This is a genomic window from Streptomyces sp. NPDC052064 (genome assembly GCF_055585925.1).
On sequence record NZ_JBVJJE010000013.1, the window covers coordinates 57672 to 288357 of the forward strand.

The following is a 230686-nucleotide window of genomic DNA, read 5'->3' on the forward strand; positions in this document are numbered from 1 at the left end:
ATGTACGTGCGCCGGGTCGACGACGAGGCCCAACTCGCCGCCGCCTGCCGGGCTTTGGCCGACTTCCCGGTCAACGCACGCGGCCAGCGGCGTACCCCCGTGGTGCTGCTGGAGGAGCTGCTGGACGGCCCCGAGGTGAGCGTCGAGACGGTGTCGCACGCGGGCACGGTCCAGGTGGTGGGCGTGACCGACAAGAGCGTCGGCGGCGCACCCGCCTTCGTCGAGACCGGCCATATGTTCCCCGCCGCCCTGCCGCCCGGCGACACCGAGGCCGCCGAAGACACCGCCCTGGCCGCGCTCAAGGCCCTCGGCCTGACCGACGGGGTCGTGGCGCACACGGAGATCAAGCTGACCTCCGCCGGTCCGCGCGTGGTCGAGGTCAACCCCCGGCCCGCCGGGAACCGCATCACCGAACTCATACGCCACGTCACCGGAATCGACCTCGCCGCCGCCTGCGTGGACGTCGCCCTGGGCCGCGCCCCCGACCTGCGGCGCGTCGACACCGGGCTGCGCAGCGCCGCGATCGGCTTCCTCGTGCCGGAGGCCTCGGGCACCCTCGAAGCGCTGGACGGCAGCGGCGTACGGGACCTGCCCGGTGTGCTGGAGGCGCAACTCGCCGAGCCCGGCAAGGCCGTGAAGGCGGCGGGCAGCAACAACGAGTACCTGGGGCACGTCATGGCAGGTGACGCCGACGGGCCCGGGGCCCGCGAGCGCGTCGAGAGCCTGCTGGACGGGCTGCGCGGCGGGCTGGTGATCCGATGACCACCGCGACCCACGGAGTGTCGTACGACGACCTCCTGCACCGGGTGCGCGCGGGCGCCCTCGGGCCCGACCCGGCCACCCAGCGCATCGCCGTCGCCTTCACCACCCGGCAGGCCGTACGGCACGACGGACGCGGCACCGGCTACCGCAACGAGGTGCTCAGCCTGCGCCTGGCCGAGGCCGTCGGCTCCTGCGCGGTCGAGCCCGGGGCGCTGCCGGACAGCGCCGTCGAGGAGTGCGTGGGCGCGGACGTGGCGCGACTGCTGGAGCACCCGCTGCCGCCGGTGCGCGTGGCGGCCCTCGACGCCTACCTGATGCACGTCCTGCCGCACACCCCCGCCCAGGGAGCCAGGGCCCTCCCACTGCCCGCCGGGTCGTCGCTGGAGAAGTCCCGGGCCCGTGCCAAGGCCGTCGCCGGCCTGCTCGACCTGTCGCCCGGCGCCACGGTGCTCGTGGTGGGCGTCGTCAACTCCCTCCTGGAGGCGCTGCGTTCGCGTGGCCTGCGGTACGTCCCCTGTGACCTCAAGGGCGGCGAGACCGAGTGGGGCGAGCCGGTCGTCGGCGACGCGCTCGCCGCGGCCGGCCGCTGTGACGCGCTGCTCGTCTCCGGCATGACCCTGGGCAACGGCACCTTCGAACCGCTGCGGCGGCACGCACTGGAGCACGGCAAGCAGCTGGTGATGTTCGCCCAGACCGGGAGCGCCGTCCTGCCCCGCTTCCTCGGGCACGGCGTCAGCGCGGTGTGCGCGGAGCCGTATCCGTTCTTCTGGCTCGACGGCGGTCCCGGTGTCCTGCACCGCTATGGCGGCTCCTGTCCGGGAGGCATGCGATGACCGCCACCGCGCTCCGGCCCGCCGCGCGACGGGAGCTGCTCTCCCTGGTCGGCCGTACCCCACTGGCCCGGATCACCGCGGACCTGCCGGCACCGCATCCCGGTTTCTGGGCCAAGCTCGAAGGGCTCGCGGCGGGCGGGATGAAGGCACGCGCCGCCGTCTCCATGCTGCTGGGCGCCCGCGAGCGCGGCGAACTGCGGCCCGGCGCCCCGGTGGTGGAGTCCACCTCCGGCACGCTCGGCATCGGTCTCGCCTTCGCCGGACAGGCACTCGGCCACCCCGTCGTGCTGGTCGGCGACAGCGAACTGGAGCCGTCCATGCGGCAGTTGCTGCGCGCCCACGGAGTGCGGCTGGAGGTCGTGGACCGGCCGGCGCCGCAGGGAGGCTGGCAGGCCGCGCGGCTCGCCCGGCTGCGGGCCCTGCTCGCCGAACTGCCCGGCGCCTACTGGCCCGACCAGTACAACAACCCCGACAACACCGCCGGTTACGCCTCCCTGGCCGCCGAACTCGCCGTCCAGCTCGACCACCTCGACATCCTGGTGTGCAGCGTCGGCACCGGCGGCCACAGCGCCGGCATCATCGGCCCGCTGCGGCGCCACTGGCCCGCCCTGCGCCTCATCGGCGTCGACGCCACCGGCTCCACCATCTTCGGCCAACCCGCCCGGCCCCGGCTGATGCGCGGCCTGGGCAGCAGCATCCACCCGCGCAACGTCGCCTACGACGCCTTCGACGAGGTCCACTGGATCGGCCCCGCCGAGGCCGTGGACAGCTGCCGCCGACTGGCACGCGGCGCCTTCGTCAGCGGCGGCTGGAGCACCGGAGCCGCGGCCCGGGTCGCCGCCTGGGCCGCCCGCGTCCACCCCGGGGCGGTCGTCGCCACCGTCTTCCCCGACGGTCCGCACCGTTACCTCGGCACGGTCTACGACGACGACTTCACCACCGCCCACGGCCTCGACCCGGCCACCGCGGCCACCCGGCCGGTCGAGATCCCGCACCCGCACGCGGCGGAGGCCGCCGGCTGGGCCCGCTGCACCCGCGTCAGCGACCCGCTCACCGCCCCCGCCCTCCAGGAAGAGAGCCCGTGAAGTCCAGCCTGCGCACCGTGCGCCTCGAACTCGCCGAGCCGCTGCGCATCTCCCGTTCCACCATGGCCGCACGCGACGCCGTGTGGCTGACCGTCGAGCACGACGGACTGCGCGGTCACGGCGAGGCCGTCACCAGCGTGTACTACGGACTCGGCACCGAGACCCTTCTGCGGCTCCTCACCACCGTGGACCTGAGCCGCTTTCCCGATCCGGAGAGTGCTCTGGAGGCCCTCCGGGCGGGGGAGTCGCCTCTTGGCGAGGTGCCGCCCGCGATTGTCGCCGCCGTCGAGTCGGCGCTGCTCGACCTGGTCGGCAAACGCGCGGGCGTCCCCGTGCACCGCCTCCTCGGAGCCGCCGCACCGCCCCTCGCCGCCACCGCCCGCACCATCGGCATCACGGACCCCGGCCACGCGGCCGCCGAGGCCCGACGGCTCACCGCGAGCGGCTTCGAGCTCGTCAAGGTAAAGGCGGGCGCCCCCGACCCCGAGGACGACATCGAGCGCGTCCGCGTCATCCGCGACGCCGCGCCCCGGGCCCGGCTGCTCCTCGACCCCAACGGCGCCTGGTCCGTGGCCCAGGCGGACGCCCTGCTGCCGCGCTTCGCCGCCCTCGGCGTGGAAGCCGTCGAGCAGCCCGTCGCCCCGGGCGACCCGGACGCCCTGGCCGCCCTCGCGGAACGCGCACCGCTGCCCGTCATCGCCGACGAGGACGCCGTCGGGCTGGACGACGTCCGCCGCCTCGCCGGACGGGTCCACGGCGTCAACGTCAAGCTCGCCAAGTGCGGCGGCGTGCACGCGGCCCTGCGCATCGCCGAGGCCGTCGAGGGCAGCGGCACGGCGCTGATGCTGGGCTGCCTCACCGCCAGCAGCCTCGGCCTCGCCCCCGCCGTCCACCTGGCCGACCGGGCCCGCTGGGCCGACCTCGACGGGCATCTGCTGCTCGCCCACGACCCGTGGACCGGGATCGGCGGCACGGACGGCGTCGTCCGCACCAGTGGCCTCGCCGGCCTGGGCGTCGAGGAGGTGGCCTGCCATGAAGACGTGGCATGAGATGAAGCGCCTCCCGCTCGCCGTACGGCTCCTGCTGGTCAACCAGCTCGGCGTCAACACCGGCTTCTACCTGCTCATCCCCTACCTCGCCACCCACCTCACCGAGAACCTGGGCCTGTCGGCGGCGGTCGTCGGCGTCGTCCTCGGCGTGCGCAACCTCAGCCAGCAGGGCCTGTTCATCATCGGCGGCTCCGCCTCCGACCGGCTCGGCGCACGCGGCGTCATCATCGCCGGATGCGCGCTGCGCACCCTCGGGTTCGCGTTGTTCGCGCTCGGCGACGGGCTGGCGGTGCTGCTCGCCGCGTCCGTGCTCAGCGGAGTCGCCGGGGCCCTGTTCAACCCGGCCGTGCGCGCCTACCTTGCGCAGGAGGCGGGGGAGAACAAGGCCGAGGCGTTCGCCCTGTTCAACGTCTTCGCCACCACCGGCGCCCTGATCGGCCCGCTGCTGGGCAGCGCCCTGCTGCTCGTCGACTTCCGCACCTCCGCGCTCACCGCCGCCGGCATCTTCGCCGTCCTCACCGTGGCGCAGGCCCTGGTGCTGCCCGCGCGGAACGTCGAGCCCGCCAAGAGCGGTGTGCTCGCCGACTGGCGTGAAGTCCTCGGCAACCGCGCCTTCCTGGCCTTCGCCCTCGCCATGGTCGGCATGTTCACCCTGGAGAGCCAGCTGTACCTGCTGCTGCCCGCCGGAGCACGGCAGGCCACCGGCTGGGACGGCGCGGCCGGCCTCGTCTTCCTCGTCGGCACCCTCGCCAACCTCGGCCTCCAGCTCCGCATCACCCGGTCCCTGAAGTCCCGGGGCAGCCGGGCGCGCTGGATCGCCGCCGGACTCGCCCTCATGGGGCTGGCGTTCCTGCCGCCGGCCCTCGTCGCGGGCAGCTCACGGGACGGACTGCTCGACGCCGTACCCGTCCTGGCCGGCGCGCTGCTGCTCTACGTCGGCGTCATGGTCGCCCAGCCGTTCGTGATGGAGCTGATCCCCGGCTTCGGCCGCCCCGAGCTGACCGGCACGTACTTCGGGATCTTCTACGTCGTCTCCGGCGTCGCCGCGGCCCTCGGCAACACCGCCGTCGGCTGGGCCATGGACACCGGTGAGCAGGGCGCCGCGTGGCTGCCCTGGGTGTGCTGCGCGCTCTTCGGCCTCGTCTCCGCGCTCGGCGTGGCCTGGCTGCACCGGCTCGGCGCCCTGCCCGCGAGCCACGTCCCGGAGGTCGCCGCCGCTCCGGCGGGGGAGAGGAGCACGGCGTGACCAGCGGCTCCGGCGGGCCCCCGGAGACCAGCGGCAACCTCCTCACCGACAACCCCGCGCTGTACGAGGCCCGCTTCCCCGACGCCGAGCGGCTGTCCGCCCGGTGGGCGGAGGACTGCCTGCGCCGCCACGGGGCCGGGCCGCGCGTGCTGGACATGGGCTGCGGCACCGGCCGCGACGCCGCCGCCCTGCACGCGGCCGGCCGGACCGTGACCGGCGCCGACCTCTCCGAGGCGATGCTCACCCACGCCCGCACGCACCACCCCGGTCCCGCGTACGTCCGGGCCGACCTGCACGGCTTCGGCCTCGGCACCTTCGACGCCGTCGTCTGCCTGGACAGCTCTCTGCTGTACTGCCACACCAACGACCAGGTCGACGGCTTCCTCGCCTCCTGCCGCAAGGCGCTCACACCGGGCGGCCTGCTCGTCGCGGAGATGCGCAACGGCGCGTACTTCCTCGGCCGGACCGATCTGCTCGACCGGCCCGCCGTCCACGAGTTCACCTGGCAGGGCACGGCCTACCGGTCCACCACGACGCTGACGGTGGACCGTACGGCCCAGCTCCTGCGCCGCACCCGCGTCTGGACCACCGGCGACGGATCCCCGCCCGTCGCACAGCACTCCGCTTGGCGGCTGCTCCTCCCGCAGGAGCTGCGGCACTTCCTCGCCGCGCACGGATTCGAGGTGCTCGAACTCCACGACGGCCCCGGGCCACGCACCGAACGCCCATGGCAAGAGGGCGAGTTGCCCGGCCGGTCGACCGACGGTGACCGGCTCCACCTCGTCGCGCGAACGCTCACCCACTGACCCGAAGGACCAGTCATGTACGACGAACGCTTCCCCGGTCTGCGCCGCCGCGGCTTCCTCGCCGCCGGCACCACAGCCGCCGCTCTCGCCCTCACCGGCTGCGGAGGCGGCGGCACCGACGACAAGGCGGACAGCGGCAGCGGCGGAACGCCGAAGCGCGGCGGCCGGCTGCGCGCCGCCTTCGCCGGCGGCGGCGGCGGCGAGACCCTCGACCCGCACCTGGCCAACCTCTTCGCCGACGTCGCCCGCGCCAAGGCCCTCTACGACAAGCTCGCCGACTACGGCGCCGACCTCTCCGCCCAGCCCCGCCTCGCCGAGAAGTGGGAGTCGAACAAGACCCTCGACCGCTGGCAGGTCACCCTGCGCGAGGCCACCTTCCACGACGGAAAGCCGGTCACCGCCAAGGACGTCCTGCACAGCTACCGCCGCATCGCCGACCCCAAGCAGACGTTCCGCGCCAAGGCCTCCCTGGAACCCATCGACCTCGACGCCAGCCGTGCCACGGGCGAGCGCGCCATCGAGTTCGTCCTCAAGAGGCCGACCGCCGAATTCCCCAACGTCCTGGCCGCGTTCGGCGCGTACATCGTCCCCGAGCACGCCGGCGACTTCGACAGGAAGCCGATCGGCTCCGGCCCCTTCCGGTTCGTCTCCTTCGCACCCGGCCGCTCTGCCGTCTTCCGTCGCTACGAGGACCACTGGGACGGCGCCCCGCATCTCGACGAGCTCGAATTCGTCGTCGCCAACGAGGAGTCCGCGCGCGTCAACGCCCTCCTCGCCGGCCAGGTCGAGTACGCCCACGAGCTCAACCCCACCACCGCCCGCGCGCACGAGGGCCGGGGCCAGATCGAGATCGTCCGGCTGCGCAACAGCGCCATGCAGGCGTTCTGCATGAAGACCGACCGGCCGCCCTTCGACGACAAGCGGGTGCGCGAGGCGTTCTTCCTCATCGCCGACCGGAAGGAACTCGTCGACGGCGCCCTGTCCGGCGCGGGCGAGGTCGGCAACGACCTGTTCGGCAAGGGCTACGAGTACTACGCCGACGGCCTGCCGCAGCGCGAGCAGGACCTCGACCGCGCCCGCGCCCTGCTCAAGCGGGCCGGCGCCGAGAAACTGAAGGTCACCCTGGACACCTCGGCCGTCGCCGCCGGTTTCACCGAGGCCGCGAGCATCTTCCGCGACCAGGCCGCCAAGGCCGGTGTCACGATCGACGTGAAGATGGGCAGCAAGGACTCCTACTGGAGCGACATCCTCGACGGTGGCACCCTCTGCTGCTACCGCTCCGGCGCCATGCCCATCGAGGCGCACATCTCCCAGCGGCTGCTCACCGACTCCACCACCAACGCCACCAAGTGGCAGCACAAGGACTTCGACGCCCTCTACCAGCAGGCGCAGTCCACCCGCGACAAGACCGAGCGGGGCGCCGTCTACGAGCGGATGCAGCGCCGCCTGTACACCGAGGGCGGCTTCCTGATCTGGGGCTTCGCCGACTGGATCCTCGGAACGGCCCGCAACCTCAGAGGAGTCGAGACCAAGGCCCCCGCCAACACGCTCGACTGGGCCCGCTTCGACAAGGTGTGGCTCGCGTGAGCGGTCTGCGCTCCTTCGTCGCCCGGCGGCTGCTTCTCGGTGCCGTGCAGACCGTGGCCGTGGTGCTGCTGGTCTTCGCGCTCACCGAGGCGCTGCCGGGCGACGCCGCGGTGGCCCTCGCGGGCGACCAGCCCGACCCGGCGCGCATCGCGGCGATCCGTGAGGCCATGGACCTGGACCGGCCCGCGTACGAACGTCTCGCGGACTGGGCGACGGGCCTGCTGCACGGTGACTTCGGCACGTCCCTGACCTCCGGCCGCCCGGTGGCCCGGTACCTCGCCGACGGGTTCGGCCCGAGCCTGCTGCTGGCCGCGCTCACGCTGGCCCTGCTCGTCCCGCTCGGCTTCGGGCTCGGCGTGCTCGCCGCCCGCCACGAGGGGCGGCTGATCGACCGGCTGGTCAGCTCCGTGACCCTCGCCGTGTACGCGGTCCCCGAGTTCGCCCTCGGGGTACTGCTGGTGACGGTGTTCGCGCTGAAACTGGCCTGGCTGCCGCCGACCGCGGTGGGCTACGGCACCGACCTGCTCGGCCACCCGGCCGTGCTCGTCCTCCCCGTGCTGGTCCTGCTCTCCCGCCCGGTCTGCTCCCTCTCCCGCCTGGTCCGCGCCGGCATGGTCGACGCCCTCACCTCGCCCTACGCCGCCCACGCCCGCCGCTACGGCGTCCCCGGCGCCCGCGTCCGCTACGCCCACGCCCTGCCGAACGCCCTCGCCCCGGCCGCCCAGCAACTGGCCCGTACCGTCGACTGGTTGCTGTGCGGGGTCATCGTCGTGGAGGCGCTGTTCGTGATCCCCGGCCTCGGGACGGTCCTCCTCAACGCGGTCGCCGAGCGGGACGTGCCCGTGGTGCAGGGGCTGGCGGTGGTGTTCGGCGTGCTGACGGTCGTACTGAATCTGGGCGCGGACGTGGTGGCGTACCGGCTGACGCCCCGGGCGGGGGTGGCGGCGTGACAGCCACGCGCCGGTTTCTCCTCGGTCTCGCAGTCGTCGCCGTCCCGCTGCTCCTCGCCCTCCTGGGCCCCCTGTGCGCCGGTGAACCCGGCCCCCGCGCCGCCTCCTTCACCCTCGGCGACGGCCACTGGCTCGGCACCGACTTCGTGGGCCGGGACGTCTGGCGGCAGGTGCTGCACGGCGGCCGTACGGTCGTGCTGACCGCGCTCGCCGCGACGGCCCTCGCCTACCTGGTCGCGCTGCCCGTCGGACTCGTCAGCGCGGTCACCCACGCACGGCGGCTCGAGGAGCTGCTGATGCGGCCGCTCGACGTGCTGCTCGCCGTACCGTCACTGCTGCTGATCCTGCTGGTGGCGTCCGTGTTCTCGCCGGGTGCGGCAGGGATCGCGCTGCTCGTCGCGCTGGTGAACGTGCCCGACGCCGCCCGGATCGTACGGGCCGCGGCGGCCGAGGCGGCGGCCCGGCCCGCGGTGGAGGCGCTGCGCATGCAGGGCGAGTCGTGGTGGCGCGTCGCCGTCGGCTACGTGGGCCGCTCGGCCCTTCGCACCCTGGCCGCCGACGCCGGTGTCCGGCTGACCGGCGTGTTGTACCTCGTGTCGACGGCCGCGTTCCTCGGTGTGGGAGTCGCCCCGGACGCCGCCGACTGGGCGGTCATGGTCGACCGCAACCGCACGGGCCTCTTCGTCCAGCCCTGGGCCGTGGTCGTGCCCGCCCTGCTGATCGTCGCCCTCACGACGGGCACCAACCTGCTCTTCGACGCCGCGCTGGAGAAGAGCCCCAGAACGAAGGGACGGCGGCCGTGACCGAGACCGACCTGACCCCGGCGCCCGAGCCCCTCGCCGAGATCCGCGACCTGCGCGTCGAGATCGACGGCCGCGCGATCGTCGACGGAGTCCGCCTGCGCGTGCTCCCCGGACGCGTGACCGCCCTGGTCGGCGCCTCCGGCAGCGGCAAGACGACCACCGGCCTGGCACTGCTGGGGGAGTACCCGGCCGGTGCCCGGGTCACGGGAGAGGTGCACCGGCCCGGGGACGGCCCGGTCGGGTACGTGCCGCAGCACCCCGCCGCCGTCCTCAACCCGGCCCGCCGCGTCAGCGCCCTGCTCGACGACATCGCCCGTCCCCAGGTACGGCACCTGCCCCGCCGCGAACGCCGTAGCGCGGCCCGCGAACTGGTCCTGCGGGCCCTGTCCGACGCCCAGCTCCCGGACGCCGAAGGCCTGCTGCGCCGCTACCCGCACCAGCTCTCCGGCGGCCAGCAGCAACGTGTCGTCCTCGCCCAGGCGCTGCTGCTCGGCGCCCGCGTCATCGTCGCCGACGAACCCACCACCGGCCAGGACGCGCTCACCAAGAGCCGCATCGTCGACCAGCTGGCGGCGGTCGCGGCCCGCGGCATCGCGGTCGTCCTGCTCAGCCACGACCTGGGCGTCGTCCGTGCCCTCGCCGACGAGGTCCTCGTCATGCGCGCGGGACGGGTCGTGGAGTCGGGCCCCGTGGCGCGGCTGTGGGCGGCGCCCCGCCACGAGTGGACCCGACGGCTGCTCGACTCACGGCGGGCAGCACCACAGGACGGTGCGAGCGGCGACGCCCGGCAACCCGCCCTGGAAGTACGGGACCTGACCGCCGTGCACGACCGGAGGAACACCGTGCTGCGCGTCCCGCACCTCGCGCTCCACCCCGGCGAGTGCCTGGCCGTGGTCGGCCGCTCCGGCAGCGGCAAGACCACGCTGGCCCGCTGCCTCGCCGGCCTCCACCGCGACCACGTCGGCGAGATCCTGCTCGACGGCACGCCGCTCCCGCGCAGCCTGCGCCACCGCGGCCGCGACCGACTCGCCGCCGTGCAGTACGTCTTCCAGGACGCCCGCGCCGCCTTCGACGAGCACCGGCCCGTCCTGCACCAGGTGGCCCGCACGGCGGTTCGGCTGCGGGGAGCCGGCGAACGGGCGGCGACGGACGAGGCGTCGGCCACCCTGGACCGCCTCGGCCTGCCGGAGGAACTGGCCCACCGTCGCCCCGGCGAACTCTCCGGCGGCGAACTCCAGCGCGCCGCCCTCGCCCGCGCCCTCCTCGCCCACCCCCGCGTCCTGGTCTGTGACGAGATCACCTCCGGCCTCGACACCGTCACCCGCCGGGGCATCCTCGACCTGCTCGCGGCACTGGTCAGCGACCGCGAGGACCTCGCCCTCGTGCTCATCACCCACGACCTGGACGCGGCGGCACTCGCCCACCGCATCGCCGTGCTGGACGCCGGCGAGATCGTCGAACAGGGCCCGTCCCGGCGGATCCTGACCGAGCCCCGGCACCCCTTCACCGTCTCCCTCACGGAGACGATCGCCCGTCTGGACACGTATACCCGGGCATGAACCGAAGCGAGCCACCCCCGTTACGAGTTGAACCGGGGCACGGCCCTGTGATTAAGGTGCGGGCGATGTTCTGCGCAGACGCCACCCCCTTATCCCGAGTAAGACGAGGCACAGCCGCTTCGAGTCGTTTCGGGAGGGCCCGTGAGTGACACGTTGACGACGGCCCGCCCGGCGGCCGAAGAGACCCGGGTGTCTCGGGGAAGGGAGCAGAGCGCGGCCGCCCGCCCGATGAGGCAGCGGGACGCGTTCTTCGACAACGCCAAGTACCTGGCGATCGTGCTGGTGGCCATGGGACACGCCTGGGAGCCGCTGCGGCCGGGCAGCAGGGCCGTCACCGCCCTCTACATGCTCGTCTACGCGTTCCACATGCCGGCGTTCATCATTGTCGCCGGCTACTTCTCGCGCACCTTCGACGGGAGCCCGGGACGCCTCAAACGCCTGGTCACCGGTGTCGCCGTGCCGTACGTGGTGTTCGAGACGGCGTACACCCTGTTCACCCGGTGGACCAGCCAGGACCCCGACCGCCCGGTCAGCCTGCTGGACCCGCTGTATCTGACCTGGTTCCTGGCGGCGTTGTTCGTCTGGCGGCTGACGACGCCGGTCTGGCGGCATGTGCGGTGGCCGCTGCCGACGGCCCTCGTCGTCGCGATGCTGGCGACGCTCTCGCCGTCCATCGGCCACGACCTCGACCTTCAGCGCACCCTTCAGTTCCTGCCGTACTTCGTGTTCGGCCTGCTGCTGCGGCCGGAGCACTTCCGGCTGGTGCGCCGGCGCAAGTCGCGGATCCTCGCCGTGCCGGTGGGCGTCTGTGCGCTGGGCGTGGCGTACTGGGCGGTTCCGCGGATGAACTACGCCTGGTTCTTCCATGCCGACAGCGCCCAAGAACTGGCCGCCCCGTTCTGGTACGGGCCCGTGATGACGCTGGCCGCCTTCGGGTGCTCGGCCGTCCTGGTCGCCTGCTTCCTCGCCTGGGTGCCCGGGCGCCGGACGTGGTTCACCGCGCTGGGCGCGGGCACGCTGTACGGCTATCTGCTGCACGGTTTCGTCGCGCAGGCCGCCAAGCACTGGGGCTGGTACGAGCCGGCCTGGGTCCACCGGCCCGCCGGCGCGATCGCCGCCACCCTGGTCGCGGCCGTGGTCGTCACGGCGCTGTGCACGCCGCCCGTGCGGCGCGTCTTCCGCTGTGTGACGGAACCGGGGATGGCGTGGGCCTTCGGCAGAGGGAACGCGGCCCCGCCGCCGGGCGATGCCCGCGCGTGAGGCCTACTGCTGGGTGTCGGGTTCCTGCTGCACCGGAGCGTGCCCGTTCAGGGCCTGCGTCACCTGGTGCTGCGCCTCTTCGGCGACTGCGCGAGCCTCCTCCACGACGTCACCACGTTCGCGTATGAGGCTCTCGTAGATCGGCAGTTCTTCGTTCCGGGTCGAGTCGGTTTTCACTGGGTCTGTCCTATCGCTTTTCGGCCGGGTCTGGGGGGCCCGTGTAAGTCTGCGCCATGCCGTGCCGAGGTGTTACCCACCCCCGTCGTGTGCAGAATTCCGTCACGAGCTTCGCGAATTCCCCAACTTTGCGACCGTGAGGCAAGGGTCCTGGGCACGGCGAAGGGCCCCGGGAATCGTGTCCCGGGGCCCTTTACGCGGATGTCGTCAGAGCGACGTCGTGTGAACGCTCCCGCTGCCGCCGAGCGAGGCGCCCTCCGGCGACAGGGCCCCCTGGAGTTCGGCGCAGGCGCCGGCGGTCAGGGGCTCGATCAGGCCGCTGGAGAGGCTGCCCACGAGGCCCAGGGAGGCGCCGCCCGCCATGCCGCCGGAGACGTGGTCCAGGTCGGCCTCGGAGAGCTCGGCGCTGTCGACCTGAGGGGTGAGGTTCATGGGGTGTTTCCCTTCACGTGAATGTCTCGCAATGGCGGCGCGCGTGGGGGGTCGCCGGATCCAGAATCGAGATTCCGCACCGACGGCTCCGCCGTGCGCAGGATCAAAGCATTCCGGAGGAGAAAAGTTCCAACCGCCTCCAGGCGCAGCACCACGCCTTTCGGCGATCGTCTTCACCGCCATGACCACGGGCACACGAAATGGGCCTACTTCTTCACATGTCCTGTCGCCCCGTCGTACGCACAGGTATTGCGTCCCGATTCCCGAAGCGGGCACTTCGGCGTCAAGTTCCCACACTGCGACGTGGACTTGGCGCCCGGCATGCCGTCCCCCGGCATCCTTGCGAACGGTGTGCAGATTAGCTGGAGGTTCGGATTCCGCTCCGTCAGGCCGCCGCGGCCGGCTGCATCAGACGGGCCAGCAGGTCGTCCAGGGTGACCAGGCCGGTGAGCCGGCCCGAGGTGTCACGGACCACGGCCAGGGAGGAACGGCGGCGGCGCAGCACCTCGATCGCGTCGGCGACCGTGGTGTCCTCCGTCAGCTCGGGCACCGGACGGGCCAGTTCACGGGCGGTCGTGGCGCGCCCCCGGGCCCGGGCGACCAGGGCGTCACGGGCGTGGACCGAGCCGAGGACGGTGCCGTTCTCCCGGACGAGCAGTCGGGTGCGGTCGTGGTGGGCGGCCAGCCGCAGCAGCGCCTCGACGTCCGTACCGCCCTCGACCCAGGTCATCTCCGCGGCCGGGATCCGCAGCGCCGCGACGGGCGTCTCCGGCTCGGTCAGCGAGCGGGTCAGCAGCTCCGAGTCGGTCGCGCTGATCAGGCCCAGCCGCTCGGACTCCGCCACCAGGTGCGTCAGCTGCTCCCGGTTGTGCACCGAGGCCAGCTCGTCGCGCGGGGCCACCCGGCACAGCCGTACCAGCGCGTTGCTCACGGCGTTGAGCAGCCGGATCAGCGGCCGTACGGCCCGCACCACGGCCCGGAACGGCGGGGAGAGCAGCATCGCCGAACGCTCGGGGTGGGCGATCGCCCACGACTTGGGGGCCATCTCACCGACCACCATGTGCAGGAACACCACCACGACCATCGCCACGGCGAACGCCACGCCGTAGCTCACGGCACTGGGCAGGCCCAGCGTGTGCAGCAGCGGGTCGAGTTCGTGCGAGATCGCCGGCTTCGACACCGAGCCCAGGCCCAGCGTGCACACGGTGATGCCCAGCTGGGCGCCGGCCAGCATCAGCGACAGCTCCCGCATACCGGCCAGCGCCGCCCCGGAGCCGCGCCGCCCCTCGGCCGCCGCCTTCTCCATGCGGTGCCGTTTGGCGGCGACCAGCGCGAACTCGGCCGCCACGAAGAAGCCGCTGCCGATCAGCAGCAGCGCGGTCACGAAGACCGCCATCGGGAAACTCACGCCATCTCCTCGGCTTCCTCGGCTTCCTCGGCTTCCTCGGCGTCCACGAGCGGACTGATCCGTACGCGGTCGGCCACATGCCGGTCGAGCGTGCGCACGTCGATCACGGCGCGGCCGCCCTCGGGCAGCTCGACCGTGACCCGGTCGCCGACCGTCGGGAAGCGGCCGAGCCGGTCCACGACCAGGCCGGCCACGGTGTCGTAGTCGTCATCCTCCGGCAGCCGGACACCGGTGGCCTCGGCCACCTCGTCCAGCCGGCGGCCGGCGTCCACCAGCCAGCCGTCGCCGTCCGCGACGGCGAGGACGGTGACCTTGTCGGACTCGTCGGCGATGTCGCCGACCAGCTCCTCGGCGATGTCCTCGTACGTGACGATGCCCGCCACGCCGCCGTGCTCGTCGAGGACGACGGCGAACTCGTCGTCCTGCTCCCGCATCCGCGTCACCGCGTCCGGCAGCGCGAGCGTGTCCGGCAGCAGCAGCGGCCGCCGGGCCACCTCGCCGGCACGCGCGCCGGCGAGCCGGGTGGCGGGCAGCGCCATCAGCTCGCGCACGCCCAGCACGCCCACGATGTCGTCCGGGTGGTCGCCGAGGACGGGGTAGTTGGAGTGGCCGTGCTCGGCGATCAGGCCGACCGCCTCGTCGGCGCCGGCGTCCTTGCGGACGAAGACGGCGTCGGCGCGCGGCACCATCACCTCGTCGAGGGTCCGCTCGGAGAACTCCAGCGCGTGGTCCAGCAGCGCGGCGGTGTCCTTGGGCAGCGCGCCCCGCTCGTGCGACTCGCCGATCAGATGACCCAGCTCTTCCAGCGTGGCGCCGTGGTGCAGCTCCTCGACGGGCTCGATGCCGGCCTTGCGCAGCAGCTTGTTCGCAGCGCTGTCGAAGACGCGTACGACAGGGCCGACGACCTTCAGATACGCCAGCGTCGACGGGGCCAGCGCCTTCGCCAGCCGCTCCGGCACGGCGATCGCGAGGTTCTTCGGGGCCAGCTCGCCCAGCACCATCTGCACGACCGTGGCCAGGACGAAGGCCAGTGTCACGGAGACGCCGCTCACGGCCGCGTCGGGCAGGCCGAGCCCGGACAGGGCAGGCCTGAGCAGCGCGGACACCGACGGCTCGGCGATGAAGCCGACGACCAGGCCGGTGACGGTGATGCCGAGCTGCGCGCCCGACAGCATGAACGACAGCCGCTCCAGCACCAGCAGGGCGCGGGCGGCCCTGCGGTCCCCGGCTTCGGCCTCGCGCGCGAGGGTGAGCCGGTCCGCGGAGACGTAGGCGAACTCCTGGGCGACGAAATAGCCGGTGCCGGCGGTCAGCACGAACACGGCGAGCAGGCCCAGCAGGGCCTCGGCGGCACTCATCCGACACGACCCCGCCGTGTGCCGCGATCACTGATGCCGTGGCGGGATGGTCGGGGACTGTGCCCCAAAGGGTCCGTCGGTCTGGCGGACAACAAGTGGCTCCTTATGCGTGGTGTGTCTCCGGGTCAACGTTCGTCGTCGCGCCCGTGTTCCCGGATTCTACGACGGTGTAGAGAACGCCGCTCGGGGCGTGGCGGCTCAGCGACGCAGCCCACGGACCAGCCCGGCGCCGACCCCCGCGGCGGCCAGCCCGGCACCGGCCAGCGCGAGAGCCCGGGCCCTCCGGCCCGGGGGCGCGGGGCGGGCGCCCGGGGCGACGCCGTACGCGCTGCCCGGGGCGCCGGGCAGCGCGGAGGCCAGCAGTTCCGCCAGGTGCACGCCCTCGTGGCCGCCGCTGTCGAGCTCGTGGATCTGCGTACGGCAGCTGAAGCCGTCGGCCAGGGCCACGGTCGCCTCGTCCTCGGCACGCAGCCGCGGCAGCAGCCCGCGCTCCGCGCACGCCTCGCTGACGTCGAGATGCCCGCGCTCGAAGCCGAAGTTCCCGGCCAGCCCGCAGCAGCCCGCCTCCAGCCGCTCCGCGTCGACCCCGGCCCGGCGCAGCAGCTCCCGGTCGGCGTCCCAGCCGAGCACCGCGTGCTGGTGGCAGTGCACCTGCGCCACCGCTCGCGCGGACCGCTCGGGCACCTGCGGGGGCTCGTAGCCGGGGGAGCGCTCGGTGAGCAGTTCGGCGAGAGTCACCGTCTTCTCGCGCAGCCGGCGCACGTCCCGGTCGCCCGGGAACATCTCGGCCGCGTCGGAGCGGAACACGGCCGTGCAGCTCGGCTCCAGGGCGACCACGAAACCGCCCGACCGGACGTGCTCGGCGAGCCGTCGGACGGTCCGGGTCAGGACGCGTTCGGCGATGCCGAGCTGGCCGGTGGAGATCCAGGTCAGGCCGCAGCACAGCGGCTCGGTGGGCAGCTCGACCCGCCAGCCCGCGTGTTCCAGCAGTGTGACGGCGGCCCGGCCGATGTGCGGATGGAAGTGGTTGGTGAACGTGTCGGGCCACAGCAGGACCGTCCCGCGCCGCCCGTCGCCGCACGGCCGGTGCTCCCGGAACCACTGCTGGAGCGTCTGCCCGGCGAACAGCGGTACCTCGCGGTCCGCCACCCCCGCGACGGCGACGGCCGCCTTCGACAGGGGCGGGGTGTGGGTGAGCGCGTTGACGACCGGGCCGAGCCGGGTGCGTCCGACCGCCTGGGCGAGCGCCGGCAGCCAGCCCATCGACAGGTCGGAGCGCGGCCGGCGCCAAGGTCGGCCCGCGTAGTGGTGGGACAGGAACTCCGCCTTGTAGGTGGCCATGTCGACATCGGCCGGGCAGTCCTTCTTGCAGCCCTTGCACGCCAGGCACAGGTCGAGGGCGTCCTTGACCTCCTGCGAGCGCCAGCCGTCCTCGATCGCGCTGTCGCCGTGCCCGTCGAGCATCTCGAACAGCAGCCGGGCGCGTCCGCGCGTGGAGTGCTCCTCCTCCCGCGTCACCTGGTACGAGGGGCACATCACCGCGCCGCCGTCGTTGGTGAGTTGCCGGCACTTGCCGACGCCGACGCACCGGTTGGCCGCCTCGGCGAAGGAGCCGCCGTCGTGCGGGAAACGGAAGTGCGGATCGCGCCGGTCCCGCGGCGCCCAGTCGTCGCCCAGGCGCAGGTTCTCGTCCAGCCCGTACGGTGCCACGACCTTCCCGGGGTTCATCCGGTTCAGCGGGTCGAAGACGGCCTTGAGCCGCTCGAACGCCTCGACCAGCTCCTGGCCGAACATCCGCGGCAGCAGCTCGCCGCGGCTCTGTCCGTCGCCGTGCTCCCCGGAGAACGAGCCGCCGAACTCGGCGACCAGATCGGCCGCCCGCTCCATGAACCGCCGGTAGGCGGCCACCCCGTCCGCGGTGTACAGGTCGAAGGGGATCCGGGTGTGCACACAGCCCTGCCCGAAGTGGCCGTAGAGGCTGGGCCCGGTGTCGCTGAGGTAGCCGAACTCCTCGTACAGCCCTCGCAGCCGACGCAGATACTCTCCCAGCCGCTCCGGCGGTACGGCCGAGTCCTCCCAGCCCTCGAAGGTGTCCGGCCGGTGCGGCACGTGCGCGGTGGCGCCGAGGCCGGACTCCCGGACCTGCCACAGTTCCTGCTCGTGTACCGGCTCGTCGAGGAACGCCACCTCGGGGTCGTGCTCGGTCTCGTGCAGCGCGTCCAGCATCCGGTGGGCCCGGTCGTCCGCCTCCTCGACGGTGTCGGCGCCGAACTGCACCATCAGGAAGGCGCGGCCGTCGGGGAGTTCGCGGAGGGCCTTCGGGTTGAGGTGCTTGAGCTGCTGGTCGTGGATCAGCCGGGAGTCGACGCCCTCCAGCGCGATCGGCTCGTGCGGCAGGATGTCCGGCACGGCCTCGGCGGCCTTGTCGATCCGGGGGAACCCCAGCACCACCAGCGTGCGTTCCCTCACCACCGGGACGAGTTCCAGTTCCGCGCGCAGCACGGTGACGAGCGTCGACTCGCTGCCGACCAGCAGTCCCGCCACGTCGAAGCCGTGCTCCGGCAGCAGGGAGTCGAGGTTGTAGCCGGAGACGCGGCGCGGGATGCCGGGGAAACGGCGCCGGACCTCGTCGCCGTAGGTGTCGCGCAGCGCGCGCAACTGCCGGTAGACGGACGCCCGCAGGTCCCCCTGCCGCTCGATCTCGGCGTACTCCTCGTCGCTGGTCTCGCCGCACCAGAAGCGGGTGCCGTCGTAGAGCAGCACCTCCAGCCGGGCGATGTTGTCGACGACCTTGCCGTGCGCCTGGGCGGTGGCGCCGCAGGAGTTGTTGCCGATCATGCCGCCGATGGTGCAGTTGGGGTGGGTGGCGGGCTCGGGACCATAGCGCAGGCCGGTGGGTGCGAGCCGCCGGTTGAGCTCGTCCAGGACGATGCCGGGCTGCACGACACAGGTACGGCCGCCGGCGTCCACGGACTCCAGCCGGTCGCAGTACTTCGACCAGTCGATCACCACGGCGGTGTTGGCGCACTGCCCGGCCAGGCTCGTCCCACCGCCCCGCGACAGCACCGGCGCCCCGTGCTCGCGGGCCACGGCCACCGCCTCCACCGCCGCTTCGGGCGTGCGCGGCACCACGACCCCGATCGGCGTCTGCCGGAAGTTGGACGCGTCCGTCGAGTACGCGGCCCTGCTCCCCCCGTCGAACCGCACCTCACCGTCGACCCGCTCGCGCAACGCCTCAGCGAGCGCCACCGCGTCGACGGGCGAGCCGCCCACCGGGTGCCGTACGACGGGAGCGGGCAGGTCCAACGCGCCCATGGAGCCCTCCTCCTGCTCTCACAACAGCAGGCGCCGGGTACCCAGGACCGCGTTCCGGTGAACCGCGCGGCTCCGGTCCTTCCCTCAGTCCGCGCGGGACTCCTCGGCGAGGTCCGGCACCAGCGCGCACAGCGCCTCACGCTGGTCCGGGCCCATGAAGCGGGCGAGGGACTGCGTCACCGTCTCGGCGAGCGGGCCGGAGGCCTCGGTCAGGAGCCGGCGGGCCTTGTCGGTGAGGGTGACCTCGACGCCGCGCTTGTCGCCGCACACCGACCTGCGGGTGACGAGGCCGGCGTGCTGGAGGCAGGCGATCTGGTAAGTGAGGCGGGTCTTGGGGCGGCCCAGGAGCTCCGCGACGCGCGTCATGCGCAGGCCGCCCTCGGGCTGCTCCGCGAGCAGGCACAGGATCAGGAACTCGTCGTGCGAGACGTCCAGCTTCTCCTTCACGACCGCGCGCAGCCGCTGCTCCACCGCCCCCGTCGCGGCGAGCAGCAGCATCCAGGCGCGCAGCTCGGCCGGCAGCAGCCCGCTGCCCTCGGCGAACGGGCATTCGGGCAGGTCGGCGGGGTGCTCCTGAGAGTCGGCCATGCATCCCAGCCTACCCGTTGTCCAAATTTGGAACAGGGGGTTGTTCAATTTTGTACGAGCCGCTAGCGTGCAGTCATCCAAATTTGGACCAAATGAGTGGAGAAGCATCATGACCGTCGCCGTGGAAACCGGACTGTGGCAGCTCGACGCGACCGCCTCGACCGTAGGCATCCAGCACAAGACCATGTGGGGTTTGGTCACCGTGAAGGGCACGTTCGGCGCGATCGGCGGCTCGGGCGAGGTCCGGCCCGACGGGTCCGCCGTCGGCACCCTGACCTTCGACGTCGCATCCCTCGACACCAAGAGCGCCAAGCGCGACACCCACCTGAGGTCCGCCGACTTCTTCGATGCGGACCGCCACCCCGAGATCACCTTCGTGGCCCGCAGCGCCGAGCTCCGCGACGGCGACCAGGTGCACATCGTCGGTCAGCTCACCGTGCGCGGCGTCAGCAGGCCGCTGTCCCTCACCGCCCGCCTGAAGGACGGGGATGCAAGGGGACTCACGCTGGAGACGGAGTTCAGCGTGGACCGCGACCAGTTCGGGATGGGCTGGAACCAGCTGGGCATGATCCGCGGCCGGGCCACGGTCACCGCGACCCTCCGCTTCACCCGGGCCACGGCCTGACGCCGCCGTCAGCCCGTCCGGCGCACCGCCTGCTGCACATCCGCGCTCGACAGGGTCTGCGGCGACGCCGTGAACGCGCGCAGGCGGACCCGGGCACCCGGCCGGGGCAGGGTGAACCGGCCCGAGGGCGGCCGGAGTTCATAGCGGGCGGTGGCGTGCGCGGGCAGGGTGCGCGGGCCCCGGACGGCCCGCCAGTACGGATCCATGCCCTGGCCCATGGTCAGCGTGAAGTGCGGGGCGAGGGCTGTGTCGTCCGTGTTGGTGACCTGGAGGGTGAGGCGGGAGACGGCCGCCGCGGTGAGGTGGCGGGCCGCGACGACTCGCATGCGCAGGGGCGGCGTGCCCGTCGCGGCCACGGCGGCACCACCCAGCGCGGGCGTGAGCAGCAGCGCCGTCAGGGCGATCCGGGCCGGGCGCCGCCGCGGCCCGGACAGCAGCCGCGCACGGGGCTGCCACGCCCCGGCGAACGCCGACGCGGGAGCGGTGACGGCCGCAGCCAGCCACAGCGGCGTCATCAGCAGGTAGTAGCCGTCCTGCGAGCGGGTCGCCAGATAGAAGGCGCACCAGGGCAGGACGGTCGCGGCCGGCCCCAGGCGCCGTACGAAGAGCACGAACAGCACGAGCAGGCCGGCGAGCAGCAGCAGGCTCGCGGAGGAGTACCAGTCGAGCCGGTCGCTGCCGTTGGTCAGGTACAGCGAGATGTCGACCACACCCTGCCCGTGCAGCACCGCGCCCTGCGTCAACGGCAGGGCGATCCCCGTCAGCCAGGGGCCCGGCTCGCTGACGACGAAGTAGGTGTTGACCAGCAGCCACACGGTCGCCGCAGCCCCGGCGACCCGCAGCACCACCAGTGCCGCGGCCCGGCCGCCCAGCTCGCCGCGCCGCACGGCGTAGATCCCGGCCAGCAGGAACGGCGCCAGGAACCAGGGGAGTTGCTGCGCCGCGCACGCCGCCCCCAGACACGCGGCCCGCGCCAGCCCCGCCGCCCCGAGCCGCCCGCCCGCCCCGATACGCGGCCAGCGCACCACCACCGGCACCATCAGGGCCAGGGCCACGATCGCCGGGTAGCCGAGCCGCCCGTACGACGGCAGCATCCCGAAGCCCAGGCACACCATGGTCGCCGCCGACCGCCACGGCGCAGGCAGCATCCGCCACAGCACGACCGTGCCGGCGACCAGCGCGCCCGTGCTCACCGCCGTCGCCGGGGCACCGCCGTGGCCCAGCCACAGCAGCGGCACGGCCAGCAGCGGGGCCAGTGGCGGATAGCCGTAGGTGAGGTCGTAGCCGCCGGTCACTGTCGGCGTGAGGGCCACGCCGTGGCCGAAGAGCCAGGGCCACGGCTGCCCGTACACCGGGTGCCCCGCGGCCACTTCCCGTGCCGCCTGGGTGGTGAGCAGCGCCTCGTCGGAGCCGTGGTGCAGCACGGTCCACGCGCACAGGGCGAGCGTCACGCCGGTCACCAGCACGCACAGGTCCACCCGGGCCAGCGACCGCTCCCGGCGGACGACCAGGGCCAGCACCCCGCACGCCAGGATCGAGGCGTAGCACGCCGAGATCACCACGGCCACGGCCGGCCGGTGACCGGCCGCCGTCGCCCACACGGCACGGGTGCCGATCAGCAGGCTGATGTCGGCGAGCAGGGTCAGGACGCGGTGCCACTGGGCCGGGGGCGGCGGCCCGGCCGCCGCCGACTGCGTGCGCGGGCCGGGCACCACCAGTGTGGTTTCTGCCGAGTACACGCCGCAGGACGCTAATCGCCGCAGGTGAGCGGGGCCCGGACGGCGGTGAAGAGACGGGTGTGAGGCGAGTAAGGAGCCGCCGCGCGCTCAGGAACCGCCGCGCGCTCAGGAACCGCCTGGGAGTCGCCGCCCGCTCAGTACACGTCCCGTACGTACCGCTTGTCCGCCGCCAGTTGTTTCACGTACGCGGCGGCTTCCGTCTCGCTCAGCCCGCCGTGTGCCACCGCGACGTCCCGTAGCGCCCGGTCCACGTCCTTGGCCATGCGGGAGGCGTCGCCGCAGACGTAGAAGCGGGCGCCGTCGCTCAGCCAGTGCCACAGCTCCGGCCCGTGCTCGCGCATCCGGTCCTGTACGTACACCTTGTTGCGCTGGTCGCGGGAGAAGGCGGTGTCCAGACGGGTGAGGGTGCCCTCGTCGAGCAGAGCCGTCAGCTCGTCCTCGTAGTAGAAGTCCGTCGCGCGGTGCTGCTCGCCGAAGAACAGCCAGTTGGGGGCCCGGTGCCCGAGGGCCCGGCGCTCCTGGAGGAAGCCGATGAACGGCGCGACGCCGGTGCCGGGGCCGACCATGACCATCGGCGTGGAGGCGTCGGCCGGGGGCCGGAACTGCGGCGAGCGCTGCACGAACACCGGCACCTCGGTGTCCGCCCCGGCGTCGGCGAGGAACGGCGAGCACACCCCGCCGCGCTGACGCCCGTGCAGGTTCTCGTACCGCACCACGGACACCGTCAGCGACACCTGCTGCGGATCGACCAGCGGGCTGGACGATATGGAGTACAGCCGCGGCTGGAGCTTCCGCAGCACCCCGGCCCACTCCTCGGCGCTCGCCCGCACGGCGTACTCGGCGATCACGTCCACGGCCTGCCGCCCCCAGCACCACTGCGCCAGCCCGTCCTTGTTGTCGGGCCGCAGCAGCCTGCGCAACTCGTGCTTGTCCCGGGCGCGTTCGGCGACGAACCGCAGCAGGTCCGGGGTGATCTTCGTGATGTCGAGGTGCCGGGCCAGCGCCTCGGCGAACGGCACCTCGCCGGCACCGGCCACCTCGACGGCCGTCCCGCCGTCCAGCCCGGTCACCGCCAGCCACTCCGCCACCAGGTCCGGCGCGTTGACCGGCCGCACGCCGAGCGCGTCCCCGGCCTCGTACGCCAGGTCCGTCCCGCTGGTGTCGAAGGTGAACCGCCGGACCTCCTTGCCCGCGCCGGGCCGGCTGAGCAGCCGGTTGCCGACGAGCCGGGCGACCGCGGCGGCGGGCTTCGGCCTGGGCTTCGGCTTCGGTTCCGGTCGCGAGGCCGGGGAGTCGGCCGGGGCGGCGGCCGGGCAGCCCAGCGCCGAGAGCACGTGGTCGAGCCAGGCCCCCGCGGAGTCCCCGAAGTCCGGCTCGCAGTCCGTACGCGGGGCCAGTCGCACCCCGCCCAGTTCGTCGAGCCGCGCGTCCAGCCGGCGCCCGTGCCCGCAGAAGTCGTCGTAGGAGGAGTCGCCGAAGGCGAGCACGGCGTACCGGACCCCGTCCAGCCGCGGCGCCCGTTCGCCGGAGAGCGTGTCCCAGAAGCCGGTGCCGTTGTCGGGCGCGTCGCCGTCCCCGAAGGTGCTGGTGATGAAGAGCAGGTCCGCCGTGCGGGCGAGCGCGGCGACATCCGCCTCGTCCATGCCGACGAGGGTCGTACGGTGCCCGGTCGCGGTCAGCCGCTCGGCGGTCGCGGTGGCGAACTCCTCGGCGTTCCCCGTCTGCGAGGCCCACAGCACCACGACCTGGCGGCCGGAGGGCTCCCGCGCGGGGGCGGCCGGTGGCGCCGTGCGCGAGTACATGCCGGCGAGGACCCCGTTGACCCACAGGGCGTGCTCGGGCGTGAAGGGCGCGTCGGGCGGGAGCACCGGAACGCCGGGGGCGCCCGAGCCCAGCCCGGCGAGGAAGCCGGTGAGGTACTGCCGTTCCTGGGCGGACAGGACCGGGGGAGGGGAGGGCTGGAGGCCGAAGGGGTCGGTCCCGGCGGGGGTGACGGCCGTCGGCGTCAGAGCCCCGGCCGGTTCCTCGCCCACGGCGCTCGCGGCCTCTTGCGCGGACGCCTCTCGCAACGGCGTCGCCACCTTCGCCAGCGACACCGCGCACACCTTGAACTCCGGCTGGAACGACAGCGGATCCACCGCGTCGCTCGTCACCGCGTTGATGCTCAGGTACTCGCCGAACAGGTCGTTCCAGTGGAAGGGCGCGAAGCAGCAGCCCGGCCGCACCCGGTCCGTCACCACCGCCGGCAGCACGGCCCGCCCGCGCCGCGAGGCGACCTCGACCAGATCGCCCTCCACGACCCCGAGCCCGTCCGCGTCCTGCGGATGGAGCTCCACGAAGGGGCCGGGGTTCAGCTTGTTGAGCTTGGCGACCTTCCCGGTCTTGGTGAGGGTGTGCCACTGGTGCTGCACCCGCCCCGTGTTGAGCACGAAGGGATAGTCGTCGTCCGGCATCTCGGCGGCGGGCAGGTGGGGCCGGGCGAAGAAGACGGCACGACCGCTCGCCGTCGGAAACCGCAGCCCGTCGTCACCCACGTACCGGACGGGATTGCGCTCGGGTCCGTCCTCCCGCGCGGCCGGCCACTGCACGGGCGTCCGGCGCAGCCGCTCGTAGGAGACACCGCGCAGGTCCCACTGCGTCTTCGGGTTGTGGAACCGCCGGATCTCCTCGAAGACCTGCTCGGCGCTGTCGTACGAGAACCCCTTCTCGTACCCCATCGCGCACGCGACCTCCGCGATGATCCGCCAGTCGGCCATCGCCTCGCCGGGCGGATCGGCGGCGGCCCGGGTCAGCGTGAGGTTGCGCTCGCTGTTGACGAAGACGCCCTCCGCCTCGGTCCACATCGCGCCGGGCAGGACGACATCGGCGTAGGCGTTCGTCTCGGTGTCCGTGAACACGTCCTGCGTGACGACGAACTCGGCGGCCTCCAGGCCCTCGATGACCGTACGGCGGTTGGCGACCGAGGCGACGGGGTTGGTGCAGATGATCCAGCAGGCCTTGATCTCTCCGTCGGCCATCTTCCGGAACATCTCGACGGTGCCCTGCCCGACCCCGTCGGCACGCAGCGTCCCGGGCGGCAGCTCCCACACCTCCTCGGCGAACGCCCGCTCCTCGTCCACGAGCACCGACCGCTGCCCCGGCAGCCCCGGGCCCATGTAGCCCATCTCGCGCCCGCCCATGGCGTTGGGCTGGCCGGTGAGCGAGAACGGTCCGGCGCCCGGACGGCAGATCGCGCCCGTCGCCAGATGCAGGTTGACCAGGGCGTTGGTGTTCCAGGTGCCGTGTGTGGACTGGTTCAGCCCCATGGTCCAGCAGCTCATCCACTGCTTGCCGGCCTCGCCGATCAGCGTGGCCGCCCGGCGGATGTCGTCCTCGGCGAGCCCGGTGATCTCCGCGACCGCCGCCGGGGTGTAGTCGGCGAGGAACCCGGGCAGGGCCTCCCAGCCCTCGGTGTGGGCCGCGACGAATTCCGGGTCGGTGTGCCCGTCCGCGTGCAGCAGGTGCAGCAGGCCGTTCAGCAGCGCGAGGTCGGTCCCCGGCCTGACCTGGAGGAACAGATCGGCCTTGGCGGCGGTGGCGGTCCGCCGCGGATCGACGACGATCAGCTTGGCGCCCGCCTTGACCCGCTCCATCATCCGCAGGAAGAGGATCGGATGACAGTCGGCCATGTTCGAGCCGATGACGAGAAAGACGTCCGCCTGATCGAAGTCCTCGTACGAGCCGGGAGGCCCGTCCGCGCCCAGTGACAGCTTGTAGCCCGTGCCCGCGCTCGCCATGCACAGCCGCGAGTTCGACTCGATCGCGTTCGTCCCCACGAACCCCTTGGCCAGCTTGTTCGCCAGGTACTGCGCCTCCAGGCTCATCTGCCCGGACACATAGAAGGCGACCGCGTCCGGCCCGTGCGCGTCGACGATCGCCCGCAGCCGCGCGGCGGTCTCGGCGATCGCGTCGACGACGGGCGAGGGCACCGGCTCCTCGCCCCGGTCGTCCCGGACCAGCGCGGTGGTCAGTCGCCCGGGCGCGGCGAGCATGTCGGCCGTGGTCGCGCCCTTGGTGCACAGCCGGCCCGCGTTCGCCGGGTGCGCCTTGTCGCCGGACGCCTTCAGGACCGTGCGCCGCCCGTCCGGCCCCATGCCGACGTCGAGCACGAGACCGCAGCCCACACCGCAGTACGAGCAGACGGTGCGCACCTGCTCCGTCTCCTGCTGCGGCCGTGGCGTCGTGGTCATGCCGTCGACGGTACGAATTCCCCGTTACGCAGGTGTCACATCGCTTGATCACCACGAGTTACGCCCGTCACACAGCCGCGTTCCGGCCGCTGTGAGGCGCATCGAGGTGGCGGAGCGTGTCGCAGTTGGGCCGAACGGGTGACCGTGCGCAAGAATTGGCTGATGGAGACAGCCAGCGCGAGCCAGGACGGAGCATGCCGGTGAACAGCCACGATGTCACCGACGAACAGTGGGAGGGGCTCGCCCAGGTCGTGCCGCTGCGGGGCCGGGACGCCTGGCCGTCGTCCGTCGGCCACCGGTCCATGCCCGAGGCCGAGACGGAGGCGCGACGCCGCTTCGTCGTGCTGCGTGTGAACGTCTTCGCCGACGCCCGTGACGTCGCCGAGACCCTGATGGCGGGCGTGCCGGTGCTGCTCGACCTGACCGGCGCGGAGACGGAGGTCGCCAAGCGCGTCCTCGACTTCAGCACGGGCGTCGTCTTCGGCCTGGCGAGCGGAATGCACCGCGTGGACCGCAATGTGTTCCTGCTGACGCCGGCGGGGACCGAGGTGACGGGGTTGATGGAGGGGGTCGGGGTTCCCGGGGTGTGACGTGTCCTGCGGGCCGGGTCGCCCGTTCGTAGGAAGCCCGGGGAGACGGAACGGTTCGCCCTCTGGACGGAGCCCTACGGTCCGGATATGACCCGTCCCCCCGCTCCGACCCCCCTCGTGCAGCCCGGCCCGCCGGCGGGCGGCGCCGCGCACACCGAGCGGCCGCGCATCACCGAGCTGCGGCTGTCCGCCTTCGCCGGCCACCGCCGCGCCGCACTCCCGCTCGGGCCGCTCACCCTCCTCGCCGGTCCGAGCGGCTGCGGCAAGTCCAGTGCGCTGCGGGCGTACGAGGCGCTCGCCCGGCTCGGGGGAGGCGCGGCGCTCGGCGAGGCGTTCCCGGACCCCGTCGCCTGTGTACCGGAGCGGGCCCGGCCCGACGCGCAGCGCCGTCGCGGCTTCCGTATCGGCTGCACGTCGGACGGGCCCGCCGGTCCGGTCCGGCTCGATGTCGCCGTGCAGGCCGAGCCCCAGCTGCGCGTCGTGGGCGAGCGGTTGACGGCCGGCGGACTGGTTCTGCTGGAGACCGCCCTGCGCGACCCGGGGAAGCGCGCCGTGCAGGCCGCGTGGCACACGGCCGGCCCGACGCCGGTGACCCGTGGCCCGCTGCCGGACGACCGGCTCGGCACCGCCCTGCTGCCGCTGCGCGTGGCAGGCCGGACGCCCGGGCAGCGCAGGGTACTGGCCGCCGCCGAGCAGATGGTGGTCGCCCTGCGCTCCGTCTTCGCCTGCGACCCCGACCCCGGCCGGATGCGCGGCCCCGTACCGGCCGGCACCGGGCGGCTGCTCGGCGGTTGCGGCAACCTCGCCGACGTCCTGTGTCGCACCCGCGCCGAGTGCGGACGGCGGCACACGCAGTTCGTCGCGGCGGTGCGCGCCGGCTGCGCGGGACCGGTTGCGGACGTGCTGGCCGAGCCGTTGGCCGACGGGACGGTGCGGGCGGTGCTCGACCGGGGCGATGGCATCCGGACGCGGCTCGGTCGGCTGGGCGACGGGGAGTTGAGGTACGTCGCGCTCGCCCTGGTGCTGCTCACCGGGCCCGGCGTGCTCGAACTGGACCCGGCCGGCGAGGTGCCCGCCGCCCTCCAGACCCTCACCGTGCTCGCCGACGGCCTCGACCGGGGACTCGACCCCGGCCAGCGGGGTGAACTGCTGCGGCTCGCGGCCCGGATGTGCGAGCGCGGCCACATCCGGCTCGTCGGCGCGGTGAGCGACGCGTCGTGGGCCGCCGGGACCGACGGCGTCACGGTGGTACACCTGAAGCCGTGACAGAACCTCTCGACGTGGCGAAACTGCAACGCCGGCTGGCCGAGTTCGCGGCCGCGCGGAACTGGCAGCCGTACCACACCCCCAAGAACCTGGCCGCCGCGCTCAGCGTGGAGGCGTCCGAACTGGTCGAGATCTTCCAGTGGTTGACGCCCGAGGAGTCGGCCCGTGTCATGACCGATCCGGACACCGCGCACCGTGTCACCGACGAGGTCGCCGACGTGCTCGCGTATCTGCTCCAGCTGTGCGAGGTGCTCGGCATCGACCCGCTGGCCGCGCTGGACGCGAAGATCGACCGGAACGAGCGGAGGTTCCCGATCTAGGAGTCGCGCAGCCGGCTCCTGGGAGCCGCACACTCCACTCCAGGAGCCGCGCAGTCCACTTGTACGCTGCGTAGTCAAAACGCGGTCCGAATCCGAATTGTTGTCCGCAGATTTCCGTCTTCCTCTGGCTTTTCGTCTCACATCCCTTCACTCTGGGTAGTGAACAAGGGAGTTCGGGCGGACGGACGCGCGAAGCGCGTCGGACAGGACGGGGCAGCGCATGGACGCGGTGCGGCTCATCGTGACGAGCAGGCGGTCCCTGGCCGCGGGCGGCGACATGCCGGGGATCCTGGCCGAAGTGTGGCAGGCGCAGGCCCTCGCACAGGCGATAGGCAGTCGCCTCGCGGTCGTCGGCCCGCCCGAACTGCGTGGCGAGGCACTGGGGCTGACGGAGCTGGCGGGCCGCGGCTGCGGTGTCCTCGACCCGCCCGAACTGGCCCCCGGTGAGCTGCGGGCGGGCCAGCTCACCGAGCTGGGCGACGCCCGCCACACCCTGATGTACCTCGGCGGGCTCCTCGGCGAGGTCGGCATAGCCCTCGTGGGCCTCGCCTGCGCCGCGGACGACGAGGGCACGTACTGGCAGTGCATGGAGGCCATCGACGCGGCGGACGAGTCCCGGGACCGCGTCCTGGAAATGCTCCGCAGACTCGCGGACCGGGAACCGGCGTTACCGGAGAAGGAGGCGGGATAGCGACTGCCGACGGCCGGCCCCGGCCCGCTCCCGGGAGCAGAGCTCAGCCGACCTGCTTCTCCTCGCCCAGCCTCCGGTCGGCGTCCCCCGCCGCCTGAAGATCCGCGTCCAGCGCCGACAGGTCCGCGTTCAACGCCGCCATCAGCTCCTCCATCTGCTGCAACAGCCCTTTCGGCTGCCCGGTCCCGCCCTGCTGCGGCACGGTCTCTTCGGACATGACGGCCTCCTCGGCCCCTGGCCCCCGGGGAGGCCGACGCGGGTGACGCCCCGGCGCTCACGGCCGGTGCGGAAGCCGGGGGCTCCGGCTCCGCCCGAGCCAACGATCATCAACGGGGCCGGTCACTGGCCCGGTCACGCATGACCTGCGGTATGGACGTAATTTCACCCGACCGGGGACCCGGCGGGGACGGGGACCGATCTCGTCGTCCCCCATCCCGGCGTGCAGGATGGAAGCATGGATCTTCGCATCTTCACCGAGCCCCAGCAGGGGGCCACCTACGACACTCTGCTCACCGTGGCCAAGGCCACGGAAGAGCTCGGCTTCGACGCATTCTTCCGTTCCGACCACTACCTCCGCATGGGCTCCGTGGACGGCCTGCCCGGCCCCACCGACGCCTGGATCACCCTGGCCGGACTCGCCCGCGAGACCAAGCGCATCCGGCTCGGCACCCTGATGACCGCCGGCACCTTCCGGCTCCCCGGCGTGCTCGCCATCCAGGTCGCGCAGGTCGACCAGATGTCCGGCGGCCGCGTCGAACTCGGTCTCGGCACCGGTTGGTTCGAGGAGGAGCACAAGGCCTACGGCATCCCGTTCCCCAAGGAGAAGTTCGCCCGCCTCGAGGAACAGCTGGAGATCGTCACCGGCCTGTGGTCGACGGATCTCGGCAAGACCTACGACTTCCACGGCACCTACTACGACCTCACGGACTCTCCCGCGCTGCCCAAGCCCGCGCAGGAGAAGATCCCCGTGCTCGTCGGCGGCCACGGTGCCACCCGCACCCCGCGGCTGGCCGCCAAGTACGCCGACGAGTTCAACATCCCCTTCGGCTCGGTCGAGGACAGTGAGCGTCAGTTCGGCCGGGTCCGCGCCGCCGCCGAGGCGGCCGGCCGCAGCGGTGACGACCTGACCTACTCCAACGCCCTCGTCGTCTGCGTCGGCCGGGACGACCAGGAGGTCGCCCGCAGGGCCGCCGCGATCGGCCGCCGGCCCGACGAACTGAAGCTCAACGGCCTGGCGGGCTCCCCGGCCGAGGTCGTCGACAAGATCGGCCGCTACGCCGAGGTCGGCGCGAGCCGCGTCTACCTCCAGATCCTCGACCTGGACGACCTCGACCACCTGGAGCTGATCTCCTCGCAGGTGCAGTCCCAGCTGTCGTAAGGCCGGGCACGGCAGGACGACCGTCCGGCGGATCGGGCGTTGGGCGCGATCCGCCGGACAGCCGTCCCTCACGGCTTGCGGCCGACCGCCACATAGAGGGGCATCTCTTCGCCCCCGTCGCCTCCGCGCTGTTCACCGAGTTCGGGGTGCCACCGAGCGGCGAGTGCCACGCCGGGATCCACCAGCTCAAGGCCCGTGAAGAACGCCGTGAACTCATCGCGGGTGCGCACCTGCGCCGTCGTCCCGCCCTTGCGGTACACCTCGACGACCCGCTCCCAGGTCTCCGGGTCGAAGTCGCCCGTCGCGTGGGAGAGGGTCAAGTAGCTTCCGGACGGCAGGGGTTCGAGCAACTCGCGGACGATCCGGCCGGGCTCGTCCTCGTCACCCACCAGATGCAGCAGGGCCACGAGGGACAGCGCGATCGGCTGGGTGAAGTCGAGGGTCTCCCGTGCCGCCGCGATGATCTTTCCCGGTTCTCGTACGTCGCCGTGGACGTAGGCGGTCTCTCCTTCCCCTGTGCTGTGCAGCAGGGCCTGGGCGTGCCGGAGGACGATCGGATCGTTGTCCGCGTACACCACCCGGGCCTGCGGGACGATCCCCTGGACGATCTGGTGGAGGTTCGGCTCGGTCGGTATGCCGGTGCCGATGTCGAGGAACTGCCGGACGCCTCGCTCGGCCAGCAGCCGGGAGGCGCGGTGCATGAACATGCGGTTGGTGCGGGCCATTTCCCTGGCGGCGGGGAAGAGGGATATCACCTCCTCGGCCGCTTCCGCGTCGACCGGATAGTTGTCCTTGCCGCCGAGGTAGTAGTCGTACATGCGTGCCGAGTGGGGTTTGCCGGTGTCGATCTGTCCCGCGCTGGTCCCGGCGTCTTTCACGTGAGGCCTCCGCATCTCCGCGTGCGTGGGCGCTCTTCCTGAATCCCCCTCGAACGCCCGGTCGATCGGGAGGCTAGCGAAAATTCCCGGGTGCTGCCGGTACCGGCTCTGTACGGTGGGGCGTATCCGCAGTTCAGGCCACTGATCAAAGGTCGACCCACCGTGTTTCTGACCATCACGACCACCGGCGCCCCGGAGCGCCCCGCCACCGAGCTCGGCTTCCTGCTGCACAAGCATCCCGAGAAGGCGCAGGCGTTCTCCACGTCCTACGGCACGGCCCACGTCGTCTACCCCGAGGCGGACGCCGAGCGCTGCACGGCGGCGCTGCTGCTGGAGGTCGACGCGGTGGCCCTGGTCCGGCGCGGCAAGGGCAAGGGCCGGGGCGGCGCCCCGGACGCGGCACTCGCGCAGTACGTCAACGACCGCCCGTACGCCGCCTCCTCCCTCCTCGCCGTGGCGCTGAGCAGTGTGTTCTCCAGCGCGATGAAGGGCGTCTGCAACGCCAGGCCGGAGCTGCCCGACGTGCCGCGGCCGTTGCGCATCGAGGTGCCCGCCCTGCCCGCCCGTGGCGGCCCCGACCTCGTGCGAAAGCTCTTCGAGCCGCTGGGCTGGACGGTCACCGCCGAGCCCGTGCCGCTGGACACCGAGTTCCCGCAGTGGGGCGACTCGCGCTACGTCCGGCTCGAACTGGAGTCCGCGGACCGCACCCTCGCCGAGGCCCTGCGCCACCTCTACGTCCTGCTCCCGGTCCTGGACGACGCCAAGCACTACTGGGTCGCCTCCGACGAGGTCGACAAGCTGCTGCGCGCCGGCGAGGGCTGGCTGCCCGGCCACCCGGAGCAGAAGCTGATCACCAGCCGCTACCTCTCGCGCCGCTGGTCGCTGACCCGGCAGGCGACGGAGCGGCTGGAGCTGGTGCGGCTGGCCGAAGCGGACGACAGCGAGGTCGAGGAGATCGACAACGCGGTCGAGGCGGAGACCGAGACCGAGGAGCGGCCGACCCCGCTGGCCGTGCAGCGCCGGGAGGCGATCACCGCCGCCCTCAAGGCCTCCGGGGCGGCCCGGGTGCTCGATCTCGGCTGCGGCCAGGGCCAGTTGGTGCAGGCGCTGCTCAAGGACCCGGCGTTCACGGAGATCGTGGGTCTTGACGTGTCGATGCGCGCGCTCACCATCGCCGCCCGGCGGCTGAAGCTGGACCGCATGGGCGAGCGGCAGGCCGCGCGCGTCAAGCTCCTCCAGGGCTCGCTCGCGTACACCGACCACCGGATCAAGGGGTACGACGCCGCCGTGCTCAGCGAGGTGATCGAGCACCTCGACCTGCCCCGGCTGCCCGCCCTGGAGTACGCCGTGTTCGGCGCCGCACGGCCCAGGACGGTCCTCGTGACGACCCCGAACGTCGAGTACAACGTGCGCTGGGAGAGCCTCCCGGCCGGCCACGTCCGGCACGGCGACCACCGCTTCGAGTGGACCCGCTCGGAGTTCCGGGCCTGGGCGGAGGCGGTGGCCGAACGGCACGGATACGGAGCCGAGTTCATACCTGTCGGCCCCGACGACCCGGAGGTGGGACCGCCCACCCAGATGGCCGTGTTCACAATGACCACCCCGAAGGAGGCGAAGGCGGCATGACCGACGTACGCGAGGGGCGCGTCCTGCCCGTCACCGACCTCTCCCTGGTGGTCCTCGTCGGCGCCTCCGGCTCCGGCAAGTCCACGTTCGCCCGCAGGCACTTCAAGCCGACCGAGATCATCTCGTCCGACTTCTGCCGCGGTCTCGTCTCGGACGACGAGAACGATCAGAGCGCCACCAAGGACGCCTTCGACGTCCTGCACTACATCGCGGGCAAGCGCCTCGCCGCGGGCCGCCGCACCGTCGTGGACGCGACCAGCGTGCAGCCCGACGCCCGCCGTCAGCTGGTCGAGCTGGCCAGGAAGTACGACGTCCTGCCGATAGCCATCGTGCTCGACGTGCCCGAGGACGTGTGCGCCGAGCGCAACGCGGCCCGCACCGACCGCGCGGACATGCCCCGCCGGGTCATCCAGCGCCACACCCGCGAACTCCGCCGCTCCCTCAGGCACCTGGAGCGCGAGGGCTTCCGCAAGGTGCACGTCCTGCGCGGCGTGGAGGACGTCGAGCACGCCACCGTCGTCACCGAGAAACGCTTCAACGACCTGACCCACCTCACCGGCCCCTTCGACATCATCGGCGACATCCACGGCTGCTCCGCCGAACTGGAGTCCCTGCTCGGCAAGCTGGGCTACACGGACGGAGTCCACCCCGAGGGCCGGACCGCCGTCTTCGTCGGCGACCTGGTCGACCGCGGCCCCGACAGCCCGGGCGTACTGCGCCGCGTGATGGCGATGGTGAAGTCCGGCAACGCCCTGTGCGTGCCCGGCAACCACGAGAACAAGTACGGCCGGTACCTGCGCGGCCGCAAGGTCCAGCAGACCCACGGCCTCGCCGAGACCATCGAGCAGATGGCGGGCGAGAGCGAGGAGTTCGCCGCCGAGGTACGGGAGTTCATCGACGGCCTGGTCAGCCACTACGTCCTCGACGGCGGCCGGCTGGTCGTATGCCACGCCGGGCTGCCCGAGAGGTACCACGGCCGCACCTCCGGCCGGGTCCGCAGCCATGCCCTGTACGGCGACACGACCGGGGAGACCGACGAGTTCGGCCTGCCGGTGCGCTACCCGTGGGCGGAGGAGTACCGCGGCCGGGCGGCCGTCGTCTACGGCCACACCCCGGTCCCGGACGCCACCTGGCTCAACAACACCATCTGCCTGGACACCGGCGCCGTCTTCGGCGGCAAGCTCACCGCGCTGCGCTGGCCGGAGCGCGAGCTGGTCGACGTACCGGCCGAGCGGGTCTGGTACGAGCCGGCGAAGCCGCTGCGCGCGGAGGCCCCCGGCGGGCAGGACGGCCGCCCGCTGGACCTGGCGGACGTGCACGGCCGCCGGGTCGTGGAGACCCGGCACCAGGGCCGGATCTCGATCCGCGAGGAGAACGCGGCGGCGGCCCTGGAGGTCATGAGCCGCTTCGCGGTGGACCCGAGGCTGCTGCCGTACCTCCCGCCGACGATGGCCCCGACGGCCACGAGTCACCTCGACGGCTACCTGGAGCACCCGGCCGAGGCCTTCGCGCAGTACGCGGCGGACGGTGTCGCGCGGGTCGTGTGCGAGGAGAAGCACATGGGCTCGCGTGCGGTGGCACTGGTGTGCCGGGACGCGGAGGCGGCTCGCAAGCGCTTCGGTGTCGGGGGCACCTCCCGCTCGAGCGCAGCCGGGAGTGGGGGAGGCCCCACCGGGTCCCTCTACACCCGCACCGGCCGCCCGTTCCTCGACGACGACGCCCTCACCGAGGAGATCCTCGACCGGGTGCGCACGGCGATCGGCGAGGCCGGTCTCTGGGACCACCTGGAGACCGACTGGCTGCTGCTCGACGCCGAGCTGATGCCCTGGTCGCTGAAGGCTTCCGGTCTGCTGCGGTCGCAGTACGCCGCCGTGGGTGCCGCGTCCGGAGCGGTGCTCCCGGGAGCGCTGGCGGCGCTCCAGGGCGCGGCGGCACGCGGCGTGGACGTGACCGGGCTGCTGGACCGCACCCGCGAACGGTCCGCCGACGCCGCAGCGTTCACCGAGGCGTACCGCCGCTACTGCTGGACCACGGACGGCCTGGACGGCGTCCGCCTGGCACCGTTCCAGATCCTCGCCGTCCAGGGCCGCAGCCTCGCCGGACTGCCGCACGACGAGCAGCTCGCCCTGCTCGACCGGCTCGTCGAGCACGACGGCAGCGGCCTGCTCCAGACCACCCGGCGGCTGTACGTCGACACGGGCGACCCCGAGTCCGTCCGGGCCGGTGTCGACTGGTGGCTGGAGATGACCGGCCGCGGCGGCGAGGGCATGGTCGTCAAGCCGGTCGGCGCACTGGTCCGCGACGCGCAGGGCCGCCTGGTGCAGCCCGGCATCAAGTGCCGCGGCCGTGAGTACCTGCGGATCATCTACGGCCCCGAGTACACCCGCCCGGAGAACCTGGCCCGCCTGCGCTCGCGGTTCCTCAACCACAAGCGGTCCCTGGCGATCCGCGAGTACGCGCTCGGTCTGGAGGCCCTGGACCGGCTGGCCGGGGGCGAGCCGCTGTGGCGGGTGCACGAGGCGGTGTTCGGGGTGCTGGCGCTGGAGTCGGAGCCGGTGGATCCGAGGCTGTAGCGATCAGTTCCGGTCGAGTGTCCCACCAGAAGGGCGCTCGACCGGACTTCCCGCCGGTCGCACTCACTGATCCCTGGCGAACGTCTGGTGGCCGTGCTAGCTTCGCTGCTCGGCCATACAGGTGAACCGGCTCATAGGGGAAGGTCGGTGGAGACAGGCGCCCAGTTCGGTGGGTCCACGGACGAATCCGGGCGTGCGCTAGGTCTGGAACCGCTGTTACAGCTGACCGAAGCCCTCTGCGAGCTGGGCTGCATGGAGAACGCCCAGGACCGGTTGCAATTTGCCATGGTGCTCGGAGACCAGCTCGGCCGTCACGTCGATGTGCGCGGCGTCCGACTCCGCGAAGACGTGGCGGTCATGGTGCGTGCGGCGCTGGCCGTCGCGGGCGGGGAGCGCGTACTCGCGCAAGTGGTCGGAATCTTCGAAGGCGCCGTGTCGGTTGACCAGCTTGACCAGCTGCTCGCCCGGGTGGCTCCGCCCGGAATCCTCGGGCTCGTGCTCGGCCCGCTCACGGTCGCAGAAGAGGAGAGTGCCCGCGCCCTGCTGACCGGCAAAGGAGAGGTGCCCGCCGGCCGGCTGCGAGACGATCTCGTCGAGGAACTCAACGGTCTCCACCTCCCTACTGGTCTCAGTCCTGAACAGCTTTTCCTGCACGTCCTGGAGTGGAACGCGCAGCCGGACGGCCTGCCTCCCGCCGTCCTCCTGCTCGACCTGGCCGCAGGGCTTGCCGCCGGGGCGGCTCACCGCACAGCCCTGACCGAATGGGCGGACGGCTGGGCAGCACGCGCCGGTCTGGCCGATGCCCTGGTCCGTCGCCGCGCCGCGCGTGCTCGCCGGGCACATGACCCCACCATCCCGTGCTGCCTGATCGTCGCCGTGGAGCCATCCCGGGACGGATCACAGGACATCGTCGTACGGTCCTGGCTCAACGCCGCGCCCGGTCACTGGGACCCGCAGCCCGCCGAGCCCGCCACCACCACCCTCGACGGCCTGGGAGCGGCCGTCCAAGAGGCCCTCCGACAGGCCGACAGGCTCTGGACCGCGCCGCGCGAGCCGGACAGGAGCGGACGCAAGCAGCCGCCGCCGTACATCGAGTTCGTCCTTCCGTACGACCTGCTCAACCATGATGTGGCGGGGTTGCCGCTCCGCTCCGGACACGACTGGCCGCTGCCGCTCGGACTGAAGTACGGGGTTCACCTACGCAGTCTGGAGCGGATGCGTACGGACGACCCACTGGTTCGAAAACGGTGGCGGGAACGCTGGCGCGCCCTGTGGGAGCGGGGCGTCAGTGTGCACGACTGGAGCGGGACGGACGTGCAGCGGCTCGACGCGTGGCAGACGGAGCTCGCAGGGGAAGCCGGACGTACGGCCGTGGTGCTCGACGCCCCGACCGAGGCCTCCGCCCTGGAGGCCCTGAAAGCCGCCGTTGCAGAAGGTATCGGGCTGGCGGTCTGGGACCGCAGAGGCGTGTTCGCGGAGGAACGTCGCGAAGTGGTGTCGGCGGTCTTCGCCGCCGTGCCGACGCCCGCGCAGATCCCCGTGGCCATCCACCTGCTCCGGAGAAACGCTGTGGTCCATGACCGCGGTGCGGTATCGCTGGGCCGTCATATCGCTGTTCTCTGGGACGATCCCAACCGTCTCGTCGACATCCAGGAAACCGATGCGGGCGCGGCCGCCCGGGACATCAATGACAGCGAGGAGAGTGGGTTATGAGCGGGACGACACCGGTGAACGAGCCGGCCTGGCGTGTGTTCCGCGCCACCGGCACCGCTCCCGACGGGCTGCCCCGCCCACTCCCGGAGGCACCGCCCTGGCGCAGGTTCAGCGGCGGCCCGGCCCTTCCCGCACCCCCTGACGACGAGGAGTCCGCACGCCGCCGCCTCGGGTACGTGGAGCCCGTGCCCCAACTCGACGAGGAGAGCATCGACATCGTCAACGCGGCCCTGCTGCTGCGCCGCCCCCTTCTCCTCACGGGCCCGCCCGGCGTCGGCAAGTCCACGCTCGCCTACCTCATCTCCCGCGAGATGGGCCTGGGGCGGGTACTGGAGTGGAACATCGTCAGCCGCACCACACTGCGCGACGGCCTGTACGCGCACGACGCGCTGGGCCGTGCGCAGGCCATCGCTGCCTGGCGGGCCGGCCTGCAGTCCTCTCCGGCACTCGACGGCAGGGAGAGCGGCGACGAGCAACCACTACCCGCTTTGGGTGACTTCATCACCTTGGGTCCTCTCGGGACCGCGTTGCTGCCGTATGAACGCCCACGCGTCCTGCTCGTCGACGAACTCGACAAGAGCGACATCGACCTGCCCAACGACCTGCTGCACGTTCTGGAGAACGGCAGTTACGAGATTCCGGAGCTCGTCCGGGACACGCAGGACAGCGCGCGTGTGCACACCAGCGATCCCGGGCTGTACGCGGTGGTGCGCCACGGGCGGGTGGTTTGCCGGGAGTTCCCCATCGTGGTGATCACCAGCAACGGGGAACGCGAGTTCCCGCCGGCCTTCCGCAGGCGCTGTCTGCCGCTGGAGATGCGAGTCCCTACTCGAGACCAACTGCTCGCCATAGTGGAAAGCCACTTGAAGGCACTTCCCTCCGGCACTGAATCCCTGGTCGATATCTTCGCCCAACGGGTCGCTGCGGGCGGAACGCACTCGCTGGACCAGCTTCTCAACGCCGTCCACCTGACAACGGCGGGTGCGTTCCAGGCCGATGGGCCGGGACGTCTGCTCGTGGAAATGCTGCTGCGCGACCTGTCGAAGGGCCGCTGAATGAATGGTGGTCCACGCGAGCGTGCGCCCGGATACGAAGACCCCGCGGGTCCCACGGATCCCGAGCGGGCGCCGCACCAGCCGCCGCCCGACGCCGAGGACCAGCCGCACGAGGCTCCGCGCTGGCAGGAGGTGGCCGACGCCGTCTGGCTGGCCGCCTACTGGACCCGTACCGGGCGCCCCGCCCCGGGGGCGTCCGCCCCGGCCGACGACGACCGGCCGGAGGAGGACGGGGCACCGGCGTTCCCTGCCGGCCCCCCAGACGTGCGGCACGAGACCACCGGCGACGAACCGCGTGCCTTCGCCGAGCTGACCCTGCCGGCCCCCGACCCGGAAGGACCCCGCCAGTTCCACCTGGGGCCACCGGTTCTGCCCCGGGCCCGGCCCCACGTACCCGGACAGGCGGCACGCGCGACGCGGCTGGCCCGCGCGCTGCACCGGCTCGGCCGACGGGTTCCGTCCTTCGACACACCCTTGCTCGACGAGGAACTCACCGCCGAACGCATGGCTGCCGATGAACTCTGGATGCCGTGGTTCAGGCCAGGCGATGCCAAGGCGTTCGACCTGGTCGTCCTCGTCGACAGCGGTCCCACGATGGCCATCTGGCGGGAGGAGACGGCCGCCCTGCGGACCGCAGCCGAGCACAGCGGTGCCTTCCGCTCCGTACTCACCACGCAGGTGCACCTGCCCCGCGCCGGTGCGGCCGCACCGACGCTGCGCCGGAGCGCGACACCGAGCACCGCGGACCTGGGAGAGGTCCTCAACGGCAGACGGGACCGGCTCTTCCTCGTCGTCACCGACGGTCTCGGACACGGCTGGGCCGCCCCGGCCGCCGACCACCTGCTCCAGCGCCTCGGCGGGGCAGGACCCACAGCCCTGGTCCACCTGCTGCCTCCCCATCTGCGGCACCGCTCCTCGCTCTACCCCCATGCCGTGGTACTGGAGGCAGCGGGCTTCGGCGCCGCCAACCATGGTCTTTCGCTCGCACCACCGCCCGCTGGCCCGGACCCGATGCGGCCCCTGCCCGAGGCAGATGGAGCGATGGCCGTTCCCGTGCTGTCCTTGAAGCCCGGTTCGCTCACCGCGTGGTCCGAGTTGGTCGTCGGCGGGCGCGGCGTACGCCGCCAGCTTCCCGCCGTGCTCGCCGGCTCGCTGCGCGCCGGAAGGCCCGCACCGGGGCTGCGTGCCCCGCAGCGACCCAGCGCCGCAGCAGCGGCCGTGCGCCGCTTCTTCACACTGGCCACGCCGGCCGCCCGCCGGCTCGCCACCCACCTCGCAGCGGCCCCGTTCGAGTTCGACCTCATTCAGCAACTGCGCAGCCGAACGATGCCGCACACCGGGGCCGAGCACCTCGCCGAGATCCTGATGGGGGGTTTGATCGACTGGGACGACACCGGTACGAGACCCCCCGACTTCGCCGATGGTGTCCGGGAAGCGCTTCTCGCAACGACGACGCGCAGGCAACTGGCCACGGTCATCAGCATCCTCGGGGAGCTTCCGGCGGCAGGGGCGCACGGCGTCGCCCTGCGTGCCGCCCTTCGCGACCCGGCAGGAGTCGCGCTGCCCGACCCGAGCGCCCGAGCGTGGCGGCAGACCGAACTGGCGGTGATGCGGGCGCTGGGAGGACCGTACTCGGAAAGGGCTCGCCGGATCGCAGTCGCCGGTATCTCCGTCACCTCCCATGCCGTGTCGACGACCGGGGAGGCGGTCGACGGTCCAGCACCCCTCGGAGATCTCCTCACGGGCGCGATCCGAGAACCCTCCGACGCGACCGGTGACACCGCGGAGACCGCGGTGAGCAGCGAGGCCGAGCCGCAGGGATCACCTGCCGTCATGGTGAACGTCCCTGCGCGGAACAACGGGTTCGTGGGCCGCTCGGCGCACCTCCGGACGCTGGCGGCGATGCTCGCGGAGCAGGGCACCGTATGTCTGCTTCCCCAAGTGCGCCATCGTTCCGGCGCCGTTGGCACGTCCGAGCTGGCGCTCGAGTACGTTTACCGGCATGCGCACGACTACGACCTGATCTGCTGGATCCCCGCCGAGCGGCGAAGCCTCCTCCTGGCAACCCTCGCGAGCCTTGCCGGACCGCTGGGTCTCGGCCACGACACCAACCCCCTCCCCGTCGGATCGGCCGCGTTCGCCGTCCTCCGGGCACTGCGCAGCGGCACACCGTACGACAGGTGGCTGCTGGTCTTCGACAACGCCGAGGACGTCGAGGCGGTACGCCGTCACCTGCCGACGGGCGGGCCTGGGAAGATCGTCGTCACGTCCCGCAACCGCGCGTGGGAGTCGGCGGCCGTCCCGATGGAGGTGAGTGTCTTCGAGCGCGAGGAGTCGGTCGCACTGCTCCGGAAGCTTTCGCCCGCTCTTTCGGCCGGGGACGCCGACAGGCTCGCCCACGCCCTGGACGACCTGCCCCTCGCCGTTGAGCAGGCGGGCGCCTGGCATGCGGTCACCGCAATGCCGACCGACGAGTACCTGCAACTGCTCGACAGGCGCAGCCCGACCGTCGGCACACCAGACGTGACCGCCGCTTGCCCGGTCCCGCTGGCCGCGGCCTGGGGCATCTCGCTGGATCGCCTCCAGGAACTCAGTCCGGACGCGCGCCGCCTGCTCGAAGTCTGCGCGAGCATGGGTTCCGAACCGATCCCGCGTCCCATTCTGCGTGCGGGACGAACAGCCGACGGTAAGCAGGGAAGCGAACCGCTGCCGGGCGACCCGGTCGAACTGGCCCGAGCTGTCCGCGCACTCAGCGAGTTGTCGCTGGTCAGGGTCGACCACCGTGCCGACACCCTGCGACTGCACCGGCTCCTGCGGACCGTGCTGTCGGCCGGGCTCGCTCCCGAACAACGCGAGCGGATACGCGCGACCGCCCACCATGTGCTGGCGGCGGCCGGGCCCGGGCACCACACCTCGCCGCAGGAGTGGCCCGCGTACTGGTCACTGCTGCCCCACTTGCTCACCTCGCGAGCGGTGACCAGCACCGACACGCGGGTGCGGGCCCTTGTTCACGAGACCGTGCTGTTCCTCGACCACCGTGGTGACCACGACGGTGCCGTCTCGCTCGGGCAACAGGCCCGGGCCGTCTGGCTCGCGGCCTCCGGCGAGGAGAACCGCGATGTGCTTCGCATCACCAAGACCTACGGCTCCCTTCTGCGGCGAACCGGCCGGATCGCCGAGTCCGTCCCGCTCGCCGAGCAGGCGCTGGAGGTCTCGCGTCGGGTCGCGGCCGACCCCGAGGAGATCGTCGACTCCCTCTGCGAACTGGCCGACGTCCGCCGCCACCAGGGCCGGTTCCGGGAGGCGCGGGATCTCAGCAGGGAGGCCACCGAGCTGGCGCGATCGCGGTTCGGCTCCGACGATGCCACCGCGCTGCGGGCCACCCACAGTTGGGGTGCCGACCTGAGGCTGTGCGGGCAGTTCGAGGAGGCTCTGGAACTGGACCAGGAGAACGCCCGGCTGCGCGAGCAACTGTTCGGTCCTGTCGACGCCCTCACCCTGGACAGCCTCAACGCCGTCTCCCTCGACATGCGGGAGAGCGGCGACTACGCCGGCGCCCGCGATCTCCAGGAAAACCTTCACCGCCGGGCGCAATCCGCGCTCGGCGAAAAGCACCCGCTCACCCTGCGCATTGCCGGCACCCTCGCGGTCTGCCGACGGCGGGACGGGGCGCTCCGCGATGCCGCCGTGCTCTCCGAAGCGACGCTGCGGCACTTCACGGCCCGTTACGGGCCCGACCACCCCGAGGCACTCTCGGCTGCGATCGACGCAGCCGTCGACAGACGCCTTGCCGGTGATCTCGGTGCGTCTCGTGAACTGGCGGCCCGGACCGTACGCAGCCTCGGCGCGCGCCTGGGGGAAGACCACCTGGGCACTCTGGTGGCACAGGCCAATCTGGCCACCACCATGCGTGCGCTGGGCTACCTCGACAAGGCGCAGGAACTGGAGGACGACGTCGCACGCGGCCTTGACAGGGCCGTGGGGCCCCACCACATGACGGCGCTGACCGTCGCGATCGGCAGGGCCAACACGGCCTTCGCGCGACTGGACTTCGACCAGGCACGCCACAGGGACGAGACCACCGTGTGCCTGCTGGCCGAGACGGCGGGCGAACGGCACCCGCTGAGGCTGGCGTGCACGGCCAACCTCGCCTTCGATCTCCGGGGGCTGGGCCGGGGCGCCGAGGCCGACGAACTGCAACGGACGGCGGTGGAGGGACTCGCCGCCGTCGTTCGGGCGGACCACCCCTGGCTTCTGGCGGCCCGGCAACGGCGACGTATCGAGTGCGACATCGCGTCGACCCCGCTGTAGCCGCAGCCGGGATGCGTCCCGGGCGCGACGGTCCGAGTCGCAGCGGGCCGTCCCCCAGCTGGGCGGTAATTGATCGAACGGAGAGTCAAGAAGCGTCCGGGCTGGCATAGTTGAGGCCATGGGGGAGTTTGTCGAGTTCACCTTCGAAGACGGCCAGGCAGTGCTCCTGGAGGTCTTTACCAGTCCGCTGGCCGACTCCACGGCGGGCGGCACGACGCCGGGTTCCGCGCCGCTCGTACCCGTCGCGGGTGACCACAACGGGCGGATATCGCGCGCGGCCCGCGGCGCACTTCGGCAGGTGCTGAAGCCGTTGGTGCCGGTCCTGCAGTCCGTGCACGACACGGTGTCCGCCATGGACCGGCGTCCCCAGCAGCTCACCGTCGACCTGGGTATCAAGGTCGGTAACGATCTGACTCTCGGCATCGTCGCGAACAAGGGCGAGGCGAGCCTCACGGTATCCGCGACGTGGAACCTCGAAGCGCCCCTGCCGACGGAGTAGCTGTGCGCCCGCTGTACGACGACCCGGACGCTCCCATCCGCAGGGCGTGGGTCACCGTGCACGCCCGGGGGGCGACGGGGGCAGGCCTGGGTGCCGGCGTGGTGGTCGCCGACGGGTATCTGCTGACCTGCGCCCATGTGGTCAACGCGGCTCTCGAACGACCCAAACTGGCTACTGAGCAACCGACGCCGCAGGACATGCTCCGGGTCGCTGTCTCCTTCCCCGGCCTCGGACGCGAGCAGCACGCCGTGGAGCTGGCCGGTTGGCTGGCCCCCAAGCTGGAGCACGAGCACTGGTGGGAGGGCGATCTCGCCCTGCTGAAGGTGGAATCAGGAGCATCGGACATCCAGCATGTGCACATCCGGGAGACATCCACCCGACGGCTCTCGACCTGGTACGCCAACGGAGCCCCGCGCTCCCTCGTGGACGTCTACGTCCAGGCCGACATGGGACCCTGGCACATCCTGGACCCGGGCCACGCCCGGCTGCGGATCCAGCCCGGCCACAGTGGGGCGCCCCTGTGGGATCGCGAGAACGGCTGCGTGGCAGGCCTGATGGTGTGTACGGAACCCGGACCCGACAACCCCCGCTCCTATGCCATCAGGGCCTCCGAGATGGTCAACCTGCTCCGCGCCACCGGCGTGGTCCCGGCCGTGGTCGCCGAGGTGGCCGACCCCCGGACCCGAGCCAGGCGCCGTGAACTGACCGAAGCCCTCGAAAAGCTTCCCGCCCAGGAACTGCGGCGGTGCGCCGAGCGCGTCGGCCACGCCCTCGATCTGCCCTTACCCCCGGCCACTTGCGCGGAGCTCGCCGACTCGGTCATGCGCCATCCGCGGGGCATACCGGCCCTGCTCAGCAAGCTCACCGGCCACGAGGAAGTCGCGCGGCGGATCCAGGACGCTGCGGAGAAGCTGGGGCCCCTGCGCCTCCTCACCCAGGACGAGTACGACGAACTGATGTCCCTGCTGGGCACGGCCACCTATCACGAGGTTCGCGCGGCCGCCGGCCGCGCCGTACCTCACTTCTCACTGTCCGACGCCGGCCGGCCCGCAGTCGCCGAGCTGATCGAGGACCTGGAGGACCGCGTCGGCGAACCCGGCGTCGTACCTCCCGTGCTCCTGGTGGTCGAGGAGATCGCCGCGGCCTGGCGTGAGGGCGGAGATCTGCTGCGCCGGTGGTCGGACCGGGTGACCGAGCGTCTGAGTGTCAGTCCGGAGGCGGTGGCACAGTGTCGCTGGTCCGCAAAATCCCGTGCCGCCGCCCGGACTTCCCGGCCGGTGCTGCGGGTGTGGCTGTGGGCGGCCGAGCCCACCGCACAGCTCTTCCGGTATGTCATGCATCTCTACGACACGCACGGACACCCGGTCAGGACGTGGACGGGCGGAGACACCGAGCGCAGCCGCGCCGACCTTTGCGCCGACCTCTCGAAGGCTGTCGAGGCACTCGACCACTACGAGGAGTCGGCCGGTGTGGAGTTCCTGCTCGAGGAGGGCTTCTTCGGACTGGCCGTCGACCGCCTTCCGACCGATGCCGGGCCGTTGGGGACGCGGCCCGTCGGGCTGGATCGGGTGGTGGTCCTGCGTGGGCAGAGCGTAAGGCGCCCCGGCATCTGGAAAACGCGCTGGGAGTACGGGCGGAGTGCCGCGGCGGACCCCTATGTGCTGCAGGACCAGCACACGGCGAACCGCATCCTGACCAAGCAGGACGACATCGCCTGTGTCATCGCCTGCTGTCCGCCGGAACAGCGCGACGCCGCGCTGGCCCTGTGTCGTTACCTCGGGGTGCCCGTGGTCCTGTGGCACCGCGGCGAGCACGGCCCGGACACGGCCGAGGCGCTGCGGGCCGTCGTACCCGAGGACTGGCTGCGCGGCCTGCCGGAAGAGGTCAGACAGCGGCGCGCCGAAGCCCTGCACGACACCACCCACATGGGTGCTCATCTGGCCCTGCTGTGGGAGGACCCGAGCTGGGCGCCTCTCCTACCACGGCTGGCCAATCCGACGAGGCGGGAAGGAGGCGCCGCGTGAAGAGCGGACGCCCGCAAGAACGGCTCTTCCGCGGGGACGGCGGCACATACGATGACTCCGTACCGCTGCCTCAGCCTCCGCCCTGGCGACGGCCGCGACCGGACGGTGAGCCCGAGCGGCAGCGGCCGTACCTGATCGGGGACGAACAGGTGGTGGAGGTGGTCAACGCCGCCCTGCGCCTGCGCCGCCCCCTCCTGGTGACCGGCACCCCCGGCACGGGCAAGTCGTCGCTCGCGCACGCCGTGGCGAGGGAACTCGGACTCGGGCCGGTCCTCGTCTGGCCGGTCAACACCCGCGCCACGCTCACCGACGCGCTGTACCGCTACGACGCCATCGGCCGACTGCGGGAGCGGCAGGACGGCACCGACGACATCGGCAGCTTCGTACGCCTGGGCCCTCTGGGCACCGCGCTGGCCACCCGGCACGAGGGGCGGCCGCGGCTGCTCCTGATCGACGAACTCGACAAGAGTGACCTGGACCTGCCCAACGACCTGCTGTTCGTCCTGGAGGAGGGCGAGTTCAGCATCCCGGAGCTGGCCCGTCTGCCCGAGGAACAGGCCGAGGTGGCCGTCCACGTGCAGGGCTCGCAGGAGAAGGTGCTGGTGCGGCACGGTACCGTCCGCTGTCAGGATTTCCCCTTCGTGGTGATCACCAGTAACGGTGAACGTGAATTCCCTGCGGCCTTCCTGCGCCGCTGCGTTCGGCTGGAGCTGCCAGAACCCGACCCGGACCAGCTCGAGGGCATCGTCCGGGCGCACTTCGCCCAGGACCTTCAGCAGCTGGAGGAACAGTGGCCGCGGGTGCAGGAGCTCATCCGAACGTTCACCAGCCGGCGCAGCATCGGCGGCCTCGCCACCGACCAGCTGTTGCACGCCGTCCACCTGCTGCAGCAGGGCGTTCAGCCCGAGGCGAGGCACCTTGAGGAGGCGGTGCTGCGTGAGCTCAGGAGCGGCGGGGTCCGGTAAGCCGGACGAGCCCCTGATCACTCGCCTGCACGCCGTGCTCAGCAGCGCCGGAGTGGACCTTTCGCCCCGGGAGCTCAGCGACGCCCTGTGGCTCGCCCTGCACACGCCGTCGAGCAGGGCCGAGGCCGTCGTGGCGGGGCCGGCCACCGTGCTCCCGCCCGGGTCCGCCTCCGCCGCCGTCCCGCAGTCACAGCACGCGGAAGGGGACGCGGCCGAGGCCGCACCGAGTCAGGTCCGGCGCCCGGTCTACGCACTCACCAGCACCCGTGACGGCGGCGCTCCCGGTGCTCCGCTGCGCATTCCGGGAGTCCGGGGCCTGCGTCATCCGCTGAGCATCTTGCGGGGGCTGCGAGCGCTGAAGCGCAGGGTTCCGTCCGAACACCGGTATGAGCTGGACGAGACCGCCACCGCCGAGGTCATCGCCGACAGCGGAGTACTCGACGCCGTGCTGCGCGCGGCAGCCGACCGTTGGCTCCACCTCGTGCTCGCCGTCGACCACGGTCCGTCCATGCGGGTGTGGCGCGACACCGTCGGAGAGCTGGCCGACGCCCTCACGGGTTCGGGCATCTTCCGTTCCGTGCGTACGAGCCCGCTCGGCGCGTCCGCTCCTGTCACCGGCGGCCGAACCGTCGTACTGGTCTTGACCGACGGGGTCGCCGACCACTGGCACAGGGGAGATGCCTACGAGCATCTGGCCACCCTGGCTCGCGCAGCGCCGACCGCCGTGATCCACCTGTTCCCCGCTCGGCTGTGGAGAGGCACCGGGCTGTCGGCCGAACCCGTGATCGTCCGAACCACCGGTCTGGCACCTCCGAACAACCTGCTCACCGCCCACGACCCCTGGCTTCCGGCCTCCCTGAGCCCCCGGCCCGCGCTCCCCGTGCCCGTGCTGGAACTCGGCGAGCCGAGCCTGCGGCCCTGGGCCGACCTGATCGCGTCGCACGGCGGCGTCGCCCCTCTGCGCGTAGTCGACGCGGAACGTCCTCCCGGCACCGTCTCCCTCGGCCAGAGCGGCACCGGCAGTGACTCGCAGACCGCGGCCGACCGCGTGCGGACTTTCCGGGCGACGGCCTCGCCGCAGGCATACGAACTGGCCGGCCACCTGGCGGCCGTCGACCCGCTGACGCTTCCCGTCATGCGGCTCGTCCAGGCCGCGGCCCTGCCCGACAGCAATCCCGTCTGTCTGGCGGAGGTATTGCTGAGTGGCCTCATGCATGTGGGCGACCCGCTCGAGGGACATGACGTCTTCGACTTCGCGCCGGACGTACGTGGTGTGCTTCGTACGGTGATCCGATCCGGTTCGGCGCAGCGCACGGTCGACGCCGTGAGTGACTTCATCACGCCGCGCCTCGGGCGTTCTCCCGACTTTCCGGCGGTCATAGCGGACCGGACGGGAACGCTGACCCTGCCCAGAGACGGCGAACCGCTCGCCGAGCTGGCGCCCACCGGCAGATCCTGGGAGGGTGCGGGCGAGCGCGGGTGGGAGAGGCCGTCGCCGTGGAGCCATGGCGTGCACAACCTGCCCGCGCGCCGCATCACTCGCTGGCTGCCCGCACTCGAGGACGACGTCGTCTGGGTCGCTCAGAGCCTGGCGAGGACGGATCGCGTGCCGACGGTGTTGTGTGGGCCGGCGGGTTCGGACAAGAGCACCATCGCTCTGGAGTACGCCCATCGCCATCTGAGCGACTACTCACTGGTGTGGTGGGTGGACGCGCGCTATGCGGACACGCTGGCGAACGGCATCGCGAGTCTCGCGGAGGTGGTGTTGCCGGAGGGCTTCTCCGCTGATTCCCAGGTCACCGTCGAGCGCGTCCTGTCGTGGCTGCAGTCCCATACCGGCTGGCTGCTCGTCCTCGATCATGTCACGGAGAATCCCGAGGTCAACCGACTTGTGAACCGGGTCGGCGCGGCACTCGGGCATGTGCTGATGACCACACGTCGTGAGGCCGGGGAATGGGCGACGGCAGCACGTGACCTGACGCCCGCCTACCGTCTCCGACACGACGTCCTCACCGGCGTGCGCAACGGCCCTGCGGTCCGTGAGCAGCTCTCCGGCCTCCTGTGCGCTGATCCGGAGGCGAACGACGATCCCGGCCACAGGCACCTGCGCCTTCCCCCTCAGGAGCCGGAAGCCGGCGGGTGGGGCCTGGCCGTGCTCCTCTGTGCTCTCAAAGGTGTCGAGAGCATCAACACCGGATACGGACGCGCTGTAGGCGACGCCGTCCTCATCGAGGTCGCTCGCCGGCTGCGCGACGCCGTAAGGGACGACAACACCGTTGCCCGGGTGGGCGGCGACGAGTTCGTGATCCTCGTGGGGGAACTGGGCAGGGCCGAGGCTGCGGGGCTCGCCCTACGGTTGCAGAGGGAGATCACGCAGCCGATCCGGGTACAGGGTCACATTGTTCGGCCGGGCGCCGGTTTCGGGATCGGCTGGGCGCAGTGCGGCATGGACGCGGACCGGGTCATCGAGTCCGCGCGCCAGAGGAGCCTCGGACCGGCGCAGGGCGTGGACCTGTTGCGTCGCCTCTCGGAGTTCTTGCCGACACTGGCGCAGATGGAGGATTCCCAGGGGCGGCAAGCGTTCGCCGAGGTGCTCGGGGAGCAACTGGACCGGCGGATCGACTTGCGGGGCCTCAGGATGCGTGAGGACGTGGTGACGCTGGTGCGTGCCGCATTGGACGTGCAGGGTGGGGACCGTGCCCTTGCCGACGTGGTCCGGCTCCTGGAAGGAGACGCGGCTGCACGGGAACTGGATCTCCTGCTCGCTTCATCCGGTGTGCCGGCTGTCTCCTGGCCGGAGGCAGGAAGATCGGGGCGTGCACATGCTCGCGGCCAGTATCTGCTTCTCCTGACGGAGTTCTTGTGCGGACTGCGAGCGCTTGAGGACGCGTCGGGACGTGCGCAGTTCGCCGTGGTGCTGTGCAGCCAGTTGGACCGGCGGATCGACCTGCGAGGCGTCAGGATGCGTGAGGACGTGGTGACGCTGGTGCGTGCCGCATTGGACGTGCCGGAGGGGAAGCAGGTCTTGGTCGACGTGGTGCGCGTCTTCGAAGGGGGGACGGCGGCGGACGAGTTGGCGCAGATCGCCTCTGTGCCCGATCCCTCAGTTCCCAGCGTCCTGTCGACCGCGGAGGAGGATGAGGCACGGAACCTGCTGCGGGCCGCATCGGCCGAGCTGTCCGCCGCCCGACTGCGAGACGCACTCACCCACGACCTGAACGGTTACGACCTGCCCGCCGGCCTCTCTGTCGAGCAGCTCTTCGAGTTGGCCCTGTTGCTGACGGCGCAGCCGGACGGCCTGCCTCCCGCAGTACTGCTTGTCGACCGGGCGGCTCTGCTCCTCCGGTCACCGGGGCACCGGTCTGCTCTGGCCGCCTGGGCCGAGGCCTGGGCTGCGAACGCGGGTCTGTCCGAGGCCTTGCGGCGGCGACGGGCGGCCGAGGCTGTCGCCCGGCCTGGTGAGCGCGGCCGGCGCACTCCTGGGCCGCCCGGCATCGGGTAGTGCACCGTCCACGCCGGCCTCAGGACCAAGCCGGCGAGAAGCGCTCCGCAGGGAGGGCTCCACACGGGTGCCCATGGTGGCCTGCGTAGCAGTGGCCGGGCCGCGATGGCCCTCAGGACGAAGAGTCCGATGGAGCTGATCTTGGTCGGCTGCGCTCGCGGACCACCCCACTGTCGTCATCGGACGCGCCCCGGGCCGTACGACCCCGTCGGCGAAGCGACGGAGGTCGCATGCGGCCCGGCGGCCCGCCCCGGCGGATCCGCTCCGGAGAGGGGTGAAGACGCGAGCGGACGGTCAGGATGGAGGCATGGCTTACCACGTCCACTCCGAGGCCGGGCGGCTGCGCCGCGTCATCCTGCACCGGCCCGATCTCGAGCTCAAAAGGCTCACCCCCAGCAACAAGACCTCGCTGCTCTTCGACGACGTGCTGTGGGTGCGCAGGGCCCGCGCCGAGCACGACGGGTTCGCCGACGTGCTGCGCGACCGGGGCGTCACCGTCCACCTCTTCGGTGACCTGCTGGCCGAGGCCCTGGAGGTCCCGGCGGCCAGAGCCCTCGTCCTGGACCGGGTCTTCGACGAGAAGGAGTACGGCCCGCTGGCCACCGACCATCTGAGAGCCGCCTTCGAGAACCTGCCCGCGGCGGAGCTGGCCGAGCTGCTGGTCGGCGGCATGACCAAGCGCGAGTTCCTCGATGTGCACCCGGAGCCGACCTCGGTGCGCTTCCACGTCATGGAACTGGACGACTTCCTGCTGGGCCCGCTGCCCAACCACCTCTTCACCCGCGACACCTCCGCGTGGATCTACGACGGCGTCTCCATCAACGCCATGCGCTGGCCGGCCCGGCAGCGCGAGACCGTGCACTTCGAGGCGATCTACCGGCACCACCCGCTGTTCCGCGACGAGACCTTCCACGTCTGGTCCGAGGGGCAGGCCGACTATCCGTCCACCATCGAGGGCGGGGACGTCCTCGTCATCGGCAACGGGGCGGTGCTCATCGGCATGAGCGAGCGCACCACGCCCCAGGCCGTCGAGATGCTCGCGCACAAGCTGTTCGCCGCCGGTTCCGCCGAGACGATCGTGGCCCTCGACATGCCCAAGCGGCGTGCCTTCATGCATCTCGACACCGTGATGACGATGGTCGACGGCGACACCTTCACCCAGTACGCGGGGCTCGGCATGCTGCGCTCGTACACCATCGAACCGGGCGTCGGCGAGAAGGAGCTCAAGGTCACCGACCATCCGCCGGAGCACATGCACCGCGCGATCGCCGCGGCGCTCGGCCTGAACGAGATCCGGGTGCTGACCGCCACCCAGGACGTGCACGCCGCCGAACGCGAGCAGTGGGACGACGGCTGCAACGTCCTGGCCGTCGAACCCGGCGTCGTGGTCGCCTACGAGCGGAACGCCACCACCAACACCCACCTGCGCAAACAGGGCATCGAAGTGATAGAGATCCCGGGCAGTGAGCTGGGGCGGGGGAGGGGTGGGCCGCGGTGCATGAGCTGCCCGGTCGAACGGGAGGCCGTATAAGCACCCACCGTGACGTATAGGCATGCTGGGTTTCGTATAGTATTCCAGTAGTCCTCTCCGTCCCCGTACCGCCGTATCCCTGGAGCGCCCCATGGCGACAGTCCCGACCGCCCTCGCCGGCCGCCACCTCCTCAAGGAGCTGGACTTCACCGAGGAGGAGTTCCGCGGTCTGGTCGAGCTGGCCGCGGAGCTGAAGGCCGCCAAGAAGGCCGGGGTCGAGACGCAGTACCTGCGGGGCCGGAACATCGCGCTGGTCTTCGAGAAGACCTCCACCCGGACCCGCTGCGCCTTCGAGGTCGCGGCCGCCGACCAGGGCGCCTCGACGACGTACCTCGACCCGTCCGGCTCGCAGATGGGCCACAAGGAGTCGGTGCGGGACACCGCGCGGGTGCTGGGCCGGATGTACGACGGGATCGAGTACCGGGGCGACAGCCAGCAGAAGGTGGAGGAGCTGGCGGCGCACGCCGGTGTGCCGGTCTACAACGGGCTCACCGACGACTGGCACCCCACCCAGATGCTCGCCGACGTGCTGACCATGACCGAGCACTGCGCCAAGCCGCTGACCGGGATCACTTTCGCCTACCTCGGCGACGCCCGCTTCAACATGGGCAACTCCTACCTGGTCACCGGCGCCCTGCTCGGCATGGACGTGCGTCTCGTCGCCCCGAAGGACTTCTGGCCGGCCGAGGAGGTCGTCGACCGGGCCCGCGCCCTCGCCGAGACCAGTGGCGCCCGCATCACCCTCACCGAGACCCTGGACGAGGGCGTCCGAGGTGCCGACTTCGTCGCCACCGACGTCTGGGTCTCCATGGGTGAGCCGAAAGAGGTCTGGGCCGAGCGCATCGCCGCCCTCGCCCCGTACGCCGTGACCATGGACGTCCTGCGCGCCACCGGCAACCCGGACGTGAAGTTCCTGCACTGCCTGCCCGCCTTCCACGACCTCGGCACCGAGGTCGGCCAGGAGATCCACGCGGCCCACGGCCTGGAGTACCTGGAGGTGTCGGACGAGGTCTTCGAGTCGGCGCACTCCGTCGTCTTCGACGAGGCGGAGAACCGTCTGCACACCATCAAGGCAGTGCTGGTCGCGACCCTCGGCTGAACCGCGTCAGGCCGTCGGCCGCCGCTGAGCCGGTACCACGGGCAGTCTGAACCACACGGCCTTGCCGGACTCGGTCGGCCGGTGCCCGCACGACGAGCTCAGGGCGCGGATCAGCAGCAGACCGCGCCCGTGCTCCTGCCAGGGGTCGGGCATCCCCCCGGACGGACGGGTGAGATCGCCGGGCGGCTGCGGGTCGGTGTCGTGCACCTCGACCTGGCAGCCCGACGGCATCAGCTCCACCACCAGCTCTATCGGCGTCTCGCCGGAGGTGTGCTCCACGGCGTTCGCCACCAGCTCCGCCGTGAGCAGCTCCGCCGTGTCGCAGTCCGCCCGGTGCTCCAGTTCGGCCAGCGCCGTACGGACCAGGGCGCGGGCCACGGGCACCGCCGCGGTGGTGTGCGGCAGCGCGATGCGCCAGGAGGCGGGGGCTGAGGCGAGTTCGTACAAGGCGGGTCCGTTCATGGAGCAGGACATCCTGCTTTCAACCTTATGAATGGTACGGCGCCACTCTTCTGTGGCGTCCGAGGGGCACTGCCGGAGGACCTGCGGCCCCCTTGCCGCCCGGCTTACCCAGGTGAACGCCGTGCCGCGCACAGCTGCTCCCGCCGTTACGCCGGTGTGGACGATCTGTGACGGATGTGACCTGCCCGGTTCACACCCGGCTCCCCGTGATGTCCTACCCGGACGGCCTATCGCGTACTCATGACGACAGTCACGGATGAGTGATAACTTCGTGGGGTAGAGCTCAGTGAGGCAGTGCCCGCCCGAGGAGGCCGCACGTCATGAGTCCCTTCACCGGCTCCGCCGCCCGCACCACGAGCTGGGAGCACCTGCGCGTCGACCTCACCGACGGGGTCGCCACCGTCACCCTGGCCCGCCCCGAGAAACTCAACGCGCTCACCTTCGGCGCCTACGCCGACCTGCGCGACCTGCTCGCGCAGCTGTCCCGGGAGCGGTCCGTACGGGCCCTGGTGCTGGCCGGCGAGGGCCGCGGCTTCTGCTCCGGCGGCGACGTCGACGAGATCATCGGCGCCACCCTGGGCATGGACACCGCCCAGCTCCTCGACTTCAACCGCATGACCGGTCAGGTGGTCCGCGCCATCCGGGAGTGCCCCTTCCCCGTGATCGCGGCGGTTCAGGGTGTGGCGGCCGGCGCCGGAGCGGTCCTGGCCCTGGCCGCCGACTTCCGCGTGGCCGACTCCACGGCCCGCTTCGCCTACCTCTTCACCCGCGTCGGCCTCTCCGGCGGCGACATGGGCGCCGCCTACCTCCTGCCCAGGGTCGTAGGCCTCGGCCACGCCACCCGCCTCCTGATGCTGGGCGACCCGGTCCGCGCCCCCGAGGCCGAGCGCATCGGCCTGATCAGCGAACTGACGGAGGAGGGCCGAGCGGATGAGGCGGCACAACAACTGGCCCGCCGCCTGGCAGACGGTCCAGCCCTGGCCTACGCCCAGACCAAGGCCCTCCTCACGGCAGAACTGGACATGCCGCTGGCGGCATCGGTTGAACTGGACGCCTCCACCCAGGCCCTCCTGATGACAGGAGAGGACTACGCGGAGTTCCACGCGGCCTTCTCGGAAAAGCGCCCTCCGAAATGGAGCGGACGATAGTGGATGTACCCGAAGGGGCGCGGGGAACTGCGCGACCAGCCACAACGAACCCGCACCCGCACGGCGACACACGCCACCCTCTACGCGTGGCCATCATCGGCGGCGGCCCCGGCGGCCTCTACGCCGCCGCCCTCCTCAAACGCCTCGACCCCACCCGCGACATCACCGTCTGGGAACGCAACCCCCCGGACACCACCTTCGGCTTCGGCGTCGTCCTCTCCGACGAAACCCTCGGCGGCATAGAACACGCCGACCCCCAGGTCTACGAGGCCCTCCAGAGGCACTTCGTCCGCTGGGACGACATCGACATCGTCCACCGCACCACCCGCCACACCTCCGGAGGACACGGCTTCGCCGCACTCGGCCGCCAACGCCTCCTGGAAATCCTCCACCACCGCTGCCGCGAACTCGGCGTGGACCTCCGCTTCCACACCGAGGCCCCGGAAGAGCTCCCGCAGACCCACGACCTGGTCATCGCGGCGGACGGCATCCACAGCACCACACGCGAGACCTACGCGGACGTCTTCCGCCCCCGGGTCACCACACACCGCTGCCGCTACATCTGGCTCGCCGCCGACTTCCCCTTCGACTCCTTCCGCTTCGAGATCGCCGAGACCGAACACGGCGTCATGCAGCTCCACGGCTACCCGTACGCCCCCGACGCCTCCACCGTGATCATCGAGATGCGCGAGGAGGTCTGGCACGCCGCCGGCTTCGACGAGCTCGGCGAAGCCGAGTCGATCGAACGCTGCGCCAAGATCTTCGCGGAAGCGCTCCGCGGCCGCCCCCTGAAGTCGAACAACTCCACGTGGACGACCTTCCGCACGGTCGTCAACGACCGCTGGTCGCACGGCAACGTCGTCCTCCTCGGCGACGCCGCCCACACCGCCCACTTCTCCATCGGCTCCGGCACCAAGCTCGCCGTCGAGGACGCCCTGGCCCTGGCCGCGTGCCTGGAGGAACAGGACACCCTGTCCGAGGCCCTGACCGCCTACGAGGCGGAGCGGCGGCCCGTCGTCGCGTCCACGCAGCGCGCGGCCCGCGCCAGCCTGGAGTGGTTCGAGAACCTCGCCCTGTACCTGGACCAGCCGCCCCGCCAGTTCGCCTTCAACCTGCTCACCCGCAGCCGCCGCGTCACCCACGACAACCTGCGGCTGCGCGACCCGCACTTCACGGAGGCGGTGGAGCGGGAGTTCGGCTGCCCGCCCGGCACGCCCCCGATGTTCACCCCGTTCCGGCTGCGGGGCCTGACCCTGCGCAACCGGGTCGTCGTCTCACCCATGGACATGTACTCGGCGGTCGACGGCGTCCCCGGCGACTTCCACCTCGTCCATCTGGGCGCGCGGGCGATGGGCGGGGCCGGGCTGGTGATGACCGAGATGGTGTGCGTCAGCGAGGAGGGCAGGATCACGCCCGGCTGCGCCGGTCTCTACACCGGCCGGCAGGCCGAGGCCTGGCGGCGTGTCACCGACTTCGTGCATGCCCAGGCGCCCGGCACCGCGATCGGCGTGCAGCTCGGCCACAGCGGCCGCAAGGGCTCCACGAAGCTGATGTGGGAGGGCATGGACGAGCCGCTGGAGGAGGGCAACTGGCCGCTCGTGGCCGCTTCCGCGCTCCCGTACAAGCGGTTCAGCCAGACCCCGCGCGAGCTGTCTCGCGCGCAACTCACCGACATCCGGGAGCAGTTCGCGGCAGCCGCCTGCCGCGCCGCCCGGGCCGGATTCGACCTGCTCGAACTGCACTGCGCCCACGGCTATCTGCTCTCCGGCTTCCTCTCCCCGCTGGCCAACCGTCGCACCGACGCCTACGGGGGCTCGCTGGAGAAGCGGCTCCGCTTCCCGCTGGAGGTGTTCGACGCCGTACGGAACGTCTGGCCGGGGGAGCGGCCCATGACCGTCCGGATCTCCGCAACCGACTGGGCCGAGGGCGGGACCACGCCCGAGGACGCCGTCGAGATCGCCCGGGCCTTCGCCGCGCACGGCGCCGACGCGATCGACGTGTCGACGGGGCAGGTGGTGGCGGACGAACGGCCCGAGTTCGGGCGGTCGTACCAGACTCCGTTCGCGGACCGGATCCGCAACGCCACCGGCATCCCGGTGGTCGCGGTCGGCGCGATCTCCTCCTGGGACGACGTCAACTCCCTGATCCTGGCGGGCCGTACGGACCTGTGCGCCCTGGCCCGCCCCCACCTCTACGACCCGCACTGGACGCTGCACGCGGCGGCCGAACAGGGCTACACGGGACCGGGAGCGACCTGGCCGGCCCCTTACCGCGCGGGCAGCCGTCGCCCCCAGACCGGCCGCACGGACGTGCCGAAGCCGCGGCTGAGTCTGTGAAGGGGGGCACCCCCTAGCCTGCGGTCGGCGTGAAATCGGTTTCCTTCGCCGAGATGATCCGGGCGCCCATGTTGCGCTCCATCATTTCCAGCGCGGCGGAGGCCAGGTGGGGGTGGATGGAGGCGACGGCGTCCTTGGGCACCGTGACCTCCAGGTGCCGGATGTGCGCGTCGAGGGCGGAGTACAGGACGCACTGCTCGGTGACCTGGCCGGTCAGCACCACGTGTCCGACGCCCAGGCTCCACAGGAGGTAGGCCAGGGGCGTCTCGTAGAACACGGAGTGGCGGGCCTTCATGACGAAGAGTGACTCGTCGTCGGGTCGGATCGGCTCGATCAGGCGGGCGTGCGGCCGGGCCAGCGCGGTCTCGACGAGCTCTCCGTGGTGCGAGCGCCACAGTCCGAAGTTGTCGTTCACGTAGATCACCGGCACGCCCGCCTCGCGGGCCCGGCCGATCAGCTCCGCGATGACCGGCACGACCTCTTCGACGGACGGCACGAGCAGCTCGGCGTCCTCGTGGTCGTATGTGTTGATCATGTCGACCACGATCAGAGCCGGCCGCGTCGGGCCTGCCTGCCGCTCCATGATCTCCGCCGCCCGTCGGAGGCGGTCACTCATGCAGTCGCGGCGGGATCTCGTGCTGGGGAAGTCGGGGCATCGCGTCTCCCGAGTGAAGCGTGTGGTGCGGGTTCCGGGAACGCGCTGACGAGTACCCGGTGGCCCGGTGGACCTAACAAGGGCGTGGTGAGCTTCGGTTCCCGCCGCGGCATCACGGCCCCACGAACTCCGCGCCCGCGTCCCGCAGCCGTTCGTGCAGCCTCCGGAACACCGCCGACGAGCGCACCCCCGGCCAGTCCTCGGGGAGGAGTGCGGAGGGCAGGCCCGGATCGGTGTAGGGGAGGTGGCGCCAGGAGTCCAGGGCGAGGAGGTAGTCGCGGTAGGCCTCCTCCGGCGGGGTGTCCTCGCGTTGCTCCCAGGCGTGCAGCACGCGCGCGTGGCGGTCGAGGAACGCCTCGTGCTCCTTGGCGATGGCGGCCAGGTCCCACCAGCGGGCGACGGCCTCCGCGGTCGGGGCGAAGCCGAGGTGGTCGCCGCGGAAGAAGTCGACGTACGCGTCCAGCCGCAGCCGCTGGAGGGTGTGCCGGGTCTCCTCGTACAGCCGCGCGGGCGCGATCCACACGCCCGGCGCGGCCGTGCCGAAACCGAGGCCGGCCAGCCGGGAGCGCAGCACGTGCCGCTTCTGCCGCTCCGACTCCGGCACGGAGAACACGGCGAGCACCCACCCCTCGTCCTCGGGAGGAGCCGTGGCGTAGATGCGCCGGTCGCCGTCGTCGAGCAACTGGCGGGCATCCGGGGACAGTTCGTACCCGGCCGCGCCCTGGGCGGTGCGGGCGGGCACCAGCAGTCCGCGTCTCTTGAGCCGCGACACCGAGGAGCGTACGGACGGGGCGTCCACGCCGACCGCGGCGAGCAGCCGGATCAGTTCGGCGACGGGCACGGGGCCCGTCGCGAAGCGGCCGTACGCGCCGTAGAGCGTGACGATGAGAGACCGTGGTGCATGCTGGTCGGACACGTTGATCATCTTAGGTCGTTCGGTTCACTCCCGGTCGCTTCCGGTGCCGCCTTCCGGGAGCCCTCCCGTGCGCAGGAGAAACCGCTGGAGCTTGCCGGTGGCCGTGCGCGGCAGCGCGTCCAGGAAGACGATCTCGCGCGGGCACTTGTACGGCGCCAGCTCGCTCTTCACGAAGGCGCGCAGCGCCCCGGCGTCCCGTTCGGCGCCCTCCTTGAGGACGACGAAGGCCACCACGACCTGTCCGCGGGCCTCGTCGGGCCGCCCCACGACCGCCGCCTCCACCACGTCCGGGTGCCGCAGCAGCGCGTCCTCGACCTCCGGCCCGGCGATGTTGTACCCGGCCGAGATGATCATGTCGTCGGCGCGGGCGACGTACCGGAAATACCCGTCGGCCTCGCGGACGTAGGTGTCGCCGGTGATGTTCCAGCCGCCGCGTACGTACTCCCGCTGCCGCGGGTCGGCGAGGTAGCGGCAGCCGACCGGTCCGCGCACCGCGAGCAGTCCCGGCTCCCCGTCGGGCACCGGCTCGCCGCGCTCGTCCTGCACGCACGCGTGCCAGCCCGGCACGGGAACGCCCGTCGTGCCGGGCCGGATCCGTTCGTCGGCCGCGGAGACGAAGATGTGCAGCAGCTCGGTGGCGCCGATGCCGTTGATGACGCGCAGGCCCGTGCGTTCGTGCCAGGCCCGCCAGGTGGCCGCCGGCAGGTTCTCGCCGGCCGAGACGCAGCGGCGCAGCGACGAGACGTCGTACCCGTCGAGCTCGTCGAGCATCGCGCGGTACGCCGTCGGCGCGGTGAACAGCACGGACACCCGGTGGCGGGCGATGGCCGGCAGCAGTTGCCTGGGACCCGCCTGCTCCAGCAGGAGCGCGCTCGCCCCGGCCCGCAGCGGGAAGACGACCAGCCCGCCGAGCCCGAAGGTGAAGCCGAGCGGGGGACTGCCCGTGAACACGTCGTCCGCGTCGGGCTTCAGGACGTGCCGGGAGAAGGTGTCGGCGACGGCCAGGACGTCCCGGTGGAAGTGCATGCAGCCCTTGGGGCGGCCGGTGGTTCCGGAGGTGAAGGCGATCAGCGCGACGTCGTCGGCCGCCGTGTCGACGGCCTCGTACAGTGTGCCGGGCGCCGGGCGGTTGAGGAGGTCGTCCGGGGCGTCACCGCCGTAGGCGGTGATCCGCAGGTCCGGGATCTCGGCCTTGGCGAGGTCGTCGACGGCCCGGATGTCGCACAGCGCGTGCCGGACCCGGGCGATCTCGCACATCGTGCTCAGCTCGTGCGGGCGCTGCTGGGCGAGCACGGTGACCGCGACGGCCCCCGCCTTCAGCACCGCCAGCCAGCAGGCCGCGAGCCAGGGAGTGGTCGGGCCGCGCAGCAGCACCCGGTTGCCGGGGACGACGCCGAGTTCGCCGGTGAGCAGGTGCGCGATGCGGTCGACGCGGGCGCGCAGATCGGCATACGTCCATGGCTCTTGCGTTGGGGTGAGGAACGCCGGGCGGTCGCCGGGCGGGCCGCTGAGCAGTTCGGCGGCGCAGTTGAGCCGTTCGGGGTAACGCAGCTCCGGCAGGTCGAAACGGAGCTCGGGCCATTGGTCCGGGGGTGGCAGATGGTCACGGGCGAAGGTGTCGACGTGGGCCGTACCCCGTGGATTCATACGATTCGCCCCCTTGGCGTGGTGGGCTCGCCCCAGGAGCGTATCGTGTTGGTGACGGCAGTCAACGGTCCGCGATAACCTCGGGGTGGCCCGGCCGGGAGGCAGGGCCGGCGGAGAAGGGACCGGCGATGACCGCATTCTCGCTCGAACCGGCACAACTCGCCTGGTGTGCCGAGCTGCGCGCCCTCGCCGCCGAGCGGCTCCGCCCGCTGGCCGAGAAGGGCGAAGCGGGCCGGGTGAACCGGGCCCTGCTCGCCGAACTCGGCAGCCTCGGACTGCTCGGTCGGCTCTTCACCTCCGGCGCGCTCGACCTGTGCCTGATGCGCGAGTCCCTGGCCTACGCCTGCACAGAAGCCGAAACGGCCCTCGCCCTCCAGGGCCTCGGCGCCCACCCGGTCCACGCTCACGGCACGGAGCCCCAACGCGCCCGCTGGCTCCCCCGCGTGGCCGACGGCACGGCGGTCGCGGCGTTCGCGCTGAGCGAGCCGGGAGCGGGGTCGGACGCGGCGGCGCTGGGGTTGCGGGCGGAGCGGGACGGCTCACCAGGGGCGGCATCCGGCAGTGGCTCACTGGGCGGGAGGGCCTCTGGAGGGGGCACCGGCGCGGCAGCCGGCGGCCGTTCTCGGGGCGGGACGGCGTCCGACGGCGCTCAGGGGCGGGCCGGACCCGGCGGTGCTCAGGGCTCCCGGACCGGTGGTCCCGGCTCAGCGGGTGCGGCGACACCCGACGGCAGCGCCCGGGGCGCTCGGTCTCCTGCCGACCGCTCATCGGACTCGGCGGCGTCCGGCGGCAGCATTCGAGGCGCCGGGGCTCGTGAAGGCGGCTCGGCGGCGTCCGGCGGCGGCGGTCGGGGTGGTCGGTCCCAGGCCGGTGCGGCACCGGACGCGACGGCATCCAGCGGCGGAACCGAGGGGGAGCGGGCTCCTGCCGGCGGCTCGTCGGGATCCGGGCGCGCGAACCGCGCCTCACCGCACGCGGTCCACGACTCACCGCACGCCATCTACGACTCACCGGCTCCCGCCGGACTGGCCGCCGCCCCCGACGGCCCCACCCGCTGGCGTCTCACCGGTGAGAAGTGCTGGATCTCCAACGCCCCCGAGGCCGACTTCTACACCGTCTTCGCCCGGACCACCCCGGGGGCAGGGGCACGCGGCGTCACGGCCTTCCTCGTGCCGGCCGACCGGCCGGGGCTGACCGGTGCCGGGCTCGACATGCTCTCACCGCACCCCATCGGCGCGCTCGGCTTCGACGCCGTGCCGGTGACGGCCGACGACGTGCTCGGGGAGGTGGACCGGGGGTTCCGGGTCGCCATGGGGACGCTCAACCTGTTCCGCCCCAGCGTCGGCGCCTTCGCGGTCGGTATGGCCCGGTCGGCGCTCGACGCGACCCTCGCGCACACCGCCGGGCGGGACGCCTTCGGCGGCAAGCTGAGGGACCTTCAGGCCGTCTCCCACCAGGTCGCCGAGATGGCCCTGCGCACGGAGGCGGCCCGGCTGATGGTCTACGCGGCGGCGACGGCGTACGACGAGGGCGCCAAGGACGTGCCCCAGCGCGCCGCCATGGCGAAACTGCTCGCCACCGAGACCGCGCAGTACGTCGTCGACACCGCCGTCCAGCTGCACGGCGCCCGCGCGCTGCAACGCGGTCACCTGCTCGAACACCTCTACCGGGAGGTGCGCGCCCCACGCATCTACGAGGGGGCCAGCGAGGTCCAACGCGGCATCATCGCCAAGGAGTTGTACGCAGCCCACCAGGAGGCCCGGTGACCACCGAACGCGTCAACCCGCCCGGCCTCGCCCCACCGACCGGCTTCTCGCACGCCGTCGTGGCCTCGGGGTCCAGGGTGGTGTTCCTGGCGGGGCAGACCGCCCTCGACGGCGACGGCAAGGTGGTCGGCGCGACCCTGCCGGAACAGTTCGAGAGGGCCCTCACCAACCTGCTGGCCGCCCTCACGACGGCCGGCGGCATGCCCTCCGACCTGGCCCGCGTCACCGTCTACGCCACGGACGTCGCCGCGTACCGCGCCCACGCCCCCGAACTGGGTCGCCTCTGGCGGAAACTGGCGGGCCGCGACTACCCGGCCATGGCGGTCGTCGAGGTCGTCCGGCTGTGGGACGAGGAGGCGTTGGTGGAACTGGACGGCTTCGCCGTGCTGCCGTAGGGACACGGCGGACTCGCCACCCGGGCCGTCAAGAGCAAAGTGCCGTAAAGCAGTTGTTCATCCCGGAGCACTAGGGGTAGGTAAGGGCCCATGACTGGTCTTGGTGCTGTTTTCCGTCCTCAGCTGCCCCCCGAGAGGCTGCGTGGCATAGCCCGTACCGCCGAGGCGGCGGGGCTGGAGGAGCTGTGGTTCTGGGAGGACTGCTTCCTGGAGGGCGGGGTCGCCACCGCGTCCGCCGCGCTCGCCTGGACCGAACGGCTGCGGGTCGGCATCGGGCTGCTGCCCGTGCCCTTGCGGAACGTCGCCCTCACCGCGATGGAGACCGCCACCCTGGACCGGCTCTTCCCGGGGCGCTTCACGCTGACCGTCGGGCACGGCGTGCAGGACTGGATGGGGCAGGTCGGAGCGCGGGCCGAGTCGCCGGTCACACTGCTGCGCGAGTACCTCGACGCGCTCCGGGCGCTGCTGCGCGGCGAGCGCGTCACCACTGACGGGCGGTACGTGAAGCTGGACGACGTCGGCCTCGACTGGCCCCCGCCCACCGCTCCCGAGGTGCTCGCCGGTGTCACCGGCCCCCGTTCGCTGCGCCTGTCCGGCGAGGCCGCCGACGGCACGCTGCTCAGCGAGGCCACCCCGCCGGACGGCGTGCGAAACGCCCGCCGGCTCATTGACGAGGGCCGCGCGGCGGCTGGCCGCACCGGCTCCCACCGCGTGGTCGTCTATCTCCTCACCACCACCGGGCCGGACGCCGCCGCCCGCCTCCAGGCCGAGCGCACCGCATCCGGCACGGACAAGATCCCCGATCTGGGAGTCGCGGGCGACGCCGGCACGGTGGCCGAGGCCGTTCAACGCCTGGTCGCCGCCGGTGCCGACACCGTCATCCTCGAGCCCACCGGCGATGAGCCGGACCCCGAGGGCTTCGTCCGCTTCGTGGCCGAGGACGTCCGCCCCCTCGTTCCGTAACCCGGCGCCCGTCGAACCACCGTGCGGCGACCGCACGGTCCGCCGGGCGAGCCTGTCCCGAGACGGCGCGACGGCCGCCCGGCAGCAGGCCGGGCGGCCGTCGAAGAGGGGGACCGTGCGCGCTACTCCTGTGCGTGCCGGATGGCGTCCAGCACGATGTGCGCCACGTGGTCGTCGGTGAGGGTGTACCGCGTCTCGCGGGCCTGACGCCGGGCGGTGACGATCCGGGAGGTGCGCAGCACCCGCAGATGCTGGGAGACCAGCGGCTGGCTCACGCCCAGAGCCGTGACCAGTTCATGGACGTACTTCCCGCCTGCGGACAGCTCCCGCACGATGCCCAGCCGTACGGGCGAGGCCAGCGCGCGCAGGAGCTCGCTGGCCGCCTGCAGGGTCGGATCCGGCTCGTCTGTGGGGGAAGCGGGCGTCGTTGTCATATGCACACATTAGCATATGACAATGATTTCCAGTTCGCCGCCCGATGCTCTGGTCGCCGCGGACGGGGATCGTCAGTGATCGTCCCAGTGCCCCTCGTGGGCGGCGTGCCGGTGGCCGTCGTGCACGTAGTCGGTGTGGTCACCGTGCCGCACGGCCAGGTGGCCGCAGTCGTCGCCGTGCTGGTGGTCGTGGTTCTGGTGCACCGCGTGGCCGCCGTTCGCGCACTCGTCGACGTGGTCCTCGTGCATCCGGTGGATGTGGCCGTCGTGGGCGTAGTCGGTGTGATCGCCGTGCGTGAAGGCTACGTGGCCGCAGTCGTCGCCGTGGGCGTGCGCGTGGTTCTCGTGGGTGAGGTGCTCGGCGGTGGTCATGGGGGTGGCTCCTTGCGTGTGCTCGTGCCGCCCGCGGCGCCTCGGCCGGGGCTGTCATGGCGACATTAACATATAGCGATTCCTGCATGTATTGTCCGGGTGGCCGGCGCCGCCCGCGAGCCGAGGGTGGCGCAGGGGTGACGCCCGGGTCAGCGAACCGCGACGACCACGCAGCTGTCGCCGTACTGCCAGACCGGGCCCGCCGTGGCGAAGCCCGCCTCTCGCAGCAGCTCCAGATGGGCCGAGAGGGGGAGTTCGGCGGGACGGCCGGTGTCGAGAGGTGCCTCGCGGCGGTGGCGCTCGGCGAGCAGGTCCGTCAGCTCGGGGTCGTCGGCGGCGGCGGCCCACCAGGAGCCCCAGTCCTCGTGCGCGAACACCCGCTGCCGGTCGGCCCGGCACCGCCCGACGTGGGCGGCGATCCCGGCCGGGCCCGTGTCGTCCTGGGGGAGATGGTCGCCGTTGACGAGGACACCGCCGGGCCGCAGCAGCGTGGCGAGCTGCCGGTAGGTGCGCAGCAGGGTGTCGCGGTCGAGGTAGTGCAGGGCTGTCGTGGAGACGGCCGCGTCCAGGGGCCGGTCCAGGTCCAGAGCCCAGGTCCAGCCCGGTGTGCCGATCTCGGCGTCGACGTACCGTGCCGCGTCCGGATGGTGGGTCCGGCCCAGCTCCAGCAGCAGGGGATCCCGGTCCACGGCCACGATCTCCGCGTCCGGCAGCCGCCGGACCAGCCGGGCCGCCAGGGAGCCGGGCCCGCAGCCCAGGTCGACGACGAGGGGCTGGGAGCCGTGCCCGGCCGTGACGTGCTCGACGACATCGGCGATCACCGTGAACCGCTCCTCGCGGTCGACCGCGTACCGCTGCTGCTGGAGCTCCCAGCGCTCCACCCATCGCTCCGCCGTCGCCAGACTCAGCCCCATCCGGTCGCGCCACCTTGCCGTCTCGCACCTGACTCTTTCCGGCCCGAGCCTACAGGTGGAAACGGTTCCCATTACGCATAGTTGGGGGAGTCACTGGAGTGAAACGAGGACAGACAGCAGCCGGTCGATCTCCTCAACGGTGTTGTACACATGCAGACTCACCCGGACCGAACCGGTCTTCTCGCCCGCGTCGCCCTGGCAGTGGTTGTCCGAGCGGACCATGAAACCGTGGCTGTACAGGATGAAGCCCAGGTCGCCCGAGTCGATGGCGCGATGCCGCAGGGTGACGATGCCCTGGCGCCGCTGCACGGTCGAGTCGGCGGCCAGGCTCAGCGGGCAGCCGAGGATCTCGTAGGCGTCCAGCTGGCGCAGCCCCTCGGTGAGCCGGGCCGCCAGGGCGACCGTCCAGCGCTCGACGCGCTCCACACCGGCGGCGTCCAGCCAGTCCAGGGCCGCTTCGAGCGAGGCGATGCCGACCGTGTTCGGGGTGCCGCTCCACCCGCCGGGCGTGAACGCCGGGCCGCGCGCCTGCCGGGCCCACACCGCCCCGGAACCGGGCAGGGCCAGCGCCTTGTGCCCGGAGAAGACGACGAAGTCGACCTCCAACTCGGCCACGGACACCGGCAGATGCCCGACACTCTGCGCCGCGTCCAGACAGATCACCGCGTCCGGGCCGACCGCCCGGCGGATGCGCTGCACGTTCATGTCACCGCCGTAGACGTGGTGCACATGCGTGGTGGCGACGAACCGGGTGCGCGGCCCGGCCCGTTCGGCCAGCGCACGGTGGTCGTAGTCCCCGGAACCGCTCTGGTACGGCATCGGCACCACCCGCACGTGCACGCCCTCGCGGGCGAGCAGCCGCTGGGCCTCCCACCAGGGGGCGATGTTGGCCTGGTGGTCGGCCTCCGGCACGACGATCTCGTCGCCGTCGCGCAGGAACCCCGGCAGCCAGTCGCGGGCGATCGTGCGCAGCCCCTCGGTCGTGCCGCTCGTGAAGTGGACGGCGGAGCGCTCGGGTTGGCGATCCCCGAGGAACCGGGCGACGCGCTCGCGGGTGCGCTCGACCAGCTCGGTGGTCCGGTTGGCCCACGTGTAGGTGCCGCGTGCCGCGTTGGCGTTGCTGGTCGTGAGATACGTCTGCACGGCGTCCAGCACGGCCTGCGGCTTCTGCGCCGTCGCCGCGCTGTCCAGGTACGCCAGCTCCGGGTGCCCGGTGACGATGGGGAACTGGGCGCGCAGCGCCTGCTGCCACTGGCGCAGATCGTCGCGGATCGCGGGTGCGGTCATGGCCGTCAGTCCCGCACCAGGGGCGCGCCCGCGTCCCGCCAGGCGATGATGCCGCCGGCCAGACTGCGTACGTCGGGATGGCCCATCCGGGTCAGCAGCGCCGCGTACCGGGCGGACTGCTCGCCCACCGGGCACGCCAGCAGCACCGGCCGGCTCCGGCTGAACGGCAGTCCTCCCTGGAGGAGTTCGGCGAACAATTCGTCGACGATGTTGACCGACCCGTCGATGTGCAGCGCCGCGTAGGCGTAGGGGCTGCGCAGGTCGACCACGAGCGGCCGGTCGGTGTCGATCCACCGCCGGGCCTCGGTCACCGTGACCGACGGCGCCCCGCCGACCTCGGCGTCGGTCAGGTCGGCCGGCGAGTTCTTCCGGGGCGGCCGGCCCAGCAGGTCGGGCCGTCGCTGCCGGACGTAGCTCAGATAGCTCTCCACGCGGTCGCAGACGATGAACACCGCTGTCCGGCGCTCGGTCAACTCCTCGTCGACGGCGCGCAGATGACGGACGGCCCCGTGGTAGGCGGCGCCTCCGGTGGGCCCGCCCAGGATGCCGCAGCGGCGGTTCAGGGTCAGCATCCCCTCGATCGCCTCGTCGGCGCTCACCGACTCCATCGTGTCGTACGTCTCCGGGTCGAACAGGCCGACCTCCTGCACCTCGTCGATGGTGCGGATCCCGGGGATGAAGTCCGACTTGGCCGCGACCAGCCCGACCACCCGCACCGAGGGATCCTCCTCCCGCAGTGCGCGGGCCACGCCCGTGGAGGAACCGGCCGTGCCCACACAGGCGACGAACCAGTCGGGGACCCGGCCGTCCAGGTCCTTGACGATCTCCGGCCCGGTGCCGGTGAGATGCGCCTCGGTGTTGCGCGGGTTGAAGTACTGGTCCGTGTGGAGATAGGCGCTGCCGGAAGCGGACAGCGTGCGGTGGAAGAGGGTCAGCGGGTCGTCCGTCGCGGTCGGGTCCAGACACTCGCTCTGCCCCGGCAGCTCCTCGATCTCCGAGCCGAGCAGCAGCAGAAGGTCCTTGATCTCCGGGACCCGCATCCGGTTGGTGACGCTCTTGAAGCCCAGGCCGTGCATGCCCGCGACGACCGCCAGCGCCTTCGCCGTGTTGCCGCTGGACAACTCCACGACCTGGCTGCCGTGTTCGACCGCCTCGGCCAGCAGAGGCCTCGCCATGTTCCAGGCGGCCCGGTCCTTGACCGAGCCGAAGGGGTTGAGCATCTCCAGCTTGGCGAACAGGTCGATGTGGCGCAGGCCGTGGACGGCCGGGTCGATCCGTACCAGCGGGGTGTTGCCTATCGCATCGGTGATGCTGTCGTACCTCACTGAGCTCCCCCCGAGGGCGTGATCGGCCAGAACTGGTCGTCGAGGCACCAGCGCCAGGCGTCGCCGTCCTGCCAGGCGGCGACCTTGCGGGCGGCGGGCTGGTGCTGGGCGCGGGTGGCGTGGAAGTCCATGGCGTAACCGGCGGTGTTGGCGAAGGCCAGCAGGTCACCGGGGACCGGACGGCGCGGCAGGAAGACCGTGCGCCGGGTGATCAGATCCGTCTCCAGGCACAGGCCGCCGAAGAGGTGGACGGCGACGGGCCCCTCGCCCGGCCCGGCTCCGCTTCTGGGGATGACGACCGGATCCACCAGTACTCCGTGGTCCTCCAGGGCGATGTCGTCCGCCTTCGCGGCCAGCCGCACGAGCAGTGCGCCGCCCGCCTCCTGGGAGCGGACCTCCAGCACCCTCGCCAGCGTCAGCCCGCACTGGTCCAGCAGCGCCCGGCCGGGCTCGCTGTACAGGTCGTACAGGTGCTCCAGCAGCTGTGCGGCCAGCGGACGGCCGCCCAGGGAGGCGGCGGGCTGGGCCAGCAGCTCGTCCAGATAGGCCGCGCCGGCGACGGACCGGTGGGCGGGGTAGAGGCCGAGGACGCCGCGCACGGTGCCGGACTCGTTGCGCAGCCCGTAACCGTGCCCGCCCCAGGTCAAGGGCGGGCGGCGGCCCAGCACGGCGGCCGTGAGCGCGCTCGTGTACGCCTCCCACTGCTCCCGCTCGGCGAGGTAACTGACGCCGAACCCGCCGCCGACGTCCACGGCCCGCGGCCGCAGCCCCCGGCTCCGGCACGCCTCCAGGGCCGCCAGGGCCCCTTCGAGAGCGGTCGCCTTCTCCGTGACGCTCGTGGTGTCCAGGTGGTAGGCCACCCCCGTCAGGACGACCGCGTCGCCGTGCCGCTCGACCGCCTCCAGCAGGGGATCCAACTCCCGTACGGGCGTGCCGAACCGGCTGCGCCGGCTCAGCACCTTCACCCCCGACGTCTCGAACCCCGACAGCCGCAGCAGCACCCGCACCGGCGCGAGGGCGTGCTTGCGCACCAGTACGGCGAGCTGGTCCAGCTCGGCGGCGCCGTCGACGCTCACCGTGACGCCCGTGAGGGCCGCGAGCCACAGGAACTCGGGGTTCTTCGGACCCGTGGCCATGATCCGGTCGGCGGTGAAACCGGCTCCCAGCGCGTGCTGCAACTCGCCCAGCGACGCGACGTCCACGCCCGCGTCCGTGGCGGCGAGCCGACGCAGCAGCGCACTGGACCGGTTCGCCTTGTGGGCGTAATACACCTGTCCGGACAGGTGGTGCCTGCGGTACACGGACCGGAACCGCTCCAGGTTCTCGACGATCTGGTCCGGCACCACGACGTGCAGGGGTGAGCCGAGCGCGTCGGTGAGCGAGTGCAGCGTCCCGGTCGCCGCCAGGAGCGACCCGAGCCGTGGTTCCAGCCGCGGTTCGAGGTACAAGGGCCGGCCACCCATGCGCGCTCCCTCCCCTGAAGCCGCTGCGCCCGGCATCCGGGCACGTCGGACACTCCCCGCGTTTCGCCGTATAGCCCATATCCATTCTTCGGTCGCTTTACGCCCTGTAAGGCCCAGGCCTGTCCCCCGCGCCGGTGTGAAGCGGATCACGGTCCCGCCGGGCGGCGCGCGCCCGGCGCGGGACCGTGGCATCCGTCGTTCGGCCGAGTCTTCGCAGGTCGGGCCCGTGTGTCGTGGCCGTTCGGCCGAGGCGGCGACCCTGCGCCGCGACGCAGAGTGGGGTGCGGCCCGCTGCCCCGGCAACGGCTGGCCGGGCCGCACGGGTTCGCGTGCCGGAACGGGAGAAGTGAGCATGGTCGTACGGGTGGTCGTCGTCGACGACCAGGACATGGTGCGCTCGGGATTCGCCGCACTGCTGTCCGCGCAGAGCGACATCGATGTCGTGGGGGAGGCGCCCGACGGCCGGCGCGGGGTGGAGGTCTGCCGCAGTACACACCCCGACGTGGTGCTGATGGACATCCAAATGCCGGAGATGGACGGTCTGGAGGCGGCCCGGCGGCTGCTCGACCCGCCGCCGGGCGTGACGCACCGGCCCAAGGTGCTCATGCTGACCACCTTCGACCTCGACGACTACGTCTACGAGACCCTCCAGGCCGGCGCCAGCGGCTTCCTGCTCAAGGACGCCCCGGTCGCCGAACTCGTCCAGGCCGTCCGGGTGATCGCGGCCGGTGACGCCCTGCTCGCCCCGTCCGTCACCCGCCGCCTCATCGAGGACATGACCCGGCGCCGCCCCCAGGCCGGGCGGCGGGCCCGACTGCGGCTGAACGGCCTCACCCCCCGGGAGACGGAGGTCCTCGGACTGGTCGCGCGGGGCCTGTCCAACACGGAGATCGCCGGGACGCTGGTGGTGGCCGAGCAGACGGTCAAGACCCACATGACCCGGCTGATCGCCAAGCTGGGTGTCCGGGACCGGGCCCAACTGGTCGTCCTCGCCTACGAGTCGGGGCTGGTCGTGCCCGGATCGACCGGTTGAGTCCGCAGGCCCCGGGGGCGGGTCATACCCAGGTGCGACACCGCACTTGGCACCCGGGTGTGATGTGCGGCCCGCGTCCCGCGCCCTACCGTCACCCCGCCCTGACCACGGACCGGTACGCACGGAGCCCTCACATGCACCAGACCCTCGACATCGACCACGTCATCAGCCTCTACCGCACCTACGCCGACGACCTCGACCGGGTCCGCGAGGAACAGCGCGCGCTGCTCGCACCGCCCCACGCGATGAAGGCTCAACTCGACGACATCGAGGCGGAGATCACCTATCTGCTGCTGCGCGAGGCCCGGCCGGAGACGGTGGTGGAGATCGGCACGTTCCACGGCTGGTCCACCACCTGGATCCTGCGCGCCCTGCGCGACAACGGCACGGGCCATCTGTACTCGTACGACGTGGTGGACCACGTGCTGCGCGAGGTGCCCGGCCGACTCGCCGAGGGACGCTGGACGTTCACGCAAGGGGACGTGCGTCAGAACCTGGAGAAGATCCCCGACACGGCGGACTTCCTGTTCATCGACGCCGCGCACTCCGCGCGCTTCGCCCGCTGGTACGTCCGGCAGTTGCTGCCGCGTATGCGGCCCGGCGTACCCGTGTGCGTCCACGACGTGTTCCACGGTCGCCGGGCGCTGCCGTTCACCGAGGGAGCGGTGGTGCTGCGCTGGCTCGCCGAGCGGGGGAATCGGTACTTCACGGCGTCCCGGGCGCACGCGCCCGATATCCGCGACCGGCTGAACGACGTCAAGCGGCGCCTCGCCCTCGGACGTCCCGTCAAGGACAGCGGGGACAACCCCATGATCTTCTTCAGCTTGTCCTGAAGCCGTTCCTGACCTGGTCGAAGACGGGGCGGTAGGTGTCCCACTGCACCTCGGGCGCCGAGAGGTAGATGTCGTACTCGCGCCCGCCCTCGCGGCCGTAGCCGAGGTCGATGGCGCGGAACGGGCGGGCCCGGCCCTGGAAGGTGAACTCCCATATGGCGGCGGGCTGTCCGCGGAAGGTCGTCCGCTGCATGCGGATCCGGCGGTAGGTCGGGTAGTTGACCTTGGTGTTCGCCTCTATCTCGGCGAAGTGGTCGGCGGGTGTCGGGCCTGCGGGGGCAACCGTGCCGATGGTGATGCCGGCGAGGCCGGAGGGGGTGGTGTAGGTGACTTGTTCCCCTGTGCGGGTGCGGGCTGTCCAGTCGTTCGGGACGGGGAAGGAGACGCCGAGCTTTGGCTCGTGGACCAGGTGGTAGCCCTTGGGGGTGGTGGGGGCGGGCCGGGCTGGGTCGCTGTCCGGTCTGTCGGTGCGGTGCGGGGTCGTTGTGTACAGGGTGGTGCCCACGGCGAGGGTGGCCGTCAGAGCTGCGGCGATCGTGGTGATGCGGCGGCGTCGGCGGGTGCGGGGTGTTGGTGGCTGGTCGCGTCCCGCGGCGGAGCCCCCTGCCGGCACAGCCCCGCGTCCCTTCAGGTCGCTGACCGCTGCCCGTAGGGAGTCTTCGGTTTCCTCCGCGGAGGGGCGGGCCTCCGGGGACCTGGCCAGCAGGGACTCTATGAGGGGGCTCAGCGGGCCGGAATGGCGAGGTGGGGTCAGTGGGTCCGTGGCTATCGCGTACGCCGTTTCCATCGCCGTTGCCCGGCGGAACGGGGGGCGGCCCTCCAGGGTCTGGTACAGCGTCGCGCCGAGGGCCCACAGGTCCGATGCCGGGCCGGGGGTGAGGCCACGGACGCGTTCCGGGGCCATGTACTCGATGGAACCGACCATCTCGCCGGTCCTGGTCAGCGTCGACGAACCGGCCGTCATGGCGATGCCGAAATCCGTGAGGACGACCCGGTCGCCGGCGCCGAGGAGGACGTTGCCGGGCTTGACGTCGCGGTGCAGCACACCGGCGTCGTGCGCGGCCCGGAGGGCGCCCACCATGGCCAGACCGATGCGGGCCGCCTCGTGCTCCGAGAGGGTCCTGCCGTCCCGGAGGAGGTCGCCGAGCGTGTGACCGGGGACGTACTCCATGACGACGCAGGGGCGGCCGTCGTCCTCCACGACGTCGTGCACGACGATCACGTTGGGGTGCGTGACGCGCGCGGCGCTGCGGGCCTCCCGGCGCATGCGCTCGTACAACGTGCCGAGCTCGTCAGCGGACAGGTGCGGCCGCTGGTGCAGCTGCTTCAGGGCGACCTGGCGTCCCAGCAGCTCGTCGTCGGCCCGCCACACCGTGCCCATACCACCCCGGCCGATCCGCTCGGCGAGCCGATAGCGCCCGGCGACGAGTCGCCCCTCGTCCGACACCGTGTGTCCTCCGCCACCTTGTCCGTCTTGGGCGCCTTGATACGCCCTGGTCACCATAACGGGCCAGGCCGGGCCGACCCGGGCCGCGAGTGAGGAGGATCACGGCCCTGATCGTCGGCGGGATCCCGACGGGGGCTTCCCACCCTGACGTCCCGCGCCGCCGCAGAGCGGACGGGGCGGAGTGGACCGGCGGCGTCGCGGGTGGGTCTCACCGGTGGGGAAGGTGCGTGAGCACGTGCTCGACCGCACGCAGGACACGGCGACGGGCGCGGGCGGCGCCCTGCTCCGGCAGGGGCGCGGATCAACTCGGCGCTGGTCGCGGACCACCGGCTGGGGGGGGGCGCCTTCGCCGAGGTCTACCGGGTACGGCACCACATCCTCGGCCGGCAGGCACTGAAGCGGCGACCTGCCGGAGCACGGCCGTCACCTCGCCGACGGGCATGACGCCATCGCGGGGGCGGACGACGACGGCGTACGCGTCATCAAGAACAACGACGACTGGGCCGGAGCCCCGGTGACCGTCACCTCCGGCCCCTGGACCGGCCGCCTGGACCGCGCTCACACCCTGCTCCTCCCCGCCGCCCTCGGCGAGGTCCACCTCCAGGGCCCCGCCGACGTACTGATCGGCTACGTCCCCGACCTCTGTAGCGGGCCGGTGACATTCGGGACGAACCCGTAGCAGGCGCGCAGGGCAACGTATGCGGGTGGTGACGGGTCGTACGGGGTGCAAGGGCTGAAGCCCGCGCATTCGAAGATGGGGGAAATCATGGGGGAGACCATGCACGTCCATACCCGAGGCATCCGCACCACCGTGGCCGCGCTGGCCGCCGTCGCAGGTGTCGGGGCAGCCGTCGTCCCGGCCGCCGCCGCTGTCACACCGGCTTCCGCCACACCCCGGTTCCTGGAGCCGGCCGAACTGCCGCCGCACCCGACCTCACCCTGGTACGGCGGTCCGGTCACCGCCGGTCAGCCGGACCCGCTTCCGGTCTGCGTGGGCGAGGCCCTGCCGTCCATCGCCACCCACCGCTCGTTCGGGACCGAGTACGACACCAGCGCCCAGCAGATCACGGTCGTGGAGCGCGACGTACAGCGGGCCAAGGACTTCGCGGCGCTGCTGCGCAAGGACATCGCCGGCTGCGCGAAGAAGCTGATGGAGCAGGACCCCGACATCACGGCGACGCAGAAGTACTACGGCCGGCTGAATGTCGAGGAGGGCGCCCACGTCTACGGTCTCCACACCGCTTCGGCGTGGGGTTCCTCCGACATCGGCCTGTTCTCGGTCGGCCGCGACGGCAGGACCGTGACGGTCGTCCTGTGGGGCCAGATGGGCAACTTCCAGCACGCCCAGGTGTCCGACTTCAAGACCACCACCGTCACGGCGGTCAACAAGCTGTACTGACCGCCTCAGCCGCGGGCCGGCTCCGTGCGGCCGTCGTAGCCGTCGTACACGAGAAGTCCGTCGTCGCGCAGTCGTGCGCCGGGCGTCGGCGCATGGGTGCTGAGGCGCCCGTCGTGCATGAGGTGGTGAGCCGGTACGCCGCGCGCGAGGACCGCGAAGTCGGCGATCAGCCGGCGATGGCAACGCCACCAGACCGCCTCGCTGCACATCACGGCGGTGCGGCCGTGCGCGGCCTCGCGCAGCACCCGGTCCATCGCGGTGACGAACTCGGGGGAGCGGGTGTGGGCGGCGTAGCCCCGGAAGGAGGCGTTGCGCCACACGCTGTCCGGGCTGTCCACGGGAGGTGTGCGGAACCCGCCGAGGGCGGGTTCCCACCGGTAGGCGATGCCGCAGCCCGGCATCCACTCGGCGAGCCGCCGCCGCGACAGATCGGGGTCGCGGCGGCTGCCGGGAGCGGTCCGCACATCCACGACGGCCGTGACGCCGGCGTGACGCAGCAGACCGGCGATCCGGTCCCGATCGGCGGTGCTGTGCCCGAAGGTCAGCAGAAGCGCGTCCACACCGTCGGACTTTCCCGTTCTCGCGGACCCACACGAGGACACGGTGATCGTGTCGCCGAAGACGCGGGCGAGTTCCCGGCCGGCGGCGTCGTGTGTGAAGTCGATTCGGTGACCGCCGCTGGTCAGGCGGTGGGGTTGTCCGTCGGCGCCGTAGGCGTAGGAGGTGACGTGACCGGTGAGTGTGGTGCGGCGCGTGCGGCGGCCCAGGGTGTCGTAGGAGTAGGAGACGGGGCGGCCGTCCACCAGCTCGGTCTTGACCGGTCGGAGAAGTGGCGCGGGTCAGGACGAGCGCGCTGGCGTTCCTGCGTCCAGAGTGAGCGGGAGCGGGCTCGTGCAGGTGAGCTGGTCTTGGCGGCCTCTTCCGCCCGAAGAGGAGGGATGGACTGTTGGTCATGACGCTCATTTGACGCTCTGGGCGCCCGCACCCGGGACAGAGAGTCGATAGTCCGGCTCTGACCTGCGCTTTTGTTGTCCGGGTGGGTTGCTCGACCTGTTTCCCTCCGTGCAGCGGTTCGAGCGGACGGATCGATCTTTGTAGCTCGCTGACCTGCGGATTCGTGAGCGATGTGCCTGCATCGGCGACGTCTTCAGAGGGTCGTTCGGAGATTCTTGACGCTTGGATGACGCTCGAAGCGGAAGTCTCTGCTGCACCGCCGCAGGCGGTGCGAGTGACCATCCCGGCCCCACGTTCCTTGGGGGCCGAGAACGCGGCTCGACCGTGCCACCTTGATACCGGTCAGGTATCATCGCTGTATGGCGATGACACTCCGACTCCCCGAGGACCTTGACGCGAAGCTCACCGAGCGGGCTCGTCGGGAGGGCCGCAGCAAGCAGGAACTTGCCATCGAGGCCATCCGCGACGCCCAGAACCGGGCCGAGCTGAAGGTCGATGACGTCTTGGCCGAGCTGATGGACAGCGATGCGGAGATTCTGGACTACCTGAAGTGACGGACGTGCGCTACATCCAGATCGACGAGATCCTGGCCATTGCTCGCACGGTCAACGGTACCGAGCACAGTGTGCGCGACATGGGACTTTTGGTGTCGGCGATCGAGCGACCCCGGACGAACGTGTTCGGAGCCGAGCTATATCCCACGCTGCACGAGAAGGCGGCGGCGCTGCTGCATTCCGTTGCCCGCAATCATGCGCTGATCGACGGTAACAAGCGCACCGCCTGGCTCGCCATGCGTGTCTTCCTGCGGTTCAACGGCGTCAGCGCCAGTACCGTCCCGCCACCCGTCTCCGTTGCAGGCCCATTCGTCGAGGAAGTCGCGCAGGACAACGTCGATGTACCGGTCATCGCCAAGCGCCTCTCGACCTGGTTCCCCGTTTCCTGACGTTCGACGTCGTGCGGCGGGGGAGGGAGAGAGATGCGGCCCTGGGGGCGCGGCGGCCTCCGCCCCTCAGATGTCCCGGAACGTCTCGATCTGCGCCCCGATCGAGTTCAGCCGCTCGGCCAGGTCCTCGTAACCCCGGTTGATGACATACACGTTGCGCAGCACCGACGTGCCCTCGGCCGCCATCATCGCCAGGAGGACGACCACGGCGGGGCGCAGGGCGGGCGGGCACATCATCTCGGCGGCGCGCCAGCGGGTGGGGCCCTCTACCAGGACGCGGTGCGGGTCGAGGAGTTGGAGGCGGCCGCCGAGGCGGTTCAGGTCCGTCAGGTAGATCGCGCGGTTGTCGTAGACCCAGTCGTGGATGAGGGTCTTGCCCTGGGCGACCGCCGCGATGGCCGCGAAGAACGGGACGTTGTCGATGTTCAGGCCGGGGAACGGCATGGGGTGGATCTTGTCGATCGGCGCCTCCAGCTTGGAGGGCCGGACGGTGAGGTCCACCAGCCGGGTGCGGCCGTTGTCGGCGAAGTACTCGGGCGTGCGGTCGTGGTCGAGGCCCATCTCCTCGAGGACCGCCAGCTCGATCTCCAGGAACTCGATCGGCACCCGACGCACCGTCAGCTCCGACTCGGTGACGACGGCCGCCGCGACCAGGCTCATCGCCTCGACCGGGTCCTCGGAGGGGGAGTAGTCCACGTCGACGTCGATGGTCGGCACGCCGTGCACGGTGAGCGTGGTGGTGCCGATGCCGTCGACCTTGACGCCGAGAGCCTCCAGGAAGAAGCACAGGTCCTGGACCATGTAGTTGGAGGACGCGTTGCGGATGACGGTGATGCCGTCGTGCCGGGCGGCGGCCAGCAGCGCGTTCTCGGTGACCGTGTCCCCGCGTTCGGTCAGCACGATCGGGCGGTCGGGGCTGACGGAGCGGTCCACCTGGGCGTGGTACTGGCCCTCGGTGGCCGCGATGTCCAGGCCGAACCGGCGCAGCGCGATCATGTGCGGTTCGACCGTGCGCGTACCGAGGTCGCAGCCGCCGGCGTAGGGCAGCTTGAAGTGGTCCATGCGGTGCAGCAGCGGACCGAGGAACATGATGATGGAGCGGGTGCGGCGGGCCGCGTCCGCGTCGATCGCCGCCAGGTCCAGCTCGGCCGACGGCACGATCTCCAGGTCGACACCGTCGTTGATCCACCGGGTGCGGACACCGATGGAGCCCAGCACTTCGAGGAGGCGGTACACCTCCTCGATACGGGCGACGCGGCGCAGCACCGTGCGCCCCTGGTTGAGCAGTGAGGCGCACAGCAGCGCGACACACGCGTTCTTGCTCGTCTTCACGTCGATGGCGCCGGAGAGCCGGCGGCCGCCGACCACCCGCAGGTGCATCGGACCGGCGTAGCCGAGCGACACGATCTCGCTGTCGAGGGCCTCCCCGATACGCGCGATCATCTCAAGGCTGATGTTCTGGTTGCCGCGCTCGATCCGGTTGACGGCGCTCTGGCTGGTGCCGAGTGCCTCCGCCAGCTGCGACTGCGTCCAACCCCGGTGTTGCCGGGCGTCACGGATGAGCTTGCCGATGCGTACGAGGTAATCGTCTGCCATGCGGTTGAGGTTATCTCAGATATGAGATGGCGCCCGGCCGGGGGGCCGTTCGGGTGACGGGAAGTCAATCCTCCCTGGTGGTTTCAGTGTCGGCGGGTGGTCTGCGTGCGTCGCCACCCGAAAGGTCCGGGCAAATCCATCGATGTCGTACGACGTCCCGTACTGCTGCGGGTGTAGCGCGGGCCGTTCTTTCCGCCGCCGGTCGTGATGGACCAGGAGCGCTTGTTGATGTTCAGGCGCACCCCCGGAAGGATCCGGAAACTCTTGCGGAATGTGAGTGGCATGCCTGTCTCCTCTCCGTTCGTGGCGTGGATACCCGGTTCGAATACCCCGGAGAGGGGTGTGCATGACCGCATGGCGGACGCCGGGGCATGACCAACCGCCCCCGGTGTACTAGAGTTATCTCGACATCGAGATATCTGCCGAGGAGCACCGCAGACGCACGCCGTCATCGAGTCCAAGAGTAAGGCTTACCTAACTTAGCCTTACCTTAGCGGATCGGTCGAGAGGCCGTGGCGGCAGGATCGTGGTGGTACGCGCACATCAATGAAGGAGACTGTCGTGTCGGCGAACAGCTTCGACGCCCGCAGCACGCTGCAGGTGGGCGACGAGTCGTACGAGATCTTCCGGCTGGACAAGGTCGAAGGCGCCGCGCGCCTCCCCTACAGCCTGAAGGTGCTGCTGGAGAACCTCCTCCGCACCGAGGACGGCGCGAACATCACCGCCGACCACATCCGCGCCCTCGGCGGCTGGGACTCGCAGGCCCAGCCGTCGCAGGAGATCCAGTTCACGCCGGCCCGCGTGATCATGCAGGACTTCACGGGCGTTCCCTGTGTCGTGGACCTCGCGACCATGCGTGAGGCCGTGAAGGAGCTGGGCGGCGACCCGGCGAAGATCAACCCGCTGGCGCCGGCCGAGCTGGTCATCGACCACTCCGTGATCGCCGACAAGTTCGGCACCAACGAGGCCTTCGCGCAGAACGTCGAGCTGGAGTACGGCCGCAACCGCGAGCGCTACCAGTTCCTGCGCTGGGGTCAGACCGCGTTCGACGAGTTCAAGGTCGTCCCGCCCGGCACCGGCATCGTCCACCAGGTGAACATCGAGCACCTGGCCCGGACCGTGATGGTGCGGAACGGTCAGGCCTACCCCGACACCCTCGTCGGCACCGACTCGCACACCACCATGGTCAACGGCCTCGGCGTGCTGGGCTGGGGCGTCGGCGGCATCGAGGCCGAGGCCGCCATGCTCGGCCAGCCGGTCTCCATGCTCATCCCGCGGGTCGTCGGCTTCAAGCTGACCGGTGAGCTCACCCCCGGCACCACCGCCACCGACCTCGTGCTGACCATCACCGAGATGCTCCGCAAGCACGGCGTCGTCGGCAAGTTCGTCGAGTTCTACGGCGAGGGCGTCGCCGCCACCTCGCTCGCGAACCGCGCCACCATCGGCAACATGTCGCCGGAGTTCGGTTCCACCGCCGCGATCTTCCCGATCGACGACGAGACCATCAAGTACCTGAAGCTCACCGGCCGCTCCGAGCAGCAGCTCGCGCTCGTCGAGGCGTACGCCAAGGAGCAGGGCCTCTGGCTGGACCCGGCCGCCGAGCCCGACTTCTCCGAGAAGCTGGAGCTCGACCTGTCGACGGTCGTGCCGTCCATCGCAGGCCCGAAGCGTCCGCAGGACCGTATCGTCCTCGCGAACGCCGCCGAGCAGTTCAAGCAGGACGTCCGCAACTACGTCGACAGCGTGGACGAGGCGGGCCAGGAGTCCTTCCCGGCCTCCGACGCCCCGGCCGTGGCCCCGAACGGCGCCCCGTCCAACCCGGTCACCGTGACCGCCCCCGACGGCTCGACGTACGAGATCGACCACGGAGCCGTGACGGTCGCGGCCATCACCTCCTGCACCAACACCTCCAACCCGTACGTCATGGTCGCCGCCGCCCTGGTGGCCAAGAAGGCGGTCGAGAAGGGCCTGTCCCGCAAGCCGTGGGTCAAGACCACCCTCGCCCCGGGTTCGAAGGTCGTCACCGACTACTTCGACAAGGCGGGCCTGACCCCGTACCTCGACAAGGTCGGCTTCAACCTCGTCGGCTACGGCTGCACCACCTGCATCGGCAACTCCGGCCCGCTGCCGGAGGAGGTCTCCAAGGCCGTCAACGACCACGACCTCGCGGTCACCTCGGTCCTCTCCGGCAACCGGAACTTCGAGGGCCGTATCAACCCCGACGTCAAGATGAACTACCTGGCGTCCCCGCCGCTGGTCGTGGCCTACGCGCTCGCCGGCTCCATGAAGGTCGACATCACCCGTGACGCCCTGGGCACCGACCAGGACGGCAAGCCGGTCTTCCTGAAGGACATCTGGCCCTCCGAGGCCGAGGTGAACGACGTCGTCGCCAACGCCATCGGCGAGGACATGTTCTCCAAGTCCTACTCGGACGTCTTCGCGGGCGACGCCCAGTGGCAGGCGCTGCCGATCCCGACCGGCAACACCTTCGAGTGGGACGCCGAGTCGACCTACGTCCGCAAGCCCCCGTACTTCGAGGGCATGACGATGGAGACCACCCCGGTCTCCGACATCTCGGGCGCCCGCGTGCTGGCCAAGCTGGGCGACTCGGTCACCACCGACCACATCTCCCCGGCCGGTGCGATCAAGGCCGACACCCCGGCGGGCAAGTACCTCACCGAGCACGGTGTGGAGCGTCGTGACTTCAACTCCTACGGCTCCCGCCGCGGTAACCACGAGGTCATGATCCGCGGTACGTTCGCCAACATCCGCCTGCGCAACCAGATCGCGCCGGGCACCGAGGGCGGCTACACCCGCGACTTCACGCAGGACGGCGGCCCGGTCTCCTTCATCTACGACGCCTCGCAGAACTACCAGGCCGCCGGCATCCCGCTGGTCGTCCTGGCCGGCAAGGAGTACGGCTCCGGCTCGTCCCGTGACTGGGCCGCCAAGGGCACCGCGCTCCTCGGCGTCAAGGCCGTCATCGCCGAGTCGTACGAGCGCATCCACCGCTCGAACCTCATCGGCATGGGCGTCCTTCCGCTCCAGTTCCCGGAGGGCCAGTCCGCCGCGTCCCTCGGCCTGACCGGTGAGGAGGCCTTCTCCATCTCCGGCGTCACCGAGCTCAACGAGGGCACCACCCCGCGCACGGTGAAGGTCACCACCGACACCGGCGTCGAGTTCGACGCGGTCGTCCGCATCGACACCCCCGGTGAGGCGGACTACTACCGCAACGGCGGCATCATGCAGTACGTGCTGCGCAGCCTCATCCGCAAGTAAGCGGACCGGCAAGGCAGTTCAGGGCAGTTCGAGGGCCGCGTTCCCGGGTGACCGGGGGCGCGGCCCGCGCCGTTGACCACAGGGCCGGGTGGGCCGTCGGCACCGGGTCATCGCCCGCGCTCAGGCTGAACACAGGGTTCCCCCAGCGGGCCGGGACAGGATCGGTACATGTCTGGCACCCCTGGGTCATTGCGCACCCGGCTCCTCGTCCGCGTCGGTGCCGCCCTCGCCGCCGTCTGTGCCGCGATGGCGCTCGCCGGCGTCCTCGCCCAGCGGGCGTATCTGCTGGACCGTCTGGACGGCCGGGTCATGGACGCCGCCGAACACGGTCTGGCCCGGGCCTCGCTGCGGCCGGACGACGACCGGGACCTGACGTTCCTCGACGGGAACGGGCACCCCGACGGGCTGCTCGCCGCCCGGCTCGACGCGCACGGCGCGGTCACGGCCGGGGCGGTGACCGGCCCGGACGCCCCACCGCGGAGCCTGCCCCCCGGCCAGCGCACCGCCCTGCGCGGCATCGCCCCCGACGGCACGCCCCACACCCGGACCGTTCCCGGCCTCGGCACCTACCGGGTCACGGGCCTGGACGCGGGCGGGGTCCATGTCCTCGCCGGACTGCCCCTGGACGACGTACAGGAGATGACGCACCGCCTGGCCGTGGTCGAGGCGGTCGTCGCAGCGGCCGGGCTCGCCGTCGCGGGCTGCGCCTGTGCCGTGGCCGTACGGCGTCAGCTGCGTCCCCTCGGCCGGGTCGCCGCCACCGCCGCCGAGGTCGCCCGGGCGCCGCTCGGCCGTGACCGGCTCGGCGGGCTGCCCCGGGTGCCTGAGACGGACACCGACCCCGGCAGCGAGGCAGGGCAGGTCGGCGCCGCGCTCAAACGCATGATCGACCATGCCGAGACCGCCCATGCCGAACGCCGCCGGAGCGAGGAGCGGGTGCGCCGCGCTGAGGAACGCATGCGCCGCTTCCTGGCCGACGCCGGACACGAACTCCGTACACCGCTGGCGTCCATCGTCGGATACGCGGAACTCATGACCCGCGGTACCGGCCCGGTCGAGCCGACGCTGGCCTGGCGCCGGGTCGCCGCCGAGTCGGCACGCATGACGGTCCTGGTCGAGGACCTCCTGCTGCTGGCCCGGCTCGACGAGGGCCGCCCTCTGCCGTCCGCCGAGGTGGACCTGGCGGCGCTGGTCGCCGAGGCCGTGTGGCAGGCGCGGGCGGCGGACGCGGACCACACCTGGCGACTGGCGCTGCGCCTCGACGCGCCGGCGCTGGTCACCGGCGACGAAACGGCCCTGCGCAAGGCCGTGGCGAACCTCCTCGCCAACGCCCGTGCGCATACCCCGCCCGGCACCACGGTCGTGGCCGCGGTGGAGTCCACCACCGGGCGCCGCATCGTCCGGGTCCGCGACGACGGCCCCGGCGTCCCGGCGCATCTCCTCGCCACCGTCTTCGACCGCTTCACCCGCGCCGACGCCTCCCGCTCGCGCAGCGGCCCGGAAGCCGCGGGATCCGGTCTCGGCCTGGCCGTCGTCGAGGCGATCGCGTCCGCGCACGGCGGGCACGCGCGTGTGCACAGCGCACCGGGGCACACCGAGTTCACCGTGGAACTTCCTCCCGCCGAGGAGACGGAGGGGGAACCGCCCTTGCCGGCCGAGGCCGTGGGGCTTTCCGAGCGGCGGTGACCGCGGGGTCACTCGCCCCGGTACTTCGCCGCCGCTGCCTGAGCGAGGTCCTGCGACTTGTCCAGGGCCGTGTCGACCGACTGCTGCCCGGCGATGGCCGCGGCGATCTGCTCGGAGACCGCCGTACCGAGCACGGCGAACTCGGGAATGCCCAGGAAGCCGATGCCGGTGTAGGGGCGGGGGGCGACGCCGGGGTTCTTCGGGTCGGCGGAATCGGTCGCCGCCGTGTACTCCTGCCGGTACCAGGCGCCGGCCGCCTGCTGGTACCGGGGGTTGGCGTAGAGCGACTTGCGGTTCCCGGCGGGCGCCGCGGTCCAGCCCACCTCCTGCCCGACCAGCTCCTGGTACTCCTTGGAGGAGGCCCAGGAGATGAACTCCCAGGCGGCGTCCTTGTTGTCGGAGGCCTGCTGGATGCCCCACGCCCAGGTCCACAGCCAGCCGGCCTTCTCGGTCCGTTCGTGCGGGGCCGGGACGTAGCCGACCTTGCCCTTTACCGAGGAACCGTCGGCCTCGATCGACGAGGCCAGCGACGTGGCGTCGTACATCATGGCGCACTTGCCCGCGACGAAGCTCTCGAGGATCTCCAGCACGCCCATCCGTTCGGCGCCGGGCTGGCCGTGGGAGCGGAGCAGGTCGACGTAGAACCCGACGGCCTTCTTGAACTCGGGTGAGGTCAGGCGCGCGGTCCAGTCCATGTCGTACCAGGCGCCGCCGAAGGTGTTGACGACCGTGTTGATGGGGGCGAGGTTCTGGCCCCAGCCGGGCAGGCCGCGCAGGCAGATGCCGCTCGCGCCGTCGGTGCCGTCGACCTGGGCGGCGAGATCGGCGACCTGCTCCCAGGTCGGGTTCGGCGGCATGGTCAGCCCGTCCTTGCGGAAGAGGTCCTTGCGGTACATCAGGAAGGAACCCTCGCCGTAGAACGGCTCGGCGTAGAGCTTGCCGTCGTCGCCGGTCAGCGAGGACACCAGATTGGGGAAGACGTCGCCCTGGTCGAAGTCCTTGTCGGCCTTCACATAGGAGTCGAGCGGGGCGAGCCAGCCGTTGTCGGAGTAGATCGGCACCTCGTACGCGCTGACGCTCGCTACGTCGTAGGTGCCGGCCTGGGTCGCGAACTCGCGGTTCATCCGCTCCCGCGCCTCGTTCTCCGGCAGCAGGGTGTAGTCGACCGTGATGCCGGTCTCCGCGGTGAAGTACTTCTTGGTGAGCTTCTTGAGGGTCTGCACCTGGGGCACGTCCGTGGCGAGCACACTGAGCTGGGCCTGCTCGCCGCCGGGCGGGTCCGTGTCACCGCATCCGGCGAGGACCAGGCCTGCGACGGCCGTGGCGGCCACGGCCGCCCGGACGAGGCGGCTGCGATTCATGGCACTACGACCTTTACCCGTTTTTGCCGTTTCTTAGGCATTTCTGGACAAAAGGTAACGGCTCATGGGCGGCCCCGCCGGGCCGCCGCGCGTCTGGAGAGCGCGTCGGCCGCGACGGCGGCCAGCAGCACCCCACCCGTGATCATGAACTGCACGGCGTCCTCCACTCCCAGCAGCCCCATGCCCGAGGCGATCGACTGGATGACCAGCACACCGAGCAGCACGGACCAGGGCGAGCCACGCCCGCCGAACAGGCTCGTACCGCCGATGACGGCCGCGGCGATCGCGTTGATCAGCAGCATCCCGGAACCGGCGGCACGGGCCGTCGTGGGGCTCGCCGAGGTCAGGCCCGAGGCCACGAACAGCCCGCCGATCGCGGCCAGCGTCCCCGACACCATGAACATCGCGACCCGCACCCGCTCCACGGCGATGCCCGCCCGCCGCGCCGCCTCGACCCCGCCGCCGAGGGCGTACACCCGCCGCCCGTAGCGGGTGCGGCGCAGCACGTAGTCCGAGACGACGAGGACCACCAGGAAGATCAGCAGCGCGAGCGGCAGCCCCTGGAACCGGTTGAGCGTGTGGGCCGCGCCGAAGGCGAGCACCGCGAGGACACCGGTGCGCGCCCCGATCTCTACCGTCGGCCGGTACGGCATCCCGGCGGCCCGGTGCCGGGCGCGCTTGCGGTGGGCGGCCAGGAAGTACCCGGCCGTGCCGAGCGCCGCCACCGCGTAGGCCGCGATGTCGTCACCGAAGTGCCGGCTGGTCAGGGAGGCGACCAGGCCCTCCTCGTCGATGTTGATCGTGCCGCTCGCGCCCAGCAGGTAGAGCGTCAGGCCGTTCCAGACCAGCAGCCCCGCGAGGGTCACGACGAACGCGGGCACGCCGAGCCAGGCGAAGAAGAACCCGTGGAACGCGCCCACCGCCATGCCCGCGGCGATCGCCACGATCACCGCGAGCCACTCCGGCATCCCGTAGTTCACGTTCAGCACGGCGAACGCGGCGCCCGCCAGGCCGCTGACCGAACCGACCGACAGGTCGATCTCCCGGATCAGCAGCACGAACACGATGCCGACGGCGACCAGGCCGGTCCCGACGATGTCCACGCTCAGGTTGGACAGGTTGCGCGGCGAGAGGAACTTGTCGTCCAGCGCCTGGAAGACGCCCCAGATCACGATCAGCCCGGCGACCACCAGGAGCGGCCCGCGCTCGCCGTCCCGCACACTGCCGCGCATCTCCAGGGCGTAGTCGCGCAGACTGCCGGGCCAGCCGCGGGTGCGCGGCCCGCGGCCGGGCGCGACCGGCCCGGCGCCGCCGCCCCGGTGAGGTCCGCCCCCGGTCACGGCCACGCCTCCTCGTCGCCCTTCGTGCGATGCGCCACGGCGTTGTCCGCCGCCCCGGTGACGGAGGAGATGATCTGCTCCTGCGTCACGGTGCTCACGTCGAACAGACCGTTGTTGCGCCCCAGCCGCAGCACGGCGACCCGGTCCGCGACGGCTTTGATGTCGCCCATGTTGTGGCTGATGAGGATGATCGCCATGCCGCGGTCGCGCACCTCCTCGATGAGGTCGAGCAGATGGCTGGTCTGCTCGACCCCCAGGGCGGCGGTGGGCTCGTCGAGCAGCAGGACCTTGGGCGCGCCCATGAGCGAGCGGGAGATCGCGACGGCCTGCCGCTGTCCGGCGGACAGCGCCGCGACCGGCATGCGCACGTCGGGGATACGGATCGACAGGGCCCGCATCAGATCGCGGGCGCGGCGCTCCATCTCCACCTCGTCGAGGATGCCCACCCGGTCGATCTCCCGGCCGAGGAAGAGATTGCCCACGACGTCCAGGTTGTCGCACATGGCGAGGTCCTGGTAGACGGTCGCGATGCCCAGGGTGTGGGCGTCGTGCGGGCGTTTGATCTGCACGAGGCGCCCCTCCCACTCGATGACGCCCCGGTCGGCGGGGCTGACGCCCGAGATCACCTTGATCAGCGTGGACTTGCCGGCGCCGTTGTCGCCCGCCAGGGCCACGACCTCACCGGCCCGGACCCGGAGGTCGACGTCCACGAGCGCCTGCACGCCGCCGAACCGCTTGGAGATGCCGCGCAACGCCAGTACGGGTGGATGGGCCACGGGGAATCTCCTCCCTCACCGGGTGAGCCCGGTCCGGGCGCAGGCCGACCGGAGCTTCGGGGTGCAGATCTGGTCGATCGTGTAGATGCCGTCCCGGACGAGGGTCCGCCCGATGGTCTCGGCCGTCACGGAGACCGGGTCGAGCAGCACCGAAGGGACGTCCTGGGTGGTGGGGCTGTCCACGGTCGTCGTGACGAGGGCGTCGAGGTCGTTGTCGCGCGCCAGGGCGACGGCCATGGCGGAGGCCGCGTCGGTCTCCTGCCGGAAGGGCTTGTAGACGGTCATGTACTGCTCACCCTTGACGATGCGCTGCACGGCGTCGAGATCGGCGTCCTGGCCGGTGACCGGGGGCAGCGGCGAGACGCGGGCGCTCTTGAGCGCCGCGATGACGCCTGCGGCGATCGAGTCGTTGGCCGCGAGCACCCCGTCGATCTGGTTCGGGCCGAGGGCGCTGATCGCGGCGGACATGTGGTCGTGCGCGTTCTCCGTGCGCCAGCCCAGGGTGTTGTACGACTTGAGGACCCGCACCTTGTCCCGGAGCACGGACCGGGCCCCGCCCTCGTACCAGGCGGCGTTGGGGCTGGACGGGTCACCGTTCACCATGACGACGCCGCCGTCGTCGGCCCTGGCTCCCATGCCCTTCAGCAGTGCCTCGCCCTGGAGTCTGCCGACCCGGCCACCGTCGAAAGTGACGAAACCCGCGATCGGGCCCTCGGCGAGCCGGTCGTAGGCGACGACCGGGATGCCCGCGCGGTCAGCCGCGCGGACCGAGGAGCGCAGCGCCTTGGGGTCGACGACGTCCAGGATCAGGGCGGACACACCTCGGGTGATCATGGAGTTCATCTGCTGCCGCTGGCTCGCCGCGTCGTTCTCCGCGTTGGCGTACACGACCGTGCAGTCGGAGCACAGCTCCTTCACCCGCTTCTCGATCAGGGGCTTGTCGGACTGCTCCCAGCGGGGCACGGCGCGGCTCGGCAGCAGCAGCCCGATGGTGAACCCGCCCTCGCCCTGTCCGCCATCCTCGGTACAGCCGGCCAGGGTCACCGCCATGACAGCCGCGACGAAACCGGCGCCCATCCGCCACCTACGGCCCCTCATCCCGGACCTCCCTCCGGGGAACGACCTCGTCGCCGGGGGCTGCGCCGGCCCGAGCCCAGGTGCCGGTCCGGGGTTTGCCGCTCGCTCTCGTCCGGGTTCGGGCCCGGGGCTCGGCCTTCGCGTGCGTTCGGGTTTGAGCCCGGATTCCGGTCTCGGCGCCGGGGCTGATCGCGGTCCCGGCTTCGGCCCGGGGCCCGGGCTCTGTTCCTGTCCGGGGCTCGGCTCTCGTCCGGGTCCGAATCCCCCTCTCGGCTCCGGCTTCGGCCCGAGCCCCTGCCTCCGCTCCGGTCGCGGTTCCGGCCCATGCCCCAGCTCCGGTTGCGGCCGATGCCCCAGACCCGGTCCCGGCCCGGCTCCCGTTCCTCTGCCGGCTCGATCCACGGTTCCGCTTCGGGCGTCGGTTCCGCTTCCGGCTCCTGGCCCGCCTCCGGGCGGGACACGACGATCTCGCTCCACACCTGCTTGCCGCCGCCGACCGGCACCGAGCCCCAGGCCGCCGACAGCGCTTCGACCAGGAAGAGCCCCCGGCCGCCGGTCGACTCCCAGTCCACGACCACCGGCTTGGCCGGCGCCCGCGGCGAGGAGTCGCTCACGGTCACCCGCAGCCGGTCCGCGGCCAGGGTCAGGTCCAGCCGGAGCGCGCCCTGCGTGTGCACCAGCGCGTTGGTGACCAGTTCGGACACCACCAGCAGAACGGTGTCGGCGTCGGCCACGACGTCCCACGAACGCAGCGTGCGCGCACTGAACCGGCGGGCGTGCATGACCGCGTCCGGCAGCCGCCACACCACCCAGCCCGCCCGCACCGGCCGTATCCGCATCCCGTCGTAGCGCAGCAGCAGCAACGCCACGTCGTCCTCCCGGCGGCCGGCCTCGCCGAGCAGGTCGTCGGCCATCCGCCCCGGGTCGGAGGGATCGGCCGCGGCGAGCGCCTCGCGCACGATCCGCATGCCCTCGTCCACGTCCAGTTCGGCCGATTCGACCAAGCCGTCCGTCACCAGCGCGAGCACCGTGCCCGGCGCCAGCGCCACCGCCGTCAGCGGGAACTCCGCGTCCTCCAGAACGCCCAGCGGCAGCCCGCCCTCGACCGAGATCTCCTCCGTCCTGCCGTCGGGATGACGCACCAGCGGGGACAGATGTCCGGCCCGCACGAACAGCGCGTTGCCCTCCTCCATGTCCAGCTCGACATAGCAGCACGTGGCGAACAGGTCGGTCTCCATGCCGACGAGCAGCCGGTTGGCGTGCGAGACGACCACGTCCGGTGGATGACCCTCCACGGCGTAGGCCCGGACCGCCGTGCGCATCTGGCCCATGATCGTCGCGGCCCCGGCGCTGTGTCCCTGCACATCACCGATGACCAGGGCCACCTTCCCCTCCGACAGCGCGATCACGTCGTACCAGTCGCCGCCCACCTGGAGCCCGCGCCGGGCGGGCAGATAACGGGCCACGGCGGTGCCCCCGGGCAACGGGGGGAGACGGCGCGGCAGCAGGCTGCGCTGGAGCATCGTCGCGAGTTCCTGCTCGGCGTCGTAGGCGTGCGCGCGGATCAGGGCCTGCCCCACCAGCCCCGCGGTCGCCGTCAGCAGAGCCCGCTCCTCGGGCGCGAACTCGTGCGGCGCGTCCCAGCCGACCAGGCACACCCCGGCCACCCTGCCCTTGGCCGGCAGTGGCAGGACCGCGAGCCCGCCGGGTCCGATCCCCACGAGCCCGGGTTCCAGCACGGCACCCGCCGGCCACAGGCTCATCCGACCGTCCCGCAGCGCCGCATGGAGCGTGGGCAGGGCAGTGACCGGCGCGTCGGGCCACTCCGAGCGCCATTCGGAACGCCACAGTTCCGGCCAGGCACCGGCACCCGGCGGATCGAGCACGGTGACCGCCAGCCGGTCCTCCAGCAACTCGGCGAGCGCCACCCGGTCCGCACCCAGCGGCTCGCGCAGCGCGGCGACCACCACACGGCTGACGTCCCGGACCGTCGTGGCGTCGTCGAGCGCGGCCGTCAGCCACTGGATCCGGGCGACGTCGCTGGCGCTCCGGCGCAGCACGGGAGCCGCGGTCACCACACCCAGCACCCGCTCCGGGGTCCCGTCGGGCCTCTTCAGCACGCGGCAGTTCAGGCGCAGCCAGCACAGTTCACCGGTGGCCCGGCGGGTACGGAACTCCAGTTCCCGGCGTCCGGGGGTCTGCGCGGACGGTTCGATGACCGACATCAGGGCCGGGACGTCCTCCGGGACGCTGTAGGAGAGCAGGGTGTCGGTCTTGCCGTCGAAGCCGCCCTCGGGGATGCCGACCAGTTCGAGCAGGGCCGGGTCGGTCTCGACCAGCCCGGTGCCGGGTGCCAGGGCGAAGGAACCGACCCCCAGGGCACGCAGGGCGGAATTCAGCAGGGGCGAGGGGGCGGACCGGTCGGCCTCGCCCCGGAGCCGCCCGGCGACCGCCTCGGCATACCGCTCCAGAAACTCCCGCTGCTCGGCCCCGAACCCCTCCCCGGCCTCTCCGACCACGACCAGGCATCCCAGCCACCCGCCGGCGGCCCCCAGCGGCACCGCCCCGAGCGGCGCAGCGGCGACTCCGCCTTGCTGCCGACCCGTGAGCCACAGCGGCCGCCCCCTCCGAAAGGCCTCGACCACGGCGGGCCCACTGTCTCCCGACGCCGCCGCGTAGCCTGGCGCCGGAGCGGGCGAGGTGCCCCCGCCATGCCGCACGCGGCTGGGCAACCCGTACCGATCCGGCTCGGCGCCGGCCGACTCCACCAGCCGGAGCTCCGCACCGTCCTCGCTCCGTACGTACACCGCCGCCAGCGCCACCCCGGCGAACGCCAGGACCCGTTCCCGCGCGGCGGACTCCGGCGTGGGACGAGGCGAACCGGTGCCCCCGTGGCCCGGCGCCCGAAGGCCGGGGGCCGCGGCCCGGGCATCGCCGTAATGGGGCATGTCCGCATCCACCTCCCGTCCATGCCGCAGCTACCGGCAGGTGGTAGTCCCCGGAACTCAGGCGACGACGACGCGGCGGATCCACGCCCCACATGAGCGGCAGGGCACCCACACATCAGAATCGCACACCTGGATAACTGCGACATATGGGACGGTCGGGCCGGTTCGGTCAGCACATCCGGCGACTTCCGGCCACTCGTATCCCCCCACGAGCCGTCGCCCCGCCGACCCTGCGCCGCATGGCCCACACCGAGACCGAGATCACGGCGGTCACTGATCCGGGAGCCGTTGCGCGACCAGCACCATGACCTGGCCGATCGCTCGGGGCTCGACCCTCACCGCAAGCCGCGAAGGCTGCGCAGCTCGCTGATCCCCAGCACGCGGGCGAGGGCGAGGTATGCCACCGCCATCGCGAGCGTTCCTGCGGCCAGGGCGGCAGCGGTGGCCGCAGTGCCGGAGCCAAGTGTGGTGGTGCAGGTCCGGGCGGTGCCCCAGCCCAGCCCCGCGGCGGGAGCGGCGGCGCACAACAGTTTCGTGTAGGTGCGGCGCAACTCGCCGTCGTCGAGGCGGCCGCCGAGCTTCCGGCGCAGCCGGGATGCGGTGACGGCGAGCCCGGCCAGATAGGACACCGTGTAGGCGCCGGCCATACCGGTCACCGCCCAGCGCGCGGGCAGCAGCAGGTGACATGCGGTGACCAGCGCGATGTTCACCGCGGCGATCCACGCCGCCATGAAGAACGGGGTACGGGTGTCCTCGAAGGCGTAGAAACCGCGCAGGAGAAGGTATTGCGCTGAGAACGGGATCAGGCCGAGACCGAAGGCTTGGAGCATCTGACCGAGCGGTTGGGCGGAGGCTGCGTCGGCAGTGCCATGGGCGAACAGCAGCGTCGCGATCCGGGGGCCCAGGGCCACGAAGAGGAACCCCGCGGGCACGATGACGACACCGGTCGCCCGCAGGGCCCGCGAGAGATCGGCACGCAGATCGCCGGTACGGCCGGCGGCCGCGGCCGCGCTCATTCGCGGCAACAACGCGGTCACCAGGGAGACGGTGACGATCGACTGCGGCAGCATCCAGATCGTCTGTGCGTACATGTAGGCCGAGTAGCCGGCACCGGCATGCGGCAGCGCCTGGTCCGCGGCGTTGGCGAAGTTCGTCACCACCGTCAACGCGACCTGGTTGACCAGGACGAACAGCAGCGTCCATTTCGCGGCATGGACGCTCCTGCCCAGACCGGTGCCCCGCCAGTCGAAGCGCGGCCGAAACCGGAAACCCGCCGCGCGTACGAACGGGACCAGAGCGAGCGCCTGTGCGGCGATGCCGGCCGTCGTGCCCAGGCCCAGCAGCCGCACCTGTGCCGCGGTGATGTCCGCCACCTGGTCCGGGGCCGTCATCAGCCCCAGATACGCGGCGAACATACCGATCAGCACGGCGTTGTTCAGCACCGGTGTCCACATCATCGCGCCGAACTTCTCCCGCGCGTTCAGCACCTGGCCCAGGATGCCGAACAGTCCGTAGAAAAAGATCTGCGGCAGCAGGAAGCGTGCGAACACCACGGTCAGTTCGAACGCCTCGTGACTCTCCGGGGTGTCGCGCATGTACAGGCCCACGATCTGCGGCGCGGCCCACACCGCCAGCGCCGTACCCGCGGCCAGGACGCACAGCACGAGCGTCACCAGCCGCTGCTCATAGGCCCGCCCGCCGTCGGGCTCGGTGGCTCGCGCCCGGACCAGCTGTGGGACCAGCACGGCGTTGAGCGCTCCGCCGACCACCAGGGTGTACAGACTCGTCGGCACGGTGTTCGCCGTGTTGTACGTACTCGCCAGCAGCCCGGTGCCCAGCGCCGCCGCCTGGAGCACCTGACGGATCAGCCCCATCGCCCGGGACACCACCGTGCCGAATGCCATCAGCAACGACGAACGGGCCAGCCCTCTCTTGTCGCTCTTCCCGGTTCCGGCCTGCTCGTCCGCCGACTCCGCCGCGGTTTTCGCCCCCTCCACCATGGCGCCAACCTATGCGCTCAGGATGCCGAGGAGTGAATCAGCCGTGCCGGCATCGGACTTGGGGCCGGCCGTAGGTCGTGCAAGCGGGCCCGGTGGCCAACGCCCACCGGTCACCGGACCCGCCGAAGCGACGGTTCAGCCGACCCTGCAGGGCAGGCTCGTCGTACTGTCACCGCCCGAGCCGGAGACGGTGTATCCGAACGTCGTGCTCTTGCCCGGATCGAGGGAGCCGTTCCAGCCGGCGTTGTGGACCATCACCGACTGGCCGTTGTAGGTGGCGTTGCCGCTCCACAGGCTCTCGATCTTATGGCCGGACGGCAGCGTCCAGTCGACCATCCAGCCGAGCATCGGGACGGTGCCGGTGTTGGTGACGGTCACCTCGGACTGGTAGCCGCCGTTCCAGCTGCCGGTCGTCTTGCGGGTGGCCGTGCAGGTGCCGGGCACCGGCTCGGACGGGTTGCCCGGCTGCTTGATGCCGGTCACCTCGCCCTTGCCGCCGTCGAAGACGACGTCGGAGCAGGAGTAGAAGGTCTCCTGGCTGTCGGAGCGCTGCCAGACCATGTAGATGATGTGGCGGCCCGACTTGCCCTCGGGGAGCTTGCCGGTCCAGGAGTAGTTGGCCTCGACCGTGCCCGGGGAGCCGTTGAGCGGCGGGTGGTCGACGCTCAGGAACGGCCGCTCCTCCATGTCGTTCCAGGTGAGCGTCCTGGTCGGGTCGAAGCCGTCCTTCGTGATGTAGACGTAGAACCAACCCGGGTGCGCCGCCCAGGCGTTGTACGAGAAGTCGACCGTCGCGCCCGAGGTCAGGTGGGTGAGCGGCCAGTCCTTGCTGGGTGTGTTGAACCCGGTGAAGTTGGTGTTGCCGCCGCTGCACAGCTCGCCGTCAGGTACGAAGCCCCGGGTACGGCCGGCGCCGTCCGAGCGGAGTACCGAGAACCAGTTGTAGAACGGCGTGGTGCCGCTGACCTGCTGCGCGCCCCGGCACGCCGGATTGACCGGCTTGATCTCACCGGTGTCGGTCAGACCGTCCTGCCAGCACAGGAAGGTGCGGCTACCGGGTTTCATGGGGGTGCCGTGCGCCTCCGCCTCGCCACCGGCCGTCATGACCAGGCCGAGGGCCGGAACGGTGACGAGGAGGGAGAGCAGGACCAGGAAGAGGGCTCTGGTCCGGGCGGGGAGTGTTAATCGGGGAATCGGGGGTCCCCCCGGGGATCTTGTCAGGATCATGACGGCATCGTCCGTTCCTCGAGGTACGGGCCTGTGGATGCGTGTGCGTGGATGCGCGGGGTGGGAGCGACTCGAGGGCGGGTTCCGGTCCACCGTTATGGGAGCGCTCCCACCCCGCTTGTTGCGGAAGGTAGCGCCGAGCGGCGCAGTTGTCTACGGCTGCCGCAGAAGGGGGCCGGTCAGGAACGACGGCCGACGGCCGAACCGGAGCCACGCAGGGCTGTGCAACCAGAGGTGGCGGCCCGAGGCCGGAACGGCGGTCGGCGACGCGGCCGCAGTCGCACAGAGCAGCAGGATTCAGTGACGGATCAGGGCCGGTCCGATGCCTGTGCGCGCCCCGGCTGAGGAGGACGGCCAAGGCCGCGGGACTCGGTGAATGCGCGCCGATAGGCGGTTGGTGAGATGCCGACTACGCGGTTGAAATGGCGACGCAAGGTAGTGGCTGTGCCCATTCCGACCTGCTCGGCGATTCGCTCGATGCTGTTGTCGGTCGTCTCGAGCAGTTCCTGTGCTCGACGGATTCGCTGGGTGAGCAGCCACCGCAGTGGACTGGTGCCGGTGACCGCCGCGAACTGTCGGCTGAAATGGCGCAGGCTCATGTTCGCTCGGCGAGCGAGTTCGGCGACCGTGACCTGCTCGTCGAGCCGTTGCCTCGTCGCGTCGAGCAGGCGGGACAGACCGTACCGGCCCTCACCGGGACCTCCGTCGTCGCCGCCGGGCAAGGGGCCGGCGATGAACTGCGCCTGCCCGCCCGCGCGATGCGGAGCCACGACGAGCCGCCGTGCCAGCGTGTTGGCCAGGGTCACGCCGTGGTCGCTGCGGACCATGTGCAGGCAGAGGTCGATCCCAGCGGCCTGCCCCGCCGAGGTGAGCACGTCGCCGTCGTCGATGTACAGCACGCCGGGGTCCACCTCGACCTCCGGATAGGACTCGGCCAGCTTTCGGGTGTGCATCCAGTGGGTGGTCGCGCGGCGTCCGTCGAGCAGCCCGGCAGCAGCCAGCACGAACGCTCCGGTGCAGATGGAGGCGACTCGCGCGCCCCGTTGGTGCGCCGCGCGTACGGCGTCCACCAGTTCGGCGGGCGGGTGGTCCAGGGCGTCGTCACAGGCGGGGACGATCACCGTGTCGGCCTCTGCCAGGTCTTCCAGCCCGTGTGGTGTCTCGGAGCGCAGCCATCCCCCGACACTCGCCCCGGGGGCCGCGCAGATCCTCAGTTCGTAACCGGCCTCGGCGGCCTCTGGATTGCCGGGACCGAAGATCGTGCACGGAATGGCCAGTTCGAACAGAGGCATCCCGTCAGCGACGGCCAGCGCGACAGAGGTCATGGCCTAAATTGTACGCACGGTGGCATTTCGGCCCATTGTGGAGACTGTTGGCCGCCGGTCAGTGTCGTAGTCATGACCAACCCGACAGCGCGTACGTGCCGAAAGTCCGCAAAGGGGGACGATCGGCTTTCCGGTGGCAGCCGTGCCTGGCTCGCGATCGCTCTGGGCGTGGCGGCCGTCGGCTGGGGGGCGAACCAGTTCGCGCCGCTGTTGTTGATGTACCGCTCCGAACTGGGCGTCTCGACGACGACAGTGCAGGCGACCTACGCCCTCTACGCCGTCGGGCTGATCCCCGGGCTGCTGCTGGGTGGCCCGTACTCCGATCGGTACGGTCGCCGTCGGGTGCTGGTGCCCGCGCTGATCACTTCGGCGCTCGCCAGCGGGTTCCTCATGCTGGCGGGTTCGGGGCTGGGCTGGCTGTTCATCGGGCGGCTGGTCGCCGGAGCCGCCAGCGGAGCGGCGTTCAGCTCGGGCACCGCATGGATCAAGGAACTCACCGTCGGCGGTTCCTGCCGGGATGAGCACGCCGGTGCCCGACGCGCGACCATCGGCATGACCACGGGCTTCGCCGTCGGCCCGCTCGTCGCCGGTCTCGTTGCACAGGCCGCACCGGACCCGGTCCTCACCTCCTACATTCCGCATGTGGCACTCACCTTGGCGGCCGTACCGTTCGTGCTGCACACACCGGAGACCCGCAAGGCCGACGAGGACGCCACGTTGCGGTTGCGGTTGTCCGAAGCGAGCAGGCGCCGGTTCTGGACCGTCGTCGCGCCGCTGGCCCCGTGGGTGTTCGGCGCGTCCTCGCTGGCGTTGGCCTACCTGCCCGGCCTGGTGCGGGACCGACTCGGTGACATGGCGTTGACGTTCAGCGCGCTGCTGACCATGCTGACCATGGTCGCGGGCATCCTGGTGCAGCCGGTGGCGCGTCGTGTCCACCACCCGGAGAAGCCCCGCCTGATCGCCACCGCACTGGGCATCGTCGTGGGCGGACTGGTTCTCGGCGCGGTGGCCGCGGCGAACGCGCAATGGTGGCTCATCGCCGTCGCCGCGCTGGTGCTCGGCGCGGGATACGGCTGCTGCCTGGTGTGCGGCCTGATGGAGGTGCAGCGCCTGGCGAGCGCCGAGAACCTGGGCAGGTTGACCGCTGTTTTCCAGGCATTCGCCTACCTCGGATTCGGCGCGCCGTATCTACTGGCCGTGCTGGAACGCGCGCTGCCGCCGCCGGAGTTGCTGCTGCTGGCGTCCGCGCCGGCGGTGCTCACCCTCGCCTGGACCACCTACCGTGCCGCGCACGGACCTGACCGGGCAGGTGGACCGCGCGAGGGCGACAGGGCCGCCCAGTCGGCGGTGAGCGACGCGTAGGGCCTGTTGCGAAAGTGCCGCCTGCCGCGCGACGCCCGGCACGCACTCTCGCCGCACCGGCCGAAAGCCCGAGTGCGCCCAGTACGAGGGCTTCCGGCCGGCACGCCGAGAGCACGCACCGGACGCCGCGCGGCCGCCCTTCGGGCGACGACGCCACTTTCGCAACAGGCCCTAGTCGCACGTAGCCGGTCTCGACAACCGTGAACCGTGGGGCTGCGGTCCGTCCCCCGTGCGGCCACTCGCCGGAGCCGGCTTGCCCCTGCTCGGCCTCGCCCGTTTCCGCCGATGCGCATGCCGAGTGAGGACGTCGCCTGGGCGGACCCTCTTTCGGGCGCAGGGTGACGGAACCGGCTTCGGGCTTTATGAAGTTGACTTGCCTTTCCCTTTGCGGTTCGCTGCGGATCCGACCTTTCATGATCCGGGGGGATCCCTTGAACCGCACCATCCGTGCAGCCGTCTGCGCCGTCGCGACCGCCGGTCTCGCGCTCGGTCTCAGCGCTTGTTCCGAGACGGTCGACCAGGTCGACAAGGCAGTGAACGAGACGTACGAAGTCACCTACGAGGTCACGGGGAAGAACGTCGACTCGATCGACTTCCACGGCGGCGGTGGTAAGGCCATGGAGCCGAAGGTCGAGTCGGTGTCGAAGCCCAAGCTGCCCTGGAAGAAGACGGTCACACTGCGCGGCATCATGCCCGCGGCGGTCATGCCGGTCGCCGCGGACCCCGAAGGCGCCCAGGTCACATGCAGGATCATCCACAAGGGCAAGGTGCTCGAGGAACAGAGTGCCGATGGCCTGGTGACAGCAGGCGGCTGCACCGCCGAGTCCCCGATCACGAAGTAGCCACGAGTTGCGGTTCCTGGACCGCCGCGGCTCACGGCGGTCCAGGACCTGAGTGCTGAACTTGCCTCACCCGCCTCAGGTCCACGAGCCCGAACGGTGACCGCGATCCCGTGCGGTCGTCATCATCCTCGGCCGCCCAACACCTCCCGCACCCATTCCAGTTGACGCCGCACCTGCACCGCGTCGCCTCCCTCGTGCCCGTTGAACGGATACGCGTGGATCTCCTTGGGCGGGACCCTGCCGGTCAGTTCGCCATAGCGGTTGAACGCGGCATACGCCCCGCTCGGCGGACACACCGTGTCCCGCAACCCCACGCCGAAGTGAGCCGGGGCCTGCGCGCGGCGGGCGAAGGAGACGCCTTCGACGTAGGAGAGCGTGCGGTAGGCGTCGTGCTCGGCGCCACGGTGGACGGCGAGGTAGGACGCGATCTCGCCGTACGGCCCCGCGTCCGTGAGGTCGAGCGCGCGGCGGATGCCGCACAGCAGCGGGGCGGTGACGAGCAGCGCCGCCAGATCGGGGACGAGTCCCGCGACGGCGAGGGCCAGTCCGCCGCCCTGGCTGTTGCCGACCGCGACGGTCCGAGTCGGGTCGACGCCGGGCAGTTCCCGTACCGCCGCCACCGCGCGGACCGCGTCCGTGATCAGACGGCGGTAGTGGTAGTCCTCGGGTGAGAGCAGGCCGCGTACCGCCGGGCCGGGGCCGCCCGGCGCGGTGGCGTGCGGGTCGGGGGTGCCGCCGCCGCAGCCGTACTCGTCACCCTGGCCGCGGTTGTCCATGAGCAGGTGCGCGTACCCGGCGTTCACCCACGTCAGGCGCTCGTGCGGCAGACCCCGGCCGCGTCCGTACCCGGCGAACTCGACGACGGCGGGCAGGGGTTCATCGATACCGGCCGGCCTGCTGAACCAGGCGAGTACCGGGTCACCCGCGAAACCTCGGAACGCCACGTCCCAGGTCTGCGTCAGCCGAAGGCCCGTCTCCACCGGTCGCACCGACACCAGGGGGTCAGCCTGGCCGGCCTCCTTCAGGGTGCGCAGCCAGAACGCGTCGAAGTCGGTGGGCTCCCCGAAATCCGGGCGATGGCGCTCCAGTTCCGTCAGCGGCAGGTCGAACGCGGGCACGGGCGGCACCTCGCAGGAATCGGTGGCCGTCCAGAAACTTGCGACGGACGACGGGTGGCAGGTCCCTGGGGTCTACCCAGGTTCGACGCGATTCCAACGCGGCACACACGCCTCAGCCGACTGCCGCTGCCCCCATTGACAGCGCTTTCTGCTGCCCCTAAGTTGCCGCGAAGTTACCGGTAAGAGCTCGAAAGTTTCGGTTCCGCGTCCCATGCCCACGGGAGGCCCGAGCATGAGCACGTCCACCACGTCGGCCCCGCCGGGCACCGAGGATCCGCCTCCGGCCGGAGCCGCACTCCGACGCGGCAAGCGGGGCCCCGCCCGGACCGGCTGGCGGCGGGCGCTGCGCCGCGACTGGCAGTTGTACTCGCTGGCGATCCTGCCGCTGCTGTTCTTCCTGGTCTTCCGCTATCTGCCGATGATCGGCAACGTCATCGCCTTCCGGCGTTTCGAGCCGGGCGGATCGCTCTTCGGCGAGGAGTGGGTGGGGCTGCGCTATGTGCAGATGTTCCTCAACGACCCCACCTTCTGGCAGGTGTTCCGGAACACCCTGTGGATCGGCGGGCTCACGCTGCTGTTCTGCTTCCCGGTCCCGATCGTGCTGGCGCTGCTGCTCAACGAGGTGCGCCGGCGCTCCCTGAAGCGGTTCGTGCAGTCGGTGTCGTACCTTCCGCACTTCCTGTCGATCGTGATCGTCGCGGGCATCACGATGCAGATGCTGGCCAGCGACGGCCCGGTCAACCACATCCTCGGCTGGTTCGGCCACGAACCGATCCGCTTCATCCAGGAACCCGAGTGGTTCCGCACGATCTACGTCGGCTCGGAGATCTGGCAGACCGCCGGCTGGGGCACGATCCTCTACCTCGCCGCGCTCACCACGATCGACGAGGACCTGTACGAGGCCGCCCGCATCGACGGCGCCAACCGCTGGCAGCAGATCTGGCACGTCACCCTGCCCGGCATCCGGCCCACCATGGTCACGCTGCTGATCCTCAACGTCGGCGCGTTCATGGCGGTCGGCTTCGAGAAGGTCCTGCTGCTGTACAACCCGCTGACGTATCCGACCGCCGACGTGATCTCGACGTATGTCTACCGGTCCGGTGTGGAGTCCAACAGCTTCAGCTACGCCGCCGCCATCGGACTGTTCGAGGCGATCATCGGGCTGATCCTCATCACGTCCGCCAACCAGCTCTCGCGCCGCACAGTGGGGACGAGCCTGTGGTGAAGCCGAGTCGTTCCTACCGGGTCTTCCAGGGCGTCAACGGGGTGGTCCTCACCCTCGTCGTGCTGGTGACCCTGTACCCCTTCGTCAACATCCTCGCGCGGTCCTTCAGCGGGGAGCGGCAGATCCGGGCCGGTGAGGTGACCCTGCTGCCCAAGGGGTTCAACCTCACCACGTACGAGATCGTGTTCCAGGACTCGATGTTCTGGCGGAACTACGGCAACACCGTGCTGTACACGGTCGTGGCGACGGCGGTGGCCATGGTGCTGACGACGTGTTACGCCTACGTGCTGTCGAAGAAGAACCTCAAGGGCCGCGGTGTGCTCGTCGGCATCGCCGTGTTCACGATGTTCTTCACCGGCGGCCTGATCCCGAACTACATCCTGGTCACCAGCCTCGGCCTGAAGAACAGCGTGTGGGCGATCGCCCTGCCGAACGCGATCAGCGTCTTCAACCTCCTGGTCATGAAGGCCTTCTTCGAGAACCTGCCGACCGAACTGGAGGAGGCCGCGCAGATCGACGGCCTCAACACGTACGGCATCCTGCTCAGGATCGTGCTGCCGCTGTCCAAGGCGGTCGTGGCGACGATGGTGCTGTTCTACTCGGTGTCCTTCTGGAACTCCTGGTTCAGCGCCTTCCTCTACATGGACCGGACGGATCTGATGCCGGTCACCGTCTACCTCCGCAACCTCATCCAGGGCGCCACCGGCGGCGGCAACGCCGGCGCGGGCACGGAGCAGCTCAGCCAGGTCGGCGCGAACATCCAGTCGGTGACCATCGTCCTCACCGCCCTGCCGATCCTCTGCGTGTACCCGTTCGTCCAGCGCTACTTCGTCTCGGGCGTGATGCTCGGCGCGGTCAAGGGCTGACGCCGCCTCCGCCACTCGCTTACGGAACAAAGGAGTCTCCGTGAAGAACGCAGGACAGCTGTCGCGGCGCCAGATACTCGCCGCCGCCGGCTTCATCGGTCTCGCCACGGTCACCGGCTGCGGCAGCGGAGACGACGGCGGGGACGGCAAGGACCTGTCGAAGAAACAGAACGGGGCGATGAAGAACTACCGGGCCGGGCAGCAGTTCAAGGCGGCCAAGCCGCTGTCCTTCTCGGTGCTGCACAACAACAACCCGGTCTACCCGATGAAGGACGGCTGGCTGTTCTGGAAGGAACTCACCAAGCGCACCGGCGTGACCCTCAAACCGGTCGACGTCCCGCTTGCCGACTACGAGAAGAAGCGCAGCGTCCTCATCGGCGCGGGCGACGCCCCGTTCCTGATCCCCAAGACGTACCACCCCTCCGAGGTCGCCTTCGTCTCGTCGGGCGCGATCCTCGCGGTCAGCGACTACGTGCACCTGATGCCCAACTTCCGCGACAAGGCGCGCAAGTGGAAGCTGGAGCCCGAGCTCGACTCGATCCGCCAGTCCGACGGCAAGTACTACCTGCTGCCCGGCCTGCACGAGAAGGTCAAGTCCGGCTACTCGCTCTCCTTCCGCACGGACGTCCTCGACCAGCACGGCCTGAGCCTTCCCACCAGCTGGGACGAGGTGTACGACGTCCTGAAGGCACTCAAGGGGGAGTACCCCGGCACGTACCCCTTCTCCGATCGCTGGAGCACCAACACCCCGTTCCCCTGCGGCGCCCTGTTCGGCTACCTCGGCCAGGCCTTCGGCGTCCGGGCCGGGTGGTCGTACGACAACATCAGCTTCGACCACAAGGCGCAGAAGTTCGTCTTCACCGGCGCCCAGGACGCCTACCGTCAGATGGTCGAGTACCTGCGCAAGCTTGTCGCCGAGAAGCTCATGGACCCCGAAAGCTTCAGCCAGACCGACGACCAGGCCGTGCAGAAGCTGCTCGCCGAGAAGTCCTACGCGATCAGCGCCAACCCCCAGGAACTGGTGCAGAACTACCGCTACAACCTGGAGAAGCAGGTCGACGGGGCCAAGATCGAAATGGTGCCGGTGCCCCTCGGTCCGGCCGGCCCGGTGGTGCTCGGCGGCACCCGCCTGGAGAACGGCGTCATGGTCTCGAGCAAGGCCCTCAAGAGCGACAGCTTCGTCGCGATGATGCAGTTCCTCGACTGGCTCTGGTACTCGGACGAGGGCCAGAAGTTCTGCAAGTGGGGCGTCGAGGGCGTCACCTACACCGAGTCCGGCGGGCAGCCCCAGCTGAAGCCCGGAATCACCCTCATGGGCTCCGACCCGGACGCCCCGAAGGACCTCCAGAAGGACTACGGCTTCTTCAACGGCGTCTTCACCTACGGCGGCAGCTGGGCCCTGGTCTCCTCCTCGTTCAGCCCGGACGAGAAGAAGTTCCAGGACGCCATGTCCCAACGCGAGCAACTGCCCATCGACCCGGCCCACCCGCTCCAGTCCTTCGAGCAGGAACAGGCGACCCTCTGGGACACCCCGCTCAAGGACACCGTCATCCAGAACACCCTCCAGTTCGTCCTCGGCAAACGGCCGCTGTCCGAATGGAACGCCCACCTCGCCGAACTGAAGTCGAAGAACATGCAGCAGCTCGTCGACCTGCACAACAAGGCCTACGAGCGGTTCAAGAAGGAGAACGGGTGATCCGCTTCCCCGACTCCGGCACCGGAGCTTGTGCAGGTCGACGAGCTACCGTACACACCTCCGACTTCGGCACCGGAGCCCTCTCCCGCGCCTCCGCCCTGACCCACACCCTCCTCACCGTCGAGGCACTGCTGCTCCTCGCCGCCTCCCCGGGTCTGGCCGGACTGCTCCTGCTCGGCCCCGACCCCGCCAACCTCCCCCTCGCGGCCCTGTGCCTGCTGCCCCTCGGACCGGCCCTGTCCGCCGCGCTCTACGCCCTCCACCACCGCAGCCGCGACCTCACCGAACTGCACCCGGCCCGCGCCTTCCTGCGCGGCTGGCGGCTCAACGCCCTACCGGCGCTGAAGCTGTGGACACCCCTGCTGGCCTGGCTGACGGTCATCGCCTTCACCCTCACCCACTTCTCCGCCACCGGACTGCCCGGCTGGTGGGCGCTGCTGCTCGCGGCGATCGGCGCCGGCTCCCTCCTCTGGGGCGCGCACGCCCTCGTCCTCACCTCGCTGTTCACCTTCCGCGCCCGGGACACCGCCCGCCTCGCCGGGTACTTCCTCTTCCGGCACGGCCGCGCCACCCTCGCCGCCGCCTCCCTGCTCGTCCTGGCGGCCGCGCTGACCACCCTGCTGACCGAGGCCGTGGCCGCCCTGCTGGCCGCCCCGCTGCTGCTGTCCCTGCTGCACGGCAGCCGCACGGTGATCACCGAGACCCGCGAGGAGTTCACGGCATGACCGCGCCCCGCACGCCGAAGATCCCGTACGGCGGTGACTACAACCCCGAGCAGTGGCCCGGGACCGTCCGGGACGACGACCACCGCCTGTTCACGCGGGCCGGCATCGACACCCTGACCGTCGGAGTCTTCACCTGGTCCCTCACCCAACCGGCCCCGGACACCTACGACTTCACTGTCCTGGACCGCGTCCTCGACCGTGCCGCCACAGAGAACCGCCAGGTCTGTCTGGCCACCGGCACCGCCGCCCTCCCGCCCTGGCTCGCCAAGCGGCACCCCGAGGTCAACCGCACCGACTTCGAGGGCCGCCGCCACCGCTACGGCCAGCGCCACAACTTCTGCCCCAGCTCACCGGCGTACCGCGAGCACGCCACCGCGCTGGCCTCCCGCCTCGCCGAGCGGTACGCCGACCACCCCGCTCTGCTCGCCTGGCACATCAACAACGAGTACGGCGGCGCCTGTTACTGCGAGCTGTGCGCCGAGGCGTTCCGCGAGTGGCTCCGCGACCGGCACGGCACCCTCGACACCCTCAACGACGCCTGGTGGACCACCTTCTGGTCGCACCGCTACACCGACTGGGACCAGATCGAGCCGCCGAACGCCCTCACCGAGCACTGGCGCGGCCCCGACCACACCGCCTTCCAGGGCATCACCCTCGACTGGTTCCGCTTCACCACCGACGCCCTCCTCGGCTGCTTCCTGGCCGAGAAGGAGGTGATCCGCGCCCACGACCCGGACACCCCCGTCACCACCAACTTCATGGGCACCTTTCGCCCCCTCGACTACCACCGCTGGGCACCCCACCTCGACTTCGCCTCCTGGGACAACTACCCGCCTCTCGACGCCCCGCCGACCCGGCCCGCCCTCGCCCACGACCTGATGCGCGGCCTGAAGGACGGCGCCCCCTTCTGGCTGATGGAGCAGACGCCGTCGACGACGGCCTGCCGGGACGTCAACCCGCTCCGGCGGCCCGGAGAGCTCCGCCTCGCCACCTTCCAGGCCATCGCCCACGGCGCGGACGCCGCCCTCTACTTCCAGATGCGCGCCTCACGGGGCGCCTGCGAGAAGTACCACGGGGCGGTCATCGGCCACTCGGGCCGCGACGACACCCGTGTCTTCCGCGAAGTAGCCGAACTGGGCCGGGAGCTGGAATCCCTGGGCGACCGGACCCTCGGCGCCCGCACCCCGGCCCGCACCGCCCTCCTCTTCGACTGGGACAGCTGGTGGGCCCTGGAGATCTCCGACGGACCGTCCCGGCTGGTCAAGTACCCGGACGTGGTCCACGCCTACTACCGGGCCGCCCGCGAGGCCGGCGCCGACGTGGACGTGATCCCGCAGACCGCCGACCTCACGCCCTACGACGTGGTGCTCGCCCCCGCCCTGCACATGGTCAAGGGCGACCTCGCCACCCGCCTCGAAGCGGTGGCCGCACGCGGCGGCACGGTCCTGGCCACCTTCCTCTCCGGCAGGGTCGACGAGCACGACCGCGCCTTCCTCGCCGACGTCCCCGGCCCGCTCGCGCCGCTGATGGGCATCCGCGTCGACGAATGGGACGCCCGTCAGCCGGAGTTCACGCAGCCCGTCCCCGAGCTGCCGGCCGAGGCACGGCTCGTCTTCGAGATCGTGCTGCCACGCGGTGCCGAACCGGTCGCCACCTACGGCACCGACTTCTACGCCGGCACCCCCGCCGTCACCCGCAACCGATTCGGTGACGGCGAGGGCTGGTACGTCGCCACCGCCCTCGACCAGCCGGGCGTCGACCAGGTCGTCCGCCGGGTCCTGGCCCGCCACGACCTGCTCGGCCCCTACGCCGACCACCCCAGGGTGGAGACGGCGACCCGAGTCGCCCCCGACGGCACCCGCCTGCTCTTCCTCCTCAACCACGCCCCCGAACCGGCCCACCTGACGGCCACCGCCACCGCCACCGACCTGCTCACCGGCAAGCGGGTCGAGCAGGGCGACCCCCTGGTCATCGACCCTCTGGGCGTCGCGATCCTTCAGTAGAACCGCGATCTCTCAGAAGATCCGGCGCCCCCGCTCGTCCGGCACCCCCGACTTGCGGAAGAAGTAGCTGTTGACCTGGTCACGCCACTCACGGGCGCTGCGGAGCTGCTCCTCGTACCGCTCCGCCACCCGCGCGTGACGCCCCGGCTCGACCAGGTCCGCCAGACCCGCCCACACCCGGCGGGCCTCCTCGACCTCCTCCACCCCCTCGAAGTGCGTGTCGTAGATGTGCTGGATCACGGTCGTCCCGCTCTTCAGCAGATGCCCGTACGGCACATGGTGGAAGAACAGCAGCAGCTCGTCGGGGCAGGTGTCCGGCGACTCGTACAGTTCGGCCCACGGCTTGGCGTACTGCCCGGCGTACCCGGTCCCGCTCGCCACACTGCGGTCGACCCCGATGCCGTCCCGGTCGGCGAAGTGGTAGGTGCCCCAGGGGCTGTACTCGTAGCCGTCGACGCTCGGCCCGTAGTGGTGGCCCGGCTGCACCATCCATCCCACGCCCAGGGGAGCGGTGTGCTTCTCGTACGTCCGCCACGAGCCGTCGAGCACCGCGTGCAGCCCGTCGGACAAGCGCTCCGAGGCCTCCGGGAAGGTGAGCCCGATCCACTCGTCGAGCACCTCACGCGGTTCGGCGTCCGGCCGCCAGGCCAGCCGTCCGAAGGTGTACAGGTTGGCCTGGGCGAGGGGATGCCCGGTCCAGAACGGATCGTCGCCGGCGTTGGACACGGCGACCAGCCCGCCGCGCGCCCGTTCCCCCACGGACGACTCCGGTTCGTGCCGGAACCGCAGCACCTCGCTCCACATCGGCGCCAGCCAGCAGACGTGCCGCTGCTGCCCGGTGTACTCCTGGGTGACCTGCAACTCCACCGCCAGCCGGGTGCGCGGCACAGCGCCGATCAGCGGCGAGACCGGCTCGCGCACCTGGAAGTCCATCGGCCCGTGCTTCACCTGGAGTACGGCGTTCGGCGCGAACTCGCCGTCCAGCGGCACGAAGTGGTCGTACGCGGCCCGGGCCCGGTCCGTCGTGCGGTCCCGCCAGTCCTGGCGGTGGTCGTAGACGAACGCCCGCCAGTGGACGATGCCGCCGTACGGTTCGAGAGAGGCGGCCAGCATGTTCGCTCCGTCCGCGTGACTGCGGCCGTAGGCGAACGGGCCCGGCTGGCCCTCCGAATCGGCCTTCACGACGTACCCGCCGAAGTCGGGGATCGCCTCGTACACCCGTCGTGTCGCCGTGGCCCACCAGCCGCGCACCGCCTCGTCGAGCGGATCGGCCGTGGGAAGTCCACCGAGCACCACCGGTGCGGCGAAGGACACGGACAGGTGTGTGCGGACCCCATAGGGCCGCAACACATCGGCGATGGCGGCCACTTCGCCGATCCGGTCGGTCAGCAGGTGCGCCTCGGTCTCGTGCACGTTGACGTTGTTGACGGCGACCGCGTTGATCCCGCAGGCCGCCAGCAGCCTGCCGTAGGCCCGCACCCGCTCCAGGTCGCCGCGCGCCCGCCCGTCCTCCCAGAACAGCGAGCCGCCCGCGTACCCGCGCTCCACCTGGCCCATGACCGGGTGCACGGCGACGTTGTCCCAGTGGTCGAGCATGCGCAGGGCGAGTGCGGGGCGATGCGTCTTGCGCGCCCACGCACCGGTGAACGCCGCCTCGCCGAGCCGTACGACGTGGAACAGCCCGTACAGCAGCCCTCGTCCGCCGGAGGCGGTGACGGTCGTCGTTCCGCCCTCACGCGCGGATGTGAAACCCTCGTCGCCGGGGCCCTCTTCGCCGAGGCCGTCGGCACCGAGGCCGAGGATCAGGTCGTACGCGGCATCGCCCGGCTGGGCGTCGCGCACGACCCGGCCCCCGAACCGCCGGCAGGCCTCCGCCACCTCCCCGTGCACCGTCTCCACCAGAGGACCCGATCCACGGATCAGCGTCCGCCGACCGCCGACCGCCCGGAAGGCGGCGGGCGGCAGCCAGGCCGGGTCGACACCCTCGGGCAGGATGGGCACGGGAAGCGGCATCAGACCCCCAACTCGGCTGCTCAGGCGAGCAGTTCGACCTCCGCCAGCGTGCCCTCGCCGTCGAGGACCAGGCGGTACTTCTCGTACGTACCCGGTGACCTCACGCCGAACGCGCGGGTCTGTCTGTCCCAGGCGAAGGACTCCCCGGAGCGCTGGTCCAGCGTCCGCCAGGTCGTGCCGTCGGACGAGCCCTGGAGCGTCCAGCCGGCCGGTGCCTTCGCCCGGTCCGTCGACGACGTCAGCGTGTACTGGACCGCCTCGGCGCGCTCGGGGACCGGCAGGTCCACGGACGTCGCCGCCGCGTCCGTCGCCGACGTGTCGTCGAAGAGGGCGCCCTCACCATCGAGCAGGTCCGCGCGGGGCGTCGGCACCTCGTCGTCCTGCGTGATCGACACCGGTGCCGCGTGCCTGCCCGTGCCCCAGGACGACGGCCGCGGACCCATGTCGAACTCCAGCACACCGCCCTTGGCGATCAGCGAGTGGGGCAGCGAGGTCTTCGTCCACGTCCGGCCGTTGACCTTCAGCCCCTGCACGTACACGTTCCGCGCGCTGTTCTCCGGCGCCTTCACCACCAGCTCGCGCCCGTTCTCCAGACGCACGGTCGCCTTCCTGAACAGCGGGGAGCCGATCGCGTACTCGCCGCTGCCCATCACCAGGGGGTAGAAGCCGAGCGCGGAGAACAGGTACCAGGCCGACTGCTCGCCGTTGTCCTCGTCGCCGTGATACCCCTGGCCGATCTCGCTGCCGGTGTAGAGCCGCGACAGCACCTCGCGGACCTTCTCCTGCGCCTTCCAGGGTTGCCCGGCCGCGTCGTACATGTAGATCGCGTGGTGGGCGACCTGGTTGGAGTGCCCGTACATGCCCATCCGCACGTCCCGCGCCTCGGTCATCTCGTGGATGACACCGCCGTACGAGCCGACGAACTCGGGGGAGGCGGTCTCGGGCGTGGCGAAGTACTCGTCGAGCTTGTCGCCCAACCCCTTCCGGCCGCCGTACAGGTTGGCCAGGCCCCGGCTGTCCTGCGGTGCGGTGAAGGCGTACCCCCAGCCGTTGGTCTCGGTGTAGTCGTGGCCCCACACGCGCGGGTCGTACGTCGGGGACTCGACCCGCCAGTCGCCCTTCGCGTCCCGGCCCTGGAAGAAACCGGCCTTCGGATCGAAGAGGTTCACGTAGTCGCGGGCGCGGTTCAGGAAGTACTCCGACTCGTCCTTGTAGCGCCGCTCGCCGGTCTCCTCGTAGAGCTTTTGGCCCATGCGGGCGATGCCGTAGTCGTTGAGGCAGCCCTCCAGCGCCCAGGACAGGCCCTCGTGGGTCTCGGTGCTCGTGTAGCCGAGGAAGGGGGAGGTGGCCATGCCCTTGCGGCCGACGCCCGAGTTCGGGGGCACGACCGTCGCGTTCTTCACGGCCGCGTCGTACGCCGCCTTCGCGTCGAAGCCGACGCCCTTGACGTACGCGTCCGCGAACGCCACGTCCGAGGACGTGCCGGTCATGAGGTCCGCGTAGCCGGGGGAGGACCAGCGCGAGGTCCAGCCGCCGTCCTCGTACTGCTGCACGAACCCGTCGACCAGCTCGCCCGCCCTGCTGGGCGTGAGGAACGAGTACGCCGGCCAGGTCGTCCGGTAGGTGTCCCAGAAGCCGTTGTTGACGTACACCTTGCCGTCGACGATCTTCGCGCCGGTGTGCGTCGGGGTGTCCGGGTTCGGCATGGGGGAGAAGGGCGAGGCGTACTGGTGTTTCCCGCCGGCCTTCTCGAAACCGGAGTTCGGGTACAGGTAGAGCCGGTACAGGCTGGAGTACAGCGTCGTCAGCTGGTCGGGGGTCGCGCCCTCGACCTCCACCTTGCCGAGCAGCTGGTCCCACTGCCGCTGGGCGCTCCGCTTCACCGCCTCGAAGGAGGTGCCGTCCGGGATCTCCTGGCGGAGGTTGTCCTTGGCCTGGTCGACGCTGATGAGCGAGGTCGCCAGGCGCAGGGTGACGGTCCGGTCGTCGGCCTTGAAGCGGAGGTAGCCCTTCACGCCGCTGGAGGAGCCGTCGGTCACCGGCTTGTCGAACACGCCGTACACGAACAGCCGGGTCGCCCCCGTCGACAGCCCGGACTTCACGTCCGAGTAGCCCGTGACAACGCCGTTCTCCTGGTCGAGGGTCAGTCCCGCCTGGTCGGTCACGTTGTCGAAGAGGACGCTCGCGTCGTCGCCGGGGTAGGTGAAGCGCAGAGCCGCCGCGTGGTCCGTCGGCGCCATCTCCGCCTTCAGCCCGTTCTCGAACCGCACCCCGTAGTAGTACGGCCGCGCGGTCTCGTTCTCGTGCCGGAAAGCCAGCTCCCGGGCCTCACGGCCGGTGTCCGGAGTGCCGGGGGCGGCCGACGGCATCACCTGGAAGGTCTGCCGGTCACCCATCCACGGACTCGGCTCGTGACTCGCGCTGAACGCCTGGATCGTCGGCAGGTTGTCCGCGTTGTTCGCGCGTGCGTAGTCGTACAGCCAGCTCAGCGAGCCCGCGTTGGTCACCGGCGTCCAGAAGTTGAACCCGTGCGGCACCGCCGTCGCCGGGAAGTTGTTGCCCCGTGAGAAGCCGCCGCTGGAGTTGGTGCCGCGCGTCGTCACCGCGTGGTCGGACGGATGCGCCTTCGGCCGCTCGGGAACTACGGACTCGATGGTCACGTCGTCCAGCCAGCCCCGGAACTTCGCCGGGCCCTCGGGGGAGTCGTACGCCACCAGGATCCGGTCGACGGTCCTCCCGGCCGCCACCGACCCGATCCGCGCGGCCACGTTGTTCCACTGGTTGACGTAGAGGACCTTCGCCGCGCCCTGCCCCCGCGGGGTCAGCGGGAAGCCGTGCTGGTCCGTCGCCCTGAGGTCGCTCAGATAGGTGCCGTCGGTGAAGGCGAGGTCGACGGAGACGTTCGTCGCGTCGTAGTCGAGGTCGCCGTCCGCCATGGACGGGAAGATCCGGTACGACAGCCGAGTGTCCCTGCCGACGGCCACGTTCACGTCGAAGACCTTGTTGTACGAGTACGCCCGCCCGTCGGCGGTGTGCCGGCCGGCGTAACGCAGGGCGCGCTTTCCGGTGAACCCGGCGCCCGCCTTGGCGGTGGGGGAGCCGCTCGGGCCGCGGTCGACGAGGGAGAGCATGTCCTGCGGGACGGGTCCGTCACTGTCACCCGTGGAGAACTGCACGTCGGCGAGCTGGAGGAGGGCACCGCCGTTGTTGCCGGTGACGTCGAGCCGGAAGTGCCGGTACTCGGCCGGTTCCGCCAGGTCGTACGTCTTCGTCTGGAACCGTTCGGAGAAGGACTCCCCGGAGCGGGTGTCGAGCGTCTTCCAGCCCTTGCCGTCGGTGGAGCCCTTCAGGGTCCAGTCCTTCGGGTCGCGCTCGTCGTGGTCGTTGGCCGACGTCAACGCGTATCGCAGTAATTCGACTGGCTTGTCCAGGTCGAACTCCGCCCAGCCGGTGGGCTCGAAGGTGAGCCACTTGGTGCTCGGCTCGCCGTCGACGAGGTTCTCCTTCACCTCGCCCGCGCCCGTGTTCTCACCGCCGGCCCGGACGTCCGTGACGTGGTCGGTCACGTTGCCCGGTATGCCGCTGCTGTAGCCGCCGTCGACGCCCGAGGCGCGTTTGCTGCCGTCGGGGCTGGTGTCGACGGTGTTCAGCCAGTCCGGAACCGGGTCCTCCGCCTCGAAGGAGGACGCGAACCTCCGGTCGGCCCTCTCGGGGGCTTCGGGCAGTGCGACCGCAACGCCCTAGGACCCCAGGACCAAAGCGAAAGCGGTCGCCGACACGACCGCCGAACCCCGTCTGTACCGAGCTTTTCGCTGCATCTACGGGTACCCTCCCTGCGCAGTGGACAACGTTGTCAACTTCGAGGCGCAAGGACCAGTAGTTGCCCAAGTGCCGGGGAGTGTCAAGGGTGTTGGTTGTGGCATTCGAGGGTGACGACCGGGATTTTTCCGCCGAGGAACAGGCGGAGCGCTCGACTTTCCGCGAGGTCTCAACTCGGATAAGACCCACCGCCAACCTTGTGTTCGATCTTGATCGGCTGACGGGAAGTGGACTATACCTGTCGGGCGATTCACAGGATCCACACGATCCGCACGTCACCACCCGCACTTTCCTGCACGACCCAGCTTGACCCGATCGCGGTGCCGGGAAGGATCCGGTTCACCGCCTGAGTCCTGGAGAAGGCGAGGACTTGAGCATGGGATCCACTTCCGCCGAGAACCGCGGCGCCGAGGGTGTCGGCCGCCGTGATCTGATCAAAAGGTCCGCCGCGCTCGGGCTGATCTCCGTCCCCACGATGAGCTTCCTGTCCGCCTGCGCCAGCAGCGGCGGCGACGACAGCGGGGACAAGGCCAAGGCCGGCAAGAAGACCGCGAAGAACCCGCTCGGCGTCAACGACACAGCGGGCATGGAATTCGTCCTGTTCGACGGCGGTTTCGGCAAGGAGTACGCCGAGGACGCCGTGAAGATCTACGAGAAGAACTTCCCCAAGGTGAAGGTGAAGTTCTCCGCCACGCAGAAGATCCAGTCCGTCCTCCAGCCCCGCTTCAACCAAGGCACCCCGCCGGACCTCATCGACAACTCCGGCGCCGAGCAGATGGACATGGGCATCCTGGCCGGAAAGAAGCAGCTCACCGACCTCACTCCGCTGCTGGACGCCCCGTCCTACGACGACCCGGACAAGAAGGTCCGCGACACGCTGCGCCCCGGCATCGTGGAGATGGGCCAGCTCGACGGCGACCCGGTCTGGATCATGTACTACGCCTACACGGTGTACGGCGTCTGGTACTCGCAGAAGGCCCTGGACTCGCTCGACGAGCAGTACCCCGAGACGTGGGACCAGATGCTCGCGGTCTGCGAGAAGGCCAAGAAGAAGGGCATGGCGGGCTGGACGTACGCGGGCAAGTACCCGTACTACCTCCCCTTCTCGCTCTACCCGATGATCGCCAAGGTCGGAGGCGCCGAGGTGCTCGACGCCATCGACAACCTGGAGCCGAACGCCTGGAAGCACCCGGCCGTCAAGGCCTGCTTCGAGGCGTACTACGAGCTCTACAGGAAGGGCTATGTCCTCAAGGGCACCCCGGGCCTGGACCACATCCAGTCGCAGACCGCGTGGGCTCAGGGCAAGGCGCTGTTCATCCCGAACGGCTCCTGGGTGGAGAACGAGTCGGCCAACGTCATCCCGAAGGACTTCGGCGTGTCCGTCTCCGCGCCCACCGGACTCGACTCCTCCGACAAGCTGCCCTTCGGCACCATCTGGGCCTCCGGCGGCGAGCCCTTCATCGTCCCGTCCAAGGCGAAGAACGCCGAGGGCGGCATGGAGCAGCTGCGCATCATGCTCAGTGAGGCGTCCTCGAAGAACTTCACCAGCAAGGTGAAGTCGCTGACCGCGTACAACGGCGGTACCGACGGAATCACCCTCACGCCGGGTCTGAAGTCGGGTGTCGCGGCGCTGGACAAGGCCGGGGACAACGTGGTGAATCCCCGTCTCCAGGACTGGTACGTGCAGTTGCAGAAGGAGAAGATCGGCGTGTCCGGCCTGGGCGAGATGATGGCCGGCCGCCTCACCCCGGCCGAGGCCGTCAAGAAAATCCAGGGCTTCGCCGACGAGACCGCCAAGGACTCCTCGATCAAGCACTACAAGCACCAGTAACGGCACCGGACTCTTTTTTCCGCAACGGCACCGGAGTGGCGATGCAGCACGGCAAGTACCGGTTCATCGTGGGCTTCCTCGCGCTGCCCCTGGGACTGTACGCGCTCTTCGTGGTCTGGCCGTTCATCCAGTCCATCTACTACTCGTTCACGGACTGGACCGGCCTGAGCCCCGAATTCAAGATGGTCGGTTTCGACAACTACAGCCGGATGCTCGACGACGAGATCTTCTGGAAGTCGTTGCAGCACAGCCTGCTGTTCGCGCTCCTGCTGCCGGTCGTGACGATCAGCCTGGCGTTGTTCTTCGCCTTCATGATCAATGTCGGTGGCAGAAAGAGGAAGAACGGCCCGGTCGTCTCCGGTGTCCGGGGCTCCTCCTTCTACAAGATCGTCTACTTCTTCCCGCAGGTGCTGTCCATCGCCATCATCGCGCTGCTGTTCGCGTTCGCGTACAACCCGGACAGCGGCGCGATCAACTCGATCCTGCGCGGGATCGGGCTGGACGGCGTCCAGCCGCTGTGGCTGGGCGACCCCGACCTCGCGCTGTGGGCCGTGATGGCGGTGCTCGTCTGGTCCACGGTCGGCTTCTTCGTGGTCCTCTTCTCCGCCGGTATGGCCTCCATCCCGGCGGAGATGTACGAGGCCGCACTGCTGGACGGGGCGGGCCGGGCCACGACGTTCTTCCGCATCACCCTGCCCCTGCTCTGGGACACCGTGCAGTCGGGCTGGGTCTACATGGGCATCCTCGCCCTGGGCGCCGAGTCGTTCGCGGTCGTGCAGATCATGACGACCGGGCCGGGCGGTCCCGACTACTCGACCACCGTCATGGTCCTGTACGTGTACCAGAAGGCGTTCCGTGACGGGCAGGCCGCCTACGCCACCACCATCGGTGTCGCCCTGCTCGTCGTCACGCTGGCCTTCGCCGCCGTGGTGATGCGGCTGGGCCGCCGCGAGCGGCTGGAGTACTGATGAAGACGACGGAGACCCCCGCGCCCGTGCCGGCCGAGTCCGGTGCGCCCGTCACCAAGGCCGACACGCCGGCGGGCCCACCGCCGAGGGAGAAGAAGGAAGGCACCGTCCTCAACGCCTTCTCCCACGGCATCCTCGTCATCTGGGCGTTCATGGTGGTCATGCCGCTGCTGTGGGCGGTGATGACGTCCTTCAAGGACGACCGGTCCATCTTCAGCTCACCCTGGTCGCTGCCGGACACGTTGCACTTCGACAACTGGTCGCGGGCGTGGACCGAGGCCAACATGAGCGACTACTTCCTCAACACCGTCCTGGTGGTGGGGGGTTCGCTCATCGGCACGCTGGTGCTCGGCTCGATGGCGGCCTACGTCCTGGCCCGCTTCGACTTCCCGGGCAACCGGTTCATCTACTACCTGTTCATCGGCGGCATGAGCTTCCCGATCATGCTGGCGCTGGTCCCGCTGTTCTACGTCGTGAACAACATGGGCCTGCTGAACACCATCCACGGGCTGATCCTCGTCTACATCGCCTACTCGCTGCCGTTCACGGTGTTCTTCCTGACGGCGTTCTTCCGGACCCTGCCGACGACGGTGGCGGAGGCGGCCTTCGTCGACGGCGCCTCGCACAGCCGTACGTTCTTCCAGATCATGCTGCCCATGGCCAAGCCGGGCCTGGTCAGCGTCGGCATCTTCAACTTCCTGGGCCAGTGGAACCAGTACATGCTCCCCACGGTCCTCAACACCGACCCCGACAAGCGCGTCCTCACCCAGGGCCTCGTCCAGCTGGCGGTCAGCCAGGGCTACAAGGGCGACTGGTCCGGCCTCTTCGCCGGCCTGGTGATGGCTATGCTGCCGGTGCTCGCCGCGTACATCATCTTCCAGCGACAGGTGGTGCAGGGCCTGACGGCGGGAGCGCTGAAGTAACACGGCCACCGCACCCTCGCTCGCCGCCGACTGTTCCGCCGCGGCCTCGGCACCGCCCGGCCCGGCCCGCCTGACCTGTGGCGGGCCGGGTTTCGCCGTTTCCGTACCGCCTGGTCGGTAGCGCTCCGCTACAGGCCGCGCACGTGCCGCTCCCGGGCCCGCCGACGGGGTAAGCGCTTGTGTCCATGGGCGCGGAAACGGTTCAACCTCTTGACGAGAGGCAACCCGAACAGCTCAGCTTAGAGTTCACTAGTTGGACATGGACGGGGTCTCGTCGAAGCGGCCCCGCGCGCAGGAGGTCGTCGTGGAGACTCCGGGGTCGCAGTCGTCGCTGCACCGAGCCAACCTGGAGCGGGTCGTACGAGCCGTGCGTCTGGCGGGCTCCCTCACCCAGGCCGAGATCGCGCGGACGACGGGTTTGTCCGCGGCGACGGTGTCCAACATCGTCCGGGAATTGAAGGACGGCGGCACCGTCGAGGTCACGCCGACGTCGGCGGGAGGGCGCCGGGCCCGCAGCGTGTCGCTGAGCGGGGACGCCGGGATCGTCATAGGGGTCGACTTCGGCCACACCCACCTGCGCGTCGCGATCGGGAACCTCGCTCACCAGGTGCTCGCCGAGGAGTCCGAGCCGCTGGACGTGGACGCCTCCTCGGCGCAGGGCTTCGACCGGGCGGAACAGCTGGTCAGCCGGCTGATCGAAGCCACCGGAGTCGACCGGTCCAAGATCGCCGGCATCGGCCTCGGCGTGCCCGGCCCCATCGACGTCGAGTCCGGCACCCTCGGCTCGACCGCCATCCTGCCCGGCTGGACCGGCACCAGGCCCGCCGAGGAGCTGCGGGGGCGGCTCGGCGTGCCGGTGCACGTGGACAACGACGCCAACCTCGGTGCCCTCGGCGAGATGGTCTGGGGGAGCGGCCGCGGCGTGCGCGACCTGGCGTACATCAAGGTCGCCAGCGGTGTCGGCGCGGGCCTTGTGATCAACGGCAAGATCTACCGAGGTCCGGGCGGTACCGCCGGAGAAATCGGACATATTACACTCGACGAATCCGGCCCCGTCTGCCGCTGCGGAAACCGCGGCTGCCTGGAGACCTTCGCGGCCGCGCGCTACGTGCTCCCGCTCCTCCAGTCCAGCCACGGCACCGACCTGACCATGGAAGGCGTCGTACGGCTCGCGCGGGACGGGGACCCGGGCTGCCGTCGGGTGATCGCCGACGTCGGCCGTCACATCGGCAGTGGAGTCGCCAATCTCTGCAACCTGCTGAACCCGAGCCGTGTGGTCCTCGGCGGTGATCTCGCCGAGGCCGGTGAGCTGGTGCTCGGGCCGATCCGGGAGTCCGTGGGCCGCTACGCCATCCCCAGCGCGGCACGCCAGCTGTCCGTTCTCCCCGGGGCACTCGGCGGCCGTGCGGAGGTGCTCGGAGCGCTCGCGCTGGCTCTCAGCGAGATGGGCGATTCAACACTTCTGGACGGGACCGCCGTCGGGGCGCTGCAGGCGGCGACCCCTGCCTTCACTTAGAGAACGGATGGCACCGTTGCCATCTCGTTAAGGATTTACTTCTTGACGTCGCACGTGTGGCCGAGTTGACTTCCAGCCACCTCGGCCGCAATGTCGCGGCCTCGTCAGGGAGGTTTCTGAAGTGAACACGCGTATGCGTCGCGCCGCCGTTGCGATTGCGGCCGGTGCGATGGCCGTTTCGCTTGCTGCCTGTGGCAGCGCCAAGGAGTCCGGCGACAACGCCGACTCCACGGGGTCCGCCAAGAAGGGCGACGCCATCAAGGTCGGTCTGCTCCTTCCGGAGAACGCGACCGCCCGCTACGAGAAGTTCGACCGGGTGCTCATCGAGAAGAAGGTCAAGGAACTCACCGGCGGCAAGGGCGAGGTCGTCTACGCCAACGCCAAGCAGGACGCCAGCACGCAGAACCAGCAGGTCGACACGATGGTGACCAACAAGGTCGACGTGCTGATCGTGGACGCGGTGGACTCCAAGGCCATCGCCGGCTCGGTGAAGAAGGCCAAGGACGCGAACATCCCCGTCGTCGCCTACGACCGCCTGGCCGAGGGCCCGATCGACGCCTACACCTCGTTCGACAACGAGACCGTCGGCAAGACCCAGGGCGAGGCCCTCCTCAAGGCCCTGGGCTCCAAGGCCAAGGACGGCCAGATCGTCATGATGAACGGGTCGTCCACCGACCCGAACGCCGCCCAGTTCAAGAAGGGCGCGCACTCCGTCCTCGACGGCAAGGTGAAGATCGGCCGCGAGTACGACACCAAGGAGTGGAAGCCGGAGAACGCCAACGCCAACATGGAGGGCGCCATCTCCGCCCTCGGCAAGGACAAGATCGTCGGCGTCTACTCCGCCAACGACGGCATGGCGGGCGGCATCATCACGGCCCTGAAGGCCGCCGGCATCGCCGACATCCCGGTCACCGGCCAGGACGCCGAACTCTCCGGCGTGCAGCGCATCGTCACCGGTGAGCAGTACATGAGCGTCTACAAGCCTTACCCGCAGGAGGCGGACGTCGCGGCCGAGATGGCCGTCGCCCTCGCCCAGGGCAAGTCGCTCGACTCGATCGCGAAGGACAAGGTCGACAGCCCGACCACCAAGGCCATCCCCTCCGTCCTGGTCCCGGTCGTCTCGCTGACCAAGGACAACATCAACGACACCGTCATCAAGGACGGCATCTACACCGTGAGCGAGATCTGCACCGGCAAGTACAAGGCCGCCTGCGACAAGATCGGTCTCAAGTAAGCAGTCGTCAGGTCCCCTGAGGGATACGGGAGTCCGCGTCCGGACTCCCGTGACCCCGGTACGGGACCCGCTGCCCCGAGTTCCTCCGGCGCCCCGCCACACCAGCCCCGCAAGCTCCGCGGGGCGCCGGAGTGATCACTCCCGCACTCTCTGCCAAACCTTCTGTACATACCTCCCGCCGGGTCAGGCGGCGAAGGAGATGGTTCACGTGTCCGCTACGCCCGTGCTGGCGTTGCGCGGGGTCTCCAAGCGGTTCGGTGCCGTACAGGCGCTCACCGAAGTAGAGCTTGAGGTCCACGCCGGTGAGGTGGTCGCCCTGGTCGGCGACAACGGAGCCGGAAAGTCCACGCTGGTCAAGACGATCGCCGGCGTGCACCCCATCGATGAGGGCGTCATCGAATGGGACGGCAGGTCCGTCCAGATCAACAAGCCGCACGACGCCCAGAACCTGGGCATCGCGACCGTCTACCAGGACCTCGCGCTGTGCGACAACATCGACGTCGTCGGCAACCTCTACCTGGGCCGGGAGATCCGCAAGCGCGGCGTCCTGGACGAGGTGGAGATGGAGCGCCGCTCCCGCGAGCTGCTCGACATGCTGTCGATCCGCATCCCCAGCGTGCGCATCCCGATCGCCTCGCTGTCCGGCGGCCAGCGCCAGACCGTGGCCATCGCCCGGTCCATGCTCGGCGAGCCCAAGCTGGTCATCCTCGACGAGCCCACCGCCGCCCTCGGCGTCGAGCAGACCGCGCAGGTCCTCGACCTGGTCGAGCGGCTGCGCGAGCGCGGCCACGCCGTGATCCTCATCAGCCACAACATGGCTGACGTCAAGGCCGTCGCGGACAAGGTCGCCGTACTGCGCCTCGGGCGTAACAACGGCATCTTCGAGGTCAAGTCGACCTCGCAGGAAGAGATCATCTCCGCCATCACCGGCGCCACCGAAAACGCCGTGACCCGCCGTGCGGCGCGCACGAACGGGGAGGTTTCCAAGTGAGTATCGACAAGACCTCCGCGACTCCGGGAGCCCCCGAAGACCACGTCGTGGAGAACCCCGAGGCGGCCAAGGCCGCCGTCACGGTCGTCGACCCCCGGCTGCTGGTGCGCGAGCAGGGTCTCGCGGGCTACGTCACCGAGTTCAAGCGCAAGATGAAGTCCGGCGACCTGGGCTCCATCCCGGTCGTCGTCGGCCTCGCGATCATCTGGATCATCTTCCAGAGCCTGAACTCCAACTTCCTCACCGCGGGCAACCTGTCCGACATGTCCGTCGCCATGGTCGGCACGGGCATGATCGCCGTCGGCATCGTGTTCGTGCTGCTGCTGGGTGAGATCGACCTGTCGGTCGGCTCGGTCAGCGGTGTCGCGGGTGCGAGCTTCGCCGTGCTGAACGTCACCAACGGCATGAACGAGTGGCTCGCCTTCGTGCTGGCCATCGTCACCGGCACGGTCGCCGGCGCGCTGCACGGCTTCTTCTTCGCGAAGATCGGCGTCCCGGCGTTCGCCGTCACCCTGGCCGGACTGCTGTTCTGGAACGGCTTCATGCTCCAGATCCTGGGCGACAACGGCACGATCAACCTCGACCCGGACGGGGTCGTGGCGCAGCTGACCAGCTATTATTTCTCGGACGTGGCCGCCGCGTACGGGCTGGCCGCGGTCGTGACCGCCGGGTTCTTCCTCAGCTCCTTCCTCGGCAACCGGCGCCGGGAGGCCGCGGGTGTGCCGTCGCGGCCGCTGAGCGAGACCATCGTGCGGACGGTGCTGCTGGCGATCGTCGCGTTCGCCGTCGCCATCGTCTTCAACCAGTACAAGGGCCTGCCGCTGGCCGTGGTGATCTTCATCGTGGTGCTGCTCGTCACGGACTTCGTGCTGCGGCGCACGACGTACGGGCGGAAGGTGTTCGCGCTCGGCGGCAGCGTCGAGGCGTCGCGCCGGGCCGGTATCAACGTGGAGATGGTCCGGATCTCGGTCTTCGCGATCTCCGGGACGTTCGCGGCGGTCGGTGGTCTGTTCATCGCGTCGAAGATCGCCGCGGCGAACCAGGGTGCCGGCGGGGGCGACCTGCTGATGAACGCGATCGCCGCCGCGGTGATCGGCGGTACGTCGCTGTTCGGTGGCCGTGGACGTACGTGGAACGCGCTGCTCGGTGTGCTGGTGATCGTGTCGATCCAGTACGGGCTCGCCCTGGAGGGCATCGCATCTCCGGTGCAGTACATGATCACTGGTGGTGTGCTGTTGGCCACGGTTGTGATCGACGCGGTGACTCGTAAGACGCAGAAGACCGCGGGTCGGGCGTAGCGCTTCGGCTGACGGTGTGTGGGGGCCGGTATCGCCCCCTTGTGGCGATGCAGTTCCGCTCCTTTGAAAGAATCTGTGCCCGGTGCCCTTGGAGGCACCGGGCACAGTTGTGTCGTAGGTGTGGCACAAGTTGGGTACAGCCGAACGCGTGACGTACGACGCACAGCCTCGGCGCCGCCCGCAAAGGCGGAACATTAGACTCGACAAGCCCGGCAACAGCTCTACTGCAAGGAGGCACGGGTGCCGCTGCTGACCCGTATCACGGGACCGCGCGATCTGGACCGGCTCAGCCTGGAGGAGCTGAACCAGCTGGCGGAGGAGATCCGGACCTTCCTTGTCGAAGCGGTCTCCAAGACCGGCGGTCACCTCGGCCCCAACCTCGGCGTGGTGGAGCTCACCATCGCCCTGCACCGGGTCTTCGAATCGCCCAAGGACAAGGTGCTCTGGGACACCGGTCACCAGTCCTACGTGCACAAGCTGCTCACCGGCCGCCAGGACTTCTCCAAGCTGAAGATGAAGGGCGGCCTGTCCGGCTACCCCTCGCAGGCCGAGTCCGAGCACGACATCATCGAGAACTCGCACGCCTCGACCGTCCTCGGCTGGGCCGACGGCATCGCCAAGGCCAACGAGCTCCTCGAGCGCGACAGCCACGTCGTCGCCGTGATCGGTGACGGGGCGCTGACCGGCGGCATGGCCTGGGAGGCGCTGAACAACATCGCCGACGCCAAGGACCGGCCCCTCGTCATCGTCGTCAACGACAACGAGCGGTCCTACGCACCGACGATCGGCGGTCTCGCCAACCACCTCGCGACGCTGCGGACGACGGACGGCTACGAGCGGTTCCTCGCCCGTACCAAGGAGGTGCTGGAGCGCACCCCCGTCGTCGGGCGGCCGCTCTACGGCACCCTGCACGGCGCCAAGAAGGGCCTGAAGGACTTCATCGCCCCGCAGGGCATGTTCGAGGACCTCGGCCTGAAGTACGTCGGCCCGATCGACGGGCACGACCTGGAGGCCCTGGAGTCCGCTCTCGCGCGGGCCAAGCGGTTCGGCGGGCCGGTCATCGTGCACTGCCTCACCGAGAAGGGCCGCGGCTACCAGCCCGCCCTCCAGGACGAGGCGGACCGCTTCCACGCCGTCGGCAAGATCCACCCCGACACGGGCCTGCCCATCGCCTCCTCCGGCGCCGACTGGACGTCCGTGTTCGGCGAGGAGATGGTCAAGCTGGGTGAGGAGCGCGACGACGTCGTCGCCATCACCGCCGCCATGCTCCAGCCGGTGGGCCTGGACAAGTTCGCCAAGCGGTTCCCCGAGCGGGTCTACGACGTCGGCATCGCCGAGCAGCACGGCGCCGTGTCCGCGGCGGGCCTGGCGACGGGCGGAGTGCACCCGGTGTTCGCGGTGTACGCCACCTTCCTCAACCGCGCCTTCGACCAGGTGCTGATGGACGTGGCCCTGCACAAGTGCGGGGTGACCTTCGTTCTCGACCGGGCCGGTGTCACCGGCACCGACGGGGCGTCCCACAACGGCATGTGGGACATGTCGATCCTTCAGGTCGTGCCCGGGCTGCGGCTGGCCGCGCCGCGTGACGCCGACCAGGTCCGCGCGCAGTTGAGGGAGGCCGTCGCCGTCGACGACGCGCCGACCGTGGTCCGCTTCTCCAAGGGCGCCGTCGGTCCCGCCGTTCCCGCCGTGGGCCGTGTCGGCGGCATGGACGTGCTGCGCGAGCCCGGCACCGACCGGCCCGACGTGCTGCTGGTCTCCGTCGGTGCCCTCGCGCCGATGTGCCTGGAGATCGCCGGCCTCCTAGACAAGCAGGGCATTTCCACCACCGTCGTCGACCCGCGCTGGGTCAAACCCGTCGACGAGGCCATGGCGCCGCTCGCCGAGCGGCACCGCGTGGTCGTCACCGTCGAGGACAACAGCCGGGTCGGCGGCGTGGGATCGGCGATCGCGCAGGCGCTGCGCGACGCGGGCGTCGACGTGCCGCTGCGCGACTTCGGCATCCCGCCGCGCTTCCTCGACCACGCCTCGCGCGCCGAGGTCATGGCCGAGATCGGCCTCACCGCGCCGGACATCGCCCGCCAGGTGACCGGGCTGGTCGCCAAGCTGGACGGCCTCCCCCACTCTCGGCTGCGCTCGAGCGGAGGGACCCCCACCGAGCACTCCGCGGCCGACGCCGTCGACTCCGTGGAACCCGCGCGCGACTGACGCCGCTGAATGGGCCGGTTCGACCACCGTGAAGGGTGGTGGAACCGGCCCATTGGCGTGAATGCGTCCGTGCCGGGGCATACGGATGGTGCCCCCTCTCGATCATGTCGAGGACGACAAGCGTGGGAGGTACCCCGTGAGCAGTACCCTCTTCCGGACGAAGAAGGTCGAGCAGTCCATCCTCGACACCGAGGAGCCAGAGCACGCGCTCAAGAAATCCTTGTCCGCGCTGGATCTGACCGTCTTCGGCGTCGGCGTGATCATCGGCACCGGCATCTTCGTCCTCACCGGAACAGTCGCGAAGAACAACGCCGGCCCCGCGGTGGCCCTGGCGTTCGTCGCGGCCGGTGTCGCCTGCGCGCTGGCCGCGCTCTGCTACGCCGAGTTCGCGTCGACGGTCCCGGTCGCCGGGTCCGCCTACACGTTCTCGTACGCCTCCCTCGGTGAGCTGCCCGCCTGGATCATCGGCTGGGACCTGGTCCTGGAGTTCGCGCTCGGTACGGCGGTGGTGGCCGTCGGCTGGTCCGGCTACATCCAGTCGCTCATGGCCAACGCGGGCTGGGAGATGCCCGCGGCCCTGGGCAGCAGAGACGGTGCCGACGTCTTCGGCTTCGACATCCTCGCCGCCGCGCTCGTCCTCGTCCTCACCGGCATCCTCGTGCTCGGTATGAAGCTGTCCGCGCGGATCACGTCGCTCGTCGTCGCCATCAAGGTGACGGTCGTCCTCGTCGTGATCGTCGCGGGTGCGTTCCTCATCAAGGGGTCCAACTACGACCCGTTCATCCCGAAGGAGAAGGCGGTCGAGGCCGGGAAGAGTCTCGATGCCCCGCTGATCCAGCTCATGTTCGGCTGGGCGCCCTCCAACTTCGGCGTGATGGGCATCTTCACCGCCGCCTCCGTGGTTTTCTTCGCCTTCATCGGTTTCGACATCGTGGCCACGGCGGCGGAGGAGACCCGCAATCCGCAGCGCGACATGCCGCGCGGCATTCTCGGATCCCTGCTGATCTGCACCACGCTGTACGTTCTCGTGTCGATCGTCGTCACCGGCATGCAGCACTACACCCGGCTGTCCGTGGACGCGCCGCTCGCCGACGCGTTCAAGGCCACCGGGCATCCGTGGTTCGCGGGCTTCATCAGCTTCGGCGCCGCGGTCGGCCTGACGACGGTCTGCATGATCCTTCTCCTCGGGCAGACCCGGGTGTTCTTCGCGATGAGCCGTGACGGGCTGCTGCCGCGTTTCTTCTCGCGCGTCCACCCGCGGTTCAGGACTCCGCACCGGCCGACCATCCTGCTGGGTGTGGTCATCGCGGTCCTGGCCGGCTTCACTCCGCTGACGGAGCTCGCCGCCCTGGTGAACATCGGCACGCTGTTCGCCTTCGTGGTGGTCGCCATCGGTGTGCTCGTCCTCCGCAGGACCCGCCCCGACCTGCACCGGGCGTTCCGCACGCCGTGGGTACCGGTCATCCCGATCCTCTCGGTGTGCGCCTCACTGTGGCTGATGATCAACCTGCCCGCCGAGACGTGGGTGCGGTTCGGCATCTGGATGGCCGCCGGGTTCTTCGTGTACTTCCTCTACGGCCGCACCCACAGCCGCCTGGCGAAGGGCGAGGAAACAAGGCCGGAGCAGACGCTCTAGCGTCTGGCCTCCGGCGGTTGGACGGGGTGCTTGTGTTGCCTTAAGGGCCTGGGAGGTGCCCCCAGGGCGGCACGGGTGGGCGCTGGGGGCACTCCCTGCTCGAAGAGCTTGGGGTAGGCACCCCGCCCGCCAGGTTGCGCACCCACCCGCCCCGGACAGCCGCCGGCAGCACCCCGCGGCGCCGAGTCGGGAAACACTCCGGCCCAGCAAACCCCGCCGCCCCTACGGCCGTACCGACCGCGGTCCCGCCACCTCCGCCCCCAGCTCCCCGACCCGCCTCCGCAGCTCCCGGTCCGCCGTGACCACCAGCACCGGACGCGCCCCCGCCCCCGCGACCACGTCCACGATGTGATCGTCCCCGCTGCCCACCGCCGACTCCACCCGCACCCCGGCCACGGACTCCACCCCCCGCGCCGCCCCCTCCACCACGAGCACGATCTCCACCGGCCCGTCCATACCCGGCACCCCGTCCGAAGCCAACCGGTCCCGCAACCGCTCCGCCGCCCCCTTCCGGTCCCGCCACCAACCGTCCGGCACCGACCCGACGACATTCGCGGCGTCGACGACGACAAGCAGGGGAGCGTTGCTGTTCATGTGGTCAGGGTCGCACGGCGGATCCCGGCCAGGCAGGGGGCGGGCGGGGTGGCCGACCGTCCCGCCCGCGTAAGGTGAACAGGTGAACGGCGACTGGCTCATCCGCGGCCGCGACGGCCGCCTCACCGTCTACCTGCCCTCCGGCGACGCCGTCCTGTGCCGCGCGGAACGCGGCCCCGCCGGCTCCTGGGACGCCCCCCGAACCATCGGCGGCACCCAGAAGCTGCACCCGGGCGTCGCGGTCGGCCAGGGTGCCGACGGCTACGCCCATCTGACCGCCTGGCGGCCCACCGTGCCGGGCGAGTCGGGACTCGTCCACTCCACCCACTTCCGGCCCCGGCTCGCGCCCCTGGACTGGGTCCCGATCGGGCACCCCGACAAGAAGGGCGACCGGACGGGCGAACCGGCCGTCGCTGTCGACGCGCAGGGGCGTGGCTATGTCTTCGTCCGGAACAAGGGCGGCGGAGTGAGCCTGCGCAACCAGAAGGAGAAGGGCGGCTGGGGCCCCTGGCAGGACCTCGAAGGGCAGGACGTGGAAGGGGAGTTGGCCGCCGTGACGGGGGAGTCGGGGCTGGTCGAGGTGTACGCCGCCGCAGCCGGCGGGATTCTGCACTGGCGGCAGGAGGAGCCGGGCCGGACTCCGGTGCGGGGGGAGGGCGTCGACGTGCCCGTTCGTCCGGGGACTCTGCGCGCGATCGCCACGTCCGCCGAGCACACCACCCTCTTCTTCACGGACACCTCCGGCGACCTGTGCGCCTGGCGCCCGGGGGAGAAGCCGGTGACGCTCATCGCCTCCGCCGGACCGGGGCCCGTGTCCGCCGTGCGCTGTGAGATCGAGGGGCACGACTGCACCGTGCTCGCCCAGCGGTCGTCGAGTGGCCGGGTAGCCTTCGCCGCCTATCCGACCGAACAGGAGTCCGCCGGGGCCTGGTGGGCCGAGTCCGGCCCCCAACTGCCCGCCGACGCCACGGTGTCGCTGGCGCTCGACGAGCGCGACGAGGTCGTCGCGGCCTCCCTCTCCCCGTCGACCGGGAAGCTGCTGCTCACCCGCCGCAAGGACGAGCCGGGGCTCGCGCTGGAGGCCTGGCGGGAGATCTGACACCCCGTTTGGGCGGCCGCGGCCGCGGCCGTGGCTGTGACGGCATGCAAACAAAAAAGGGGGGCGGGGCGTCCGGATCGTTACCGTACGCCCCACCCCCCCTCAAGGGTTACGCGTTACGCGGGGACGCTCGCCACGCCCTGCGCCAGGAACCTCTTGCCGTTGACCCGCTCGGAGACGCCCTCGCGGTCCAGGTACGGCGTGATGCCGCCCAGGTGGAACGGCCAGCCGGCGCCCGTGATCAGGCACAGGTCGATGTCCTGCGCCTCGGCGACGACGCCCTCGTCGAGCATGAGCCCGATCTCCTGCGCCACGGCGTCCAGCACGCGCGTGCGAACCTGCTCCTCCGTCAGGACGCTGTCGCCCTGCTTCAGCAGCGCGGCGACCTCCGGGTCCAGCTCGGGCTTGCCGCTGTCGTAGACGTAGAAGCCGCGCTTGCCCGCCTCGACGACCGCCTTGAGGTTCGGGGAGACCGTGAAGCGGTCCGGGAACGCCCGGTTGAGCGTCTCGGAGACGTGCAGGCCGATCGCCGGGCCGACCAGCTCCAGCAGGACCAGCGGCGACATCGGCAGACCGAGCGGCTCGACGCCCTTCTCGGCGACCTCGACGGGGGTGCCCTCGTCGATGATGTTCTGGATCTCGCCCATGAAGCGGGTCAGGATGCGGTTCACGACGAACGCCGGGGCGTCCTTCACGAGCACCGCGGTCTTCTTCAGCTTCTTGGCGACGCCGAACGCCGTGGCGAGCGAGGCGTCGTCGGTCTGCTCGCCGCGGACGATCTCCAGCAGCGGCAGCACGGCGACCGGGTTGAAGAAGTGGAAGCCGACGACCCGCTCGGGGTGCTTCAGCTTCGCCGCCATCTCCGACACCGACAGCGAGGAGGTGTTGGTGGCCAGGATCGCGTGCGCCGGGGCGACCGCCTCGACCTCCGCGAACACCTTCTGCTTGACGCCCATCTCCTCGAACACGGCCTCGATGATGAAGTCCGCGTCCGCGAAGCCCTCGGCCTTGTCCAGGACACCGGTCACCAGCCCCTTGAGGCGGTTGGCCTTGTCCTGGTTGATACGGCCCTTGCCGAGCAGCTTGTCGATCTCGGCGTGGACGTAGCCCACACCCTTGTCTACGCGCTCCTGGTCGATGTCGGTCAGCACGACCGGCACCTCCAGGCGGCGCAGGAACAGCAGGGCGAGCTGGCTGGCCATCAGACCGGCGCCGACGACACCGACCTTGGTGACCGGGCGGGCCAGGGACTTGTCCGGGGCGCCGGCGGGGCGCTTGCCGCGCTTCTGCACCAGGTTGAAGGCGTAGATGCCGGAGCGCAGTTCACCGCCCATGATGAGGTCGGCGAGCGCCTTGTCCTCGGCGTCGTAGCCCTGCTGGAGGTCGCCGTTCTTGGCGGCGGCGATGATGTCCAGGGCGCGGTAGGCGGCCGGGGCGGCGCCGTGCACCTTGGAGTCCGCGATGAAGCGGCCCTTGGCGACGGCCTGGTCCCAGGCCTCGCCGCGGTCGATCACCGGGCGCTCGATCTCCAGCTCGCCCTTGAGGACGGCCGCGGTCCAGATCAGCGACTGCTCCAGGAAGTCCGCGCCCTCGAAGATCGCGTCGGCGATCCCGAGCTCGTAGACCTGCTTGCCCTTGAGCTGCTTGTTCTGGTTGAGGCTGTTCTCAATGATCACCGAGACGGCCTTCTCGGGGCCGATCAGGTTCGGCAGCAGCGTGCAGCCGCCCCAGCCCGGGACCAGGCCGAGGAAGACCTCGGGCAGCGAGAACGCCGGGAGGGCGGCGGAGACGGTGCGGTAGGTGCAGTGCAGACCGACCTCGACGCCACCGCCCATCGCGGCGCCGTTGTAGTACGCGAAGGTCGGCACGGCCAGCTTGGACAGCCGCTTGAAGACCTCGTGGCCGCCCTTGCCGATGGCGAGCGCGTGCTCGTACTCCTTGAGGATCTCCACGCCCTTGAGGTCGGCACCGACCGCGAAGATGAACGGCTTGCCGGTGATGCCGACACCGATGATCTCGCCGTCCGCGGCCTCCTTCTCGACCTGGTCGATGGCGGTGTTCAGGTTCGCCAGCGAGGCCGGGCCGAAGGTGGTCGGCTTGGTGTGGTCGTGGCCGTTGTCCAGGGTGATCAGGGCGAAGCGCCCGGCACCCAGGGGGAGGTCGAAGTGGCGTACGTGCGCACTCGTGACGACCTCGTCCGGGAACAGCTCGGAAGCCTGCTTCAGAAGCTCGGCGGTGGTGCTCACTTGTCCCCCTCGAAGTGCGGGTTCTCCCAGATGACCGTCGCGCCCATGCCGAAGCCGACGCACATGGTCGTCAGGCCGTAGCGGACGTGCGGCTGCTCCTCGAACTGGCGCGCCAGCTGCGTCATCAGGCGGACGCCCGAGGAGGCCAGCGGGTGGCCGAAGGCGATGGCGCCGCCGTACTGGTTGACGCGCTCGTCGTCGTCGGCGATGCCGTAGTGGTCGAGGAAGGCCAGGACCTGGACGGCGAAGGCCTCGTTGATCTCGAACAGGCCGATGTCGGAGATCGACAGGCCCGCCTGGGCCAGCGCCTTCTCCGTCGCCGGGATCGGGCCGTAGCCCATGACCTCCGGCTCGACGCCCGCGAAGGAGTAGGAGACCAGGCGCATCTTCACGGGGAGGTCGTGCTCCCGCGCGAAGTCCTCGGAGGCGATGACCGAGGCGGTGGCGCCGTCGTTCAGACCGGCCGCGTTACCGGCGGTGACCCGGCCGTGCACACGGAACGGGGTCTTCAGGCCGGAGAGGTTCTCCAGGGTCGTGCCCGGGCGCATCGGCTCGTCGGCGGTGACCAGGCCCCAGCCCGTCTCGCCGGCCTCGGGGGAGGTGCGGCGTACGGAGATCGGTACCAGGTCGGCCTGGATCTTGCCGTTGGCGTACGCCTTGGCGGCCTTCTCCTGGGAGCGCACGGCGTACTCGTCGGCGCGCAGCTTGGTGATCTGCGGGTAACGGTCGTGCAGGTTCTCCGCGGTCATGCCCATGAACAGGGCCGACTCGTCGACCAGCTTCTCGCTGACGAACCGCGGGTTCGGGTCGACGCCCTCGCCCATGGGGTGACGGCCCATGTGCTCGACACCACCGGCGATGGCGACGTCGTAGGCACCGAAGGCGACGGAACCGGCGACCGTGGTCACGGCCGTCAGGGCGCCCGCGCACATGCGGTCGATGGAGTAACCCGGGACGGACTGCGGCAGACCGGCGAGGATCCCCGCGGTACGGCCGATGGTGAGGCCCTGGTCACCGATCTGCGTGGTCGCGGCGATGGCGACCTCGTCGATCTTCTTCGGGTCGAGACCGGGGTTGCGGCGCAGCAGCTCCCGGATCGCCTTCACGACGAGATCGTCGGCACGGGTCTCGTGGTAGATGCCCTTCGGGCCCGCCTTGCCGAACGGGGTGCGGACGCCGTCTACGAAGACGACGTCCCTGACGGTACGAGGCACGATGGCTCTCCTCCAGGGTCCAGGACGCTGAGCGCTTGCTCATCCCATGCTACTTATGAGTAACGTAGCTGCCCAGTCCTGACATGGCGAGCGGCGAACGTCACATCTCACCGAGGCGGCGCTGTGGACCCCCGAGGCGTCAACACCGGAGTCGGTACGGGATGCGACCCAGTCGCCCCATCCCCGGTGATCAGCCCGAACAACGTCCGAGCCACCTCCGCCCCGAACCCATGCACGTCATGACTCATCGCGGACAGGGTCGGATGCGTCAGCCGGCACAGCTGCGAGTCGTCCCACGCCAGCAGCGACACATCCTCCGGCACCCGCAACCCCATCTCCGCCGCCACCGACAACCCCGCCACCGCCATGATGTCGTTGTCGTACACGATCGCCGTCGGCCGATCCGGCGGCGCAGCCGTCAGCAGCGACCGCGTCGCCCGAGCCCCCGCGTCCCCGGAGAAGTCCGTCGCCACCTGCCACGCCCCGGCCAGCGCCAGCGCCCCCGCCGCCTCGTCGAACGCCGCCGTCCGGATCGCGGTGTGCCCGAGGGTCGCCGCCCCGCCCACCCGGGCGATCCGCCGGTGCCCCAGCGCCGCGAGATACCGCACCGCCTCCGTCACGGCCGTCGCGTCGTCGGTCCACACGGAGGTGAGCCCCCCGGTCAGCGAGGGATGCCCCACGGCGACCACCGGCAGCCCGAGCCGCTCCACCAGGCCCACCCGGGGATCGTCGGCCCGGAAGTCGACGAGGATCGACCCGCCGATCTGCCGCCCACGCCACCACGACTCCTGGACCCCCACCTCCTCGTCCAGGTTCCGTACCAGTCTCAGCAACAGGGAGGAGGAGTGTTCGGCCAGGACACTCTCCACGCCCGAGACGAACTCCATGTACCAGGGTTCGAGCCCGAGCACCCGCGCCGGCCGGCACACCGCGAGCCCCACGACGTCCACGCGCGAACCGGCCAGCGTCCGCGCCGTGAGGTTCGGCGCCCAGCCCAGCTCCCGTGCCGCCCGGAAGATCCGGTCCCGGGTCGCCTCCGACAGCCCGGGCTTGTGGTTGAACGCGAGCGACACGGCACCCTTGGACACGCCCGCGCGCGCGGCGACGTCCTTGATGGTGACGCGGGGAGTCGGCGTTGCCGTCATCGGGTGGGCTCCACGCAGTACAGGGCCGAACGAGCACTCTCCGCGTCCGGGGTCTTCCAGCCGCGCACCCCGATGGTCACCTCTTCGCCCGGCAGCAGCGTGACCAGTCCCCGGTCGGCCCGCGCTTCCGGATCCAGCCGGTCGGCCTGGAGCAGCAGGTCCCGCACCAGGGTTCGGGCGGTCACGGTGATGCCGTCCGGGGCGAGCGCGACCTCGAACTCCGGCCCGGGAAGAGGCACCTCACGGTCCGGCACCGGGAAGTGCACCGCTCGCAGCCCGTCCGCGTCGGCGACCAGAAACTCCTCCGGCCCGTCGGGCGTCAGCTCGCGCGGAACATCGACACGCGCCACTGTCCGCCCCCCGACCGCCAGTTCCACGGCCACCTGCCCCAGCACCTCACCCTCGACGGACATCCGTCGCAGGGTCAGCGTCGACGTCCAGTCCCCGGCCGCCTGGTTGACGGCGGCCAGCACCAGCCCGCCGTCCCGTGCCTGGAGCGTCAGCAACCGATCCGCGTACAGCCGCCTCAGCTCGTGGTACAGCGGCTTCTCCCGCCCGTCCCCGTCGATCGCCGCCCAGGAGGTCACCGGCCAGCAGTCGTTGAGCTGCCAGACGACCGTGCCCGCACACACCGGCCAGTGCGAGCGCCAGTGCTCGATCCCGGCCGCGACCGCACGCGCCTGGTTGACCTGCATCAGGTAGTGCCAGCGGTCGAAGTCCCCCTCCGGTACGGCGAAATGCCGCGCCAGCCCACGCTCCAGCTTCCCGTTGCCGTCGTCGGCCTTCTGGTGGTGCAGCATGCCGGGGGAGTCCGGCGCGAGCTCCTCCCCGGGCAGCGCCCGCCGCAGCGTGGCGTACGCGGGCGGCGCCTGCCAGCCGAACTCGGCGACGAACCGGGGCACACTCAGCCGGTAGTCGGCGTAGTCCTCACGGTTCCACACCTCCCAGGAGTGGTGCGTGCCGTGCGCCGGGTCGTTGGGATGCCGGTCCCATGACCCGGACCAGGGACTCCCCGCCGCGTACGGCCGCGTCGGATCCAACTCGGCCACCACGCGCGGCAGTACACCCAGGTAGTACCCCTCGCCCCAGGAGTCACCGGCCAGCCGCGGCTCCCAACCCCAGTCCCGGAAGCCCCACAGGTTCTCGTTGTTGCCGTTCCACAGCACCAGCGACGGATGCGGCATCAGCCGTACGACGTTCTCCCGCGCCTCGGCCTCCACCTCACCGCGCAGCGGCTGTTCCTCCGGGTACGCCGCGCACGCGAACGGGAAGTCCTGCCAGACCAGCAGCCCGAGTTCGTCGCAGGCGTCGTAGAAGTCCTCGCTCTCGTAGATCCCGCCACCCCAGATCCGCACGAGGTCCACGCCCGCCTCGGCCGCCTGCTCCAGCCGCTCCCGGTAGCGCTCGCGGGTGATCCGGGACGGGAAGACGTCGTCGGGGATCCAGTTGACGCCCCGGGCGAAGAGCCGCTCGCCGTTGACGACGAGGGTGAACCCGGTGCCGTGCGCGTCGGGCCGTCGATCCAGTTCCACGGTCCGGAAGCCGATCCGCCGCCGCCACACGTCCAGCGCGTCGTCGCCGTGCAGCAGCCGCAACTCGACGTTGTACAGCGGCTGTTCGCCGTAACCGCGCGGCCACCACAGCCGGACGTCCGGGACGCGGAGCCGTACGACCCCGCCCGCCCCGTCGAGCTCCGCCCGGGCCCGAACCCCGCCCACCGTCGCCTCCAGGGTGAGCGGTGCCTCGACCCGGGTGCGCTCGACGTCCACGGCCAACTCGACGACGCCCACCCCCTCGTCGACGGTGACCAGCGGACGCACCCGGGCGATCCGGGCCGTCGACCAGTGCTCCAGGCGCACCGGCCGCCAGATCCCGGCCGTCACCAGGGTCGGCCCCCAGTCCCAGCCGAAGGAGCAGGCCATCTTGCGCAGGTACTGGTAGGGCTCGGCGTAGGCGCCGGGGCGCTCGCCCAGCTGCCCCCGCACGGCCTCGGCCTCGGCGTAGGCGGAGACGAACCGCACGGACAGCCGCCCGGACATCCCCGTCACATCGAACCGGTACGAGCGGTGCATGTTCCGCACCTTGCCCAGCAGCCGCCCGTCCAGGGAGATCTCGGCGACGGTGTCGAGCCCGTCGAAGACCAGGTCGGTCTGCTCCTGCGCGGACGCGCTCGTGAGCTCGCGCTCGTACGTCCAGTCCCGGCGCCCCACCCATGCCACCTCGGACTCGCCCTGGCCCAGGAACGGGTCCGGGATCACCCCGGCCGCCATCAGGTCGGTGTGCACGCAGCCCGGCACGGAGGCCGGCAGCGGATCCGACTCGTGCCGCAGGATCCATCCGTCGCCGAGCGGTGTGGCCTCCAGCATGCGCACTCCCTTAACCGGTCCAGTGAAGAGTCGTGTACAGGTTTCGCATCCTTGGCGGGAATGGGACTTTACCGGTTGAGAAAGCGCTGTCAGAGTGCCGAACCAGCCATACCGCACGTGCTCTTCCGTCCCGAGTTCCTCTCCGCGAACGGAGCTGATGCACATGAACCGCCGTACCGTCCTCGCCCTCTCCGTGGGCGCAGCCCTGCTGGCCTCGGGCTGTACCGGCACCGGAGGCACCTCCAAGGGCGCGGATGCCGACGCGCCCGACGATCCCGCCAAGGTCGAGGGAACCATCACCGTCCTCACCCACCGGACCGACCTCGTGCAGGACGGGACGATGAAGAAGTACGCCGCCGAGTTCAACAAGACCTACCCCAAGGTGAAGGTGGAGTTCGAGGGCCTCACCGACTACGAGGGCGAGGTCAAGATCCGTATGAACACGGAGAACTACGGCGACGTCCTCATGATCCCGGCCGTGATCGAGAAGAAGGACTACCCGAAGTTCTTCGCCTCCCTCGGCACCCAGGCCGAGCGGAGCAAGAAGTACCGCTTCACCGACTACTCCACCGTGCGGGGCAAGGTCTACGGGCAGAGCCCGATCGGTGTGGTCCCGGGCTTCGTCTACAACAAGAAGGTGTGGAACACGGCCGGAGTCACCGACTGGCCCACCACCCCGGCCGAGTTCCTCGACGACCTCAAGGCCATCAAGTCCAAGACGGACGCGGTCCCGTACTACACCAACTTCAAGGACAAGTGGCCGCTGACCCAGTGGACGGACGTCAGGGGCTCGGTCGGCTGCGACACCCAGGCCACCACCCGGCTCGCCGAGGGCAACCCCTGGGCGGAAGGCGCCGACCTGCGCGTCGGCGACCAGTTGCTCTACGACATCGTGAACTCGGACCTGATCGAGAAGGACCCGACGACCACCAACTGGGAAGCGTCGAAACCCCGCCTGGCCAAGGGCGAGATCGCCACGATGTGGCTCGGCTCCTGGGCGATCGTGCAGATGCAGGACGCGGCGAAGCAGGCGGGCACCGACCCGGCCGACATCGGCTTCATGCCGTTCCCCGCCCAGAAGAACGACACGTTCTGCGCGGTGACGTCGCCCGACTACAGCCAGGCCGTCAACGTCCACTCCGAGCACAAGGCCGCCGCCCGCGCCTGGATCGACTGGTTCACCGACAAGTCCGGCTACGCGGACGCCAACCTCGCCCTCTCGCCCCTCAAGAACGCCCCGCTGCCCGACATCCTCAAGCCCTACGAGGCAGCGGGCGTGAAGCTCCTCGACATCGACGACACCAAGGGCGCCGAGGTCAAGTCCATCGACAACCAGTCCGAGGTCGGCATCTACAAGCCCGACTACCGCCAGGAGCTCGTCGACCTCGCCCGCGGTGCCCGCAAGGGCAGCCTGGACGACTTCCTGACCGGGCTCGGCGAGAAGTGGACCGAGGCGCAGAAGAACCTGGGGTCCTGATGACCGACACCACCCGGAAGGCGGCGCGGCCGGTCCCACCGGCCGCGCCCGCCGGGCCCGAACCGCCGGGCCCTCTGCGCAGGCCGCGGCGGTGGCGGGGCGTGACCCCCTGGCTGTTCCTGATCGCCCCGCTCGTCCTCCTGACCGCCTTCACCTACGCGCCGATCGTCAACATGGTCGCGTACAGCTTCACCGACTGGGACGGAGTCAGCCCCGAGCTGCGCTACACGGGCGCCGAGAACTACGCCGAACTCTTCACCCGCCCCGAGCTGTTCGAGGTGTTCTTCGTCAGCGGCTACTACCTCGCCGCGTCCGTGGTGCAGATCGCCGCCGCCCTCTACTTCGCCACCGTCCTGAGCTTCAACGTCCGCTTCCGCAATTTCTTCAAGGGCGTGCTCTTCTTCCCGTACCTGATCAACGGCGTCGCGATCGGCTTCGTCTTCCTGTACTTCTTCCAGGACGGCGGCACCCTCGACGCGATCCTGGGCCTCTTCGGCTACGACGGCGACCGCGCCTGGCTCGGTACCCCCACCTCGGCCAACGTCTCCCTCGCCGGCGTCTCCGTCTGGCGCTACCTGGGCCTGAACTTCGTCCTCTTCCTCGGCGCGATCCAGTCCATCCCGGGAGAGCTGTACGAGGCGGCCGAACTGGACGGGGCGAACCGCTGGCAGCAGTTCCGCCACATCATCGCGCCCGGCATCCGGCCCGTGCTGAGCCTGTCGGTGATCCTGTCCGTCTCCGGGTCGCTGTCCGTCTTCGAGATCCCGTACATCATGACCGGCGGCGCGACCGGCACCGAGACCTTCGTGATCCAGACCGTGAAGCTGGCCTTCCAGTTCAACAAGACGGGCCTCGCCTCGGCGGCGGCCGTCGTACTGCTGCTGATCATCCTGGCGGTGACCTGGGTGCAGCGGCGCCTCGTCCCGGACGACAAGGTGGATCTCGTATGACGCGCCGTGCCGTGGCCCGTGCCCTCGTGTACCTGTCCCTGGTCCTCGCGACGCTGGTCGTGCTCCTGCCGCTCACCGTGGTCTTCCTGACCTCGCTGAAGACCTCCGGGGAGATGGCGGACGACAGCGGTGCCCTCACGCTGCCCGACGACCCGCTCAACTTCGACAACTACGTGACGGCGTTCCAGGACGGCCGGATGCTCTCGGCATTCGGCAACACGGCGGTCATCCTGGTCGTCGCCATCGGGGGCACGGTCCTCATCGGCTCGATGACGGCGTACGCCATCGACCGCTTCCGGTTCCGCTTCCGGAAGCTGGTCCTGGCCCTTTTCCTGGTCGCCGCGCTGGTGCCGGGGGTGACGACCCAGGTGGCGACCTTCCAGATCGTCAACAGCCTCGGGATGTTCGACAGCCTCTGGGCGCCGGTCGCGCTCTACATGGGCACGGACATCGTGTCGATCTACATCTTCCTGCAGTTCGTACGGTCCATCCCCGTCTCACTGGACGAGTCGGCCCGCATCGATGGCGCCAACGCCTTCACGGTCTACCGGAAGGTCATCTTCCCGCTGCTCAAGCCCGCGATCGCGACGGTCGTGATCGTGAAGGGGATCAACGTCTACAACGACTTCTACATCCCCTTCCTCTACATGCCCTCCGAAGATCTTGGCGTGATCTCGACGTCCCTGTTCCGCTTCAAGGGCCCCTTCGGAGCCCATTGGGAGACCATCTCGGCAGGCGCGATCCTCGTCATCGTCCCGACGCTGATCGTCTTCCTGTTCCTCCAGCGGTTCATCTACAACGGTTTCACGCGGGGCGCGACGAAGTAGGAGGCCTGCCTCTCGGAGGTGCGCAGCCGCCGTACGACGAGAAGGTCTACGGCGGCTAGGCCTCCTTGACGGACAGAGCCTCCACCAACACGGGCGTCACCTGCTCGACCTGCCACTGTCGCGCGCCATGAGCCGTCAGCGCAGCCCCCACAGACTCGGCATCCACCACCGCCGGCGGCTCCCAGCAAACCCGCCGAACCGTATCCGGCGTGATCAGATTCTCCTGCGGCATGTCGAGCTGCTCCGCCAGCGCCGAAACCCCGGCCCGGGCCGCGGACAACCGAGCCGCGGCGACAGGATCCTTGTCGGCCCAGGCCCGCGGCGGCGGAGGCCCCGTCACCGGCTGCCCCGGCTGCGGCAACTGCGCCTCGCTCAACGCCTTCGCCCGGTCCACGGCCGCCTGCCACTGCTCCAGCTGCCGCTTGCCCACCCGGTGTCCAAAACCGTTCAGCGCGGCCAGCGCGTGCACGTTGGCCGGAATCGCCAGCGCGGCCTCCACGATCGCCGCGTCCCCGAGCACCTTGCCGGGCGAGACGTCCCGCCGCTGCGCGATCCGGTCCCGGGTCTGCCACAGCTCCCTCACGACGGCCAGCTGCCGGCGCCGGCGCACCTTGTGCATGCCGGACGTACGCCGCCAGGGGTCCTTGCGCGGCTCCGGCGGCGGGGCCGAGGCGATCGCGTCGAACTCCTGGCGGGCCCAGTCCAGCTTGCCCTGCCGGTCCAGCTCCTTCTCCAGCGCGTCGCGCAGGTCGACGAGCAGCTCGACATCGAGCGCCGCGTACCGCAGCCAGGGCTCCGGCAGGGGCCGGGTCGACCAGTCGACGGCGGAGTGCCCCTTCTCCAGGACGAAACCGAGGACGCCCTCGACCATCGCGCCGAGGCCGACCCGGGGGAACCCGGCGAGCCGCCCGGCCAGCTCGGTGTCGAACAGCCGCGTCGGCACCATGCCTATCTCGCGCAGGCAGGGCAGGTCCTGGGTGGCGGCGTGCAGCACCCACTCGACGCCGGACAGGGCCTCGCCCAGGGCGGACAGGTCGGGGCAGGCGACGGGGTCGATCAGAGCCGTCCCGGCGCCCTGGCGGCGCAGCTGAACCAGGTAGGCGCGCTGGCCGTAGCGGTAGCCGGAGGCTCGCTCGGCGTCGACGGCAACCGGGCCGGAGCCCGCCTCGAAGGCGGCGATCACCCGGGCCAGGGCGGTCTCGTCCGCGATCACGGGCGGAATGCCCTCACGCGGTTCCAGCAAAGGGATCGGCGCCTCCGTAGCAGAAGATCCGCCGTCGTCCGGAGGGGCGCCTCCGGTGGTTCGCAGTGAGCTGTCTGCTGCGGTCTCGTGGGCGTCGGTCACATGTCAAGGGTATCCATGTATGGACAGCGCCCGTCGACGGAACGTTCCGTCGACGGGCGCCCGAGGGTCGCAAACCAGTCAGGTCGGGGAAGCGGCGGGTTCACGAACGGTGAGTGACATGCACGGGACTCGCGGCCTGTCCCGTTCACGTGAATGAATGATCACAAAGGGTCATCGTGGAGCGGTTCAGTGGATGATTCCGGTCCGCAGCGCCACCGCGACCATCCCGGCGCGGTCGCCCGTGCCGAGCTTGCGTGCGATCCGGGCGAGGTGGCTCTTGACGGTCAGCGCGGACAGGCCCATCGAGACGCCGATCGCCTTGTTCGACTGGCCTTCCGCGACCAGTCGCAGGACCTCGACCTCGCGGCCGGACAGCTCGCGGTAGCCGCCCGGGTGGCTCGGGGCACCCGGGGGGCGGCGGTGCAGGCGGGCGGCGGCGGCGCCGATGGGAGCGGCGCCCGGCCGGGTGGGGAGTCCGACGTTGGTACGGGTGCCGGTGACGACGTAGCCCTTCACGCCGCCCGCGAGGGCGTTGCGAACGGCGCCGATGTCGTCGGCGGCGGAGAGGGCGAGCCCGTTGGGCCAGCCCGCGGCGCGGGTTTCGGACAGCAGGGTGAGGCCGGAGCCATCCGGCAGGTGGACGTCGGCGACGCAGATGTCGCGGGGGTTGCCGATGCGGGGACGAGCCTCCGCGATGGACGAGGCCTCGATCACATCGCGCACACCGAGCGCCCACAGGTGGCGGGTGACGGTGGAACGGACGCGCGGGTCGGCCACGACCACCATGGCGGTCGGCTTGTTCGGGCGGTAGGCGACCAGGCTTGCGGGCTGCTCGAGGAGAACGGACACCAGGCCTCCTGGGGTGCGGGACGGGGCCGGCTCGTGGGGGTGAAGCCGGGACGAACCGTGCTTTCAAGGTCACAGTCGTCTTCGGCACCCAACCCGTCCGCCTTTAGAGAATGATCACGAATCAGTGATAACAATCCGTGCGATTCGGACACGCGGTCGATCATTCGAAGGTCGAACGGTTTCGGTCTGCGTCGGTACACGGTCGAAAGTGGCCGTATCGACAAAGTGATTCGGCCAAGAGAGGGACGCAGGTGTGATCGTCGACAGGGCAGCGTTGACCGCCCCGTACAGGTTCGATCAGTACGGGGTCGCAACAGGTTCGATCAGCGGGACTGCGGTCCTCGCCGCTGGGGCAGCGTCACCACCGACGCGTCCCCCGGCTCGGCCGGCGGCAGCCCCGCGACCTGGGCGAGCAGATCGCACCAGGACGCCAGGTGCGCGGCCGTGTCCGGGACCCCGCCCAGGCCTTCGCGCGGCGTCCACGAGGCACGGATCTCGATCTGCGAGGCGGTCGGGCGCGCGGACAGACCGCCGAAGTAGTGCGAGCTCGCCCGCGTGACGGTGCCGCTCGGCTCCCCGTACGTCAGCCCGCGCGTCTGGAGGGCACCGGTCAGCCAGGACCAGCACACCTCCGGCAGCAGCGGGTCCGCGGCCATCTCCTGCTCCAGTTCCGCGCGCACCAGTGTCACCAGCCGGAACGTGCCCTGCCAGGCCTCGTGTCCCGCCGGGTCGTGCAGCAGCACCAGCCGGCCGTCGGCCAGGTCCTGGTCGCCGTCGACGACCGCGGCCTCCAGCGCGTAGGTGTGGGGAGCGAGCCGTTGCGGCGGGCGCGTCGGCTCGACCTCGATCTGGGGCCGCAGCCGCGCCGCCATGAGCGCGTCGACGGCGGCCCGGAAGGGCAGCGGAACGGTGTCCGCCTCCCGCCGGTCTTTCTCGGTGTCCTTCGCTTCGTCCATTCCGCCAGCGCCGTCCGACAGTCGTCCCTGAGCCGCAGCCATGCGGGAAGGTTACGGGGACCTGAGCCCAGGTGCCGGGCTAGACACCCCGCGCCTCTCCAGGGGCTGAATCACGCCCATCGCGAGCGTGCGAAACTTGGCCCGTGAGTGCCAACGACGCCCCCCGGGCCCAGCAGCCGTCCGCCACGTACGACTCAGCCTTCCTCAAGGCCTGCCGACGCGAGCCCGTGCCGCACACGCCGGTGTGGTTCATGCGGCAGGCCGGGCGCTCACTGCCGGAGTACCGCAAGGTGCGCGAGGGCATTCCGATGCTCGAGTCCTGCATGCGGCCCGAGCTGGTCACCGAGATCACGCTCCAGCCGGTGCGCCGGCACGGCGTCGACGCGGCGATCTACTTCAGCGACATCGTCGTCCCGCTCAAGGCCATCGGTATCGACCTCGACATCAAGCCCGGCGTCGGCCCGGTCGTCGAGCGCCCGATCCGCACCCGGGCGGACCTCGCCCAGCTGCGCGACCTGACCCCCGAGGACGTCTCCTACGTCACCGAGGCCATCGGCCTGCTCACCCGAGAGCTCGGCAGCACGCCGCTGATCGGCTTCGCCGGCGCCCCCTTCACCCTCGCCAGCTACCTCGTCGAGGGCGGCCCGTCCCGCACGTACGAGAACGCCAAGGCGATGATGTACGGCGACCCCGAGCTGTGGGCCGACCTGCTCGACCGCCTCGCGGACATCACCGCCGTGTTCCTGAAGGTGCAGATCGAGGCGGGCGCCTCGGCGGTCCAGCTGTTCGACTCCTGGGCCGGTGCGCTGGCCCCCGTCGACTACCGCCGCTCGGTGCTGCCCGCGTCGGCGAAGGTCTTCGAGGCCGTGGCCGGTTACGGCGTCCCGTGCATCCACTTCGGCGTCGGCACCGGCGAGCTGCTTCGGCTCATGGGCGAGGCCGGCGCGGACGTCGTCGGTGTCGACTGGCGCGTCCCGCTGGACGAGGCCGCCCGCCGCGTCGGCCCCGGCAAGGCACTCCAGGGCAACCTCGACCCGACGGTGCTCTTCGCCACGACGGAGGCTGTCGAGACCAAGACCCGTGAGGTACTGGACACGGCCGCGAACCTGGAGGGCCACGTCTTCAACCTCGGCCACGGCGTCATGCCGTCCACGGACCCGGACGCGCTGACGCGGCTGGTGGAGTACGTCCACACGCACACGGCGCGCTGACGCGGCCCGGGGCTCAGGCCTGCACGCACACGCCGGCCCGGTTCGTCGCGTACGTTCACACGTACACCGCCCGCTGACGGCCCGGGCCCGCCCGGCACCGGAGGTCTCAGGCCGTCCCGGCCGCCCACTCGAGTGCCGCCATGGCGCTGGTGAGCTTCATCCGGGCCTGGATCCAGGCCACGGACCGCTCTCCGTCCAGCACCCCGGCCGCGACCTCCTCACCGCGGTGCGCCGGCAGGTCGTGCAGGAACCAGGCGTCCGGCCAGCGGTTCATGAGGGCCTCGTCGACGTGGAAGGGGCGGAACGTCTGCCGCCAGTGCGCGTCGCCCTTGCTGGTGCCGGTCGTCTGCCAGCGCGTGGTGTAGACGAAGTCGACCCGGTCGGGCAGCTCGTCCATGGAGTGCGACTCGACCACCTCCGTGCCGTGCTCGGCGCCGCGCTTGGCGGCCTCCTCCAGCACCTCCGCGGGGAGCCCGTACCCGGGCGGGGTGGCGAAGGTGACCCGGCAGCCGGGGACGTGCGACAGCCCCTGGGCGAGGGCGGTCGCCGTGTTGTTGCCCTCTCCGACGTACAGCACGCTCACGCCTTCGAGGCCGCCCCTGACCAGGGAGATGGTGGCCAGGTCGCAGATGCCCTGGGTGGGGTGCTCCTCGGTCGCCATGGCGTTGATCACCGGGATGCCTCCGGAGCCGGAGAGCGCGCGCAGCTCGTGGAGCGGGCCCGCGGTCCGGGCCACCAGCAGGTCCAGCATGGAACCGAGCACGCGACCGGTGTCCGTCAGCGACTCGCCCGTGTTCGTCTGGAGATCGTCCGGACCGAACGTCACGGGCGTACCGCCGAGTTTGATGGCGCCCGCCGTGAACGCGGTGCGGGTCCGGGTGGAGGTCCGGGTGAACAGGACCCCGACCGTCCGGCCGTCCAGCGGCCGTCCGCCGGCCTCCGGGCCGTCGTGGAAGTCGCAGGCGCGGCGCGCCAGTCGGTGCACGGTCTCGGACGTCAGTTCGCCGAGGGAGAAGATCCCGCGCTCCGGAAGGGGAGCGGGCGGGCCTGGCAGGAAGCGGGCGGGCTGCATGGCTTGTCCTCTTTCGGAAGGGGCGGTGACAGGCGCGAGCGGATGACGGGTGGCTGCGAGCCGGCGGCTCACCAGCGCCGGGTCTCCCCGAAGAAGTCCTCGACGACCGTGTGGGCGTTGGTCTCCACGGCCTTCTGGTGGACGAAGGCGCCGACCGCGAGGTCCAGGACGCCGAGTCCGAACGGCGAGAAGACCACGGGCCTGTCGTCTCCCACCACGGTGTCCCCCCGCATGACGTCGGCCAGCGTCCCGGTGATGAAGTCGCGGTGGCCGTACTTCTGCTCGGCCAGGTGCACGGAGGTGTCGGCCTTGAGGCAGTGCTCGACGTCGTCGACCACGTTGTACGACTCCGCGATGAGCTCCGGCGCGATGTCCCGCAGCGAGATGTTCAGCACCACCTGGCCCGGGGCGAAGGAGTCCGGGTCGACGATGTGCGGCACGGCGGCCGTGGTGGCGAGGACGACGAGGTCGGCCTTCTCGAGCTCGGCCGGCAGGTCGGACCCCACCTCCGAGGCGTACCCGAGCCGGGTGGAGGTGTGGTCGGCCAGCGCCGCGGCGTACTCCGGGCTGCGGTCGTGGACCGTGAGGCTGTCGAAGGTCCAGCCCCGGGCGGCGAAGAACTCCGTGATGTTGCGGGCGATGATGCCGCCGCCCACCAGGAGGACCCGCCGGGCGGCGGTGCCGCCCGTGAGCACCTCGGCGGCGAGCACCGCGGAGGCCGCGGTGCGGGCGGCGCTGATCTGGGACGCCTCCAGCACCGCGAAGGGGTAGCCGGTCGTGTAGTCGTTGAGCAGCAGGGCCGCCGAGGCGCGGGGAACGCCCCGCTCGATGTTGCGCGGGAAGCTGGAGATCCACTTGATCCCCGCCAGCCCGTGCTTGCCGCCGAGATAGGCGGGGAGGGCGATGATCCGGCTGTCCGGCTTCTCCGGGAAGCGGAGGAAGTAGCTGTCCGGGTTCACCGTGTCCCCGGCCCGGTGGGTGAGGTAGGTCTCCCTGACCTCGCTCACGATGCCGGGACGGTGGTCGGCGATGATCTGCCGGGCCGTTCGGCCCCCTATGACGCTGAATTCGAACATGCTCTGTTCCTGTTCTCCCAAGACGGTGTTCGCGGTTCAGCCGGCCGTTTCCAGGGCGGCGGGGGAGTAGTGGTCGAGGACCCATTCGTCGCTGTAGACGGTCTGGAGGTAGCGGTCGCCGTTGTCCGGGGAGATCGCCACCACCCGGGACCCGGAGGGAATGTCCACGTGCAGCCGCTGCACACCCGACAGCACCGCTCCGGTCGATCCGCCGAGGAGCAGCCCCCGTTCGGCCGCGAGCCGGCGGCACATGCGGATCGCGTCCGCCTCGGGCACCAGGACGGTCTCGTCGGCCTGGCCGGGACGGAAGATCTCGGGCCGGCGGCTGGTACCGAGTCCGGGGATGCGCCGGGGGCCCGGAGGGAAGCCGAAGGTGATCGACCCCTCCGTGTCCACGGCGACGATCCGGGTGTGCGGGGAGTACTGCCGGAAGTACCGGACCACGCCCATCAGCGTCCCGGTGGTGCCCGCCCCGACGAACAGGTGGTCGACCGTGGGGAACTGCTTGATGATCGAGGGTGCGGTCGTGTCGTGGTGCGCCTGGGGGTTGGCCTGGTTCGCGTACTGGTTCGGCCACACCAGCGAGGGGTGCTCGCGCAGTCGCGCCGCGATGTGGTCGATGCGGGACTGCAGATAGCCGCCGCGCGCGTCGCGTTCGCCGACCACGACCACCTCGGCTCCGAGGGCTCGCATCAGCGCCTTGCTCTGCTGCGAGGTGTTCGGGTCCACCACGCAGGTGAAGGCGTATCCCCGGGCGGCGCAGACCGAGCTGAGCGCGATGCCCAGGTTGCCCGACGAGGACTCGATGACATGGCCGCCGGGGACGAGGGCGCCGCTGTTCTCGGCGGCCTCCACGAGTCCCACCGCCGTTTTCAGTTTGATCGACCCGGCCGGGTTCAGCCCCTCCAGTTTCAGGGCGAGTTCCACTCCGGGGATGAAGCCGGTGAGACCGAGGAAAATATCGTCGAGTATGACGTCGCTGGCGTTCTCGTACAGCATGACAGCCTCTCACGTGAGCGAGTTCGCGGTTCAGGACGGCGAGCGGTCCCGGGTGGCCCGGATCAGCCACCAGGTGGCCGCGAGACAACCGGCCGCGGGCAGGGCCAGCAGCACCGGTACGGCGCCGACACCGGCCAGTTCGATGCCCTTGCCCAGCACCGGCCCGGCGGCCACCCCGCCGATCATCGAGGCGGCGATCACATAGGCTCCCGCCCGCCGCGCCCGCGGCACCGCCCGGGACAGCCACGGCAGCCCCGTGGGGAAGATCGGCGCGTGGAAGAGGCCGACACCGGCGTACGCGTACGGCGCCGCCGCCGGGATGAGGGCGAGCAGGAGGCAGGCCACCATGCCGACGGAGCTGACGACCATGATCGTCTGCACGGACCAGCGCAGCGTCAGCGGTGCGACCAGCAGCCGTCCCACGGTCACCATCAGCCAGAAGGCCGAGGTCGCCGTGGCCGCGGTCGCCGCGTCGTGCCCGACGGACTCCAGATGCGTCGGCTCCCAGCCGCCGACTCCGGTCTCCACCGCCACCATCAGGACGTACAGCACGATGAAGACCGAGACGACCAGGGCCACCGAGGCCCGCAGCCCGGGAGTCCCCGCCTCGCTCTCCTCGCTCCCCTCGCCCTCATCGCCTTTCTCGTCGGACGGCGGCGGGTCGGGCGCCTCCCCGCCCTCGCGCACGCCGCGCTGCGCCAGCACCAGTGCGGCGGACAGCGCGGCGAACCCGGCGAAGACGGCCGGGTACTCGCCCGGGCCCAGCAGCCCCAGGAGCGCGGGACCGCCCACGGCACCGAGGCCGTAGGCCGCGCCGATGATGTTGAGCATGGCCGGGCTGCGGCGGCCGAACCCCACCGAGAACAGCTGGTTGAGGCCGTAGTCGATGCCGCCGAAGCCCACCCCGGTCACCAGCGCGCAGGCCAGCGCCCACTGCCAGGCCGGGGCCAGCGCGAAGCCGGCCCCGCCGAGAGCCATCAGCGCGTACGAGGCGGACAGCAGCGTTCTGTTGCCCAGCCGCCCGTGCACCCGGTTGAGCAGCAGCACACCGGCCACGCCGCCGACGAAGTGAGCGCTCAGGCTCAGCCCGGCGGCGGCCGGCGACAGGCCGAACTCGGTGCGGAACGCGGGGATCGCCGGACCGTACAGCGCCTGCAGGGCCCCGATCAGGGCGAAGCCCACGCACGACGCGACGACGGCGAACGGACTGAACAGGGGCCGCGCCACGGTGGTGCCGGGTGGCGCGGCCTGCGTCGAGGTCCCGGTCAAGAGACGTTCCTCTTCCCTGTGGCGCCCTTGCCGTGTGCGTCGCGCGGTGTCACGAGGTCACCGAAGAGGCGAGCTCGTACTGCTGGTCGCCCGCCAGCAGGCGCTCCAGCACCCGCTGGCTGCGCAGGCCGTCGCCGAAGCCGGCCAGGGCGCTGTCGGCGCTCCGCACGGTGCCGGTGTCCCGCGCGGTGACCGCGTCGCGCCACTCCCGCAGCTGGTGCCGGAAGGTGTCGCTCCAGCCGGGCACCTCACCGGGCGGCGAGGCGAGCGTCTCCTCGCGGGCGAACGTGCCCTGCTCCCAGGTGACACGGGACTTCAGGAAGTACGTCGTGTCGTCCTTGGAGTGGTAGTACAGCTCCTTGCGGTCGCCGATGATCTTCAACGAGAAGCCGAGCTCCTCCGGTAGCGAGGACTTGGAGGTGACCAGGTTGAAGAAGGTGCCGTTCTCCAGACGGCCGCTGACGAAGGCGTAGTCGTCGACCTGGACGTCCTGGCCCTCCTTCTGCGGCACGTTGACCTGGAGCTTGGTGCGGCAGCTCGTGCTGTCGACCGGGCTGTCGAAGAGGCGGTCGAGCATGTCGACCAGATGCACGCCCAGGTCGCCGAGGGAGCCGCTGGTGGAACGGCCCAGGGCGCTGTCCCGCCAGGTGAAACGGGAGCGGGTCAGGGCGCTGCCGCGCCGGAAACCGGCCTCCGCGAAGAGGATGGCGCCCAGCTCCCCGCTCCGTACCAGGTTCCTGATCTCGCCGATGGCCTCCAGATAGCGGTAGTTGAAGCCCATGGCGCACACCAGGCCGCTCTCCTCGGCCAGCGCGGTGATGCGCTCGGCCTCCGCCACCGTGGTCGTCATCGGTTTCTCGCACAGCACGTGCCTGCCGTGCCGGACGGCCTCCTCGGCGTAGTCGGCGTGCGTGTGGTTGGGCGAGGCGATGACGACGGCGTCGACGTGCCGGTACAGCTCGGTCGTCGAGGAGAAGACGGGGCAGCCGAAGCGCTCGGCCAGCTCCGCTGCCTTGTCCGGCAGCACGTCGTACACACCGGCCGGTTCGACGCCGGGGACGGTCTCGGCGGCGCGCAGGTGGGCGAGGGCGATGCCGCCGGCGCCGATGATTCCTGTCTGCATGGTCTACCTCTCTCGGGGACGGCCCTCCGGCCCGGACTCGCCGGACCGGGGGAAGCGGTTCAGCGGCGGAGGTGGTGACGGAAGGCGGTGAGGAGGGCCTGGGCGTGCGGGTGCGGTGACACCTGCGGGAAGCGGCTCCTGGCCTCGGGCGTGCAGTTGGCGACGAGGTAGCCGTGGCCCACGGCGCCCAGCATCTCCAGGTCGTTGCCGCTGTCGCCGAACGCGAGGGTCCGTTCCGGCGCGACGCCGAAGCGCGCGCACAAGTGCCGGACGACGTTGCGCTTGCCGCACACCGGCGGGAGGAAGTCGACGTCGTAGCAGTCGGCGGGGTCCCCGGTGGCGGGGTTGCAGCGGCTGATGTTGAGCCCGAGGCCGTGCTCGCGGGCGAGGTCGCGCACGCGGTCCAGGCTCTGCTCGTCGCGCCGCGGGTCGCCGAGCGAGCGGAAGTAGTAGTTGACCAGGAACTCGGTCGGGTTCCCGGTGTGCGGGGCGTTCTGCGGGAACAGCTCGACTCCGTGCCGGGCGAGACGGTCCACGGCCTTCGTGATCCGGTCCCGGTCGAATCCGCTGTCCCGCAGCAGTTGCCGCCACTCGGGGTCCGGGCGGGCGACGCCGTCGGGGAAGAACGTCAGCTCGGTGCCCAGCGCGCCGGCCACGAAGTGCGGCAGGACACGGGCGCCGCAGCGCGCCATCTTCTCCCGCACGGAGGCCAGCGAGCTGCCGGTGACCCAGCCGAACAGCAGACCGTGCTCCACGGCCTCCGTCAGCAGGAACTCCTCCAGCGCGGCGAGGTGGGCCCGTTGCCCAGGGGTCGCGGCATGGGCCAGGTAGGTCTCGTCGAAGTCGGAGAACGCGGCCCAGCCCGCCGGCTCCGGCAGGCGCAGGTGGGGCGGCGGGCTTGGGGCCGGGCCGCCGGTGGCGTCGAACGGCAGGGTGTCGGTCATGCCGTCACCGGACCCGGCGAGTCGCCGCGTACAGGGCTTCGACCACGCGGTCCTGCTCGCCGAGGGACAGACCCGCGTGCAGCGGCAGGTGCAGCACCCGGTTGTGCAGCCACTCGGTCCGCGGCAGGTGCGCCTGCCCGAAGAGCCGCTCGCGCACCGGTGTCTCCTGCCGGTGCGTCAGGACGGGGTAGTAGACGTCCGACTCCACCCGGCTCCTCCGCGCCAGGTCCTCCAGCAGCGCGTCGCGGGCCGCCGCACCGCCGGCCGGCAGCACGGGGAACAGGTGCCAGGAGTGGTCGGGAGCGAAAGCGGGCGCTTCGAGCACGCCCTCCTCGGCGAGGGGGCGGAGCGCGTCCACATAGCGCCGGGCGAGATAGGTGCGCCGCAGCCCGCGCAGACTGGCCCAGGGCAGCAGGGCCAGACCGATCGCGGCCATGGTGTTGTCGATGCGCGCGTTGAGCCCGAACGCCTCGCACTTGACGTTCTTCCGGCCCGGCTCGAAGCCGTGGTAGCCGATCACCCGGCAGCGCTCGGCGATCTCGGCCGAGCCGGTGACGACGGCACCGGCCTTCCCGCACAGCCCGACGTTCTTGTACGGGTTGAAACTGAGGGCGGCCGCGTCGGAGTACTGCCCCGCACCGGTCACCCCGAGCGCCTGGCAGGCGTCCTCGACGATCCGCAGACCATGCCGGTCGGCGACGGCACGCAGCCCCGCCATGTCGGCGAGCTTGCCGTACAGATGGACGGGAAGGACGGCCACGGTGCGCGGAGTGATCCGCTCCGCCACCGACTCCGGGTCCAGGTTGCCGTCCGGCCGGGTCACGTCGGCGAGCACGGGCACGGCACCGCAGGCGAAGACCGCGTTCTCGGTGGCGGCGAAGCTGTTGGCCGGCATGATCACCTCGTCACCCGGCCCGACCCCCACCGTACGCAGAGCGATGACGAGCGCGTCGGTCCCACTGCCGGTCGCGACGGCGCAGGGCAGGGCCACGTAGTCGGCGACGGCGTCCTCGAAGGCGGTGACGGCGGGACCGCTCGTGAACTCGCAGCTCTCCAGCACCCGCGTGAAGGCGTCGGCGGCGGCGCTCTTCTCCTCCCGCGACAGGAGCCGCTCCTTCGGCAGGAAGGGGACCCCCGCCGCACGCGACGGCTCGGGGAAGAGGGGAGCGACGAGCGCGTCCGGGTGCACGGGAGCGGGCGAGGAGTCCCAGGACGAGAGAACCTTCGCCAGCTCCTGGTTGGCGAGGGTGTCCCGCACGGGGTGGGCGGTCCGCACGCCCCGGGCGAGGTCCTGGACCACCCGGTGCAGACTGCTGCTGTCCCCGGGGAGGGGGGATCCGGTGAACGTGCCGGGCTCGGCGGTGGAGACGGTCATGCGTACTCCTGGGGTTCGAAGCGTTCGACGTGTTCGAAGGGGTTGGGCAGCGGATAATTGCTGCGTGGACGCCTGCCTATGGGTATGCGGTATGCGGCGGGGAAACGGTCGCCGGATGTCTGGGTGGCGAGCTGGAATGGCGAACGGACGCGAACTGAACGGCGCAGTGAATGTCGCGCGGAATGCGGTCTGGAATCCGGTTCTCAGGCCCGGACGGATCGTATGCAACTGTTCCGCGATGGATAGGTGAGCGGCACACGTCGGTGATGCTGTCAGCGGCCGACAACGTCCGTCAACCGGCAGCTTTTTGCCGTTGCTTTGCAGTCCTGGAATTCTCGGAAGAGCACCTCGGAACAGGGCGGGCGACCGGTCGAGGACCGGCAATTTTCTGCCGGTTCCCCGGTCTTACCGCGCCGAGCAGGGCATATGTACCCGAGCGGACTCCGGACACCGGCGTGGCGGCCTTCACTTCTTGCCGACCCGCTTTCGCGAGTCACCCCCGGCCTTGTTACGGTGTGTTCTCCCGGCGATACGCAGAGGGAGTGTTTCCGAGCAGTGTCACGTCGCACCCAGTCTGTTTCTTCCGTGTCGGACAACAAATGCGGCACCGGTATGCTGCCGGATCTGCTACGCGCTTGGCGGGTGGAAGCGGGAAGCAAAATGAACAGGGGGAGACCATTACCCCAAAAAGAAGTAGCCGACCGCATGTGTGTGAGTGAGCGCTGGTATCGGAATCTCGAGACCGGCATGCGCGTACCGCTCTCCACCGAGGTGCTCGAACGCCTTTCCCGGGCTCTGCTGCTCGGCCCCGACGAACGCATGGCGCTGTACGGGCACGCGCTCGCCGGGGCCGGCGGACAGTCGGACGAGGACGAAGGCCCGCCGGACTTCATGGACGAGCTGGCCGAACTCGCCTCGGCGCAGACCGAGTTCCCCAGTTACCTCACCGACCGGGCGTGGAACGTCCTCGACCACAACGCGGCCATGGCCCACTGGTTCCCCTGGGTCCGTGAACCGGGAGCCAACCTCATGCGCTGGGCACTGACCACCGCCACGGCCCGCGAGCAGATCGTGGACTGGCCGCGGCACGCCGCGCAGTACCTCGCCCTGCTGCGTTTCGCGCTGGTGACCCGTCCCGACGACGAGAACCTCGCCGCGCTGCGCGACGCCGTCCTGGACGACCCGGTGTGCCGCGGACTGTGGGACCGCAGCCCGAAGGTCCTCGCCTACCGGCACGGGCACCGCTATGAACTGCGCCTGCCCCACGTCTCCCCCGAGACGATCACCGTCACCTCACAGGTCCTGCTCCCCGCCTACCGGCAGGAGCTCCGTTACGTCCTGCTGCTGCCCACGGAAGGCCCCCCGCACGGCCATGGCCCCTGACTCCGCACTGTGGTCCTTCGTCCTGGTCGTCGGGGTGCTCACCCTCACGCCGGGCATCGACACCGCGCTCATCCTGCGGACCGCCGCGCTCGGCCGCCACCGCAGGGCCTGGGGCGTGGTTCTGGGAGTTCAGACCGGCGTCCTGGTGTGGGGCGTCCTCACCTCCCTCGGGCTCACGGCCCTGATCACCGCCTCCCGGGCGGCGTACGAGATCCTGCGCTGGGCGGGCGTCGTGTACCTCCTGTGGCTCGGCGGACGCATGCTGGTGGACACGCTGCGCCGCCGGGGCTCGACGGCCGGGGACGCGCCCGGCGAGGTGACCGTGCGCAACAGCCTGGGGGAGGGATGGCGTCAGGGCGCGTTCACCAACCTGCTCAACCCCAAGGTGGGCGTCTTCTACGTCGCCGTGCTGCCGCAGTTCATCCCCGCCGGCGCACCCCACTTCACCACCGGCGTGCTGCTCGCCTCGGTGCACATCGCCCTGGGCCTGGTCTGGTCGGTGGCCCTCATCGGCTGCGCCCGCGCCCTGCGCGTCCGGCTCCAGAGTCCCGCGGCACGCCGCGTGCTGGACCGGATCACGGGCACGGTCATCGTCGGACTGGGGCTGCGGCTGGCCATGACCGGCTGACGGGCGGATACACCTGGAGACACTGCACGAGTCGCCCGTGAATCGGGTGCGGCGGTGAACGCAGTCGTCCGGCCGTGCGTATGTGTCGGCAACCGCCCGCGGCGCGGGGAAGGCGGGTCGCGGGGCCGACGTGAGGAACAGGCGATGAACGACCGAGTTACTCCTGCGATGCACGCCCTGCCCGACGGTGAGGCGGAGCTGACGCTGGTGGTGCGGCTGCCCTGGGAGGACGTGGCCCGCCTCGGCCAGGAGGCCGGGCGGCTGGCGACCCAGATGCGGCGGCCCGTGACGCTGGAGGAGGCGGTGAGCCACCGGTTGCGGTCGTCCAGGGTTGCCGCGCATGCGAAACCGGCGGGGGAGCAGCCGCCGGCGGTTTCGGCCTCGGCGTCGGTGTCGTCCTTGCCGTCTCGGCCGCCCGCGGAGCAGGCTCGCCAGGCCATTGACCGGATCAATGGGACGGCTGGGACCGCGTAGGGGGCTCGCCGACGGGCGTTGTCCCCCCCCGTCCCTACGATGTTTTGCGCACCTTCGCCGCCGCCTTGCGGGCCGCTACCAGGACCGGGTCCCAGACGGGCGAGAACGGTGGGGCGTAGCCCAGGTCCAGGGTCGTCATCTGTTCTGCCGTCATGCCCGCGGTGAGGGCGACCGCCGCGATGTCGACTCGCTTGCCCGCGCCCTCCCGGCCGACGATCTGGACGCCGAGGAGGCGGCCCGTGCGGTGTTCGGCGAGCATCTTGACCGTCATGAGGGAGGCTTCCGGGTAGTAGCCCGCGCGACTGGTCGACTCGATGGTGACCGCCTCGAAGCGCAGGCCCACGCGGTGGGCGTCCTTCTCGCGCAGTCCCGTGCGCGCGATCTCCAGGTCGCAGACCTTGCTGACCGCCGTGCCGACCACGCCCGGGAAGGTGGCGTAGCCGCCGCCCGCATTGGTGCCGATGACCTGGCCGTGCTTGTTGGCGTGGGTGCCGAGCGCGATGTGCCGTTGCTGGCCGGAGACCAGGTCGAGGACCTCGACGCAGTCGCCGCCCGCCCAGATGTTCTCGTGCCCGCGCACCCGCATCGAGCGGTCCGTGAGGAGGCCGTCGTGGGTACCGAGGGGTAGGCCGGCCGCCTTCGCGAGCGTCGTTTCGGGGCGGACGCCGATGCCGAGCACGACGACGTCCGCCGGGAAGTCGCGGTCGTGGGTCGTCACCGCCCGTACCCGTCCGTCGTCGCCCGTGAGGATCTTGGTGACCTCGGCGTCGTTCACCATCGTGATGCCCAGGCCCTCCATGGCCTCATGCACCAGGCGGCCCATGTCGGGGTCGAGGGTCGACATGGGCTCGCTGCCGCGGTTGACGACCGTCACCTCGTAGCCGCGGTTGATGAGCGCCTCGGCCATCTCCACGCCGATGTAGCCGGCCCCGACGACCACCGCGCGGCGGCCACGCGTGCGTGCCAGAGTGTCGAGCAGCGCCTGGCCGTCGTCCAGCGTCTGCACGCCGTGCACCCCGGGGGCGTCCATGCCTGGAATGTCCGGCCGGATCGGCCGGGCGCCGGTGGCGATCACGAGCTTGTCGTACGACGTCCAGGACTCGGCGCCGGATTCGAGGTCACGCGCGCGTACCCGCTGCCGGTCGGGGTCGAGCTCCGTGACCTCGGTGCGCAGCCGCAGGTCGATGTCCCGCGCGCGGTGCTCCTCGGGTGTGCGGGCGATGAGCCGGTCCCGGTCCGGGACGTCGCCGCCCACCCAGTACGGGATGCCGCACGCCGAGTACGACGTGAAGTGGCCGCGTTCGAACGCCACGATCTCCAGCTCGTCGGGGCCCTTCAGACGGCGTGCCTGCGACGCCGCGGACATCCCCGCGGCGTCGCCGCCGATCACGACCAGTCGCTCCCTGCGCGTACGGCTCATGTTCATGCGAACAAGCTACGGGAGCACGGCATTTCAGTCCTGCTCGTCAGGAGTCCGCGCGGGCGTGGACCGCGGGGCCGGACGGGCCGTCGGCAGCGGGCCGAGGGCGCTCGTGGCGGGCGCGGGGCTCGGGCGGCGCGGGAGGCGGGGGCGTACGACGCGCAGCCACAGCAGCGTGAGCAGGGCGGCCACCGCCGCGAACGGCAGGACCGCGCCGAGTGCCACCGCGAGCCAGCGCAGCATCGTCACGAACGCGTTCCAGCCACCCGCGAGCGCGTCCACGAACCCCGGGGCGTCGTCCTTCGCCTCCTTCTTCACCGGGGTCTCGGACAGCGACAGGGTGATGGTGGCCAGGCTCGTGCGGTCCTTCAGGGACTCCTGGCGCGCGAGCAGCGCCTCCAGGTCGGCCTGGCGGGTGCTCAGCTCGCCCTCCAGGGTCACCACGTCGCTGAGCTTGGTGGCCTGGTCCATCAGCTCGCGGATCCGGGCCACACTCGCGCGCTGCGACTTGATCCGGCTCTCCACGTCCACGACCTGGTCGGTGACGTCCTCCGCCTTCGCGCTGCGGTCGAGGAGCTTGCCCGCGCCCTCCAGCTCGGTGAGGACCTCGTCGTACTTCTCGACGGGCACGCGCAGCACGACGCGGGTGCGCTCGTGGCCCTCCGCGTCCCGGGTGGTGGTCTCGTTGCCGACGTAGCCGCCCGCGTTCTCGGTGCCGGCGCGGGCCTCCTCCAGGGCCTTCGGGACGTCCTTGACCTGCACGGTCAGTGAGGCCGTGCGGATGATGTGGGCCGTGGGGAGCTTCGCCGGCGCGGTCGCCCTGGCTCCACTTCCGGCGCCGCCGGGGGCGGCCTCGTTCGCGCCGGCCTTGCCGTCGGCGTCCGGGGCGGCGACTCCCCGGTCGGCGGCGCTGCTGCCGGCGGAGTCCTCGCCCGCGCCGCTGCATCCGGTGAGCGCGAGGGCCGCGGCCAGCAGGAGCGCGGCGAGAGCCGGGACGGGGCGGCGGGCGGGTCGTCGTGTGCGCATGTGGGCTTCCCCCGGGGATCGGTTCGGCTGACGCTTCTTCGACGCCCGGGCGGGGCCGGACGTTTGGTCCGGGACGGTTCCGATGCGGTCACGGTCGGGACTCGTGAAGGACACCGGGGCGCGGCGGCGCTGTCAGTGGGGTCTGAGAGGCTGGGGGCATGCGCGAAGTTCAAGCCCGTGCGGGCACGGGGCAGGTCGTCGTCATCGGGGCGGGCATCGCGGGACTGGCCGCCGCGCACCGGCTGCTGGAGCGCGGGGCGCGGGTGACCGTGCTGGAGGGCTCCGACCGGGTCGGCGGCAAGCTGCTGCCAGGGGAGATCGCGGGCGCCCGCGTGGACCTCGGCGCCGAGTCGATGCTGGCCCGCCGCCCCGAGGCGGTGGCGCTCGCCCGGGAGGTGGGCCTCGCCGACCGGCTCCAGCCGCCCGCGACGGCGACGGCCTCGATCTGGACCCGGGGCGCGCTGCGCCCGATGCCCAAGGGACACGTGATGGGCGTGCCCGGCACCGCCGCGGCCCTGTCCGGCGTGCTGTCCGACGAGGGCCTGGCCCGCATCGACCGCGACGCCGAGCTGCCCCGCACGGAGGTCGGCGACGACGTGGCCGTCGGGGAGTACGTGGCGGCGCGCCTCGGCCGCGAGGTCGTCGACCGCCTGGTGGAACCCCTGCTGGGCGGCGTGTACGCGGGCGACGCCTACCGCATCTCGATGCGTTCGGCCGTCCCGCAGCTCTTCCAGGCCGCCCGGAGCCACACCTCCCTGACGGCAGGGGTCCGCGAGATCCAGGCGAAGGCTGCCGCCGCCCAGCAGACCGGCCCGGTGTTCATGGGCATCCAGGGCGGCGTCGGCACCCTGCCCCTGGCGGTGGCCGAGTCGGTGCGGGCCCGCGGGGGCGAGATCCTCACGGGGACGCCGGTGACGGAGCTGAGCCACAGCGCGGCGGACGGCGGCGGGTGGCGCGTGGTCACGGGTGAGCGGGTGCTGCACGCGGACGCGGTGGTGCTCGCCGTCCCCGCTCCCGCGGCCGCCCGGCTCCTGCGCACCGAGTCCCCCGAGGCCGCCGCCGAGCTCGGCGGCGTCGAGTACGCCTCCATGGCCCTGGTCACCCTCGCCTACCGCCGCGCCGAGACGGCCCTCCCCGAGGGCAGCGGCTTTCTCGTGCCGCCGGTGGACGGGCGCACCATCAAGGCGTCCACCTTCGCCTCGCAGAAGTGGGGCTGGATCGCCGACGAGAACCCGGACCTGGTCGTCCTGCGCACCTCCGTCGGGCGGTACGGCGAGACGGAGATCCTCCAGCGCGACGACACCGAGCTCGTGGCGGTCTCCCGGCACGGCCTGAAGGCGGCGACCGGTCTGGACGCCACACCCGTCGCCGTCCGCGTCACCCGCTGGGACGACGGTCTGCCGCAGTACCCCGTCGGCCACCACGCGCGCGTGGCCCGCATCCGCGAGCACGTGGCGAAGCTCCCGGGGCTGGCCGTGTGCGGCGCGCCGTACGACGGCGTCGGCATCCCGGCGTGCATCGCGAGCGCGTACGCCGCCGTCGACCAGATCCACGGTGACCTGCGGGGGGTGCAGGAGCTCACCGCCCACCCGGTGCAGAGCCTGCACGGCGGAGCGGGAGAATGAGGAGCATGAGTGACGACGCCTCCACCACGGCCTCCAGCGCCGAGCCCGACCGCATCCCGAACAAGGGCAAGCTGGCCAAGGACCTCAACGAGGTCATCCGCTACACGCTCTGGTCCGTCTTCAAGCTGAAGGACGTGCTCCCCGAGGACCGTGCCGGGTACGCCGACGAGGTCCAGGAGCTGTTCGACCAGCTCGCCGCCAAGGACGTGACCATCCGCGGCACCTACGACGTCTCGGGCCTGCGCGCCGACGCCGACCTCATGATCTGGTGGCACGCGGAGACCAGCGACGCGCTGCAGGAGGCGTACAACCTCTTCCGCCGCACGAAGCTGGGCCGGGCGCTCACGCCGGTGTGGTCGAACATGGCGCTGCACCGCCCCGCCGAGTTCAACCGCTCGCACATCCCGGCGTTCCTCGCCGACGAGACGCCCCGCAACTACGTGAGCGTCTATCCCTTCGTGCGCTCCTACGACTGGTACCTGCTGCCCGACGAGGACCGCCGCCGCATGCTCGCCGACCACGGCAAGATGGCCCGCGGCTTCCCGGACGTGCGCGCCAACACGGTCGCCTCGTTCTCCCTCGGCGACTACGAGTGGCTCCTCGCCTTCGAGGCCGACGAGCTGTACCGCATCGTCGACCTGATGCGCCACCTGCGCGCCTCGGAGGCCCGGCGGCACGTCCGCGAGGAGGTCCCGTTCTTCACGGGCCGCCGCAAGGACATCGCGGAGCTGGTCGCGGGTCTGGCCTGATCAGCGGAGCGGTCTGTCGGCCCCGGGCTTCCCCGGGGCCGTCGGCCGCGGCTGCGGCTGCGGCTCCGGACGCGCGGCGCAGTCCGTACGCCGTACCGGCAGCCGGCCCTCCAGCAGATACGCCTCCATGTGGCCGTTGACGCAGGCGTTCGGCCCGCCCGCCAGGCCGTGCGTGCCGGCGTCCCGCTCCGTCACCAGGACCGAGCCCGCGAGGCGGCGGTGGAGTTCGAGGGCGCCGTCGTACGGCGTGGCGGCGTCCCGCTCGGCGGCCAGGATCAGCGTCGGCGGCAGTTCGCCCGGCCCGGTGCCGACGTCGAGCGGCCGCTGCCGCGGTCCCTCCCAGTAGGCGCAGGGCAGGTTCGTCCACACGTTGTCCCAGGTCTCGAAGGGCGCCACCCGCGCGAGCCGGGTGTTGTCCCGGTCCCACACCTCCCAGTCCGTCGGCCAGGGGGCGTCGTTGCACTCGACGGCCACGTGGACCGCGCGTGAGTTCTCCGCCTCGGCGGCGGCCTCCGGGTGCTGTTCGGCTTGCTCGACCAGTGGCCCGGGATCGCCCTTGAGGTACGCCGACAGCGCGTGTGCCCGGTGCGGCCACTGGTCGTCGTAGTACCCGGCCTGGAGGAACGCCCCCTGCAACTGCCCCGGCCCGACCTTCCCGCCGGCCGGCTCCACGTCCAGCCGGGCGCTCGCCCGCTCGTAGCCGCGCCGCACCTCCCGCGCTGTCCTGCCCAGCCCGTACACGTCGTCGTGCCGGGCGATCCACCTCCGGAAGTCCCTCCATCGGTCCTCGAACGCCGCCGACTGGTCGAGGTTGTTGCGGTACCAGATCTGCGCCGGGTCGGGATCGACCGCCGAGTCGAACACCATCCGCCGTACGCAGGAGGGGAACAGCGTCGCGTACAGGGCTCCGAAGTACGTGCCGTAGGAGGAGCCCATGAAGGTCAGCCGTTCCTCGCCGAGCGCGGCGCGCAGCACGTCGAGGTCGCGGGCGTTGTTCAGCGAGTGGTAGTGCCGCAGCGCGCCGCCGGCCCGCTCGGCGCAGCCGCGCGTGTACGCCTTTGTCTGTGCGATGCGTTCCCTCTTGTACGACTCCGAGGGGTGCGTCGGCGCCTGGGTGGGACCCTTGAAGAACTGCTCGGGGTCCTTGCAGGACAGCGGTGCGGAAGGGCCGACCCCGCGCGGGGCGTAGCCGACGAGATCGTACGCGGCGGCGATCCGCTTCCACTCGGGGAGCAGGCCGATGAGGGGGAAGTACAGGCCGGAGGCGCCCGGCCGCCCGGGTTGTAGACCAGGGCGCCCTGGCGGCGGACCTCGCGCTTGCTGTTGTGCGGGTCCTTGTGCGTGGCCCGGGGGCGGCCGACGGTGAGCTCGATCTGCCTGCCGTCGGGCTGTGCGTAGTCCAGCGGGACGGTGACCGTGCCGCACTGCATGCTGCCGGGCAGGTCCTGCGCGTCGGGACAGGGGCCGAAGTCGATGCCGGCCGCCTCCGCCCGTGCGGCGGCCACCGCGGTGCCGCGCAGCTCGGCCGCCGTCCTCGCGCCGTCGGAGTCCGGGGCGGCGGTGAGGGCGCTCAGCAGCAAGGACCCTGCGGCCGAGTAGAGGAGGGCGGCTCTCATCGCGTATCCCTTCGGTGCACGGTGGCGGCAAAAGGGATGTTTTGTGGGGTGGTTGGGGAAGGCAAGCACCGTCCGCCGGTGTCGGCGCCGATGCCCCTGTGTGCCCCCGGTCCGTCAGTCGTGTGCCTCGCGGTGCGTGAAGGCGGCGCGCAGGTCCGGCTCGCCGATCGCGCTGACACCGCGCACGGCCACGGAGGTGAGGTACGTGCGGTCGTCGGCGGTGCCGTCCGCGTGCCGGGTCAGGGCGCCGAGCAGCCGCTGGCCGGCGGGGGAGGCCCAGCGCGAGTACGGGTGGACCTCGATGCGGGCGACGGCGAGGGAGCCCAGGGTCAGGGCGAGCGGCAGCGCGAACCACAGGGCGACCAGATGACGCGGCATGTCCGGCGGAGCGGGCGTCAGCAGCGCGGCGACGCCGAGACCGAGTACGGCGACGGCCGCCGAGCGCACCTGCCGGACGGCCGCGGCGACCGTCGTACGGGCGCTGTCGGGCACGGCGAGCCCCGCGCGCACCAGCCGGTCGGCGATACCGCGCACCGCGTCCGCCGCGGCGGCGGTGGCCCGCACCGGCGCGATCCGGGACTGCCCATCGGGGCCGATGGCCCCGATGACCGACTGCTCGATCTCGTCCCGCCCGCGCGGATCGACGACCGTCGCCCAGCCGGTGTGGGCCAGGAGCAGCCGGCGCTGGCGCGCCATGGCGACGAGGGTCACGTCGGCGACCCGCCGGGGGCCGCCGGAGAGGAACGCGGCCTCGTACAGCGTGAGTTCATGGATCCGGCCGGTGTCCGTGTCAACGGCCGCGGCGCGTACGGCCGCCAGGCACAGGCGCGTGCACGCCGTGCCGGCCACGGCCCAGGCCGCCAGCAGGAAAAGAACCCAGAGCATATGTTGTTTGTATGTGACACCGTCCCGGAAACGCCATGCCTTGTTCACGATCTGGACAGAGTGTTGTCGGTATGTGACGTTCCGTTTCACTGTTCGGGCGGCGGGCGGAAGGTGGGCGGCGGAAGCGTGAAGGCCGGGTCCGGGGCCGGAGCCGGCGGTGCGGCCGGAGCCGGGACCGCCGTCGGGGGAGTGCTCCCGGTGGCCATGTCGCGGGCCACGGCGTCGAAGTCGACGTAACCGGTGGCCTCCAGGACCTCGATGTGGTCGAGGATGGTCGTGCCGGCGTCGTCGGCGAGGTCGCGCACCAGCGAGTTGCGGGTGCCGGCGCGGACCTGGGCGACGACCGTGAAGAGCCTTCCGTGCGCCAGTCGCAGGATGTTGGCGAACTGGCGGTCGTACTCGGCACCCTGTGCCTCGTCCAGGGTTCCCAGCCACTGCTTCTGCTGGTCGCTGGGCTCGTCCGGCAGGGCGAGGTTCAGCCGTGAGGCGACACCGCGGACCCGTTCGTCGAGGAACCTGTGCCCCTCGACGAGATGCCGACCCGCCGTCCGGACGGCCGGCGTGGTCCCCTTCGTCCGCGCCTGCCGGCCGGCGGGCACCTCCCACAGTCCGGCCAGCCGGACCTTGACGAGGAAGTCCTGGTCGAGCGCGGACAGCGGGCCGTAGCTCGTGCGCAGGGTCTGGGCGCTCAGCACGTCCGGTCCCGTCCCCGGCCGGTCGGTGTACGGCCAGAGGGAGAAGACCAGCGCGGCGAGCGTCGCCGCCAGACACGTGACGATGAGCCCCGTGCCGCTGACGACGCCTCGGCCCTTGACGGGGGGTCGCGGTCGCATGGTGGTGCCTCCTGGTACGGCACCGCACGCTAGTGCGCTTCGGGTGCGGAGTTGACATGTTACTGCGTGGTCTACGTCAACTTCCGTACAGGGGCGAATCGTTGCAACGGGGGCGGAGCGGGGTGATTGGGGGAGGCGTGGCGGGGGACTCGCCGGAGCGAAGAGGCGCAAAACATTCCATGGCCTCCGGGCGGGCGGGACCCGGGTATCAGCCCCGGCACACTCGCGCGACCGGCCGGGCGTCGCGCGGCAGGCGGCACTTTCGCAACAGGCCCTAGCCCACCCGGGTCCTCTGGGCCACCGGGACGCCGTCGCGGCGGTGTGGCCCGTGGCCGCCGCCCGCCCGATGGGCCATGTTGCTGACCGTCGAGCCGATCGGCACCGGCCGGACGCGAAGGAGGCCCCGCGGTGGGCGAGCTGTGGCCTTGCCGGCGGTGTGTGGACCTCCGAGGCGAGCCGCGCCCAGCGCGTCGCCCAGCGGCTGCGGCACGGCACCGTCTGGATCAACGACTTCCACCCCTACGTGCCGCAGGCCGAGTGGGGCGGCTTCGGCCGCTCAGGCGTCGGACGCGAGCTGGGCCCGACCGGGCTGCGCGAGTACCAGGAGGCCAAGCACATCTACCAGAACCTCGCCCCCGCCCCCTCCGGCTGGTTCAAGGGCTGAACGACACAGAAAGCAGGGCACCGCATGGCCCCCACCACCGCGCACGGCGCCGAGTCCGCGTACGACTACGTCATCGTCGGCGGCGGCACCGCCGGCTGCGTGCTCGCCGCCCGCCTGAGCGAGGACCCCGACTGCCGCGTCTGCGTCGTCGAGGGCGGCCCCAGCGATGTCGGCGACGAGCGCATCCTGCGCCTGCGCAACTGGATCAACCTGCTCGGCTCGGAGTTCGACTACGGCTACACCACCGTCGAGCAGCCGCGCGGCAACTCCCACATCCTGCACTCACGGGCCCGCGTCCTCGGCGGCTGCTCCTCCCACAACACCCTGATCAGCTTCCTGCCGCTGCCGCAGGACCTCGACGACTGGGTGAGCCGGGGCTGCTCCGGCTGGGACCCGGCGACGATCCTCCCCTACCGCGACCGGTTGCTCACCCGGATCGTCCCGGTGGCCGAGGCCGACCGCAATCCCATCGCCAAGGACTTCGTCACCGCGGCCTCCCGCGCCCTCGGCGTCCCCGTCGTCGACGACTTCAACGCCGAGCCCTTCGCCGACGGCACCGGCTTCTTCTCGCTGGCCTACCAGCCGGAGGGCAACCTGCGCTCCTCCGCGTCCGTCGCCTACCTCCACCCCGTCCTGGACCGGCCCAACCTCACGCTGCTGCTGGAGACCTGGGCGCACCGGCTGCTCCCGGACGAGTCGGGCCGGCTCACCCGCGTCGCCGTCCGCGGCGCCGACGGCGAACCGGCCACCGTGCGGGCCGAGCGCGAACTGGTGCTGTGTGCGGGCGCCATCGACACCCCGCGCCTGCTGATGCTCTCCGGCATCGGCCCGGCCGACGACCTGCGCGGCCTCGGCATCGACGTCCGGGCCGACCTGCCCGGAGTGGGCGAGAACCTGCTGGACCACCCCGAGTCCGTGATCGTCTGGGAGACCGCGGGGCCGCTGCCGCCCAACTCCGCGATGGACTCCGACGCCGGCCTGTTCCTGCGCCGCGACAAGGGTCAGCCGCGCCCTGACCTGATGTTCCACTTCTACCAGGTGCCGTTCACCGTCAACACCGAGCGGCTGGGCTACCCCGTGCCGCCGTACGGGGTGTGCATGACGCCGAACGTGCCGCGCGCCCGCTCCACCGGCCGCATGTGGCTGCGCAGCTCCGACCCCGCCGAGCACCCCGCCCTGGACTTCCGGTACTTCACCGACCCCGAGGGGCACGACGAGCACACCCTCGTGGACGGGCTGAAGGCCGCCCGCGAGATCGCCGCCACCGACCCGCTGCGCGACTGGCTCCTCCGCGAAGTCGCGCCCGGCCCGGACGTCGTCTCCGACGCCGACCTGTCGGAGTACGGCCGCCGCGCGGCGCACACCGTCTACCACCCGGCGGGCACCTGTCGCATGGGCGCCCCGGACGACCCGATGGCCGTCTGCGACGCGGAGTTGAGACTGCTCGGCGTCGAGGGCGTGCGCATCGTCGACGCGTCGGTGTTCCCGACGATGCCCACCATCAACCCGATGGTGACCGTCCTGCTCGCCGCCGAACGCGCCGCCGATCTGATCAGTGACCGCCCCGGCCCCGTGAAACAGGAGGCCCGCCAGTGACCAGTCCACAACCTCCCGCACCGGCGGCCGGCACGCCCGGAGGAGAGCCCGCCTCGGAGTTCCGCAAGGACATGGGCCCCTGGGCCAACTTCGCGCTCGGCTTCACCTACCTCTCCCCGGTGGTGAGCACCTACACCCTCTTCGGCATCGCGATCGTCGACGGCGGACCGCCGATGATCTGGGCGTTCGTGCTGGCCGGCTGCGGGCAGTTCCTCGTCGCGCTGATCTTCGGCGAGATCGTCGCCCAGTACCCCATCGCCGGCGGCGTCTACCCGTGGGCCCGGCGGCTGTGGGGCAAGCGCTGGGCGTGGATGACCGGCTGGGTGTACATGTGGGCGCTGCTGGTGACCATCACCTCCGTCGCGTACGGCGCCGGCCCCTACATCGCCATCCTCTTCGGCTTCGACACCACCGTGCACACCACCGTGCTGTGCACCGCCGTGCTCATCGTCGTCGCCATCCTCATCAACTACATGGGCACCAAGGCGCTCTCGCTGGCGGCCATCATCGGTTTCGCCGGCGAGCTCATCGGCGCCCTCGTCGTCGGCATCTACCTGCTGGCGACTCACCGCCACCACGGCATCGGCGTCATCTTCGACACCTACGGCACCGAGGGGGACGGCTCCTACCTGCCGGCGTTCCTCGCGGCCGCGATCATCGGCTTCTACCAGTACTACGGCTTCGAGGCGTGCGGTGACACCGCCGAGGAGGTCGCCCACCCGGGCCGTGTCATCCCGCGCGCGATGCGCCGCACCATCTACATCGGCGGTGCCGCGGCCACGTTCACCTGTATGTCGCTGCTGCTGTCGGTCACGGACTTCAACGCGGTCATCTCGGGCGAGCAGGCCGACCCGGTGGTGGACGTGCTGTACGACGCCATGGGCGAGACCGGGGCGCGGATGGTGATGGCCGTGGTGCTGATCTCCTTCCTGTCCTGCACGATCAGCCTCCAGGCCGCGGCCGGGCGGCTCATCTACTCCTACGCCCGAGACGAGATGATCGCCGGGCACCGGCTGCTGCGGCGATTCGCCCACGCCCGCGCGGTACCCGGCTACGCGCTGTTCGTGTCCGCCGCGGTGCCGCTGCTCATCGCCTTCGCCTCGCTGTTCTCCGAGGACGCCCTCACCAACATCGTCTCGTTCGCGATCCTCGGCATCTACGGCTCGTTCCAGATGGTGGTGCTGGCCGCGCTGCGTGCCCGGCTCAAGGGATGGCGTCCGGCGGGGGAGTTCACCCTGGGCCGCTGGGGCCTGCCGGTGAACATCGGGGCGCTGGTCTACGGCATCTTCGCCATCGTCAACATCTGCTGGGCCCGCAGCCCGGAGAAGCCGTGGTACGAGAACTGGATCGTCCTGCTGTGCGGTGCGGTGGTGGTGGGTACCGGCGTGCTGTACATGTTCACCACCCACCACTACGGCCGCGGCGACGCACCTGCCGGTGACGCGGTGCCGAAGGGCGAGGCTCTGTCGAAGGACTGACGAGCGGACGGGCCGGCCCCCGGGTCAGCGCCCGAGCAGCACCTTCCGGGTGGCGCGGGCCAGCCGGCGGACCGGGCGGCGCGAACGCGGCGTCGGTCCCGACCGCTCCAGCCACCACTCCCGGAGCTCCCGGCGCGCCGCGGCGTCCTCGGGCCGCCCGGCGGACAGCAGGTGCTCGGCGAAGGTGAGGGCGTCGCGCCGGTAGCCGCCGGTCATCGGCTGGGTCTGGGCGTACGCGAGGAAGGCCGTACGGTAGTCCGCCCCGAGGATCTCCGGCAGCTCGGGCGCGACCTTCGCCACGACATCCGCCCGCTTGGCGGCCAGCGCCCGCGCCTGTACGCCGACTCGCACCCGGTCGAACCCTTCGGGCACGGGCGTCCCCGCGACCAGCGCCGACAGCAGCGCGGCCTGCGCGACCCCGAGTCGCTGCCGGGCCTCGTCGACGCCCCTGTGTTCGGGCCGGCCGAAGGCGCCCCGTGTCGCCCCGGCCGCCCCGGTCTGATGGCCCTGCGGCGTCGCCCCGTCGCCGCGTGCGGGAACGTCGGCGCGGACCTCGCTCCAGCCTCCGGCCGCCGCCTCCGGTCGCCGCGCGGCGACCGCATGGCCCGCCGCGCGCACCTCCGCCTTCACCCGCTCGACGGCCCCCGCCTCCACAGCCCGCCGGATCGAGGCCAACTCGGCCTCCAGCTCCGCCGGTTCCGGGAAGTTCTCGTCGCGTTCCAGGAGGACCCCCGGAGGCGACACGCGGGACGCGAGGTCGGTCAGGATGTCGAGGACCGGCCGGGGGACGGGGTGGGCGTGGCTGTCGTGCCAGACGCCGTCGCGTTCGAAGCCGCCGGCGACATGGACGTAGGCGATGGCCTCCAGGGGCAGCTCGGCGAGGGCCTTGGCCGGGTCCTCGGCGCGGTTGACGTGGTTGGTGTGCAGGTTGGCCACGTCGATGAGGAGCCGGACGCCCGTGCGGTCGGCCAGCTCGTACAGGAACTGGCCCTCCGTCATCTCCTCGCCCGGCCAGGAGATCAGCGCGGCGATGTTCTCGACGGCCAGCGGCACCGGCAGCGCCTCCTGAGCGATGCGCACGTTCTCGCACAGCACGTCGAGCGCGTCCCGGGTCCGGGGGACGGGCAGCAGATGGCCCGCCTCCAGGTGCGGCGTCGCCGTCAGGGAACCACCGGCCCGTACGAACGCGATGTGCTCGGTGACCAGCGGTGAGCCGAGTGCCTCCACCCGCTCGGCCAGCGCGGCCAGTCGGGCGTCGTCGGGGCGGTCCGCGCCTCCGAGGCCGAGCGAGACGCCGTGCGGCACCACGGTGACGCCGCGCTCGCGCAGCCGCCGCAGCGACTCGGGCAGATGCCCGGGGCAGACGTTCTCGGCCACGGCCTCGACCCAGTCGATGCCCGGCATGCGCTCCACGGCGTCCGCGATCTCCGGTCGCCACCCGATGCCCGTCCCCAGTCGTTCCATCGTCCCCTCCTCCGCACGGCCGGTTCCTCGAACGTGAGGGGGGTATGGCCCAGCCGTCCGCCCCCGAACCCCGCCACGGGCGCCTTCAGAGGAACATTTGAGGTTCGGCCCACTGACGGCCACCAACGGCCACCGACGGCCACCGACGGCCACCGGCTCCACCGACGGAGGCGCCGGGGTCGCGTCACCCCCCGATGCGTCGTAGACCGGACATATGCGCGATGGCAGCGAGCAGGCGCACGGCCCCGCGCGGAAGCGGGAACGAGAGCCAAAGGCCCCCGCCCCGGCCCGGCGGGTGTGGGCCGGTGCCGGGGGACTGGTGGTCGCCGTGGGCACGGCCTACTTCCTGCTGCCGCTGGAGGGGCTCGGCGGCGACCGCCCCTGGCTGGGCTGGCCGCTGTTCGCCCTGTGCCTGGGGCTGCTGGCCGCGCTGCTGCTGCGCCAGGTGCGCGACGTCGTGCTGGAGAAGCCGGACGCCCGGCCGGGCGTGATGATCCCGCTGCTGATGTGCCTGGCCGTGCTGGTCTTCTCGTCGGGGTACTACGCCCTCGCCCAGCGGCCGGGCCAGTTCACCGGCCTGAGCACCCGCGTCGACGCGCTGTACTTCACCGTGGTCACGCTCGCGACCGTCGGCTACGGGGACATCGCCCCGAGCGGGCAGGAGGCCCGCCTGGTGGCCGTCGCTCAGATCCTGTACACGTTCGTCTTTCTCACGGCGGCGGCCACCGCGCTCACGCGCCGGCTGCACACGGTGGTCGCCGCGCGCGACCGGCGCCCGCCGCCCTCCTGACCCGGGCGGCTGCTACACCGTGCGGGAGGAGCGGTAGTTGAACACCGACCACAGCACGAACAGTCCGGTCACGATCATGATGATCGACCAGAACGGCTGGTACGGCAGCCACATGAAGTTCGCGATCAGCGCCAGTCCGACCACGACCGCGCCCACGAGCCGGGCCCAGGCAGCCCCGGTGAACAGGCCGAACCCGGCCGCCACCACGAGCACACCGACGATCAGGTGGATCCAGCCCCACGCGGTCAGGTCGAACTCGAAGACGTACTCACCGAAGCTCGTGTACACCTCGTCGTCGGCGATCGCCGCGATGCCCTGGAGCACCGCGAACAGGCCGTAGACGACCATCAGGGTGCCGCCGAGGGCGAGGCCCCCGGCCGCCAACGGGTCGCCGGAACCGCCGGGGCCGGAGCCGCCGGGCTTCCGGTCGTCGGGAGCGGGCGGGGCGGGGGGAGGGGGCGCGGCGCTGGTCATGGCTGCCTCCTGGGTCGGGGTTGTCTGGTAACCCCACTGGAGCACCCGTCCGCGACCGGCGCGCCCGCGGCTACTCCGAACGGGTGGCCGCCGGGCCGCCGGGCGCGGACGGCTCCCGGCGCAGCGCCGGGTGGTCCGCGACCACCGTGCACGAGCCGGGCGCGATCTCCGTGAACCCGGCGTCGCGGACCAGCGGCAGGCCGCTGCCCGTCAGTCCGGGCCAGCGGGCCGGGTCGGCCGTCCGTACGGCGAGCGGGAAGCCCGCGTCGTGCCAGACGGCCCGCTCCTCCTCGGCCAGCTCCCACCAGGCCAGTTGCGCGGCGTGTCCGGCCTGGGCCATCGCCTTGCCGGCCGACATGCCGAGGTCGGGGTTCAGCCACAGCACGGGCGCGCCCGGGTCGGCGTCCACCGGCGGTTCCGGGTCGTCCAGGTCGGTGCCGGAGACCTGGAGCCGGGCCAGGTCCTTGGGCCAGCCGTCCAGCGGGACCGGCGGGAAGACCCGCACCTGGGCCGACTTTCCGGTGACCGTGATGCCGGGCAGCGCCTCCGCCCGCCGCCACTCGGCGCCGCGCGCCCGCCGCACCACCTTGCGGATCCGCGCGTCCTGCCAGTCCCGCACCGCCTGCGCCCAGGCACCGTCGCCGGCCGACCGCTCGTCGCCGAGGATCGTCAGCACGGCCCGCGCGGCCGTCTCCAGCGCGTCCGTGCGCGCCGGCGGGTCCGCCCGCTCGATCCGCACGACCAGCGGCAGCACGAACTGCGGTGCCGTGTCGCGGGCCGAGGGCTCGGAACGGAAGGGACTGTCACTCACGGGCGTCGGGTCTTCGCTCACGAATCCCAGTGTGCCAGCCGGAAGATCGTGCAGGATGGGCCCATGCGACCCGACCTGTGCCTGGAGAACGCGGGCCGCCGCTACGGCCTGCGCGGCCCCTGGGTGCTGCGCGGCGTCGACCTGACGGTGGCCCCGGGCCGGCTCGTCCGCGTCGAGGGCGCCAACGGCACCGGCAAGTCGACCCTCCTGCGGCTGCTCGCCGGTATCGACGCCCCCAGCGAGGGCCGGATCACCGGCCGCCCGCGCACCGCGTACGTCCCCGAACGGTTCCCGCCGGCCCTGCCGTTCACCGCCGCCGGCTACCTCACCCACCTCGGCACCGTGCACGGCCTGACCCGCACGGCGGCCGCCCGCGCAACCGCCGAGTGGCTGGAGCGCCTCGGCGCCGCCGCCTACGCCGAAACGCCCATGGCACGGCTGTCGAAGGGCAGCAGCCAGAAGGTCGCGGTCGCCCAGGCCCTGCTGGCGGAGCCGGAGCTGCTGGTGCTGGACGAGGCGTGGACCGGCCTGGACACCGACGCCCGCGCCGAGTTGGAGCGGGCGGTCGCCGAGCGCACGGCGGCCGGCGGATCCGTGGTGTTCGTCGACCACGATCCGCGCCGCCTCGCGGGCCTGCCCGACACGACGTACACCGTGCGCGACGGGAGCCTCGTCGAGCGTGCCGTGCCGGGACCGCCGCCGTCGGGACCGCAGGTCACCGTCGAGGTCCAGGGCCCGCCGGACGGACGGCTTCCCGACGACGTGCGGCGGACCGTCACGTCCGCCGAGGAGACCGCACCGGGCAGCCACCGCCTCACCGTCCCCGCCCCGCACTCCGACGTCCTGCTCCGCGCCCTGCTCACCGCCCGTCCGCCCTGGCACGTGGTGAGTGTGGCGCGGCAGGCGGACGCCCCCGAGAGCCGCCGATGACGCCGATGACCGCCCTCCTGCGCTACCACGCCGCGCTGCTGCTGCGCTCCCAGCGCTGGCTGCCGCCGTTCCTGCTGTACGCCGCCTTTCTCGCCATCAGTGTCCAGGCCGGGCAGCCGGTGCTCGACTCGCTCGGCTACACGGCCGCCGCGCTCCTGCCCGTCGCGGCCTGGCTGGCGCGGATCTGCGTCACGGGCGAGCCGGAGGCCGCGCGGGGCTGCGTGGCGGCGGCTGCCGGGCCCGCGCGTGCCCATGTGGCCTGCCTGCTGGTGGCGTTGTCCGGCGCGGCGGCGCTCGGCACGGTCGCGACCCTCGGCGTGACGCTGCTGAGCGCTCCGGTCGCCTCGGACCACCGCACCCCGGTGCCGCTCGCCCCCGCCTGCGGGGCCGGGCTGCTCGCCGCCCTGGCCTGCGCCCTGCTCGGCACGGCCGTCGGCGCGCTCACCAGCCGGCCGCTGCTGCGGTCGCGGGGCCGTGCCGTCCTGGCCCTGCTGCTCGCGGCGCTGCTGTCCCTCGTGGCCACCGGCTCCCCGGCGCAGGCGGCGGTGCAGGGCCTGGTGACCGGCTCACGGTCGGGCACCGTCCCGCTTCCGCTGCTGCCCCTGGCCGGGGCAGCCCTGATCACGGCCGCCGCGCTGACCCTGGCCGGCGCGCTCGCCTCTCGCCGATCACCCTGAGCAGGCGGTGCGCTGCGCCTCCTGCCACTCGCAGACCGGGCAGAGCGTGATCCCCTTGTACGACTCCGGATGCTCCGTCGGCTCCCGGCACAGCACACACTCCGCGTACGGCGGCCCGTCCGCCAGGGGCGGCCTGGTCGCGTCGATCAGGCAGTAGTCGTCCTCGCTCATACGTCCAGCGTAGGCCGGTCAGGGTGCCTCCGGACGGGTCCGCGTTCCGCTGTCCGCCGGCCACCACGTCCCACGGCGGTCACGCGGCCTTCCGCAGCGCGGCGTACGCCCTCACCCCGGCCGTCAGATGTCCCGCTGCTCCAGCGGCTTGGTCGCCGGGCCCTGGATCACCTTGCCGTCCGTGTCGAAGCGGGAGCCGTGGCAGGGGCACTCCCAGGCGCGTTCGGCGGAGTTGAAGGCGACCATGCAGCCCAGGTGGGTGCAGCGGGCGGAGACGGAGTGCAGGTTGCCGTCGTCGTCCCGGTAGACCGCGAGGCGGTGGTGCCCGTCGGCGCGGACCACGGCGCCCTCACCGGGCGGCAGGGACTCCACCGGCGGCGCGGGCCGCAGCCGGTCCCCGACGAAGTGGCCGGCGACCTTGGCCTGCGTCTTGAGGAACGACGGCGCCTCCCGCACGGCGGGCTTCAGCCGGCGCGGGTCGTACAGCCCGCTCCACTCGCGCTCCTCGCCCGTGATCTGTGCGGTGAGCAGGCTGCCCGCCATGATGCCGCCGGTCATGCCCCAGCCGCCGAAGCCGGTGGCCACATAGGCGTGCCGGGCGCCGGGGTGCAGCGGGCCGACCATCGGCACGGTGTCCGTGGGGTCGTTGTCCTGGGTGGCCCACCGATGGGTGACGTCCAGGTCCGGGAAGTGCTCGGTGGCCCAGGCGGTGAGGCGTTCGAAACGGGCCCGCGGGTCGCCCGTGCCCGGCGTGAAGTGCTCGCCGGTGACCACGAGCAGCCGCCGGTCGCCCGCGTAGGGCGCGGTGCGCACCGAGCGGATGCCCTCGTCGGGCGTGATGAACATGCCGTCCGGGTCCTGGCCGGCGGGGATCGTCCCGGCGACGACCAACTCGCGGCGCGGCGACAGCCGGGCGAACAGCAGGGCCCGGTCGAAGATCGGGTAGTGCGTCGCGACGACGATGTCACGGGCCCTCACCGTCGCCCCGGTCGTGGTCGACAGCCGGCACGGCTCACCCTCGTCCAGGCCGAGGACCGTGGTGTCCTCGAAGATCCGCCCGCCGCGTTCGACGAGGTCGGCGGCGAGGGCCAGCAGGTACTTGCGGGGGTGGAACTGGGCCTGGCCGGTGACCCGGACCGCGCCCGCCACCGGGAAGGGCAGCCCGGTCTCCGTCACGAACGAGGCGGGCAGCCCGGCCTCGGCGGCCGCCCGCGCCTCGGCGCGCAGCTCCTCCACCCGGCCCGCGTCGCGGGCGTACGTGTAGGCGCTCCTGGTCTCCCACTCGCAGTCGATGCCCAGTTCCCCGGCGATCCCGGCCGCGCGCTCGATCGCCTCCAACTGGGAGCGGGCGTACAGCCGCGCGCCCTCGGGGCCGCGGGTGCGGCGCAGCTTGTCGTAGACGAGTGTGTGCAGGGCGGTGACCTTGGCGGTGGTGTGCCCGGTGACCCCGGCCGCGACCCGCCCGGCCTCCAGCACCGCCACGCTCCGCCCGGCCCGCGTCAGCTCCCACGCCGTGCTCAGACCGGCGATCCCGGCGCCGATCACCGCCACGTCGGCGTCCAGGTCCTCCGTCAGAGCCGGATGACGGCCGTCCGGTGCCGTCTCCATCCAGTACGAGCTGCTGACCTGCTGCTTCTCGCTCATGAGCCACCGGGTACCCCCGACCGCCCGCTTCAGTGTCCGATGTGTCGCTTTACAGAAGGGGCCGACAGGACTAATCTACAACCAAATGGTTGTAGATGAGTTGAGCGACGAGAAGGTGGACCGGCTGTTCCACGCCCTGGCCGACACCACGCGCCGGGACATACTGCGCCGCTGCGTGCGCGGGGAGCTGTCGGTCTCCCGGCTGGCCGAGGCCTATCCGATGAGCTTCGCGGCGGTGCAGAAGCACGTCGCGGTGCTGGAACGGGCCGGTCTCGTCAGCAAGCAGCGCAGCGGACGGGAGCAGCTCGTGCGCACCGACCCCGACGCGGTGGGCCGCGCTCGCCAGGCCCTCGACGAGCTCGAGTCGGCATGGCGCGGACGGGTGGACCGGATGGCCCGGCTGCTCGCGGAGGACGCCGGTACCGAAGAGCCGGAACATCCCGGTACCGAAAAGAACGACACCCCGGAAGGACCCGAGAGATGAGCGTCACCAGGGTCGACAAGGACCTCGACAACCTCACCCTCACCCTGATCGCCGACTTCACCGCCCCGGTGGAGCGGGTGTGGCGGCTGTGGGCCGACCCCCGGCAGCTGGAGCGCTGGTGGGGCCCGCCGGCCTACCCGGCGACCGTGGAGGAGCACGACCTGACCCCCGGCGGAGAGGTCACGTACTTCATGACCGGACCGGAGGGCGACCGGCACCGCGGCTGGTGGCGGATCACCTCGGTCACCGAGCCGACCGCCCTGGAGTTCACCGACGGCTTCGCCGACGACGACGGAAAGCCCAAGGACGACATGCCGACCATGTCCGTGACGGTGCGGCTCAGCGAACACGGCGGCGGCACCCGGATGGAGATGCGCTCCCTGTTCGACTCCCGTGAGCAGATGGAGCAGCTGATCACCATGGGCATGGAGGAGGGCCTGAAGGAGGCCGTCGGCCAGATCGACGCCCTGCTCGCCGCCTGACCCGCCGGATCAGGACTCCCCGAGCAGCCGCTTCCGGCACTCCGCCACGTCGAAGTCCGCCTCCGGATATCGCGGGTCCAGCTCCCGCAGATGCTCCAGGAGCAGCGTGCTGACCGCCCAGTTGCGGTACCACTTGTGGTCGGCCGGGACCAGGTACCAGGGAGCGTACGAGGTGCCGCAGCGCTCCAGGGCCATCTCGTAGGCCTCCTGGTAGGCGGGCCACAGGGCGCGGTCGTCGATGTCGGACGGGGCGAACTTCCAGCGCTTCTCCGGCTTGTCGAGGCGTCTGAGCAGGCGGCGGCGCTGCTCGTCGTAGGAGATGTGCAGGAAGCACTTGATCAGGGTCACGCCGTCGTCGGCGAGGGACCGCTCGAAACGGTTGATCCGCTCGTAGCGGCTGTCGATCACGGCGCGTGGGGCGAGGGCCCGGACGCGGGCGACCAGGACGTCCTCGTAGTGCGAGCGGTCGAAGATACCCAGTTCGCCGGGGAGCGGGAGTACCTTCTCCACGCGCCACAGGAAGGAGTGCGCGCGCTCCTCGGCGGTCGGTGCCTTGAACGCCGTGATCCGGCAGCCCGCCGGGTTCAGCTGACCGATGACGTGCTTGACCGTGCCGCCCTTGCCGCTGGTGTCCATGCCCTGGAGGACCAGCAGGACGCGTCGCCGGTCGCCCGCGGTGCCCGCCGCCCACAGCCGTTCCTGAAGGCCGGCGAGCTGCTCGCCGATCCGGGCCGTGGCGGCCTTGCCCGCCGCCTTGCCGTCCGGGCCGCCGGGAGCGGCGGCGGCGTCGTGACGGGACAGGTCGACCGGCTCGCAGCCGGGGGCGCGCAGCCGCTCCCGCAGCGAGGTCCCGCGCTCGGCCTTCTCCGCCGTGGCCTTCGCTGCCGTGTTCCGCTCCGGCTTGTCCTTCTCCGCCACCGGGCTCCCTTCCCTTCCCAGAGCCTCGATCGTCCGACGGGGCGCCGGGCTCCGCACCCGGCGCCCCGGACGGGAGCAGAGCCGCGCTTACCGGCGCCAGGGGCCCGTCACCGCGAACGTGGTGCCGGGCCGGTAGCAGTTGACGTACATCGTGTCGCCGTCGGGCGAGAAGGTCACCCCGGCGAACTCACCCCACTCGGGCTCCTCCGGAGTGCCGATGGTCTGCCGGTTGCGGGCCATCGCGTACACCTCGCCGCGCCGGGTCACGCCGTAGACGTGCTGGGCGCCTTCGCCGTCCTCGCAGACCATCAGACCGCCGCTGGGCGCCAGACAGATGTTGTCCGGCGACTCTCCCGGCTTCTGAATGTCGGTGTCCGGGCCGAAGACGATCACCAGGGTCAGTCGTCGCCGGTCCGGGTCGTAGCGCCAGACCTGCCCGAAGTGGTCGGCCGCCGAACCCTCCGCGCTGCGGGCGAACGACGACACGAAGTACACCGACCGGCCGCCCCAGTAACAGCCTTCCAGCTTCTGCGCGTGCGTGATGCCCTTGCGGCCGAAGTCCTGGAGCCGGATCGGTGTCTGCGCGGCCTGCGGGTCCGGTACGTCCACCCACTCGATGCCGTCGAACTCCGCGCTGATGTCCTGGATCGAGGACAGGTCCGGCACGCCGGGCACGCGCATGGCCTGGAGCCGGCCCCCCGCGCGCAGTGAACCCCGCCCGCCCAGCGGCCGGTCCGGCAGGAAGCGGTAGAAGAGACCGAAGGGCTTCTGGAAGGCGTCCTCGGTCTCGTACACCACGCCCCGCCGGGGGTCGACGGCGATCGCCTCGTGCTGGAAGCGGCCCATCGCGGTCAGCGGTACGGCTCCCGTGCGGCGCGGATCGACCGGGTCGACCTCGAAGATGAAGCCGTGGTCCTTGGCGTAGCCGGCGGTGCCCGCCTTGTCCTCGGTCTCCTCGCAGGTCAGCCAGGTGCCCCACGGGGTGGGGCCGCCCGCGCAGTTCACGGCCGTGCCGGCGATGGCGACGCGTTCCGACAGGACGTTGTTGCGGGAGTCCAGCGTCAGGGCCGTGCAGCCGCCCTTGCCGGCCGGGTCGTAGGTGAGGCCCTCGATCGTCGGGACCGGGCCCTTGCCGTCGGCGCGGTTCTCGTGGTTGCGGACCAGATGGACCCGGCCGCCTCTGCCCGCGAAGGCCGACATGCCGTCGTGGTTGGAGGGGACCTTGCCCTCGCCGGAGCGGAGCGGGTCTCCCTCGCGGGAGAGGACCCGGTAGCTGAAACCTTCAGGCAGGTCGAGCAAGCCCTTGGGGTCGGAGACGAGCGGGCCGTAGCCGTCGTGGCCGAGGGTCTGGGCGGCGGCGGTGCCGGCGAAGAGTTCGGACAGGGCGCCGGAGAACGCGATCCCGACGCCCAGGGCGCCCGTCCTGGCGAGCACCTGACGGCGTGTGGCGATGCGACCGGTTTTGGCCATGGGGAAACCTTCCTGCTGGCGGACAGGAAACAGTGATCCCGCTGTGTCTATCACCTGGTGCGGGTCGCGGGAACCACGCGCGTAGCGTGGCTCACGGCTCGACCGCGTGCCGCAGCTCGTCGATGGCCTGTTCTGTCGTGTCGACGGGGTGTTCCGCCGACGCCGCCTCCTGCCGGTCCGCCTCCTGGTGACCCCGTTCCAGGAACCGCAGGAGCTCCACCGGGATGGGCAGCACCAGCGTGGAGTTCTTCTCCGCCGCCACGGCCATGACCGTCTGGAGCAGGCGGAGCTGGAGCGCGGAGGGCGTGTCGGCCATCTGGTGAGCGGCCTGTGCCAGCTTCTTCGAGGCCTGGTACTCGGCGTCGGCGTTGATCAGCCGGGCCCGCCGCTCGCGGTCGGCCTCGGCCTGGCGGGCCATGGAGCGCTTCATCGTGTCCGGCAGGGACACGTCCTTGATCTCCACGCGGTCGATGGTCACGCCCCACTCCACGGCCGGGCTGTCGATCATCAGCTCCAGGCCCTGGTTGAGCTTCTCCCGGTTGGACAGGAGGTCGTCCAGCTCGCTCTTGCCGATGATCGAGCGAAGGGAGGTCTGTGCCATCTGGGAGACCGCGAAACGGTAGTCCTCGACGTTGACGACCGCGGCCGCCGGGTCCACGACCTTGAAGTACACGACCGCGTCGACCCGCACGGTCACGTTGTCGCGGGTGATGCCCTCCTGGGCGGGCACCGGCATGGTCACGATCTGCATGTTGACCTTACGCATCCGCTCCACCGCGGGGACGATGAGGTTGAACCCGGGCCGCCGCACCTCCCCGTGCAGCCGTCCGAGCCGGAACACGACCCCGCGCTCGTACTGCTTGACGACCCGCGCCGCCGAGGCCAGATAGACCAGCCCTCCGGCTCCGGCCGCCGCCACCGCCCCGATCAGCTCTTCGACCATGCCGACCTCCCCGTCCAGAGGTCCCGTTTCGTCTGTTCCTGCAACGATATGCCTGGACTCGGGGTCGGGGCCATGCATCGGAGGCCGGGGCCGTGCACGCGAAGGTCCGGGGCGCGCTTCTCAGGCGCGCCCCGGACCAGGGGGTGTCGGCGTTCCGGCTACGTCGCTACGCGGCCGTGACCTTCTCGGCCTCCGGTGCCGGCTCCGGCTCCGTGACCTTCACCGGCTCCGTGCCCGTCGCGCTGTGGCGTTCGGCCCAGCTCTCCAGGGCCGTGCGGCAGGCGTGGTCGAGGTGGTGCAGACCCGAGAGGTCCAGCTCGACCGGACGGTCCTGGGGCAGGCTCTCCAGGTCGTCGAGGATCTTCGGCAGCCGCAGGAACGTCGCGTTGCCCGACAGGTACACCTGGATCGGACCGGCGCCCTTGTCTATGACCTCGAGCTTGACGTGCGAGGCCTCCCAGGCGGTCTTGACGACCGACAGGGCCAGACCGATCAGGACGCCCTCGAACATGTTCACCGCGACGATCGACACGGCCGTGACCACGAGGATCAGCGCCTCGCCCTTGTGAGCCCGCCACAGCGCCACGACCTGGCGGAACGGGATCAGCTTCCAGCCCGCGTGCACCAGGATGCCGGCGAGGGCGGGAAGCGGGATCAGGGCCAGGGCCCACGGCATCGCGGCGGCGAACAGCAGCAGCCACACGCCGTGGAGCACACGGGACGCCTTGGTCTTCGCACCCGCGTTGACGTTGGCCGAGCTACGGACGATCACCGCGGTCATGGGCAGTGCGCCGAGCAGACCGCACACGGTGTTGCCCGCGCCCTGGGCGATCATCTCCTTGTTGTACTGGGTGCGCGGACCGTCGTGCAGCCGGTCCACGGCCGCCGCGCTGAACAGGCTCTCCGCGGAGGCGATCAGCGCGAACGCGATGATCGTGCCCCAGATGGCCGGGCTGGCCAGCTCGCCGAGGGCCTCGGTCCCGGGCGGCTGGATGACGCCGAGCAGGCCCTTCACTTCGACCGTGGCGACCGGCAGGCTGAAGGCGAGCGTGGCGACCGTGGCCAGGACCACCGCCGCGAGGGCGCCCGGCACGGACTGCACGGCCTTCGGCAGCTTCTTCCACAGCACGATGACGGCGATGGTGCCCGCGCCGATCGCGAGCGAGGTCAGAGCCTCGGTGCTGCCCAGGGCGTCGGAGAACGCCCCCGGCAGCCCCACGATCTTGCCGATGCCGGTCTCCGGGGCCTTCAGGCCCGCCGCCGCGTAGATCTGCCCGGCGATGATCACCAGACCGATGCCGCAGAGCATGCCCTCGACGACGGAGACGGAGATCGCCCGGAACCAGCGGCCTATCCCGAGGAAGCCCATGGCGAGCTGGAGCAGACCGGCCATCAGCACGATCACACCGAGTGCGGCCACCCCGAACTCGCTGACGGCCTCGAAGACCAGCACGGTCATGCCGGCGGCGGGCCCGGACACCTGGAGGCTGCTGCCGCGCATGAGACCGGTGACGAGGCCGCCCACGATGCCGGTGATCAGGCCGAGTTCGGCCGGGACGCCGGAGGCGACGGCCACGCCGATGCAGAGCGGCACGGCCACGAGGAAGACGACGATGGAGGCGAGGAAGTCCTGCCTCAGGTAAGGGAACTTGGTCATGGTGTCCCTCACAGGGTCTCGAAGGTGTCGGTTTCCGCGCGGTGGTTCCGCACGGTCCCGGTGTGTACTTCGTAGAACCAGGCGTGCAGGCCGAGTCGGCCCTCCGCCAGTCGGCGCTCGATGCACGGGTACGACCGCAGTCGCAGCACCTGGGTGAGGACGTGGTTCTGCACGGCTTCGGCGACCGTCGGGTCCGCCGGGTCCTCGCACTTGGGCTGCTCGGCGGCGTGCGCGAGCCAGTCGTGCACGGCGGGTACGCCGGTGAGGTCGTCGCCGCGTACCACCGCGCCCACGGCACCGCAGTGCGAGTGGCCGCAGACCACGATGTCCTTGACGCCGAGTACTTCGACGGCGTACTCGATGGTGGCCGCCTCGGACGTGGGGTGCTCCAAGGCGTGCGGGGGAACGATGTTGCCCGCGGTGCGCAGCTCGAAGAGCTCGCCGGGCCGGGCGCCCGTGATCAGGGCCGGTACGACCCTGGAGTCGGAGCAGGTGATGAACAGGACGTCGGGGGACTGGCCCTCGGCGAGGCGGGCGAACTCCTCAGGGCGCTGTCCGAACGTGCGGGCGTTGTCGATGAGGGGTTGCATGAGTGTGGTGACTCCTCCTGGCGCGCAGTGGGGGCGCGTCGGACGGGCATGACAGAGGTGAGGGATGGAACTGCTCAGTTCCTCAGCAGCGGAAGACCTGAAGCGCTGCAGGAGTGTGCGACGTCGAGGATCTCGACGTGCGTTCGTGGGCGACGCCGGGTGTGACCCGTTCCGGTGCTGTCGGCGGGATGTGCCTCAGCAGCGGCCGCTCGGGCGCCGAGGGCGCGGAGTCGGTGCTGTGGAACCGGTCGCGGGTCCGCAGAGGGCCGGTCGGGCCCTCGTGGTGTCCGGCGCGGCAGGTCGCGATCTCGTCGCGCAGAGCCTTCCCGGAGAACTTGGTTCCGGGGCGCGAAGACGCGCCGGAGGGTTCAGCTCCCGGCTGGGCTTTGGCCTCAACTTCACGGGGCGTATGCGCGGATGCGAAGGACGCCGTCGGCGCGAAGAACTGGAGGGCAAGCAGGACGGCGGCGAGGATCGAAACCACGGTCCGTGCCGTCGTACCTCGGTACATGCGCCCCCCTTCAGGTGATTCGCACATCTAGCGCTGACCAACACTTAGTCAATGGCTGGTCAAGAAACACGTTAACCCCGCAAAGTCGTTTGCAGGGTTAACTTAACGTTTCAAGCTGAAGAGAGCCTGAAAACCGTAGGTGGGCTGGCTTGAACCAGCCCTTGCCCTACGGCAGTCGGCGCGATATTGGGGTAGTGGCTACCGGGAGTTCGCCAGCTTGGCCGCGTCGCGGGCCAGGGCGGTGAGCCGGGAGATGGCCCGAAAGTACTTCTTGCGGTAGCCGCCGTTCAGCATCTCCTCGCTGAAGAGCTGGTCGAAGGGCAGACCCGAGGCCAGCACGGGCACTTCACGGTCGTAGAGCCGGTCCGCGAGGACGACGAGGCGGAGCGCCGTCGACTGGTCGGGAACCGGCCGTACGCCGGTGAGGCAGACGGCCTTGATTCCGTCGGTCAGGGCGCCGTACCGGCTGGGGTGGACCCGGGCCAGGTGGTCCAGGAGGGGCGAGAATGCGTCGAGGGAGGCGCCCTCGGTGGCGTGCGCCGCCTTGGTCACCTGTTCGTCGGAGTACGGGGGCGGCGCCTCGGGCAGGCCGCGGTGGCGGTAGTCCTCGCCGTCGATGCGCAGGGCGCGGAAGTGGGCCGACAGGCCCTGGATCTCGCGCATGAAATCGGCCGCGGCGAACCGGCCCTCGCCGAGCTTGCCGGGCAGCGTGTTGGAGGTGGCGGCGAGCGCGACGCCCGCGTCGACGAGCTTGCCGAGCAGGGTGGAGACCAGGACGGTGTCGCCGGGGTCGTCGAGCTCGAACTCGTCGATGCAGAGCAGTCGGTGGCCGGACAGGGTCTGGACGGTCTGCTGGAACCCGAGGGCGCCGACCAGGTTGGTCAGCTCCACGAAGGTGCCGAACGCCTTGAGTTCGGGCTCGGCCGGGGTGGCGTGCCAGAGGGATGCCAGCAGGTGGGTCTTGCCGACGCCGTAACCGCCGTCGAGGTAGACGCCGCGCGGCCCGGCCGGGGCCTTCTTCGGCGCCCTGCCGAATCCGAACAGCCGCCGCTTGCCCGAGTCGGCCGTCCCGCCCAGACCCGCCGCGAAGCCCTCCAGGACCCGGACGGCCTCCGTCTGGCTGGGCTGGTTCGGGTCCGGGATGTAGGTGCTGAAGCGCACCGAGTCGAACCGCGGCGGCGGCACCATCTCGGCGACCAGCCGGTCCGCGGGAACGCGCGGCTCACGGGCGCACAGGGAGAGCGGGGCCGCGTCGGTTATCGGGCCGGTTCCGGAGGGGGCAGGGGAGGAGGACACGGTTCACCATGCTACGGGGCGTGGAACACTGCACGGCATGCGACGTCTGTTCCCTGTGACCGATGAAACAGCAGCTCCGGACTCGGGCGGGAGGCCCGGGGAGGGGGTTCGTGACGGGGCCGGAGCGGAGTGGAGTCTGGCCGAGCTGGCCGCCGCGTATGCCTATCCCGAGGCGGCGCCCGGCGAGCCGCTGCCGTGGCTGCGCGCCAACATGGTGTCCACGCTGGACGGGGCCGCCCAGCACGACGGCCGTTCGCAGCCCATCTCCTGCGCGACCGACATGCGGATCTTCGGCACGCTGCGGGCGCTGGCGGACGTCGTGGTCGTCGGCGCGCAGACGGTGCGCCAGGAGGGGTACCGGCCGGCACGCGCGCGTGCCGAGTTCGCCGAGATGAGGGAGGCGGCCGGGCAGGGCCCCGCACCCGCGATCGCGGTGGTCTCCGCCAGTCTGGACCTGGACTTCTCGCTGCCGCTGTTCACCTCGCCCCTGGTGCCCACGCTGATCCTCACGGGAGCCTCGGCCGCCCCGGACCGTGTCGCCGCCGCCGAGAAGGCGGGCGCCCGGGTGGTCACCGCCGGGGACGGCATCGGTGTGGACCCGGCGCGCGCCGTCCGGGCCCTCGCCGGACTCGGCCACACCCGGCTGCTGACGGAGGGCGGCCCGCGGCTGCTCGGGCAGCTGGTGGCGGCCGGCGTGCTCGACGAGCTGTGCCTGACCGTCTCCCCGATGCTCACCTCGGGTGACGCGCAGCGCATCGCCGGGGGGCCCGCCGTCACGGTGCCGCAGCGCTTCAGGCTGGTGTCCATGCTGGAGGAGGACGGCTTCCTGTTCACGCGGTACGGGCGGTCCTGACGTACTGAACCGCGCGGCACGGGGTACAGGTGTCGGCGCCGGGGAAGCCGAACCGGTCGGTAGGTCCGGAATCGGGGCGATGGCCGCCGTCGGTTCCGGTAACCGGCGGAATATGCCGTTCCGTTTGGTTTCCGGAGGGCACACTGGACCCGGCAGTACCCGTGCGCAGACGGGGCAGGACGGTTTCCGCAGGGCTGGGCACGGCCCTGCGGAGGAGTTGGGGCCACAGGCCCCCGGGAGCAGAAGGGGCGCCTGGTGTTCACAAGCGTATTGATGATCGAGAAGGCCCTGACGTCCGCCGACGTGGAGTTCGTCACGACCTTGCACGGGGAGGAGCAGGTCTCCTTCCAGGTGCTGCTCCAGCCGCGCGGCGAACAGGCGGACCGGTTGCTGCGGGCCATCGACGACGTCGCGCTCGGCGAGCTCGACGAGGCCGTACGCGAGGGGGAGACGCCGGAGGGCGAGGAGGCGCTGAGCGTCGGGCAGAGGGCGCTGGAGGTTTCGCTCGCGGCGTTGCGGGTGTCCGGGAGCGAGGCCGAAGGGCGGTTGATCGAGGATCATCCGCTGGAGGCGCTGAAGTCCCTCGTGGAGGAGGTCGGTGCGGATGAGGTCATCGTGCTGACCGACCCTCATTACGTGGAGGAGTTCTTCCATCGGGACTGGGCTTCTCGGGCTCGGCACAAGGTGGGGGTGCCGGTGCTGAAGCTGTTCTCGCACAGCAAGGCGTAGCTGCCGACGGTGTCAGCATCCGTAAACGCTTCGGCATAGGCTGTGCCGCTGAACGTTCCGCACACGTACAGGGAGACACGCATGGCACCCGGCCTTCCCACCGCCATGGACCGACCGCACTTCATCGGCATCGGTGGGGCCGGGATGTCGGGGATCGCGAAGATTCTCGCGCAGCGCGGGGCCGTCGTGGCGGGCAGTGACGCCAAGGAGTCGGCGACGGCCGAGGCACTGCGGGCGCTGGGTGTGACGGTGCACATCGGGCACGCGGCCCGGCACCTGGCCGACGACGCCAGCTGTGTGGTCGTGTCGTCGGCGATCCGGCAGGACAACCCCGAGCTGGCCCGCGCGGCCGAGCTCGGCATCCCCGTCGTGCACCGCTCCGACGCGCTCGCCGCCCTGATGGAGGGCCTGCGCCCGATCGCCGTCGCCGGTACGCACGGCAAGACGACCACGACCTCGATGCTGGCGGTGTCGCTGAGCGAGCTGGGCCTGAAGCCGTCGTACGCGATCGGCGGGGACCTGGACGCGCCCGGCTCCAACGCGCTGCACGGCGAGGGCGAGATCTTCGTCGCCGAGGCGGACGAGTCGGACCGCAGCTTCCACAAGTACGCGCCCGAGGTCGCGATCGTCCTCAACGTCGAGCTCGACCACCACGCCAACTACGCGTCGCTGGACGAGATCCACGAGTCGTTCGAGACGTTCGTGGAGCGCGTCACCGAGGGCGGCACGCTGGTGATCGCCGCCGATCAGGAGGGCGCGCGGGAGCTGACGCGCCGGGTCGCGGGACGCGGCGTGCGGGTGGTGACGTACGGCGAGTCGGAGGACGCCGGCGTGCGCATCCTGTCGGTCGTGCCGCAGGGGCTGAAGAGCGAGGTCACGGTGGTGCTGGGGGGCGAGGAGCTGACCTTCACGGTCTCCGTGCCCGGCCGCCACTACGCGCACAACGCGGTGGCCGCGCTCGCGGCGGGCGTGGCGCTCGGCGTCCCCGCCGAGGAGCTGGCCGCGGCGCTGGCGGCGTACACGGGCGTGAAGCGGCGGCTCCAGCTGAAGGGCGAGGCCGCGGGCGTGCAGGTGATCGACTCCTACGCGCACCACCCCACCGAGATGACCGCCGACCTGGAGGCCATGCGCGCGGCGGCGGGCGACTCCCGGATCCTGGTCGTCTTCCAGCCGCACCTGTTCTCGCGGACGCAGGAGCTCGGCAAGGAGATGGGCCGGTCCCTGGCCCTGGCGGACGCCTCGGTCGTGCTGGACATCTACCCGGCCCGCGAGGACCCGATCCCCGGCGTGACCAGCGAGCTGATCATCGAGGCGGCCCGGGCGGCGGGCGCGGACGTGACGCCGGTGCACGACAAGGCGGACGTCCCCTCCGTGGTCGCGGGAATGGCGAAGCCGGGCGATCTCGTTCTCACCATGGGAGCGGGCGACGTCACCGACCTCGGCCCGCGCATCCTGGACCGTCTGTCGAACTGAGGGGCTGGAGGCTCATGCCGTACGACGTCGAGAAGCCGGACGAGCAGTGGCGCGCGGAGCTGACCCCGGGCGAGTACGCGGTCCTGCGCCGGGCGGCCACCGAGCCCGCCTTCACCGGTGAGTACACCGACACCAAGACGCGGGGCGTCTACTCCTGCCGCGCCTGCGGCGCGGAGCTGTTCACCTCGGACACGAAGTTCGAGTCCCACTGTGGCTGGCCGTCCTTCTTCGACCCGAAGGACACCGACGCGGTGGAACTGATCGAGGACCGTTCCCACGGCATGGTCCGCATCGAAGTGCGCTGCGCCCGCTGCGGCTCCCACCTCGGGCACGTGTTCGAGGGTGAGGGGTATCCGACGCCCACGGACCAGCGGTACTGCATCAACAGCATCGCGCTGCGGCTGACGCCGGACGAGGGCTGAGGCGGGCCGCGGCGGTCACCGGATCCGGCACTCCTTCTCTGTGAGGGGCTTCGTGTTCCCCGCGATGCGGCCGCACAGCACGCGGGACTCGGCGGTGCCGTCGCCGACGCGGCGGACCCGCTTGAGGACGATGCTGTGGCCGGTGCGGTCGTCGTACAGCGGGGCCCGGGTGAAGTCGATGGTGCCGGTGGCCATACCCCCGATCTTGAGGTTGCGCAGGTTCACCCACGTCGAGGCGCGGCTCTGGGGCCGGTCGTCGCGGGTGGCCGCCCAGTACAGGGCGCGGGTCGCGTCGTGGGACAGGGCGGTCTGGCCGCTGGCCAGGGCGGGACTGTCGTAGCGCACGCGACCGTCATCAAGACCCGGCAGATACCTGGCGGCCGCCAAGTAGAAGGTCGTCCCGTTGGCGGCCCTCTCCAGCTCGGCCAGGGCCGCGTGGTACAGCGTGACCTTCGGCGCGACGGACTGCCCGCCGGTGGTGAAGTCGGCCTTGGACAGGTCGTCGCCCGTGAGGATGGACAGGGGTCTTCCGGCGCAGCCCGGCTCGGTGCCCAGCTGGGTCATCAGGGGATCGATGTCCTCCACCCGGCCCGCGAAGTAGATCACGGACGGGACCTGGCCGCCCCGGCAGACATCCTGGGCGTGCGAGCGGAGCTCGGGCTTGCCGCCGCTGAGGACGTAGCGGCGCTGCCTGAGCACGGCGAAGCCCTGCCGGCGCAGCATCCGCTGGCCGTAGCGGGCTTGTTCGTCGGTGTACAGGTCGTCGGTCTTCGCCGTGTCGCGGGCGAGGACGAGGGCGTACTGCCGTCTGCCCGGTGTGCGCAACTGGGCGGCGATCAGGCCGAGTTGTTCGGTCTGCCACTCGTCCGTGGCGGCCAGGCTGAACCAGTTGGCGAACTCGCGGGGCAGATAGGTGGCGGAGTTCGTGCCGGAGACGATCGGCAGGCCGGCCTCCATCAGCGTGCGCGTCGTCGCCCTGCTCGACTTCAGGTCGCGTCCGGTGCCGACGACCCCCACCACCGTCGGGTCGCCGGCGGCGTACGCGGCGATCGCCTCGGCCATCTCCTCCTGGTGGCCCAGGTCCACGCCGCCGTTGGCGACCAGGACGCGCAGCCTCACACTGGAGTTCTTGTTGATGACGGCCTGCGCCAGGTAGACACCCGCCAGCTCCTCGGCGCCCTTCACGAACGAGGAGCCGGTCGTGGGATCGCCGCTGAGCGGCCCGGCGTAGACGACGGTGACGTACTTGCCGGAGTGGTGTGCGAGAACGTCCGCGTTCTGCCTGGCGATGCGGTCCTCCAGTTCGGCCACCGTCCAGGGCGTTTCGTCGTCGGCCGTCAGCGTTCTGACCTCGTCGGAGGCCTCGGGCGCGGGCAGCCAGTCGGCGAAGCGGACGCCGCCCGTCGCTATGCCTATGCACTCCGTGCCGCCGCCGGGTGCCCGTGCGAGCCGGGTGTCCCGGTTGGCGGTCAGGACGGACGCCGAGCAGTACCGGTCCTGGAGGGCGTCGGCCCGCATGACGGTGCCGGCGGCCAGCAGGGCGATGACCAGGACCAGGGTGTGCAGGGCCCACACCAGCCGGGCGAGCGTCGGCCGGGTGGCGGCCCGCAGATGGCGGCGGCGTTTCTCGACGGGACCGAGCTGGTCGTGCGGCAGCGGGATCCTCATCACCCAGGGCAGGACGGACCGCTCCCTGCTGGGCGACTGCTCGGCGCGCAGGTTGTGTGCCCACTCCCGGTACCAGGTGCTCAGCCGCTCGCCGAACTCGGGCGGTGCGGGGTCCGGGTCGGGCGCCGTCCGGACCACGCCGCGCTCCAGGCGCGGCACGTCGTCGGTGCGCACCGCGGCCACCACCAGCAGCGGATCGAGCTCGCTGCGCCGGCTGCGGACGTCGCTGATGGCCCGGATCAGTTCGATTCCGCCGTTGCAGTCGTCCGCGCGCGGCAGGAACAGCATCGGCGGGCGCGGCCGTTTGAAGCCGCGCAGGTCCCAGCTCCAGCGGCGGTGGTTGTCCCGCAGGTCCTCCCGCAGCGCCAGCACGCACAGCTGGAGGTGGAAGTCGCCGCCCGCCGTGAGCGCCTCGGCCACGTCGTACGCCCGGGCCGCTATCGCCTTCCAGGAGCGCACCGGCCGCAGCAGCGACACCTCGGTGGGATCGTCCTGGTCCGCCGCCCTGAGGAACGTCGTCGTCATGAACCAGCGGCTCTCCCGGCGCAGCCACAGGAAGATCGGCGCCCGGCCCGGCAGGACGTAGTTGAGGACGGTCAGCAGCAGCAGGAAGGCGAGACCGGCGGCCACGGCCACGAACCAGTCGCTGCGGGCGAGGAGCGCGGCGAGCACGGTCACGAGACTCGCGGGCAGGATGTGCGCCATGTCGAACAGCGGCAGGCCCGAGCGCCAGCGTGCGGTGCCCTCCGGGCGCCAGCGCTGCCGGGCCAGCTGGTCGAGCAGCCGCTGCCGCTGGTCCTGCCCGGCCTCGGGGCTGCCTGGGGCGGGCGTCGGCCAGGTGTCGCCGAGTGCCGCGACCGCGTCGTCGATGGCGTGCACCAGCCGCAGCCGCGGGAACGCGTAGCGCCGGTAGACCGCCTTCGTGCCGTCCCACTTCTTCGGGTCGCTCAGCGCGCGCACCATGGCCGCGGCCCGGCGTACCTCCGTGGGGCCCTCGTAGCGGTCCTGCGCCACCGCGCAGCGCGTGCCGTGCGCCCCCTGGCCCGCGTGCAGCTGCCGGACCAGACCGGCCACCGCGTCGTCGTCCGCGCTCTCCTGCGCGTGCACGACGAACACCGGCATCGGTGGCTCGGCGCTCGTGCGGAAGTCCTGGATGAGGATTTCGAGCTGATCCTGGAGGTGGACCCCGGCGCCGCTCTCCGGCATGCCGTCATGTCCCCCAGGGCAGTCCGGCGGCGTGCTATCAGCGTTCACCATGGGCAACCCCCGTTCACCTTCGGTGACATACGAGGCTAGCGGCTGCGGGTGGTGTGCGAGTGGGTGACGGACGAACTTCATGAACGATTCGGCCTGTCCGCTCGGCGGCGAATGCTGAATGAATGAGCCATTGATATGTTGACTTTTGGCTGGGTGAGCCACAGGATTCCCGAGGTGACCCACTCCGCGCCCCTGCCTCCCGGCCTCGCCGAGGCCGCCCACCGCTGCCTCGTCGCCGGCTTCTCCGGCACCACGACCGTGCCCGACACCCTCAAGCGACTCATCGACCAGGGCCTCGGCGGGGTCATCCTCTTCACCCGGAACGTGCGCGACGCGCAGCAGGTGCGACGGCTCACGGACGCGCTGCGGGCCCTGCGCCCCGACCTGATCGTGGCCATCGACAACGAGGGCGGCGGCATCGGTCACCTGGTCGGCGCGGGCGCGCCGGACGTGCCCGGCTCCTTCGCCCTCGGCGTCGCCGACGACCCGACGCTCACCGCCCGCTGCGCCGACGCGCTCGCCGGGCACCTGGCCAGGCTCGGCATCACCGCCTCCTACGCCCCCGTCGCCGACCTCCAGCACCACCCGCGCAACCCGATCGTGCGCACCCGCTCCTTCGGTGCCGAACCCGCGCGCGCCGCCCGGCACCTGCGCGCCTGGATAGCCGCCACCGAGGCGCGCGGCATCGCCTCCTGCGCCAAGCACTTCCCCGGCCACGGCGGCACCGAGACCGACAGCCATCACGGCATCGCCGTCGATCCGCGGCCGTACGACGGACTGCGGGCCGACCTCGAACCGTTCCGGGCGGCCGTCGACGCGGGCGTGCCGATGATCATGAGCGCGCATGTCGTGTTCCCGGCGCTGGACCCCGAGCGGCCCGCCACGCTGAGCCCTCGCATCCTGGGCGATCTGCTCCGCCACGACCTGGACTTCGACGGCGTCCTGGTCAGTGACGCGCTGGAGATGAAGGCGATCGCCGATCGCTACGGCGAGGCCGCCGGGGCGCGGCTCGCCCTCGCGGCGGGTGCCGACCAGGTCGTCGTGGCCGTGCCGGACCTGGAGGTCACCCTGGCCTGCCGGGACGCGGTGCTCGACGCGCTGCGCTCCGGGGTGCTGCCCGAGGAGCGGCTGTGGGAGGCCGCCGGGCGGGTGCGGCGGCTCGCCGGGCGGTACGCGGTTCCGGCCGGGACGGTCGGTGGCTGGGACGCGGCGGCCGGACTGGAGGCGGCCCGCCGGGCTGTCCGCAGCCGCCCGGTGCCGCCGGCCGTGCCCGGCGCCCATGTCGTCGACCTGTTCCCGCCGCCGCACCCCGCGCTCAACTGGGGCGGCGAGGGCCTGCTGACCGAGGTGCGTGCCGTCGACCCCGCGGCCACGGGGACGGCGGTCACCGGGGAGCCGGCGGATCCCGCCGCGGTCGTGGACGGGATCCTGGGCGCGTCCGGCGACGCCCCGCTGGTCGTCGCCACCTGTGACGCCGGGCTGCACCCCTGGCAGGAACGGCTGCGCGCCGCCCTGCTGGCCGGGCGGCCCGATGCCGTACGGGTCGACACCGGGCTGCCGGAGGGCGGCGCGCTGTGCTCCTACGGGCGGGGGCGGGTGAATCTGCGGGCCGTCGCCGAGGTGCTGGCGGGCGTCTGAGCCTCTACGGCACGCGTACGACCTCCTTGATGCCGCGCGCCGCCAGGTACGCGGCGTCGTCCGCCCGGGCCGCCAGGACCACCGCCGGGCGGACGCCCTCAGTGCGTAGGGCCATCCATGCGTCGAAGTACGTGCCTCCCGGGCCGGAGACGGAACGCGTGGCCGGCGTGCAGTCCAGGACCAGGGCCGTGTCGCGGGGGTGGGCCGGGTGGTGCCCCGCGCGGACCTCCGCGACCGTCTCCGCGAGGGCGGTCGCGATCGGCTTGGCGCTGCCCCGCGCGTCGAACAGGCCCAGGGTGTACTCCAGTTCCGGGTAGTCGGCCAGCGAGCGGTCCACGTCGTGGGAGCACCACCACGTCACGCCCCACAGGCCCTCGCACCCGGCCGCGTTCCGTACGGTCGCCCGGGCGAACTCGGGCGCGTCGGCCGCCGGGATGTGCGGTTCCGGGGCGCCCGTCTCCTGGACCCAGACCGGGCGGGCCGGGTCCTCGGCGTAGGCCTTGGCGAGTTCCGTGCCGTACTCGGCGAGGTGCAGCACCTGCGGGGAGCGGGGGCCGTAGCGGCGGGCGCAGTCGCCGGAGAACACCCAGGGGTGGACGGTGGTGACGTCGCCCTTGCGGGCCGAGGCCTGAGGGGTGAAGGGGTGGTCGTCGCCGTACCAGGCCGCGTCGTAGGCGGAGTGGGTCGCGAGCCGGCCCCGGGGCAAGTGCTCGCGGGTGGCCGCCAGCAGGGTGTCGAGGTAGTGGTCCACCTCGTCCGGGGTCACCGGGTTGTGCTCGACCAGGTTGTTGAGCTCGTTGCCGAGCTGGAGGCCGATGAGGTTGGGGCGGCCGGCGAGGGCGCGGCCCAGGGTCCGCATGAGCTCGGCCTGGGCGGCGACGGCCTCCGGGTCGGTGAAGACGTTGCGGTGGTGCCAGCCGCGGGTCCACTCCGGGTAGAAGTCGAAGCTGGACAGATGGCCCTGCACGCCGTCCACCAGGACGTCGAGACCGGCCTCGGCCGCAAGGTCGACCAGGTGCGCCAGCTGGTCCACGGCGGCGGTGCGGATGAGCGTGCGGTTGGGCTGGAGGAGCGGCCAGAGGTGGAAGACCCGGACGTGGTCGAGGCCGAGGGCTGCGATCTGGTCCAGGTCCTCGCGGGCGTGCTTCGGGTCGAAGTCGTGCCAGGAGTGGAACCAGCCGCGGCGGGGCGTGTAGTTGACGCCGAAGCGGAGCGTAGGGATGGGATCCTCCTCGGGTCGGGTCTTGCCCTGCGTGAATGCATCAATCACCATAGTCGGCGATGAGTAATGAATTGAACCAGGGTGGTCAAGACGCCTCGTCCCTGGTGGTCGGTCTCGACGCGGGCGGCACGCGGACCCGGGCGGTCCTGGCGGCGGCGGACGACGGGCGTCCGGTGGGCGAGGGTGCCGCCGGGCCGGGCAACGCCCTGACCGTGCCGGTGCCGCAGCTCACCGAGCACCTCGTCGAGGCCGTCGGGCGGGCCGTGCCGGAGCCGGTCCGTGACCGGGTCGTGGCCGTGGCCGGCGGTTTCGCGGGCGCGACCGGCGCCGTCGCCGACGAGCCGGGGCGGCGCAACGCCCTGGCCGCCCTCACCGCCGCCCTGCGTCTGCTGGGCATCGACGCCGGCCCGCCCGTCATCGGCAGCGACATCGAGGCGGCCTTCGCCTCCGCCCCGGGCACCCCGGCCGACGGTCTCGCCCTGGTGGCCGGCACGGGCGCGGTCGCCCTGCGCATCACCGGCCGCCGCGGCACCGCCACCGTGGACGGCGACGGCTGGCTCCTCGGCGACGACGGCAGCGGCTTCTGGATCGGCCGCGCGGCGGTACGGGCCGCGCTGCGCATGGCCGACGGGAGGGGCGCGCCGACCGCGCTGGCGGAGGCGGTGGGGCGTGAACTCGGGGTGCCGGGCGACGTGCTGCCCGGCGGGGCGTCCGGTGGCGTGGCCGGTGGCGCGGTGCGGAGGTTGTCCCCTGACGTGGTCCCGCGCGCTGCGGAGGGTGCGTCGCGTGACGGACGGCATGAGGCGGTGCCGCCGGTGACGGGGCCGAGCGCCGCGGGCGCACGGCCGACGGGGCAGGGGCAGTCTGGAGGGGCCGGGGCTGCGGGCGGGCGGTCGGCGGGTCCGGGGGAGGCCGGTGTGGCCGGGGCCGCGACCGGCGCTGCCGGATCTGCGGAGGGCGCGTCGCGTTCCACGCGGCACGAGGCGGTGCCGCCGGTGGCGCAGACCGGAGTGGCCGGAGGCCCGGGGCAGACCGGAGTGGGCGGAGCCCCCGCGCAGACCGGCATGGCCGGGGGCCCGGGGCAGACCGGTGTGGCCGGAGGCCCGGGCGGGGGTGTCGCCGGTTCTCCGGTCGTGGGGCGGCCTCCCCTTCCGCCCCACGACCACACCCCCTGGTCCCGCCCCCGCCGCGAGGCCTACCGCAGGTATCTGCTCCCCGCCGTCATGGCCGAGGCCCCCATCCGCCTGGCCCGGCTCGCGCCCCTGGTCGTCGCGGCGGCCCGGGACGACCAGGACCCGGTCGCCCTGGCGATCCTCGACGAGGCGGCAGATCAACTCACGGAGACGGTACGGGCGTTGGACCCCAGCCCCGGGGAGCGGGTGGTCGCCACCGGCGGACTGCTCGGGCCCGACGGGCCGCTCACCGACCGCCTCGAAGCCCGCCTCCACGCCCTCGGCCTCACCCTCGACTGGGTCCCCGACGGCTGCCGGGGCGCCGTCGCCCTGGCCCGCCTCGCCCACGGCGGCCGTACGTGACCGCCACCCGGCAGGGCACGCCCCTGTACCGAGACCCCACCGCCCCGCTCGACGCCCGCGTCCGCGACCTGCTCTCCCGTATGACCCTGCGCGAGAAGGCCGGCCAGCTCAACCAGAGGATGTACGGCTGGGACGCCTACCGCCGCACCCCCGACGGCGGCTTCGAGCTCACCGACGCCCTGTACGCCGAGACCGAGCGCTTCGCCGGACTCGGCGCGCTGTACGGACTGCTGCGCGCCGACGCCTGGTCCGGCGTCGACCACGCCACCGGATCCGGCGCGGCGGACGGCGCCGAACTGGCCCACCTGGTCCAGCGCCACGTCGTCGAGCGCAGCCGGCTCGGCATCCCGGCCCTGTTCGTCGAAGAGGTGCCGCACGGCCACATGGCCCTCGACGGCACCGTCCTGCCCGTCAACCTGGCCGTCGGCGCCACCTGGGACCCCGGGCTGTACGAGCGGGCCGCCGCCCACGCCGCCGCCGAACTGCGCGCCCGTGGCGGGCATGTCGCCCTGGTCTCGGCCCTCGACATCGCCCGCGACCCGCGCTGGGGGCGGACCGAGGAGTGCTTCGGCGAGGACCCGTACCTGGCCGCCCGGCTGACGGAGGCGTTGGTGCGCGGCATGCAGGGCGCACCCGCCGAGCACTTCCCCGCCGACAAGGCACCCGTCGTCCTCAAGCACTTCGCTGGGCAGGGCGCGACCGTCGGGGGCCGCAACTCCGCCGAGTCCGAACTCGGGCTCCGGGAGCTGCACGAGATCCACCTCCCCGCCGCCCACGCCGGGGTCCGAGCCGGAGCCGCCGCCGTCATGGCCGCGTACAACGAGGTGGACGGGCTGCCCTGCTCCGGGAACCGCGCCCTGCTCCACGAACTGCTCCGAGAACGCTGGGGTTTCCAGGGTCTCGTCATGGCGGACGGACTGGCCGTGGACCGGCTGGCCCGGATCACCGGGGACAAGGTCTCCGCGGGAGCCCTCGCGCTCGACTCCGGTGTGGATCTGAGCCTGTGGGACGAGGGCTTCACGCATCTGGAGGCGGCGGTCGAGCGGGGGCTGGTGAGTGAGGCGGCTCTCGACGAGGCCGTAGCGCGCGTCCTGCGGTTGAAATTCCGCCTGGGACTGTTCGAACAGCCCTACAGCACCTGCCCGTTGCCGCCCCCGGCCGTCGGGCGCGACCTGAGCACCGCCCTCGCCCGCGCCGCCGTCACCCTCCTCCGCGACGACCACGGCGTGCTGCCCGTATCCCCGGCGACCGTCTCCCGTATCGCCGTCCTGGGCCCGCACTCCGACACCGTCGCCCACCAACTGGGCGACTACACCGCCCCGCAACGGCCCGGCATCGGAACCAGCGTCCTCGACGGGCTGCGGAAACTCGCCCCGGCCGGCATCGACATACGCCACGCCCGGGGGTGCGCCCTCACCGGCGGCGACCTGTCGGGCATCCCCGAGGCGATCGCCCAGGCCGCCGTCTCCGATGTCGCCGTGCTGGTGCTGGGCGGCAGCAGCGCGCGTTCCGCCGGGACCGGATTCGACGCCAACGGCGCCGCGCGCACCGCCGTGTCCGAGATGACCTGCGGCGAGGGCGTCGATCTGGCCGGACTGCGGCTGGGCGACGCACAGTACGCGCTCCTGGACGCGGTGGTCGCGACCGGGACGCCGACAGCGGTCGTGCTGATCCAGGGCCGGCCGCACGTCGTGCCCGACACGGCGGCCGCGCTGCTCACGGCCTGGTACCCCGGCCCGTGGGGCGGTGAGGCCATCGCCGAAGTGCTGCTCGGCCTCGCCGAGCCCGCCGGCCGTCTGCCGGTCTCCGTGCCCCGCTCCGCGGCACAGCTCCCCGTCTACTACAACCACAAGGACACCGAGTACGGCGGCTATGTGGACGACAGCCCCGAGCCGCTCCACTCCTTCGGGCACGGGCTGTCGTACACGAGCTTCGCGTACGGCCCGCCGCGGCTGTCAGGGCACACCGTCGAGGCCGACATCACCAACACGGGCCGGCGCCGTGGCCGTTCCGTCGCCCAGCTCTACTTGCGCCGGCTGCGGACCCCCGTCTGGCCGCGCACGCTGGAACTGCATGGCTTCCGGGCTGTCGACCTGGCGCCGGGCGAGACCCGCACGGTCGTGTTCCCGCTCGGCGCCGACCTCGGTGCCGCCGTTCCGCCCGGCACGGTGGTCGAGTTCCGGGTCGCCGAATCCGCGCGGGCCGCCATGACCGCCGTACCGACTCAGAGCTTCACAGCTCCCGAGGAGACCCCCTTGTAGAACCACCGCTGCGTGATGACGAACAGCACCAGCACCGGAATCACCGAGATCACCGAGCCCGCCATCACCATCCGCTGGTCGTAGCCGAAGGACGAGGTCTGAAGCCTTGCCAGGCCCAGCGTCAGCGTGAAGTGGTCCTCGGTGCGCAGCACGATCAGCGGCCACAGGAAGTCGTCCCAGGCGCTGATGAAGGTGTTGATGGTGACGACGAGGATGGCGCCGTAGGCGGACGGCAGATACAGGTACCGGAAGCGTTTCCACTCGCCCGCCCCGTCCAGCATGGCCGCGTCCTCGATCTCGCGCGGCACGGCGAGGAACGCGGCCCGCATGATGAGGACGTTGATCGCGGCGACGAAACCGGGCAGCCAGACGCCGGCCAGGTTGTCGACCAGGCCCATGTCCCGGACGCTGAGGAACAGCGACACCATGATCGACTCGAAGGGGAACATCATGGACGCCAGCAGCACGATCCAGACCAGCTTGCGGCCCTTCCAGCCGGGCTTGGACAGCATGTAGCCGGCCATGGTGGAGAAGACGAGCTGGCTGGTGATGGACAGCAGGGCGATGAACACGCTGTTCCTGATGTACGTCCACACCGGCACCTGGTCGAAGACCTCCCGGTACGCCCGCAGCGACGGGTGGTGGGGGATCAGGGAGGCACCCGCGCCGAAGACGTCCTCGCCCGCGCCCTTGAGGGACGACAGCAGCTGCCACAGCAGCGGGCCGACCGTGATGAAGAGGACGAACACCAGCAGCAGGTAGCGGACGACCAGTTCCCGCGGTCGGCCGTAGTCGCGCCAGCGGGGCATCAGACGTCGGCGCTTCTCGACGGCGGTCGTCATGCCTCGTCCTCCTTCGTCAGGCGCTGGGCGAGCAGCGTGAGGCCAAGGGTGAGTGCGAACAGGGCGACGCTGACGGCAGCGCCGTAGCCGGCGTTGCCGGTGAGCGGGTCGAGGCCGACGTCGCGGATGTAGAAGGGCAGCGTGCGGTCGGCGCCGCCGGGGCCGCCGGTGGCACCGCCGAGCATGTAGATCTCGGTGAAGACCCGCAGGGAGCCGATGCCGGTCAGGGTGCCGACCAGCATCATCGACTGGCGGACGCCGGGCACGGTGATGTGCCAGAACCGGCGCGCGGCGCCCGCCCCGTCGACGGCCGCCGCCTCGTGCAGTTCCCTGGGGACGTTACCGAGGGCGGCCAGGTAGAAGATCATGTACCAGCCGAGGCCCTTCCACAGCGTCAGGCCCATCGCCGACAGCAGGATCAGCCAGGAGTCGGACAGGAACGGGATGGCCTCGCGGATGATGTGCGCCTTCTGGAGCCAGGTGTTGACCAGTCCCTGATCGCTCAGCAGCCACTGCCAGCTCAGGCCGACGACCACGCTGGAGGCGAGGACCGGCGTGTAGAACGCCGAGCGGAAGAAGCCGATGCCCGGCAGGTTCTTCTCGACCAGGATCGCGAGCAGCAGCGGCAGCAGCACCATCAGCGGGACGACGAACAGCGCGTACAGCAGGCTGTTGCGGGTGGCCAGCCAGAAGTCCGGATCGCTCAGCATCCGGCGGTAGTTCTCCAGGCCGACGACGTCGTACGCCCCGCCGAGCGGCTTGGCGTCGGTGAAGGAGACGACGACCGTGTTGAGGAACGGGAACACCCCGAACACGGTCGCGCCGACGATCGCCGGGGTCATCCACAGCCAGGGCAGCCACCAGCGGCGGTAGAGCGCCGCGCCCCCCGCGTCGGCGCTCGGGCCGGGCATGACGAAGCGAAGGGCGCGGCGCAGCGGCCCCGGCGTGCCGGGCGCGGGGGAAGCGCCGGGGCGTCGGGCGCCCGCACCCGGGGGAACGGGGACGGGCGCCTCGTGGACGGTCGGTTGGGTCATCCTCAGCTGCCCTGCTCGATCAGCTGGTTCGCCTTGGACTGCGCCTCCTTCAGAGCGTCCTCGGCGCTCTTCTTGCCCTGCATGGCCAGCTGGATCTGGGCCGAGATGGCGTTCAGCTCACCGGGCGTCAGCGCGATCTCGTCGGCCGTGGCGGTCTTGCGGTCACTGGCGACGATCTTGCGGGCCTCGGCGAAGGGGTCGTCGCCCTTGACCGACTGGAAGAACGGGTCGTTCAGGGAGGCCGTGGTGGACGGGAAGATGACGACGTTCGGGTCCTTGGCCCACTCCAACTGGTTCTCGGCGTTCGTCAGGAACTGTGCGAAGGCCAGCGCCGTGGAGGCGTTCTTGCTGGTGGCCGCGGTGCCGATGTACTGCGGGGCGCCGACGGTGTGACCGAGGGCGTCCAGCATGAAGGGGGCCACGCCGGTCTTCTTGTAGACGCTCGGGTTGTTCTGCTGGATGAACCGCAGGAAGTTGGGGTTGGTGGGGCCGTAGACCAGCTTGCCCTGGCCGTAGACGTTGGCCGGGTCCTGGGTGGAGGACAGGGAGTCCCTCGGCATGCCGCCGGCCTTGTAGAGCTTCGTCATGGCCTCGACCCACCGGGCCGTCTTCGGGTCGTCGGCGAAGGTGAACTTCTTGCCGTCCTCGGACAGGACCTTGATGCCCATCTGCTGCCAGTCGGCGGGGATGCGCAGCTGCGGGTTGGCGAGGAACGCGTAGTACTTGCCGTCGGAGGCCTTGGCTATCTTCTCCGCGTCGTCGAACAGGCCGAGCACGGTCGTCGGAGGTTTCGCCGGGTCCAGGCCCGCCTTCTTCAGCAGGTCGGTGTTGAAGGTCTGCACGATGCCGCCGGAGTACCAGGGCAGCACGCTGTGCACCTTCTTGCCGTCCGCGTCGGCGTACATGCTGGACTTCCACATCGCGGGCGTGAACGGCTTGCCCGCCTCCGGGGCCTTGTCGTCCAGGTTCAGCAGATAGCCGTTCTTCGTCAGCGCCACCGCCGTGTTGACGTTGATGTTCACCACGTCCGGCAGCGTGCAGCCCTGCGCGTCGGCGACCAGGCGCTGGGTGAAGGTGGCGTCGCCCGGGTCGTCGATCCAGTTGACCTTGGTGCCGGGGTGAGCCTGCTCGAAGGCGTCGATGACGCCGTTGAAGTACTTCCCGAAGTCCTTCTTCAGGTTGGTGGTCTGGAAAGTGATCTTTCCCTTGACGTCGCCGGAGAGCTTGCCGGAGCCGACGTTGCCCTTGTCGACCTTGCAGCCGCCGGCCGTGGCCTCGCCGCCGCCGGAACCGCCGCCGGACAGGCCGCAGCCGGCGGCCGTCAGCGTCAGGACGACCAGGCAGGTCAGGGATCCGGTGAGTCTTCTTGCGTGCATTGCTGCCCTCCTGGGACCAGTCGTGCTGGATCAAATCACCAAGTTGGACTTCGATTGATGAAAAGGTGGACCAGAATTCATCGGAGGTCAATGGTTTGCCGTGTTGCTGTTCGGTTGCGTGCGGCGATCAGTGGCGGTGTTCGTGGTCCGGGTGGGAGGGGTCACCGGGGTGTTCGTGGCCGTCGGCGTACACGACGTCGGCTCGGGCCTGGTCGAGCCAGTCGAAGAACGCGCGGCGGGCCGCGGCGTGGCGCAGCTGCTGTGCGATGCCGGTGCGGACGTGCTCGTAGGGGTGGATGTCCGACGGTTCCACGGTGTTGAACGGGTCGACACCGCGCCTCAGCGCCTCGGGTGTGAGGAAGCGGTCCGTGTTGCGGTCGTAGTAGTCCCGTACGGCCGTCTCCGGGATGTGTTGCTCGCGTTCCAGGCCGGCGAGCAGGGTGCGGGCGGCGGGGGAGTGGGCGAGTGCTGCGGCGATGATGCTGCCCAGGTCGGCGACATCGGTTTCCGGGATGGTGAGCAGGTGCATCGGCAGGACGTCGTCCGGTGGGGGGAGGCCCCGTTCCGCGCAGGCGCGGCGGGCCAGTTCATCGGTGATGACCACCTGAGTCGCCCAGCGTCGTTGTTGGCGGTGTCGTCGTGCTTGGGCGGCGTCGTCGTGGCTGGTCGCGCAGTTCCCCGCGCCCCTAGGGGCATTGGTCCTCAGGAAGGTTTCCACGTGCTGCTTCGGGATCGGATCGTCCCGAACAAGAGCCGCGTACTCCTCTGTCACGGCGTCACCTCCAGCTCGATGGCCCTCGTGTACGCCACGCATCCGTGCCAGGCCACCTTCGCCATCACCCAGTACGAACCCGGTGGGATCGCGTCGCCGTCGACCTCGATCGCGGACTCCAGTTGCTCCCCGCCGGGCACGGAGAAGCCCTGGCAGCCTGGCGTGACCCCGGGCCAGGTGCCCCAGGAGGACACGGCCCACAGGGTGCCGTTGACGGGGCCGCGCGTGGGGTTCCGCAGGGTCACGGGGACCCGGGCCCGTTCGCCCCGGCGCACGGACAGCCGTTCGACTCCCAGCTCTGTCACCAGGGTCGGGCCGATGTGCCCGCCCGGCACGTCCAGGGCCACCGCGTCCTCGTACGTCTGGCCGCCGTAGGAGAGCCGCGCGGCGAGCCAGTGCCGGCCGGGGACGGCGTCCGGCGGGGGTGTCACCGTGATGTCCGTGAGGGTGAAGCCGCCGGGTCCGAGTGTGTACGGCAGTTCGGCGGGCTCGGCGCTCCAGCCGGGCGGCACGTCGAAGGACACCGTGCCCGACACCGGCGCGTCGGTGAGCTCCGAGGAGACCCGGACGGTCGCGGTGACGGGGCCGTCGGCGGTGAGGGCGGTGGGGGAGAGGTACACGGCGACCGGCATGTTGCCGCGTGGGGCGGGGCCGGAGTTGTGCAGCCAGTAGCGGGTGGCGACGGGCTGGGCGGGCTCGTGGGCGGCGATGCCGGGCCCGGACGCCTGGTGGGGCGGCCTGGCGGGCGTGGCGAGGAGGGTGGCGACCTCGAAGCCGGTCAGGTCGGCTTCGAGGCCACCGGTCTCCTCCGGGGCGAGGGGCGCCCCGGGCCTCTCCAGGACGTCGGCGCGGGCGCCCGCCGCCCATGCCACCGGCCCGGCCACCCGGGCCCGTACCGGCCGTCCGTCGACCTCGTGCACGCGGACGACGAGGCCCTGCCCCGGATCCACGGGCGCCTCGCTGCCCCGGGCGAGTGGGGAGCCGAGCGGCTTGAGCGCGTCGAGCAGCACCTCGCCGGCGGGCTCCAGACCGAGCAGGGTGGCCTTCCTGGGCAGGGCACCGGAGGACTGCCGCAGCCGTGCCGTCAGCGGACGGTTGTACGCGTGGCCGGCCTGGGGCAGCCGCAGTTCGCGCCAGTCGCCCGGGCCCGCGACGACGGCGTACTCGAAGGTGTGCGACCAGCGCTGGAGCTGGAACGCCGAGCCGTCGGGGGCGGTGCGGCGCGGTGGGTCCACCCAGATCCCGGACGGCCAGCCGGTGCAGGAGCGCATCAGGGACATGTAGAGGTCGCCGGAGGCGGTGACCACACAGCCGGGCGTGCCGCGGTTGAGGATCGCGAAGCTGCGGCCGTCCCAGGCGTCGCCGGGCGGCAGAGCCTCGCCGCCGCCGGCGGCCGTGGCGCTCACCGTGAAGTCGTCCAGGTCGGCGATGAGCACGTCGACCGCCTTGGCGTCGTCCTCGGGGCGGGCGCCCGCCACCACCAGCAGCGGCAGACGTTCCAGGTCGCGCAGATCGGCACCGGGGATCCACTCCTCGCGCAGACCGGCGCGTGGCGCGACCCAGACGGCTGCCACGCCCCGCTCGGCGAGTTGACGCCTCAGCTCCCGCCCGGCCGCCGGGTCCCAGCCGAGCGCCTCGGCGACCACGGCGTTGCGGCCGGGGCCGCCGACGGCGATCCGGAGGTCCGGGAGGTTGGAGTCGACCTCCAGGTCGCCGTAGCGCGGGCCGTCCGCGATCGTCGAGGTCGCCGTGACCCCGGCGCGGACCAGGGCCGCCGCCAGCGGGGTGCCGAGGTCGCCCGCGATGTCCCAGTCGGGGTAGACGAGTTCGGCGACACCGATCGAGCGGTGCCCGAGGAGGACGCCGGAGTCGTCGTGGACGGCGACGCGGGCGGTGGAGCCGAGGCCGAACCAGGTGTTGGCGGGGTTGTCCAGGGTCCAGGGGAACCGTTCGCTGTCCACTTCCACGAAGCCGAACCCGCGCCCGATCACCGCGTCCGCCACCTCGTGCACGGGCAGCCCGCCCCGTACGTCCGAGGGCCAGCGCACCCGGATCAGCCGGTCGGCGCCGTCGTACCCGTCGACGGTCGTGGTGGCGTCGAGCCGGTCGACGCCCTGCCACAGGGTGAGCCGCTGGGTGTAGCGGAAGAGGCCGAGGTCGGCGGTGACGGTGACACGGGAACCGGCGTCGGAGTGCTCGACGCGTACCTCGGCGGTCACGTCCCGGCCGCGGGCCGCGGTCGTGCCGGTCGGGGTGAGGTGCCAGGGGCCCTCGCCGAAGCGCGGATGCCTCGGATACTCCTCCTGGACGACGATCTCGTTGCCGATGTCACCGGGGCGCAGCAGCTCCCGGCCGCCCTCGGTCAGTGCGCGCAGACTGCTGACGCCACCGCCGCGTGCCGGGTCGACCGTCACCTCGTAGAACTCGTTGCGGATGGTGAGGCCCTCGCCGGGCGCCCACCCGGGGACGGATTTCTCGACGAGCGGGAGGGCGGTGAGGCCCATGCCGGGCACCTCCGGGACGACGACGTGGAGCCGGCCGTCCTCGCGGACCGCGGGGAGTCCCTCGGGCACGAGTCCCGGGTCGTCGACCGTCAGTACGTCCTGCCGTGCCCAGGTAGCGGAGTTGAACACGACCAGGTCGGGGCCGTCGCCGTGGGCGACCTGGTCGGCCAGGACCTGGGTCGCGTCGGCGTGCACGCTCACGGCCAGGTCGTGCAGCTCACGCCAGCCGGTCATCAGGTCGATGTAGACCTGGTCCGACTCCGAACCGGTGATGGCGTCGTGGTGGGCGCCGTAGACGAGTTGCCGCCAGGCCTTGTCCAGGGCCGCGTCCGGATACGCGTGGCCGGTGACGAGGGAGGCGAGCGTCGCCCAGGCCTCGGCGTCGGCGAGGAGGGTCTCGCCGTACCGCTGGGCCTGCTTGGTGTCGATGTAGGAGACGTCCTTGCCGGTGTAGATCGGGTTCATGTCACGGGTCTGGGGCGATGCCCTGCGGCCCTCCGTCTCCAGTTCCGCGCGGACGGCGGCGAAGAAGTCCCGGGGGATCGCGCTGATGAAGCGGGGCCAGACGTACCGGGCGTTCCAGTCGCGGTGGATGTCCATGACCCAGCGGCACGGCGGCGCGTAGTCCCCGCCCACCGGGAGCAGCACGTTGCGGGTGAGGGCGACCTGCTTGAGCCGCTGGAAGAGCTGGTACGCGGCGGCCTCCGCCTCCGGCAGGGTGGGCGCGTTGTCGATCGCCCAGCCCGCGCCGTAGTGGTTGACCATGTACGCGGTCAGCAGGCCGCGTCCCGACGGGGCTATCCAGCTGAACTCGGCCGGGAACTGCATCCGGCCCGGGTCCCTCGGCTGCTCGCCGAACACCGACAGCGTCGGCCCCCACTGGTGGAACGGCCCGCGCGCCCACGAACTGGAGCTGACCCCCGCGTCCGCCATCAGCCCCGGGAACTGCGGGTCGTGCCCGAAGGCGTCCAACTGCCAGGCGGTCTCCGGGGACGCCCCGATGATTCCGCGCTGGAAGCCGTCGCCGTACAGGGCGTTGCGGATCGTCGCCTCGGCGCCGGTGAGGTTGGTGTTGGGCTCGTTGTAGGTGCCGCCCATGATCTCGACCCGGCCGGTGCGGATCAGCTGCCGCAGGAAGGCGCGCTCCTCCGGGAAGGCGTCCCAGTAGGGCTTGAGGTAGTCGACCTCCGCGAGCACGAAGGTGTACGCCGGGTCGCGGCGGGCCAGGTCGCAGTGGGCCCGGACCAGGCTCATGCCGGACTGGCCGCGCGAGTCGAAGGTGCGGGCGGGCAGTCCGCTGGTCGCCGGGTCGTCCGCGACGTCCCAGGTCTCGGTGTAGGCGCCCTGGGTGTTCCACCAGACGGGGTCGTAGTGGAAGTGGCTGACCATGAACATGGTCCAGCCGGGTTCGGCCGCCGTGAACTCGCCGGTGCGGGAGGTGACTTCGTCGCCGTCCCTCGCGGTGACCGTGATCTCGCGGCGGTCGCCGGGGGCCAGGTCCTCGCCGGTGACGGAGACCTCGGCGCGTACGGTGCCGTCCTCGCCGACGGTGGCCTCCGTGGTGCCGGTGAGGCCCGGCCCCGCGACGGTGAGCCGTACGGTCCGGCCCGGAGTGTGACTCAGTTCGACGGCCACCACCTGGCGCGGCTGCTCGGTGGTCCCGGTGAAGAGCTCGGTCGACTCGACAGAGGTGACGCGCATGGGGCTCCTACGAGTGCTCTGGGGGGAGCCCCATCCTGCACGGCAGGAGTGATTCAAACAACCATCTTCACGTCAACTTGGTGGTTCATCCATGCACCCTCGGCCGTGTCACCTGGTTCGCCGGGACTTCACCGCGTGCTGCGGGGTGATGTGGTCGGTCAGCGCCAGCGACGCGCTCGCGCGCTGGTAGGTGAGCTGGGCGACCCGGACGTACAGGCAGTCGACGAGCATCAGGACGGAGTGCCGGCTGCTGATGCTCTCGGCCCGGAAACTGGTCTCCGAGGAGGACGAGATGAGCCGGATGTCGGCGGACCGGGACAGGGGGGAGCGTGGATCGGTGGTCAGGGCGATCGTGGTGGCACCGCGTTCCTTGGCCATCTCGAACGGTTCGAGGGTCTCGCGGGTCGCCCCGGAGTGGGAGATGCCGATGGCCACGTCCGCCGGGGTGAGCAGGGCCGCGGAGGTGGCGGCCGCGTGCACCTCGGTCCAGCTGCGGACCGAGCAGCCGATGCGGAACAGCCGGGTCTCCGTCTCCTGGGTCACCGCGCCGCTGCCGCCGACGCCGTAGACGTCGATGCGCCGGGCGCGGGCCAGGGCCTGCGCCGCGCGTTCGAGCGCGTCGAGGTCGATCCGGTCGATGGTCTGCTGGATGGCCCGCAGGTCCGCCGTGCCGACGACCTGGACGACCCGTTCGAGGTTGTCGTCCGGGGAGATGTCGGGACCGATCTCGGCGGTCCCCCAGTCGGACACCTCGCCCCGGCCGCGCTCCTGGGCCAGTTCGATCAGCAGGTGCTGGTAGGAGTCCAGCCCGACGGCCCGGCAGAAACGGGTCACCGTCGCCTGGGAGGTGCCGGTGCGGCGGCCCAGCTCGGCGGCCGAGCAGTGGGTGACGGCGGCCGGATCCTCCAGGATCAGCTCGCCGACCTTCCGCAGGGAGCCCGCCAGCCGGGGCAGCTCGGTACGGATCAGTGTGGTGACGTCCGTGGGAGGCATGGGGAGAAGGTACCAGCCACCCTTCGGGACGCGGATTGAATACCAGGACCCGAAATGCCGAGGCCTGATTGAACCCTGGTAAGCCCTGTGATTTATTGATTCATCGATGGAGAAGTGTAGGGTGATTCAATCCATCAGTGGGGAGTGTGTCGCGTGTCCGTCGAGTCTGTGAGCGCCCAGGGGTTCGCGCGGGAGAGCCTCGCCGTCCTCCAGCACGTCATCGAATCCGCCCGGGGCGACGTGGCAGCCGCCGCGGACCTGGTCGCCGACTGCGTACGCGCGGACGGTGTCGTCCAGGCCTTCGGCACGGGCCATTCGCAGGCCCTCGTCCTCGAACTCGCCGGCCGTGCGGGCGGGCTGGTCCCCACCAACCGGCTGAGCATCGCCGACCTCGTCCTCTACGGCGGTGAGGACCCGGCCGTCCTCGACGACCCGCTCCTCGAACGCCGGGCCGGGGTGGCCGCCCGGCTCTACGAGCTGGCCGCCCCGAATCCCCAGGACCTGTTCGTCGTCATCTCCAACTCCGGCGTCAACAACGTCATCGTGGAGATGGCCCTGCACGCCAAGGAACACGGCCACCGCATCCTGGCCCTCACCTCCCTCGCCCACACCCGGGCCGTCCCCGCCGCCCATCCCAGTGGCCGGAAGCTGGCCGACATCGCCGACGTCGTCCTCGACAACGCGGCCCCACGCGGCGACTCCCTGCTCGAACTCCCCGGCGGCGGCTCGGTCTGCGCCCTGTCCACGCTCACCGGCGTGATGCTGGTCCAGATGACGGTCGCCGAGGCGGCCGGCAGGCTCCTCGCCGCCGGCGAGCGTCCCCCTGTCTACGTCTCGGCCAATGTGCCCGGCGGTTTCGAGGGTAACCTGGAGCTGGAGAAGAAGTACGCGGGCCGGATCCGCCGCACCGCGAGCTGAGCCGAACCGGCCTGCTGCGCTCCCCGCATGGGCTGGGGCGCCCGGCAGGAGGTCGACTTCACCCACCCGGCGTTCCGCTTCCACGCCGAGCGGATCATCCGCAGGATCATCGAACGGTACGCCGGCCACCCAGCGGTCATCGGCTACCAGGTCGACAACGAACCGGGCCTCCACCTCTTCCACAACCACGGCGTCTTCCAGCGCTTCACCGACGAACTGCGCGAGAAGTACGGCGACGTGGAGACCCTGAACCGCGAATGGGGCCTGGTCTACTGGTCGCACCGGCTGTCCACCTGGGCCGACCTGTGGGCCCCGGACGGCAACGCCCAGCCGCAGTACGACCTGGCGTGGCGGCGCTTCCAGGCCCGGCTCACCACCGAGTTCATCGCCTGGCAGGCGGACATCGTCCGCGAGTACGCCCGGCCCGGCCAGTTCGTCACGACCTGCATCTCCTACGACCGGCAGGGCGTCGAGGACGACCGGCTCACCGACCGCCTCGACGTCACCGCGGGCAACCCGTACTACACGATGCAGGACGCCCTCGACCTGCCCGACACCGGCGCCGCCGGGCAGGACTGGACGACCAACGGCACCTGGGCGCTGTGCCGCAGCGCCGACCGCATGTACTCCTCCCGCCAGGAGCCGTTCCTGGTCACCGAGACCAACGCGCAGGCCATCAGCGGGCCGTGGGACAACCGCCCCGCCTACGACGGTCAGTGGCGGCAGGCGGCCTGGGCGCTGATCTCCCGCGGCGCCTCGATGATCGAGTACTGGCACTGGCACACCCTGCACTTCGGCACCGAGACCTACTGGGGCGGCATCCTCCCGCACAACGGGCGCCCCGGCCGCGTCTACCGCGAACTGGCCGCACTGGGCGGGGAGTTGGAGAAGGCCGGTGACCTCGCAGCGTCCCTCACCCCGGACGCCGACGTCGCCTTCCTCTACGACGGGCCCAGCAAATGGGCGCTCCAGGGGCAGCCGCCGCTGGCCGGTTCCGACGGAGGCCCGGACGGGCGGTCGTACGAGAGGATCTTCGACGCCTTCTACCGCGGTGCCTTCGACGCGGGCCTCCAGGCGCGCGTCCTGCACCCCGGGCAGCTCCCGGACGCCGATCTGCCGCCTCTCCTGGTCGTCCCCGCCTACTACGCCGCCGACGACTCCGTCCTGGACCGGCTCCGCGCCTACGCCGAGGCCGGCGGCCATCTCGTGCTCGGACCCCGCACCGGCTACGGCGACACCGAGGCCAGGGCCCGGACCGATCTCCAGCCGGGCGGGCTGGCCGAGGCGGCCGGGGTGACGTACGACGAGTTCAGCAACCTGGGCGGCCCGCTGCCCGTCACCGGCACGGACTCCCTCGCCCTCCCGGCCGACGCGCACGCCCTGTACTGGGCGGACGGGCTGCGGCCACAGGGCGCCGAGACGCTGGCGGCGTACGTGCATCCGCACTTCGGACGCTGGCCCGCGGTCACCACACACCGCCACGGCGCCGGGCGCGTCACCTACGTCGGTACCGTCCCCGATCCCGTCTTCGCCCGGGCCCTGTTCGACCGGTACGCCCCCGAGGGCGCCTGGTGCCCCGCACACCCGAGTGTCACGGCCACCTCGGCGACCGCCCGGGACGGCCGCCGCGTGCGCTTCCTGCACAACTGGTCGTGGAAGGAGGTGACCGTGCCGGTGCCCACCGCCCCGCGGGACGCGCTCTCGGAGACCGTGTACGGCGACGCGGTGCCGCTCGGGCCCTGGGACGTGAAGGTGCTGCTGGAGGAACCGGTCTAGCAACCGTCGCTTCCGCCGGAAAGTTCCGGCCGCCTGTTGGTTGGTCATCGTGTCAGGGGCGTGGGCCGCGCCGCCCCGGAGGGGAGCGGGCGGGCCGTGTGGGCCGGCCGAAGGATGGGAAGCCATGACGTCACCGCTGCCCTCGGGAGGGACGCTGCCGCAGCCGGTGCTGAACCCGCCGGCGTCGGTCGCGATGTTCCTCGTCGCCACGATCGACTCCGGAGGGGGAAGCCGTCGTACGGGAGGTGCTGGGGTCCCTCGCGGGCCTGGTGCGGTCCGTCGGTTTTCCCAGCCCCGACGGCGGTCTCGGCTGCGTCGCCGGGATCGGATCCCGGGCCTGGGACCGGCTGTCCGGCGACCCGCGGCCCGCAGGCTGCACCCGTTCCGCGAGCTGGCCGGGCCCCGGCACCACGCCCCGCCCCCCCGGCGACCTGTTCTTCCACCTCAAGGCCGCCCGCACCGACCTGTGCTTCGCGCTGGCCGCCGAGCTCATGCGGCGGCTGCACGGCACGATCACCGTGCGGGACGAGACACAGGCGTTCTCCTCCTTCGACTCGCGCAACGTCCTCGGCTTCGTCGACGGCACCGAGAACCCCGTCGGCCATCTTCGTGCCGCCGACGGGGTTCCTGGAGGCCTTGCCGGACAGCTGACCGCCCGGGTGCCGTCGGGCGCGGTGCGGCGCCCGTCTACGCCGCGGCGGATCCCGCCCCCGTCACCGGAAACCCCGGACTCCGCAGCACGCGCCTGTCCGCGTCCACCGCGAACACCTCGCAGTGCTCGCGGGCGGCAGCCCACTCGACGCCCTCCTTGCCCAGGGCGAACGCCGCCGTCGCGACCGTGTCCGCCTCGGTCAGGGTCGGGGCCACGACGGTCATGCTGAGGAGGCCGGTTGCCGGGCGGCCCGTGCGGGCGTCGAGGATGTGGTCGCCGCGCTCGTAGCGGGCGGAGGTCGCGACGGCCCGGTCCGTGAGGTCCAGGACCGTGCAGAGCCGGTCGGCGTGTTCGGGGTGGCGTACGCCGACGCGCCAGGGGCCGCCTGAGGCGATCACGTCGCCACCCGCGTTGAGGCAGAAGCGCCGCGCGCCGGCCGCCGACAGGAGCTCCGCCCCCTTCTGCACCGACCAGCCCTTCACCACGGCGCAGGGATCGAGACCACGGCCGGGCAGGCGTACGTCGAAGGCGCCGCCGGTCGCGATCCGGTACTCCTCGCACAGATCGAGAACCTCCCGGAGGGCCGGGCTGGGGTCGCGCGCCTCCCCCCGGCCCAGCCGCGACACCTCGCTGTCCGGCCGGAACGGGCTGAACCGCGCGTCGACCTCGCGCAGCCAGGCGAAGAAGCCGTCCACCGGTGCCTCGGGGAAGCCCTCGTCGTCGATCCGTACCGACACCGGAAACCCCATGACGTGCTCGACGCGCCGCATGCCGTCAGCCCCGCGCGTCGATGGCGGCCTGGAGCGACTCCTTGTAGCCGTCGCTGGTGATCGTGGCACCGGACACCGTGTCGATGTCGGCGCTCTGCGCCTGGAGCGTCTCCTCGATCAGCTCGGGTACGGCGGCCGTGGTCTGCGGATGGTTCGGCTGCTGGAGCATCCGCACGGAGGCGATCCTGTCGCCGTCGAACGTGACCTCGACCTGCACCGGGCCCTTCTCGGTGTCGATGGTCGAGCCCGACACGACCGCGGTCGTGGTGCCGCCCGACGAGGAGACCGAGGGTGTCGACGCGGGCGCGGCGGCCCCGGTCGCGGACGACGACCCCGTGTCTTGTGACGGCGCGTACCGCCAGACCGGGATCAGCCCCGCGACGCTCAGCACGAGGACGGGTATGGCTCGCTTCACGGATCTCTCCTCGTCATCCGGTCTCTCCTCGTCATCCGGCCAGGCTGAAGCGCTCGAAGTGGGTCTGCGTCCTGGGCACGCCCAGCTCGCGCAGGCTGCCGAGCACCGCGTTCATCATCGGCGGCGGGCCGCACAGGTACACGTCCCGGCCGGTGATGTCCGGCACCAGACGCGCGAGCTCCGGCGGCGCCAGCCGGTCGGGCACGGGCGGCCCGGTGACCAGGTGCAGCTCGGCACCCTTGGCGAGCGCGAGCTCGCGCAGTTCGTCGTGGAGGACCGCGTCCTGGTCCGTGGCCACCCGGTAGATCACGACCGCGTGGCCGTGCAGTTCCTCCAGCAGAGCCCGGATCGGGGTGACACCGACGCCACCGGCGATGAGCAGGGCGTCCGGGCGGGTGCGGTGCAGGGTGGTGAAGGCGCCGTAGGGGCCCTCGGCGAACACCCGCGTGCCGACCTTCAGGTGCCGCAGGGCCGCGCTGCCGTCGCCCGCCCGCTTGGCGGTCAGGCGCAGGGTACGGCCGTCCGGCGCGGCGGACAGCGAGAACGGGTTGGCCTGCCACCAGCGGTCCTTCGTCAGGAACCGCCACAGGAAGAACTGTCCGGCCCGGGCGGGCAGCCGGTCCAGGTCGCGGCCCGTGACGTAGACCGAGACCACGTCGTCGTTCTCCGGGACCACGGCCGTCACTCGCAGCCGGTGGCGGAGATTGCGCCACAGCGGCAGCACCAGGCGGCCGAGGAACACCGACGCGAGGGCCACGCCCCACACGGCGTACCAGTACCTCGTCGCCACGGACGACGAGGTGAACGTCGTGCCCGCCGCGACCTGGTGCGTGAACGCCAGCACCACCGCGACATAGGTGTACAGGTGAATGAAGTGCCAGGTCTCGTACGCCAGCCGGCGCCGGGCGTAGCGGGCCGAGACCGCGCCGACCGCGATGATGATCGCCAGGGCGACGATCGCGCGCAGCACGCCCTCCACGGTCTCCGCGAGATCCACCAGCTGGTTCACCGGGTCCAGGGACGAGGACCGGGCGTAGCCGAAGACGATGAACACGGCGTGCGCGAGCAGCAGCCACAGCACCGAGAAGCCCGTCCAGCGGTGCCAGGACGTCAGCCGGTCCATGCCGATCCGCCGGTCGAACCAGGGCAGCCGCGCCACCAGCAGCAGCTGGAACGCCATGAGCAGCGCCCCGTACAGCCCCGCCAGCCGCCCCAGCACGATCAGCGTGTTCGAGGCGAAACCGGCCTGGACGAAGAACACGGTCACCACGACCGCGTTGGCGAGCAGCACCGCGTACAGGCCGGTGCGGCCCACCACTCTCGGGCGCGCGCCCGGACGGGTCGCCGCTGGAGGTTCTCGGAGGGTCGTCACGATCGGCAGCTCCTTGATCGGATCCTGGGACACCGAGCTTGTCGCGGGGGAGCTGTCGGAATACTGTCGCTCGACTTTCAAGTGTTTATCGATCCGGCGGCGAAGGCTCGGGCGGCTAGGGCGGCACGGGACACGTGAAGCACTATGAGCGGGTGGAAAAAGTACGACTCCTCGTCGTCGACGACGACCCGCCCATCGCCGACCTCGTCGCGACCGTCGCCCGCTACGAGGGCTGGGAGGCGGTCACGGCGTACTCCGGCGAGGACGCGCTGAAGCGGGCCGCCGAGTTCCACCCGGACATCGTGGTGCTCGACCTGATGCTGCCCGGCGTGGACGGCTTCGGCGTCCTGGACCGGCTGCGCGCCTCCGGCACGATGGTGCCGGTGGTGTTCCTCACCGCGCGCGACGGCGTCGCCGACCGGGTCGCGGGCTTGACCCGGGGCGGCGACGACTACCTGGTCAAGCCGTTCGCCGTGGAGGAGCTGATGGCCCGGCTGCGGACCGTGCTGCGGCGCAGCGCCGGCCCCGCCTTCCAGCGGTCCGTGCTCCAGGTCGGCGACCTGACCATGGACGAGGACACCCGCGAGGTGCGGCGCGGCGAGACGCTGCTGTCGCTGACCCCGACCGAGTACGAGGTGCTGCGCTACCTGATGCGCAAGTCGCCCACCGTGCTCACCAAGGCGCAGATCCTCGACCACGTGTGGGAGTACGGCTTCGGCGGCCGCTCCAACGTCGTCGAGCTCGTCATCAGCCGGCTGCGCCGCAAGCTCGACGAGACGGACGACGGCGGCGCGCCGCTGATCCACACCGTGCGGGGATTCGGGTACGTCCTGCGACAGGCCTCCGAGTGATCGCCCGGCTGCGGCGGGCCTACCGCGGGATGCGCCTGGGCACCCGGCTGGCCCTCGGCCTCGGCGCCCTGTCGCTGGTCGTGTTCGCCGTCGTCGGCACGGCCCTGACCACGTACATGCGGGACTATCTGTCGGCCCAGCTCGACACCCAGCTGGCACAGGCCCAGATCGCCCAGTCCAAGAGCATCGCGCACTACGGCACGCTCTCGGGCAAGAAGTACTACAGCTGGTTCTACGCCGTGTACGACGTCTCGGACGGCAGGCCCGAGCTCCGCAGGCCCGAGGACCCCGCCGACCTGCCCAAGGACGTCGACGACTTCACCGCCCTGGCCTCGGCGCAGACCACCGCGCCCTCCGAGCTCCTGCGCACCGAGCACCTCAGGGGCGCGGGCACCTACCGGCTGCGCTCCTGCCAGGTCGAGCCCGGCGTGGTCCTGGTCAGCGCCGCGCCCATGGAGGACATCGAGGACACGGTCGGGCAGCTGATCACCATCCAGGTCGTCACCTTCGCGCTCGCACTACTCGCGCTGGTGGTCTTCGGCCGCCGGATGCTGCGCCGCGGGCTGAAGCCGCTCAGCGACATGGCGTCCACCGCGCACGGCATCGCCTCGCACGACCTGACCGAGTCGGCGGCCCGGCTGCCGCTGCGCGCCGACGGCCGGGACGGCGGCCCGGAGGTGGACGAGCTGCGGACCGCCTTCAACACGATGCTGGAGCACATCGACGACTCCCTCGCCGTGCGCGCGGAGGCCGAGCAGCGGCTGCGCCGGTTCGTCGCGGACGCCTCGCACGAACTGCGCACCCCGCTGATGTCGGTACGCGGCTACGCCGACCTGTTCCAGTACGCCGCCGCCAACGCCCCCGAGGAACGCGACCGGCACCTGGCCCGGCTGCGTGCCGAGGCCGCCCGGATGGGCATCCTCCTCGACGACCTGCTGCTGCTCGCCCGGCTGGACGCGGCGGAGGTGGAGGCACCGCTGCGGCTGGAGGACGCCGACCTGGTGGAGCTGGTCCAGCAGGCCGCCGACGCCTTCCGGGCCAGTCGGCCGGACCACCCGCTGACGGTGACCACCGGCCCGGGGGCGCTCAAGGTGCGCCTGGACCCGCAGCGCGTCCGGCAGGTCCTGGACAACCTGCTCGCCAACGCCGCCGTGCACACCCCGCCCGGAACCCCGGTGTCCGTGGACGTCGCCGTCGCCTCCGACACCGCCCTGGTCCGGATCGCCGACGCGGGTCCCGGCATCCCGCCCGAGGACCAGGAGCGCGTCTTCGACCGCTTCTACCGCGTCGACAAGGCCCGCAGCCGCGACCGCGGCGGCAGCGGCCTCGGCCTGGCGGTCGCCCAGTCCCTGGTCCGGGCGCACGGCGGCCGCATCGAGCTGGACAGCGAACCCGGAGCGACGGTGTTCACCGTGTGCCTGCCCCTTGAGGGTGTGGGCCCCAACGGCCGCTGACGCGCGCCGTCTAGACTCGACCGGCAACAGCCCGTACGACCATGGCCAAAAGAGTCCGCCAACCCGAAGGGCCCGGCGTCTTGATACGGATGGAAGCAGTCACCAAGCGGTACCCGGACGGCACGGTGGCGGTCGACCGGCTCTCCCTTGAGGTACCCGACCGCTCGATCACCGTCCTCGTCGGACCGTCGGGCTGCGGCAAGACGACCACCCTGCGGATGATCAACAGAATGGTCGAACCGAGTGAGGGAACGATCCTCCTCGACGGCCGGGACATCCAGCGCCAGCCCGTCACCACCCTGCGCCGGTCCATGGGTTACGTCATCCAGAACGCCGGCCTCTTCCAGCACCGCACGATCGTCGACAACATCGCGACCGTGCCCCGCATGCTCGGCTGGGGCAAGCAGAAGGCCCGGGCGCGGGCCGCGGAACTGATGGAGCGGGTGGGGCTCGACGCCGCGCTCGCCAAGCGGTACCCGTACCAGCTGTCCGGTGGCCAGCAGCAGCGCGTCGGCGTGGCCCGGGCCCTCGCCGCCGACCCGCCGGTGCTGCTCATGGACGAACCGTTCTCGGCGGTCGACCCGGTGGTGCGCAAGGGGCTCCAGGACGAACTGCTTCGCATCCAGGACGAGTTGGGCAAGACCATCGTCTTCGTCACCCACGACATCGACGAGGCGATCAAGCTCGGCACGATGGTCGCCGTGATGCGCACCGGCGGCCACCTCGCCCAGTACGCGCCCCCGGCCGAGCTGCTGTCCAGCCCCGCCGACGCCTTCGTCGAGGACTTCCTCGGCGGCGACCGCGGTATCCGGCGCCTGTCGTTCTTCCCGTCCGCGCGGCTCGAGTTGACGAGCGACCCGGTGATCCCGCTCGACGCCACCGCCGAGCAGATCGCCGCTCCCGACGCCCCCTACCTCCTGGTGACCGACGCGGACGGCCGACCGCTCGGCTGGAGCGAACCGCAAGACCTGGTCGCGGGGGACATCCGGCCGGACCGACTGCTGTCCCACGGACGGCCGTTCGTGCCCGGCACCGACTCGCTGCGTGTCGCCCTCGACTGCGCGGTGCTGTCGCCGAACGGCTGGGCCGTGGCCGTGGACGCCGGCGGGCGGGTGACCGGCGTCGTCTCGCAGCAGACCATCGGCGAGGCGATCCGCAGCGCCCACGCCGCCGACCAAGCCGGTCAAGCCGGTCAAGCCGGTCAAGCCGGTCAAGCCAAGGTCTCGTCGTGAACGGCTTCTTCGACATCCCGAGCGACCTCCAGCACAGCTGGCCCGGCCTCATCGGGCTGCATCTGCGCGAGGCGCTGCTGCCGGTCCTGGCCGGGCTGCTGCTCGCGCTGCCGCTCGCCCAGCTGTGCGTCCGGTTCCGCTGGCTGTACCCGCCCGTGCTCGGCGCCACCACCATCCTCTACGCCGTCCCGTCGCTGGCCTTCTTCGTCGTCCTCATCGACTACACGGGCCAGACCGAGCTGACCGTGATGATCCCGCTGGCCGTCTACAGCCTCGTGGTGCTGGTCCCGGCCGTCGTCGACGGTGTGCGGTCCGTGCCGCAGGAGACCCTGGCCGCGGCCACCGCCATGGGCTTCGGGCCCGTACGCCGTTACCTCCAGGTGCAGTTGCCGATCGCCGTGCCCGCCATCGTCGCCGGGCTCAGGGTCGCCACCGTGTCCAGCATCTCCCTGGTCAGCGTCGGCACCCTCATCGGCAACCAGGGCGCCCTCGGCAACCTGCTCGCCGACGCGCAGAAGTACGACCGGCCCGAGCTGGCCGTGAACTCCGTGGTCACGACGGCCGTCCTGGCGATCCTGTGCGACGCCCTGCTCGTGCTGCTCCGCGTCGTCCTGACCCCGTGGATGCCGAAAGTCACCCGCAGGCGCCCGAAGACCGGAGTGCGGGGGCAACTGCCCGCACCGGAGGACGTGATCCGGTGAACGTACTGAACTTCGTCAACGCCTTCTTCAGCGACAGCGCCCACTGGCACGGCTACGACGGCATCCCGCAACGCCTGTTCGAACACGTCCAGTACTCGCTGCTGGCCCTCGCCCTCGCCGCCGCGATCGGCCTGCCCGTCGGTCTGCTGACCGGGCACACCGGGCGGGGCGGCAACGCCCTCGCCTTCATCGCCACCGCCGCCCGCGCGCTGCCCAGTTTCGGCCTGCTGGTGCTGATCGTCATCGTGATGGGTTTCAGCCTGCTGCCCGTGATGATCCCCCTGGTCATCCTCGCCGTCCCGCCGATCCTGGTGACCACCTACGAGGCGGTCCGCTCCGTCGACCCCGCCCCGGTGGACGCCGCCCGCGGCATGGGCATGCGGGAGTCGCGGATCCTTTTCCAGGTCGAACTGCCGGTGGCGCTGCCGCTGATCCTGAGCGGCCTGCGCTCGGCGGCCATCCAGATCGTGTCGACGGCCACCATCGCCGCGTACGTCAGCCTCGGCGGCCTCGGCCGGTACATCGTCGACGGGCTCTACCAGCACGACTACGAGAAGGTGGTGGGCGGCGCCACGCTGGTGGCCGTCCTGGCGCTCGGCACGCTGGCGCTGTTCTGGCTGGCGGGCCGCCTGGCCGTGTCGCCGGGTGTCCGCAGACGCTGATGTCCGACCAATGTCTCCAAGAAACCGTGACCAGGCCGCTCTTGACTGATCGTAAAGCGGCTGGCTTGGATCGGTGGATGACTTCTACCGCGAAGAACAGCAGGTCCAGGACGAGGCACACCGGCGCGGCGGCCGTCGCGCTCACCGCCGCTGCGGCGCTGCTCGCGGGCTGTTCGTCGGGTGACACCTCCGACAATCCCCTGGCGGGCGAGAAGGCGAAGGCCGGCACCGTCGTCGTGGGCTCCAACAACTTCGCCGAGAGCACCCTGCTCGCCGACATCTACGGCGAGGCGCTCAAGGCCAAGGGCCTCAAGGTCACCTACAAGCACAACATCGGCAGCCGTGAGACGACGTACGGCCTGATGAAGAACGGTTCCGTCACCGTGCTGCCGGAGTACAACGGCTCGCTGCTGGCCTACCTGGACCCCAAGGCCGAGCAGAAGTCCGCCGAGGCGGTGAACGCGGCCGTCAAGGCCAAGCTCGACAAGAAGCTGACGCTGCTTCAGTCGTCGCCCGCCGAGGACAAGGACTCCGTCACCGTCAACGCCGAGACGGCCGAGAAGTACAAGCTGACGTCCTCCTCCACCCTCGCGGCCCTCAAGGACGCCGCCCCGGACCTGGTGATCGGCGGTTCGCCCGAGTTCCAGACCCGGCATCAGGGCCTGGCGGGCCTGAAGTCCGTGTACGGCCTGGAGTTCAAGTCGTTCAAGGCGCTCGACGCGGGCGGCCCGCTGACCCAGGCGGCGCTGACCAGGAACACCGTGCAGGCCGCGGACATCTTCACCACGGACCCGACCATCGTGAAGGAGAAGTTCGTCGTCCTGAAGGACCCGGAGAACCTCTTCGGGTTCGCGAACGTGACTCCGCTGGTCAACAAGAGCGGGCTCTCCCAGGAGGGCGTCGACGCGCTCGACGCGGTCTCCGCGAAGCTGGACACGAAGACGCTCCTGGAACTGGACGCCCAGGTCCAGTTGGAGAAGAAGGACCCGCTGGACGTCGCCAAGTCCTGGCTGAAGTCGGCCGGCCTCGACTGACCCGCGTCCTACTGCCAGGGCCGCCCTGGCCCAACGATGCGACCGGCGTTGCGGCCGGGTGCACCCAGTGCCGCGGCAGGCAACGTTCGCCCCGTCGGGCAAACGTTGCCTGCCGCGGAACTAGGTCCGCACCGCCGTCGCGATCAGCTGGTCGATCAGGGCGATCAGCACGTCCCGGCACGACTCCCGGTCCCGCGCGTCGCACAGCAGGACCTGCACGTGCTCGGGCACCGCGAGCGCGTCCCGGATGTCCTCGGGCGGATACGGGTGTTCGCCGTGGAAGCCGTTGACCCCGACGACGAACGGGATGCCCCGGCGTTCGAAGAAGTCGATCGCGGCGAAACTGGACTCGGGTCTGCGGACGTCGACCAGGACCACGGCCCCGAGCGCGCCGAGGGCCAGGTCGTTCCACATGAACCAGAACCGCTGCTGCCCCGGCGTGCCGAACAGGTACAGCACCAGGTCCCGGCTGATGGTGATCCGGCCGAAGTCCAGGGCCACGGTGGTGGCGCGCTTCTCCTCGATTCCGTCCAGGTCGTCGACGCCCAGACCGGCCATGGTCAGGGGTTCCTCGGTGCGCAGCGGGACGATCTCGCTGACCGACCCGACCATGGTGGTCTTGCCCACGCCGAAGCCGCCGGCGATGAGGATCTTGACCGTGTCGGGTGCCGAGGACGCGTCGGTGGCGACGTCAGAGCCGGCCAAGGCCGTCCCTCACTTTCTTCAGCAGGTCCAGGTCCGGAGTGGTACGGGAGACGAGGCGCGGCGGACGGACGGTGATCCGGCCCGCCTCCAGCAGGTCGCAGAGCAGGATGACGACCACGCTCACCGGCAGGTCGAGCCGGGCGGCCAGTTCCGCCACGGCCATCGGCTCGGCGCACAACCGGAGGATCCGGGTGTGCTCGGGCTGGCACCGGGCCGTCGCGGCGGGCTGCGGATCGACCGCGGTCACCGTCGCGATGAGCGTGAAGTCGGCGCGGCTGGGCCGGGTCCGGCCACCGGTCAGCGCGAACGGCCGTACGAGCCGGCCCGCCGAGTCGCCTCCGTCCACCTCACACGCCTGGGTCGACGACGGGGCCGGCCATGCCCCGCGGTGCCGCGCTGAGGTGCTCGCCGATCTTCTTCACCAGCATGTTCATCTGGTACGCCACCACACCGACGTCCGCGCCCGGACCGGTGAGCACGACCAGGTGGGCGCCGGGACCGGCGGAGGTGAGGATCAGATAGCTGTTGGCCATCTCGATGAGCGCCTGGCGCACCGGACCGCCCCGGAAGTCCATGCTGACGCCCTTGCTGAGGCTCATCAGGCCGGACGCGGTCGCCGCGAGCCGCTCGGCGTCGTCGCGTAGGAATCCGGTGGACTTGCTGACCACCAGACCGTCCTCGGAGAGCACCACGGCCTGGTTGACGTCGGCGACCCGCTCCACGAGTCCGGTCAGCAGCTGGTCGAGCTGGGTGTGCGTGGCGGGGATGGGGCGTGTCATTGCGGTGTCCTTCGTCAGCGGTCGGCGGGCGGAGTCGAGGGGACAGGGGCGGTGGCCTGCCGGGGTGGTGCGGCCGCGTCCTCGTCGTACGGCGGCTCGGCGTCGCCGCCCCTGGCCCGGAGCGTGCCGCGCTGGAAGCCGGCCAGGGAGGAGGCGGCCGCTTCCGCGGTGAAGTCGTCGGGGGAGCCACCGTCGCCGGCGGACTCGGGATCCTCGCGCAGTTCCTCCACCAGGCTGGTCTGCGGAACCCGGCGGGGGAGCGGGGCGAGACCGTCCCGGCGGGGGATGACCGCCCGGGCGGTGGGCGCGGGGGCGGTCCGGGCCGACGCGAGGGGCCGGGGCTCGCGCGCGGACCCGGTGGCGCCCGCGGCACCCTCCGGCTCCTCGCCGTCCACGGGCTTGCCGGCGTTCTCGCCGTCCACCGGGCTCCGCCCGTCGACCGCACCCGGTACGTCCACAGCACTCCGCCCGTCCATCGGGGTCTGCCCGGTCTTCGGGCCGCCGCCGGTCTTCGGGCCGTCACCGGTCTTCGGGCCGCCGCCCGTCCCTCTCTGGCCGGCGGGGGCGGCCAGGCCGTTCGCGCCGGCCATGTCCTTGGCGTCCCGGGCCCCCGGCGCACCGGTCTCCGGGATCTCCCGTACGACGATGTCGTGCGGAATCAGCACGATCGCCGAGGTCCCGCCGTACGGCGACGAGCGCAGGGTGACGGCGATGCCGTGCCGGTGGGCGAGCTGGGCGATCACGAACATGCCGAGCCGCAGGTCGTCGGCGAGCGCCACCACGTCGAACTGCGGGGGGACGGCCAGCTGTTCGTTGAAGGACCCGTAGTCCTCCTCCGACATGCCGAGGCCGCGGTCCTCGACCTCGACGGCCAGGCCCTTGACGACCATCCCGGCCCGTACCGTGACGGGGCTCGGGGCGGGGGAGTACGCCGTCGCGTTGTCGATGAGCTCGGCCAGCAGATGGATGACGTCGGCCACCGCGGGCGGCGCGACGTACACCTCCTCCTCGGTGTGCACCTCCACCCGCTGGTACTCGGCGACCTCGCCGACCGCACTGCGCAGGATGTCGATCAGCGCGACCGGCTCGGTCCAGCTGCGGCCGGGCCGTTCGCCGCTGACGATGACGAGGTTCTCCTCGTAGCGGCGCAACTGGCTGGCCGTGGAGTCCAGTTCGTACAGGCCCTTGAGGACGTCGGGATCGGAGTGCTCGCGTTCCAGCGTGTCGAGCCTGCTGAGCTGGAGGTTGACCAGGTTCTGGCTCTGCCGGGCGATGCCCAGGATGACCTTCTGGAAGCCGCGCCGGGTGTCGGCGAGTTCGACCGCGGTGTGCACGGCCGTGCGCTGGGCGGTGTTGAACGCCTGGGCCACCTGGCCGAGTTCGTCGTGCCCGTAGTCCAGCGGGGTGGTCGCCGACTCCGGGTCGACCTTCTCGCCCCGGTCCAGGCGGGCCACCACGTCGGGCAGCCGCTCCTGCGCGAGGCTGACGGCGGCCCGGCGCAGGCCGCGCAGCCGCCGGGACAGCGATCGGGTGATCCGCCAGGACATGCCGACGCACACCAGCAGCGCGAGCAGCCCGCCGGCGCTCAGGATCCCCGCCTTGATCAGCAGGTCGTCCGCCTTGTCGGCACTGCGTGCGAGCAGGCCCGTCGTCTGCCGCTGGATCAGGCTCGCGTAGTGCTCGGACAGCTTGTCCATGGCGGCGTTCCACCGCTTCTGGGCGTCCGGCAGGGCGATCCGGTCCGCGTCGGCGCTGGAGTTCCGGGCCGCCAGCACCTGGTCCTCGATGGACTGGAGTGTCTGCCACTCCGGGCTCGCCAGGATCCGCTCGGTCTGTGCCTTGGCGCCGCCGGTCAGCTGGGGCACGACCTGGTCCTTGACCAGCCAGCGCCGGGTGTTCACCAGCTCCGTGAACTGCGCCCAGGCCTTGTCGTCGAGGTGCCCGGACGGCCAGGCCAGGGTCAGCTGCGCGTCCTCCCGGGAGACCAGCTCCGCCGCGTGCTCCAGGCCGACCAGCGGACCGGCCTGCGAGGTGAGGTCGCCGTCGTCGACCTGGGAGAGCTCCTGGAAGGCATGGATCTGGTCGTCGATGATCGAGGAGTACTGGTCCAGCGCCTGCTGCGCGGTGATGTCGGTCGGGTTGTCCACCTGGTCGCGGTAGTACTCCAGGCTGCCCACCGAGCCCAGCACCGAGTACAGCCGGTCCGAGATGCGGGAGGGCGCCTTCTCGATCGCGTCCGCCTGTCCGACCAGCTTCGCGACCGCCGCGTCGGTCTCCTCGCGCTGCGCGTCGAGGGCGGCCCGGGAGCCGTGCGGCGAGGCCAGCCAGGCCGCCGAGAGGCTGCGTTCCCGCTGAAGGGCGAGCGTCGTGTCGGTGCCCATGGCACCCGTCGACCGGCTCAGCTCCGTCTGGTCACGCAGCCGAAGCCCCTCCGAGAACATCTGGATGGTCGTCACGCCCCACATGGCGGCGAGGGTGACGCTGGGCACCAGGGCCAGAAGCACAAGGGAGAGGCGTATGGATCCGAGGCGGCGCCGGGCACCTGTCCGTCGAGACATCGTCGTCCTAGGGCGATCAGCGGGGAGCGTGGAACGGGAAGGCGGAACGGTGGGGGCGGGGGGTGGGGGACGGACGTGGGGGTGTTCGCGTGCCCGTTACGGCACATGGGATGCGCAGGATGTTATCCGTACAAGTGACCGCAGAGGCCGGGCCTGACCGAATCTTTGGCGACACCGTCACAGGAAGTGCCCGGTCACCGGGTCCCGGCGGAGGCGAACCGTGCCACCGCGGACACGTTGGACTTGGTCACGAACGCGGGGCCGGTGAGTACCGGAGCCGCCCCGCCGCCGCTGATGTTGCCGTTGGTGCGATACAGCCACAGGGCGTCCACAGCGAGGTATCCCTGGAGGTAGGGCTGCTGGTCCACGGCGAACTGTACGTCGCCGCCCTGGACCGCCTTGACCAGGTCCTTGTTGAGGTCGAAGGTGGCGACCTCGGCTCTGCTGCCTGCCTGCTCGACGGCCTTGACCGCGCTGAGCCCGTACTGGGCGCCCAGGGTGACGACCTCGTCGATGCTGGAGTCCTGCCGCAGCCGGGACGCGATCGTGGCGGTCACCGCGTTCATGTCGCTGCCGTCCACGTACAGGTTGTCGGTGTCGCCGTCGAACGTCTTCCGCACGCCGGCGCAGCGGGCCTCCAGCGCGACGTTGCCCCGCTCGTGCACGACGCACAGGGCGTGCTTGGCCCTGACCTCGTCCAGCTTGTCGCCGACGGCCTGGCCGGCGACGGACTCGTCCTGGCCGAAGTACTCCAGGAGTCCCGTCGGCCGCCAGGCGTCGATGCCGGAGTTGAGCCCGACGACGGGTATGCCGGCCGCCTTGGCCTGGGCGATCGGTCCCCGCATCGCCGCCGGCTTGGCCAGCGTCACCGCGATGCCGTCGACCTTGTCGCGGACGGCGTCCCGCACCAGCGCGGCCTGCGCGGCCGGGTCGGCGTCGCTGGCGTACGTCAGATCGATGCCGTCCTTGGCGGCCGCAGTCTCGGCGCCCCTGCGCACCAGGTCCCAGAAGGCGTCGCCCTTGCCGCCGTGCGTGACCAGGGCGACCTTCATCCCGCCGCCCGGCCCGCCCACCGGGTCCGCGTCCGACCCGTCGTCGGTCGCGCCGAGGACGGAGCAGCCGGCCACCAGCAGACACACGGCGGACACCAGGGCCGCGACACGGGTGAGTCTCGCGGAGGTGTGCGGCGGGGGAGCAGTGTTCATGAGGAGCGGACCTCGCTGTGCGGCCGAGCAAGAGCAGGGTGAGAGCACAGGCGGACCGCACCTGAGCACGGACCGGATGACTCTCGCTGGCCCGGAGCCAACCGTGTGTGACCACTGGGCGTCAAGTGAGCGGCCACATGCCGTGAGTTGCTGCTGCCGCATCGTGATGATCTGTCCGACGGGTCGAACGTGGGAGGTCATCCCGTGGTTTTCCGTACCGTCCGCGCGGTTCGCCACGCCGGCGTGATGTGCGGTTCGGACGCCGACGTCCTGCACGAGAAAGGGCCTTCCGAGATGGTTGCCCGGGCCCGCCTAAACTGGAGCGGCTCGCAGGACGACGGAGGCGACGGAAGGGACGGCGACGGTGGCGGCAGCCGACAGTGGCTTCGAGGACCCGCCCGCCGACGTACTCGCCCAGGCGGCCGCGGCCTTCGGACTGCTTGCCTCGCCCGCCCGGCTGCACATCGTGTGGGCGCTGGCCCAGGGCGAGAGCGACGTGACCGGGCTCGCCGAGCGGGTCGGCGGCGCGCTGCCCGCGGTCAGCCAGCACCTCACCAAGCTGAAGCTGGCCGGACTCGTCCGCTCCCGCCGCGAGGGCCGCCGTCAGGTGTACTACGTCGACGACCCCGACGTCGTCGACGTCGTACGGCTGATGATGGGCCGCCTGACCGACCGCGCCGCGCCGCCGCGCCGCCGCCTCCATGGCCTCTGAGACCGCCGGGGGCACCACCCTGGAGGTGCTGCGGCGGCTGGAGTCGGGGCCCCGGGGACTGACCGAGACCGAGGCCGCGGCCAGGCTGGACACCCGCGGCGAGAACACCCTGCCGGAACGGCGTGCGCCGTCCTGGCCCCGCCGGTGCGCGCGCGCCCTGCGCGACCCCTTCACCGCCGTCCTGCTCTGCCTCGGCCTGGTGTCCGCCGCCGTCGCCTCCTGGGGCACCGCCGTGGTGATCCTCGCCCTGGTCGCGGTCAGCTGCGTGCTGCGCGCGAGCGGGGAGCACCGGGCCGACCGCTCCATGGCCGCCCTGCGCGAACTGGTCGCCGGCACGGCCACGGTGCTGCGGCGCGACTCCGCGCAGGAACCGCCGCATCCCCGCGAGGTGCCGGTCACCGAACTGGTCCCCGGCGACGTCCTCCGCCTCGGCCCCGGTGACCTCGTCCCGGCGGACGTACGACTGCTGCGCGCACGCGGGCTCACGGTGCACCAGGCGGCCCTCACCGGGGAGTCGGCGCCGGTGGAGAAAAAGGCGGTGGAGGGGCCGGCCGAGTCCGGCGCGGTCGACGACTCCCCGCTGTGTTTCCAGGGCAGTACCGTCGCCACGGGCACCGCCACCGCCGTCGTGATCGCGACCGGGGACGGGACCCGGTTCGCCGCCGCTCACCGGCAGCCGGCCGCACGCCGGGAGGGCGGGGCCTTCGACCGGTCCGTGCACGGCATCTCCTGGGTGCTGATCCGTTTCATGCTGCTGACGCCGCCCCTGGTGCTGATGGCGAACGCCGCGCTGCGCGGACGCGGTCCGGAGACACTGCCCTTCGCCGTCGCGGTCGCCGTCGGGCTGACGCCCGAGATGCTGCCGGTGATCGTCACCACCTGCCTGGCCCGGGGCGCCGCCCTGCTCGCCCGTACCCACGGCGTCATCGTCAAACGGCTGCCCGCGCTGCACGACCTGGGCGCGGTCGACGTGCTGTGCGTCGACAAGACCGGCACCCTCACCCAGGACCGGCCGGTCGTCGAACGGGCCCTCGACCCGGCCGGCCGGGACGACCCGGAGGTGCTGCGCTGGGCCGCCGTCGGCGCCTGGTGGACCCTCCAGCTCGCCGAACTGCCCGCGCCCGGCGCCCTCGACGAGGCCCTGCTGGAGGCGGCCGGGCCGGTGGGCGAGGAGTACGACGGGGTGGACGCCGTGCCGTTCGACCCGGTACGGCGTTTCTCGACGGCGGTGGTACGCGGCTCCCTCGGGCGCCACACCGTCGTCGTCACCGGCGCCGCCGAGGCCGTGGTGGAGCGCTGTACGACGGAGCCCGGTGAACGGGACCGGCTGCTGGCGCTCGCCGCCCGGGAGGCGGACGCCGGGCTGCGGGTGCTGGCCGTCGCCACGGACGACCGCCCTGCCGGTGCGCCCAGGCCCGACGCACGGGGCCTGACTTTCCGGGGCCTGGTGACCTTCCGGGACGCCCTCGTCCCGAGCGCCGCCGAGGCCCTGCGCGGCCTGGCCGACCGCGGCGTCACCGTGATGGTCCTCACCGGCGACCATCCGGCCACGGCGGCCCGGGCCTGCCGGGAACTCGGCCTGGATCCGGGGGAGGTGCGGACCGCCGCACAACCGGGAGACATCGCGGCCGCCGGCGAGGCGACCGTCGTCGCCCGCTGCACCCCGGAGGACAAGGCCGGTGTCGTCGCCGCCCTGCGCGCCGCCGGGCACTCCGTCGGGTTCCTCGGCGACGGGGTGAACGACGTGGCCGCGCTGCGCGCCGCCGACGTCGGCCTCGCGCCCCGCTCCGCCGTCGGTGTGGCACGGGAGATCGCCGACGTCGTCCTCGCCGAGAAGGACCTCACGGCGATCGGCCACGCGATCACCGCCGGCCGGCACGCGAGCGGCAACATCGCCTCGTACCTGCGCGTCACGCTCTCCTCCAACCTGGGCAACGTCGTCGCGATGCTCGCCGCGGGCCTGCTCCTGCCCTTCCTGCCGATGCTCCCGGCGCAGGTGCTCGCCCAGAACCTGTGCTTCGACGCGGCGCAGCTCGCCTTCGCCCACGACCGTCCCGGCGCGGCGGCGCTGCGGGGCCCTGCCGTGCTGCGGCCCCGCTCCTTCCTCCGGTTCGTCACGGGTTTCGGACTGCTCAACGCCGTCGCCGACCTCGCCACCTTCGCCGTCCTCGCCTTCGCACTCGACGGCCCCGACGCCGTCGACGACGAAGCCGTGTTCCACTCCGCCTGGTTCACCGAGAACCTGCTCACCCAGGCCCTGGTGATGCTGCTCCTGCGCACCGGCCGGCGCGTCGAGGGGAGCCGCACGCCCGGCCCGGTCGCTCTTGCGGCGGCCGGCCTCGCCACCGTCGGCCTGCTGCTGCCGCCGAGCCCCCTCGGCGCGGCCCTCGGCATGACGGCCCTGCCCGCCGCCTACTACCTGCTGCCGGCCGTCGTCCTCGGCCTGTACGCCCTGGCGCTGACGGCCGCCCGGTCCCGGCACTTGCGGCGTCAGCCGTAGGTGAGGTCCGAGCAGGGGTTCTCGTCGGCGGACCGGGCCCCGTCGGCCACCTCGGACGGTACGGCGGTCGGAGTCGGGGACGCGGACGCGGGCGCCCCCGGGGTGTCCGCATACGACTGTCCCAGCACGACACTGATCCCGCTGCCGGTCACGGGCCGGAGCTCCGCGCCGGGGAAGGCCGCCGCGACGGTCCGGGCGCGGTCCTCCAGGCCGGGGCCGTACTCGACCAGTGTCGTGGTGTGGTCCTGGGCCGACGCCGTCGCCGTGCCCATGACGGTGAAGCCGTCCGCGGTGAGAGCGGCGGCGGCGCGGGCGGCCAGGCCGGGGACGGAGGTGCCGTTGTAGACGGCGACGTCGATGCCCTCACCCGAGACCGGCGTGGGGGAGGCGGAAGCTCCGGAACCCGACGCATCGGTCTTCTTTCCACCGGCGTCCTTGCCGTCGAGCGTGCGGTCGGCCCTGAGCGCGGCCCACAGAGCGTCGGCGTCCGGCTCCACGATCGCGACCCGTGAACCCTCGTAGCGCCAGGGCAGGGTGACGAACTTCGTGTTGTGCAGGTCGATGTCCTTCAGGGACATCGCGAAGGAGATCAGCTTGTCGGCGGAGCCGAGGCCGGGGTCGACGGTCAGCGACTTCGTGGCGGCGTCGGCCAGCGGCAGCAGCCGCGTCGGGGTGAGGCCCTTGCTCTTCACCTCTTTCAACAGGCTCGCCACGAACGCCTGCTGGCGCTTGATCCGGCCGATGTCGGAACCGTCGCCGATGCCGTGCCGGATGCGGACGTAGTCCAGTGCCTTCTGGCCCGAGACGGTCTGCTCGCCCTTGGGGAAGAGCAGCTTGCCCGGGGCGGTGAGGTGCGGGTCGAGATCGTTCTCGTAGACGTCCTGGGGCAGGCACACCTTGACGCCGCCCACCACGTCCGTCAGCCGGGCGAAGCCCTTGAAGTCGACGACGACGGTGTGGTCGACGCGCAGTCCGGTGAGCTGTTCGACGGTGTTCTGGGTGCAGGCGGGGTTGCCCTTGGCGGTCCGGCCGACCGAGTACGCCGCGTTGAACATCGTGTCCGGCTGGGCCTTCGTCCAGCTGCCGTCGGGCAGTCTGCACGGAGGGATGGTGACCAGGGTGTCGCGGGGGATGGAGACGGCGATGGCGTGCCGGTGGTCGGCGTAGACGTGCAGCAGGAACGCGGTGTCGGAGCGGCCCACGTCGTCCTTGTCGCCGCCGCCCAGGGCCTCGTTGCCGCCGGTGCGGGTGTCGGAGCCGATGACCAGGACGTTCTCGCCCTTCGACGAGCCGGCCGCGGGGCGGTCGTCGGAGAGGCCGCCGGAGTCGAAGGTGCTGATGTCGCCGTCCAGCTTCAGGTACAGCCAGCCGGCTCCGCCCGCGGCGAGCACCAGCAGGGCCAGGCAGACGGCGAGGCCGACCCGTATGCCACCGCCACGCCGGCGACCGCGCCGCCGCCTGTGGTCCCGCTGGGCGGCCCTGTGCCGCGGCGGCTCCGTCCTCCGGTTGCTGGTGACCGTCATCGGCGTCTGCTTGCCTCTCACCCGGGGGTTGTACAGTTGCGCAATGTAGCAACTGTTCACGAGAGGGAGGGCATGACGTGCTGCGCAACGGACTGGAGCCCTGGCATCTGCTGATCGTGGCGATCGTCGTGATCGTGCTGTTCGGCTCGAAGAAGCTGCCCGAGACAGCGCGTTCGCTCGGCCGCTCGATGCGGATCCTCAAGAGCGAGGCGAGGGCGCTGAAGGCGGAGGGCGCGGCGGACCCGGCCTCCGGAGATCCGGCCGGGCCCGCCGCGCCGCCCGTCAGCCCGGCAGAACCGGCAGCGACCGATGGCCGTGGGAGATGAACGAGTCCACCGGCCGCAGCTCGTCCGCGGGTACGGCGAGGGTGAGGCCGGGGAACCGCTCGAACAGGGCCGGCAGGGCCACGCGCGCCTCCAGCCGGCCGAGCGGGGCGCCCAGGCAGTGGTGGACGCCGTATCCGAAGGCCAGATGATCCTTCACGGCTCGGGTGACGTCGAAGGTGCCGGCGTCCGGGCCGTGCTGCTCCGGGTCCCGTCCGGCGGCGGCGTACGCGGCGAGGATCGCCTCGCCCTTGCGGATCACACTGCCCTCGGGGCCGCCCAGTTCGCCGAGGGGCAGGTCTTCGACGGCGTATCGCAGCGGCAGGCTGGCCACCGGTGCCTCGGCCCGCAGGGTCTCCTCGATCACGTCGTTCCAGGAGGCGCGACCGCCGTGGACGTGCGCGAGCTGGGCGGGGTGGGTGAGCAGCGCGTGGACGGCGTTGTCGAGCAGGTTGACCGTCGTCTCGTGGCCGGCGCTGATCATCAGCATCAGCGTGTCGAGCAGTTCCTGCTCGCTGAGCCGCGTGTCGCTCTCCTCCTCGCGGGCCGCGATCAGGGCGCTGGTCAGGTCGTCGCCGGGCGCCGCCCGTTTCGCGGCGACGAGCTCACCGAGGACGGCGTAGAACCGGGCGTAGGTGTCGGCGACTTCGGCCGCGTCGGCCGAGGTGTGGAAGACGCTGTCCACCACGGTGCGCAGCTCGGGTCCAACTCCTCGGGTAGGCCGAGCAGTTCGCCGATGATCTGGATGGGCAGCGGATAGCAGAACTCCTCCCGCAGATCGACCGCGTGGCCGTCCGCGCCACCGCCCGCCCCGGCCTCGGCCACCCGGTCGAGCAGCGCCGCGGTGATCTCCTCGATCCGGGGCCGCAGCGCGGCGGTGCGGCGGGCGGTGAACGCCTTGGAGACGAGGGTGCGAAGCCGTTTGTGCTCGGTGCCGTAGGCCGTGAACACGTTCCGGACCGTGACCCAGTTGTACAGCGGCCAGTCCGGTGCGACCTCGCCGTCGATCCAGCGGTGCCAGTGCCGGCGCGCGTCCTTCGACACCCGTGGGTCGGTGAGCAGCCGCTTCGGCAGCGGGGCGCTGCTGACCGCCCAGGCCGGGACACCGTGGGGGAGTTCGACGGGGGTGACGGGTCCGCGCTCGCGGATCCGGGCGGCTTCGCCGTGGATGTCGCGGCCGGTCGGGTCGATCACTGTCGGGTGTGTGAACTCCATGGGACTCTCCCTGGGCTGGCGGCGGTTCATGCCACGCGAACGCCTCGTGGGCGGGTGCGCGACACGTCCGGCCAAGTGGCCGCGGCCGGGTGGCGCCAGAGGGCGGAGAATCACTGGCTGATTCAGGCGGTCTGGCCGGCCTCCCGCTCCATGGGCTGCGCCACCGCCTTCGCGGCCCGTGCCTCCTTCCTGCGCCGCCGCCGGCTGACGCGCGGCTCCTGGTCCGGCAGCCAGCCGAAGGTGAGGCAGCTGCCGACCACGCCCAGGAGCAGGCCCACGAAGAAGCCGCCCAGGTTGGAGGTCATCCAGGTCCCCAGGGAGACCAGCACCCCGATGACCGAGTAGAACAGGCGCTGGGAGGGGTTGAAGAGGATCAGCACGCCGCACAGCAGCATCACGGCCGGGAGCAGATAGCCGGCCAGACCCTGCATGCCGACGTGCAGGATGACGTCCAGCGACGCCTTCAGGGTGAGCAGGACCTCCGCCCCGCCCAGGGCGAGCAGCAGCCCGCCCCAGAAGGGACGGCCCGCCCGCCACTGACGGAAGGCGGGCCGGAACGCCCCGCGTGGGCCGCCGGGCATCAGCAGCCCGACCCGCTGAAGCCCAGTTTCAGCCCCGGCAGCTTGAACACACCGGCCGTGGTCGCGTAGTTGGTCTGCCGCAGGTTGGCGATGCGCACGGTGTCGGACTGCTGGCTGAAGACGCCTATCGGGCCGCGGCCCAGGTCCCCGGCCTTGTTGAGCTTGCTGGCGTCGTTGCCGATCTCGATGTTGGTGAAGGCCGCGTCGCCCGAGAGCTGCGTGGAGTCGGTGGTCAGGTCGCTGGCCCGGACCTTCTTTGCACCTTCGCCCGCCCTGATGATCAGGTTCGTGCCGCCCAGGTCCACGCTCTGGCACAGCTTGGTGAGGGTCGCGTCCTTGATCACGGACGTGACGACCAGCACCTGACCGCCGGTGTCACCCGCGTTGGGGCTGCCCTCGGCCATCTCGCGCAGACCGCCGAACTGTGCGAAGCCCTTGCCCTTCAGTTCGGTGGCGGTGACCGTGAAGGGCATACCGGAGATGGCGAACTGCACGCCCAGCGCCCCCTGGGCGGTGAGGATCGCGAGACCGGCGGCGACCGCGGCGGCCGGCACCGCCATCACCGCGGCCCGGCGTGCCCGGACCCGCCCGCGCCGCGCGGGAACGTCACCGACGTCCGCGACTGCGGGGCCTTCCGGTCTTTCGGGGGTGTGCTCGGTGGAGGAGGTCATGTCTGCTCCAGGTGCGTGTCGGTGCGGATCGGACTTCGGTGGCACGTTGCCCTGGCGCGGACACCGACCGCGTACGCACGTCTCCCCGCAACCCCCGGCGGTTGCAAGGAGTTTCCCGTTACGCCGCAGTAGCCGACTCGGAAGTTACCGGGGGTTACATGAAGGGTCAAGAGAAGTGTGGACAAAGAGTGTGGAATGTGCGCCGCATGTGAGTCACTGCCCTTCGAAAAGCCTCAGCGAACGCACAACTCCCTTGCGACACCTTGACGTTGACGGATGCTCAGGTCTACAACTCTCCTCGTCTCACCGGATCCGTGGCGCCGGATCCGCCGCGCGGCACCGTCCGCGTGTCCCGGACCGCTCGTCCCGTACGGACAGCTCGCCGCCCGCTGCGTCCGCACGGGCTTTCCACTGCCCGAGTCCGACCCTCCACGGCACCGGCACGGCGCCCTTCCCCGGAGCGCCGTGCCACCAGCCACCCCCCGCCCGGCCCGGCCGGAGACCTGTTCCCGTGCGTGCCTCCGGCCGGTCACCGGTCTGCCGTTGCCGGTCCGCCACGTACGGAGAAGGCGTAACGGGCCGGCGACGGCGGACGCGGAACCGCGTCCCCAGCACCCTCACCCCGCTTCAGAGAAGAGGTACACCCGCATGCGTACGCGCACCCTCCTCACCCTCACCGCCGCCGTCGCCGCCCTGGGCCTCGCCGCCCCCGCCTCCGCGGCCGACACCCCCGTCCTGACCACCACCGACGGCGCGGCCGTCGCGGTCGGCGACGTCCTCAACGCCTCCCTGGCGAGCGGCACCGCCGCCACCTTCTACTCCAGTGCGACCGGCACCAGCGGCATCTCGTGCACCTCGTCGGCGTTCGTCGCCACCGTCACCGACAACCCGGCCGCTCCCGGCACCGCCACCGAGTCCCTGACCTCGCACACCTTCGACACCAGCGGCTGCACCGCCAACGTCGTCGGAGTGCTCGGCGTCAGCGGCATCACCGTCGACAACCTGCCCTACACCGCCGGCGTGTCCTCGGACGGCACCGTCTCCGTGACCCCGGGCGCGGGCTCCGTCATCCGGTCCACGGTCAAGCTGCGCACCCTGCTCGGCACCATCAACTGCGTCTACCAGGCCCCCGGCCTGACCGGCACGGCGAGCAACGCCGACAACAGCATCTCCTTCACCAACCAGCAGTTCACGAAGGCGTCCGGCTCGTCGCTGTGCTTCGCCAACGCCTTCTTCACCGCCAAGTACTCGCCGGTGACCAAGGAAGGAGCCGCCGTCAACGTCAACTGACGGCCGATGGGCGTCGGCTCAGCGCCGACGCAGCCGTACCGCCAGGGCGGCGCCGCCGGTGAGCACCAGCACCGCCGCGGCGCCGCCCGCCAGCATGGGCGTGGACGGGCCGGACGGGGGTTCGGAGGGGGAGGCCGGTGGAGCGTTCTCCTTCTCCCCTCCCTGAGCCTCCTTCTTCTCCTGCTTCTTCCCTTCCGCGAGCGCCGCGTCCTTCTTCTCCGCGAGCGCCGCGTCCTTCTTTTCCGGGAACACCACGTCCGAACACGAGTAGTACGTGTCCGGCGTACTGCTGTTCTGCCAGACCGTGTACAGCACGTGCCGCCCGGTCCGGTCGGACGGCAGGGTCGCCTCGACGCGGTACGCGCCGTCCGCCAGGGCCGGGTCCGTCACCTCGGCGAACGGCTTCTCGGGCAGGTCGGACCAGGACAGCGGCCCGGTCGGGTCGTAGCCGGGCTTCGTCAGGTACATCCGGAACGTGCCGGTGTGCGGGATCGTCGAGACGTACCGCATGGTCAACGTCTCGCCTGGCGTCATCCGGGTCGCCGGCCAGTCGGCGCGGGCGAGGTCGAGACCCCGGTAGCCGGGCAGGCCCCCGCTGCACAGTTTCCCGTCGGGGACGACCTGCCGGTCCCGGCCTTCGACGTTCGCCACCCGCAGGTTGCCCCACGCCGTGAAGGGCGCGCCGTTCGCGGCGACGGCCGCGCGGCACGCCGCCGAGCCCGCGCGGTCACCGCCCTCGGGGGAGCAGGCCACCACCCGGCTCACCGGATCCGTCGGCGCACCGTGAGCCCGCGCCGGCCCCGCCGCCCACAGGGGCAGCAGCAACGGGGTCACGAGTGCGGCCGCGAGTGCGGTGCGGTGTGCGGTCGTACGGGGCATCCGTCTGCGTCTCCTCGGCCGGGCCGGAGCGGTCGGTAGTGCAATACGGGCAACCGGCCCGGTGCGTTCACCGCACCACGACCCGTTCCAAAGGGGGCCATTCGCGCCCAACTGCCCGCCATAGAGGGTGGGTTCCCGGCCGGATCGAGGGTTTCCCCCGTATCCCGATGACCTGCCCTTTGCCTATCGTTCGACCACAGCTGACCCACAGGTAACCCCGAACGGGTCGCTCCCCACACGCCTGGCCGCCATCGCGTCGCTTTTCGAACCACCCCCCTCCGCTTCAGCGACGAAGCGCATCCACCGCCGCTCCGCCCAGCCCGGAGTCCGGCCACGAAAGGCAACGACCGTGCGTATCTCCCCAGAGCTCAGACGGAAGCTGATATCCGTCGCCGCCGTCTCCGCCGCCCTGCTGACCGCCGCCCCCGCCTCGGTCGCCGTCGCCCAGGAGACCGCACCCCGGCCGGCCCCCGTTCCGGCCGCCCAGACCGAGGCCGCCCCCGGCACCCCGGCCGACCGGCTCATCGTCGGCTACAAGTCCGGCGCGACCGAGGCGAAGTCCGACAAGGCCGCCGCCGCCGACGCCGCGGCCAAGGCCGAGAAGACCGGCGAGGACGTCGACTTCCAGCGCCGCCTCGGCACCGGCGCCGCCCTCGTCGACCTGGGCACGAACCCCGCCCGGGCGGACGTCGCCGACGTCGTCGCCCAGTACCAGGCCGACCCGCAGGTCGCCTACGTCGTACCGGACCGCCTGAACAAGCCGACGGCCACTCCGAACGACACCGACTACGGCAAGCAGTGGGACCTGTTCGAGTCCACCGCGGGCATGAACGTCCCGGCCGCCTGGGACACCACCACCGGCAGCGGTGTCACCGTCGCCGTCATCGACACCGGCTACGTCACCCACTCCGACCTGGCCGCGAACATCGTCGGCGGCTACGACTTCATCTCCGACACCGCCGTCTCCGTCGACGGCAACGGCCGAGACAGCAACCCGGCCGACCCGGGCGACTGGTACAACGCCAACGAGTGCGGCGAGGGCATCCCGGCCTCCAGCTCCTCCTGGCACGGCACGCACGTGGCCGGCACCATCGCCGCCGCCACCAACAACGGCAAGGGCATCGCCGGCATCGCCCACGGCGCGAAGATCTCCCCGATCCGCGTCCTCGGCAAGTGCGGCGGCTACGACTCCGACATCATCGACGCCATCACCTGGGCGTCCGGCGGCACCGTCTCCGGCGTCCCCGCCAACACCAACGTCGCCAAGGTCATCAACATGAGCCTCGGTGGGGGCGGCGCCTGCTCCACCGCCACTCAGAGCGCCATCACCGGCGCCGTGAACCGCGGCACCTCGGTCGTCGTCGCGGCCGGCAACGAGAACCAGAACGCCAGCAACTCCTCGCCGGCGAACTGCAACAACGTCATCACCGTCGCCGCGACCAACCGCGCGGGCAGCCGTGCCTCGTACTCCAACTACGGCACGATCGTCGACATCTCCGCCCCCGGCGGCGAGACCCGGACCTCCACCGCCAACGGCATTCTCTCCACGCTGAACTCCGGCACGAAGACGCCGTCGAGCGAGAACTACGACTACTACCAGGGCACCAGCATGGCCACCCCGCACGTCGCGGGCCTCGCCGCCCTGATGAAGTCGGCCAACTCCGCCCTCACCCCGGCGCAGATCGAGTCGGCCATCAAGGCCAACGCCCGTCCGCTGCCCGGCACCTGCTCCGGCGGCTGCGGCGCCGGCCTCGCGGACGCCGCGAAGACGGTCCAGGCCGTCAAGGGCGGTTCGTCCACCGGCACGACCTTCTCCAGCACCACCGCCGTCGCGATACCGGACGCCGGCGCGGCGATCGAGTCGCCGATCAGCGTCACCGGCCGCAGCGGCAACGCCCCGTCGGCGCTCCAGGTCGGCGTCGACATCACCCACACCTACCGCGGCGACCTCGTCATCGACCTGGTCGCGCCGGACGGTACGGCGTACCGTCTGAAGTCCGCCGCCTCGGACTCCGCCGACAACGTGAACACCACCTACACGGTGAACGCCTCCGGCGAGAGCGCCAACGGCACCTGGAAGCTGCGCGTCCAGGACACCGCGGCGCAGGACACCGGCAGGCTCAACGGCTGGAAGCTGACCTTCTGATCCTTCTGAATCTCCTGGTCCTCCTTCGACGAGGACGCTGAACGGGCAGCTCACGAGCGGGCGGGCCGGCCGGTGCGGATGGGGCACCGGCCGGCCCGTCTTTACGTCCGGCCGCACAACCCCCACAGTTAGATACCGAACGCGCTGTTTTCTTTCACCAGTTGCGATTGTTTTGCCGGATGTGCACCCGCACTCCGGCATACTGGTGTGGTCAACGCCGTCTGAGGGTGAGTTATCGTGTACACGGGGTAAAAACAAACGGCATGACCCGTTCATTTCCGTCCCGGGAGAGTTCAGTCGATGGCGAGGCAGTTGCGAGCCGAGCAGACCCGCTCGACGATCATTACGGCCGCCGCTGACCTGTTCGACCGTCGCGGCTACGAATCGACCAGTCTCAGCGACATCGTGGAGCATGCTCAGGTCACCAAGGGTGCCCTGTACTTCCACTTCGCGGCGAAGGAGGATCTCGCCCACGCGATCCTTGAACTCCAGTCGCACACCGCCCGCCGGCTGGCGGCGGAGACCGACCATCGCGGCCACACGTCCCTCGAGGCGCTGATGCGCCTCACGTTCGGCATCACCCGCATGTCGGTCGAGGATCCGGTCCTCAGGGCCGGCCTGCGGCTCGCCACCGGAGGGATCCGGCCCCGTCCGCCGCTGAGCCACCCCTTCACGGAGTGGCTGGACATCGTCACGGCCCGGCTCGTCGCCGCGGTCAAGGAGTCCGACGTCCACCCGGACATCGATATCGACGTCGTGGCCCACTCCTTGGTCTGTTTCTTCGTCGGCACCCGGGTCGTGGGCCGCTCCCGCGAGCCCGTCACGAGGCAGCCCCGCCGGACGGCCGAGATGTGGAACATACTCATCCGCGGCCTGGTCCCGGTGACCCGCCGCGCCCGCTACCTGAGCCTGGCGGCCCGTCTGGAACGGGAGCTGGCACCGGTCTGACGGTCTCGGCGGGACACTCCGAACGGGCTCGGCCGGGGCGATGGCCTTGTGGCCGGGGCCGGAACTCCGTTCAGGCCGGCCCGGACTCGGGCCGCTGCGGCCGGGACTCGGATCGGGCCGGCCCGGACTTGGGCGCTTCAGCCGGGACTCGGATCGGGTGGGTCCGCGCTCCGGCCTGCTGGTATGGGCTTCCGGTCGGGTTGGTCCGGGCTCCGGCCTGGTCGCATGGGCTTCCGGTCGGATTGGTCCGGACTCCCGCCCGGTCGCACGGGCTTATGATCGGGTCGGCCCGGACTCCCGCCCGGTCGCACGGGATTCCGATCAGCCCTGCCGGACTCACACCAGGTCACGCCGGGCTCCCGACCGGGCCCGGCCGGGACATGGCGCCCGCGCGCTACGGTGAGCCGCATGCCCGACACCCCATCCGCACCCGTGCTCCTCGGCGACCAGCCGGGCTCCTTCCCCCACAGCGTGCTCGCCGAGCGGCACCCGGCCATCATCCGGCAGGTGCGCGAGGCCTTCCCGTACGAACAAGGGCAGCACCGCGCGCTCGACGAACTGCTGGCGAACTGCACCAAGGGAGAGATCGAGCCGCTCCCCGCCGACGCGCACGACCGCGACCTCTGGGAGACCTGGGGGCTGCGCGAGTACGCCGGCCGGTCCTGGTTCGACGTGCCGTGGCTCTGGTCCGAGAGCTGGTTCTACCGCCGGCTGCTCCAGGCCGTCGGCTACTTCGGCCCCGGCCCCTGGCAGGGCATCGACCCCTTCCGTCCCTTCAAACTGGCCGAACTCGACTCCCCCGAGACCGACGAGGAACTGGCCGCGCTCGACGACCTCGCCGGCCTGCCCGTCGGCGAACAGGCGCAGGCCCTGCTGCACGGCTCCCTCTGGGGCAACCGCGCCGACCTCGGCTTCCGACTCTCCGCCGAAGGCGCACGGACCGCGGACGCCGCCCCCGGGCTGGTGGCCGACGACAGTGACCGGCTGTGGGCCCTGCTCGGCAACTCCGGCACGGACACCCTGTGCCTGGTCGCCGACAACGCGGGCCGTGAACTCGTCCCCGACCTACTCCTCATCGCCCACCTTCTGGCCCACGGGCGCATCGGACGGGCCGTCCTGCACGTCAAGCCCTACCCGTACTACGTCTCCGACGCCACCACCGCCGACGTCGTCGACGCACTGCGCCGGCTGACCGGTGCCGGGGGAGCGGCCGCCGAGTACGGACAGCGTCTGTGGTCCGCCCTGGCCGACGGCCGCCTGACCCTCCGCGCCCACCCCTTCTCCTGCGCCCCGCTGCCGTACGAGGAGATGCCCGGCGACCTGCGCGCCGACTTCGCCTCGGCCACGCTCACCATCGTCAAGGGCGACCTCAACTACCGCCGCCTGGTGGGTGACCGGCTCTGGGCCCCGACCACGCCGTTCCCTGACGTCACCGCGTACTTCCCCGGCCCGGTCGCAGCCCTGCGCACCCTGAAGTCCGACGTGATCACCGGCCTCGACGCCCGCACCGAGGCCGAACTGGTCGCGGCGGGGGACCAGCGCTGGCGCACCAGCGGCACGCACGCGCTGATCCAGGTGAGCACCCCCGGCTAGGTCAGATCACCTGCACGTCCTGCCACACGAGCCGGTGGTCCGACGTCGGAACCGTCGTCCCGTCCCCCACCGGCCGGCACACGGGGTCGCCGGATCGTCTCGGCGGCGTTGCGCGGCTGGGCGTCGGCTGCGCGCGTAGAGATGAACGCCCCAAGGCCCGGCGAGAACTCCCGCATTCCTCGCCGATTCACGCGATGGTGTGATCATGTCCCGCCCCGCGGATGCCGCCGCGAGGCGTCGGGTAGGGCCCCGGCCATGACGCAGCCGTTCGAACTCCCGCACTTCTACATGCCGCATCCCGCGAGGCTGAACCCCCATCTCGAGGAGGCCCGCGCCCATTCGACCGAGTGGGCGCGCGAGATGGGCATGCTGGAGGGATCCGGCGTCTGGGAGCAGGCCGACCTCGACGCGCACGACTACGGCCTGCTCTGCGCCTACACCCACCCCGACTGCGACGGCCCCGCCCTCTCCCTCATCACCGACTGGTACGTGTGGGTCTTCTTCTTCGACGACCACTTCCTGGAGATGTACAAGCGCAGCCAGGACCGCGTCGCCGGCAAGACCCACCTGGACCGGCTGCCCCTGTTCATGCCGCTGGACCTCTCGACTCCCGTACCGGAGCCGGAGAACCCGGTCGAGGCGGGCCTCGCCGACCTGTGGGCGCGTACGGTGCCGAAGATGTCGCAGGACTGGCGCCGCCGCTTCGCCGTGGCGACCGAGCATCTGCTGAACGAGTCCCTGTGGGAGCTGTCCAACATCAACGAGGGGCGGATCGCCAACCCCGTCGAGTACATCGAGATGCGCCGCAAGGTGGGCGGCGCCCCCTGGTCGGCGGGCCTCGTGGAGTACGCGACGGCCGAAGTGCCCGCGTCCGTCGCGGAGTCCAGGCCGCTCAGGGTGCTGATGGAGACGTTCTCCGACGCCGTGCACCTGCGCAACGACCTGTTCTCCTACCAGCGGGAGGTCGAGGACGAGGGCGAGAACAGCAACGGCGTGCTCGTCCTGGAGACCTTCTTCGGCTGCACCACCCAGGAGGCCGCGGACACCGTCAACGACGTCCTCACGTCCCGCCTCCACCAGTTCGAGCACACGGCGTTCACCGAAGTGCCCGCGGCGGCCCTGGAGAACGGTCTCCGTCCCGAAGAGGTCGCGGCCGTGGCGGCGTACACCAAGGGGCTCCAGGACTGGCAGTCCGGCGGCCATGAGTGGCATCTGCGCTCCAGCCGCTACATGAACGAGAACGCGCGCGGCGGCAAGCCGTGGCCGGGATGCAGCGGCATGGGCACCTCCGCCGCCGACGTGCGAGCCCTGTTGGCCGCGGCCGGAGCCGAGCGGCTGCGCGCCTACACGCACGTGCCGTACCAGAAGGTCGGGCCGTCCCGGATCCCCGACATCCGCATGCCGTTCCCGCTGGAGCTCAGCCCGCACCTCGACAACGCCCGCCGGAACCTGCGCGACTGGGTGGACCGCATGGGCATCCTCGGTGAGGGCGTCTGGGACGCGGACAAACTCCGGGCCTACGACCTCCCGCTGTGCTCGGCGGGCCTCGACCCGGACGCCACGCCCGAGGCCCTCGACCTCAGCGCGCAGTGGCTCGCCTGGGGCACCTACGGCGACGACTACTACCCGCTGGTCTACGGCCACCGCCGCGACCTGGCCGCCGCCCGGCTGACCACGGCCCGCCTGTCCGACTGCATGCCGG

General features: G+C 71.4%; 183 protein-coding genes and 6 pseudogenes (2 of these 189 only partly in view). 102 read left to right on the forward strand and 87 right to left on the reverse strand.

What is annotated here, in order from left to right; translation table 11 throughout:
* The 11 genes from ACZ6TU_RS31020 to ACZ6TU_RS31070 form a co-directional block, all read left to right on the forward strand.
* Positions 1 to 762, forward strand: partial view of an ATP-grasp domain-containing protein gene (locus ACZ6TU_RS31020; protein ID WP_467681636.1) — the 3' portion only. The gene continues 495 nt to the left of window position 1, outside the view; only the last 762 of its 1257 coding nucleotides appear in the window; its start codon lies beyond the left edge, outside the window; its stop codon occupies positions 760 to 762.
* On the forward strand, positions 759 to 1595 hold the full coding sequence (locus tag ACZ6TU_RS31025) for a Rossmann-like domain-containing protein (protein ID WP_467681638.1): 837 nt from the start codon (positions 759 to 761) through the stop codon (positions 1593 to 1595). Before ACZ6TU_RS31020 ends, ACZ6TU_RS31025 begins: the two co-directional genes overlap by 4 nt.
* Positions 1592 to 2680, forward strand: a complete 1089-nt coding sequence (locus tag ACZ6TU_RS31030; RefSeq protein WP_467681640.1) for a PLP-dependent cysteine synthase family protein — start codon at positions 1592 to 1594, stop codon at positions 2678 to 2680. The genes ACZ6TU_RS31025 and ACZ6TU_RS31030 overlap by 4 nt, the downstream gene beginning before the upstream one ends.
* Positions 2677 to 3729: a dipeptide epimerase gene (locus ACZ6TU_RS31035; protein WP_467681642.1), complete on the forward strand. Its 1053-nt coding sequence runs from the start codon at positions 2677 to 2679 to the stop codon at positions 3727 to 3729. Before ACZ6TU_RS31030 ends, ACZ6TU_RS31035 begins: the two co-directional genes overlap by 4 nt.
* The gene (locus ACZ6TU_RS31040) at positions 3713 to 4975 is read left to right on the forward strand and encodes an MFS transporter (protein WP_467681644.1); all 1263 of its coding nucleotides are present in this window, start codon (positions 3713 to 3715) and stop codon (positions 4973 to 4975) included. Before ACZ6TU_RS31035 ends, ACZ6TU_RS31040 begins: the two co-directional genes overlap by 17 nt.
* A complete protein-coding gene (locus ACZ6TU_RS31045; RefSeq protein ID WP_467681646.1) occupies positions 4972 to 5781 on the forward strand; it encodes a class I SAM-dependent DNA methyltransferase in 810 nt (269 codons plus the stop codon). The genes ACZ6TU_RS31040 and ACZ6TU_RS31045 overlap by 4 nt, the downstream gene beginning before the upstream one ends.
* A 15-nt stretch (positions 5782 to 5796) precedes the next feature.
* Complete coding sequence (locus tag ACZ6TU_RS31050; protein ID WP_469552304.1) at positions 5797 to 7368, forward strand: ABC transporter substrate-binding protein; 1572 nt, start codon at positions 5797 to 5799, stop codon at positions 7366 to 7368.
* Positions 7365 to 8318 (forward strand): ABC transporter permease, encoded by a 954-nt coding sequence (locus ACZ6TU_RS31055; RefSeq protein ID WP_467681650.1) that lies wholly within the window; start codon positions 7365 to 7367, stop codon positions 8316 to 8318. Before ACZ6TU_RS31050 ends, ACZ6TU_RS31055 begins: the two co-directional genes overlap by 4 nt.
* Positions 8315 to 9121 carry an ABC transporter permease gene (locus ACZ6TU_RS31060; RefSeq protein ID WP_467681652.1) on the forward strand — a complete coding sequence of 269 codons (807 nt, stop codon included), beginning with the start codon at positions 8315 to 8317 and terminating at the stop codon, positions 9119 to 9121. Before ACZ6TU_RS31055 ends, ACZ6TU_RS31060 begins: the two co-directional genes overlap by 4 nt.
* Entirely contained in the window at positions 9118 to 10680 is a 1563-nt protein-coding gene (locus ACZ6TU_RS31065) for an ABC transporter ATP-binding protein (protein WP_469552306.1), read from the forward strand. Before ACZ6TU_RS31060 ends, ACZ6TU_RS31065 begins: the two co-directional genes overlap by 4 nt.
* A gap of 141 nt (positions 10681 to 10821) precedes the next feature.
* Positions 10822 to 11940: an acyltransferase family protein gene (locus tag ACZ6TU_RS31070; RefSeq protein ID WP_469552308.1), complete on the forward strand. Its 1119-nt coding sequence runs from the start codon at positions 10822 to 10824 to the stop codon at positions 11938 to 11940.
* Between the two features lie 3 nt (positions 11941 to 11943).
* Here ACZ6TU_RS31070 and ACZ6TU_RS31075 read toward each other — a convergent pair whose 3' ends face one another.
* The 6 genes from ACZ6TU_RS31075 to ACZ6TU_RS31100 all read right to left on the reverse strand — a co-directional run bounded on the left by ACZ6TU_RS31075 (position 11944) and on the right by ACZ6TU_RS31100 (position 19218).
* Positions 11944 to 12117: a hypothetical protein gene (locus ACZ6TU_RS31075; RefSeq protein ID WP_467681656.1), complete on the reverse strand. Its 174-nt coding sequence runs from the start codon at positions 12115 to 12117 to the stop codon at positions 11944 to 11946.
* Positions 12118 to 12324: 207 nt separating this feature from the next.
* Positions 12325 to 12549 (reverse strand): hypothetical protein, encoded by a 225-nt coding sequence (locus tag ACZ6TU_RS31080; RefSeq protein ID WP_467681658.1) that lies wholly within the window; start codon positions 12547 to 12549, stop codon positions 12325 to 12327.
* 385 nt (positions 12550 to 12934) lie between these two features.
* Positions 12935 to 13957 (reverse strand): hemolysin family protein, encoded by a 1023-nt coding sequence (locus ACZ6TU_RS31085; RefSeq protein WP_467681660.1) that lies wholly within the window; start codon positions 13955 to 13957, stop codon positions 12935 to 12937.
* Complete coding sequence (locus tag ACZ6TU_RS31090; RefSeq protein WP_469552310.1) at positions 13954 to 15315, reverse strand: hemolysin family protein; 1362 nt, start codon at positions 15313 to 15315, stop codon at positions 13954 to 13956. The genes ACZ6TU_RS31085 and ACZ6TU_RS31090 overlap by 4 nt, the downstream gene beginning before the upstream one ends.
* 198 nt (positions 15316 to 15513) lie before the next feature.
* The gene (locus ACZ6TU_RS31095) at positions 15514 to 18630 is read right to left on the reverse strand and encodes an FAD-binding and (Fe-S)-binding domain-containing protein (RefSeq protein WP_469552311.1); all 3117 of its coding nucleotides are present in this window, start codon (positions 18628 to 18630) and stop codon (positions 15514 to 15516) included.
* 84 nt (positions 18631 to 18714) lie between these two features.
* The gene (locus tag ACZ6TU_RS31100) at positions 18715 to 19218 is read right to left on the reverse strand and encodes a MarR family winged helix-turn-helix transcriptional regulator (RefSeq protein WP_467681666.1); all 504 of its coding nucleotides are present in this window, start codon (positions 19216 to 19218) and stop codon (positions 18715 to 18717) included.
* Between the two features lie 109 nt (positions 19219 to 19327).
* Between ACZ6TU_RS31100 and ACZ6TU_RS31105 the strand changes: the two genes are divergently transcribed.
* Complete coding sequence (locus ACZ6TU_RS31105) at positions 19328 to 19843, forward strand: YceI family protein (protein WP_469552313.1); 516 nt, start codon at positions 19328 to 19330, stop codon at positions 19841 to 19843.
* 8 nt (positions 19844 to 19851) lie between these two features.
* On the opposite strand, the gene ACZ6TU_RS31110 is transcribed toward ACZ6TU_RS31105, so the two are convergent.
* Together ACZ6TU_RS31110 and ACZ6TU_RS31115 are read right to left on the reverse strand one after the other, a co-directional pair.
* Entirely contained in the window at positions 19852 to 21558 is a 1707-nt protein-coding gene (locus ACZ6TU_RS31110) for a hypothetical protein (RefSeq protein WP_469552453.1), read from the reverse strand.
* A 158-nt stretch (positions 21559 to 21716) separates the two neighbouring features.
* A complete protein-coding gene (locus tag ACZ6TU_RS31115) occupies positions 21717 to 25811 on the reverse strand; it encodes a molybdopterin-dependent oxidoreductase (protein ID WP_469552315.1) in 4095 nt (1364 codons plus the stop codon).
* A gap of 194 nt (positions 25812 to 26005) precedes the next feature.
* On the opposite strand from ACZ6TU_RS31115, the gene ACZ6TU_RS31120 reads away from it, so the two are divergent.
* The 4 genes from ACZ6TU_RS31120 to ACZ6TU_RS31135 all read left to right on the forward strand — a co-directional run bounded on the left by ACZ6TU_RS31120 (position 26006) and on the right by ACZ6TU_RS31135 (position 28678).
* Positions 26006 to 26401, forward strand: a complete 396-nt coding sequence (locus tag ACZ6TU_RS31120; RefSeq protein WP_467681672.1) for a cell division protein SepF — start codon at positions 26006 to 26008, stop codon at positions 26399 to 26401.
* Between the two features lie 87 nt (positions 26402 to 26488).
* Positions 26489 to 27667 (forward strand): AAA family ATPase, encoded by a 1179-nt coding sequence (locus tag ACZ6TU_RS31125; protein WP_467681674.1) that lies wholly within the window; start codon positions 26489 to 26491, stop codon positions 27665 to 27667.
* Entirely contained in the window at positions 27664 to 27987 is a 324-nt protein-coding gene (locus ACZ6TU_RS31130; RefSeq protein ID WP_059417898.1) for a nucleotide pyrophosphohydrolase, read from the forward strand. Before ACZ6TU_RS31125 ends, ACZ6TU_RS31130 begins: the two co-directional genes overlap by 4 nt.
* Before the next feature lie 220 nt (positions 27988 to 28207).
* Complete coding sequence (locus ACZ6TU_RS31135) at positions 28208 to 28678, forward strand: DUF6099 family protein (RefSeq protein ID WP_467669118.1); 471 nt, start codon at positions 28208 to 28210, stop codon at positions 28676 to 28678.
* Positions 28679 to 28721: 43 nt separating this feature from the next.
* On the opposite strand, the gene ACZ6TU_RS31140 is transcribed toward ACZ6TU_RS31135, so the two are convergent.
* Positions 28722 to 28895 (reverse strand): hypothetical protein, encoded by a 174-nt coding sequence (locus ACZ6TU_RS31140; RefSeq protein WP_467669120.1) that lies wholly within the window; start codon positions 28893 to 28895, stop codon positions 28722 to 28724.
* A gap of 237 nt (positions 28896 to 29132) precedes the next feature.
* Between ACZ6TU_RS31140 and ACZ6TU_RS31145 the strand changes: the two genes are divergently transcribed.
* Positions 29133 to 30056: an LLM class F420-dependent oxidoreductase gene (locus ACZ6TU_RS31145; protein WP_467669122.1), complete on the forward strand. Its 924-nt coding sequence runs from the start codon at positions 29133 to 29135 to the stop codon at positions 30054 to 30056.
* A gap of 68 nt (positions 30057 to 30124) precedes the next feature.
* Here ACZ6TU_RS31145 and ACZ6TU_RS31150 read toward each other — a convergent pair whose 3' ends face one another.
* Positions 30125 to 30934 (reverse strand): SAM-dependent methyltransferase, encoded by an 810-nt coding sequence (locus tag ACZ6TU_RS31150; RefSeq protein ID WP_469552318.1) that lies wholly within the window; start codon positions 30932 to 30934, stop codon positions 30125 to 30127.
* A 162-nt stretch (positions 30935 to 31096) separates the two neighbouring features.
* Between ACZ6TU_RS31150 and ACZ6TU_RS31155 the strand changes: the two genes are divergently transcribed.
* The 11 genes from ACZ6TU_RS31155 to argF all read left to right on the forward strand — a co-directional run bounded on the left by ACZ6TU_RS31155 (position 31097) and on the right by argF (position 51832).
* Complete coding sequence (locus ACZ6TU_RS31155; RefSeq protein ID WP_469552320.1) at positions 31097 to 32560, forward strand: 3' terminal RNA ribose 2'-O-methyltransferase Hen1; 1464 nt, start codon at positions 31097 to 31099, stop codon at positions 32558 to 32560.
* Positions 32557 to 35133: a polynucleotide kinase-phosphatase gene (locus ACZ6TU_RS31160; RefSeq protein ID WP_469552321.1), complete on the forward strand. Its 2577-nt coding sequence runs from the start codon at positions 32557 to 32559 to the stop codon at positions 35131 to 35133. The genes ACZ6TU_RS31155 and ACZ6TU_RS31160 overlap by 4 nt, the downstream gene beginning before the upstream one ends.
* A gap of 147 nt (positions 35134 to 35280) precedes the next feature.
* On the forward strand, positions 35281 to 36846 hold the full coding sequence (locus tag ACZ6TU_RS31165; RefSeq protein WP_469552323.1) for a VMAP-C domain-containing protein: 1566 nt from the start codon (positions 35281 to 35283) through the stop codon (positions 36844 to 36846).
* Positions 36843 to 37901, forward strand: a complete 1059-nt coding sequence (locus tag ACZ6TU_RS31170; RefSeq protein WP_467669131.1) for an AAA family ATPase — start codon at positions 36843 to 36845, stop codon at positions 37899 to 37901. Before ACZ6TU_RS31165 ends, ACZ6TU_RS31170 begins: the two co-directional genes overlap by 4 nt.
* Positions 37902 to 42212, forward strand: coding sequence for an FxSxx-COOH system tetratricopeptide repeat protein (gene fxsT, locus ACZ6TU_RS31175; protein WP_469552324.1), 4311 nt, complete (start codon positions 37902 to 37904; stop codon positions 42210 to 42212).
* A gap of 118 nt (positions 42213 to 42330) precedes the next feature.
* The gene (locus ACZ6TU_RS31180) at positions 42331 to 42711 is read left to right on the forward strand and encodes a CU044_2847 family protein (protein WP_469552326.1); all 381 of its coding nucleotides are present in this window, start codon (positions 42331 to 42333) and stop codon (positions 42709 to 42711) included.
* 2 nt (positions 42712 to 42713) lie between these two features.
* Entirely contained in the window at positions 42714 to 44735 is a 2022-nt protein-coding gene (locus ACZ6TU_RS31185) for a VMAP-C domain-containing protein (RefSeq protein ID WP_469552327.1), read from the forward strand.
* A complete protein-coding gene (locus ACZ6TU_RS31190) occupies positions 44732 to 45700 on the forward strand; it encodes an AAA family ATPase (protein WP_467669141.1) in 969 nt (322 codons plus the stop codon). Before ACZ6TU_RS31185 ends, ACZ6TU_RS31190 begins: the two co-directional genes overlap by 4 nt.
* Positions 45672 to 49202 (forward strand): SAV_2336 N-terminal domain-related protein, encoded by a 3531-nt coding sequence (locus tag ACZ6TU_RS31195; RefSeq protein ID WP_469552329.1) that lies wholly within the window; start codon positions 45672 to 45674, stop codon positions 49200 to 49202. The genes ACZ6TU_RS31190 and ACZ6TU_RS31195 overlap by 29 nt, the downstream gene beginning before the upstream one ends.
* A 307-nt stretch (positions 49203 to 49509) precedes the next feature.
* A complete protein-coding gene (locus ACZ6TU_RS31200; RefSeq protein WP_467669144.1) occupies positions 49510 to 50733 on the forward strand; it encodes an arginine deiminase in 1224 nt (407 codons plus the stop codon).
* A gap of 91 nt (positions 50734 to 50824) precedes the next feature.
* Entirely contained in the window at positions 50825 to 51832 is a 1008-nt protein-coding gene (gene argF / locus ACZ6TU_RS31205) for an ornithine carbamoyltransferase (RefSeq protein WP_469552331.1), read from the forward strand.
* A 6-nt stretch (positions 51833 to 51838) separates the two neighbouring features.
* Here argF and ACZ6TU_RS31210 read toward each other — a convergent pair whose 3' ends face one another.
* A complete protein-coding gene (locus ACZ6TU_RS31210) occupies positions 51839 to 52306 on the reverse strand; it encodes an ATP-binding protein (protein WP_467669148.1) in 468 nt (155 codons plus the stop codon).
* 308 nt (positions 52307 to 52614) lie between these two features.
* On the opposite strand from ACZ6TU_RS31210, the gene ACZ6TU_RS31215 reads away from it, so the two are divergent.
* Both ACZ6TU_RS31215 and ACZ6TU_RS31220 read left to right on the forward strand, forming a co-directional pair.
* Complete coding sequence (locus ACZ6TU_RS31215) at positions 52615 to 53442, forward strand: enoyl-CoA hydratase family protein (RefSeq protein WP_467669150.1); 828 nt, start codon at positions 52615 to 52617, stop codon at positions 53440 to 53442.
* Positions 53427 to 55778 (forward strand): bifunctional salicylyl-CoA 5-hydroxylase/oxidoreductase, encoded by a 2352-nt coding sequence (locus ACZ6TU_RS31220; protein WP_469552333.1) that lies wholly within the window; start codon positions 53427 to 53429, stop codon positions 55776 to 55778. The genes ACZ6TU_RS31215 and ACZ6TU_RS31220 overlap by 16 nt, the downstream gene beginning before the upstream one ends.
* Positions 55779 to 55791: 13 nt before the next feature.
* Here ACZ6TU_RS31220 and ACZ6TU_RS31225 read toward each other — a convergent pair whose 3' ends face one another.
* The 3 genes from ACZ6TU_RS31225 to ACZ6TU_RS31235 all read right to left on the reverse strand — a co-directional run bounded on the left by ACZ6TU_RS31225 (position 55792) and on the right by ACZ6TU_RS31235 (position 58996).
* Positions 55792 to 56361, reverse strand: a complete 570-nt coding sequence (locus tag ACZ6TU_RS31225; protein WP_469552454.1) for a cysteine hydrolase family protein — start codon at positions 56359 to 56361, stop codon at positions 55792 to 55794.
* Positions 56362 to 56545: 184 nt separating this feature from the next.
* A complete protein-coding gene (locus ACZ6TU_RS31230) occupies positions 56546 to 57358 on the reverse strand; it encodes a PaaX family transcriptional regulator (RefSeq protein WP_467669154.1) in 813 nt (270 codons plus the stop codon).
* A 15-nt stretch (positions 57359 to 57373) separates the two neighbouring features.
* A complete protein-coding gene (locus ACZ6TU_RS31235) occupies positions 57374 to 58996 on the reverse strand; it encodes an AMP-binding protein (protein ID WP_469552335.1) in 1623 nt (540 codons plus the stop codon).
* A 128-nt stretch (positions 58997 to 59124) separates the two neighbouring features.
* Between ACZ6TU_RS31235 and ACZ6TU_RS31240 the strand changes: the two are divergent.
* The 4 genes and pseudogenes from ACZ6TU_RS31240 to ACZ6TU_RS31255 form a co-directional block, all read left to right on the forward strand.
* A pseudogene (locus tag ACZ6TU_RS31240) lies at positions 59125 to 59544 on the forward strand (acyl-CoA dehydrogenase family protein); the annotation flags it as partial.
* 477 nt (positions 59545 to 60021) lie between these two features.
* Positions 60022 to 60762 (forward strand): annotated as a pseudogene (locus tag ACZ6TU_RS31245) (acyl-CoA dehydrogenase family protein); the annotation flags it as partial.
* On the forward strand, positions 60759 to 61157 hold the full coding sequence (locus ACZ6TU_RS31250) for a RidA family protein (RefSeq protein ID WP_467669158.1): 399 nt from the start codon (positions 60759 to 60761) through the stop codon (positions 61155 to 61157). The pseudogene ACZ6TU_RS31245 and the gene ACZ6TU_RS31250, both read left to right, overlap by 4 nt.
* A gap of 90 nt (positions 61158 to 61247) precedes the next feature.
* Complete coding sequence (locus ACZ6TU_RS31255) at positions 61248 to 62120, forward strand: LLM class flavin-dependent oxidoreductase (RefSeq protein ID WP_469552337.1); 873 nt, start codon at positions 61248 to 61250, stop codon at positions 62118 to 62120.
* Between the two features lie 122 nt (positions 62121 to 62242).
* Here ACZ6TU_RS31255 and ACZ6TU_RS31260 read toward each other — a convergent pair whose 3' ends face one another.
* The 6 genes from ACZ6TU_RS31260 to ACZ6TU_RS31285 form a co-directional block, all read right to left on the reverse strand.
* Positions 62243 to 62554: an ArsR/SmtB family transcription factor gene (locus ACZ6TU_RS31260; protein WP_467669162.1), complete on the reverse strand. Its 312-nt coding sequence runs from the start codon at positions 62552 to 62554 to the stop codon at positions 62243 to 62245.
* A gap of 72 nt (positions 62555 to 62626) precedes the next feature.
* Positions 62627 to 62926, reverse strand: coding sequence for a hypothetical protein (locus ACZ6TU_RS31265; RefSeq protein ID WP_467669164.1), 300 nt, complete (start codon positions 62924 to 62926; stop codon positions 62627 to 62629).
* A 149-nt stretch (positions 62927 to 63075) separates the two neighbouring features.
* Positions 63076 to 63840 carry a class I SAM-dependent methyltransferase gene (locus tag ACZ6TU_RS31270; RefSeq protein WP_469552339.1) on the reverse strand — a complete coding sequence of 255 codons (765 nt, stop codon included), beginning with the start codon at positions 63838 to 63840 and terminating at the stop codon, positions 63076 to 63078.
* Between the two features lie 90 nt (positions 63841 to 63930).
* Entirely contained in the window at positions 63931 to 65127 is a 1197-nt protein-coding gene (locus ACZ6TU_RS31275) for an aminotransferase class V-fold PLP-dependent enzyme (RefSeq protein WP_469552341.1), read from the reverse strand.
* Between the two features lie 5 nt (positions 65128 to 65132).
* Positions 65133 to 66452, reverse strand: a complete 1320-nt coding sequence (locus ACZ6TU_RS31280) for a pyridoxal-phosphate dependent enzyme (RefSeq protein ID WP_469552343.1) — start codon at positions 66450 to 66452, stop codon at positions 65133 to 65135.
* On the reverse strand, positions 66449 to 67915 hold the full coding sequence (locus ACZ6TU_RS31285; RefSeq protein WP_469552345.1) for a Y4yA family PLP-dependent enzyme: 1467 nt from the start codon (positions 67913 to 67915) through the stop codon (positions 66449 to 66451). The genes ACZ6TU_RS31280 and ACZ6TU_RS31285 overlap by 4 nt, the downstream gene beginning before the upstream one ends.
* A gap of 352 nt (positions 67916 to 68267) precedes the next feature.
* Here ACZ6TU_RS31285 and ACZ6TU_RS31290 point away from each other — a divergent pair, with 352 nt between their 5' ends.
* A complete protein-coding gene (locus tag ACZ6TU_RS31290; RefSeq protein ID WP_469552456.1) occupies positions 68268 to 68948 on the forward strand; it encodes a response regulator in 681 nt (226 codons plus the stop codon).
* 134 nt (positions 68949 to 69082) lie between these two features.
* Positions 69083 to 69781: a class I SAM-dependent methyltransferase gene (locus ACZ6TU_RS31295; protein ID WP_469552347.1), complete on the forward strand. Its 699-nt coding sequence runs from the start codon at positions 69083 to 69085 to the stop codon at positions 69779 to 69781.
* On the opposite strand, the gene ACZ6TU_RS31300 is transcribed toward ACZ6TU_RS31295, so the two are convergent.
* Positions 69768 to 71228, reverse strand: a complete 1461-nt coding sequence (locus tag ACZ6TU_RS31300; RefSeq protein WP_469552349.1) for a serine/threonine-protein kinase — start codon at positions 71226 to 71228, stop codon at positions 69768 to 69770. The two genes, ACZ6TU_RS31295 and ACZ6TU_RS31300, sit on opposite strands and share 14 nt — an antisense overlap.
* Before the next feature lie 514 nt (positions 71229 to 71742).
* Between ACZ6TU_RS31300 and ACZ6TU_RS31305 the strand changes: the two genes are divergently transcribed.
* Positions 71743 to 71907 carry a hypothetical protein gene (locus ACZ6TU_RS31305; RefSeq protein WP_469552351.1) on the forward strand — a complete coding sequence of 55 codons (165 nt, stop codon included), beginning with the start codon at positions 71743 to 71745 and terminating at the stop codon, positions 71905 to 71907.
* Positions 71908 to 72006: 99 nt separating this feature from the next.
* Positions 72007 to 72627 carry a hypothetical protein gene (locus tag ACZ6TU_RS31310; protein WP_469552353.1) on the forward strand — a complete coding sequence of 207 codons (621 nt, stop codon included), beginning with the start codon at positions 72007 to 72009 and terminating at the stop codon, positions 72625 to 72627.
* Between the two features lie 5 nt (positions 72628 to 72632).
* On the opposite strand, the gene ACZ6TU_RS31315 is transcribed toward ACZ6TU_RS31310, so the two are convergent.
* Positions 72633 to 73187, reverse strand: coding sequence for a DUF488 domain-containing protein (locus ACZ6TU_RS31315; protein ID WP_467670267.1), 555 nt, complete (start codon positions 73185 to 73187; stop codon positions 72633 to 72635).
* Between the two features lie 753 nt (positions 73188 to 73940).
* Here ACZ6TU_RS31315 and ACZ6TU_RS31320 point away from each other — a divergent pair.
* Positions 73941 to 74135 (forward strand): ribbon-helix-helix protein, CopG family, encoded by a 195-nt coding sequence (locus tag ACZ6TU_RS31320; protein WP_180329038.1) that lies wholly within the window; start codon positions 73941 to 73943, stop codon positions 74133 to 74135.
* Complete coding sequence (locus ACZ6TU_RS31325; RefSeq protein WP_467669185.1) at positions 74132 to 74524, forward strand: type II toxin-antitoxin system death-on-curing family toxin; 393 nt, start codon at positions 74132 to 74134, stop codon at positions 74522 to 74524. The genes ACZ6TU_RS31320 and ACZ6TU_RS31325 overlap by 4 nt, the downstream gene beginning before the upstream one ends.
* A 66-nt stretch (positions 74525 to 74590) precedes the next feature.
* Here ACZ6TU_RS31325 and ACZ6TU_RS31330 read toward each other — a convergent pair whose 3' ends face one another.
* Together ACZ6TU_RS31330 and ACZ6TU_RS31335 are read right to left on the reverse strand one after the other, a co-directional pair.
* Positions 74591 to 76120, reverse strand: a complete 1530-nt coding sequence (locus ACZ6TU_RS31330) for a helix-turn-helix domain-containing protein (RefSeq protein WP_355719217.1) — start codon at positions 76118 to 76120, stop codon at positions 74591 to 74593.
* 83 nt (positions 76121 to 76203) lie between these two features.
* Positions 76204 to 76404 (reverse strand): DUF4236 domain-containing protein, encoded by a 201-nt coding sequence (locus tag ACZ6TU_RS31335; protein ID WP_467669187.1) that lies wholly within the window; start codon positions 76402 to 76404, stop codon positions 76204 to 76206.
* Between the two features lie 277 nt (positions 76405 to 76681).
* Here ACZ6TU_RS31335 and acnA point away from each other — a divergent pair, with 277 nt between their 5' ends.
* Positions 76682 to 79399, forward strand: coding sequence for an aconitate hydratase AcnA (gene acnA, locus ACZ6TU_RS31340; protein ID WP_467669189.1), 2718 nt, complete (start codon positions 76682 to 76684; stop codon positions 79397 to 79399).
* A gap of 168 nt (positions 79400 to 79567) precedes the next feature.
* The gene (locus ACZ6TU_RS31345; protein WP_469552356.1) at positions 79568 to 81085 is read left to right on the forward strand and encodes a sensor histidine kinase; all 1518 of its coding nucleotides are present in this window, start codon (positions 79568 to 79570) and stop codon (positions 81083 to 81085) included.
* Positions 81086 to 81093: 8 nt separating this feature from the next.
* On the opposite strand, the gene ACZ6TU_RS31350 is transcribed toward ACZ6TU_RS31345, so the two are convergent.
* From ACZ6TU_RS31350 to ACZ6TU_RS31385, 8 genes are all read right to left on the reverse strand, one after another.
* On the reverse strand, positions 81094 to 82446 hold the full coding sequence (locus ACZ6TU_RS31350; RefSeq protein WP_469552358.1) for an ABC transporter substrate-binding protein: 1353 nt from the start codon (positions 82444 to 82446) through the stop codon (positions 81094 to 81096).
* Positions 82447 to 82508: 62 nt separating this feature from the next.
* Positions 82509 to 83792 carry a sugar ABC transporter permease gene (locus ACZ6TU_RS31355; protein ID WP_467669195.1) on the reverse strand — a complete coding sequence of 428 codons (1284 nt, stop codon included), beginning with the start codon at positions 83790 to 83792 and terminating at the stop codon, positions 82509 to 82511.
* Positions 83783 to 84562 carry an ATP-binding cassette domain-containing protein gene (locus ACZ6TU_RS31360; RefSeq protein ID WP_467669197.1) on the reverse strand — a complete coding sequence of 260 codons (780 nt, stop codon included), beginning with the start codon at positions 84560 to 84562 and terminating at the stop codon, positions 83783 to 83785. The genes ACZ6TU_RS31355 and ACZ6TU_RS31360 overlap by 10 nt, the downstream gene beginning before the upstream one ends.
* Positions 84563 to 84577: 15 nt before the next feature.
* Positions 84578 to 85660 carry a substrate-binding domain-containing protein gene (locus ACZ6TU_RS31365; protein WP_467669199.1) on the reverse strand — a complete coding sequence of 361 codons (1083 nt, stop codon included), beginning with the start codon at positions 85658 to 85660 and terminating at the stop codon, positions 84578 to 84580.
* Positions 85657 to 88587 (reverse strand): SpoIIE family protein phosphatase, encoded by a 2931-nt coding sequence (locus ACZ6TU_RS31370; protein WP_467669201.1) that lies wholly within the window; start codon positions 88585 to 88587, stop codon positions 85657 to 85659. The genes ACZ6TU_RS31365 and ACZ6TU_RS31370 overlap by 4 nt, the downstream gene beginning before the upstream one ends.
* Positions 88588 to 88922: 335 nt before the next feature.
* Positions 88923 to 90587, reverse strand: a complete 1665-nt coding sequence (gene murJ, locus ACZ6TU_RS31375) for a murein biosynthesis integral membrane protein MurJ (protein ID WP_469552361.1) — start codon at positions 90585 to 90587, stop codon at positions 88923 to 88925.
* Positions 90588 to 90722: 135 nt separating this feature from the next.
* On the reverse strand, positions 90723 to 91814 hold the full coding sequence (locus tag ACZ6TU_RS31380; RefSeq protein ID WP_467669205.1) for a lytic polysaccharide monooxygenase auxiliary activity family 9 protein: 1092 nt from the start codon (positions 91812 to 91814) through the stop codon (positions 90723 to 90725).
* A gap of 308 nt (positions 91815 to 92122) precedes the next feature.
* A complete protein-coding gene (locus ACZ6TU_RS31385; protein ID WP_469552362.1) occupies positions 92123 to 93139 on the reverse strand; it encodes a GlxA family transcriptional regulator in 1017 nt (338 codons plus the stop codon).
* 72 nt (positions 93140 to 93211) lie between these two features.
* Between ACZ6TU_RS31385 and ACZ6TU_RS31390 the strand changes: the two genes are divergently transcribed.
* Positions 93212 to 94501: an MFS transporter gene (locus ACZ6TU_RS31390; protein WP_469552363.1), complete on the forward strand. Its 1290-nt coding sequence runs from the start codon at positions 93212 to 93214 to the stop codon at positions 94499 to 94501.
* A 413-nt stretch (positions 94502 to 94914) separates the two neighbouring features.
* Positions 94915 to 95343, forward strand: coding sequence for an MmpS family transport accessory protein (locus tag ACZ6TU_RS31395; RefSeq protein ID WP_467669211.1), 429 nt, complete (start codon positions 94915 to 94917; stop codon positions 95341 to 95343).
* A 122-nt stretch (positions 95344 to 95465) separates the two neighbouring features.
* On the opposite strand, the gene ACZ6TU_RS31400 is transcribed toward ACZ6TU_RS31395, so the two are convergent.
* Entirely contained in the window at positions 95466 to 96461 is a 996-nt protein-coding gene (locus tag ACZ6TU_RS31400; protein WP_467669213.1) for an acetylxylan esterase, read from the reverse strand.
* A gap of 232 nt (positions 96462 to 96693) precedes the next feature.
* Between ACZ6TU_RS31400 and ACZ6TU_RS31405 the strand changes: the two genes are divergently transcribed.
* From ACZ6TU_RS31405 to ACZ6TU_RS31425, 5 genes are read left to right on the forward strand one after another with little or no spacing between them, the layout of a single operon-like run.
* A complete protein-coding gene (locus ACZ6TU_RS31405) occupies positions 96694 to 97686 on the forward strand; it encodes an ABC transporter permease (RefSeq protein ID WP_467669214.1) in 993 nt (330 codons plus the stop codon).
* Positions 97680 to 98552 (forward strand): carbohydrate ABC transporter permease, encoded by an 873-nt coding sequence (locus ACZ6TU_RS31410; RefSeq protein ID WP_467669216.1) that lies wholly within the window; start codon positions 97680 to 97682, stop codon positions 98550 to 98552. Before ACZ6TU_RS31405 ends, ACZ6TU_RS31410 begins: the two co-directional genes overlap by 7 nt.
* Positions 98553 to 98592: 40 nt before the next feature.
* Positions 98593 to 100248: an ABC transporter substrate-binding protein gene (locus ACZ6TU_RS31415; protein ID WP_469552366.1), complete on the forward strand. Its 1656-nt coding sequence runs from the start codon at positions 98593 to 98595 to the stop codon at positions 100246 to 100248.
* On the forward strand, positions 100245 to 100973 hold the full coding sequence (locus tag ACZ6TU_RS31420; RefSeq protein ID WP_467669220.1) for a hypothetical protein: 729 nt from the start codon (positions 100245 to 100247) through the stop codon (positions 100971 to 100973). The genes ACZ6TU_RS31415 and ACZ6TU_RS31420 overlap by 4 nt, the downstream gene beginning before the upstream one ends.
* Positions 100970 to 102976, forward strand: a complete 2007-nt coding sequence (locus tag ACZ6TU_RS31425; protein WP_467669222.1) for a beta-galactosidase — start codon at positions 100970 to 100972, stop codon at positions 102974 to 102976. Before ACZ6TU_RS31420 ends, ACZ6TU_RS31425 begins: the two co-directional genes overlap by 4 nt.
* 12 nt (positions 102977 to 102988) lie before the next feature.
* Here the strand turns inward: ACZ6TU_RS31425 and ACZ6TU_RS31430 are convergent, their stop codons facing one another.
* Both ACZ6TU_RS31430 and ACZ6TU_RS31435 read right to left on the reverse strand, forming a co-directional pair.
* Positions 102989 to 104989: an alpha-glucuronidase gene (locus tag ACZ6TU_RS31430; protein WP_467669224.1), complete on the reverse strand. Its 2001-nt coding sequence runs from the start codon at positions 104987 to 104989 to the stop codon at positions 102989 to 102991.
* A gap of 20 nt (positions 104990 to 105009) precedes the next feature.
* Complete coding sequence (locus ACZ6TU_RS31435; RefSeq protein ID WP_469552458.1) at positions 105010 to 108714, reverse strand: GH92 family glycosyl hydrolase; 3705 nt, start codon at positions 108712 to 108714, stop codon at positions 105010 to 105012.
* 191 nt (positions 108715 to 108905) lie between these two features.
* Between ACZ6TU_RS31435 and ACZ6TU_RS31440 the strand changes: the two genes are divergently transcribed.
* The 10 genes from ACZ6TU_RS31440 to ACZ6TU_RS31485 all read left to right on the forward strand — a co-directional run bounded on the left by ACZ6TU_RS31440 (position 108906) and on the right by ACZ6TU_RS31485 (position 121413).
* Positions 108906 to 109118, forward strand: a complete 213-nt coding sequence (locus ACZ6TU_RS31440) for a hypothetical protein (RefSeq protein ID WP_469552368.1) — start codon at positions 108906 to 108908, stop codon at positions 109116 to 109118.
* Positions 109119 to 109184: 66 nt separating this feature from the next.
* Positions 109185 to 110639, forward strand: a complete 1455-nt coding sequence (gene ngcE, locus ACZ6TU_RS31445) for an N-acetylglucosamine/diacetylchitobiose ABC transporter substrate-binding protein (protein ID WP_467669230.1) — start codon at positions 109185 to 109187, stop codon at positions 110637 to 110639.
* 41 nt (positions 110640 to 110680) lie between these two features.
* The gene (locus ACZ6TU_RS31450) at positions 110681 to 111607 is read left to right on the forward strand and encodes a carbohydrate ABC transporter permease (RefSeq protein WP_467669232.1); all 927 of its coding nucleotides are present in this window, start codon (positions 110681 to 110683) and stop codon (positions 111605 to 111607) included.
* Positions 111607 to 112530, forward strand: a complete 924-nt coding sequence (locus ACZ6TU_RS31455) for a carbohydrate ABC transporter permease (RefSeq protein WP_467669234.1) — start codon at positions 111607 to 111609, stop codon at positions 112528 to 112530. The genes ACZ6TU_RS31450 and ACZ6TU_RS31455 overlap by 1 nt, the downstream gene beginning before the upstream one ends.
* A 304-nt stretch (positions 112531 to 112834) precedes the next feature.
* Positions 112835 to 114046, forward strand: coding sequence for an ROK family transcriptional regulator (locus ACZ6TU_RS31460; protein ID WP_467670269.1), 1212 nt, complete (start codon positions 112835 to 112837; stop codon positions 114044 to 114046).
* Positions 114047 to 114179: 133 nt separating this feature from the next.
* Positions 114180 to 115280, forward strand: coding sequence for an ABC transporter substrate-binding protein (locus ACZ6TU_RS31465; RefSeq protein ID WP_467670271.1), 1101 nt, complete (start codon positions 114180 to 114182; stop codon positions 115278 to 115280).
* Between the two features lie 199 nt (positions 115281 to 115479).
* Positions 115480 to 116271 carry an ATP-binding cassette domain-containing protein gene (locus ACZ6TU_RS31470; protein WP_467669236.1) on the forward strand — a complete coding sequence of 264 codons (792 nt, stop codon included), beginning with the start codon at positions 115480 to 115482 and terminating at the stop codon, positions 116269 to 116271.
* Positions 116268 to 117569 (forward strand): sugar ABC transporter permease, encoded by a 1302-nt coding sequence (locus tag ACZ6TU_RS31475; RefSeq protein ID WP_467669238.1) that lies wholly within the window; start codon positions 116268 to 116270, stop codon positions 117567 to 117569. The genes ACZ6TU_RS31470 and ACZ6TU_RS31475 overlap by 4 nt, the downstream gene beginning before the upstream one ends.
* A gap of 240 nt (positions 117570 to 117809) precedes the next feature.
* Positions 117810 to 119777 (forward strand): 1-deoxy-D-xylulose-5-phosphate synthase, encoded by a 1968-nt coding sequence (gene dxs / locus ACZ6TU_RS31480; RefSeq protein ID WP_467669240.1) that lies wholly within the window; start codon positions 117810 to 117812, stop codon positions 119775 to 119777.
* 136 nt (positions 119778 to 119913) lie between these two features.
* Complete coding sequence (locus tag ACZ6TU_RS31485; RefSeq protein ID WP_467669242.1) at positions 119914 to 121413, forward strand: amino acid permease; 1500 nt, start codon at positions 119914 to 119916, stop codon at positions 121411 to 121413.
* 222 nt (positions 121414 to 121635) lie between these two features.
* Here the strand turns inward: ACZ6TU_RS31485 and ACZ6TU_RS31490 are convergent, their stop codons facing one another.
* Positions 121636 to 122007, reverse strand: coding sequence for a PIN domain-containing protein (locus ACZ6TU_RS31490; protein ID WP_467669244.1), 372 nt, complete (start codon positions 122005 to 122007; stop codon positions 121636 to 121638).
* Positions 122008 to 122089: 82 nt separating this feature from the next.
* Between ACZ6TU_RS31490 and ACZ6TU_RS31495 the strand changes: the two genes are divergently transcribed.
* Positions 122090 to 123106 carry a PLL family lectin gene (locus tag ACZ6TU_RS31495; RefSeq protein ID WP_467669245.1) on the forward strand — a complete coding sequence of 339 codons (1017 nt, stop codon included), beginning with the start codon at positions 122090 to 122092 and terminating at the stop codon, positions 123104 to 123106.
* A 116-nt stretch (positions 123107 to 123222) separates the two neighbouring features.
* On the opposite strand, the gene ACZ6TU_RS31500 is transcribed toward ACZ6TU_RS31495, so the two are convergent.
* The 4 genes from ACZ6TU_RS31500 to ACZ6TU_RS31515 form a co-directional block, all read right to left on the reverse strand.
* Complete coding sequence (locus ACZ6TU_RS31500) at positions 123223 to 125352, reverse strand: 3-hydroxyacyl-CoA dehydrogenase NAD-binding domain-containing protein (protein WP_467669247.1); 2130 nt, start codon at positions 125350 to 125352, stop codon at positions 123223 to 123225.
* A complete protein-coding gene (locus tag ACZ6TU_RS31505) occupies positions 125349 to 126566 on the reverse strand; it encodes a thiolase family protein (RefSeq protein WP_467669249.1) in 1218 nt (405 codons plus the stop codon). The genes ACZ6TU_RS31500 and ACZ6TU_RS31505 overlap by 4 nt, the downstream gene beginning before the upstream one ends.
* A 107-nt stretch (positions 126567 to 126673) precedes the next feature.
* A complete protein-coding gene (locus ACZ6TU_RS31510) occupies positions 126674 to 127711 on the reverse strand; it encodes a LacI family DNA-binding transcriptional regulator (protein ID WP_469552372.1) in 1038 nt (345 codons plus the stop codon).
* Positions 127708 to 130077: a glycoside hydrolase family 2 protein gene (locus ACZ6TU_RS31515; protein WP_469552374.1), complete on the reverse strand. Its 2370-nt coding sequence runs from the start codon at positions 130075 to 130077 to the stop codon at positions 127708 to 127710. The genes ACZ6TU_RS31510 and ACZ6TU_RS31515 overlap by 4 nt, the downstream gene beginning before the upstream one ends.
* Positions 130078 to 130240: 163 nt before the next feature.
* Here ACZ6TU_RS31515 and ACZ6TU_RS31520 point away from each other — a divergent pair, with 163 nt between their 5' ends.
* Genes ACZ6TU_RS31520 through ACZ6TU_RS31530 form a run of 3 tightly spaced genes read left to right on the forward strand, consistent with a single transcriptional unit; the run spans position 130241 to position 133331 of the window.
* Positions 130241 to 131554 (forward strand): ABC transporter substrate-binding protein, encoded by a 1314-nt coding sequence (locus ACZ6TU_RS31520; protein WP_467669255.1) that lies wholly within the window; start codon positions 130241 to 130243, stop codon positions 131552 to 131554.
* Entirely contained in the window at positions 131554 to 132504 is a 951-nt protein-coding gene (locus tag ACZ6TU_RS31525) for a carbohydrate ABC transporter permease (RefSeq protein ID WP_467669257.1), read from the forward strand. Before ACZ6TU_RS31520 ends, ACZ6TU_RS31525 begins: the two co-directional genes overlap by 1 nt.
* Positions 132501 to 133331 (forward strand): carbohydrate ABC transporter permease, encoded by an 831-nt coding sequence (locus ACZ6TU_RS31530; RefSeq protein ID WP_086605581.1) that lies wholly within the window; start codon positions 132501 to 132503, stop codon positions 133329 to 133331. Before ACZ6TU_RS31525 ends, ACZ6TU_RS31530 begins: the two co-directional genes overlap by 4 nt.
* Before the next feature lie 55 nt (positions 133332 to 133386).
* Here the strand turns inward: ACZ6TU_RS31530 and ACZ6TU_RS31535 are convergent, their stop codons facing one another.
* The 3 genes from ACZ6TU_RS31535 to ACZ6TU_RS31545 all read right to left on the reverse strand — a co-directional run bounded on the left by ACZ6TU_RS31535 (position 133387) and on the right by ACZ6TU_RS31545 (position 136523).
* On the reverse strand, positions 133387 to 134676 hold the full coding sequence (locus ACZ6TU_RS31535; protein ID WP_467669259.1) for a ribonuclease D: 1290 nt from the start codon (positions 134674 to 134676) through the stop codon (positions 133387 to 133389).
* Between the two features lie 186 nt (positions 134677 to 134862).
* Positions 134863 to 135525 carry a response regulator transcription factor gene (locus tag ACZ6TU_RS31540; RefSeq protein WP_003993737.1) on the reverse strand — a complete coding sequence of 221 codons (663 nt, stop codon included), beginning with the start codon at positions 135523 to 135525 and terminating at the stop codon, positions 134863 to 134865.
* Positions 135526 to 135848: 323 nt separating this feature from the next.
* Complete coding sequence (locus ACZ6TU_RS31545; protein WP_469552377.1) at positions 135849 to 136523, reverse strand: DUF3000 domain-containing protein; 675 nt, start codon at positions 136521 to 136523, stop codon at positions 135849 to 135851.
* Positions 136524 to 136624: 101 nt separating this feature from the next.
* On the opposite strand from ACZ6TU_RS31545, the gene hemE reads away from it, so the two are divergent.
* Positions 136625 to 137692, forward strand: coding sequence for a uroporphyrinogen decarboxylase (gene hemE, locus ACZ6TU_RS31550; RefSeq protein ID WP_469552379.1), 1068 nt, complete (start codon positions 136625 to 136627; stop codon positions 137690 to 137692).
* A 106-nt stretch (positions 137693 to 137798) separates the two neighbouring features.
* Here hemE and ACZ6TU_RS31555 read toward each other — a convergent pair whose 3' ends face one another.
* From ACZ6TU_RS31555 to ACZ6TU_RS31585, 7 genes are all read right to left on the reverse strand, one after another.
* Positions 137799 to 138764 carry an ornithine carbamoyltransferase gene (locus ACZ6TU_RS31555; protein WP_467669265.1) on the reverse strand — a complete coding sequence of 322 codons (966 nt, stop codon included), beginning with the start codon at positions 138762 to 138764 and terminating at the stop codon, positions 137799 to 137801.
* A gap of 68 nt (positions 138765 to 138832) precedes the next feature.
* Positions 138833 to 139840, reverse strand: a complete 1008-nt coding sequence (sbnB, locus tag ACZ6TU_RS31560) for a 2,3-diaminopropionate biosynthesis protein SbnB (protein WP_467669267.1) — start codon at positions 139838 to 139840, stop codon at positions 138833 to 138835.
* A 36-nt stretch (positions 139841 to 139876) separates the two neighbouring features.
* On the reverse strand, positions 139877 to 140839 hold the full coding sequence (gene sbnA, locus ACZ6TU_RS31565; RefSeq protein ID WP_467669269.1) for a 2,3-diaminopropionate biosynthesis protein SbnA: 963 nt from the start codon (positions 140837 to 140839) through the stop codon (positions 139877 to 139879).
* 30 nt (positions 140840 to 140869) lie between these two features.
* Positions 140870 to 142108, reverse strand: coding sequence for an MFS transporter (locus ACZ6TU_RS31570; protein WP_467669271.1), 1239 nt, complete (start codon positions 142106 to 142108; stop codon positions 140870 to 140872).
* A 49-nt stretch (positions 142109 to 142157) separates the two neighbouring features.
* Positions 142158 to 143231, reverse strand: a complete 1074-nt coding sequence (locus tag ACZ6TU_RS31575; RefSeq protein ID WP_467669273.1) for a Gfo/Idh/MocA family protein — start codon at positions 143229 to 143231, stop codon at positions 142158 to 142160.
* 59 nt (positions 143232 to 143290) lie between these two features.
* Positions 143291 to 144175 (reverse strand): HAD-IIB family hydrolase, encoded by an 885-nt coding sequence (locus tag ACZ6TU_RS31580; RefSeq protein ID WP_467669275.1) that lies wholly within the window; start codon positions 144173 to 144175, stop codon positions 143291 to 143293.
* A gap of 4 nt (positions 144176 to 144179) precedes the next feature.
* The gene (locus ACZ6TU_RS31585) at positions 144180 to 145550 is read right to left on the reverse strand and encodes a DegT/DnrJ/EryC1/StrS family aminotransferase (RefSeq protein ID WP_467669277.1); all 1371 of its coding nucleotides are present in this window, start codon (positions 145548 to 145550) and stop codon (positions 144180 to 144182) included.
* A gap of 612 nt (positions 145551 to 146162) precedes the next feature.
* On the opposite strand from ACZ6TU_RS31585, the gene ACZ6TU_RS31590 reads away from it, so the two are divergent.
* The 3 genes from ACZ6TU_RS31590 (at position 146163) to ACZ6TU_RS31600 (ending at position 148035) form a co-directional block, all read left to right on the forward strand.
* Entirely contained in the window at positions 146163 to 146933 is a 771-nt protein-coding gene (locus ACZ6TU_RS31590) for a helix-turn-helix domain-containing protein (RefSeq protein WP_467670273.1), read from the forward strand.
* Positions 146923 to 147561: a LysE family translocator gene (locus ACZ6TU_RS31595; protein WP_467669279.1), complete on the forward strand. Its 639-nt coding sequence runs from the start codon at positions 146923 to 146925 to the stop codon at positions 147559 to 147561. The genes ACZ6TU_RS31590 and ACZ6TU_RS31595 overlap by 11 nt, the downstream gene beginning before the upstream one ends.
* Before the next feature lie 144 nt (positions 147562 to 147705).
* On the forward strand, positions 147706 to 148035 hold the full coding sequence (locus ACZ6TU_RS31600) for a hypothetical protein (protein WP_467669281.1): 330 nt from the start codon (positions 147706 to 147708) through the stop codon (positions 148033 to 148035).
* A gap of 34 nt (positions 148036 to 148069) precedes the next feature.
* On the opposite strand, the gene ACZ6TU_RS31605 is transcribed toward ACZ6TU_RS31600, so the two are convergent.
* Positions 148070 to 149461: an FAD-dependent oxidoreductase gene (locus ACZ6TU_RS31605; protein ID WP_467669283.1), complete on the reverse strand. Its 1392-nt coding sequence runs from the start codon at positions 149459 to 149461 to the stop codon at positions 148070 to 148072.
* A gap of 27 nt (positions 149462 to 149488) precedes the next feature.
* Complete coding sequence (locus tag ACZ6TU_RS31610; RefSeq protein WP_467669285.1) at positions 149489 to 150481, reverse strand: DUF4349 domain-containing protein; 993 nt, start codon at positions 150479 to 150481, stop codon at positions 149489 to 149491.
* A 158-nt stretch (positions 150482 to 150639) separates the two neighbouring features.
* Here ACZ6TU_RS31610 and hemG point away from each other — a divergent pair, with 158 nt between their 5' ends.
* Positions 150640 to 152106 carry a protoporphyrinogen oxidase gene (gene hemG / locus ACZ6TU_RS31615; protein WP_467669287.1) on the forward strand — a complete coding sequence of 489 codons (1467 nt, stop codon included), beginning with the start codon at positions 150640 to 150642 and terminating at the stop codon, positions 152104 to 152106.
* A 5-nt stretch (positions 152107 to 152111) separates the two neighbouring features.
* Positions 152112 to 152855 (forward strand): hydrogen peroxide-dependent heme synthase, encoded by a 744-nt coding sequence (gene hemQ, locus ACZ6TU_RS31620; protein WP_467669289.1) that lies wholly within the window; start codon positions 152112 to 152114, stop codon positions 152853 to 152855.
* Here hemQ and ACZ6TU_RS31625 read toward each other — a convergent pair.
* Positions 152856 to 154375 (reverse strand): annotated as a pseudogene (locus ACZ6TU_RS31625) (alpha/beta hydrolase).
* Here ACZ6TU_RS31625 and ACZ6TU_RS31630 point away from each other — a divergent pair.
* A complete protein-coding gene (locus tag ACZ6TU_RS31630; protein WP_467670332.1) occupies positions 154329 to 154454 on the forward strand; it encodes a hypothetical protein in 126 nt (41 codons plus the stop codon). The pseudogene ACZ6TU_RS31625 and the gene ACZ6TU_RS31630 sit on opposite strands and share 47 nt — an antisense overlap.
* A gap of 131 nt (positions 154455 to 154585) precedes the next feature.
* Here the strand turns inward: ACZ6TU_RS31630 and ACZ6TU_RS31635 are convergent, their stop codons facing one another.
* Together ACZ6TU_RS31635 and ACZ6TU_RS31640 are read right to left on the reverse strand one after the other, a co-directional pair.
* The gene (locus tag ACZ6TU_RS31635; RefSeq protein ID WP_467669291.1) at positions 154586 to 155356 is read right to left on the reverse strand and encodes a TIGR04222 domain-containing membrane protein; all 771 of its coding nucleotides are present in this window, start codon (positions 155354 to 155356) and stop codon (positions 154586 to 154588) included.
* A gap of 86 nt (positions 155357 to 155442) precedes the next feature.
* The gene (locus tag ACZ6TU_RS31640; protein ID WP_469552385.1) at positions 155443 to 156189 is read right to left on the reverse strand and encodes a DUF4142 domain-containing protein; all 747 of its coding nucleotides are present in this window, start codon (positions 156187 to 156189) and stop codon (positions 155443 to 155445) included.
* Between the two features lie 421 nt (positions 156190 to 156610).
* Here ACZ6TU_RS31640 and ACZ6TU_RS31645 point away from each other — a divergent pair.
* From ACZ6TU_RS31645 to ACZ6TU_RS31655, 3 genes and pseudogenes are all read left to right on the forward strand, one after another.
* A pseudogene (locus tag ACZ6TU_RS31645) lies at positions 156611 to 156853 on the forward strand (aldehyde dehydrogenase family protein); the annotation flags it as partial.
* 24 nt (positions 156854 to 156877) lie between these two features.
* A complete protein-coding gene (locus ACZ6TU_RS31650; RefSeq protein ID WP_467669295.1) occupies positions 156878 to 158449 on the forward strand; it encodes a GMC family oxidoreductase in 1572 nt (523 codons plus the stop codon).
* On the forward strand, positions 158446 to 159927 hold the full coding sequence (locus ACZ6TU_RS31655) for an APC family permease (RefSeq protein WP_467669297.1): 1482 nt from the start codon (positions 158446 to 158448) through the stop codon (positions 159925 to 159927). Before ACZ6TU_RS31650 ends, ACZ6TU_RS31655 begins: the two co-directional genes overlap by 4 nt.
* A 24-nt stretch (positions 159928 to 159951) precedes the next feature.
* On the opposite strand, the gene ACZ6TU_RS31660 is transcribed toward ACZ6TU_RS31655, so the two are convergent.
* Positions 159952 to 161391: a multinuclear nonheme iron-dependent oxidase gene (locus ACZ6TU_RS31660; RefSeq protein WP_467669299.1), complete on the reverse strand. Its 1440-nt coding sequence runs from the start codon at positions 161389 to 161391 to the stop codon at positions 159952 to 159954.
* A gap of 214 nt (positions 161392 to 161605) precedes the next feature.
* Here ACZ6TU_RS31660 and ACZ6TU_RS31665 point away from each other — a divergent pair, with 214 nt between their 5' ends.
* Entirely contained in the window at positions 161606 to 162181 is a 576-nt protein-coding gene (locus ACZ6TU_RS31665) for a potassium channel family protein (RefSeq protein ID WP_467669301.1), read from the forward strand.
* A 12-nt stretch (positions 162182 to 162193) separates the two neighbouring features.
* On the opposite strand, the gene ACZ6TU_RS31670 is transcribed toward ACZ6TU_RS31665, so the two are convergent.
* Positions 162194 to 162655: a DUF7144 family membrane protein gene (locus ACZ6TU_RS31670; RefSeq protein ID WP_467669303.1), complete on the reverse strand. Its 462-nt coding sequence runs from the start codon at positions 162653 to 162655 to the stop codon at positions 162194 to 162196.
* Positions 162656 to 162725: 70 nt separating this feature from the next.
* Positions 162726 to 163487 (reverse strand): aminoacyl-tRNA hydrolase, encoded by a 762-nt coding sequence (locus ACZ6TU_RS31675; RefSeq protein ID WP_467669305.1) that lies wholly within the window; start codon positions 163485 to 163487, stop codon positions 162726 to 162728.
* A 42-nt stretch (positions 163488 to 163529) separates the two neighbouring features.
* On the opposite strand from ACZ6TU_RS31675, the gene ACZ6TU_RS31680 reads away from it, so the two are divergent.
* Complete coding sequence (locus tag ACZ6TU_RS31680; RefSeq protein WP_469552389.1) at positions 163530 to 164396, forward strand: ABC transporter ATP-binding protein; 867 nt, start codon at positions 163530 to 163532, stop codon at positions 164394 to 164396.
* A gap of 5 nt (positions 164397 to 164401) precedes the next feature.
* Positions 164402 to 165073, forward strand: coding sequence for an ABC transporter (locus ACZ6TU_RS31685; protein ID WP_469552462.1), 672 nt, complete (start codon positions 164402 to 164404; stop codon positions 165071 to 165073).
* Here the strand turns inward: ACZ6TU_RS31685 and ACZ6TU_RS31690 are convergent.
* A complete protein-coding gene (locus tag ACZ6TU_RS31690; protein WP_467669309.1) occupies positions 165065 to 165244 on the reverse strand; it encodes a hypothetical protein in 180 nt (59 codons plus the stop codon). The genes ACZ6TU_RS31685 and ACZ6TU_RS31690 overlap by 9 nt on opposite strands.
* 123 nt (positions 165245 to 165367) lie before the next feature.
* A complete protein-coding gene (locus ACZ6TU_RS31695; protein ID WP_469552391.1) occupies positions 165368 to 166888 on the reverse strand; it encodes an FAD-dependent oxidoreductase in 1521 nt (506 codons plus the stop codon).
* Positions 166889 to 166973: 85 nt separating this feature from the next.
* Here ACZ6TU_RS31695 and ACZ6TU_RS31700 point away from each other — a divergent pair, with 85 nt between their 5' ends.
* Positions 166974 to 167372, forward strand: coding sequence for an ArsR/SmtB family transcription factor (locus tag ACZ6TU_RS31700; protein ID WP_469552393.1), 399 nt, complete (start codon positions 166974 to 166976; stop codon positions 167370 to 167372).
* Positions 167369 to 167854, forward strand: coding sequence for an SRPBCC family protein (locus ACZ6TU_RS31705; RefSeq protein WP_469552395.1), 486 nt, complete (start codon positions 167369 to 167371; stop codon positions 167852 to 167854). The genes ACZ6TU_RS31700 and ACZ6TU_RS31705 overlap by 4 nt, the downstream gene beginning before the upstream one ends.
* Before the next feature lie 9 nt (positions 167855 to 167863).
* On the opposite strand, the gene ACZ6TU_RS31710 is transcribed toward ACZ6TU_RS31705, so the two are convergent.
* From ACZ6TU_RS31710 to zapE, 6 genes are all read right to left on the reverse strand, one after another.
* Positions 167864 to 168697, reverse strand: coding sequence for a PPK2 family polyphosphate kinase (locus ACZ6TU_RS31710; protein WP_469552463.1), 834 nt, complete (start codon positions 168695 to 168697; stop codon positions 167864 to 167866).
* A gap of 162 nt (positions 168698 to 168859) precedes the next feature.
* Positions 168860 to 170242, reverse strand: a complete 1383-nt coding sequence (locus ACZ6TU_RS31715; RefSeq protein WP_469552397.1) for a PhoX family protein — start codon at positions 170240 to 170242, stop codon at positions 168860 to 168862.
* A 91-nt stretch (positions 170243 to 170333) separates the two neighbouring features.
* Entirely contained in the window at positions 170334 to 171185 is an 852-nt protein-coding gene (locus tag ACZ6TU_RS31720; RefSeq protein WP_467669319.1) for a slipin family protein, read from the reverse strand.
* A gap of 166 nt (positions 171186 to 171351) precedes the next feature.
* The gene (locus tag ACZ6TU_RS31725; RefSeq protein ID WP_467669321.1) at positions 171352 to 172842 is read right to left on the reverse strand and encodes a SulP family inorganic anion transporter; all 1491 of its coding nucleotides are present in this window, start codon (positions 172840 to 172842) and stop codon (positions 171352 to 171354) included.
* 8 nt (positions 172843 to 172850) lie between these two features.
* Entirely contained in the window at positions 172851 to 173432 is a 582-nt protein-coding gene (locus ACZ6TU_RS31730; protein ID WP_467669323.1) for a carbonic anhydrase, read from the reverse strand.
* A 709-nt stretch (positions 173433 to 174141) separates the two neighbouring features.
* The gene (gene zapE, locus ACZ6TU_RS31735) at positions 174142 to 175239 is read right to left on the reverse strand and encodes a cell division protein ZapE (protein WP_467669325.1); all 1098 of its coding nucleotides are present in this window, start codon (positions 175237 to 175239) and stop codon (positions 174142 to 174144) included.
* Positions 175240 to 175276: 37 nt separating this feature from the next.
* Between zapE and ACZ6TU_RS31740 the strand changes: the two genes are divergently transcribed.
* The 4 genes from ACZ6TU_RS31740 to msrB all read left to right on the forward strand — a co-directional run bounded on the left by ACZ6TU_RS31740 (position 175277) and on the right by msrB (position 178716).
* Entirely contained in the window at positions 175277 to 176092 is an 816-nt protein-coding gene (locus ACZ6TU_RS31740; protein ID WP_467669327.1) for a pyrimidine reductase family protein, read from the forward strand.
* Between the two features lie 255 nt (positions 176093 to 176347).
* Complete coding sequence (locus ACZ6TU_RS31745; RefSeq protein ID WP_467669329.1) at positions 176348 to 176821, forward strand: indole-3-glycerol phosphate synthase; 474 nt, start codon at positions 176348 to 176350, stop codon at positions 176819 to 176821.
* 81 nt (positions 176822 to 176902) lie between these two features.
* The gene (murC, locus tag ACZ6TU_RS31750) at positions 176903 to 178294 is read left to right on the forward strand and encodes a UDP-N-acetylmuramate--L-alanine ligase (RefSeq protein ID WP_467669331.1); all 1392 of its coding nucleotides are present in this window, start codon (positions 176903 to 176905) and stop codon (positions 178292 to 178294) included.
* Positions 178295 to 178308: 14 nt separating this feature from the next.
* Entirely contained in the window at positions 178309 to 178716 is a 408-nt protein-coding gene (msrB, locus tag ACZ6TU_RS31755) for a peptide-methionine (R)-S-oxide reductase MsrB (RefSeq protein WP_467669333.1), read from the forward strand.
* 15 nt (positions 178717 to 178731) lie between these two features.
* On the opposite strand, the gene ACZ6TU_RS31760 is transcribed toward msrB, so the two are convergent.
* The gene (locus ACZ6TU_RS31760; protein WP_467669335.1) at positions 178732 to 181590 is read right to left on the reverse strand and encodes a type 1 periplasmic-binding domain-containing protein; all 2859 of its coding nucleotides are present in this window, start codon (positions 181588 to 181590) and stop codon (positions 178732 to 178734) included.
* A gap of 225 nt (positions 181591 to 181815) precedes the next feature.
* On the opposite strand from ACZ6TU_RS31760, the gene ACZ6TU_RS31765 reads away from it, so the two are divergent.
* Positions 181816 to 183279: a glycoside hydrolase family 3 N-terminal domain-containing protein gene (locus ACZ6TU_RS31765; RefSeq protein ID WP_467669337.1), complete on the forward strand. Its 1464-nt coding sequence runs from the start codon at positions 181816 to 181818 to the stop codon at positions 183277 to 183279.
* A gap of 4 nt (positions 183280 to 183283) precedes the next feature.
* On the opposite strand, the gene ACZ6TU_RS31770 is transcribed toward ACZ6TU_RS31765, so the two are convergent.
* Positions 183284 to 184552: a glycoside hydrolase 5 family protein gene (locus ACZ6TU_RS31770; protein WP_467669339.1), complete on the reverse strand. Its 1269-nt coding sequence runs from the start codon at positions 184550 to 184552 to the stop codon at positions 183284 to 183286.
* An 8-nt stretch (positions 184553 to 184560) separates the two neighbouring features.
* Between ACZ6TU_RS31770 and ACZ6TU_RS31775 the strand changes: the two genes are divergently transcribed.
* Together ACZ6TU_RS31775 and ACZ6TU_RS31780 are read left to right on the forward strand one after the other, a co-directional pair.
* Entirely contained in the window at positions 184561 to 186036 is a 1476-nt protein-coding gene (locus ACZ6TU_RS31775) for a BadF/BadG/BcrA/BcrD ATPase family protein (RefSeq protein ID WP_469552403.1), read from the forward strand.
* Between the two features lie 80 nt (positions 186037 to 186116).
* Positions 186117 to 188297, forward strand: coding sequence for a glycoside hydrolase family 3 N-terminal domain-containing protein (locus tag ACZ6TU_RS31780; protein ID WP_469552465.1), 2181 nt, complete (start codon positions 186117 to 186119; stop codon positions 188295 to 188297).
* On the opposite strand, the gene ACZ6TU_RS31785 is transcribed toward ACZ6TU_RS31780, so the two are convergent.
* The 6 genes from ACZ6TU_RS31785 to ACZ6TU_RS31810 form a co-directional block, all read right to left on the reverse strand.
* Positions 188261 to 189139 carry a carbohydrate ABC transporter permease gene (locus ACZ6TU_RS31785; protein WP_467669343.1) on the reverse strand — a complete coding sequence of 293 codons (879 nt, stop codon included), beginning with the start codon at positions 189137 to 189139 and terminating at the stop codon, positions 188261 to 188263. The two genes, ACZ6TU_RS31780 and ACZ6TU_RS31785, sit on opposite strands and share 37 nt — an antisense overlap.
* The gene (locus tag ACZ6TU_RS31790; RefSeq protein ID WP_467670281.1) at positions 189136 to 190050 is read right to left on the reverse strand and encodes a carbohydrate ABC transporter permease; all 915 of its coding nucleotides are present in this window, start codon (positions 190048 to 190050) and stop codon (positions 189136 to 189138) included. The genes ACZ6TU_RS31785 and ACZ6TU_RS31790 overlap by 4 nt, the downstream gene beginning before the upstream one ends.
* Before the next feature lie 125 nt (positions 190051 to 190175).
* Positions 190176 to 191549, reverse strand: coding sequence for an ABC transporter substrate-binding protein (locus ACZ6TU_RS31795; protein WP_469552405.1), 1374 nt, complete (start codon positions 191547 to 191549; stop codon positions 190176 to 190178).
* 127 nt (positions 191550 to 191676) lie between these two features.
* Positions 191677 to 192363, reverse strand: a complete 687-nt coding sequence (locus ACZ6TU_RS31800) for a peptidyl-prolyl cis-trans isomerase (RefSeq protein ID WP_469552407.1) — start codon at positions 192361 to 192363, stop codon at positions 191677 to 191679.
* Positions 192318 to 196526 carry a glycoside hydrolase family 38 N-terminal domain-containing protein gene (locus ACZ6TU_RS31805; RefSeq protein WP_469552409.1) on the reverse strand — a complete coding sequence of 1403 codons (4209 nt, stop codon included), beginning with the start codon at positions 196524 to 196526 and terminating at the stop codon, positions 192318 to 192320. The genes ACZ6TU_RS31800 and ACZ6TU_RS31805 overlap by 46 nt, the downstream gene beginning before the upstream one ends.
* A gap of 108 nt (positions 196527 to 196634) precedes the next feature.
* Positions 196635 to 197519: a MurR/RpiR family transcriptional regulator gene (locus tag ACZ6TU_RS31810; RefSeq protein ID WP_467669351.1), complete on the reverse strand. Its 885-nt coding sequence runs from the start codon at positions 197517 to 197519 to the stop codon at positions 196635 to 196637.
* A gap of 153 nt (positions 197520 to 197672) precedes the next feature.
* Between ACZ6TU_RS31810 and ACZ6TU_RS31815 the strand changes: the two genes are divergently transcribed.
* The 3 genes and pseudogenes from ACZ6TU_RS31815 to ACZ6TU_RS31825 form a co-directional block, all read left to right on the forward strand.
* Complete coding sequence (locus ACZ6TU_RS31815; protein WP_467669353.1) at positions 197673 to 198437, forward strand: sugar isomerase domain-containing protein; 765 nt, start codon at positions 197673 to 197675, stop codon at positions 198435 to 198437.
* Positions 198438 to 198464: 27 nt separating this feature from the next.
* Positions 198465 to 200213: a beta-galactosidase gene (locus tag ACZ6TU_RS31820; RefSeq protein WP_469552412.1), complete on the forward strand. Its 1749-nt coding sequence runs from the start codon at positions 198465 to 198467 to the stop codon at positions 200211 to 200213.
* A gap of 269 nt (positions 200214 to 200482) precedes the next feature.
* Positions 200483 to 200695, forward strand: a pseudogene (locus ACZ6TU_RS31825) (Dyp-type peroxidase domain-containing protein); the annotation flags it as partial.
* A gap of 205 nt (positions 200696 to 200900) precedes the next feature.
* Here the strand turns inward: ACZ6TU_RS31825 and ACZ6TU_RS31830 are convergent.
* From ACZ6TU_RS31830 to ACZ6TU_RS31840, 3 genes are read right to left on the reverse strand one after another with little or no spacing between them, the layout of a single operon-like run.
* Complete coding sequence (locus tag ACZ6TU_RS31830; RefSeq protein WP_469552413.1) at positions 200901 to 201635, reverse strand: FAD:protein FMN transferase; 735 nt, start codon at positions 201633 to 201635, stop codon at positions 200901 to 200903.
* A 4-nt stretch (positions 201636 to 201639) separates the two neighbouring features.
* Entirely contained in the window at positions 201640 to 202050 is a 411-nt protein-coding gene (locus ACZ6TU_RS31835; protein WP_467669359.1) for an FMN-binding protein, read from the reverse strand.
* 31 nt (positions 202051 to 202081) lie between these two features.
* Positions 202082 to 203368 (reverse strand): ferredoxin reductase family protein, encoded by a 1287-nt coding sequence (locus tag ACZ6TU_RS31840; protein ID WP_469552468.1) that lies wholly within the window; start codon positions 203366 to 203368, stop codon positions 202082 to 202084.
* A 206-nt stretch (positions 203369 to 203574) separates the two neighbouring features.
* Here ACZ6TU_RS31840 and ACZ6TU_RS31845 point away from each other — a divergent pair, with 206 nt between their 5' ends.
* The 6 genes from ACZ6TU_RS31845 (at position 203575) to ACZ6TU_RS31870 (ending at position 209356) form a co-directional block, all read left to right on the forward strand.
* Positions 203575 to 204273, forward strand: coding sequence for a response regulator transcription factor (locus tag ACZ6TU_RS31845; protein WP_467669361.1), 699 nt, complete (start codon positions 203575 to 203577; stop codon positions 204271 to 204273).
* Entirely contained in the window at positions 204270 to 205727 is a 1458-nt protein-coding gene (locus ACZ6TU_RS31850; protein ID WP_469552415.1) for a sensor histidine kinase, read from the forward strand. The genes ACZ6TU_RS31845 and ACZ6TU_RS31850 overlap by 4 nt, the downstream gene beginning before the upstream one ends.
* An 80-nt stretch (positions 205728 to 205807) precedes the next feature.
* A complete protein-coding gene (locus ACZ6TU_RS31855; RefSeq protein ID WP_469552417.1) occupies positions 205808 to 206959 on the forward strand; it encodes an ABC transporter ATP-binding protein in 1152 nt (383 codons plus the stop codon).
* Positions 206956 to 207660: an ABC transporter permease gene (locus tag ACZ6TU_RS31860; RefSeq protein WP_467669365.1), complete on the forward strand. Its 705-nt coding sequence runs from the start codon at positions 206956 to 206958 to the stop codon at positions 207658 to 207660. The genes ACZ6TU_RS31855 and ACZ6TU_RS31860 overlap by 4 nt, the downstream gene beginning before the upstream one ends.
* A complete protein-coding gene (locus ACZ6TU_RS31865) occupies positions 207657 to 208322 on the forward strand; it encodes an ABC transporter permease (protein ID WP_467669367.1) in 666 nt (221 codons plus the stop codon). Before ACZ6TU_RS31860 ends, ACZ6TU_RS31865 begins: the two co-directional genes overlap by 4 nt.
* 77 nt (positions 208323 to 208399) lie before the next feature.
* Complete coding sequence (locus tag ACZ6TU_RS31870) at positions 208400 to 209356, forward strand: ABC transporter substrate-binding protein (protein WP_469552420.1); 957 nt, start codon at positions 208400 to 208402, stop codon at positions 209354 to 209356.
* Positions 209357 to 209476: 120 nt separating this feature from the next.
* Here the strand turns inward: ACZ6TU_RS31870 and ACZ6TU_RS31875 are convergent, their stop codons facing one another.
* The 5 genes from ACZ6TU_RS31875 to ACZ6TU_RS31895 all read right to left on the reverse strand — a co-directional run bounded on the left by ACZ6TU_RS31875 (position 209477) and on the right by ACZ6TU_RS31895 (position 214603).
* Positions 209477 to 210061 (reverse strand): GTP-binding protein, encoded by a 585-nt coding sequence (locus tag ACZ6TU_RS31875; protein WP_467669371.1) that lies wholly within the window; start codon positions 210059 to 210061, stop codon positions 209477 to 209479.
* Positions 210048 to 210407, reverse strand: coding sequence for a DUF742 domain-containing protein (locus ACZ6TU_RS31880; RefSeq protein WP_467669373.1), 360 nt, complete (start codon positions 210405 to 210407; stop codon positions 210048 to 210050). The genes ACZ6TU_RS31875 and ACZ6TU_RS31880 overlap by 14 nt, the downstream gene beginning before the upstream one ends.
* Position 210408: 1 nt before the next feature.
* Entirely contained in the window at positions 210409 to 210840 is a 432-nt protein-coding gene (locus ACZ6TU_RS31885) for a roadblock/LC7 domain-containing protein (protein ID WP_020271575.1), read from the reverse strand.
* Positions 210841 to 210854: 14 nt separating this feature from the next.
* Positions 210855 to 213398 (reverse strand): sensor histidine kinase, encoded by a 2544-nt coding sequence (locus ACZ6TU_RS31890; protein WP_469552422.1) that lies wholly within the window; start codon positions 213396 to 213398, stop codon positions 210855 to 210857.
* A gap of 194 nt (positions 213399 to 213592) precedes the next feature.
* Complete coding sequence (locus tag ACZ6TU_RS31895; RefSeq protein ID WP_467669377.1) at positions 213593 to 214603, reverse strand: substrate-binding domain-containing protein; 1011 nt, start codon at positions 214601 to 214603, stop codon at positions 213593 to 213595.
* Positions 214604 to 214967: 364 nt separating this feature from the next.
* Between ACZ6TU_RS31895 and ACZ6TU_RS31900 the strand changes: the two genes are divergently transcribed.
* Both ACZ6TU_RS31900 and mgtA read left to right on the forward strand, forming a co-directional pair.
* A complete protein-coding gene (locus ACZ6TU_RS31900) occupies positions 214968 to 215315 on the forward strand; it encodes an ArsR/SmtB family transcription factor (RefSeq protein WP_467669379.1) in 348 nt (115 codons plus the stop codon).
* Entirely contained in the window at positions 215305 to 217815 is a 2511-nt protein-coding gene (mgtA, locus tag ACZ6TU_RS31905; RefSeq protein ID WP_467669381.1) for a magnesium-translocating P-type ATPase, read from the forward strand. The genes ACZ6TU_RS31900 and mgtA overlap by 11 nt, the downstream gene beginning before the upstream one ends.
* On the opposite strand, the gene ACZ6TU_RS31910 is transcribed toward mgtA, so the two are convergent.
* Positions 217806 to 219338 (reverse strand): LCP family protein, encoded by a 1533-nt coding sequence (locus tag ACZ6TU_RS31910; protein ID WP_469552469.1) that lies wholly within the window; start codon positions 219336 to 219338, stop codon positions 217806 to 217808. The genes mgtA and ACZ6TU_RS31910 overlap by 10 nt on opposite strands.
* Before the next feature lie 77 nt (positions 219339 to 219415).
* Between ACZ6TU_RS31910 and tatA the strand changes: the two genes are divergently transcribed.
* Positions 219416 to 219664: a Sec-independent protein translocase subunit TatA gene (tatA, locus tag ACZ6TU_RS31915; RefSeq protein WP_469552425.1), complete on the forward strand. Its 249-nt coding sequence runs from the start codon at positions 219416 to 219418 to the stop codon at positions 219662 to 219664.
* On the opposite strand, the pseudogene ACZ6TU_RS31920 reads toward tatA, so the two are convergent.
* The 3 genes and pseudogenes from ACZ6TU_RS31920 to ACZ6TU_RS31930 form a co-directional block, all read right to left on the reverse strand.
* A pseudogene (locus ACZ6TU_RS31920) lies at positions 219621 to 220876 on the reverse strand (cytochrome P450 family protein). The gene tatA and the pseudogene ACZ6TU_RS31920 sit on opposite strands and share 44 nt — an antisense overlap.
* 122 nt (positions 220877 to 220998) lie before the next feature.
* The gene (locus tag ACZ6TU_RS31925; RefSeq protein WP_467669383.1) at positions 220999 to 221457 is read right to left on the reverse strand and encodes a DUF6114 domain-containing protein; all 459 of its coding nucleotides are present in this window, start codon (positions 221455 to 221457) and stop codon (positions 220999 to 221001) included.
* Positions 221457 to 222128, reverse strand: coding sequence for a DUF6230 family protein (locus ACZ6TU_RS31930; protein WP_467669385.1), 672 nt, complete (start codon positions 222126 to 222128; stop codon positions 221457 to 221459). The genes ACZ6TU_RS31925 and ACZ6TU_RS31930 overlap by 1 nt, the downstream gene beginning before the upstream one ends.
* A gap of 648 nt (positions 222129 to 222776) precedes the next feature.
* Between ACZ6TU_RS31930 and ACZ6TU_RS31935 the strand changes: the two genes are divergently transcribed.
* Positions 222777 to 223418 (forward strand): Tat pathway signal sequence domain protein, encoded by a 642-nt coding sequence (locus tag ACZ6TU_RS31935; RefSeq protein WP_469552427.1) that lies wholly within the window; start codon positions 222777 to 222779, stop codon positions 223416 to 223418.
* A gap of 18 nt (positions 223419 to 223436) precedes the next feature.
* Here the strand turns inward: ACZ6TU_RS31935 and ACZ6TU_RS31940 are convergent, their stop codons facing one another.
* Positions 223437 to 224297, reverse strand: coding sequence for a lytic polysaccharide monooxygenase auxiliary activity family 9 protein (locus tag ACZ6TU_RS31940; RefSeq protein ID WP_469552429.1), 861 nt, complete (start codon positions 224295 to 224297; stop codon positions 223437 to 223439).
* 349 nt (positions 224298 to 224646) lie between these two features.
* Here ACZ6TU_RS31940 and ACZ6TU_RS31945 point away from each other — a divergent pair, with 349 nt between their 5' ends.
* From ACZ6TU_RS31945 to cyc2, 4 genes are all read left to right on the forward strand, one after another.
* Complete coding sequence (locus ACZ6TU_RS31945) at positions 224647 to 226443, forward strand: S8 family peptidase (protein WP_467669391.1); 1797 nt, start codon at positions 224647 to 224649, stop codon at positions 226441 to 226443.
* 300 nt (positions 226444 to 226743) lie between these two features.
* Positions 226744 to 227391 carry a ScbR family autoregulator-binding transcription factor gene (locus ACZ6TU_RS31950; RefSeq protein ID WP_467669393.1) on the forward strand — a complete coding sequence of 216 codons (648 nt, stop codon included), beginning with the start codon at positions 226744 to 226746 and terminating at the stop codon, positions 227389 to 227391.
* Positions 227392 to 227799: 408 nt separating this feature from the next.
* On the forward strand, positions 227800 to 228984 hold the full coding sequence (locus tag ACZ6TU_RS31955) for a damage-control phosphatase ARMT1 family protein (protein WP_469552431.1): 1185 nt from the start codon (positions 227800 to 227802) through the stop codon (positions 228982 to 228984).
* 255 nt (positions 228985 to 229239) lie between these two features.
* On the forward strand, positions 229240 to 230686 hold the 5' portion of the coding sequence (gene cyc2 / locus ACZ6TU_RS31960; RefSeq protein ID WP_469552432.1) for a germacradienol/geosmin synthase Cyc2. The gene runs 716 nt beyond the window's last position; 1447 of the gene's 2163 nt are visible here — the first part of the coding sequence; its start codon is at positions 229240 to 229242; its stop codon lies off the right edge, out of view.

Excerpts from the sequence above, each read along its gene's own strand:
- ACZ6TU_RS31680 (WP_469552389.1), top strand. The coding sequence starts at position 163,530 with ATGCGACCCGACCTGTGCCTGGAGAACGCGGGCCGCCGCTACGGCCTG.
- ACZ6TU_RS31120 (WP_467681672.1), top strand. The coding sequence starts at position 26,006 with ATGCCGGTGAACAGCCACGATGTCACCGACGAACAGTGGGAGGGGCTC.
- ACZ6TU_RS31725 (WP_467669321.1), bottom strand. The coding sequence starts at position 172,842 with ATGACCAAGTTCCCTTACCTGAGGCAGGACTTCCTCGCCTCCATCGTC.
- ACZ6TU_RS31715 (WP_469552397.1), bottom strand. The coding sequence starts at position 170,242 with ATGGCCAAAACCGGTCGCATCGCCACACGCCGTCAGGTGCTCGCCAGG.
- ACZ6TU_RS31610 (WP_467669285.1), bottom strand. The coding sequence starts at position 150,481 with ATGCGCACACGACGACCCGCCCGCCGCCCCGTCCCGGCTCTCGCCGCG.
- ACZ6TU_RS31040 (WP_467681644.1), top strand. The coding sequence starts at position 3,713 with ATGAAGACGTGGCATGAGATGAAGCGCCTCCCGCTCGCCGTACGGCTC.
- ACZ6TU_RS31025 (WP_467681638.1), top strand. The coding sequence starts at position 759 with ATGACCACCGCGACCCACGGAGTGTCGTACGACGACCTCCTGCACCGG.
- ACZ6TU_RS31775 (WP_469552403.1), top strand. The coding sequence starts at position 184,561 with ATGAGTAATGAATTGAACCAGGGTGGTCAAGACGCCTCGTCCCTGGTG.
- ACZ6TU_RS31690 (WP_467669309.1), bottom strand. The coding sequence starts at position 165,244 with ATGAGCGAGGACGACTACTGCCTGATCGACGCGACCAGGCCGCCCCTG.
- fxsT (WP_469552324.1), top strand. The coding sequence starts at position 37,902 with ATGAATGGTGGTCCACGCGAGCGTGCGCCCGGATACGAAGACCCCGCG.
- ACZ6TU_RS31925 (WP_467669383.1), bottom strand. The coding sequence starts at position 221,457 with ATGCCCGGCGGCCCACGCGGGGCGTTCCGGCCCGCCTTCCGTCAGTGG.
- ACZ6TU_RS31470 (WP_467669236.1), top strand. The coding sequence starts at position 115,480 with ATGGTTCACGTGTCCGCTACGCCCGTGCTGGCGTTGCGCGGGGTCTCC.
- ACZ6TU_RS31290 (WP_469552456.1), top strand. The coding sequence starts at position 68,268 with ATGGTCGTACGGGTGGTCGTCGTCGACGACCAGGACATGGTGCGCTCG.
- ACZ6TU_RS31830 (WP_469552413.1), bottom strand. The coding sequence starts at position 201,635 with ATGCGGCGCGTCGAGCACGTCATGGGGTTTCCGGTGTCGGTACGGATC.
- ACZ6TU_RS31320 (WP_180329038.1), top strand. The coding sequence starts at position 73,941 with ATGGCGATGACACTCCGACTCCCCGAGGACCTTGACGCGAAGCTCACC.
- ACZ6TU_RS31705 (WP_469552395.1), top strand. The coding sequence starts at position 167,369 with ATGAGCGTCACCAGGGTCGACAAGGACCTCGACAACCTCACCCTCACC.
- ACZ6TU_RS31515 (WP_469552374.1), bottom strand. The coding sequence starts at position 130,077 with ATGCTGGAGGCCACACCGCTCGGCGACGGATGGATCCTGCGGCACGAG.
- ACZ6TU_RS31260 (WP_467669162.1), bottom strand. The coding sequence starts at position 62,554 with ATGACAACGACGCCCGCTTCCCCCACAGACGAGCCGGATCCGACCCTG.
- ACZ6TU_RS31585 (WP_467669277.1), bottom strand. The coding sequence starts at position 145,550 with ATGACCGTCTCCACCGCCGAGCCCGGCACGTTCACCGGATCCCCCCTC.
- msrB (WP_467669333.1), top strand. The coding sequence starts at position 178,309 with ATGCCGTACGACGTCGAGAAGCCGGACGAGCAGTGGCGCGCGGAGCTG.
- ACZ6TU_RS31700 (WP_469552393.1), top strand. The coding sequence starts at position 166,974 with ATGGTTGTAGATGAGTTGAGCGACGAGAAGGTGGACCGGCTGTTCCAC.
- ACZ6TU_RS31275 (WP_469552341.1), bottom strand. The coding sequence starts at position 65,127 with ATGACCGCACCCGCGATCCGCGACGATCTGCGCCAGTGGCAGCAGGCG.
- ACZ6TU_RS31530 (WP_086605581.1), top strand. The coding sequence starts at position 132,501 with ATGACGCGCCGTGCCGTGGCCCGTGCCCTCGTGTACCTGTCCCTGGTC.
- ACZ6TU_RS31030 (WP_467681640.1), top strand. The coding sequence starts at position 1,592 with ATGACCGCCACCGCGCTCCGGCCCGCCGCGCGACGGGAGCTGCTCTCC.
- ACZ6TU_RS31665 (WP_467669301.1), top strand. The coding sequence starts at position 161,606 with ATGCGCGATGGCAGCGAGCAGGCGCACGGCCCCGCGCGGAAGCGGGAA.
- ACZ6TU_RS31935 (WP_469552427.1), top strand. The coding sequence starts at position 222,777 with ATGCGTACGCGCACCCTCCTCACCCTCACCGCCGCCGTCGCCGCCCTG.
- ACZ6TU_RS31450 (WP_467669232.1), top strand. The coding sequence starts at position 110,681 with ATGCAGCACGGCAAGTACCGGTTCATCGTGGGCTTCCTCGCGCTGCCC.
- ACZ6TU_RS31810 (WP_467669351.1), bottom strand. The coding sequence starts at position 197,519 with ATGCCTCCCACGGACGTCACCACACTGATCCGTACCGAGCTGCCCCGG.
- ACZ6TU_RS31785 (WP_467669343.1), bottom strand. The coding sequence starts at position 189,139 with ATGACGACCGCCGTCGAGAAGCGCCGACGTCTGATGCCCCGCTGGCGC.
- ACZ6TU_RS31635 (WP_467669291.1), bottom strand. The coding sequence starts at position 155,356 with ATGCTCTGGGTTCTTTTCCTGCTGGCGGCCTGGGCCGTGGCCGGCACG.
- ACZ6TU_RS31455 (WP_467669234.1), top strand. The coding sequence starts at position 111,607 with ATGAAGACGACGGAGACCCCCGCGCCCGTGCCGGCCGAGTCCGGTGCG.
- ACZ6TU_RS31930 (WP_467669385.1), bottom strand. The coding sequence starts at position 222,128 with ATGACCTCCTCCACCGAGCACACCCCCGAAAGACCGGAAGGCCCCGCA.
- ACZ6TU_RS31895 (WP_467669377.1), bottom strand. The coding sequence starts at position 214,603 with ATGAACACTGCTCCCCCGCCGCACACCTCCGCGAGACTCACCCGTGTC.
- argF (WP_469552331.1), top strand. The coding sequence starts at position 50,825 with ATGGCGACAGTCCCGACCGCCCTCGCCGGCCGCCACCTCCTCAAGGAG.
- ACZ6TU_RS31575 (WP_467669273.1), bottom strand. The coding sequence starts at position 143,231 with ATGCAGACAGGAATCATCGGCGCCGGCGGCATCGCCCTCGCCCACCTG.
- ACZ6TU_RS31465 (WP_467670271.1), top strand. The coding sequence starts at position 114,180 with ATGCGTCGCGCCGCCGTTGCGATTGCGGCCGGTGCGATGGCCGTTTCG.
- ACZ6TU_RS31135 (WP_467669118.1), top strand. The coding sequence starts at position 28,208 with ATGGACGCGGTGCGGCTCATCGTGACGAGCAGGCGGTCCCTGGCCGCG.
- ACZ6TU_RS31520 (WP_467669255.1), top strand. The coding sequence starts at position 130,241 with ATGAACCGCCGTACCGTCCTCGCCCTCTCCGTGGGCGCAGCCCTGCTG.
- ACZ6TU_RS31100 (WP_467681666.1), bottom strand. The coding sequence starts at position 19,218 with ATGGCCGACTCTCAGGAGCACCCCGCCGACCTGCCCGAATGCCCGTTC.
- ACZ6TU_RS31545 (WP_469552377.1), bottom strand. The coding sequence starts at position 136,523 with ATGGCTGCGGCTCAGGGACGACTGTCGGACGGCGCTGGCGGAATGGAC.
- ACZ6TU_RS31125 (WP_467681674.1), top strand. The coding sequence starts at position 26,489 with ATGACCCGTCCCCCCGCTCCGACCCCCCTCGTGCAGCCCGGCCCGCCG.
- ACZ6TU_RS31220 (WP_469552333.1), top strand. The coding sequence starts at position 53,427 with ATGGAGCGGACGATAGTGGATGTACCCGAAGGGGCGCGGGGAACTGCG.
- hemQ (WP_467669289.1), top strand. The coding sequence starts at position 152,112 with ATGAGTGACGACGCCTCCACCACGGCCTCCAGCGCCGAGCCCGACCGC.
- ACZ6TU_RS31215 (WP_467669150.1), top strand. The coding sequence starts at position 52,615 with ATGAGTCCCTTCACCGGCTCCGCCGCCCGCACCACGAGCTGGGAGCAC.
- ACZ6TU_RS31950 (WP_467669393.1), top strand. The coding sequence starts at position 226,744 with ATGGCGAGGCAGTTGCGAGCCGAGCAGACCCGCTCGACGATCATTACG.
- ACZ6TU_RS31390 (WP_469552363.1), top strand. The coding sequence starts at position 93,212 with ATGACCAACCCGACAGCGCGTACGTGCCGAAAGTCCGCAAAGGGGGAC.
- ACZ6TU_RS31510 (WP_469552372.1), bottom strand. The coding sequence starts at position 127,711 with ATGACGGCAACGCCGACTCCCCGCGTCACCATCAAGGACGTCGCCGCG.
- ACZ6TU_RS31885 (WP_020271575.1), bottom strand. The coding sequence starts at position 210,840 with ATGACACGCCCCATCCCCGCCACGCACACCCAGCTCGACCAGCTGCTG.
- ACZ6TU_RS31310 (WP_469552353.1), top strand. The coding sequence starts at position 72,007 with ATGCACGTCCATACCCGAGGCATCCGCACCACCGTGGCCGCGCTGGCC.
- ACZ6TU_RS31555 (WP_467669265.1), bottom strand. The coding sequence starts at position 138,764 with ATGCAGCCCGCCCGCTTCCTGCCAGGCCCGCCCGCTCCCCTTCCGGAG.
- ACZ6TU_RS31790 (WP_467670281.1), bottom strand. The coding sequence starts at position 190,050 with ATGCCCGGCCCGAGCGCCGACGCGGGGGGCGCGGCGCTCTACCGCCGC.
- ACZ6TU_RS31595 (WP_467669279.1), top strand. The coding sequence starts at position 146,923 with ATGGCCCCTGACTCCGCACTGTGGTCCTTCGTCCTGGTCGTCGGGGTG.
- ACZ6TU_RS31890 (WP_469552422.1), bottom strand. The coding sequence starts at position 213,398 with ATGTCTCGACGGACAGGTGCCCGGCGCCGCCTCGGATCCATACGCCTC.
- ACZ6TU_RS31200 (WP_467669144.1), top strand. The coding sequence starts at position 49,510 with ATGGCTTACCACGTCCACTCCGAGGCCGGGCGGCTGCGCCGCGTCATC.
- ACZ6TU_RS31050 (WP_469552304.1), top strand. The coding sequence starts at position 5,797 with ATGTACGACGAACGCTTCCCCGGTCTGCGCCGCCGCGGCTTCCTCGCC.
- ACZ6TU_RS31590 (WP_467670273.1), top strand. The coding sequence starts at position 146,163 with ATGCTGCCGGATCTGCTACGCGCTTGGCGGGTGGAAGCGGGAAGCAAA.
- murC (WP_467669331.1), top strand. The coding sequence starts at position 176,903 with ATGGCACCCGGCCTTCCCACCGCCATGGACCGACCGCACTTCATCGGC.
- ACZ6TU_RS31335 (WP_467669187.1), bottom strand. The coding sequence starts at position 76,404 with ATGCCACTCACATTCCGCAAGAGTTTCCGGATCCTTCCGGGGGTGCGC.
- ACZ6TU_RS31940 (WP_469552429.1), bottom strand. The coding sequence starts at position 224,297 with ATGCCCCGTACGACCGCACACCGCACCGCACTCGCGGCCGCACTCGTG.
- ACZ6TU_RS31105 (WP_469552313.1), top strand. The coding sequence starts at position 19,328 with ATGACCGTCGCCGTGGAAACCGGACTGTGGCAGCTCGACGCGACCGCC.
- murJ (WP_469552361.1), bottom strand. The coding sequence starts at position 90,587 with ATGGTGGAGGGGGCGAAAACCGCGGCGGAGTCGGCGGACGAGCAGGCC.
- ACZ6TU_RS31115 (WP_469552315.1), bottom strand. The coding sequence starts at position 25,811 with ATGACCACGACGCCACGGCCGCAGCAGGAGACGGAGCAGGTGCGCACC.
- ACZ6TU_RS31145 (WP_467669122.1), top strand. The coding sequence starts at position 29,133 with ATGGATCTTCGCATCTTCACCGAGCCCCAGCAGGGGGCCACCTACGAC.
- sbnB (WP_467669267.1), bottom strand. The coding sequence starts at position 139,840 with ATGTTCGAATTCAGCGTCATAGGGGGCCGAACGGCCCGGCAGATCATC.
- ACZ6TU_RS31090 (WP_469552310.1), bottom strand. The coding sequence starts at position 15,315 with ATGAGTGCCGCCGAGGCCCTGCTGGGCCTGCTCGCCGTGTTCGTGCTG.
- ACZ6TU_RS31255 (WP_469552337.1), top strand. The coding sequence starts at position 61,248 with ATGACTGGTCTTGGTGCTGTTTTCCGTCCTCAGCTGCCCCCCGAGAGG.
- ACZ6TU_RS31910 (WP_469552469.1), bottom strand. The coding sequence starts at position 219,338 with ATGACGGTCACCAGCAACCGGAGGACGGAGCCGCCGCGGCACAGGGCC.
- ACZ6TU_RS31350 (WP_469552358.1), bottom strand. The coding sequence starts at position 82,446 with ATGAATCGCAGCCGCCTCGTCCGGGCGGCCGTGGCCGCCACGGCCGTC.
- ACZ6TU_RS31780 (WP_469552465.1), top strand. The coding sequence starts at position 186,117 with ATGACCCTGCGCGAGAAGGCCGGCCAGCTCAACCAGAGGATGTACGGC.
- ACZ6TU_RS31265 (WP_467669164.1), bottom strand. The coding sequence starts at position 62,926 with ATGACCACCGCCGAGCACCTCACCCACGAGAACCACGCGCACGCCCAC.
- ngcE (WP_467669230.1), top strand. The coding sequence starts at position 109,185 with ATGGGATCCACTTCCGCCGAGAACCGCGGCGCCGAGGGTGTCGGCCGC.
- hemG (WP_467669287.1), top strand. The coding sequence starts at position 150,640 with ATGCGCGAAGTTCAAGCCCGTGCGGGCACGGGGCAGGTCGTCGTCATC.
- ACZ6TU_RS31605 (WP_467669283.1), bottom strand. The coding sequence starts at position 149,461 with ATGAACATGAGCCGTACGCGCAGGGAGCGACTGGTCGTGATCGGCGGC.
- ACZ6TU_RS31740 (WP_467669327.1), top strand. The coding sequence starts at position 175,277 with ATGCGACGTCTGTTCCCTGTGACCGATGAAACAGCAGCTCCGGACTCG.
- ACZ6TU_RS31670 (WP_467669303.1), bottom strand. The coding sequence starts at position 162,655 with ATGACCAGCGCCGCGCCCCCTCCCCCCGCCCCGCCCGCTCCCGACGAC.
- ACZ6TU_RS31430 (WP_467669224.1), bottom strand. The coding sequence starts at position 104,989 with ATGCCGCTTCCCGTGCCCATCCTGCCCGAGGGTGTCGACCCGGCCTGG.
- ACZ6TU_RS31395 (WP_467669211.1), top strand. The coding sequence starts at position 94,915 with ATGATCCGGGGGGATCCCTTGAACCGCACCATCCGTGCAGCCGTCTGC.
- ACZ6TU_RS31685 (WP_469552462.1), top strand. The coding sequence starts at position 164,402 with ATGACCGCCCTCCTGCGCTACCACGCCGCGCTGCTGCTGCGCTCCCAG.
- ACZ6TU_RS31380 (WP_467669205.1), bottom strand. The coding sequence starts at position 91,814 with ATGATCCTGACAAGATCCCCGGGGGGACCCCCGATTCCCCGATTAACA.
- ACZ6TU_RS31180 (WP_469552326.1), top strand. The coding sequence starts at position 42,331 with ATGGGGGAGTTTGTCGAGTTCACCTTCGAAGACGGCCAGGCAGTGCTC.
- ACZ6TU_RS31345 (WP_469552356.1), top strand. The coding sequence starts at position 79,568 with ATGTCTGGCACCCCTGGGTCATTGCGCACCCGGCTCCTCGTCCGCGTC.
- ACZ6TU_RS31235 (WP_469552335.1), bottom strand. The coding sequence starts at position 58,996 with ATGAATCCACGGGGTACGGCCCACGTCGACACCTTCGCCCGTGACCAT.
- ACZ6TU_RS31330 (WP_355719217.1), bottom strand. The coding sequence starts at position 76,120 with ATGGCAGACGATTACCTCGTACGCATCGGCAAGCTCATCCGTGACGCC.
- ACZ6TU_RS31730 (WP_467669323.1), bottom strand. The coding sequence starts at position 173,432 with ATGCAACCCCTCATCGACAACGCCCGCACGTTCGGACAGCGCCCTGAG.
- sbnA (WP_467669269.1), bottom strand. The coding sequence starts at position 140,839 with ATGCTGTACGAGAACGCCAGCGACGTCATACTCGACGATATTTTCCTC.
- ACZ6TU_RS31695 (WP_469552391.1), bottom strand. The coding sequence starts at position 166,888 with ATGAGCGAGAAGCAGCAGGTCAGCAGCTCGTACTGGATGGAGACGGCA.
- ACZ6TU_RS31210 (WP_467669148.1), bottom strand. The coding sequence starts at position 52,306 with ATGTCCTGCTCCATGAACGGACCCGCCTTGTACGAACTCGCCTCAGCC.
- ACZ6TU_RS31580 (WP_467669275.1), bottom strand. The coding sequence starts at position 144,175 with ATGACCGACACCCTGCCGTTCGACGCCACCGGCGGCCCGGCCCCAAGC.
- ACZ6TU_RS31270 (WP_469552339.1), bottom strand. The coding sequence starts at position 63,840 with ATGGGGCTGAGTCTGGCGACGGCGGAGCGATGGGTGGAGCGCTGGGAG.
- ACZ6TU_RS31760 (WP_467669335.1), bottom strand. The coding sequence starts at position 181,590 with ATGCCGGAGAGCGGCGCCGGGGTCCACCTCCAGGATCAGCTCGAAATC.
- ACZ6TU_RS31365 (WP_467669199.1), bottom strand. The coding sequence starts at position 85,660 with ATGAGGGGCCGTAGGTGGCGGATGGGCGCCGGTTTCGTCGCGGCTGTC.
- ACZ6TU_RS31490 (WP_467669244.1), bottom strand. The coding sequence starts at position 122,007 with ATGAACAGCAACGCTCCCCTGCTTGTCGTCGTCGACGCCGCGAATGTC.
- ACZ6TU_RS31600 (WP_467669281.1), top strand. The coding sequence starts at position 147,706 with ATGAACGACCGAGTTACTCCTGCGATGCACGCCCTGCCCGACGGTGAG.
- ACZ6TU_RS31720 (WP_467669319.1), bottom strand. The coding sequence starts at position 171,185 with ATGGTCGAAGAGCTGATCGGGGCGGTGGCGGCGGCCGGAGCCGGAGGG.
- ACZ6TU_RS31795 (WP_469552405.1), bottom strand. The coding sequence starts at position 191,549 with ATGCACGCAAGAAGACTCACCGGATCCCTGACCTGCCTGGTCGTCCTG.
- ACZ6TU_RS31805 (WP_469552409.1), bottom strand. The coding sequence starts at position 196,526 with ATGCGCGTCACCTCTGTCGAGTCGACCGAGCTCTTCACCGGGACCACC.
- ACZ6TU_RS31225 (WP_469552454.1), bottom strand. The coding sequence starts at position 56,361 with ATGGAGCGGCAGGCAGGCCCGACGCGGCCGGCTCTGATCGTGGTCGAC.
- ACZ6TU_RS31640 (WP_469552385.1), bottom strand. The coding sequence starts at position 156,189 with ATGCGACCGCGACCCCCCGTCAAGGGCCGAGGCGTCGTCAGCGGCACG.
- ACZ6TU_RS31080 (WP_467681658.1), bottom strand. The coding sequence starts at position 12,549 with ATGAACCTCACCCCTCAGGTCGACAGCGCCGAGCTCTCCGAGGCCGAC.
- ACZ6TU_RS31385 (WP_469552362.1), bottom strand. The coding sequence starts at position 93,139 with ATGACCTCTGTCGCGCTGGCCGTCGCTGACGGGATGCCTCTGTTCGAA.
- ACZ6TU_RS31660 (WP_467669299.1), bottom strand. The coding sequence starts at position 161,391 with ATGGAACGACTGGGGACGGGCATCGGGTGGCGACCGGAGATCGCGGAC.
- ACZ6TU_RS31870 (WP_469552420.1), top strand. The coding sequence starts at position 208,400 with ATGACTTCTACCGCGAAGAACAGCAGGTCCAGGACGAGGCACACCGGC.
- ACZ6TU_RS31800 (WP_469552407.1), bottom strand. The coding sequence starts at position 192,363 with ATGCGTGGCGTACACGAGGGCCATCGAGCTGGAGGTGACGCCGTGACA.
- ACZ6TU_RS31230 (WP_467669154.1), bottom strand. The coding sequence starts at position 57,358 with ATGATCAACGTGTCCGACCAGCATGCACCACGGTCTCTCATCGTCACG.
- ACZ6TU_RS31285 (WP_469552345.1), bottom strand. The coding sequence starts at position 67,915 with ATGGGTGGCCGGCCCTTGTACCTCGAACCGCGGCTGGAACCACGGCTC.
- ACZ6TU_RS31425 (WP_467669222.1), top strand. The coding sequence starts at position 100,970 with ATGACCGCGCCCCGCACGCCGAAGATCCCGTACGGCGGTGACTACAAC.
- ACZ6TU_RS31650 (WP_467669295.1), top strand. The coding sequence starts at position 156,878 with ATGGCCCCCACCACCGCGCACGGCGCCGAGTCCGCGTACGACTACGTC.
- ACZ6TU_RS31525 (WP_467669257.1), top strand. The coding sequence starts at position 131,554 with ATGACCGACACCACCCGGAAGGCGGCGCGGCCGGTCCCACCGGCCGCG.
- ACZ6TU_RS31095 (WP_469552311.1), bottom strand. The coding sequence starts at position 18,630 with ATGGGCGCGTTGGACCTGCCCGCTCCCGTCGTACGGCACCCGGTGGGC.
- ACZ6TU_RS31405 (WP_467669214.1), top strand. The coding sequence starts at position 96,694 with ATGAGCACGTCCACCACGTCGGCCCCGCCGGGCACCGAGGATCCGCCT.
- ACZ6TU_RS31370 (WP_467669201.1), bottom strand. The coding sequence starts at position 88,587 with ATGCCCCATTACGGCGATGCCCGGGCCGCGGCCCCCGGCCTTCGGGCG.
- ACZ6TU_RS31295 (WP_469552347.1), top strand. The coding sequence starts at position 69,083 with ATGCACCAGACCCTCGACATCGACCACGTCATCAGCCTCTACCGCACC.
- ACZ6TU_RS31820 (WP_469552412.1), top strand. The coding sequence starts at position 198,465 with ATGGGCTGGGGCGCCCGGCAGGAGGTCGACTTCACCCACCCGGCGTTC.
- ACZ6TU_RS31770 (WP_467669339.1), bottom strand. The coding sequence starts at position 184,552 with ATGGTGATTGATGCATTCACGCAGGGCAAGACCCGACCCGAGGAGGAT.
- ACZ6TU_RS31170 (WP_467669131.1), top strand. The coding sequence starts at position 36,843 with ATGAGCGGGACGACACCGGTGAACGAGCCGGCCTGGCGTGTGTTCCGC.
- ACZ6TU_RS31955 (WP_469552431.1), top strand. The coding sequence starts at position 227,800 with ATGCCCGACACCCCATCCGCACCCGTGCTCCTCGGCGACCAGCCGGGC.
- mgtA (WP_467669381.1), top strand. The coding sequence starts at position 215,305 with ATGGCCTCTGAGACCGCCGGGGGCACCACCCTGGAGGTGCTGCGGCGG.
- ACZ6TU_RS31140 (WP_467669120.1), bottom strand. The coding sequence starts at position 28,895 with ATGTCCGAAGAGACCGTGCCGCAGCAGGGCGGGACCGGGCAGCCGAAA.
- ACZ6TU_RS31160 (WP_469552321.1), top strand. The coding sequence starts at position 32,557 with ATGACCGACGTACGCGAGGGGCGCGTCCTGCCCGTCACCGACCTCTCC.
- ACZ6TU_RS31630 (WP_467670332.1), top strand. The coding sequence starts at position 154,329 with ATGCCGGCCGCCTCCGCCCGTGCGGCGGCCACCGCGGTGCCGCGCAGC.